This is a genomic window from Micromonospora inyonensis (assembly GCF_900091415.1).
Taxonomy (GTDB): Bacteria; Actinomycetota; Actinomycetes; order Mycobacteriales; family Micromonosporaceae; genus Micromonospora; species Micromonospora inyonensis.
This window is the reverse complement of the sequence record NZ_FMHU01000002.1, coordinates 2,580,969-2,811,654: the sequence shown is the minus strand read 5'-3', so window position 1 is coordinate 2,811,654 and position 230,686 is coordinate 2,580,969. Positions and strand designations below refer to the sequence as shown.

The following is a 230,686-nucleotide window of genomic DNA, read 5'->3' as shown; positions in this document are numbered from 1 at the left end:
CGCGGTGCCGGCGAGGACGTGCTGACCCTGATGACGGGGGAGCACGCCGAGCTGCTCGGTCATCTCAAGGACGTCCGGGGGCGGCTGGTCGCCCTCGACGGCGCCCCGGCCACCGCGTGGGCCGAGTTCGGCGTGGCGGTGCAGCGGCTGCGGGACTCGCTCGCCGCGCACTGCGCCGACGAGGAGCGCGAGCTGACCGACCGGCTGGCCCCGGCCCTGGAGGCGTCCGCCTGGAGCCGGTTCGAGCGGAACATGCTCAGGACCGCGCCGAAGTGGACACTCGGTTTCGTGCCGCCCTGGCTGGACTCGGTCGCCGAGCCGGGCGAACGGGCGGGTGTGCCGGCCCGCCCGGTGGTCAAGCTGCTGGCCGGCTCGCTGCGCCGCCGCCAGCAGCGCGCCTTCGGCGACTGACCCGCGCCCGAGCGGGCCACGCGAGCCGGGTGGGTCGCTCCGGAGACCGTCCGGTCCGACCGGTGCCGGCCGGATCCGACGACCATGCGTGCCGGCCTCACCGCCTGTCGGGGCCGGTGCCGCCCCGGACCGTCCGGGCGTTACCCCCGCCACCCACCGAGCACTGCTGAGGAGCTGTGATGGTGCAAGCCGCCGTGCCCCGACGGGACCAGATGTTGAGCCGGGGGCGGGTCGCGCTCCTGCTCGCCATCACCTGTGGCGCCCAACTGCTCGTCATCTTCGACGAGACGGTGGTCAACCTGGCTCTGCCGTCGATCCGGACCGACCTGGAGTTCTCCACCTCCTCCCTGGCCTGGGTGGTCGACGCGTACATGCTGCTCTTCGGCGGCTTCCTGCTGCTCGGCGGGCGGGGCGCGGACCTCTTCGGCCGGCAGCGGATGTTCCTGGTCGGCCTCGTCGTCTTCGTCGGCGCGTCGCTGGCGGGCGGGCTCGCCCAGTCCGACACGGCGCTGATCATCGCCCGGGGCGTGCAGGGCTTCGGCGCGGCGCTGCTCAGCCCGGCCGCGCTGAGCATCCTGGTCAGCGCCTTCACCAATGCCGAGCAGCGGGGCAAGGCGCTGGGCGTATGGGGTGGCCTCTCCGGCATCGCGGGCACCACCGGCGTGCTTCTCGGCGGGCTGATCACCGACACGATCGGGTGGCGCTGGGTCTTCTTCATCAACGTCCCGGTCGGCGTGGTGCTGCTCGTCCTCACCGTGGCCGGCCTGCGCGGGGGCGCCAGCATCGAGACGGCCGGCGGCCCGCGCCGACTGGACGGCTTCGGTGCGGCGACCATCACCGGTGGTCTGCTCCTGCTCGTCTACACCATGCTGAACACCTCGCACCGCGACTGGAGCGACCTGCGCACCATCGGCGGGCTGGCCGGGGCGGTCGTGCTGATCGCGGTTTTCGTCTGGTGGGAGAAGCGCGCCCCGGAGCCGCTGCTGCGCCTCGGTATCCTGGCCAACCGGCAGATCGCGGTGGCCAACATCCTCACCGTGCTGGCCGCCTCCGCGCTCTACGGCACCTTCTTCTTCCTCAGCCTCTACATGCAGGTGATCAACGGTTGGTCGCCGATCCGGGCCGGCCTGTCCTGGGCCCCGCTCGGCCTCACCATGGCGGTCTTCGCCGGGGCGGCCATGCAGCTCACCCCCCGCCTGGGCACCCGTAACCTGATCATGGCCGGTCTGGCGCTGGTCGGGGTCGGCCAGGTGCTGCTGCTGCGCAGCACGGTCGACGGGTCGTACGTCAGCGAACTCCTCCCCACCCTGATCCTCTCCGGCGCGGGCTTCGGTCTGGCGCTGGTGCCGCTGGTGGTGGCCGCGGTCAGCGGCGTCGCCCGGGAGGAGAGCGGCATCGCCTCCGGCCTGATGAACACCTCGCAGCAGGTGGGTGGCGCGGTCGGCCTGGCCGTCCTGGTCACCGTCGCCAACGAGCGGTTGTCGGGGCGGATCAGCGAGGGCGCGGTACAGGGCTCGGCTCTCCTGGACGGCCTGCACGCCGCGTTCCTGGTGGCCGCGATCCTCACCGCCCTCGCCGTCCTGGTCACCTTCCTGCTCCCGAACAACCGCGCCAAGGTCGACATGGCGGCCATCCACGGCGGTTGAGCCGCCACCGTCAGCAGACAGGAGCACGCACAGATGGGCCACTACCGCAGCAGCCTGCGGGACCTGGAGTTCAACCTCTTCGAGGTCTTCGGCGTCGACCGGTTCCTCGGCCCGGGCGGGTACCCCGACCTGGACGTCGAGACGATCCGTCAGATCCTCGCCGAGGTGGACCGCTCCGCCCGGGAAAAGCTGGCGGAGGCGTTCACCGAGGGGGACCGGCATCCGCCGGTCTTCGACCCGGCGACCCACACGGCGCCGCTGCCGGCGGGCTTCGCGAAGGCGTACCGGGCGTTCCTGGACGCCGGGTTCTGGCGGCTCGGCGACCTGGCCCCGGAGCTGGGCGGCACGCCCGCGCCCCGGATGCTCTGGCGGGTGATCGGTGATCGGTGATCGGTGAGCTGGTGATGGGGGCCAACCCGGCGGTCTGGATCTACGCCTCCGGGCCGCCTCTGGCCAACGTGCTCTGGCACGAGGGGACGCCGGAGCAGAAGCGGTGGGCCCGGATCTTCGTGGACCGCGAGTGGGCCTCCACAATGGCCCTGACCGAGGCGGACGCCGGTTCGGACGTCGGCGCGGGGCGCACCCGGGCGGTCCCGCAGCCGGACGGCTCCTGGCACATCGAGGGGGTCAAGCGGTTCATCACCTCGGGCGAGCACGACCTCACCGAGAACATCGTCCACTACGTGCTGGCCCGACCGGTCGGCGTACCCGGCGTGGGCGGGCCGGGCACCAAGGGGCTCTCCCTCTTCGTCGTCCCCAAGTTCCACTTCGACCCGACCACGGGAGAGGTCGGCGCGCGCAACGGCGTCTACGCGACCGGCGTCGAGGAGAAGATGGGGCTGAAGGTCTCCAACACCTGCGAGCTGACCTTCGGCCAGCACGGCGTGCCGGCCGTCGGCTGGCTGGTGGGGGATCGGCACGACGGCATCCGGCAGATGTTCCGGATCATCGAGTACGCCCGGATGATGGTCGGCACCAAGGCCATCGCCACCCTCGGCACCGGCTACCGTAACGCGGTGGCGTACGCGCGGGACCGGGTGCAGGGCGCCGACCTGACCCGGATGGCCGACAAGACCGCCCCACGGGTACGGATCATCGCCCACCCCGACGTCCGCCGGTCGCTGATGCTGCAGAAGGCGTACGCCGAAGGGCTGCGCGCCCTGCTCGTCTACACCGGACGCTGGCAGGACCGGATGGTCCTCGGACCGGACGCCGAGCTGGCCGCCCGGGTCAACGACCTGCTCCTGCCCCTGGTCAAGGGGTTCGGCTCGGAGCGGGCGTACGAGATCCTCGGTCACGAGTCGTTGCAGATCCTCGGCGGCTCGGGGTACCTGACCGACTACCCGCTGGAGCAGTACGTCCGGGATGCCAAAATCGACACCTTGTACGAGGGCACGACCGCGATCCAGAGCCTCGACCTGGTCTTCCGCAAGATCGCCAAGGACCAGGGCGTCGCGCTGATGGCGGTGGCCGCCGAGATCGGCGAGTTCGTCGGCGCGGAGGTCGAGGACGACCCGCTGGCGGCGGAGCGGACCGCCCTCGGCCGGGCGGTGACCGACGTGCAGGGCGCCCTCGGCGCGATGCTGGAGTGGCTGGGTGCGGCCCAGGGCGGGGAGCCCCGGCAGCTCTACCTGGTGGGCCTGCACAGCCGCCGGGTCCTTTTGGCCCTCGGCGACCTCTTCGTCGGTTGGCTCCTCCTCGTCCAGGCCGAGGTCGCGGCGCGCGCCCTGGCCGGCGGCGGCCACCCCACCGGGGATCGGTCCTTCTACGCCGGCAAGGTGGCGGCGGCCCGGTTCTTCGCCCGCGAGGTGCTGCCCCGGCTCACCGCCGACCGCAAGATCGTCCAGGGGGCCCAGCTCGACCTGATGGACGTCCCCGAGGAGTCGTTCTGATCCACCGGCGGACCCACCGGCCCGTCGTGGCGGGCACCGTGTGGTGGGCCGACCTGGGGATGCTGCGCCGCTGGCACGGCCGGCTGCTCGACGACACCGAGCGGCGGCGGCTCGCCGCGATCGGGCATCCTCGCCACCGTCGGCAGTCCACCCTCGGCGCGGTACTGCTGCGGCTGGCGGTCGCCCATCACCGGGGCGTACCGGCCGACCGGGTGCGGGTGGTGCGGGAGTGCCCGGCCTGCGCCGGGCCGCACGGGCGGCCCCGACTGCCGGAGCACCGGCTCTCGGCCTCGGTCTCCCACTCCGGGCGGCGGGTGGTGGTGGCGGTCGCCGGCCGGGGGGAGATCGGCGTGGACGTGGAACGCCTCGGGGCCGACCACCCGTCCACGGAACTGGCGCAGTGGTGCCGGCGGGAGTCGGTGGTGAAGGCGACCGGCGACGGGCTGCGGGTGCGCATCCGGGACGTCCGGATCACCCCGCCCTCCGATCCGCCCCGGCTGCTCGGGTACCCCGGGCGGCCCGGCCTGCGGGCCCGGCTCTGGGACCTGCGCCCCGGCCCGGGATACCGGGCGGCGGCGACGCTGGTCACCCCGGCATCCCTGCCGTCGCGGGTGCGGATCGTCGAACGGGCGGCCTCCCACCTGCTCACGGGCGGCCCGTCGACCGGTGCGACGCCGGGCGCGGGCGGTGGGGGCGGGCCCGCCCGAGGGGCGGCTACCCCGGGGTGCGGTGGGGTGGGGGAAGGCTCCCCGCGACCGGGCCGCCCCGGGCGTGCCGGCCCGGTGGCCGGTGGCCGGTGGCCGGTCACCACGCCGTACGGTCGTCCGGACGCAGGGAGGACGGGAGGCGGACCGGTGACCCTGCTGGTGGTGGGCGCGAGCGGTCATCTCGGTGGCGAACTGTGCCGGCGGGCGGCGGCGACGGGCGAGCGGGTGGTCGGCACGTACCACGCCCGCGAGCCGGCCCTCCCCGGTGTGCAGCCGCGTCGGCTGGACGTCCGCGACCGCGAGGCGGTCCGCGCGCTGGTTTCCGAGGTACGCCCCGACGCGGTCGTCGGCACCAGCTACCGGTACGACGACTGGGCGGTCACCGCCGACGGGGCGGCCCACGTCGCGGTCGCGGCCGCCGCGGTGGGGGCCCGGCTGGTGCACGTCTCCAGCGACTCCGTGCACGGCGGGCGCTACGAGCCGTACGGCGACGACGAGCCGCCCAGCCCGATCTTCGCGTACGGGGCGGCGAAGGCGGCGGCCGAGACGACGTTCGGGCGGTCCACCCCACCGCCGCGCTGATCCGGACCTCGCTGATCGTCGGGGACGAGCGGAGCAGCCAGATCCGCCTCTGCCTGGACGCGCTCGCCGGCCGGGCGGCCCTCTTCACCGACGAGGTCCGCTGTCCGGTACACGTCGATGACCTGGCCGACGCGGTGCTCGCGGTCGTCGCGTCCGACCACGCCGGCCCGCTGAACGTGGCCGGAGCCGAAGCGGTCAGCCGAGTCGACCTGGGCCTGCTGGTCGCCCGGCGGTACGGGCTCGATCCGACCGGCCTGACGACCACGACCAGTGTCGAGGCGGGTCTGCGCCGTCCGAGGGTGGTACGCCTCGACAGCTCCCGAGCGGCCCGCCTGCTCACGACCCGCCTGCGTGGCGTACGCGAGTTCCTCGCTCCCTGACCACCTGCCGTCGCCCCGGACGGTCGCGACCCGTACCGATAACGCACAGAACTTGTGCACAGCATCTCTGCATAATTATCGTGCAAGTGTGCCGAACGAGCAGAGCGGGCAGATCCGATCGGTCAGGCTGGACCACCGGCAGATCCGCGTCCTCGCGCACCCGCTCCGGATGCGGCTGCTGGGTGCGCTGCGTGCCGACGGTCCGGCGACGGCCACCTCGCTCGCCGAGGCCCTCGGCACCAACACCGGGGCCACCAGTTACCACCTGCGGCAGCTCGCCGAGGTCGGGCTGGTGGCCGAGGAGCCGGACCGGGGCACCGCCCGGCAGCGCTGGTGGCGCGCGGCGCACGACACGAGCAGTTGGGAGCCGAGCGACTACGACGACGACCCGGACGCCCGGGCCGCCGTGGAGTGGATGCAGGTCGAACACGTGCGGTGGGTGACCGAGCAGGCCGAACGGTGGCTCGCCGAGCGGGCGACGTACTCGCCGCAGTGGCGCGACGCCGCCGGCATGAGCGACGCCTTCCTGGTCATCGGTCCGCAGCGGTTGCAGGAACTCAACCAGGAGATCTCGCGGCTCGTCCTCAGCTATCGCGAGGCATCGCCGCCCGACGAGGCCGACGCGAAGCCGATCCACTTCGTCCACGCCGCCTTCCCCGCCCAGGAGCGCGCCCGGTGAACGCCCTCACCGTCCGGCAGGTCCGCCACCGCTACCTGCTCCTGCACGGGCTCCGGTGGCTCCCGGTCGGCCTGCTCATCCCGGTCTTCGTCCTGCTCATGCAGGAGCGTGGCCTCACCCTCGCCCAGATCGGGGTGGCCACCGCCGCCCAGGGGCTCGTCGTGCTGGTGCTGGAACTCCCGACCGGCGGTCTCGCCGACGCTCTCGGTCGGCGACCGGTGCTCCTCACCGCCGCCGCGGTCAACCTCGCCTCGCTGGCGCTCTTCGTCGTTGCCGACGCGTTCGCCCTCTTCGTCGTGGTCTGGTTGCTCCAGGGCCTGTACCGGGCGCTGGACAGTGGCCCGCTGGACTCCTGGTACGTCGACGCCAGCCTCGCCGCCGACCCCGACGTGGCGTACGAGAAGGGGCTCGGCCAGGGCGGCACCGTCCTCGGCGTGTCGATCAGCGCCGGTGCGCTGATCAGCGGCGGGCTGGTCACGCTCGGCCCGGTCGGCCCGGTGAGCGCGCTGACGATGCCGGTGCTGGTGGCCGTCGTCCTGCAGGTGGTCGTGCTGGTGGCGTTCGCGGTGCTCCTGGTCGAGCCGCGTCCGGCCCGCAGCCGGGGCGCGCTGCGGTCCTCGATCGCCGCCGCGCCGGGCATGGTCGGTCAGGCGTTCGGGCTGCTGCGCCGCTCGCGGGTGCTGCTCGCGCTGGTCGCGGTGGAACTCTTCTGGGGCTTCGGCATGGTCACCTTCGAGACCCTGCTCCCGGTACGCCTCGCCGAGGTGACCGGTGACGCGGACCGGGCGGCGGCGCTGCTGGGCCCGGCCGGCTCCGTCGCCTGGCTCGCCTCGGCGGCCGGTGCCGCGCTGACCCCGCTGTTGACGCGTTGGTGGGGAGCCGCGCCCAGCGCCGCGCTGCTGCGGATCGTGCAGGGGCTCACCGTGGCCGGCATGGGGCTGCTCGCCGGACCGGTCGGCGTGCTCCTCGCCTACCTGGCCTGCTACAGCGTGCACGGAGCGTCGAACCCGCTGCACATGGGGCTGCTGCACCGCCAGGTCGACGGTCCGTACCGGACCAGTGTGATCTCGCTGAACTCGATGGTGGCCATGCCGGCCGGTGCGCTCGGGGGCGTCGTCCTCACCGCCCTCGCCGACGCCACCAGCGTGCGCACCGCGATGCTGGTCGGTGCCGTGGTGCTGGCCGTCGCTGCCCCGCTCTACCTGCCCGCGTGGCGGGCCGGCCGCCGTGCCACGCCCGCCACGGCACCCGTCTCCACCACCAGCGGCTGACGCCGTCCCGCGTCGTCGCGGACCGCGCCGGGTGCGCCAGGTGGATGCAGGGGACCCCTCCTCGACAAAAGGCGGTAACAGGGGACCCCTGCTACCACCTCAACCGCCTGCCACCTCAACCGCCTGCCACCTCAACCGCCTACCACCTCAGCCGCACCGCCTCGGCGGGATCAGCCGACGCCCAGGGACGTCCGCTCGAGGGTTCCGGTGAAGCCGAGCCGGCGGTACAACCGGGTCGCGCCGACGTTGTGGGTGTAGACGCCGAGCGCCACGTGGTCGTACCGGGCGAAGAGGGCACGGGTCATGCCGGCGGTCAGCGCCGCGCCGAGGCCCCGTCCCCGTTCGGCCGGCGCGACGGTCAGGCCGGCGAGGAAACCGATCCCGCCCCGGCTGCGGTCCGCGCCGGCAGCGACCAGCCGGTCGCCGGCGCGGATGCCGTACCAGTCGACCACCCGGGGGTCGCCGGGGCGTGAGGTGCTGGTGGGGAAGGCCTCGTCGACCAACGCGGTGAGCGCCGGCAGGTCCGACGCGGTGAGGCGTACCACCCGGGGGTCGCCGGGCTGATGCGGGGGCGCGGCGGTGGCCCAGAGGAAGTCCCAGTCGTGGTGCCGGGCGATCGGCAGCGGCCCGGCCAGGTCGGCGGAGCCCAGCCGGGGCAGGTGCAGCCACTGTCCGGAGCGGACGACCCCCTGGGCCAGGAGCGCCGCGAACAGTTCCACCGCCGGACCGGGAGCGCCGAACGCCCCGCCGACCGGACCCCCTTCGGCGGAAGCAGCCACGCCGTGGTGCCGTCGAGCAGCCACGCCTGCGGCTCGTCGTCCCGGCCGAGCACGTGCCGGGCGTACGGGTGGTGACCGTGGGCCGCCAGTACCGCTGCCCGCCCGTGTGCCGCCCGCGCTGTCCGATCACGCGGCCAGCCTAGTCGGGGCGTGGATGCCGTCCATGCTGGAGATTGGCGGCCGGACCGATCGGGTACATCACGGCCGACGTACCCGACCCCTACCGGAGGACCGACATGCTCGCCATCGCCGCGGCCATCGTTTTCGGTTTCGCCCTGCTGATCGACCTGCTGAACACCAACTTCGGCGCGCCCGACCTGTTCAACTGGAACACCCTGGTCCTGATCGGCCTGCTCCTGCTCTCGCTCCACCTGGCCGGGGTCGGCCGGGGCCCGCGCGGTGGGGGCGGCGGGGGCGGCGGGGGTGGTAGCCGGTGGTACCGGGGCCGCCGACCGGGGCGTGGCTGACCGCTCTCGATCATCACCGGCCCGTCCCGTGCCGCGCTTCCGGCGGCACGGGGCCGGGCCGGTACTGTTCTCGTGATGGAGTCCGACGCCCTGTTCACTCTCGGTGATCCCGCCGCAGCGCCGAGCGCGCCCGCGGGTTTCGGCGGCGCGCCCGCCGGGTCCGGGGTCGACGGCTTCGACACCGTCGGCGCCGACGCCCCGTTGCCGGTACGGATGCGCCCGGCGAACCTCGACGAGCTGGTCGGTCAGGAGCACCTGCTCGCCCCCGGCTCGCCGCTGCGGCAGCTGGTCGGCGGCGCGACCCCGATGTCGGTGATCCTCTGGGGACCGCCCGGCTGCGGCAAGACCACGATCGCCCACCTGGTCGCCCGGGCCACCGATCGCCGCTTCGTCGCCATGTCGGCGCTCACCGCCGGGGTGAAGGACGTCCGTGCGGTCATCGAGACGGCCCGCCGGCAACGCCGCTCCGGCGGTCCGCCCACCGTGCTCTTCATCGACGAGGTGCACCGGTTCAGCAAGACCCAGCAGGACTCGCTGCTCGCCGCGGTCGAGGACCGGACGGTCACCCTGCTCGCGGCGACCACGGAGAACCCGTACTTCTCGGTCATCTCACCGCTGCTCTCCCGGTGCGTGCTGCTGACCCTGCAACCGCTCACCGAGGACGCGGTGCGGAGCCTGCTGCGCCGCGCGGTCACCGACGAGCGAGGGCTGGGTGGCGTGCCCACCCTCGCCCCCGAGGCCGAGGACCACCTGGTCCGCCTCGCCGCGGGTGACGTCCGCAAGGCGCTCACCGCGTTGGAGGCGGCCGCCGCCTCCGCGACGGCGCTCGGGACCGACCGGATCGACCTGGCCACGGCCGAGCAGGCGGTGGACGTGGCCGCGGTCCGGTACGACCGCGCCGGTGACGCCCACTACGACGTGACCAGCGCCTTCATCAAGAGCATGCGCGGCTCCGACGTCGACGCGGCACTGCACTGGCTGGCCCGGATGCTGGTCGCCGGGGAGGATGCCCGGTTCATCGCCCGTCGGCTGGTCATCTTCGCCAGCGAGGACGTCGGCATGGCCGACCCGCTGGCGCTGACCGTGGCCACCGCCACCGCGCACGCCGTGGAGTACGTCGGGCTTCCCGAGGCCCAGCTCAACCTCGCCCAGGCGGTGATCCACCTGGCCAGCGCCCCGAAGTCCAACTCGGCGACCACCGCGATCGGGGCGGCGATCCGGGACGTCCGGGCCGGCCGGGGCGGGCCGGTGCCCCGCTCGCTGCGCGACGGCCACTATGCCGGTGCCCGAGGGCTGGGGCACGGCACCGGCTACCGCTATCCGCATGACGACCAGCGGGGCGTGGTCACCCAGCAGTACGTCCCGGACGACCTCGTCGGCACCGACTACTACCGGCCCACCGAGCACGGCGCGGAGCGTGCGGTGGCCGCCCGGCTGCCCCTGCTGCGCCGCATCGTCAGAGGCCGGACCACCCCGACCGCCGACGTGCCGGTGGGGGCCGGACGGAGCACGACGGACGCGACCGGCGTCCCGGCGGATGAGGGCGGCGCGGACGCCGCCAGGAAGGGTCACCAGTGAGACCTCGTGGTGCGGAGCGGCCGGAGGAGGGTCCCGACGAGCGTCGGGACCCCAAGGCCAGGGGACGCCGCTGGGGGCGCAACCGGGAGGGGGAGCCGGAGGAGCCGGTCGCCGGTGAGGAGTTCGGCTGGATCGACGACCTGCGCACCGCCAAGCGGCAGCGCACCGAAATCGGCCCGGAGACCGGTGTCCGGGAGGCGTCCGACCCGGCGCCCGCCGGCCCCCGGCCACCCGTCGCTTCGCCCCCGCCCGCCGGCCCCCGGCCACCCGTCGCGCCGGCCCCGCCTGCGGGTTCCGTGCCTGGACCCGGCGCCCCGCCCCGCACGGGTGGTCCGACGGCCGTCCCACCATCCACCGTCCCACCTGCCGCTCCCGTCCGTCGGCCGGGCCGTCCGGACGGTCCGTGGCCGGGTTCCGCCGGCCCCGCGCCGCGTCCTGGCCCCGAGGTCGCACCGCCGGTCCGTCCCGGCTCGGAGGCCCAACCACCGGTCCGCCCCGGGCACGGGCTCCCGCCGGCGGTGGACCGCACGCGCCGTCCGGCGGGTGCGCCCGAACCGGCTCCGCGGGCGGTGCCCGGTGGGCCGCGTCCCGCCGGACGGGTGTCCGTCGAAGGCGCGGTCGGCGGGACGCGGCCCCCCGCCCCGGACGAGCGCCCGGTGGCCCGGCGGCGGGTACCCGAGCAGGACGTCCCGGCAGTGCCGGCGTCGGGTAACGCCCCGCCGGTCCCGTTGTCGGGTAACGCCCCGCCGGTTCCGGCGTCGGCCGCGTCCGGTCCGGTGGCTCCCGGTCCGGTGGCTCCCGCACCGGGTGACCGACCGGAACCACCGTCCGCCCTCGGCCGGCGACGTGGCGCCGCCGACCACGACGAAGAGCGTGCGGGGGGACGTCGCAGCCACGCCACGCCGGACGACGACCGGCCGGTCGGGCGTCGTCGGGCCGCCGATCCGACCGAGCCCGGCCGGCCGGCGACCGGTTCGGCCCGTCCTCCGGTACCCGGCCCGGCCGGGCCGGCTCCGGACCCGCGAACCACTCCACCGGCCCGGGGTACCGCCCGTCCCGGCCCGGTCGCCCCGCCACCCCGTCCCGGGCCCGAGCCGGCCGCCCCGGCGCGCGGCGCGGCCCGCCCGGGACCGGCGGCACCGGTCCCGGGTCAGGTTCCGCCCGTCCCGGGTCAGGTTCCGCCCGTGCCGGGTCCGGTCCGGCCGTCCGGACCGGCTGGCGGGTCCGGTCCTGGCGTCGTGCCGCCGCATGGAGCGGGTGTCGTGCCGCCGCATGGAGCGGGTGTCGTGCCGCCGTCCGCACCGGGCACCGCCGCCCGGCCGGCACCGGGCGCCCCTGTTCCCGGACCACGGGTGACGCCGGGCGAACCGCCCGTCGGCCCGGCGCGGGGTGCGGCCCGGCCGCCGGCTGCGGTCGAGCCGGCCCCACGGGGGACAGCCGGCCCTGCGGCCCCGGTCGACGCGGGTCCGCGCGGAACGGCCCGTCCTCCGGCCCCGATCGAGCCGGGTGCCCGGGGCGCGGCCCGTCCCGGGTCCGGTCCGGGTGCTCCTGCCGTCCCCGGACCCCCCGTCGACCCGTCCGGTCCGCCGTCCGTCGATCCGTCCTCCGGTCCGGTCCGTCCGCCGGCCGGTCCGGCCCACGTCCCAGCGGCGCCGCCGTCCGGTCCGGTGCGTGCCACGGCCACGCCGCCGTCCGGTCCGCCGGCCGTGGCCCGTGCCGCCGTGGCGCCGCCGGTGTCGCCGGACGCCCCACCGCCGCTGCGCAGCGCCGCCGGGGACGCACCGTCCGACGACGACGGTCCCCGTACCGGCGGGCCGCTCCGCGTGGCCCGCTCCGAACTGCGGCGGCAGATGCGGGAGCGCCGTCGGCTCCGACTCGGAGTGCTGGTCGCGGTGAGCGTGCTCCTGCTCGGCGCGGTGCCGGCCTTCTTCGCCATCCGGACGCTGAGCCGCGACCCGGTCTTCGGTTCCCTGGACGAGTTGGCGGTGCCGACCTGGGCCGCCCAGGACCCGGTCGACAACGTCAGCGGGAGCCGCTGGTGCATCCAGGACTGTCGGTTGCGGGAACGAAGTGCCTCCTCGGAGCGCGCCCCGGAGGAGACCGCGCCGGAGTACGAGCGGGCGCTGGCCGCCGCCGGCTGGCAGCGGTGGCGGATCGACCGCTGCCCGGAGCAGCCCGCCCCCGGGGCGTACACCTGCTGGCGGCGGGACGAGTTGACCCTCGACCTGTGGGTCCGTCCACCGACGTGTGTGCCGCCGCCGGCCGACGGCCGACCGGCGGTCCCGCCGTCGCCGCTGCCGTCTCCCGCCGCAGCCGGGGAGTGCACCGGCTCGTTGGTGTCGTTGAAGGTCCGCAATGCCATCGACGACGACCGGACCCGGCCACAGCCGAGCACGGACCCGTCGCTCACCGGCGAGGATCCCTTCCCCACCTTCACCGACGACCCGCTCGACGATCTGACACCGGCACCGTCACCGTCCTGAGCCGGCGTCCATCACTGACGGTAGGGTCTGGGGCTGGCGGACCGGGCGTCGTCACCGACCAGGTCGGTGACGACGTGCCGGAATGGGTACGAGGGTCGCACGTCCCGCCGACGACGGGTCGGCGGGACACTGCTTGAGGAGGACACGCGTGGAGCTTGGAGAGGTCGCGGCGCTGGTGGCGGCGATCGCGTTCGCGATGCTGGTGCTGATCCTGACGCTGCCCATCCTGCGACTGCGGCACACCGTGGACGCCACCACCCGCATGATCAACGACCTCAACGAGCAGACCAGGCCGCTGCTCGGCAACGTCAACACGACGGTGGAGAACGTCAACACCGCCCTTACCCAGGTGCAGACCTCGCTCGACGGGGTGAACCTCCAGCTCGCCAAGGTCGACACCATGACCAGCCACGCCCAGAACGTCACCGCCAACGTGGCGAACCTGGCCACCGTGGTCTCCGCGGCCGCCGCCAACCCGCTGGTCAAGGTCGCCGCCTTCGGGTACGGCGTGCGCAAGGCCGCCTCCGCCCGCCGGCACGCCGAGACCGAGCGCGAGGTGCGCGACACCATCAAGCAGCAGCGCCGCGCCGCCAAGCGCGGCGACCGCTGAGCGGGTAGCGGGAGGAAGAGGGCATGAGGCGTCTGTTCTGGCTCGGTATCGGGCTCGCCGCCGGCGTGATGGTGGTCCGCAAGGCCACCCGCACCGCGCACGCGTACACCCCGCAGGGCATCGCCGGCTCGCTGGCGGAATCGGCTGGCGGACTGATGGAGTCGCTGCGTAGCTTCGTGGAGGACGTCCGGATCGGGATGGCCGAACGCGAGCAGGAGATCCACGAGGCGTTCGCCCGGGGCGAGGCGTTCGACGACCAGTTCGCCGAGCTGCGGGAGGACCCGCGCATCGGCGACCGAGAGATCTTTCCGGAGGAACCCCAGCGATGAAGACGGCGGAGATCAAGCGGCGGTATCTCGCCCACTTCGAGGCGAACGGCCATGCCGTGGTGCCGTCCGCTCCGCTGCCCGCCATCAGCGACCCGAACCTGCTGTTCGTCAACGCCGGCATGGTGCAGTTCGTCCCGTACTTCCTGGGTCAGCAGACCCCGCCGTACCCGCGGGCGACCAGTGTCCAGAAGTGCATCCGCACCCCAGACATCGACGAGGTCGGCAAGACCAGCCGACACGGCACGTTCTTCCAGATGAACGGCAACTTCTCCTTCGGTGCCTACTTCAAGGAGGGGGCGATCCCGCTCGCCTGGGAGTTGTCCACGAAGCCGGCGGCGGAGGGTGGCTTCGGGCTCGACCCGGAGCGGATCTGGGCGACGGTCTACCTGGACGACGACGAGGCATATGACATCTGGCGGTCGGTGGGCGTGCCGACCGAGCGGATCGTGCGTCGGGGCAAGGCCGACAACTTCTGGTCGATGGGCATCCCCGGCCCGGCCGGGCCGTGCTCCGAGCTGTACTACGACCGCGGCCCCGCCTACGGGCGCGACGGCGGCCCGGAGGTCGACGAGGACCGCTACCTGGAGTACTGGAACCTCGTTTTCATGCAGTACGAGATCGCGGACGTGACCAGCAAGGAGCACTTCCGCATCGTCGGTGACCTGCCGAAGAAGAACATCGACACCGGCATGGGCCTGGAGCGGATGGCCTCCATCCTCCAGGGCGTCGACAACCTCTACGAGATCGACGAGGTCCGGCCGATCCTCGACCGTGCCTCCGTGCTGTCCGGCAAGCGGTACGGCGCGAGTTCCGGCCACGTGGCCGCCGAGTCGCACCCGGACGACGTCCGGCTGCGCGTGGTCGCCGACCACGTCCGTACCGCGCTGATGCTCATCGGCGACGGGGTGACCCCGAGCAACGAGGGGCGCGGCTACGTGCTGCGCCGGATCATGCGCCGGGCGATCCGGGCGATGCGGCTGCTGGGCTACCAGGACCGGGCGTTGCCCGAGCTGCTGCCGGTGGCCCGGGACTGCATGTCCCCGTCGTACCCGGAACTGGCCACCGAGTTCGACCGGATCTCGCAGTACGCGTACGCGGAGGAGGACGCCTTCCTCTCCACCCTGCGGGCCGGCACCACGATCCTGGACACCGCGATCAGCGAGACGAAGCAGGCCGGGAAGCCGGCACTCTCCGGCGACAAGGCGTTCCAACTGCACGACACGTACGGCTTCCCGATCGACCTGACCCTGGAGATCGCCGCCGAGCAGGGGCTGACCGTCGACGCGGAGGGCTTCCGCCGGCTGATGGCCGACCAGCGCTCCCGCGCCAAGGCCGACGCGAAGGCCCGCAAGACCGGGCACACCGACCTGTCCGCGTACCGGTCGGTGCTGGACAGCGGCGGCCCGGTGACCTTCACCGGGTACACCGAGACCAGGCGCGAGGCGAGAGTCCGGGCGCTGCTCTCCGGCGGTGCCCCGGTCGCGGCGGCGGTCGAGGGGGACACCGTCGAGCTGGTGCTCGACGCGACCCCGTTCTACGCCGAGGGCGGTGGACAGCAGCCCGACCAGGGCCTGGTCACCGTCGGTGGCGGCGAGGTCGAGATCTTCGACGTCCAGCAGCCGGTGCCCGGCCTGGTGGTGCACCGGGCGCGGGTGCGTCGGGGCGAGGTGCGGGCCGGGGAGACGGGCTTCGCTGAGATCGACGTGACCCGGCGGCGGGCGATCTCCCGCTCGCACACCGCCACCCACCTGGTGCACCAGACCATGCGCAACTTCCTCGGCGAGTCGGCCACCCAGGCGGGTTCGCTGAACGCACCGGGCCGGCTGCGGTTCGACTTCAACACCCCGACCGGGGTCGCGCCGAGCGTGCTGCACGACGTGGAGCAGCAGGTCAACGAGGTGCTCCTGGCCGACCTGGAGGTGCACGCCTTCGTCACCTCGCTGGAGGAGGCCCGCCGGCTCGGCGCGATGGCGCTCTTCGGCGAGAAGTACGGCGACGAGGTGCGGGTCGTCGAGGTCGGCGACTACGCCCGTGAGCTGTGCGGCGGCACCCACGTCGACCGCTCCGGGCAGCTCGGGCTGGTGAAGATCCTCTCCGAGTCGTCGATCGGGTCCGGGGTGCGCCGGGTCGAGGCGCTGGTCGGGATGGACGCGTTCCGCTTCCTGGCCAAGGAGCACCTGCTCGTCGCGCGACTGGCGGAGCTGTACCGGGTGCCCAGCGAGCAGGTTGCCGACCGGGTCGAGCAGACCGTCACCCAGCTCCGCGACGCCGAGAAGGAGCTGGAGAAGCTCCGCGCCCAGCTGGTGCTCGGCGGTGCGGCGGCGCTCGCCGCGCAGGCGAAGGACGTGCGCGGAGTCGCGTACGTCGGCACCGAGGCGCCGGAGGGCGCGGCCGGCAACGACGTGCGGACCCTCGCCCAGGAGATCCGGGGCCGGATCGATGCGGCGCGGCCGGCGGTGGTCGCGGTGGCGGCCCGTGCGGGCGGCAAGGCGTCCCTGGTGGTGGCGGTGAACGGCGCGGCGCGCAGCCGCGGACTGGCCGCGAACGACCTGGTCAAGGCGGCCTTCTCCGGCCGGGGCGGGGGCAGCCCCGACCTGGCGCAGGGCGGTGGCCTGCCGGCGGCCGAGGCGCCGAATCTGCTGCTGACGGTGGAAAAGGCGATCAGCGAGGCGTGACGTCCCCGTCGATGGGGTACCAGGGCGGGCCGGACGGTCCGCCCTGGTGTGTTCCTGCGGTACGGAATCGGCCCGGCGCGGGCCGGTGGAGGAGTGAGCCCGAGTGAGGGAATTCGTCCGGGGCGTCCGTCTCGGGGTGGACGTCGGACAGGTCCGGGTCGGCGTGTCGATCTGCGACCCGGACGGCATCCTGGCCACCCCGCTGGTCACCCTCGCCCGTGACCTGACCAGCGAGGACGACCGGGTGCCCACCGACGTTGCCGAGCTGCTCCGGCTCGTGGCCGAGCACGGGGCGGTCGAGGTGGTGGTCGGTCTCCCGGTGAACCTGGCCGGACGGCACGGCCCGGCCGCCGTACACGCCACGTCGTACGCGACCCGTTTGGCTGATGTAATAGCGCCTGTTCCGGTGACGCTGACGGACGAGAGGATGTCGACCGTGGTGGCTTCTCGTAGGCTGGCCGAGCGGGGCGTCCGGGGTAAACGGCAACGCGCGGTGGTCGACCAGGCCGCCGCGGTGGAGATTCTGCAGAGCTGGCTAGACGCGCAGCGGAGGCGGACGTAATGATCGACGACCTGGACCTCGGTTTCGACGAACGCGACCGGGGTGAGAAGGGCAAGCACCGGCGCAGCGCGATGCGCAAGCGCAAGGGCAAGGGCAAGTCCGGCGGCGGCGGCCGTACGGTGCTCGCCCTGATGCTGGCCCTCGTGCTGCTCGGCGCGATCGGCGGTGGCGCCTTCTACGGGTTCGACCGGGTGCAGAGCTACTTCGTCACCCCCGACTACGACGGCACCGGCACGGGTGAGGTGACCATCGAGGTCAAGCAGGGCGCGTTGATCGCGGACATCGCCAACGTGCTGTACGAGGCGGGCGTGATCAAGAGCGCCCAGGCGTTCATCGACGCCGCCGAGGAGAACGCGCGCAGCAAGAACATCCAGCCCGGCACCTACAAGGTGCGCAAGGAGATGAGCGGCGAGAGCGCGCTCGGCATGCTCCTCGACCTGAAGAACAAGATCGTCAAGGGGATCACCATCCCCGAGGGGCGCAGCGCCAAACAGACGTTCAAGCTCCTGTCGGAGCAGACCAAGATCCCGGTGGAGGACTTCGAGGCGGCGGCGAAGGACCCGGAGGCGCTCGGCGTCCCGGACTGGTGGTTCAAGCGCACCGACGGCAAGCCGGTCAAGAAGTCGGTCGAGGGTTTCCTCTACCCGGACACCTACGAGATCCCGCCGAAGGCGACCGCCCAGGTCATCCTCAAGGAGATGGTGTCGAACTTCCTCACCGTCACCGGCAAGATGAACTTCGCCGAGCGGGTGGAGAAGGAACGCGGCGGCATCAGCCCGTACGAGGCGCTGATCGTCGCGTCGCTCGCCCAGGCCGAGGCCGGCAACAAGGACGACCTCGGCAAGGTCGCCCGGGTGGCCTACAACCGCGCCTACGGTGAGTTCCCCTGCAACTGCCTGGAGATGGACGTCACGGTCAACTACTACCTGGAGTCGACCGGTCAGCGAACCAAGTCCTCCAAGGAGATGACCGCCGCCGACATGGACAACCCGAAGAACCCGTACAACCGCAAGCTGCGGGGCATGATTCCGACCCCGATCAACAACCCGGGCAAGGACGCGATGGAAGGGGCGATGGACCCGCCGGCGGGGAAGTGGCTGTACTTCGTGGCCATCGACAAGGAGGGGCACTCCGCCTTCGCCGAGACCTACGAGGAGCAGCTGAAGAACGAGGCCAAGGCGCGAGAGGCCGGCATCATCTGATGACGCACGGCCGTCGAGCGGCGGTGGTCGGTACGCCGATCGCGCACTCCCTCTCCCCGGCGATCCACAACGCCGGCTACGCGGCGGCCGGGCTGACCGGCTGGTCGTACACCCGGATCGAGTGTGACGCCGCCGGGCTGCCCGGCCTGGTCGCCGGGCTCGGCCCCGAGTGGGCCGGGCTGTCGGTGACCATGCCGGGCAAGGAGGCGGCGCTCACCGTGGCCGCCGAGGTGTCGCCGGTCGCCGCCGCCGTCGGGGCCGCGAACACGCTGGTCCACCGTCCCGACGGCTCCTGGTACGCGGACAACACCGACGTCGTCGGCATGGTGGAGGTGCTCACCGCCGCCGGGGTGGCTCCGGGTGCCACGGTCACCGTGCTCGGTGCCGGGGGCACCGCCCGGGCGGCCGTCGCGGCGGCGGCGCGGCTGGCCGCGAAGTCGGTGACCGTGCTGGCCCGCCGTCCGGAGGCGGTGGCGGAGCTACGGCCGGTGGCCGGGGCGCTCGGCGTGCCGATGGTTGCTGCCCCGTGGGCCGAGGCCGCCGCGCACCTCGACGTCGACGTGGTGGTCTCCACCCTGCCGAAGGGGGCGGCCGACCCGTTCGCCGAGGTGGCCGCCTGGCGGCCCGGGACGGTCTGCTTCGACGCCATCTACGACCCGTGGCCGACCCCGCTCGCCGCGTCCGCCCGGGCGGCCGGCGCTCGGGTGGTCTCCGGCCTGGACCTGCTGCTCGCCCAGGCCGTCGGCCAGTTCGAGCACTTCACCGGCGTCACCGCCCCGGTCGAGGCGATGCGCGCGGCGCTGCCGCCGCCCCGCTGACCCCGCCCCGGGCTCGGTGCGAGCCCGGGGGCGGGCGTCAGCTTTCCCGACCGGTGCGTCAGGCTCCTGCGGCCGACTTGAGGTCGGCGGCCCGGTCGGTGCTCTCCCAGGTCAGCTCGGGCAGTTCCCGGCCGAAGTGGCCGTAGGCTGCGGTCTGCCGGTAGATCGGGCGGAGCAGGTTCAGGTCCCGGATGATCGCCGCGGGACGCAGGTCGAACACCTCGTTGACGGCCTGCTCGATCCGCTCGACCGGCACGTTCTCCGTGCCGAACGTCTCGATGAACAGGCTGACCGGGTGGGCCTTGCCGATCGCGTAGGCGACCTGCGTCTCACAGCGTTCGGCCAGTCCGGCGGCGACGACGTTCTTCGCCACCCACCGCATCGCATAGGCGGCGGACCGGTCGACCTTTGAGGGGTCCTTACCGGAGAACGCCCCACCACCGTGCCGGGCGTACCCACCGTAGGTGTCCACGATGATCTTCCGACCCGTCAGGCCGGCGTCGCCCATCGGTCCACCGATCTCGAACCGACCCGTCGGGTTCACCAACAACCGGTACCCGCCGGAATCGAGTCCCAACGATTCCAGCTCGGGGTCCACGACGTGTTCCCGCACGTCGGGGGCGAGGAGTCCGTCGAGCGAGATGTCCGCCGCGTGCTGCGAGGACACGACCACCGTGTTCAGGCGGACCGGACGCAGACCCTCGTACTCGATGGTCACCTGCGTCTTACCATCCGGACGCAGATACGGAATCGTGCCGTCCTTCCGCACCGCCGACAACCGCCGCGCCAGGCGGTGCGCCAAAGCGATCGGCAACGGCATCAGCTCCGGCGTCTCCGAACACGCGAACCCGAACATCATGCCCTGATCCCCGGCACCCTGCGCATCCAACGCCGACTCCGACGACCCCGTCCGCAACTCGAACGCGTTGTCCACACCCTGCGCGATGTCCGGCGACTGCGCCCCGATCGACACACTCACCCCACACGACGCCCCGTCGAACCCCTTACGCGACGAGTCGTACCCGATCCCCAGGATCGTCTCCCGCACGATCGACGGGATATCCGCATACGCCTTCGTGGTCACCTCACCCGCGACGTGCACCTGCCCCGTCGTGATCAACGTCTCCACCGCGACCCGCGAACGCGGATCCTGACTCAACAACGCATCCAGAATCCCATCACTGATCTGATCAGCGATCTTGTCCGGGTGGCCCTCCGTGACCGACTCGGACGTGAACAGGCGACGTGCCACAGTGTTCCTCTCGGGTTCGACTCAGACGCTTACCGGAACGGGGGCGGGACGTGGGGTCGCGCCCCGGACCAGATCCAACAGGGCCACCGGGTCGGCCGGCGGGCGCCAGCCCCGCCAGGCCACGTACCCGTCCGGCCGTAGCAGGACGAACGGTTGCCGGTACCGGTGGGCGACCACCGCGTCGCGGTAGTCGTGGACGGCGAACGGCACCCCGGCGGCGGCGAACGCGGCCCGCAACGCGGGCACGCCCGGCGATCGACGAGTGGTAGCGGTGGCCGATGGGGCCGTCCGTGGCCGCCGGCCGTCGTTCCTCGTGGTAGCTGTCGAGCAGCACCGCCCCGGCCCAGCGCCGCAGGGTGGCGGCGAGCTTCCAGCCGAGGTTGACCGCGTCGCTGACGCCGTCGTGCCCGCCCGCGCCGGGGCGGTCGCCGCCGCAGCGGAACACCCGGCCGGTGCCCGGGGCTGGGTGACCGGCGCCGGCCGGGCGCGGGACGGGGCGCAGCGGCGCGGTGGCACCGTCGCAGGCGACCAGCCAGCCGGCGGTCACCACGGTCACCGCGCCGTCGCGGGATTCGACGAGCCGGGCCTCCACCCGGTCGTCGTACGGCCGGACCGCGTCGACCCGGCAGGACAGGTCGTGCCATCGACCCTCCGGTCCGGTGACGGTGGCGTCGACGCCGTACCGGGCCAGTTCCGCCTCCAGGGTCAGCCCGACCGGGCCGGTGCCCACCACCAGCACGTCCGTCCGGTGTCGTCTGCTCGTCATGTCACGTCCGTTCCCCGGGCCCGTCGCCCGGCCCCGGTGTCGTTCGGGCCCGACGCTAGGCCAGCGGGTACGAGCGCTCCTCCAGGCTGACTCGAACCGTGCTTTCGACCGGCGGGACCGCAGAGGGCCGGACCCGTCGCGTCGCCTCTCGTGACTCCGGTGGTCCGCAGGGCGGGACGCGGTGGCCGGTGCGGGGCGACGGGTGCGGGGCGTGCCAGACTGGTCCGGTGTTGCGCTGGTTGACTGCAGGTGAATCGCACGGTCCCGCCCTGGTCGCGCTCCTGGAGGGCGTCCCCGCCGGGGTGGAGGTCACCACCGGGGACATCTCCGCCGAGCTGGCCCGCCGTCGACTCGGCTACGGCCGGGGCGCGCGGATGGCGTTCGAGCAGGACGAGATCGAGATCATCGGGGGGCTCCGGCACGGCGTGACCATCGGCAGCCCGGTGGCCATCCGGGTCGGCAACTCGGAGTGGCCCAAGTGGCGCACCGTGATGGCCGCCGACCCGGTCGACGCCGAGGAACTGGCCGGGCAGGCACGCAACGCGCCGCTGACCCGCCCCCGTCCCGGTCACGCCGACCTGGCCGGCATGCAGAAGTACGGGCACACCGACGCCCGGCCGATCCTGGAACGCGCCAGCGCCCGGGAGACCGCCGCCCGGGTCGCCGTCGGTACCGTCGCCAAGGCCCTGGTGAAGCAGACCCTGGGCGTCGAGATCGTCTCGCACGTGGTGGAGCTGGGCCCGGTCGCGGCCGCGCCGGGGCTGCGTCCCCGGCCGGAGGACGCCGCGCGGATCGACGCCGACCCGCTGCGCTGCCTCGACCCGGAGGCGAGCGCCCGGATGGTCGCCGAGGTCGACGCCGCGAAGAAGGCCGCCGACACGCTCGGGGGCGTGGTCGAGGTGCTGGCGTACGGGGTGCCACCGGGTCTCGGCAGCCACGTGCAGTGGGACCGCAAGCTCGACGCCCGGCTGGCCACCGCGCTGATGTCGATCCAGGCGATCAAGGGCGTCGAGATCGGCGACGGGTGGCAGCAGGCGCGCTCCCGGGGCTCCGAGGCGCACGACGAGATGGTGCCGACCGCGACCGGGGTGCGCCGGGTGACCGACCGGGCCGGTGGCCTGGAGGGCGGCATCACCACCGGTGAGCCGCTGCGGGTGCGGGCCGCGATGAAGCCGATCTCCTCGCTGAACCGGGCCCTCGCCACGGTGGACGTGACCACCGGCGAGCCGGCCACCGCGATCAACCAGCGGTCGGACGTCTGTGCCGTACCGGCCGCGGCGGTGGTCGCCGAGGCCATGGTGGCCCTGGTGCTCGCCGAGGCCACCCTGGAGAAGTTCGGCGGCGACTCGGTGGCCGAGATCCGCCGCAACCTCGCCGGTTACCTCGACGCCCTGGTGATCAGATGACGGTGAACCGGCCGGTCTGCGTGCTGGTGGGGGCCCCGGGCGCGGGTAAGACCACCGTCGGGCGGGCACTCGCCGGCGCGCTGGGGGTGGAGTTCCGCGACACGGACGAGGACATCGAGCGGATGGCCGGCAAGCCGATCCCGGAGATCTTCGTCGACGAGGGAGAGGCGCACTTCCGTGCCCTCGAGCGGGCGGCGGTGGCGGCGGCGCTGGCGTCCTGCCCCGGCGTGCTCGCCCTCGGCGGTGGTGCGGTCCTGGCCGAGGAGAACCGCGCCGAACTGGTCGGGCACACCGTGGTGTATCTCAGCGTCGAGCTGACCGACGCGATCAAGCGGGTCGACCTGGGCGTCGGCCGGCCGCTGCTGGCGCTCAACCCGAGGGCGACGCTGCGGTACCTGCTGGACCAGCGCCGCCCGTTCTACCAGGAGGTGGCGACCGCCACGGTGGTCACCGACGGGCGTGACCCTGCCGACATCGTCACCGAGGTGCTGACGCTGCTCGACCGCTGACGACCGCCCACCCCTACGGGTGGGTGCCGGCCGGCTCGCCCGGCACCGCCGTCGCCGGGCGGGGCCGGCGGGCGGGTCGCGCCTCCGGTCGCCAGGTGGCCAGCAGCGCCAGCGCCAGCAGGATCTCGGCCAGGTCGCCGCCGTAGTACATGACCGTCGCACCGGCCCGCAGCTGGGCGGCGGAGGCCGGGACGTCGACCAGCAGCCCGGCGTAGAGGAGTTGGGCGAGGGCGGCGTGCCCGGCGACCGCGAACCCGACCACGACCAGGCGCACCGGCACCCGGGGACGGTGGGGGCCCGGGTCCGGGCCGGCGATCGACCAGGCGAAGAGGTATCCGCTGAGCAGGAAGTGCAACTGGAGCAGGTGGTGCACCGCCGGTTGGTCGAGGCTCGCCCGGTAGAGCGGGGTCAGGTAGAGCACCCAGAGTCCACCGACGGTGAGCAGCAGACCGGTGGCCGGGTGGGCGAGTAGCCGGGGGAGTGGGTGGCCCAGCCAGCGGATCGCGGCCCGCCCGACGGACCGGTCGACGACGCGCAGGGCCAGCGTCCCGGGGGCCCCGAGCACCAGCCCCAGTGGCGCGAGCATGCCGAGCAGCAGGTGCTGCCACATGTGCCCGACGAGGTCGTGCGCGGGCACGGCCAGGCCGACGCCGAGCAGCAGCGTCCCGGTCCCGAACGCCGTGGTCCGCCAGGTGCTCCAGGCCCGGCCGGCGCGGTGTTGCCGGACCACTCCGGCCAGGTAGACCCCGACCAGCAGCAGCGGTACGACCAGCGTCGGGTCCACGCCGGGCGGTGCGGTGTGTCCGTCGGCATGGGCCAGGACGTTCACGGCAGGTCGCCCCGCGACCCGTCGCCACCGCGCTGGAGCAGCCAGCCGCCGGCGACCAGGACCGCGCCGAGCGCGAGGAAGCCGAGGTCCCACCAGAGCCGGTGCGCGCCCTCCCGGACGTGGTGGATGCCGAGCAGGTGGTGGTCGACGACCCCCTCCACCAGGTTGAACAGTCCCCAGCCGACCAGCGCCCAGCCCCAGAGGGTGGGGGAGCGCCACAGCCGGCTCCGGGAGCGGGTCACCCGGGCGTGCAGCAGGGCCAGACCGGCCAGCACCGCCACCCAGGTCACCACGTGGAAGATCCCGTCCCAGAGGGTGTTCATCCGCAGGCCGGGGACGGTGTCCACCGGGTACTCCCGGATGCCGGCGTTGTCGCTGCCGGTGGCGCTGAGCATGTGGTGCCACTGGAGCACCTGGTGCAGCAGGATGCCGTCGAAGAACCCGCCCAGTCCGACCCCGAGCAGGATGGCGGGAAGCCGGATGTCGGCGTCCTCGATCGTGCGGGTTGCCATGCGGGACCTCCACCGTCGTCGATTCGGACCGGCTCGGGCCCTGCCCGGTCCCTCTCGGGTTAAACGCCGTTGTCCGGTATGCGGTCACCAGGTGGACGGTCGGGCCGGATCGGACCGCCGCTCGGCTAGGCTCCGCAGCGATGGACGAGATGACCCGGATCCCGGTCGGCGGCGAGCGCCCGTACGACGTACTCGTGGGACGCGGCCTGTGGGAGGCGCTGCCCGGCCTGCTTCCCGGCGTGACCCGCGCGGCGGTGCTGTACGCCCGGCCGCTGCGACAGTTGGCCGACGCGCTCGGCGACCGGCTGCGGGCGGCCGGCGTGGAGCCCCTGCCGATGGAGGTGCCGGACGCCGAGGCCGGCAAGCAGATCGACGTGGCCGCCCACTGCTGGGACCGGCTGGGAGCGGCGAACGTCACCCGCAACGACGCGGTGGTCGGGGTGGGCGGCGGCGCGGTGACCGACCTGGCCGGGTTCGTCGCCGCGAGTTGGCTGCGCGGGGTGCGCTGGGTGCCGGTGGCGACCTCGTTGCTCGGGATGGTCGACGCGGCGGTGGGCGGTAAGACCGGGATCAACACCGCTGCCGGCAAGAACCTGGTCGGCGCGTTCCACCCGCCGGCCGGCGTTCTCTGTGACCTGACCGTGCTGGACACGCTCCCCGCCGTCGACCTGACCGCCGGGCTCGCCGAGGTGGTCAAGTGCGGTTTCATCGCCGACCCGGTGATCCTGGACCTGATCCTGCGGGATCCGGCCGCGGCGACCGACCCGGCCGGCGCGGTGACCCGTGAGCTGATCGAGCGGGCGATCCGGGTCAAGGCCGACGTGGTCTCCGGTGACCTGCGCGAGTCGGGCGTCCGGGAGGTGCTCAACTACGGCCACACCCTGGCCCATGCCATCGAGAAGGTGGAGGGCTACCGCTGGCGGCACGGGCACGCCGTCTCGGTCGGGCTGGTCTACGCCGGCACGCTCGGTCGGCTGGCCGGTCGGCTGGACGCGGCGACCGCCGAGCGGCACCGCACGGTCGTGACGGCCCTTGGCCTGCCGACGCGCTACCCGGCGGCGGCGTGGCCGGACCTGCTCGCCACGATGCGGGTGGACAAGAAGGCGCGCGGATCCCGGCTGCGGTTCGTGGTGCTCGACGGACTGGCCCGCCCGGCGATCCTCGAGGATCCGGACGACGAGCTGCTGCACGCGGCCTTCCGCGAGGGGGTGGCGGCGTGAGGGTGTACGTGCTGAACGGGGTGAACCTGGGTCGGCTGGGTACCCGGCAGGTCGACGTCTACGGCGCGACCGGCTACGCCGACCTGGTGGCGCTCTGCGAACGCACCGGCGCCGACCTCGGGCTGGAGGTGACGGTGCGGCAGACCGACGCCGAGCACGAGCTGATCGGTTGGCTGCACGACGCCGCCGACGAGGGTGCCGCGGTGGTGCTCAACCCGGCGGCCTGGTCGCACTACTCGATCGCGGTGCGGGATGCCTGCGCGATGCTGCGCGGGCCGCTGGTCGAGGTGCACATCTCCAACATCCACGCCCGGGAGGAGTTCCGGCACCACTCGGTGGTCTCGGCGGTGGCGACCGGGGTGATCTGCGGCCTGGGCCTGGACGGTTACCGCCTGGCGCTGCACCACCTGGCCACGCTTTCCGGCTGAACGCCATCGCCGAACGGTCACGCTGAGTGTCTGCGAGGCCGTCGTCACGGTGGGTTGTCGTTCGCCTCGGGTCCGACCTGGCCCTGCCGTCCTTTGCTCTGCACCCACGGACGCACCGCGCTGAGCTGGGATCTTGTCCGCGTGCGCGAGGAAGCCGATGGCTGGGCCCCTCACTCCGCGTGGTTGTCGCGTGCCGGGGTGCAGAGCCAGCGTCGACCCGGTGACATCGACGGGGCGTTGTCGACGCCGGAGAGTGACCGGCCGCGAGGGGAGCGGACCGCGTCGACGGATCGGCCCGGACGGCGACGGGCGCTCTCCGGCGCAGCTAGTAGACTTGCCAGGTCCGTCCGCCAATTGATGATCAAGGCAGGAAATGGCCACCACCAACGACCTCAAGAACGGCCTGGTACTCAACCTCGACGGGGGGCTCTGGGCTGTCGTGGAGTTCCAGCACGTCAAGCCCGGCAAGGGCGGGGCCTTCGTCCGCACCACGCTGAAGAACGTGCTCTCCGGCAAGGTCGTCGACAAGACCTTCAACGCGGGCACCAAGGTCGAGACCGCGACCGTCGACAAGCGCACCATGCAGTACCTCTACGCCGACGGCGAGGACTACGTCTTCATGGACCTGGAGACGTTCGACCAGATCACCGTCCCCGGTGCGACCGTGGGCGACGCGGCGAACTACCTCCTCCCCGAGGCGGAGGCGATCGTGGCCACCCACGAGGGTGTGCCGCTCTACGTCGAGCTGGCGACCAGCGTCGTGCTCGAGGTCACCTACACCGAGCCGGGCCTGCAGGGCGACCGCTCCACCGGCGGCAACAAGCCGGCCACCGTCGAGACCGGCGCGACCGTGCAGGTGCCGCTCTTCATCACCACCGGCGAGAAGATCAAGGTGGACACCCGAGACGGCCGTTACCTCGGCCGCGCCTGATGGCCGAGGCTCCCAAGCAGCAGATGCCCGCGCGCCGGAAGGCGCGTAAGCGGGCACTGGACGTGCTCTACGAGGCCGACCTGCGTGGCCGGCCGCCGGTGGAGGTGCTCGCCGGCTACATCGAGCGGATCGAGAAGCCCCGCCCGGAGCACCTCGGCTACGCCGTCAGCCTGGTCGAGGGGGTGGCGGCGCACCTCGACCGGATCGACGAGCTGATCGCCAGCTACGCCGAGGGGTGGACGCTGGAGCGGATGCCGGTGATCGATCGCAACCTCGCCCGGATCGCCGTCTGCGAGCTGCTCTACCACGACGACATCGACGACGCGGTGGCCATCAGCGAGGCCGTCGAGCTGGCCCGACAGATGTCGACCGACGACTCGCCGCGCTTCCTCAACGGCATCCTCGGCCGGATCGCCGACTACGCCAGCCGCTGAACCGCGCGGCAGCCCGTCCGCGCCGCGCCGTTTCGCCGGGGCGTCGCGCACACCGTACGTGCCCGAGGGGCCCGCGCCGACCGGCGCGGGCCCCTCGGGCACGATGCGGTTGTCAGGACGCGAAGAACGCCCGGGGGTCGGCGACCAGCACACCGTGCTCGTTGAGCCGCTCGATCAGCCCGGAGGGCGAGGCATCGTAGACGATGGCCAGGGCCCGCAGGTCGTCGGCGCGGATCGAGAGCACGCGGCCGTTGTAGTCACCGCGCTGCTGCTGGATGGCGCGGGCGTACCGGGCCACGTACGCCAGCTCCTCCGACGCCTCGTCGTAGAGCCGCTCCAGGTCCAGCACGATCTTGCTGGTCGGCTCGTGCCGGACGCCGCTGCCGTCGGGCAGCAGCTCGGAGACGGGTACGCGGTAGAAGTCGGCCAGCTCCGCCAGGCGGGACACGGTGACGGCCCGGTCACCACGCTCGTACGACCCGACCACGACGGCCTTCCACCGGCCGTTGGACTTCTCCTCCACGCCCTGCAGGGACAGGCCCTGCTGCTGGCGGATGGAGCGCAGGCGGGCGCCCAGCGACTTGGCGTATTCAGAGGGCATTCGGACACTCCCAGTGCTGCTCGGGGTTCTCCCAGCTATCGCTACGGAGCGTGACGGTACGGGGATTGCGACACGTGGTCAAGTGCTCGTGACCCACCTGTTCGCAACGCGGGGGCGATCCATCCATATTTCGGGACTGATCTGCCAATCAGCAGCCGCCCGACCGGGGCAGCGGTGACCACTGGTAACGTGGCCTGAAGCCCCCGCCGGGGCCGTTCGCGGCCGGTGTCGGGGGAGTCAGACGTCCTTTAACGACCCGTCCCGTGAGGCGGGGAAGGAGGTCCGCCGTGGCCTACCCGTCGGCTGCCCGATCCCCGGTGCCGAGGCAACCCTCGGTAAAGGTGATCCTCGCCAGCGCTGACGTGCAGCGCGTGGTCGACCGCATCGCCCACCAGATCCTGGAGAAGACCCAGGGCGCCGCCGACACCGTCCTGCTCGGCATCCCGACCCGGGGAGCGCCGTTGGCCCGCCGGCTCGCCGCCCGGATCAGCGCCTTCGAGGACGTCGCTGTACCGGTCGGTGTGCTCGACATCACCCTCTACCGCGACGACCTGCGCCGGCACGCCGTCCGGGCGGTCGGCCCGACCGAGGTGCCGCCCGGCGGCATCGACGGCAAGCGGGTCGTCCTCGTCGACGACGTGCTCTTCTCCGGCCGCACCGTCCGGGCCGCCCTGGACGCGCTCAACGACGTCGGCCGCCCCGCCTCCGTGCAACTCGCCGTCCTGGTCGACCGGGGACACCGGGAACTGCCCATCCGGGCCGACTACGTCGGCAAGAACATCCCGACCGCGCTCGCCGAGAGCGTGCGGGTCACCCTCGCCGAGGTGGACGGCACCGACGAGGTCAAGCTCTACGGGGGTACCCCCTCATGATCCGGCACCTGCTCTCCGGCGCGGACCTGGACGCGTCCACCGCCACCCTGGTCCTGGACACCGCCGCCCAGATGGCCACCGTGGCCGGTCGGGAGGTCAAGAAACTGCCGGCCCTGCGTGGCCGGACCGTGGTCAACCTCTTCTACGAGGACTCCACCCGGACCCGGATCTCCTTCGAGGCCGCGGCGAAGCGGCTCAGCGCCGATGTGATCAACTTCTCGGCGAAGGGGTCCAGCGTCGCCAAGGGCGAGAGCCTGAAGGACACCGCCCTCACCCTCCAGGCGATGGGGGCGGACGCGGTGGTGGTCCGCCACCCGGCCTCCGGTGCCCCGCACCGGCTGGCGAACTGGGTCGACGGCAGTGTGGTCAACGCCGGGGACGGCACCCACGAGCACCCCACCCAGGCGCTGCTGGACGCGTACACGATGCGCTCCCGGCTGGGTCGGATCGCCGGCCTGCACGTCGCCGTGGTCGGGGACGTGCTGCACAGCCGGGTGGCCCGCTCCAACGTCCTGCTGCTGTCCACCCTCGGCGCGAAGGTGACCCTGGTCGGGCCGCCGACCCTCATCCCGGTGGACATCGCGGCGGCCCTCGCACCCGGTACCGACGTCTCGTACGACCTCGACGCCGTGCTGCCCGGGGCGGACGTGGTGATGATGCTGCGGGTGCAGCGGGAGCGGATGACCGACTCCTACTTCCCCTCGGCCCGCGAGTACGCCCGCCGCTACGGCCTCGACGGCCCCCGCATGCGCCGCCTGCCGGAGCACGCGATCGTCATGCACCCCGGCCCGATGAACCGGGGCATGGAGATCACGCCCGAGGTGGCCGACTCACCCCGCTCCACCATCGTCGAACAGGTCACCAACGGGGTCTCCGTCCGGATGGCCGTCCTCTACCTGCTGCTCGGGGGGAACAACCAGTGACCACGTACCTGATCAAGGGGGTCAGCGTCGTCGGCGGCGCCCCCACCGACCTGCTGGTGCGCGACGGCGTCGTGGCCGAGACCGGCCGGGGCCTGTCCGCGCCGGGCGCCACCGTGCTCGACGCGGACGGCCTCGTCGCTCTTCCCGGGCTGGTCGACCTGCACACCCACCTGCGCGAGCCGGGCCGGGAGGACGCCGAGACGGTCGAGACCGGCTCCCGTGCGGCGGCCCTCGGCGGCTACACCGCGGTCTGTGCGATGGCGAACACCTCCCCGGTCGCCGACACCGCCGGCGTGGTCGAGCAGGTCTGGCGACTCGGCCGGGAGGCCGGGCTGGTCGACGTCCAGCCGATCGGCGCGGTCACCGTCGGCCTGGCCGGCGAGCGCCTGGCGGAGCTGGGCGCGATGGCCGACTCGGCGGCCCGGGTGCGGATCTTCTCCGACGACGGGCACTGCGTCGCGGATCCGAAGCTGATGCGCCGGGCGCTGGAGTACGTCAAGGCGTTCGACGGGATCATCGCCCAGCACGCCGAGGAGCCCCGGCTCACCGAGGGCGCCCAGATGCACGAGGGCGAGGTCTCCACCCGGCTCGGGCTGACCGGCTGGCCGGCGGTCGCCGAGGAGGCGATCATCGCCCGGGACGTGCTGCTCACCGAGCACGTCGGCGGTCGGCTGCACGTCTGCCACGTCTCGACGGCCGGCAGCGTCGAGGTGCTGCGCCAGGCCAAGGCGCGCGGAGTCCGGGTCACCGCCGAGGTCACCCCGCACCACCTGCTGCTCACCGACGCCCGCGCCGAGACGTACGACCCGGTCTACAAGGTCAACCCGCCGCTGCGCACCGCCACCGACATCGCCGCCCTGCGGGCGGCCCTGGTCGAGGGCGTGATCGACATCGTTGCCACCGACCACGCCCCGCACGCGGTGGAGGACAAGGAGTGCGAGTGGGCGTACGCCCGGCCGGGCATGCTCGGACTGGAGACGGCGCTGTCGATCGTGCTCGACGTGCTCGGCCCGGAGTGGCACCTGATCGCCGAGCGGATGTCCCGGACCCCGGCGCGCATCGCCGGCCTGGACGGCCACGGTCTCGACCCGGCCGCGGGCGTGCCGGCGAACCTCACCCTGGTCGACCCGGCCGCCCGACGCGTGATCGAGCCGGCGGACCTGGCCAGCCGTAGTCGCAACACCCCGTACGCCCGCATGACGCTGCCCGGTCGCATCGTGGCGACCTTCCTGCGCGGCGAGCCGACGGTCCTGGACGGAAAGGCTGTCAAATAATGTCCCAACACAGGCCCGCGATCCTGGTCCTCGAGGACGGGCGCACGTTCCACGGCGAGGCGTACGGTAGCGTCGGCGAGACCTTCGGCGAGGCGGTCTTCACCACCGGCATGACCGGCTACCAGGAGACCCTGACCGACCCCTCCTACCACCGGCAGGTGGTGGTGCAGACCGCCCCGCACATCGGCAACACCGGGGTCAACGGCGACGACGACGAGTCGGGCCGGATCTGGGTCGCCGGGTACGTGGTCCGCGACCCGGCCCGGACCGCCTCGAACTGGCGGTCCACCGGCGGGCTGGAGGAGCGCCTGGAAGCCGAGGGCGTGGTCGGTATCAGCGGGGTGGACACCCGGGCGCTCACCCGGCACCTGCGCGAGCGCGGCGCGATGCGGGTCGGCGTCTCCAGTGTCTCCGACGACCCCCGCGCCCTGCTGGCCCGGGTCCGCCAGACGCCGCCGATGGTCGGCGCGGACCTCTCCGCCGAGGTGACCACCGCCGAGCCGTACGTGGTCCCGGCCCAGGGCGAGCACCGGTTCACCGTCGCCGCGCTCGATCTGGGCATCAAGCGCAACGTGCCGCGTCGGCTCGCCGCGCGGGGCGTCACCACCCACGTGCTGCCGGCCTCCTCGACCATCGAGGAGGTGCTGGCCACCGGCGCGGACGCGGTCTTCCTCTCGCCCGGCCCCGGCGACCCGGCCACCGCCGACGTCCCGGTGGCCCTGGCCCGCGAGGTGCTGCGCCGCCGGGTGCCCCTGTTCGGCATCTGCTTCGGCAGTCAGCTGCTCGGCCGGGCGCTCGGGTTCGGCACCTACAAACTCGGGTACGGCCACCGGGGCATCAACCAGCCGGTGCTGGACCGCGCCACCGGCAAGGTCGAGGTGACCAGCCACAACCACGGCTTCGCGGTGCAGTTCCCCGGAGCCGAGCCGGGGGCCGTGGTCCCGGACCGGATCGTCGACACCGAGTTCGGTGGTGTCGAGGTCAGTCACGTCTGCCTCAACGACAACGTAGTCGAGGGCCTGCGGGCGAAGGACGTGCCCGCGTTCACCGTCCAGTACCACCCGGAGGCGGCGGCCGGTCCGCACGACGCGGACTACCTCTTCGACCGCTTCGCGGAACTGATCGAGGGCCGCGGCTCCGACCGGAAGCACAGTGGAGGCGGGAAGAATGCCTAAGCGGACCGACCTCAAGCACATCCTGGTGATCGGCTCCGGGCCGATCGTCATCGGCCAGGCCTGCGAGTTCGACTACTCCGGCACCCAGGCCTGCCGGGTGCTGCGCGGCGAGGGGATCCGGGTCAGCCTGGTCAACTCCAACCCGGCGACCATCATGACCGACCCGGAGTTCGCCGACGCCACCTACGTCGAGCCGATCACGCCGGAGTTCGTGGAGCTGGTCATCGCCAAGGAGCGCCCGGACGCCCTGCTGCCCACCCTGGGCGGGCAGACCGCGCTGAACACCGCGGTGGCCCTGCACGAGGCGGGTGTCCTCGACAAGTACGGCGTCGAGCTGATCGGCGCGAACATCGAGGCGATCCGGCGCGGTGAGGACCGGCAGTTGTTCAAGGACATCGTCGCCAAGGCCGGGGTTCGCCTCGGCTTCGCCGACCCGTCCGCGTTGGTGCCCCGCTCGCGGGTCTGCCACTCCATGGACGAGGTCCGGGACACGGCCGCCGAGCTGGGCCTGCCGGTGGTGATCCGGCCGTCGTTCACCATGGGCGGCCTCGGCTCCGGTATGGCGCACACCGGCGAGGACCTGGAGCGCATCGCCGGGGCCGGGCTGGCCGCCAGCCCGGTGCACGAGGTGCTCATCGAGGAGAGCGTGCTCGGCTGGAAGGAGTACGAACTCGAACTCATGCGGGACCGGCACGACAACGTGGTGGTGGTCTGCTCGATCGAGAACGTCGACCCGATGGGCGTGCACACCGGCGACAGCGTCACCGTCGCCCCGGCGATGACCCTGACCGACCGGGAGTACCAGCGCCTGCGTGACCTCGGCATCGCGGTGCTGCGTGAGGTCGGCGTGGACACCGGCGGCTGCAACATCCAGTTCGCGGTGAACCCGGCCGACGGGCGGATCGTCGTCATCGAGATGAACCCCCGGGTGTCCCGGTCGTCCGCGCTCGCCTCCAAGGCGACCGGTTTCCCGATCGCGAAGATCGCCGCGAAGCTCGCCATCGGCTACACCCTGGACGAGATCCCCAACGACATCACGCGCAAGACCCCGGCGGCGTTCGAGCCGGCCCTCGACTACGTCGTGGTGAAGATCCCCCGGTTCGCCTTCGAGAAGTTCCCCGGCGCGGACCGGGAGCTGACCACCACGATGAAGTCGGTCGGCGAGGCGATGAGCCTCGGCCGGAACTTCACCGAGGCGCTGAACAAGGCGATGCGCTCGATGGAGACGAAGGAAGCCGGGTTCTGGACCCTGCCCGACCCGGCCGACGCGACGAAGGAGAACACCCTCGCCGCGTTGCGGATGCCGCACGACGGGCGGCTCTACACCGTCGAACGGGCGCTGCGCCTCGGCGCGTCGATCGCCGAGGTCACGACGGCCTCCGGCGGCATCGACCCGTGGTTCCTGGACCAGATCTGCGCCCTGGTCGAGCTGCGCGCCGAGATCGTCGCCGCTCCGGTGCTCGAGGGGGACCTGCTGCGCCGGGCCAAGCGGGCCGGGCTCTCCGACCGGCAGCTCGCCGCACTCCGGCCCGAACTGGCCGCCGAGGACGGCGTACGCACCCTGCGGCACCGCCTCGACGTCCGGCCGGTCTACAAGACCGTGGACACCTGCGCGGCCGAGTTCGCCGCGACCACGCCGTACCACTACTCCTCCTACGACTCCGAGACCGAGGTGGTCGGCTCGGACCGGCCGAAGGTGCTGATCCTGGGCTCCGGGCCGAACCGGATCGGCCAGGGCATCGAGTTCGACTACTCCTGCGTGCACGCGGTGATGGCGCTGCGGGCGGCCGGCTACGAGACGGTCATGGTCAACTGCAACCCGGAGACCGTCTCCACCGACTACGACACCGCCGACCGGCTCTACTTCGAGCCGCTCACCTTCGAGGACGTGCTGGAGGTCTGGCACGCCGAGGACACCTCCGGGAGAGCGGCCGGCGGGCCGGGTGTGGTCGGCATGGTCGTCCAGTTGGGCGGGCAGACGCCGCTGGGGCTGGCGCAGCGGCTCAAGAACGCCGGGGTACCGGTGGTCGGCACCTCCCCGGAGTCCATCCACCTCGCCGAGGAGCGGGGCGCGTTCGGCGCGGTGCTGGCCCGGGCCGGTCTGCGCGCGCCCGCGCACGGCACCGCCACCTCGTACGAGGAGGCGAAGGCGATCGCCGACGAGATCGGCTACCCGGTGCTGGTCCGGCCCTCGTACGTGCTCGGCGGCCGGGGCATGGAGATCGTCTACGACGACCCGACGCTGCGCGACTACATCGGCCGGGCCACCGACATCTCCCCGGACCACCCGGTCCTGGTGGACCACTTCCTCGACGACGCGATCGAGATCGACGTGGACGCGCTCTGCGACGCCGACGGCGAGGTCTACCTCGGCGGCGTGATGGAGCACATCGAGGAGGCCGGCATCCACTCCGGCGACTCGTCCTGCGCGCTGCCGCCGATCACCCTGGCCGGTTCGCACCTGACGCAGGTCCGCCGGTACACCGAGGCGATCGCCCGGGGTGTCGGGGTGCGGGGCCTGCTCAACGTGCAGTACGCCCTCAAGGACGACGTGCTCTACGTCCTGGAGGCGAACCCGCGCGCCTCGCGGACCGTGCCGTTCGTCTCCAAGGCCACGGCGGTGCCGCTGGCCAAGGCGGCGGCCCGCATCGCGCTCGGGGCGACCATCGCGGAACTGCGCGCCGAGGGCCTGCTGCCGGCCTCCGGTGACGGGGGCACGCTGCCGCCGGACGCCCCGATCGCGGTGAAGGAGGCGGTGCTGCCGTTCAAGCGGTTCCGCACCCCCACCGGGAAGGGCGTGGACTCGCTGCTCGGCCCGGAGATGAAGTCCACCGGCGAGGTGATGGGCATCGACACCTCGTTCGGGCACGCCTTCGCCAAGAGCCAGTCCGCCGCGTACGGCTCGCTGCCCACCTCCGGCCGGATCTTCGTCTCGGTGGCGAACCGGGACAAGCGCGGGATGATCTTCCCGGTGAAGCGCCTGGCCGACCTGGGCTTCGAGATCCTGGCGACCACCGGCACGGCCGAGGTGCTGCGCCGGTACGGCATCGCGTGCGAGCAGATCCGTAAGCACTACGAGGCCGGTGCCGGGGAGGACGCGGTGTCGCTGATCCTGGGCGGCGAGGTGGCGTTGGTGATCAACACGCCGCAGGGCTCCGGGGCGAGCGCCCGTTCCGACGGGTACGAGATCCGCAGCGCGGCGGTCACCGCCGACATCCCCTGCATCACCACCGTCCCCGGCGCGGCCGCGGCCGTGATGGGCATCGAGGCGCGGATCCGGGGCGACATGACCGTCCGTCCCCTCCAGGAACTCCACGCCGCCCTGCGGGCCGCGGAATGACCGCCGACCGGCGGGAGGCGACCGCGTGATGTTCGAGCGGGTGGTGCGGCCGGGGCTGTTCCGGATCGGGGGCGGCGACGCCGAGACGGCGCACGAGTGGACGTTGCGGCGGCTCACCGCACTGGCCGGGCGGCCGGCCCTGCTCGCCGGGGTGCGGTCGCGGTACGCGGTGTCCGCGCCGCGCACCGTCTTCGGCGTCCGGTTCCCGAACCCGGTCGGGCTGGCCGCCGGCATGGACAAGAACGGGGTGGCGCTGCCGGCCTGGCCGGCGCTGGGCTTCGGGTTCGTCGAGGTCGGCACGGTGACCGCCCGCCCACAGCCGGGCAACCCCCGGCCCCGGTTGTTCCGGTTGCATGACAGCGAGGCGGTGGTCAACCGGATGGGCTTCAACAACGCCGGGGCCGGGGCGCTCGCCGCCCGCCTGGCCGCGCTGCCCCGCCCGCTCGGCGTACCGCTGGGCATCTCGCTCGGCAAGTCCAAGGTGACCCCGCTGGCGGAGGCGGTGGAGGACTACCTCGCCTCCTACCGGGCGCTGCGGGACCACGGCGACTACTTCGCGGTCAACGTCTCCTCGCCGAACACCCCGGGCCTGCGGGCCCTCCAGGACCGGGAGCACCTCGACGCGCTGCTCGCCGCCCTGGTGGGGGAGAAGCCCGTGCTGGTGAAGATCGCCCCGGACCTGACCGAGCCGGCCGTCGCCGAACTGCTGGAGGTGTGCCTGGACCGGGGCGCGGCCGGGGTGATCGCCACCAACACCACGCTGGCCCGCGACGGGCTGGCCCCGGGCGACCGTGCCCGGGGGGCGGAGACCGGTGGGCTCTCCGGCCGTCCGCTCGCCGCCCGGGCGCGCGAGGTGGTCGCCTTCGTGCACCGGGAGACCGGCGGCCGGCTGCCGGTGGTCGGGGTTGGCGGCATCGTCGATCCGGACGACGCGGCCCGGATGGTCGACGCGGGGGCGAGCCTGGTGCAGCTCTACACGGGCTTCATCTACCGCGGCCCGGCCCTGGTGCGCGCCGCCGTCCGGGCCGTCGCCCGGGCGGACCGCGGCGCGGCCCGGACGGTCTAGCCGCGTGCCGACCACCTTGCCGGGCGGGTGGTCCGGGGCCCGGCACGGTGGACCGACAGGACGACGGGTGCCGGTGGATCCACCGGCGGGGGCACGAGGCGAGAAGCCGGAGAGGCGGACAGGGCCGTGACGCCCGAGGAGATCCTGGCGGGGGACCGGGAACACGTGTGGCACCCGTACGCGCCGCTGCCGCCGGCCGTGCCGCCGTACGTGGTCCGGAGCGCGCGGGGGGTGCGGCTGTGCCTGGCCGACGGGCGGGAGCTGGTCGACGGGATGTCGTCCTGGTGGGCGGCCATCCACGGCTACCGGCACCCGGTGCTCGACGCGGCGGTGGTCGACCAGCTCGGCCGGATGAGCCACGTGATGTTCGGCGGGCTGACCCACGAGCCGGCCGTCCGGCTGGCGGGCACCCTGGTCGAACTGGCCCCACCCGGCCTGGAACGGGTCTTCCTCTGCGACTCCGGATCGGTCGCCGTCGAGGTCGCGGTCAAGATGTGCCTGCAGTACCAGCGGGCCACCGGCCGACCGCAACGACACCGGCTCGGCACCTGGCGGGGCGGCTACCACGGGGACACCTTCCACCCGATGAGCGTCTGCGACCCGGAGGGGGGTATGCACCATCTCTGGGCCGACGTGCTGCCCCGTCAGGTCTTCGCCCCGGCCCCGCCGGGCGGCTTCGACGGCCCGGTCGACCCGGCGTACGAGGCGGCGCTGGTCGACGCGGTCGAGCGGCACGCGCACGAGCTGGCGGCGGTGATCGTCGAGCCGGTGGTGCAGGGGGCCGGCGGGATGCGTTTCCACCACCCGCACTACCTGCGGGTGCTGCGCGAGGTGACCCGCGCCCACGGGATCCTGCTCGTCTTCGACGAGATCGCCACCGGCTTCGGCCGGACCGGGACGATGTTCGCCGCCGAGCACGCCGGGATCGCCCCGGATGTGCTCTGCGTGGGCAAGGCGCTCACCGGTGGCTACCTGAGCCTGGCCGCCGCGCTCTGCACCGCCGAGATCGCCCGGGGCATCTCCGCCGACGGGGTGCTGGCGCACGGCCCGACGTTCATGGGCAACCCGCTCGCCTGTGCCGTCGCGAACGCCTCCATCGGGCTGCTGCGGGCCGGAGACTGGGCCACCGAGGTGTCCAGGGTGGAACGGGCGTTACGGACCGGTCTGGCACCGTTGCGGGGCGCGGTCGGGGTGCGGGACGTCCGGGTGCTCGGCGCGATCGGCGTGGTGCAGCTCGACCACGAGGTGGACCTGCCGGCGGCGACCGCGGCCGCGGTCGCGGAGGGGGTCTGGCTGCGGCCGTTCCGCGACCTGGTCTACACCATGCCGCCCTACCTGACCGACGACGCGGACCTGGTCCGGATAACCGCGGGTATCGCCGCCGCGGTGGCGGCGGGCTGACGCCACCGTCCGCAGTGGACACCGGAGGCCCGACGGCCCGGTGGGTGGCCGCAGGGCGGGACACGAGAGGGAGAGAGCAGATGGAGAGTTTCGGAGCCCGGCTGCACCGGGCGATGCGGGAACGCGGGCCGCTCTGTGTGGGAATCGACCCGCACCCGGGCCTGCTGGCCCGCTGGGGCCTGCCGGACGACGTCTCGGGCCTTGACCGGTTCACCCGGACCGTCACGGAAGCCCTCGGTGACCGGGTTGCGGTGGTCAAGCCCCAGTCGGCCTTCTTCGAGCGGTACGGCTCCCGGGGCGTGGCCGTGCTTGAGTCAACTATCCGACAGTTGCGGGAAGCCGGCGCGCTCGTTCTTCTCGACGTCAAGCGTGGCGACATCGGGTCGACCGTCGCCGCGTACGCCGACGCGTACCTCAATCCATCCAGTCCGCTGTATGTCGATGCGATGACGGCGAGCCCCTACCTGGGAGTAGGTTCGCTGGCCCCGATGTTCGACACGGCGGCCCGGCACGGCGGCGGCGTCTTCGTGCTGGCGCTGACCTCCAACCCGGAGGGCAGTGCGGTGCAGCGCGCGCGGGGCGCTGACGGGCGAACCGTCGCGCAGGCTGTCGTCGATGAGATTTCCCAGCTCAACGCCGGTGCGGAGCCGCTCGGCAGCATCGGTCTGGTGGTCGGGGCGACGGTCGGCGACACCGGTCACGACCTCTCCCGGGTGGGCGGACCGCTGCTCGCTCCGGGGCTCGGCGCGCAGGGCGGCACGGCGGCGGATCTGCGTACCGTCTTCGGTTCCGCACTCTCTGCGGTGCTTCCGTCGTACTCCCGTCAGGTGCTCTCCGCCGGTCCCGATCCGGACGCTCTGCGGGCGGCGACCGAACAGGTTCTGACCGACTGTCGACGGGTCCTGGACGCGGCGAAACTGACTGACGGGTCGGTCACCACGGGGTGACGAGCGCGCGTCCACGTTGCCGAAAGCTCCGCTGACCGCTAGTTTTCCCGGCGCTGGGAACCACGGACCCCTTTGGTTTCCAGCGACACCACGTTTCACAGAAGCGGCGGTGCGTCCCGCCCGCCGCGATAGGGACCTGAGGAGAACTGGTGCCGCTCCCGTCACTTACCCCTGAGCAGCGCGCGGCCGCGCTGGAGAAGGCCGCGGAGATCCGCAAGGCCCGTGCTGAGCTGAAGGAGCAGCTCAAGCAGGGCAAGACCACCCTCGCCTCCGTCCTCGAGCGGGCCGAGTCCGACGACGTCGTGGGCAAGCTGAAGGTCTCGGCCGTCCTCCAGGCCATGCCGGGCATCGGCAAGATCCGGGCGAACCAGATCATGGAGAAGCTCAAGATCGCCGACAGCCGCCGGCTGCGTGGCCTCGGTGACCAGCAGCGCAAGGCTCTGCTTGGAGAGTTCGCCGGGAACTGACCCGTGATTCGGGTACAAACAAGCGGTGAGCACGGCTGACGAGACGCGCCCGGCGGCTCGGCTCACTGTCCTGGCCGGCCCCTCCGGGGCCGGTCGGGCCAGTGTGGTCGAGGCGGTCCGGGCGCGTTTCCCGGCGACGTGGACGCCCGTACCGGCCACCACCCGGCCGCGTCGCGGGCACGAACTGCACGGGGTGGACCGGATCTTCCTGGACCCGGCCGGATTCGAGCGCCTGGTCGCCGAGGGGCGACTGCTCGAGTGGAGCCGGGTCGGACCGTACCGGCGGGGGACACCGCGCCGCCCGGTACGGGCCCGGCTCCTCGCCGGGCGTCCGGTCCTCCTCCCGATCGACCCGGACGGCGCGTTGCGCGTCCGCGAGGTCGAACCGGACGCCCGACTGGTCCTGCTGGCCCCGCCCGGCTTCCGTCCCGACGCGCGGACCGCAGCCACGTTCGAGCTGACCCTCCGGCACGACCTGCTCGAACGGGTCGTGGCCGAGCTGGTAGGATTGCTCGGTTCGTCCTTTCCGGCACCGGTCCAGCCGCGACCGCGCGGTTGACCGCCCGCCGCGCCGCGGCCGGTCCACTCAGACGCAGAGGTTCAAATTCGTGGGATCCATCGCCAACCCCGAGGGCATCACCAACCCGCCGATCGACGAGCTGCTGGAGAAGACCTCCTCGAAGTACGCGCTGGTGATCTTCGCCGCCAAGCGCGCCCGCCAGGTCAACGCCTACTACAGCCAGCTCGGTGAGGGCCTGCTGGAGTACGTCGGCCCGCTCGTGGAGACCACCCCGCAGGAGAAGCCCCTCTCGATCGCGATGCGCGAGATCAACGCCGGTCTGCTCACCGCCGAGCCGACCGACCAGCCGTAACCCACCCCGCCGATGTCCGCCGGGATCGTCCTCGGGGTCGGCGGCGGCATCGCCGCCTACAAGGCATGTGAGCTGCTGAGGCTCTTCACCGAGTCGGGCCACCGGGTCCGGGTCGTGCCGACCGCGTCGGCGCTCCGCTTCGTCGGAGCGCCGACCTGGGCGGCGCTCTCGGGTCAACCGGTGGCCGACGACGTCTGGACCGACGTGCACGAGGTGCCGCACGTCCGGCTCGGTCAGCGGGCCGACCTGGTCGTGGTCGCACCGACCACCGCCGACCTGCTGGCCAAGGCGGCCCACGGGCTCGCCGACGACCTCCTCACCAACACCCTGCTGACCGCCCGCTGCCCGGTGGTGCTCGCCCCGGCGATGCACACCGAGATGTGGGAGCACCCGGCCACCGTGGCGAACGTGGCCACCCTGCGGGCCCGGGGCGTCCTGGTGATCGAGCCGGCGGTCGGCCGGCTGACCGGCGCGGACAGCGGCAAGGGCCGTCTCCCCGACCCGGCGGAGATCTTCGCGGTGGCGCGGCGCGCGCTGCGCCGGGGCCCCGACGCCCCCGCCGACCTGACCGGACGCCGGGTGGTGGTGACCGCCGGCGGCACCCGGGAACCGCTCGACCCGGTGCGCTTCCTCGGCAACCGGTCCTCCGGCAAACAGGGGTACGCCTTCGCGCGCGCCGCGGTCGGCCGGGGTGCCCGGGTGACCCTGATCGCCGCCAACGTCTCGCTGCCCGATCCCGCCGGGGTGGACCTGGTCCGCGTCGGCACCACCGAGGAGCTGCGCACGGCCACCCTGGCGGCGGCAGAGACGGCCGACGTGGTGGTGATGGCGGCGGCTCCGGCCGATTTCCGTCCGGCGACCTACGCGCCTGGCAAAATCAAGAAGTCGGAGGACGGCGGCGCGCCCACCATCGAGCTGGTGACGAACCCGGACATCGCCGCGGAGCTGGGTGGGCGCCGCCGGCCGGGACAGGTGCTGGTGGTGTTCGCCGCCGAGACCGGTGACGCGGAGGCCAACGGGCGGGCGAAGCTCGCCCGCAAGCGGGCGGACCTCATCGTGATCAACGAGGTCGGCGCGGACAAGGTCTTCGGTGCCGAGACGAACGCGGCGACCGTCGTCGGCGCGGACGGTTCGACCCGGGTCATTCCGGAACGGACGAAGGAAGACCTGGCCGACGACGTCTGGGACCTCGTGGTGCCCCGTCTCACCACCCCTGCGTGACCCGGGAGAGCACCCACACGGCCGGGCGGTAGTGATTACACTGCCGCGGAACGACCCTTCACATCTTAGGAGTACCGTGACACGCCGCCTGTTCACGTCCGAGTCGGTCACGGAGGGCCACCCGGACAAGATCGCTGATCAGATCAGTGATGGGATTCTGGACGCGTTGTTGAGTCAGGATCCGCGTTCGCGGGTCGCGGTGGAGACGTTGATCACGACGGGGCAGGTGCACGTCGCGGGTGAGGTGACCACGAAGGCGTATGCGGATATCCCGTCGATCGTGCGGGAGACGATCCTGGGGATCGGGTACGACTCGTCGCGTAAGGGGTTCGACGGGGCGTCGTGTGGGGTGAGTGTGTCGATCGGGGCGCAGTCGCCGGACATCGCGCAGGGTGTGGACAACGCGTTCGAGTTGCGGACGGGGTCGTCGGAGTCGGCGTTGGATGCGCAGGGTGCCGGGGATCAGGGCATGATGTTCGGGTTCGCGTGTTCGGAGACGCCGGAGCTGATGCCGTTGCCGATCGCTTTGGCGCACCGCCTGGCGCGGCGGTTGTCGGCGGTGCGGAAGGACGGCACGATTCCGTATCTGCGTCCGGATGGTAAGACGCAGGTGACCATCGAGTACGAGGGTCTGCGTCCGGTCCGCCTGAACACGGTGGTGGTCTCCTCGCAGCACGCGGCGGACATCAGTCTGGAGTCGTTGTTGACGCCGGACGTGCGGGAGCATGTGATCGCCCCGGAGGTCGAGGGTCTCGGTCTGGACACCGACGGGTACCGGTTGTTGGTGAACCCGACGGGTCGGTTCGAGATCGGTGGACCGATGGGCGACGCCGGCCTGACGGGTCGGAAGATCATCGTGGACACCTACGGTGGGTACGCCCGGCACGGTGGTGGGGCGTTCTCCGGTAAGGACCCCTCGAAGGTCGACCGGTCCGCCGCCTATGCGATGCGGTGGGTGGCGAAGAACGTCGTCGCCGCCGGTCTCGCGGAGCGCTGTGAGACGCAGGTCGCGTACGCGATCGGCAAGGCCCACCCGGTGAGCCTGTTCATCGAGACGTTCGGGACGGAGAACGTGCCGGTCGAGCGGATCGAGCAGGCCGTCAACGAGGTGTTCGACCTGCGTCCCGCGGCGATCATCCGGGACCTGAACCTGCTCCGCCCGATCTACCGGCAGACCGCAGCCTACGGCCACTTCGGCCGGGAACTGCCCGAGCTGACCTGGGAGAGCACCGACCGGGCCGCCGACCTCAAGTCGGCCGCAGGAGCCTGACCCCCAGCAGGCACACCGACCGGCGACCCGCTGACGGGTCGCCGGTCGCTCGTGTCTGCGTGGACGTGCCCCTGGCCCACCTGGACCGGCCCTTCGACTACCTGGTCCCCGCCGAACTGGCCGCGTCGGCGGTGCCCGGTACCCGGGTCAAGGTGCGCTTCGCCGGGCAACTCGTCGACGGCTGGCTGCTGGAACGGACCGAGCGGTCCGGGCACGCCGGCCGGCTGGCGTACCTGGAGAAGGTCGTCTCGCCCGAACCGGTGCTGGCCCCCGAGATCGCCAACCTGGCCCGGGCGGTCGCCGACCGGTACGCCGGCAGCCTCGCCGACGTGCTCCGCCTCGCCGTACCGCCCCGGCACGCCCGGGTCGAGAAGGAGGCCCGGCCCGACGAACCCGTCGCCGTCGCGGCCGACACGGCCCGCGCCGGGAGCGCCCCGGTCGACGAGGTGGCGGCCGGTACGACCCCGACGGAGCCGGACCCGGCGAACGGTTGGGGGGCGTACCCGGCCGGGCCGGGCCTGCTGCGGGCGCTCACCGACGGTCGCGCCCCCCGGGCGGTCTGGTCGGCGCTGCCGGGAGAGGACTGGCCGGCCCGCATCGCCGAGGCCGCGGCGGCCACGGTACGCGGCGGACGCGGCGTGGTCGCGGTGGTCGCCGACGCCCGCGACCTGGACCGGCTCGACGCGGCGCTGACCGGGGTGCTCGGCCCGGACCGGCACGTCCGGCTCTCCGCCGCCCTCGGTCCGGCCCGCCGCTACCGGGCCTTCCTCGCCGCCCGCCGGGGCCGGGTACCGGTGGTCATCGGCACCCGCGCGGCGATGTTCGCCCCGGTGGAGCGGCTCGGTCTGGTGGCGATCTGGGACGACGGCGACGACCTGCACGCCGAGCCCCGGGCGCCGTACCCGCACGCCCGCGAGGTGCTGCTCACCCGCGCCCAGCTCGGCGGGGCCGCCGCCCTGGTCGGTGGATACACCCGGACCGCCGAGGCGCAACTGCTGGTGGAGACCGGCTGGGCGCGGGAGGTGGTCGCGGACCGGGCCACCCTCCGGGCGCGTACCCCGGGCGTCGCGCCGACCGGCGACGACCCGCAGCTGGCCCGCGACCCGGCCGCCGCGACCGCCCGGCTGCCCAGCCTGGCCTGGACCACCGCGCGGGACGCGTTGCGGGCCGACACCCCGGTGTTGGTCCAGGTGCCCCGGCGTGGCTACCTGCCGGCGGTCTCCTGCGCCGACTGCCGGGCCCCGGCGCGGTGCCCACACTGCGCCGGGCCGCTCGCGCTGCCGTCGGCCCGGGGGATGCCGGCCTGCCGCTGGTGCGGCCGGGTCAGCGCCGCGTACGCCTGCCCGGAGTGCGGCGGCCGGCGGCTGCGGGCCGCGGTGGTCGGCGCCCGACGGACCGCCGAGGAACTGGGCCGCGCCTTCCCCGGGGTGCCGGTACGCACCTCCGGGCGCGAGGAGGTACTCGCCCGGGTGCCCGGCGATGCGTCAGTGGTGGTGGCGACCCCCGGTGCCGAGCCGGTCGCCGAGGGCGGCTTCGGTGCGGTGCTGCTGCTGGACTCCTGGGCCCTGCTCACCCGGGCCGACCTGCGGGCCGGGGAGGAGGCGCTGCGGCGGTGGCTCCGCGCGGCGGCGCTGGCCCGGCCGGCGACGGACGGCGGACGGGTGGTGGTGGTCGCCGACGGCGGGCTCGCCCCGGTGCAGGCCCTGCTGCGCTGGGACCCGGTCTGGTTCGCCGCGCGGGAGTTGGCCGAGCGGCGGGACCTGGGATTCCCCCCGGCGGTACGGATGGCCAGCGTGACCGGTACCGCGCCGGCCGTGGCCGAGCTGCTCGCCGAGGCCCACCTCCCCGACCAGGCCGAGGTGCTCGGCCCGGTCCCGGCCGCCGACGACCGGGAACGGATGCTGGTCCGGGTGCCCCGGTCGCGGGCGGCCGCGCTCGCGGAGGCGCTGCACGCCGCGGCCGGGGTCCGCGCCGCCCGCAAGGCCGCCGACCCGGTGCGGGTGCAGGTCGATCCGCTGGAGCTGTTCTGACCTCCGCCGGTACGGGGGTGTTCGCCGGGAAAGTCCTGACGGGCCCGTGGTAGCATCGCCCCTCACTGCCCGTGCCGGCGCGGCGCGACGACGGCCGGAGCGCGTCGAGGCGACGCCGAATCGATGATGTCAACCAGCCGGTGATCAGAGGTGGATCAGTCGTGACCGTCCGTCAATCGATCGTCTTCAACGGTGATCTCGGCAGCGGCAAGAGCACCGTCTCCGTCGAGATCGCCGAGCGGCTCGGCATGCGGCGGGTCAGCGTCGGGGACCTCTACCGGCAGATGGCCCAGGAGCGGCAGATGACCGCGCTCCAGCTCAACCTGCACGCCGAGCTGGACCAGGCCGTCGACGGCTACGTCGACCAGCTCCAGCGGGACATCGCCGCCTCCGGCGAGCCGCTGGTGATGGACTCCCGGCTGGCCTGGCACTTCTTCACCGACGCGCTCAAGGTGCACATGATCACCGAACCGGGGGAGGCGGCCCGACGTGTGCTGCTGCGCCCCTCCGGTCCGGCCGAGAGCTACGCCTCGCTGGAGGAGGCGAAGGCCAGGCTCAAGGAGCGCAGCGACAGCGAACGGAACCGCTTCCTGGTCCGCTACGGCGTGGACAAGGCCCGGCTGCGCAACTACGACCTGGTCTGCGACACCACCCGGGCTGCTCCGACCGAGGTGATCGCGCACATCATCGACGCGTACGAGGGACGCCTCGCCACCGACGTGCTCCGCGACGCCCCGCCGCTGCTGATGCTGGACCCGGCCCGGGTCTACCCCACGGAGGACGTGCACAACCTGCGCGGGCTCTGGGAGAGCGACCTCGTCGAGGCGGTCGGTGCCGCCGGTGACCAGGCGCTGGAGCCGCTGAGCATCGGGTACTCCGGGGAGTACTTCTTCGTCGTCGACGGTCATCGCCGGCTCAGCGCCGCGCTCCAGAACGGCTTCACCCTGGTGCCCGGCCGGCTGGTGGCCGAGGCCGACGAGCCGGTCGTCGGCGGCCTCACCGCGGCCGAGTACTTCACCCGGCAGGTCCGGGCCGGCACGGTGCACGACTGGGAGGCGGCCCACAAGATCGAGCTTGCGCTGCCGGAGCACGTCCTGCGGGCCCCCGACGCGGTGCTGGCCGGCGACGCGGTCGCGGGGCACTGACGGGGGCCGTTCGCGGCGCGTCACGGTATCGCCGCCGAGGGTGATCGGGGCATGATGGATCTCCCGTACGCCCGTCGATGGAGGTTCGCCGTGGACGCTGCCGGTGCGATGGCTCATCTGTTCTCCCCGCAGGGACGTGTCGACCCCTATCCGGCGTACGAACGGCTGCGCGCCCACGGGCCGGTCGTCGAGATCGCCCCGGGCCTGTACGTGGCCACCGGGTACACCGCCATCGACGAGGTGCTCCGCGATCCCCGCTACGAGGTGACCCACGAGGAGTTGACGCAGCACCCGGTGGCCGCCGGGACGGCGCGACCCTCGACCTGATGGACGAATTCGCCTATCCGCTGCCGATCGGGGTGATCTGCGCCCTGCTCGGCGTACCGGAGGCTGACCGGGAGGCCTTCCGGGGGTGGACCGTCGACTTCGCCGCCGTTCTGGAGCCGGAGATCTCGGAGGCGGAGCTGGCCGTCGCCGACCGGGGCGCGGTGGCGCTGCGCGACTACTTCCGAGACCTGGTCGAGGCCCGTCGCCGGGCCCCCGCCGACGACCTGACCACCGCGCTGGTCCAGGCGCACGACGCCGAGGCCGGGCGGCTCACCGGCGACGAACTCCTGGCCAACCTGGTTATCCTCCTGGCCGCCGGCTTCGAGACCACCACCAACCTGCTTGGCAACGGGCTGGTGGTGCTGCTGCGACACCCCCGGCACGCCGCCGCCCTGCGTGACGACCCCGCCTTCGCCGGGGAGTACGTGGAGGAACTGCTGCGCATCGACTCCCCGGTGCAGGTCACCAGCCGGAAGGCCACCGTCCCGGTCACCCCGGGCGGGGTGCCGGTGCCGGCCGGTGGCCGGGTGCTGCTGCTCCTCGGCGCGGGCAACCGCGATCCGGAGCGGTTCGCCGAGCCGGGCCGCTTCGACCCGACCCGGCCGCACAACCAGCCCCTCTCCTTCGGCGGGGGACCGCACTACTGCCTGGGGGCGGCGCTGGCCCGACTGGAGGCGCAGGTCGCCTTCCCGCTGCTGCTGCGCGAGCTGCCCGGTCTGGCCCTGGCCGGCGAGCCCCGGCACCGGACCCGACTGACCCTGCGCGGCTACGCCACGCTGCCGATGACCGTGAACGCCGATCGGCATCGCCGGGTGGTGGTGCCCGTGCCGGCCGGGGAACGCGGTACGCCGACCGGAGCCGGCTCGGGCACTCCGTAGACTGGTACGGCACGAGTTCCGTCCCGTCGACGAAGGAGCCACCCCGCGTGACCGTCCAGCCCATCCGTCTGTTCGGGGATCCGGTGCTGCGCACGCCGGCCGATCCGGTGGTCGACTTCGACGTCGAGCTGCGCAAGCTCGTCGCCGACCTGACCGACACGATGCGGGAGAAGGGCGGGGCCGGTCTCGCCGCCCCGCAGCTCGGGGTGGGCCTGCGCGTGTTCACCTTCGACGTCGACGACGTGCTCGGGCACCTGGTCAACCCGGTGCTGGAGTTCCCGGATTCCGAGGAGCAGGACGGCCCCGAGGGCTGCCTCTCCATCCCCGGGCTCTACTTCGACACCAAGCGCCGGCAGAACGTGATCGCCAAGGGGTTCAACGCCTACGGCGACCCGATGCAGATCGTCGGCACCGGCCTGATGGCGCGCTGTGTGCAGCACGAGACCGACCACCTCGACGGCGTCCTCTTCATCGACCGGCTGGACGCCGCCGGGCGCAAGGAGGCGATGAAGGCGATCCGCCAGGCCGAGTGGTACGACGCCGCCGCGCCGCCGGTGGTCAAGGTGAACCCGCACGGGGCCGCCAGCCCGTTCGGTCTGGGGCGGTGACCGTGCGCCTGGTCTTCGCCGGCACGCCGGCCGTCGCCGTCCCCGCCCTGGAGGCGGTCGCCGCCTCCGGGCACGAGCTGGTCGCCGTGGTCACCCGCCCGGACGCCCCGGCCGGACGCGGACGCGGGCTGTCCCGCTCCCCGGTCGGCGCGTGGGCCGACGCGCACGGCGTCGAGGTGCTCACCCCGGCCCGCCCGCGCGAACCGGAGTTCCTCGACCGGCTCCGCGCACTCGCCCCGGACTGCGTCCCGGTGGTCGCCTACGGGGCGCTGGTGCCGCCGGCCGCGCTGGAGATCCCCCGGCACGGCTGGATCAACCTGCACTTCTCGCTGCTGCCCGCCTGGCGGGGCGCGGCCCCCGTGCAGCACGCGGTGCTGCACGGCGACGAGCTGACCGGCGCGAGCGTCTTCCAACTGGAGGAGGGGCTGGACACCGGCCCGGTCTACGGCACCCTCACCGACCGGATCGGGCCGCAGGACACCTCCGGCGACCTGCTGGAGCGGCTCGCCGTGTCGGGCGCGGGCCTGCTGGTGGCGGTGCTCGACGCGATCGCCGACGGCACCGCCCGTGCGGTTGCGCAGCCGGCCGACGGCGTGTCCCTGGCCCCGAAGCTGACCGTCGAGGACGCCCAGGTCCGCTGGGCCGAGCCGGCGTTCGCGGTGGACCGGCGGATCCGGGCCTGCACCCCGGCCCCCGGCGCGTGGACGACCTTCCGGGGCGACCGGGTCAAACTCGGCCCGGTGCGGCCGGTGCCCGACGCTCCGGAGCTGAAGCCCGGCGAACTACTCGTGGAACGCAAGCGGGTGCTGGCCGGCACGGCCACCACCCCGGTGTCGCTCGGCGAGGTACGCGCCGCCGGCAAGAAGCCGATGCCGGCCACCGACTGGGCGCGGGGCGTCCGGGTCGACACCGGCGAGCAGTTCGCGTGACCGGGCCGGAGGAACGGGCCGAGTACCCACGGCCGCGCCGGTCGGGTCCGGGCGTCGAGCCCGGGCGCGGCGACCGCCGACGTGATCCACGGGACGGCCGGGGCGGGGCCGACCGGCGCGGTGGCGGGCGGACCGGCCGCCACGACGTCGTGGACCGGCCACGTCACGCCGCGTACGAGGCGGTGGCGGCGGTGCACCGCGACGACGCGTACGCCAACCTGGTGTTGCCGGCCATCCTGCGGGACGCGGGGCTGTACGGCCGGGACGCGGCCTTCGCCACCGAGCTGACCTACGGCACCCTGCGCGCGCTGGGCACCCTGGACGCCATCCTCACCGACGCCGCCGGCCGGGACGTGGACCGTATCGACCCGCCGGTGCGCGACGCGCTGCGGCTCGGCGCGTACCAGCTCCTGCACACCCGGGTGCCGGCCCACGCGGCGGTCTCCGCCACGGTGGACCTGGTCCGGGCGGTCGGTCCGGGCGCGACCGGGTTCGCCAACGCGGTGTTGCGCGAGGTCGCCGGCCGGGACGCCGACACCTGGATCGACCGGATCGCCCCGTCGATGGCGGACGACCCGGTCGGGCACCTGGCGCTGGCCCACAGTCACCCGCAGTGGATCGTCCGGGCCTTCTCCGAGGCGCTCGGCGGTGACCTGGGTGAGACGACCCGGCTGCTGATCGAGGACAACCAACCCCCGCCGGTGCACCTGTGCGCCCGGCCGGGGCGGGCCGACCCGCCGGAGCTGGCCGACGAGGTCGGGGGCGCGCCGGGAGCCTTCTCGCCGTACGCGGTGTACCTCTCCGGCGGCGCGCCGGGTGACCTGCCGGCGTTGGCGCAGGGCCGGGCGCACGTGCAGGACGAGGGCTCACAGCTCGTGGCGGCGGCGCTGACCGCCGCCCCGTTGGACGGGCCGGACGGCCGCTGGCTGGATCTCTGCGCCGGTCCGGGCGGCAAGACCGGCCTGCTGGGCGCGCTCGCGGCGCAGCGCGACGCGCGGGTGACCGCGGTCGAGGTGGCCGAGCACCGGGCCCGTCTGGTCGAACAGGCCACCCGCGGACTGCCGGTGAGCGTGCTGCACACCGACGGCCGGACGGTCGGCTCCGACTCGAAGCTGCCCGAGGAGCACTTCGACCGGGTGCTGGTGGACGCCCCCTGCACCGGCCTCGGATCGCTGCGCCGCCGGCCGGAGTCGCGCTGGCGCCGTCAGCCTTCGGACCTGCCGCCGCTGACCCGGCTCCAGCGGGAGCTGCTCACCGCCGGCCTGCGCGCGACGCGTCCCGGCGGGCTGGTCGCCTACGTCACCTGCTCGCCGCACGTGGTGGAGACGCACGTGACGGTCACCGAGGCGGCCCGGCGCTGCGGGGCACCGGTGGACTTCGTCGACGCCCGCGCGCTCCTGCCGGCGGGCATGCCGGGCCTGGGGGCCGGGCCGACGGTGCAGCTCTGGCCGCACCGGCACGGCACGGACGCGATGTTCCTCGCGGTGCTGCGGCGCGGCTGACCCGGTCCTCGGTCGGGGTGGGGCCGACGGTCCCACCCCGGCTTCCGGGAACGCCCCCGGCGGACCGGCGCCGGGTCGGGTGTGTCGGTCCGTGTGCCGGAACGGCTGTGCCGGCCCGACGCTCCGGATCGCGGGGAGCGTCGGGCCGGCGGTGCCCGGTCAGGCGTAGCGGATCGGCAGGGCCTTGGTGCCGCCGCCCTTGACCGAGCGCTTCAGGCTGCGGTCACTGAGCCAGAGGAAGCACTGGACCCCGCGGTTGCCGTCCTTCCACTCCTCCTGGGAGGGGTGGTAGTAGATGGTCCCGGTCCGGTACTTGAGGTTGCTGTCGTCGGGCACCTTCGCGTACGTGGCGACCATCGCCTGGCACCGCCGGTGGACGCGCGTGCTGCCCTTGACCAGTTCGGCGTGGTCGTCGACGGTGTCCGGGTAGACGCCGACGAACTCGGCGTCGTGCCGGGTCGTGCAGGCCACCTCGGCCATGTCGTCGACCTTGTCGTTGGCCAGCTTGACGTTGAAGCAGCGGTGGGCGAGCGGGGAGTCGGCGGCCAGCGCGCCCTTGAGGCTGCCCGTCCGGGGCTTCACGACCGGTCCGTCGAGGCGGTTGACCTCGGCGACGTCGCAGCGGAACCACCGCGCGCCGCCCTTCCAGCCGTACTCGGACGGCAAGATGGTGTGCAGGGCGATCCGGCCCGAGCGCCAGTCCGCGCCGAGCGTCCGGTTCGCCGCCTTCTCGCACTCGCCGTACGCGGCCAGCCGGGCCGGTGATCCGGCCGGTGGGGGCGTGGCGCGGTCGCTGTGCTCGGCGGGCAGCGCGCCCACGTGCACCGTCTCCGTCTCGTGGGACTGGTCGCAGGGCACCGGGCCGTACGAGCTGAGGTAGCCGACCTCCGTCTCGTCCGGGTGGCAGGTCTCGGGTGCCGGCTGGAAGATCTTCGGCGCGGCGAGGCCCGCCCAGTCGTCGACGAGGTTGCCGTCGGTGCCCTCCGGCACGCCGCAGCCGGCCAGCGCCAGCGCCGCCACCCCACCCAGAGCGCACGCCCTCAACCACCGTCGCATGACCCGTCCTCCCCGTACCGTCCGTCGACGCCGCCCCGGCGTTCGGGGCGGGCCACGGCGCAGGAGCATACGGCACCCGTACCAGCCGCGCGGGGACCGACCGTCCCCGTGGGACGGTCGGTGACGCCGGCCCGGGAACGAGGTGACGAGCGGTCACCACGTGGGGCGGGACGGTGCGGGATGACCGGGCGGCTCAGCCGAACTGGACGGGGAGGGCCTTCTGGTTCGTCTGGTCGCCAGCGGTGGCCTTCTCGGCCGTTCCGCAGCCGGCCAGGGCGAGTGCCACCACCCCGCCCAGGGCGCACGCCCTCCACCACCGCCGCATCGATCCGTCCTTCCGGCCCTCCGCCCGTGTCCCGGTGCCGGGCGGGCCACGGCGCGGCAGCCTACGGCACCGTTCTCGGCCGCGCCTACCGACCGTCCCGTCGGATGGCGGGTGGTTGCCGGCCGGTCCCGCGAGGTGGTCGGTGGTGGCGCGGTGCCAGGGAGTGTCGGGTGCGTTCGTACACTGGCCGGGTGACCGTACCGCCCCCGATCGTCGCGCCCAGCATCCTCGCCGCTGATTTCGCCCGCCTCGCCGACGAGGTGCGCGCCGTGGAAGACGCCGCGGACTGGCTGCACGTGGACGTGATGGACAACCACTTCGTGCCCAACCTGACCATCGGGCTGCCCGTGGTGCAGAGCCTGCGGGCGGTGACCGCGCTGCCGTTCGACGTGCACCTCATGATCACCGATCCACGGCGCTGGGCCCCCGGGTACGCCGACGCCGGGGCGTACAACGTCACCTTCCACGCCGAGGCCTGCGACAACCCGGTCGAGCTGGCGCGGGACCTGCGCTCGGCCGGGGCGAAGGCCGGCCTGGCCATCGACCGGGACACCCCGATCGAGCCGTACCTGGAGATCCTGCCCAGCTTCGACACCCTGCTGATCATGACGATCAAGGCCGGGTTCGGCGGTCAGCGGTTCATCCCGCAGCTGCTCGACAAGGTCCGCACCGCCCGCCGGCACGTCGCCGCCGGTCACCTGGAACTGCGCATCGAGGTGGACGGGGGGATCGCCGCGGACACCATCGCGCAGGCCGCCGAGGCGGGCGCGGACGCGTTCGTCGCCGGCACCGCCGTCTACGGCGCCGACGACCCGGCCGAGGCGGTACGTCGCCTGCGTGCCCTGGCGGGACGCGCGGCAGCCGGGGTCTGACCCGTGGAGCCCGCCGGTGAGCGCCCCGACGTCATCCTCGTCGTCGACGACGACGAGGACATCGCCCGGTTCGTCGAGTTCAACCTCCGGCTGCACGGCTTCGAGGTGATCCACGCCGCCGACGGGCAGGAGGCGCTCGAGGTGATCGAGCGGGCCCGTCCCGACCTGGCCGTGGTGGACCTGATGATGCCCCGCATCGACGGCCTGGAGCTGACCCGACGCCTGCGCGCCGACCCGATGACCTCCGCCCTGCCGGTGATCATGCTGACCGCCAAGGGGATGACCGTCGACAAGGTGCACGGCCTCAGCGCCGGGGCCGACGACTACCTGGTCAAGCCCTTCGACACCGCCGAGCTGGTGGCCCGGGTCAGCTCCACCCTGCGCCGCAACAAGGAGTTCCGCGAGGTCTCCCCGCTGACCGGGCTGCCGGGCAACAGCCGGATCCGCCGGGAGATCAGCGACCGGGTGCGCAGCGGCACCGACTACGCCGTCGGCTACATCGACATCGACCGGTTCAAGAGCGTCAACGACCGGTACGGTTTCGTCCGCGGTGACGACTTCATCTCGGCGCTGGCCCGCAGCCTGCACCGGGCGGTGGTGTCGCTCGGACTCCCGCCGGCCTTCCTCGGCCACGTCGGCGGCGACGACTTCGTGATCGTCTGCACCCCCGAGCAGGTACGCCCGCTCACCTCCCGCGCGGTGGTCGACTTCGAGACCTCCGCCGACAAGTTGTACGACCCCGTCGACGCCGAACGCGGCTACGTCGAACTGAAGGACCGGCGCGGCAACATCCGTAGGGCCGCCCTGGTCACCCTCTCCATCGGGGTCTCCCTCTCCGACAGCCGGAAGCGCTTCACCGACCCCCTCGAGGCGATCGCGGTCGCCTCAGAGATGAAGACGGTGGCCAAGAGCCAGCCGGGTTCGTACGTGGCGGTGGACCGGCGGCGGGGCCTCCCCGACCGCCCCACGGGAAACCCCCCGAAGCTGTGAGGTAGCTCGCCGGGGTGGCGGACACCCCCGGTCGACGTGTAAGACTTCCCACGTACCCACCACGCGCTGGCGGGACTCGGTGTAATTCCGAACCGGCGGTGATCCACGGCCCGAGCCGTGGTCAGCCCGCGACCCGGTCGGCCTCGGCCGCCCGGTGGACCTGGTGAGATTCCGGGGCCGACGGTTGGGGGCGGGCAATCCCGCGCCCAGACAGTCCGGATGGGAGACAGCGCGCGGGACGGACAGGCCCCGGTGCCGGCCATCGCTGTCGGCTGCCCTCCGGGCCTGCCGGGTCGGCTCCGCCGTTCCCGGCTCCGCCGCCGCATGCCCGCCTCCCACCCCGCCCGCGTGTCGATCCGCGCGAGAGAGCAGGGGCAGGCGATGGCCAGCGTCTCCACCGACGAGGCGATGCGACGCGCGATCACGTTGGCCGCCCGGGGCCTGGGCACCACCAGCCCCAATCCGGTGGTCGGGTGCGTGTTGCTCGACCCGGACGGCGAGATCGTCGGGGAGGGCTTCCACGCCTACGCCGGGGGGCCGCACGCCGAGATCGTCGCGCTGGCGCAGGCCGGCGACCGGGCGAAGGGCGGCACCGCCGTGGTGACCCTGGAACCCTGCGACCACACCGGCCGCACCGGCCCCTGCACCCACGCGCTGATCCGGGCCGGGGTGGCCCGGGTGGTCGTCGCCGTGCCCGACCCCAACCCGGTCGCCTCCGGCGGCGCGAGCACGTTGCGCGCCGCCGGTGTCTCCGTCGAGCTGGGGGTACGCGCCGACGAGGCCGAGGCCGGCAACATCGCCTGGCTCACCTCGACGCGCCGGGGCCGGCCGTACGTGATCTGGAAGTACGCCGCCACGCTCGACGGCCGCTCGGCCGCCGAGGACGGCACCAGCATGTGGATCACCTCCGAGGCGGCCCGGATGGACGTGCACGCGCTGCGCGGCACCGTGGACGCGATCGTCGTCGGGGTCGGCACCGTACTGGCCGACGACCCCCGGCTGACCGTGCGCAACCTGCGCGACGGCACCCTCGCCATCCGGCAGCCGCTGCGGGTGGTGGTGGACAGCGCGGGGCGTACCCCCCTCGACGCCCGGGTCCGCGACGCCGCCGCCGACACCTGGATCGCCACCGCCGCCGAGGTCGGCGCGGGCCCGGACGGCCGGGTCGACCTGCCGGCGCTGCTCACCACGCTGCACCGGCGCGGGGTCCGGGCGGTCCTGCTGGAGGGGGGACCCCGCCTCGCCGGTGGGTTCCTCGCCGCCGGCCTGGTCGACCGGGTCGTCGGCTACCTCGCGCCCCGGCTGCTCGGCGCGGGGCCGACCGCGGTCCGCGACGCCGGCGTGCACACCATCGACGAGGCGATCGACCTGGAGATCGTCGACAGCACGCAGGTCGGAGCCGACCTGCGGATCACCGCGCTGCCCCGGAAGAGGGAGGGCTGACATGTTCACCGGCATCGTCGAGGAGCTGGGCGAGGTCGTCGGGGTGACCGAGACCGGGGACGACTCGGCGCTGGTCGCCGTCCGTGGCCCGCTGGTCGTCTCCGACGCCCGGCACGGCGACTCCATCGCGGTCAACGGCGTCTGCCTGACCGTGGTCGAGGTCGACGGGGACGTCTTCACCGCCGACGTGATGGGGGAGACCCTACGTCGCTCCGCGCTGGGCGCGCTGCGCCCCGGGGACCGGGTCAACCTGGAGCGGGCCGCCGCGCTCGGCAGCCGGCTCGGCGGACACCTGGTGCAGGGGCACGTCGACGGGGTCGGCGAGCTGCTCGACCGGGAACCGGCCGAGAAGTGGGAGACGGTCCGGTTCCACCTCCCCGCCGGCCTGGCCCGGTACGTGGTCGAGAAGGGCTCGATCACCATCGACGGGGTGTCGCTGACCGTCGCGTCCGTCGGCGACGACTGGTTCGCCGTCGGGCTGATCCCGACCACCCTCGCGTTGACCACCCTCGGGGTACGGCGCCCCGGCGACCCGGTCAACCTCGAGGTGGACGTGCTCGCCAAGTACGTCGAGCGGCTGCTCGGCGACCGGCTCACCGGCGGAGCCCGCTGATGGGGCCGCTGGCGTGGCTGCTCACCGCCCAGGTCGAGGTGGCCGGCTCACCGGTGCTGGTCCGGGAGATCGTCGGCAACGTCTTCGGGCTGGCCTCGGCGCTTCTGGGGCTGCGCCGACTGGTCTGGGCCTGGCCGGTCGGCATGGTCGGCAACGCCCTGCTGCTGACCGTCTTCCTCGGCGGGGTCTTCACCACCCCGCAGGCGCACGACCTCTACGGGCAGGCCGGCCGGCAGGTCTTCTTCTTCGCGGTGAGCTGCTACGGCTGGTGGCGGTGGTCGCGTACCCGCCGGCTCGGCGGCGCGCCGGACGGCGCGGCGGTCGTCCCCCGCTGGGCCACCGGCCGGGAGCGGCTGCGGATGCTGGCGGTGGCCGTGCTCGGCACCGCCGTGGCGTACCCGGTGCTCGCCGCGCTCGGTTCCTGGGGGCCGCTGCCGGACGCCTGGATCCTGGTCGGCAGCCTGCTCGCCACCTACGGCATGGCCCGTGGCTGGGTGGAGTTCTGGCTGGTCTGGATCGCGGTGGACGCGGTGGGTGTGCCCCTGCTGCTGCGCGGCGGCTTCTACCCCTCCGCCGCGATGTACCTGTTCTACGGGCTCTTCTGCGCCTGGGGCTTCGCCAGCTGGTGGCGCACCTCGGCGAGGACCGCGCGGGCGCCTCACGATCCCGTTCCGCACAGCTACCTGGAGGCTGCGGTATGACCACGTTCGGAACCATCGAGCAGGCGGTGGCGGATGTCGCCGCCGGCCGGCCGGTCGTCGTGGTGGACGACGCCGACCGGGAGAACGAGGGCGACCTGATCTTCGCGGCCGAGAAGGCCACCCCGGAACTGATCGCGTTCATGGTCCGCCACACCTCCGGCTACATCTGCGTGCCGCTGACCGAGGGCGAGTGCGACCGGCTGGACCTGCCGCCGATGCACCACACCAACCAGGACCGGCGCGGCACCGCCTACACGGTCACCGTGGACGCCCGGGAGGGGGTCAGCACCGGGATCTCCGCGGCCGACCGCGCACACACCATCCGGCTGCTCGCCGACGCCGCGACCAGCCCGGCCGACCTGGCCCGCCCCGGGCACGTGGTGCCGCTGCGCGCGCGGGAGGGCGGGGTGCTGCGCCGACCCGGGCACACCGAGGCGGCCGTCGACTTGACCCGACTGGCCGGGCTGCGCCCGGCCGGGGTCCTCTGCGAGCTGGTCAACGACGACGGCACCATGATGCGTCTGCCGGACCTGGAGAAGTTCTGCGCGGAGCACTCCCTCACCCTGATCACCATCGCCGACCTGATCGCCCACCGGCGGCGGACGGAGAAGCAGGTGGAGCGGGTCGCCGAGGCCCGGATGCCCACCACGCACGGAGTCTTCCGGGCGCTGGGCTACCGCAGCGAGCACGACGGCGCGGAGCACGTCGCCCTGGTCATGGGCGAGATCGGCGACGGCCGGGACGTGCTGGTGCGGGTGCACTCGGAGTGCCTGACCGGGGACGTCCTCGGCTCGTTGCGCTGCGACTGCGGTCCGCAGCTCGACGCGGCCCTGGCCCGGGTCGCGCAGGAGGGGCGGGGCGTGGTGCTCTACGTCCGGGGCCACGAGGGGCGCGGCATCGGCCTGCTGCACAAGCTCCGGGCGTACCAGCTCCAGGACCTCGGGCGGGACACCGTCGACGCCAACCTCGACCTGGGGCTGCCGGCCGACGCCCGCGACTACGGCACCGGCGCGCAGGTCCTCTACGACCTCGGGGTCCGCTCGATGCGGCTGCTGACCAACAACCCGGCCAAGCGGGCCGGGCTGGAGGGCTACGGCCTGACCATCTCCGGCCGGGAGGGACTGCCCATCCGTCCGCACCCGGAGAACGTGCGTTACCTGCGGACCAAGCGGGACCGGATGGGACACCTCCTCGACGAACTGGACGAGGTCACCGAGACGCCGCTGCGCCGGGTGGCCACGGCCGACGAGATCGGAGTCTGAGATGGCGGGATTCGGCGAACCCGGGGCGAGCGCGGTGGACGCGACCGGCCTGACCGTGGGCGTGGTCGCGGCCCGCTGGCACGGCGACCTCACCGACCACATGTGCGACCGGGCGGTGGCGGCCGCCGAGGCGTGCGGGGCCCGGGCCGTGGTCGCCCGGGTCGCCGGCTCGGTCGAACTGCCGGTGGTGGCGCAGGCGCTGGCCCGCCGCTGCGACGTGGTGGTCGCCCTCGGCGTGGTGGTGCGCGGCGCGACCGCCCACTTCGACTACGTCTGCCGGTCGGTCACCGACGGGCTGACCCGGGTCGCCCTGGACGAGGGGAAGCCGGTCGCCCACGGGGTGCTCACCGTCGACACCGTCGAGCAGGCCCGGGACCGGGCCGGGCTGCCCGGCTCGGCGGAGGACAAGGGCTGGTCGGCCACGGTCGCCGCCCTGGACGCGGCGCTGGCCATCCGGGGGCTGGACGCCGCCAACGGTCACCGGCTCGGGTTCGGCCGCTGACGGCTCGGGGCCGGCGGCTGACCCCGCCCGGCTGACGGCGGTACGGGTTCCGGCGTGGCCGACCCGACCCGCCCGGGACCCGGGCCACCGGGTCGCCCGGCGCGGCTGGAAGAATCGGCTCCCGTGAAGACGTTCGAGGAGTTGTTCGCCGAGCTGCAGGCCAAGGCCGCCGCTGGCACCCCGGGGTCGGGCACGGTCGCCGCGCTCGAGCGGGGTGTCCACTTCATCGGCAAGAAGGTCGTCGAGGAGGCGGCCGAGTCGTGGATGGCCGCCGAGCACGAGGGGCCGGAGCGAACCGCCGAGGAGATCTCCCAGCTGCTCTACCAGGTCCAGGTGCTGATGCTCGCCAGTGGTCTCGACCTCGAGGACGTCTACCGACATCTGTGAGTGCCTCACCCGACCGGTTGCGTCACGATCGAGATAAAGGAGCACTCCGTCATGCTGCGTGTCGCCGTACCCAACAAGGGCACCCTGGCCGAGCCGGCTGCCCAGATGCTGCGCGAGGCGGGCTACCGCCAGCGTACCGACGCCAAGGACCTGGTCTGCCGGGACGAGGGCAACGACGTCGAATTCTTCTACCTGCGTCCGAAGGACATCGCCACCTACGTCGGTTCCGGTGACCTCGACCTCGGCATCACCGGCCGGGACTTGCTGATCGACTCCGGCGCGCCAGCCGAGGAGGTGGTCGACCTGAACTTCGGCCGGGCCACCTTCCGGTTCGCCGCCCGCCCCGACGACATCGACTCGGTGCAGAAGCTGGGCGGGCACCGCGTCGCCACCGCCTACCCGGGCCTGGTCGAGCGGTACCTCGCCGACCTGGGTGTGCAGGCCGAGGTGATCCGCCTCGACGGGGCGGTGGAGAACGCCGTCCGGCTGGGGGTCGCCGACGTGGTCGCCGACGTCGTCTCCACCGGGGCCACCCTGCGCCAGGCCGGGCTGGTGGTCTTCGGAGAGCCGCTGCTGCGCTCGGCGGCGGTGCTGGTCCGCCGCACCGGGGCTCCCGGCTGCGCCCAGGCCGACCAGCTGCTGCACCGGCTGCACGGGGTCCTGGTCGCCCGCCGGTACGTGATGCTCGCCTACGACGTGCCGGCGAACCTGCTGGAGCGGGCCAGTGCGCTCACCCCGGGCATCGAGTCGCCGACCATCTCCCCGCTGCACCGGGAGGGCTGGGTCGCCGTGCAGGCCATGGTGGCCCGCGACGAGGTGCACCGGATCATGGACGAGCTGTACGAGGTGGGCGCGCGGGCCATCCTGGTCACCAACATCCACGCCTGCCGGTTGTGAGACCGCTGCCGCCGACGGTCGCCCTCGCCCTGGTGGCGCTGGGCGGGGTGGCCTCGGCGGCCCAGGGCGTGATCAACGCCGAGTTCGGGGAGCGGGCCGGTGACCCGGTGCTCGGCGCGGTCGTCAACAACGTCGGCGGCAGCGCGCTCGTCCTGCTCGCCCTGCTGACCTGGCCGTCGATCCGGACCGGGCTGCGTGGCCTGCGCGCCGCCCGGCTCCCCTGGTGGTCGTACCTGGGCGGGTTGGGGGGCGCGACGATCGTCGTGGTCGCCACGTACGTCGTACCGGTGCTCGGGTTGGCGGCCTTCACCATCGCCCAGGTCGCCGGGGGCAGCCTCGGTGGGCTCGCCGCGGACCGGGCCGGTCTCGCCCCGGTGGGGCGGCTGTCGTTGACCGGCCCCCGGGTGGCCGGCGCGCTGCTCGGCCTGGCGGCGGTCACCCTGGCCCAGCTCGGCCGTCCGGTGGGGGAGCTGGCCGTCGGTCCGGTCCTGCTCGCCGTGGCCGGTGGCCTGGGGGTGGCTCTCCAGTCCGCGCTCAACGGCCGGGTCGCCGCCGCCGTCGGTACCGGCGCCAGCACCGCGGTCAACTTCGCGGTGAGCACGGCGGGGGTGTTCACCGCCGCGGCGGTCGCCGGCAGCCTCCTCCGACCCCCGGCGAGCTGGCCCGCCGATTGGTATCTCTGGACCGGCGGGCTGCTCGGGGTGACCATCGTGGTCGCCCTGCTGGTCGGGGTGCGGTCGGTCGGCGTGCTGCGCACCGGTCTGGTGCTGGTCGGCGGGCAGCTCGGCGGTTCCCTGCTGCTCGACGCGCTGCTGCCCGGCGGCGCGGGGCTGCGGCTGCCGGTGCTGGCCGGCGCGGTGCTCACCCTGCTCGCCGCCGTGCTGGCCGGCCGGGGTGGGCGAGTGCGCGGGACGCGGCCGACGGTGGGTGCGGAGCCCGGGACCGGTGCCGTGGCCGCCGGGGACCGTCCCCCGGCGACGGACCGGGGACACTGATCGCCCGACGCGGTGCACGGCTGTGCGGGTGGCGCCGCGGTCGGATGGCAGACTGGTGGGGTGAGCGATCCCGACCTGGTACGCCTGCGTCCCCGCCGGATCCGGGTGGTCTGCTGGTCCTCGGCCGTCGCCCTGGTGGTGGTCTTCAGCCTGGTGGCCACCTCGCTGCGCGGCCCGACCGGGTTCGGCTACGGAACCTTCCAGCGGGGTGACCAGCTGGCCATGGTCGGCCTGGGTGTTCTCTTCGCGCTCGGTGCCCTGCTCTTCACCCGGCCACGGGTCGAGGCCGACGCGCACGGCGTCCGGGTGCGCAACATCATCGGCTCGTACGAGCTGCCCTGGGACGTCGTCCGCAACGTCCGGTTCGATCGCGGGGCGCCCTGGGCGAGCCTGGAGCTGTACGACGACGACCTGCTGCCGATGGTGGCCCTCCAGGCGGCGGACAAGGAGCTGGCGGTGGACGGGGTGCGCGCCCTGCGGCGGCTGCACCGGGCCCGCCAGGCCACCCTGGCCCAGGGCTGAGCCCCGGTCGGCGGGGCGATTTGGGCGGTACCCCGACGGGGGTGTAGTGTGACTCTGTCGACCAGGCTGCCGTGTGCAAATGTGAGCAGCCCTGAAGTGGAGCGCCTGCTCCCACCCGAGTCGCCCGCGACGGCGGCCGGGTCCGGTCACCGGTTCCGGGTGCATCCCGGTGCCGGATGCGCGATCATGTGATCGTGCCGACCGGTCGAGCGGGCCCTGGCATGCGCCGGGGCCTTCTGCTTTCCGAGTCGGTTCCCACCCGGGAACCGCGGGGTCGGCCACGTAGGAGAACCGACTCGAGGAGGCCCCATCAGCGTCGAACCACGCGTGAACGAGCAGATCCGGGCACGTGAGGTCCGACTGGTCGGCCCTGAGGGTGAGCAGGTGGGCATCGTCCCGCTGGAGCGCGCCCTGCAGCTGGCCGCGGACGTCGACCTGGACCTGGTCGAGGTTGCGCCCATGGCGCGCCCGCCGGTGTGCAAGCTCATGGACTTCGGCAAGTTCAAGTACGAGAGCGCACTCAAGGCGCGCGAAGCGCGGCGTAACCAGCAGCAGACCGTCATCAAGGAGATGAAGCTCCGGCCCAAGATCGATCCGCACGACTACGAGACCAAGAAGGGTCACGTGGTGCGGTTCCTCAAGGCCGGCGACAAGGTCAAGGTGACGATCATGTTCCGTGGTCGCGAGCAGAGCCGCCCGGAGCTGGGTTACCGGCTCCTGCGCCGGCTCGAGTCGGAGATCTCGGAACTGGGGTACGTCGAGGCCGCTCCGAAGCAGGACGGTCGAAACATGATCATGGTTCTCGCTCCGCACCGTGCCACCAAGGCCGCCGCCACGGCAGCCCGGACCGGCGCACCGCGGGAGCGGGAGGCCGGTGCCGCCGAGGCACCACCGGCCGAAGCGGCCGAGCCCGCCGGCACGACCGGCGAGTAACAGGGGAGAGACGTTTCACATGCCGAAGATGAAGAGCCACACGGGTATGGGCAAGCGGGTCAAGGTGACCGGCAAGGGCAAGGTCGTTGCCCAGCAGGCCGGGCTGCGCCACAACCTGGAGAAGAAGCCCTCCACCCAGACCCGGCGGCTGACCGGCACGGTCGAGCTGGCCAAGGCTGACGTCAAGCGAATCAAGAAGCTGCTCGGCCGCTGACGCGCGCCACTTGACCACTAGTAAGGAGTAGTTGAATGGCACGCGTCAAGCGGGCTGTGAACGCCCAGAAGAAGCGTCGTACCCTGCTGGAGACCGCGAGCGGTTACCGCGGCCAGCGCTCCCGCCTGTACCGCAAGGCCAAGGAGCAGGTGCTGCACTCGATGCAGTACGCCTACCGGGACCGTCGTGACCGCAAGGGCGACTTCCGGCAGCTCTGGATCCAGCGGATCAACGCCGGTGCCCGTGCCAACGGGATGACCTACAACCGGCTGATCCAGGGGCTCCGGCTGGCCGGCGTCGAGGTCGACCGCAAGATCCTGGCCGACCTGGCCGTCAACGACGCGACGGCGTTCGCCGCCATCGTCGAGGTCGCCCGCGCCGCCGTGGCGGCCGAGGGCACCGGTGGCGCGGCGGCTCAGGCCGCCTGACCCACCGCATCCGGTCATCGAGGCGTCTCCCATGCCGTCACCTGCGCACGGGAGGCGCCTCGACGCCGTCCCGGGCCCGTTCACCCCACGCACCCCCCGGGTGGCCGCCGCCCGTCGGCTGCACCGCCGCCGTGACCGAGACGCCACCGGACGCTTCCTCGCCGAGGGGCCGCAGGCCGTCCGGGAGGCCCTGACCCGGCCCGGCCTGGTGGTCGAACTCTTCGGCACCCCGGCCGCCCTCGACCGCCACCGCGACCTCGCGGCCCGTGCCGCCACGGCCGACGTACCGGTCTCCGAGGTCACCGACGAGGCGCTCGCCGCCCTCGCCGAGACCGTCGCCCCGCAGGGGCTGGTCGCGGTCTGCCGCCACCTGGACGTCCCCCTCGACCGGGCGCTCGCCACGGCTCCCCGGCTGGTCGCGGTGCTCGCCGGCATCCGGGATCCCGGGAACGCCGGCACCGTGCTGCGCACCGCCGACGCCGCCGGGGCGCAGGCGGTGGTCTTCGCCGGGGACACCGTCGACCCGTACAACGGCAAGTGCGTGCGGGCCTCCGCCGGGAGCCTCTTCCACGTCGACGTGGTCCGCGCCACCGACCCCGGCGAGGTGGTCGGCGCGCTCCGCGCCGCCGGACTCACCGTCCTGGCCACCACCGGGTACGGCGACAGCGACCTCGACGACCTTGCCGACGCCGGCCGGCTCGCCGCCCCCACCGCATGGCTCTTCGGCTCCGAGGCGCACGGCCTGCCCGGGGAGCTGACCGACGCCGCCGACGCCCGGGTCCGGGTGCCGCTGCACGGCCGCGCGGAGAGCCTGAACCTGGCTGCGGCGGCTGCCGTCTGCCTGTACGCTTCAGCGAAAGCACAGCGATCCCCCGTGCGGGGATCCTCCGCGAAGGAGAGCGTCCGCCCGTGAACGCGCCTCGGCGTTCGTTTAGCCAGCCCGCCGGTGTCGGCGGGCGGCGGGCCTGACTGCTCCGCGCGTCCCTCCCACCGGCGGGCTGCGGCACAGCCGCGCGTCCGTAGACTCGCCTGGCCGTCCCGGGAGGGCGGCGCCGCCGTGAGGGAGTGCCCGTACGCCATGACCTATCGCAACGATCCGTACGACCCGAAGCAGGTCGCCCTGCTCGACCCGGCCGCCCTGGCCGCCGCCGTGGCCGACGCCGAGAAGGCGTTCGCCGACGCCGCCGACCCGGACGCGCTGACCGCGCTGCGCCCCGCGCACCTCGGTGACCGGTCCCCGGTCTCGCTGGCCCGCCGGGAGATCGGCGCCCTGCCACCGGCCGCGAAGTCCGACGCCGGCAAGCGGGTCAACGAGGCCCGCCGGGGCATCGAGACGGCCTACGCCGCCCGGCTGGAGATCCTGGAGCGGGAGCGGGCCGCGCGGGTGCTCGTCGAGGAGCGGGTGGACGTCACCCTTCCCTACGACCGGCGGCCCCGGGGCGCGCGTCATCCGATCAGCACCCTGATGGAGCAGATCAGCGACCTCTTCGTCGGGATGGGCTACGAGGTGGCCGAGGGCCCCGAGGTCGAGCTGGAGTGGACCAACTTCGACGCGCTCAACATCGGCCCGGACCACCCCGCCCGGGGACTCATGGACACCTTCCACGTCGCCGGCACCGACGCTCCCGGCCAGGGGCAGGTGCTGCGGACGCACACCTCGCCGGTGCAGGCCCGGTCCATGCTCACCCGCACGCCCCCGATCTACGTGGTGGTGCCCGGCCGGGTGTACCGCACCGACGAACTCGACGCCACCCACTCGCCGGTCTTCCACCAGGTCGAAGGGCTCGTGGTCGACCGGGGCATCACCATGGCCCACCTGCGCGGCACCCTCGACCACTTCGCCCGGGCGATGTTCGGCGAGGGCGCGAGGACCCGCTTCCGGCCGCACTACTTCCCGTTCACCGAGCCGTCCGCCGAGTTCGACGTCTGGTTCCCGGAGCACCGGGACGGGCCGCGCTGGGTCGAGTGGGGCGGCTGCGGCATGGTCAACCCGCGGGTGCTGCGGGCCTGCGGCATCGACCCGGAGGTCTACTCCGGGTTCGCGTTCGGCATGGGCATCGACCGGACGGTCATGTTCCGGCACGGGGTCAGCGATCTGCGGGACATGGCCGAGGGCGACGTGCGGTTCACCCGCGCGTTCGGCACCGGGGCGTAGCGGGAATGCGGGAACGAGACACGGAGACGGTGGTCTAGAGGCATGCGAGTTTCAGTCAGTTGGCTGCGGGAGTACGTCGACCTGCCCGCCGACCTCGACCCGGCCGACCTGGAGCGGGCCCTGGTCGACCTCGGCATCGAGGTCGAGTCCCTGGTGGACCTGCGGGCCACGGTCACCGGGTCGCTGGTCGTCGGTGAGGTCCGTGAGATCGAGGAGCTCACCGGCTTCAAGAAGCCGATCCGGTTCTGTCTGGTCGACGTCGGCGACGCCAACGGCACCGGCGAGTTGCAGGAGATCGTCTGCGGGGCGCGCAACTTCGCCCCGGGCGACCGGGTGGTGGTGATCCTCCCCGGTGGCGTGCTCCCCGGTGGGTTCGCCATCGGCGCCCGGAAGACGTACGGGCGCAACTCCCACGGCATGATCTGCTCGGCGCGGGAACTGGGCCTCGGCGACGACCACTCGGGCATCATCGTGCTGGACGCCGACAACCCGGCCAAGCCCGGCGACGACGCGCGCCCGGCGGTCGGGCTCGACGACGTGGTCGTCGAGCTGGAGATCACCCCTGACCGGGGCTACCAGATGTCGGTCCGGGGCGTCGCCCGCGAGCTGTCGCACGCCTTCGGGGTGCCGTTCCGCGATCCGGGGCTGGTGCCCGCGCCCGGCGGGACGTCACGTCCGGCGTACCCGGTGGAGGTGCGTGACCCGGTGGGCTGCGACCGGTTCGTCGCCCGGATGGTCCGGGGCGTCGACCCGACCGCCCGGACCCCGGAGTGGATGGGCCGCCGGCTCGCCGTCGCCGGCATCCGCAGCATCTCGCTGCCGGTCGACATCACCAACTACGTGATGCTCGAGCTGGGCCAGCCGATGCACGCCTTCGACGCCGACCGGCTCGTCGGCCCACTGGTGGTACGCCGGGCCGAGCCGGGGGAGAAGCTCACCACGCTGGACGGGGCGACCCGCAGCCTGGCCGGGGAGGACATGGTCATCTGCGACGAGACCGGTCCGATCTCCCTCGCCGCGGTGATGGGCGGCGAGACCAGCGAGGTGGTCGCCGGCACCACCACCGTGCTCTTCGAGGCCGCGCACTGGGACGCGGTGATGGTCGGGCGCACCGCCCGCCGGCACAAGCTGTTCAGCGAGGCGGCGAAGCGGTGGGAACGCGGCGTCGACCCGGCGCTGCCGCTGGTCGCCATCGAGCGGGCGGTGCGGCTGCTCACCGAACACGGTGGCGGCACCGCCGACGCGGAGATCCTCGACATCGACCACGTCCGGCCGTCCACCCCGGTGAGCCTGCCGGCCGACCTGCCGACCCGGCGGGTCGGTGTGGACTACCCGCCGGCCCGGGTGGTCGCCCTGCTGGAGCAGGTCGGCTGCACCGTGACCCAGGGCGTCGACCGGCTCGGGGAGGACCCGGGCACGGTCGGGGTGGCCGCCGGTGGCGCAGCCGTGCTCAGCGTCGTCCCGCCGACCTGGCGACCGGACCTGACCGACCCGGCGGACCTGGTCGAGGAGGTGGTCCGCCTCGACGGGTACGACCGCGTCCCGTCGGTCCTGCCGCCCGCTCCGCCCGGTCGAGGGCTCACCCCCGCGCAGCGGCGGCACCGGGCGGTCGCCCGGGCCCTGGCCGAGCAGGGGTACGTCGAGGTGCTCGCGCACCCGTTCGTCGCCCCCGACCTCGCCGACCAGCTCGGCCTGCCCGCCGACGACCCGCGTCGGGTCGCGGTGCGGCTGGCCAACCCGCTGTCGGAGGAGGAGCCGCTGCTGCGCACCACGCTGCTCGGCCCGCTGCTGGGCATCCTGAAGCGCAACATCGGCCGGGGTCACCGGGACCTGGCCCTCTACGAGACCGGGCTGGTCTTCCACCCGCGTCCGGAAGCCGGCCCGTCGCCGGTGATGGGCGTGGACCAGCGTCCCTCCGACACCGAGTTCGCCGCCGCTGACGCGACCCTGCCGGCACAGCCCCGGCATGTGGCCGTCGTGCTGGCCGGGGACGTCGAACCGGCCGGCTGGTGGGGGGCCGGGCGACCGGCGAGCTGGGCGGACGCCGTCGAGGCCGGCCGGACGGTGCTCGCCGCCGCCGGGATCGACGCGCACCGGGTCGGCGTGCGCGCCGCCGGGTACGCCCCCTGGCACCCGGGGCGCTGCGCGCAGCTGCTGGTCGACGACACCGTCGTCGGGTACGCCGGTGAGCTGCACCCGTCGGTGCTGGCCACGCTGGAACTGCCCCGGCGGACCGCCGCGATGGAGCTGAACCTGGACGCGGTGCCGGCGGCCGGGATCGTCCCGGCGCCGACCGTTTCCGGATTCCCGCCCGCGCTGATCGACGTGGCGCTGGTGGTGGACGACGCCGTCCCCGCCGACGAGGTGCGCCGAGCCCTCGTCGAGGGGGCCGGCGAGCTGCTGGAGTCGGTCCGGCTGTTCGACGTGTACGCCTCGGCACAGCTCGGTGCGGGGCGCAAGTCGCTGGCGTACAAGCTCACCTTCCGCGCCCCCGACCGCACCCTGACCGTCGAGGAGGCGGTGGCCGCCCGTGACGCGGCGGTCGCCACGGCAGCCTCCCGCTTCGGCGCGACCCTGCGCGGCGCCTGAGGTGGTAGCAGGGGTCCCTTGTTACCGCTTTCTGTGGAGCAGGGGGCCCCTGCAGACACCCGAGCCGGCCCGTTGCTGCGGTGCTCATCCGGCGGCGGGGTCGAGCTTCCCCGCCTTCTGCAGGCCTGGCAGATCCCGGACGGTGATCCGTCGGTAGTCCGTCTCTACAAGGCCGTCACCACGGAGCTCGCGGAGCGCCTTGTGGACCGATGTCTCGGCGGCACCGCAGATGGTGGCCAGTTCCGGCTGGGTGAGCCGGACGTCGATCACCACGCCGTCCCGTTGCTGCCGACCGTGAGTGCGGCACATCTCCGCGATGACTCGGGCCACCCGCTCCTTGACCCCGTAGCCCGTGAAGTCGATCCGGCGGCGGTTTGACCAGCGAAGGCGGTCCGAGACCATCGCCGCCAGTTCCAATGCGGCGTCGGGATGGTTCCGCAGGAACAGTTTGAAGCGGTCGGGCCGGATGACGCTGTAACGGGTCGGTCGGCAGGTGGTGATGGTCGCCGAGCGGGGCTCGCCGTTCAGCGCGGACATCTCGCCAACCAGGTCTCCGCCAATCCGTAGGGCGAGGAGCGCGGTACGCCCGTCGGGCAGGTTCGCGGTCACCTTGGTGAGCCCCTCCTCCAGCAGGACCAGGTGTGACTCCCGGAACCCCTCGTGGATGACGATCTGCCCGGCGTCGACCTGTCGGCGTACGCCGAGATCGAACAGCGCGGTCCGGGCCGATGGAGTAAGAGGTCGCGCGGAATGGTGGGTTGATCGGCGCGCCTGAACGGATGCAGACACAGAACTGGTGATCATGAAGTTGCTGACGCTCCGTGATCACGGGAGGTTCTGTGCCTGCCATCCCAGCATGGCTGATCGAGCCGTTGTGGGTCCAGTTCGCCGCGCTGCTCCCCGATCGGCCGACCTACCAACCGACACATCCGCTGGGCTGTCACCGCAAGCGGATCGATGACCGCATCGTGTTCGACAAGCTGGTCCAGGTGTTGCGGTTCGGCTGCGCCTACGAGGCGATCGCCGATGCCACCTGTTCGGCCACCACGATCCGCGGCCGCCGTGACGAGTGGATAGAGCTTGGGGTGTTCGCCCAGCTCAAACAGATCGCCCTGGACGCCTACGACCGGCTCGTCGGCCTGGTCCTCGACGACATCGCCGTGGACGGCTGCATCACCAAGGCTCCCGGCGGCGGCGAGGCCGCCGGACGCTCACCGGTCGACCGGGGCAAGCAGGGCATGAAACGCTCGTTGATGGTCGACGGCTACGGCATCCCCCTCGGCCGGGTCCTGGCCGGCGCGAACCGACACGACTCACCCCTGCTCGGCCCCACCCTCGACCACCTCGACGACCTCGGCCCACTACCCCAGGCCATCACGGTGCACCTCGACGCCGGATACGACTCCCAGGTCACCCGCGCCCTGCTGGCCGAGCGCGGCCTGACCGGTGAGATCGCCCACAAGGGCGACAAGGCGCCCATCCAGGCGAGCCAACGGTGGCACGTCGAACGGACGAACAGCTGGCACAACGCGTTCAACCGGCTGCAACGCTGCTACGAACGAACAGAGAAGGTCATCGACGCCTTCTTCGACCTCGCCGACGCGATCATCACCGTCCGCAGCCTCATCCGGCGTGCATGGACCCTCTACCGGTGGAACAACCGACCCGCCCGCCGCCGATGATCAACAACCATTCCGCGCGACCTCTAAGGCGTTGCAGGAATGTGCCGTACGGCCAGTCGCCCTTGTCCCCATGTCGCGGCATCGGCACGTGCGCTCTCCTCCCAAATCTGGTCGTGACCAAGCGTAACCACGCTGGTGCGCCTCGTGATGAACGTACAAGGTGGAGTGACTCCGTGAGTGCCGCCAGGGCCACCAGGAGGATCAGGGCCGCCGGGGAGATCCCGGCATCGAGCAGTGCCTCGACGAGGTGTGCGGTCATGAGTCGAGCAGACCCCGGACCGCTGCGGAAAACCCCCTCATGGAACGGGTTGACGGCGGGGCGACAAACCGTACTAGTACGGGGTCTCGCCGCTGTGCTGGCGATCTCATGTCCGGGTGACGCGCCACCCGGTGCGTCAGCGATGGAGGACATGGGAGATGAACCATCCCGAACGACGGCTGCTGATCGCCGTCGACATGGAGCGTTACAGCCGTCGGGGAAACCGGCACCAGTACGAGGCGCAGCAAGCGTTCCAGCAGGTGCTGCACGAGGCGGCCAACGCCGTCGGACTGGACCGGGTCCAGTGGAAGACCCAGCAGGCCGGTGACGGGGAACTGGCGATCCTGCCTCCGGACGTCCGTGAGCCGTTGCTGCTCGGACGTTTCGTGCCGGAGCTGAACCGGATACTGCGGGCCTACAACAGCAGCCGGATCCCAGAGGCGCGGATCCGGCTGCGCGTCTCCATCCACCAGGGGCTGGTGCACCTCGACGGGGCGAACGGCTTTCCCGGCCACGCGGTCATCGAGGTGTGCCGGCTCTGTGAGGCGAAGCCGCTGAAGCAGGCGCTTGCGCAGTTTCCGAACGCCGGGGTCGGATTGATCGTCTCCTCGGACATCTACCGGGATGTCGTCACCGAGTATCCGGAGGAGCTGCGGCCGGACCGGTTCCGGCGGGTCGAGGTGCGCCACCCGGACAAGGAGTTCCGGGAGTCGGCGTGGATCTGTGTGGTGGACGAGGACCTGCGTCCGTCGCGTACCGGACTCGTCGAAGGGGGCGAGGACCGCCCGGACGGAGGATCTCCGGCGCGCCGGCGTGGGCCACGCAACCCGCGTAACCCGTCGGGTCCCGGCAATGGTGCGATCCACACCGGGGACGTGCGAGTGGACGGTGCCAACGCGATCGGTCACGGCACGACCGCGATCGGATCCGTCGGGGCGACGCCCATTTCGGGGGGAGCCGGCCTTGAGTGAGGACGGGTATCCCATCGAGGATGAGGAGTGGGTCTCCGCTGAGGGGGCCGGCTTCGACGCGACTACCGGGCGACCATGGCCGTCAGACGACGGCGCTGCGGCGGGCCAGGCGCCGGAGGCCGAGCATGCCCCGGACCCGACCGAGACGCCGGCCGACGACGAGGCCCTGATCGAGGAGGAGGTCGAGGCACCCGATCCGCGCGTCGTCATCTCCGGCATCGAGGACCTGTTCGGTCGGCTCGGCGCCGTCCGCACCGGGAACGTGCGGGTCCGGGGTGCCAACGCCACCGGACACAGGGCGGTCGCGATCAACACCCTCACTGTACGGACCGGTGCCGATGGCAGTGAGCGGGTGTGGTGTGAGGAACTGACCGCCACGCAGGTACGCCAGATGGGGGACGGGTACGCGCCGACGGCCACCGACGAACTGCTCGACCAGGCGATCAATCGGGACCCGTTGGTGCGGCTGGCCGGAGCGGACGGAAGCGGGCGCCACTCCACCGCGTGTCTGGCTCTGGCTCGACGGTACGGCCCGGACCGCGTCGCCGTCCTCACGGCGGCCGACCTGGCTGACCTGGCCGGGGTCGACGGGCTGTTCACGAGCGGTGTCGGTTACGTCGTCCCGGACCCGGGGCCGCCGGGTGTCGACGGCCTGGTCCTCGCCGGCCTCGCCACCCGCGCTGCGAACCGTCGCTGCACCGTCATCCTGCTGACCGCAGGCGGGACCGAGTACGGGTTGTCGGTGCCGACCGTCGTCCACAGGGCGCCCGCCCCGGTGGATGTGTTCGCGGCACAGCTGTGGCGGCACCTGCGCGGCGACTGCCTCGGCGCTTGCGCTGGGGAGTGCCAGGGTGACTGCGTGCAGTCCTACCTGGACGACGAGTGCCTCTCCCAGCCTGCCCTGAAGGCATACCTGGCCGGAACGCCACGACCCTGGGAGGTGGTGCAGGTGGTCGCGGCGATCGCGGAACGTACCCCGTCCGGCAACCGACTCGCCCGGGCGCTCGACCAGTTGCTGCCGCAGCAGGTGCGCCAACGGGCCCGGGAAATCCTGGCCCCGTCGGCGGACACGTATCCCGGTGGCGCAGATCACCTACGGGCATTCCGGCTCTCGTGCGCGGTGCTGGCCGGACAGACCGTGACGGAGATTCACGACGCGGCGCACCGGCTGCTCCGCCCGTACCTTGACGAGCCGGTATCCGGCCCCGACGCCGGACTCCGGGGACCGGATCTGGATGCGTTGCTGGGTGGCGTGCTGTCCCAGGCAGTCGTGATCGAACCCGACGACGTGGCGTCGAGCCGTCGTCGGTTGCGTTTCCGTCCCACGGAGGAAGAACTTCGGCGGAACCTGCTCGACGTGGCCTGGTCCGAGTGGGCGCCAGAGCGGTTACTCGGCTGGTTCGGCGCCCTCGCCCGCTCCACCGACTCGGCGATACGGCAGGCTGGGGCAGCGGCGATCGGCTGGGCTGCCGGCCGGGATGTCGACGCGGCGCTGGCACTGGTGGATGATCTCGCCCGGGCCCAGCGGGCCAGGGTGCGCCAGGCGGCCGGCATCGCCCTCGTCGCCATGGCCATGCAGCGTCCCTTGCGGCACCGGGTACGGACCCAGTTGTCCCGCTGGGCGAGCGGAAGGGCCTACCAGCGTGACACGGTCGCCCGGGCGTACGCGTTGGGACTCGCCCGACTGTGGCCGGACGTGGCATTGGCCCAGCTCCGGCTGGCCGCGCAGTTCCGGTCGCAGCGCTGGCACAACTCGGTGGGTCGGGCCCTCGTCGACATTCACGAGAGCGGCCAGAGCGCCCTGATGTTGCACGAGCTGGCCCGGTGGGCGGTCAGCGGCGAGCCGGAACTGTGTCTGCACGCGGCGCGGACGTTCCGGCTACTCGCCGAACGGTGGTCGCCGGCTCCCGACGACCACTGGCCCGAACTGCTCGACCTGCTGCGTGCGAACGCCGTCCCATTGTTCGACCTGGTGGTGCTCCTGCGCACCGCTTTGTGCCTGCCTGCGACGGCCTACCGGTCCTGGCGGATCGTCGGCTACTGGATCAACCAAGCCGACGGTCGTCTCGGAGTCGCGGACGCATGCCTGGAGTTGCTACGGGCCGTCATCACGACACCCCAACTCCGGCGTCGCCTCCGCCACCAGGTACGTCATGTGTGGCGCCCGATCATGCCCCAGAACCGCCTGCTCCCCGCTGTCGCCCAACTCGCTGTCGAGGACCTGACATGACCGTCTTCTCGTCCGATCGATCCGTCACGTCGCTCTGTGCGCGGTTCAGCCGCTGGTGGCGGGACTCCACCCACACGACCGCGCCGGAGGTGCTCATCACTGCGCCGGCCCCGCCGCCGCTCGCAAACCTGGTGCTACGCCGGGAGGCGCCGGAACCGTTGCGCGTGCCGGCCATGGGGGACGCCTTTGACTTCCACGTGCACCCCGCCTACACCTGGACGGGGAAGGGCGGGTCTTTCAGTGAGTTTCGCGAGCGGATCGACGGTTACCTCGGCTGGGCCGGCCACCTCGTCCGGGACCAGTCGGCCGACCTCGCCCGGCGACGCGAACCGCACCGGTCGCACCAGCTGGAACAGGACTTGAACGCCCACTTCGCCGGCAAGTCCTGGCCCCGCACGGGTGAGGGCCCGCGGTTCACCGTCCAGGTACGCGTACTGCCCGATCAGCGGATCCGCGAGCGCCTGCGGCCGTACTGGGAGGAGCGGATCAGTCTTGAGTGTGCACACGAGCTGGCCACTCTGCGTACCCGGCAGGCGGAGGAGCTGACCAGTCGATGGCGCGAAGTGCTCTGCAACCTGCACGACGATCCGGTCACCCGACATGCGGCACGCCTGACAGAGAAGCAGTTCGCCCAGGTCTTCGGCGAGTACGCCGAAGAGCGCCGACGGGTGCCCATGGAGCTGGCCGATCTGCTTCGGGATGCTCTGAAGGGGCACCATGACCTGGGGCTCGGCCCGTCGGAGTACACCGAGGCATGGGATGCGGCGATCCGCGCCCACCAGCGTCAGTACGGGCTGGCCGTGGAGCCGACCTGACCGTTGCCGTGTTGGGTGTGCCGGTGCTGTCCGCGCCGAAGTCGATACGGCTGTACCGCACACCCAATCCATCGTCATGCAGTGCTCCGTAGGAATTTGCGGTTCGGATCTCGCTCCTGCTAGCCTGACTGCATAGTCATGCGGAGGTGGGTATGGGTATCCGAATCGCGGTCGCGGGGGCGAGCGGCTACGCCGGGGGCGAGCTGCTGCGCCTGATCGCGGGGCACCCGGAGTTCGACCTCGTCGCCGCCACCGCGCACAGCCAGGCGGGCCAGCCGGTCGCCGCCGTACATCCGCAGTTGGCCGGGCTGGACCTGACCTTCGCCGTCACCGACCCGGCGGCCCTGGCCGACGCGGACCTGGTCTTCCTGGCCCTGCCGCACGGCGAGTCGGCGGCGCTCGCCGCCACGCTTCCCCCGACGGTGCGGGTGGTCGACCTCGGGGCCGACCACCGACTGGCCGACGCCGCCGCCTGGCAGCGGTACTACGAGGGCCCGCACGCCGGGACCTGGACCTACGGCCTGCCCGAGCTGGCCGGCCAGCGCGCGGCGATCGCCGCCGCCGACCGGGTCGCCGCCACCGGCTGCTACGCGGTGGCCACCACCCTCGCGCTCGCGCCGCTGGTCGCCGCCGGGGCGGTCTCGCCCGCCGACGTGGTCGTGGTCGCCGCCTCCGGCACCTCCGGCGCCGGCCGGACGGCCAAGTCGCACCTGCTGGGCAGCGAGGTGATGGGCGACCTCTCGCCCTACAAGGTCGGCGCGCACCAGCACGTGCCCGAGATCAAGCAGGCCAGCGGCGCGACCGGGCTGAGCTTCACCCCGGTCCTCGCGCCGATGCCGCGCGGCATCCTCGCCACGGTCACCGCCGTACCGGCCACTGCCGACGTGGACCCGCGCGCGGTGCTCGCCGAGGCGTACGCGGACGAGCCCTTCGTGCATCTGCTGCCCGAGGGGCGCTGGCCGCACACCGCCGCCACGCTCGGCTCCAACTCCTGTCACCTCCAGGCCACCCGGGACGCCGACAGCGGTCGGGTGATCGTGGTCAGCGCGATCGACAACCTCGGCAAGGGCGCGGCCAGCCAGGCGGTGCAGTGCGCCAACCTGATGCTCGGCCTGCCCGAGACCACCGGCCTCTCCGTCTGGGGGATCGCCCCGTGAGCGTGAGGAGTGCAGCGCAGCGGAGCCCCGCAGTCGCGAACGAAAGGAGAGCCCCGTGAGCGTGAGGAGTGCAGCGCAGCGGAGCCCCGCAGTCGCGAACGAAAGGAGGACACGGTGACCGTCACCGCGCCCCGGGGGTTCCGGGCGTCCGGCGTCGCCGCCGGGCTCAAGACCAGCGGCGCCTCCGACATCGCCCTCGTCGTCAACGACGGTCCCGACGCCACCGTGGCCGGGGTGTTCACCGCAAACCGGGTCAAGGCCGCCCCCGTGCTCTGGACCCAGCAGGTCGTCCGGGGCGGCGTGGTCCGCGCGGTGGTGCTCAACTCGGGCGGCGCGAACGCGTGCACCGGCCCGGCCGGCTTCCAGGACACCCACGCCACCGCCGAGCACACCGCCGCCGCGCTCACCTCGGCCAGCCCTCGCCTGCGGCTCGGCGCGGGCGACGTGGCGATCTGCTCCACCGGGCTGATCGGCGAGCGGCTGCCGATGCCGAAGCTGCTCACCGGCGTGCGGGCGGCGATCCGGGGACTCTCCCGGGACGGTGGGGACGACGCCGCCGAGGCGATCATGACCACCGACACCCGACCGAAGACCACCCTCGTCCGGGGCACCGGCTGGACCGTCGGCGGGATGGCCAAGGGCGCGGGCATGCTCGCCCCGGCCATGGCGACCATGCTCTGCGTGCTCACCACCGACGCGGTCGCCGGCCCCGCCGCGCTCGACGCCGCGCTGCGCGCCGCCTGCCGGGTCACCTTCGACCGGATCGACTCGGACGGCTGCATGTCCACCAACGACACCGTGCTTCTGCTGGCCAGCGGCGCTTCCGGTATCGAGCCGACCGAAGCGGAGCTGACCGCCGCGGTCACCGCCGCCTGCCACGACCTGGCCCAGCAGCTCCTCGCCGACGCCGAGGGCGCCACCAAGCAGATCGCCATCGAGGTGGTCGGCGCGGCCGACGCCGACGACGCGGTCGAGGTGGGTCGCGCGGTCGCGCGGAACAACCTGGTCAAGACCGCGCTCTTCGGCAACGACCCGAACTGGGGACGGATCCTCGCCGCCGTCGGCACCACCGCCGCCGCCTTCGAGCCGGACGGCGTCGACGTCGCCGTCAACGGCGTCTGGGTGTGCCGGGGCGGGGCCGCCGCCGAGGACCGCTCGAAGGTCGACCTGACCGGTCGGGACGTCACCATCCGGATCGACCTGCACGCCGGCGGCGACCAGGCCACCGTCTGGACCAACGACCTGTCCCACGCGTACGTGCACGAGAACTCGGCCTACTCCTCATGACCCTGACCAGCGATCTCACCCGCGCCCAGGCCAAGGCCGCCACGCTGATCGAGGCGCTGCCCTGGCTGGCCCGCTTCGCCGGGGCCACCGTGGTCGTCAAGTACGGCGGCAACGCGATGATCGACCCGGCACTCCAGCGGGCCTTCGCCACCGACATGGTGTTCCTCCGCCACGCCGGCCTGAAGCCGGTGGTGGTGCACGGCGGGGGGCCGCAGATCTCCGCGATGCTCGACCGGCTCGGCATCACCAGCGAGTTCCGGGGCGGCCTGCGGGTCACCACCGGCGAGGCGATGGAGGTCGTCCGGATGGTCCTGGTCGGCCAGGTCGGCCGGGAACTCGTCGGCCTGATCAACGCCCACGGCCCGTTCGCGGTCGGCCTCTCCGGCGAGGACGCCCGGCTCTTCACCGCCGTGCGCCGGCCCGCCTACGTTGACGGGAAGCCGGTCGACATCGGCCTGGTCGGGGACGTCGGGTCGGTCGACGTCTCCGCGGTGACCGACCTGGTCGCCGCCGGCCGGATCCCGGTGATCTCGACCGTCGCGCCGGACGCCGACGGGGTGCTGCACAACCTCAACGCCGACACCGCCGCCGCCGCGCTCGCCGTCGCCCTGCGGGCCCGCAAGCTCGTCGTCCTCACCGACGTGCCCGGTCTCTACACGGACTGGCCGGACACCACCAGCCTGGTCAGCGAGATCACCGTCGACGACCTGGCGGAGCTGCTGCCCCGGCTGGAGTCCGGCATGGTCCCGAAGATGGAGGCGTGCCTGCGGGCGGTGCGCGGCGGCGTCCCCGCCGCGCACGTGGTGGACGGCCGCGTCGCCCACTCCACACTGCTCGAGGTGTTCACCTCGGAAGGGTTCGGAACGATGGTGATCCCGTCATGAGCACGCTGGTCGAACGCTGGTCCCAGGCGATGATGGACAACTACGGCACCCCGTCGCTCGGGCTGGTCGCCGGGCGCGGCGCCGTCGTGGTCGACGAGGCGGGCCGGGAGTACGTCGACCTGGTCGGCGGGATCGCGGTCAACGCGCTCGGCCACGCCCACCCGGCGGTGGTGGCCGCCGTGTCGAAGCAGATCGCCACCCTGGGCCACGTCTCCAACCTGTTCGTCGCCGAACCACCGGTCGCCCTGGCCGAGCTGCTGCTCGCCCTCGCCGGCCGGCCGGGCCGGGTCTTCTTCGCCAACTCCGGCGCGGAGGCCAACGAGGCGGCGTTCAAGCTCTCCCGGCTCACCGGGCGCACCCACGTGGTCGCCACCGAGGGCGGCTTCCACGGCCGCACCATGGGTGCGTTGGCGCTCACCGGTCAGCCGGCCAAGGCCGACCCGTTCCGCCCGCTGCCCGGCGACGTCACCCACGCCCCGTACGGCGACGCGGCAGCGCTCGCCGCGGCGGTCACCGACGCCACGGCCATGGTGATCCTCGAACCGGTCCAGGGGGAGAACGGCGTCGTCGTACCGCCCGCCGGCTACCTCGCCGAGGCCCGGCGGGTCACCGCCCGGCACGGCGCGCTGCTGGTGCTCGACGAGGTGCAGACCGGCGTCGGCCGGACCGGCCACTGGTTCGCGCACCAGGCCGAGGGGATCGAGCCCGACCTGGTCACCCTGGCCAAGGGGCTCGGCGGCGGGCTGCCGATCGGGGCCTGCCTGGCCTTCGGCCGGGCCGCCGACCTGCTCGGTCCCGGCTCGCACGGCACCACCTTCGGCGGCAACCCGGTCAGCTGCGCCGCGGCGCTCGCGGTGGTCTCCACCATCGCCAGCGAGGGGCTGCTCGACCATGTGAAGCGGGTCGGTGAGCGGCTCCGCCGGGGGGTCGAGGCGCTCGGCCACCCGCTGGTCACCGGGGTACGCGGCGCGGGCCTGCTGCTCGGCGTGGTGCTCGCCGCGCCGGTGTCGAAGCCGGTCACCGAGGCGCTGCGGGCCGCCGGGTTCCTGGTCAACCCGGTGCAACCGGACGTCGTCCGGCTGGCCCCGCCGCTCGTCCTCACCGCCGAGCAGGTCGACGCCTTCCTCGCCGCCCTGCCCGCAGCCCTCGACGCGGCGGCGGTCCCGGCCGCCGCGTCGAGCCCCGCCACCGTCCCGACGACCACCCCGGAGACACTTCCATGACCCGGCACCTGTTGCGGGACGACGACCTGACCCCCGCCGAGCAGGCGGCCGTACTGGACCTGGCGGCCCGGATGAAGGCCGACCGGTTCGGCTACCGGCCCCTGGCCGGTCCCCGCTCGGTGGCGGTGCTCTTCGACAAGCAGAGCCTGCGCACCCGGTTCTCCTTCGACGTCGGCATCGCCGAGCTGGGCGGTCACCCGCTGGTGGTGGACACGCAGGTCACCCACTTCGGCCGGGGCGAGACCCTTGCCGACGCGGGCCGGGTGCTCTCCCGGTACGTGGCGGCGATCGTGCTGCGCACCCACGGCGACGACCGGATCGCCGAGGTCGCCGAGGCGGCCACCGTGCCGGTGGTCAACGCGCTCACCGACGGCTTCCACCCCTGCCAGCTCCTCGCCGACCTGCTCACCGTCCGGGAGCGGTGCGGCGGCACCGCCGGACGGACCCTGGCGTACGTGGGGGACGCGGCGAACAACCTCGCCCACTCGTACCTGCTGGCCGGGGCGACGGCCGGGATGCACGTCCGGGTCGCCGGGCCGGACGGGTTCGCTCCGGACCCGGCCGTGCTGAGCCGGGCGGCCGAGATCGCCGCCGGCACCGGCGGCTCGGTACGGGCGCTGACCGACCCGGTCGCCGCAGTGGCCGACGCCGACGTGGTCGCCACCGACACCTGGACCTCGATGGGGCAGGAGGCGGACGGGCTGGACCGGATCACCCCGTTCCTGCCGTACCAGGTCGGCAAGGAACTCCTCGGGCACGCCGCGCCGGACGCGATCGTGCTGCACTGCCTGCCGGCGCACCGGGGCGAGGAGATCACCGACGAGGTGCTCGACGGCCCGCAGAGCGCGGTCTTCGACCAGGCGGAGAATCGCCTGCACGCCCAGAAGGCGCTGCTGACGTTTCTCCTGGAGGCACCCCCGTCATGACCGCCCCGTCGACCCGTACCGCCCGGCACGCCCGCATCGTCGAGCTGATCCGCGACACCGCCGTCCACTCGCAGACCGAGCTGGCCGACCGGCTGGCCGCCGACGGCGTCCAGGTCACCCAGGCCACCCTGTCGCGGGACCTGAAGGAACTGGGCGCGGTGACCGTGCGCGGCGGCGACGGCCGAGGCGTCTACCTGATCCCCGAGGACGGCCACCGGCCGCTGCGTGACGCGGAGACCGCGCCGACCCGGCTGGTCCGGCTGCTGCGCGAACTGCTCAACGGCGTGGACGCCAGCGGCAACATCGCCGTCCTGCGCACCCCTCCGGGTGCGGCGCACTACCTGGCCAGCGCGCTCGACCGAGCGGGCCTGCCCGAGGTCGTCGGCACCATCGCCGGCGACGACACCATCCTCGTCGTGGCCCGCGAGGGCACCGGCGGGGCCGCGCTGGGCGAGAAGCTCAGTGCCTGGTCCCGCCGGGAAGAGAACGTTGAAGGGAGCACCACATCATGACCGAGCGGGTCGTCCTGGCGTACTCCGGAGGGCTGGACACCTCCGTCGCCATTCCCTACCTGGCCGAGCAGACCGGCGCCGAGGTGATCGCGGTCGCGGTCGACGTCGGGCAGGGCGGCGAGGACCTCGACGCCATCCGGCAGCGCGCGCTGGACTGCGGCGCGGTGGAGTCCGAGGTGGTCGACGCGCGCGACGAGTTCGCCGCCGAGTACTGCCTGCCCGCGATGCGGGCCAACGCCCTCTACATGGACCGCTACCCGCTGGTGTCCGCGCTCAGCCGGCCGCTGATCGTCAAGCACCTGGTCGCGGCGGCCCGCACGCACGGCGGCACCATCGTCTCGCACGGCTGCACCGGCAAGGGCAACGACCAGGTCCGCTTCGAGGTCGGCCTGGCCGCGCTCGCCCCGGACCTGAAGATCATCGCCCCGGCCCGGGACTTCGCCTGGACCCGGGACAAGGCGATCGCCTTCGCCGAGGAGAAGGGACTGCCGATCGACGTGTCGGCGAAGTCGCCGTACTCGATCGACCAGAACCTCTGGGGCCGGGCGGTGGAGACCGGCTTCCTGGAGGACATCTGGAACGGTCCGATCGAGGACCTCTACTCGTACACGTCCGACCCGGCGGAGCCGCGCGACGCCGACGAGGTGGTCATCACCTTCGACGCCGGTGTGCCCGTGGCGATCGACGGGGAGACCGTCACCCCGTACCAGGCGATCGGTGAGCTGAACCGGCGGGCCGGTGCGCAGGGGGTCGGCCGGCTGGACATGGTCGAGGACCGGCTCGTCGGCATCAAGAGCCGCGAGGTGTACGAGGCCCCGGGCGCGATCGCCCTGATCACCGCCCACCAGGAACTGGAGGCGGTCACCGTCGAGCGGGACCTGGCCCGGTTCAAGCGCGGCGTCGACCAGCGCTGGGGCGAGCTGGTCTACGACGGCCTCTGGTTCTCCCCGCTCAAGCGGGCGCTGGACGCCTTCATCGACGACGCCCAGCAGCAGGTCTCCGGCGAGGTGCGGCTGACCCTGCACGGCGGGCGGGCCACCGTCACCGGCCGGCGTTCCGAGGCCAGCCTCTACGACTTCGGCCTGGCCACCTACGACACCGGGGACACCTTCGACCAGTCCCTGGCCAAGGGCTTCGTGCAGCTGTGGGGCCTGCCGAGCAAGATGGCCGCGGCCCGGGACGCCCGGCTGGGCGGCTGACGGCGGTGACCACCACAATGGGCGGGGTGGACGACAAGAGTCTGACCGAGAACAGTGCCGCGACCAACCGGACGAGCCTCTGGGGTGGCCGGTTCGCCGGTGGCCCGTCGGAGGCCCTGGCCCGACTGTCGGTGAGCGTGCAGTTCGACTGGCGCCTGGCCCCGTACGACATCGCCGGCTCCCGGGCGCACGCCCGGGTCCTGGCCGGCGCCGGCCTGCTCGACCCGGACGAACTGGGCCGGATCCTCGCCGCCCTCGACGACCTGGAGGCGGCCTGCGCCTCCGGGGCGTTCCGCCCCACCGTCGACGACGAGGACGTGCACACCGCCCTGGAGCGGGGTCTGCTGGAACGCCTGGGCACCCTGGGCGGCAAGCTGCGCGCCGGCCGGTCCCGCAACGACCAGGTCGCCACCGACCTGCGGCTCTACCTGCGCGACCACGCCCGGGGGGTGGCCGCCCGGCTGGTCGAGCTGGCCGAGGCCCTGGTGGAGCAGGCCGGACGGCACGTCGACACCGCCGCGCCGGGGATGACCCACCTCCAGCACGCCCAGCCGGTCACCTTCGGCCACTGGCTGCTGGCGCACGTGCACCCGCTGCTGAGGGACCTGGAGCGGCTGCGCGACTGGGACCACCGCACCGCGGTGAGCCCGCTCGGCGCGGGTGCGCTCGCCGGTTCCGGCCTGCCGCTGGACCCGGTGGCCGTCTCCAAGGAGCTGGGTTTCCGCACCTCGTTCGCGAACTCGATGGACGCGGTCGCCGACCGGGACTTCGTCGCCGAGTTCCTCTTCGTCACCGCGATGATCGGGGTGCACCTGTCCCGCCTCGGCGAGGAGGTGGTGCTCTGGACGTCGCACGAGTTCGGCTGGGTCGAGCTGGACGACGCCTTCGCCACCGGGTCGTCGATCATGCCGCAGAAGAAGAACGCGGACGTCGCCGAGCTGGCCCGGGGCAAGTCCGGTCGTCTGGTCGGCGGGCTGATGAGCGTGCTGACCATGCTCAAGGGCCTGCCGATGACCTACGACCGGGACATGCAGGAGGACAAGGAGCCGGCCTTCGACGCGGTCGACACCCTGGAGCTGCTGCTGCCCGCCCTCGCCGGGATGATTTCCACCATGACGGTGCGGGTGGACCGGCTGGTCGCCGCCGCGCCGGTCGGTTTCTCGCTGGCCACCGAGGTCGCCGACTGGCTGGTCCGGCGCAACGTGCCGTTCCGCGAGGCACACGAGATCACCGGCCGGCTCGTGGCGCTCTGCGTGGCCCGGGACTGCGCCCTCGACGAGGTCTCCGACGCCGACCTGGCGGCGGTCAGCGGGCACCTCGACCCGTCGGTGCGGGACGTGCTCTCGGTCCGCTCGGCGCTGGCGGCCCGGACCACGCCCGGCTCGACCGGGCCCGGCCCGGTCGCCGACCAGCTCGCCGCCGCCGCCGACCAACTGGCCGGCTGGCGGGAGTGGGCCGCCGAGACGGTCGTCCCCCGCTGAGCGTGGCCGTCGCGGCGTGCGGGGACACCCGTACGCCGCGACGTCGGTCAGGACGCGGTCGGCCGCTCGCGTTTCGGCAGCTTGGCCACGATCGTGTCGTACGAGGCGTCGACCGCTTCGCGTAGCTCGTCGTCGGCGATCGCGCCGTCGAGGCGCAGCGTGTTCCAGCCGGACCGGCCGATGTAGGCGGAGGGCCGGGCGTCCTCCGGGTACCGGTGCAGCCACTCGTCGGCGACGTCACGGTCCGGACCGCACTTGACCCCGACGGTCGCCGCGTCCGGGCTCCCGAGGAAGGCGAAGATCCGGCTGCCGACCTTGACCACCGTGTCGTCCTCCCAGGGGTGGTCCTCCCAGGCGCCCGGTTTTCCCAGGCAGTACGCCAGCATCTCGTCGCGGGTCACCGCGTCGCTCCCTCCCGGCCCGTCCCCGCCTCACGTGTGTGCGAGGGGACACCGGCATGCCTACCACGCCGGGGTGACATCCGGCGGTCAGCCGGCGGAGGTCCCGGTCCGGCCGGCGACCCGCTCGAAGCGTTGCCGGGCCGCCTGGGCGCTGCCGAGGCCGAGGCCGAAGGCGATCTCCTGCCAGGTCATCCCCCGGCTGCGGGCCAGCGAGAGCAGTCCGGCCTCCAGGGTGTCGACGTCGGCGCGGACGCGCGGCACGAGGGTCAGCGCGGCCATCAGGTCGGCGTGGTCGACCGGTTCCTCGCCGGGTGCCGCCTCGGCCGCGCCGACGGCCAGCGCGAGCACCAGGCTGACCGCCTCGTAGGGCTCGGGCACGTAGGCGTGGGCATGTCGCCGTCGCCGCTCGTCGGTGTCGGCGTGCCGCTCGGTGATCCGGAAGAGTGCGGTGTGGTCGCGGCGGGCGCGCTCGGCACCGGGGTGCGGGGGACGGAACGGGGACGGCTTGTCGGTCATGCCGCCATACCAGCATGGCAATACGATGTTGTCAACGAAATGTTCATCGCTATAACCCTTGACTTATATAATCAATGGCTGAAAGGCTTCCCCGAGTCATCCCGACGAGAGGACGTGCCAGTGATCAAAGTCGCCGTGACCAGTATTTTCGTCGACGACCAGGAGAAGGCGCTGCGGTTCTACACCGACCTGCTGGGCTTCGCGGTCCGCCACGACGTCCCCCTGGGCGGCGGGGCGCGCTGGCTGACCGTGGTCGCCCCCGACCAGCCCGACGGGGTCGAGTTGCTGCTGGAACCGAACGGCAACCCGATCGCGAAGACCTACCAGGAGGGGCTGCGGGAGGCCGGGCTACCCGTGCTCATCATGCGCACCGACGACATCCAGCGGGAACACGACCGGCTCGCCGCTCTCGGCGTGCGGTTCACCATGCCCCCGACGCCGACCGGCCCGGTGGTCTCGGCGATCTTCGACGACACCTGCGGCAACCTGGTCAGCCTCCAGCAGCCGGCCGGCTGACCACCCGGTACCGTCGTCGGGCGCGCGTCAGGGAGGTGGAGGTGTCGTGCACGCTTTCGACGTCCTGGGCGACCCGGTCCGCCGGCGGATCCTGGAGTTGCTCGCCGACGGCGAGCGCCCGGCGGGCGAGGTCGGTGCGGTCGTCCAGGCGGAGTTCGGCATCTCCCAGCCGGCGGTCTCCCAGCATCTGCGGGTGCTGCGGGAGAACGGCTTCGCCACCGTCCGCGCCCAGGGGACCCGGCGGCTCTACGCGGTCGATCCGACCCCGCTGGCCGAGGTCGACCGGTGGCTGGCGCGTTACCGAGGGTTCTGGGAGCAACGGCTGGACGCCCTCGGTACCGAGTTGGCCCGGGGCCGGCGGGAGCGCAGGTCGGCCCCGCCCGCCCCGGACGGCGGCGCCGGCGGCCCGGCAGGCACCGGCGACGCGCGCTCCTGACCGACGTCACCGCGCTCGTCGCGGCGCCACGTCCGTCTCGGGTCCGAGCGCGTAGTGGTTGCCGTGCCCGTTTTGCGCTCCCGGCCCCCACCGGGTTTCCTGGTGGCGTGGACTACTCCTGGTTGACCGCACCTGCCGCCCAGATACCGGCGGTCGCCCGGTCGCTCCTCGGGTGGGAGGTCTCCGCCAACGGGGTCACGATCCGGCTGAGCGAGGTCGAGGCGTACGCCGGCACGGGGGAGGACCCCGCCTCCCATGCCCACCGAGGGCCGACTCCGCGTACCGGCATCATGTTCGGGCCCGCCGGCATGGCCTACGCCTACTTCGTGTTCGGTGCGCACTGGTGCTTCAACATCGTCTGTGGCGCCGAGGGCGAGGCGGCGGCGGTCCTGCTGCGCGCCGGTGAGGTCGTCGACGGGGCGGAACTCGCCCGCAAGCGGCGCGGTGAGGTGCCGGACCGCGATCTGGCGCGCGGCCCGGCCCGGCTGGGCGTGGCGCTCGGCATCGGTGCCGAGGCGAACGGCACCTCCGTGGTCGACGGAACCGGCCCGCTCCTGCTGACGCCGCCGACCCGTCCGGTCGACCCTTCGTCGGTCTCGGCGGGGCCGCGCGTCGGCGTGGCCGCCGCCCACGACGTGCCGTGGCGCTTCTGGATCACGGGCGACCCGACGGTCAGCGCCTACCGCCGCCACGTGCCCCGACGCCGCGGGTGAACGCCCGCCAGCGGCTCAGCCGGCGTGGGCGTCCGGGTGGGCGACCAGCACCGGGCACTGCGCGTGTTGTACCAGGGCCTGGCTGACCGAGCCGAGCAGCAGTCCGGCGAAGCCACCCCGGCCCCGGCTCCCGACCACCACCAGCGCGGCGTCCGCGCTGGCCTCGACGAGCGCCTGCGCGGGCTTGGCCGCCGACAGGGCACGTGTGGAGACGGCCAGCTCGGGATGCCGGCGGCGCACCGCCTCGGCCGTCTCCGTCAGCAGACGGTCAGCCGTTCCCACGTCACCGGCGGAGTCGTCCGCCGACGGCGCGTCGGGCGGGACGACGTGCGCCAACAGCAGGGGCACGCCCCGACGGGCGGCCTCCTCGGCGGCGTGCCCGACGGCCAGCTCGGCCAGCTCGGAGCCGTCCACCCCGACCAGCACCGGACCGGCGGCCGGGACCGGCCGGTCGGTGGGCCGGACCACCAGCACCGGGCACTGCGCGTGCCCGGCGACCTGGGTGCTGACCGAGCCGAGCAGCAGCCCGGCGAAGCCGCCGAGACCTCGGCTGCCGACCACCACCAGCTCGGCACGGCGGGACTCCTCGACCAGCGTGGCCCCCGGACCGCCAGCCACCTGGCGTGCCTCGACGGTCAGGCCCGGCCAGCGTCCGCGCAGGTCGGCCGCGGTCTCGTCGAGCATCTTCCGGGCTTCCTCGCTCGGCTCCGGCAGCCCCACGTCGTACGGGTTGATCGGCACGCCGTAGCCGAGCGGGTGCAGATAGCCGTGCACCAGGTGCAACGGGCGGAACCGCTGCGCCGCGGCCTGCGCGGCGTGCGCCGCCGCGACCAGGCTCGCCGGTGATCCGTCCACCCCCACCACGACAGGTCGGTTCATCGGTCCTCCCGTTCCCGGTCCGTCACGTCGTCCTGGACGTACCCTGCCCTATCCGACACCCGGGTCGCCGACACGCCACGCGGAGGCCCGCCGGGAACCGGTCGGGTGTCGCCCGCGCCGTCCCGACCGGTGCCCGACGGACCGCCGTGGCCGGTACGACTCACCGTGCGTCGTGGTGCCGGACGATGGCCACCGGGCACCGGGTGTGGTGCAGCACCGCGTGGCTGACCGAGCCGAGCAGCAGGCCGGCCAGTCCGCCCCGGCCACGCGCCCCGACCACCACCAGCTGGGCCGTCTGCGACTCCTCCACCAGCGCCCGCGCCGGGGCGCCCCGGACCAGCCGCCGCCGGATCGGCACCTCCGGGTACCGCTCCGCCCACCCGGCGACCGCCTCGACCAGCACCCGCTCCTCGTCGTCGGCCAGCGCGTCCAGGTCGTACGCCAACGGCAGCATGTCACCGGGGCCCAGCGGGGTCGGGTGCAGCCAGGCGTGCACCGCCACCAGCTCCGTCCCGCGTCGCGCGGCCTCCTCCACGGCGAAGGCGACCGCCAGGTCCGACAGGTCGGAACCGTCGACGCCCACCACCACCGGACCGTCCGCCCGGGGCTCGCCCCGGACCACCAGCACCGGGCAGGCGGCGTGCGAGCTGACCTGCACGGCCGACGAGCCGAGCAACAGGCCGGCGAACCCGCCGAGCCCCCGGCTGCCGAGCACCACCAGCACGGCGTCCCGGGCCTCGGCCAGCAGCACCGCCGTCGGCGCGCCGTCGACCACCACCCCGGTCACCGGCACCTCCGGATCGACCTTGCCGGCCTCGGCGACCGCCTCGGTGACGATGCGTTCCGCCTGGTGCCGCAGCCCGCCCTCCGACGGCGCGTCCGGTGCCGGCCCCAGCGGTACGCCCAGCAGCGGCCAGACGAACGCGTGCACCACCCGCAGCGGACGGTTCCGGATCGCCGCCTCCCGGGCCGCCAGCCGTACCGCGTGCAGTGCCGAGGGTGAACCGTCGACTCCCACCACCACCGGGGCACCTGACCTGTTGCTCATGCTGTCCTCCTTCGTCCGGTCCCAGTCTGGCTGTTCGGGCAGGTCAGCGGGGAGAGGCCGACGTCCCGGCCCGGGGGCCGTTGGTCCCGCCGCCGCCGACGGCCTCGGCGGGCCGGCGGAGCAGGCGCAGGAGTACGCCGGGCAGCGCGCTCACCGCGACGCAGGCGAACAGGTCGACCGGGCCGAGCGGCGCGGTGCCGAGCAGCTCCCGCAGCGGCGGCAGCAACACCCCGGCGACCTGGAGCAGCGCCGACAGGAGCACGGCGACGAGCAGTCCCGGGTTGCCGTGTCCCCGGCCCTCGGGACGTGGCGCCCGCACCGCCAGGGCGACGCCGAGCTGGGCCAGCCCGAGGACCACGAAGACCACCGACTGCCAGGGCCGGTCCAGCGCGGCGGCGGCCACCCCGGCGGCCAGCGCCACGGCGGCGATCAGCGCGCCGGTGAGCAGGATGGCCCGGCCGAGGCCACCGCCGAGCACCGACTCCTGCGGAGAGCGCGGCGCGCGACGCAGGGTGCCCGGCCCGGCCGGCTCCGCTCCCAGCGCCACCCCGGGCAGTCCGTGGGTGAGCAGGTTGATCCAGAGGATCTGCGCCGGCAGCAGCGGCACGGGCAGCCCGAACAGCGGCCCGAGCAGCATCACCGCGACCTCGGCCACCCCGCCGGAGAGCGCGTACCGCAGGAACCGGCGGATGTTGTCGTAGATCCGGCGGCCCTCGCCGATCGCGGCGGCGACGGTGGTCAGGTTGTCGTCGACCAGCACCAGGTCGGAGGCCTGCCGGGCGACCTCGGTACCGCCGCCCATGGCTATTCCGATGTCGGCCCGGCGCAGCGCCGGCGCGTCGTTGACGCCGTCCCCGGTCATGGCGACCACGTGGCCGGCGGCCTGGAGGCCGGCGATGATGTCGAGCTTCTGGTCGGGCTGCGTACGGGCGAAGACCCGCGCCGCCGGGTGGACGTCGGTCAGGTCGTCGTCGTCCCCCCGCACCAGCGGGTCCCCGTCGCGCCAGAGCCCGAGCTGCCCGCCGATCGCCGCCGCCGTCGCCGGGTGGTCGCCGGTGATCAGCAGCAACCGCACCCCGGCCGCGTCGAAGCGGTCCGCGATGTCGGCCGCCCCGGCGCGCAGCGGGTCGCCGACGGCGACCAGACCGGCGGGCCGCAGACCGGCCGGGTCGGCCGGATCGGGCAGCTCGGTGACCAGCGCGGTCGCCACCGCCAGCACCCGCAGCCCGGCGCTGGCCAGCTGGTGCGCGGCATCGGTCAGCTCGGCCAGCTCGTCGTCGGTGGCGTCGACCACCGGACGGGTCAGGACGTTCTCCGGCGCACCCTTGCACACCACCAGGTACCGGCCCTCGCAGGTCCGGTGCACCGTGGTCATCCGCCGGTTCGCCTGGTCGAAGGGGTGCTCGGCCACGCGGGGCCAGGCCGTCCGGGTGGTCAGCGGGTCCAGTCCGCAGCGGGCCGCGAACGCCACCAGCGCCGCCTCCAGCGGGTCGCCCACCGCACCCCACTCGGGCCGGTCCGGCTCCGGCGGGAGCAGGGCGGCGTCGTTGCAGAGCAGCCCGGCGCGGGCCAGCCGGCGCAGCTCGTCCGGCACGCCCACCCGCGCACCGTCGCGCCGCACCTCGCCGTGCGGCGCGTACCCGGTGCCGCTGACCGCGTAGCCCGCGCCGTCCGGGGTGACCGCCTGCTGCACGGACATCCGTCCCTCGGTGAGCGTGCCGGTCTTGTCGGACGCGATCACGGTGACCGAGCCGAGGGTCTCCACCGCGTGCAGCCGTCGCGGGAGCGCCCGGGCACCGGCCATCCGTCGGGCACCCAGGGCCAGGGCCAGGGTCACCACCGCCGGCAGGGATTCGGGCACCGCCGCGACCACCAGGCTCACCGCCGTGATCGCCATCTCCACCACCGGCTGCCCACCGAGGACGCCGACACCGAAGACCAGTGCGGAGAGGGACACCGCGGCGAGACCGAGGACCCGGCCCAGCGCGACCAGCCGGCGTTGCAGCGGCGTCGCCGCCGGCCGGGTAGCCGCCACCAGGGCGGTGACCCGGCCCAGGGCGCTCGCCGCGCCGGTGCGTACGACGGTGCCGGTGCCCCGCCCGGTGGTGACCACCGTGCCGGCCGCCACCTCCTCGCCGACGTCCCGCACGACCGGTACCGACTCGCCGGTCAGCGCCGACTCGTCCAGGTGCAGCCGGCTGCTCTCCCCGAGCAGCAGGTCCGCCGGGACGACATCGCCGGCCTCGACCCGGACCAGGTCGCCCCGGACCAGGTCGACGGCGGGGACGACCAGGTCGACACCGTCGCGGACCACCCGGGCGGTGGGGGCGGCCAACTGGTCCAGGGCGGCGATGGCCTTGTCCGCGCGGACCTCCTGGACCACGTCGATCACGGTGTTGACCAGCACCACCAGCACGATCACCACGGTGTCCGGCAGGTCGCCGAGCAGGGCGGTGACCACCGCCGCGGCCAGCAGCAGCGCCACCAGGGGGTCGACGAGCTGACGGGCGACCCGGGTGACCAGGTGCCGGCGGACCGGCGCGGCCACCGAGTTCGGTCCCTCGACGCGGAGCCGTTCGGCGGCCTCCGCCGCGCCGAGGCCCACCGGACCCGACGGCGGACGTTCCGCCACCGTCCGGTTCCCTGCCGTCACCTGGCCCACCCTCGACCTCCACCCGTTCCCGTGGCGCGTCCGATCGACCGCGCCGTCCCGCCCCAGCATCCGTCCGGCCACCGGCCGTCCGGCAGGGGCGTTGCGCCCGTCCGACCCGGGACCTCCGGCCCGCGCGGGCGCCCCCGCCCGGTCGGGCGGGGGTCAGGCCCCGGCCGGGCCGCGACGGCGAACCGGGCGCGGCCCGCTGCGGCATCCGCGCCCCGGCTCGCCGCCGGCCGCCCGCTCCCGGGCGGCGACGACCGTGGTCAGGGCTGGAGCACCAGCCGGGCGGCGACCCGACCGGCGAGCACGTCCTCGATCGCGTCGTTGATCTCGTCGAGCTTGCGGGTCTCCAGGACCACCCGGGTCCGTCCGGCGGCGTGCAGCCGGAACACCTCGGCCAGGTCGGCGCGGGTGCCGACGATCGAGCCGATCACCGTGATCCCCTTCAGCACCGTCTCGAAGACCGGCAGGGTGATGTCGTTCTCCTTCGGCAGCGACACCAGCACCAGCCGACCGCCGCGGCGCAGGCAGCGGCGCGCCTGCTCGATCACGGTGGGGCTGGCGGCCAGGACGATCGCCACGTCCACCCCGCCGAGCGCGGTGATCGCGGCGACCGGGTCGGTGCCGGCCGCGTCGACGGTGTGCGTCGCGCCGAGCGAGGTGGCCAGCGCCAGCTTGTCGTCGGTGACGTCGACCGCCACCGTCTCGCCGCCGAACAGTTGGGCGTACTGCTGGGCGAGGTGCCCCAGGCCACCGATGCCGAAGATCGCGACCCGGTCGCCCGGTCGCACCCCGGCCACCTTGACCGCCTTGTACGTGGTGACCCCCGCACAGGTCAGCGGGGCCGCCTCGACCGGGTCGACCCCGTCGGGCACGCGCACCGCGTACCGGGCCGACGCCACCGCGTACTCGGCGTGTGCGCCGTCGATGGCGTACCCGGTGTTGCGCTGCGCCTCGCACAGCGTCTCCCAGCCGGTGACGCAGTACTCGCAGCTCCCACAGGCCCAGCCGAGCCAGGGCAGGGCCACCCGGTCGCCGACGGCGTGCTCGGTGACCCCCTCGCCGACCCGCTCCACGAGGCCGACGCCCTCGTGGCCGGGGACGAACGGCGGGTTCGGCTTGACCGGCCAGTCACCCCGGGCGGCGTGGATGTCGGTGTGGCAGAGACCGCTCGCCTCGATCCGGACCAGGATCTCTCCGGGGCCCGGCTCCGGCACCGGCAGCTCACGCAGCTCCAGCGGACGGTCGAACGCGGTGACGACAGTGGCGCGCATCGTGGGGCCTCCCTCTTCTCGCTTCCGTCCCCAGCCTGGGCGCTAGCACCGCCGACGGTCAGGGGCGCAGGACCGCCGGGTTCGGGACCTCCGACCCGCCCCGGTCGGGACGATCGGCACGGACGCCACCCCCTGTCACCAGCCCGTGTCCACCCGGCACGGCCGACGGGGCCACCGCCCCGGGTACCGCGCGATACCGCCGCCCGGCACGGCTACCCTCGCGGCGTGAACTGGCTGGACATGATCGGGTGGACCGGATCGGCGCTGCTGGTCTGGTCCCTGCTCCAGGCGCGCATCCTGCGGCTGCGCGCGCTCAACCTCGTCGGCTGCCTGGTCCTGATCTGGTACAACGCCGCGCTGTCGGTCTGGCCCATGGTCGGGCTCAACGTGGTGCTCGCCGTGATCAACGTCTGGTACCTGCGGAAACTGCTCGCCACCCGGCACGACGAGCAGACGTACCAGGTGGTGCAGGTCGGCGTCCGGGACGAGTTCCTCGCCCACACGCTGCGGGTGCACGCCCGGGACATCGCCCGGTTCAACCCGGACTTCCGCTGGGACGACCAACGTGCCCGAGGCGAGGCCTTCCTGGTGCTCCGCTCCGACGAGGTGGTCGGGGTGGTGCTCTCCCACGCGGAGGCAAACGACGTCGCCCAGATCGACCTGGACTACGTCACCCAGCGCTTCCGCGACCTGACCCCGGGAGAGTTCGTCTTCCGCCGCAGCACCCTGTTCACCGACCGGGGGTACCAGCGGGTGGTGAGCCCGCCGGGCATGGTCGCCCCGTACTATCACCGGCTCGGCTTCCGCCCGGAGGGCGACTCGTACGTGCTCGACCTGCCGGCCGGGAACGACGCCGGGCGATGATTCGCCACCCCGGCCACGGGGCAAAGACACGCGTACGTTGGCCGGGACCACCGGTCCGCGGCGCCGCTGAGCCGGCGCGGGCTGCGTGAGGAGATTCACGGCGTGCAGAGCTACTGGAGCCAACTGGCCCTGGTCGGAGTCCTGGTCGTGCTGAACGCGGTCTTCTCCGGCAGCGAGATGGCCCTGGTCTCGTTGCGGGAGAGCCAGGTGCAACGCCTGGAGCGCGGCAGCCGCTCCGGCCGGGTGCTGGCGAAGCTCGCCCGCGACCCGAACCGGTTCCTGGCCACCATCCAGATCGGCATCACCCTGGCCGGGTTCCTCGCCTCCGCGGCGGCGGCCGTCTCGCTGGCCCGGCCACTCGTACCGCTGCTCGGCTTCCTCGGCGGGGCCGCCGAGACGGCGGCGATCGTGCTGGTCACCCTGGCGTTGACCTTCGTCACCCTGGTCTTCGGCGAACTCGCCCCGAAACGGGTCGCGATGCAGCGGTCGGAACGGTGGGCGCTGCTCGTCGCCCGCCCGCTGGACGTGATCGCCAGCTTCTCCCGCCCGGCCGTCTGGGCGCTCGGCGCCACCAGCGACCTGGTCGTGCGCCTCCTCGGCGTCGACCCGAAGCCGCAACGCGACGAGATCAGCCCGGACGAGCTGCGGGACATCGTCGCCGGCAACCACGGTTTCACCAAGGAGCAGCAGACCATCATCGCCGGCGCGGTGGAGATCGCCGACCGACGGCTGCGCGCGGTTCTCGTCCCCCGGTTGCAGGTCTTCTGCCTGGACAGCGGCACCACCGCGGACGCTGCCCGGCTGGTGCTCGCCGCCTCCGGGCACTCCCGGGCACCGGTGGTCCGGCACGGCGGCCTGGACGACGCGGTCGGCGTGATCCACCTGCGCGACCTGGTGGGGGTACCGGCCGACCGGCCGGTCGACGAGTGCGTCCGCCCGCCGATGCTGCTGCCGGACTCGCTGCCGGTGGTCGACGCGTTGCGCCAGTTCAAGGCGGAACGCCAGCACATCGCGCTGGTGGTGGACGAGCGGGGCGCGGTCGAGGGGATCGTCACGCTGGAGGACATCCTGGAGGAGATCGTCGGCGAGATCTACGACGAGACCGACCGGGACGTGCGCGCGGTGCACCCCGAACCGGACGGCACGCTCCTACTGCCCGGCACCTTCCCCGTGCACGACCTGGCCGACGTGGGCGTCGAACTGCCCGGCCGACCCGACGGGGACTACACCACCGTCGCCGGGCTGGTGCTGGCCTGCCTGGGGCACATCCCCACCGAGGCCGGGGAACACGTGAGCATCGACGGTTGGCGGCTGGAGGTCGCCGACGTCGACCACCACGCCATCTCCCGGGTGCGGGTACGCCCCGGCGAGCGGCCGGTCCGGCCCGCCGACGCCGAGCCGGCCCTGGATCCCGCCCAGCGCTGACCCGCGTCTCTCAACCGGCCAGCCCCGCGGGCAGCGGTGCGGCGTGCATGACGTCCAGCCGGGAGACCGCCCGGGTGAGTACCACGTAGAGACGGCGGGCGCCCCTCGGCTCGGCGGCCACGATCGCCGCCGGCTCGACCACGATCACGTGGTCGTACTCCAGTCCCTTGACCTGCCCGGCGGCGAGCAGCGTCAGACGTCCGTCGGTCGGCTCCGGCCCGGTGGGTTCGAGGCCCGCCGCCTGCAGGGCCGCCGCCAGGACCGGCACCGCCGTCTCGACCGCGATCACCGCCAGCGAACCGGGGCGGTCCAGCGCCCCGCGCACCAGAGCGGGAAGCGCGGCGACCGGGTCGACGACCGGATGGATCCGCAGTTCGCCGGAGCCCCGCACCGGCACCGTGGGCGGGACGTCCACCCCGAGCGTGGCCAGCAGCCGGTTGGCCAGCGTCACCACCGGCCCGGGCACCCGGAACCCGGCGGTCAGCGGCAGCACCGCCGCATCGGGCTTGCCCAGGTGGGCCACCTGCTCCCGCCAGCTGGACGCCGCCCACGGGGTGGTGCCCTGGGCCAGGTCGCCGAGGATGGTGAGCGAGGCGTGCACGGCCCGCCGGGCCACCGCGCGGCACTGCATGGGGGAGAGGTCCTGCGCCTCGTCGACCACCACGTGTCCGTAGCCGGTCGGCCGGTCGAGCAGGCCGGCCGCCTCGTCGATGAGCACCAGGTCCGCCTCGGTCCAGGGTGCCGTCCGGGGGGTACGCGGTCGGGGCCACCGGATCGCCGCCCGCTCGGCGGGGGCGAGCAGGTCCCCGGCGACCCGGTCCAGCAGCTCCGGATCCCCGAGCACCTCGGCGACCAGCTCCTCCGGACGGACCGCGGGCCAGACCCGGTCGAGCAGGGCGGCGACCGGGCGGCTTCGACTGATCCGGCGCACCCACGCCGGGCCGGGTGTGTCCCGCGTCTCGGCGTGCCGCTGTACCTGCTGCACCACCCGGGCCCGCAACCGCTCCCGCCCGGTCGCGTACGGCGGCTGCTCGGCGCGTACCTCGACGACCAGCCGCCGTAACGCCTCGACGGAGACCCGCCACCGGTAGCTGCCGTCCGGCACCATCAGCGGCTCCTCCGGGAGCCGGATCCGCTCGGCCAGGGCCCGGCGCAGCACCTCGGCCATCCGCGCGTTCTGCTTGACCATCGCCGCGTCCGCCGCGTCGTGGCCCCGTACCGGCACCCGGGCCAGCAGTTCCGCCAGGGTCGTCTGGGTCACGTCGGCCTCGCCGAGCGCCGGCAGCACCTCGCGGACGTGCCGCAGGAACGCCGGATTCGGGCCGAGCACCAGCACCCCGCTTCGGCGCAGCCGCGCCGCGTGCGTGTAGAGCAGGTAGGCGGCTCGGTGCAGCCCGACCGCCGTCTTGCCGGTACCGGGCGCGCCCTGGACGCAGATCGACCGGGCCAGGTCGGCGCGGACCAGGCGGTCCTGGTCCGGCTGGATGGTCGCCACGATGTCCCGCATCGGGCCCACCCGGGGACGTTCGATCTCCTCGGCGACCAGCCGGCCCGGTCCTGCCCCGGTCGCGCCGACGAGAAGGTCCTCGTCCTCGAAGCCGGTCAGTTCGGCGGGGCGGCCGGGACGGACGGCCCAACCGAAGCGCCGTCGGCGTCGCACCCCCTCGGGGTGGTCGGCGCTGGCCTGGTAGAAGCGCCGGGAGACCGGGGCCCGCCAGTCCAGCACCAGCGGTGACCCGTCGACGTCCGCCACGTGTCGCCGTCCCACGTAGTAGCGCGCGCCGGGGTGCTCGTCGTCCTTGTCGAGGAAGTCGAGCCGGCCGAAGTACGGCGGCACGTGCGGTTGGCCGGCGAGGTCCCGGGCGTGGCCCCGCAGCATCCGGCCCAGTGTCTCGGCGGTGTATCCGTCCCCGGCGACGGTTGCCCCGGTGTCGACCCGCAGCCGCGCGGTGTCCAGTGCCCGGTTCCGCGCCGCGTGCACACGGGCCAGGTACGTCAGCTCCGGTGCCAGGTCGCGGGTCGGTTCGGCCCCGGTCGTCGGGTCGGACGGGAGCGTCATGACGGCACCTTCCGGGATCAGAAACTTTACCCGGTAAATTTACTTCCTCAGTCAAGTCCGGGTGGGACTGTTAGCGTGATCCGATGACCGCTCCCACCGGGCTGCGCGAACGCAAACGTGAACGGACCCGCCAGGCGATCTCGACGGCGGCCGTCACGCTCTTCATCGCCCGGGGCTTCGACGCGGTCTCCGTGGCCGAGGTGGCGGCGGCGGCCGAGGTCTCCAAGCCCACCCTGTTCAAGTACTTCGGCAGCAAGGAGGACCTGGTCCTGCACCGCATCGCCGACCACGCGGGGGAGGGCGCGCGGGTGCTGCGGAACCGGGCCGACGGGGAGGGGCCGCTGGACGCGCTGCACCGGCACTTCCGCGACGGGCTGGCCCGGCGTGACCCGGTGACCGGGCTCAACGACCACCCGGAGGTGCTGGCGTACCACGAGATGGTCTTCACCACCCCGGCACTGCTCGCCCGGCTGGCCCAGTACGCCGAAGGGGACGAGGAGGCACTCGCGGTGGCCTGGGGCGGGCCCGATCGGTTCACCGCCCGCCTGGCGGCGGCCCAGGTGGTCGCGACCCACCGCGTGCTGGCCCGCCACAACTGGCGACGCCTGGTCGACGGCGTAACGGCCGACCAGGCGTACCCGGACGCGCTGGCCGAGGCCGACCGGGCGTTCCGCCTGCTCCGCGCGGCCTTCGAACCCGGCCCGCCGGGGGCTACCTGACCGACCGTCGGCGCCCGCGCCTCCTCAGGCCGCGGCGAGGTTCTGCAACCGGACCTGCCCCCGGGCGACCAGGCGTCCGGTGTCGTCGGTGACCTCCACCTGCCAGAGCTGCTGGCTGCGTCCCCGGTGCAACGGGGTGCCCACCGCGGTCAGCTCACCCTCGCGCACCGCGCGCAGGAAGTCCGTCTGGTTGGACACCCCGACCACCCGGCCCCGGTCACCCCACCAGAGCGAACCGCCGACGCTCGCCGCCGTCTCCACCGCCGCGCAGTACACCCCGCCGTGCTGGATGCCGTACGGCTGGTGCAACTCCGGCCGGACCCGCCAGCGGATCACCACCCGGTCGGCGCTCATCTCGTCGAACGTCAGCCCGAGCAGGGCGACGAGCCCACCGTTCAGGTCCGGCTGCTCCACAATTTCCTCCTCGGTCGATGCGACGAGCAGCCTAGCCGGGCCGGTCCCCGAGGAAACCCGCTACGTGGCGACCCCCGGCGATGGGGGACAATCGGTGACCGTGACCGATAGCAGCCTCCCGTCGCCCAACCGGGAAAACCTGACCGACGACCTGCGGTGGCGGGGCATCATCCAGGACTCCACCGACCCCGACGAGCTGCGCGCTCTGCTCGACGGCGGGGGCGCCACCTACTACGTCGGTTTCGACCCGACCGCGCCGAGCCTGCACGTCGGCCACCTGATGCAGGTCGTCACCGCACGCCGGCTGCAACTCGCCGGGCACCGGCCGCTGCTGCTGGTCGGCGGTGCGACCGGGCAGATCGGTGACCCGAAGGAGAGCGCCGAGCGGACGCTCAACCCGCCCGAGGTGGTGAGCGGCTGGGTCCAGCGCATCCGCGACCAGCTCGCGCCCTTCGTCTCCTACACCGGGGCCAACGCGGCCCAACTGGTCAACAACCTGGACTGGACCGGCCGGATGTCGGTGGTCGACTTCTTCCGGGACGTGGGCAAGCACTTCCCGGTCAACCGGATGCTCGCCCGCGAGGTGGTCAAGGCCCGCCTGGAGAGCGGGATCAGCTTCACCGAGTTCAGCTACCAGCTCCTCCAGGCCAACGACTTCTACGAGCTGCATCGCCGTCACGGCTGCCAGTTGCAGTTCGGCGGCTCCGACCAGTGGGGGAACATCACCGCCGGGGTCGACTACGTCCGACGGCGCGGTGCCGGTCCGGTGCAGGCTTTCACCACACCGTTGGTGACCAAGGCCGACGGGACGAAGTTCGGCAAGACCGAGGGTGGTGCGGTCTGGCTCGACCCCGCCATGACCAGCCCGTACGCCTTCTACCAGTTCTGGGTCAACGTCGACGACAAGGATGTCGACCGGTACCTGCGCTACTTCAGCTTCCGCTCCCGCGAGGAGATCGAGGCGCTGGAGAAGGCCACGGCCGAGCGTCCGGCGGCACGTGAGGCCCAGCGTGCGCTGGCCGAGGAACTGACCACGATGGTGCACGGCGAGAGTGAGACCGCCCAGGCGGTCGCCGCGAGCCGGGCGCTCTTCGGCCGGGGGTCCCTGACGGAGCTGGCCGAGCCGACCCTGCGCGCCGCGCTCACCGAGGCCGGGCTGGTCCAGCTCGCCGAGCTGCCGGACGTCGCCGGCCTGTTCCGCGAGTCCGGGCTGGTCACGAGCATGAAGGAAGCCCGGAGGGTCATCGCCGAGGGGGGCGCGTACGTCAACAACGACCGCGTCACCGAGACCGACGCGGTGGTCGACCCGGACTCCCTGTTGCACGGCCGGTTTCTCGTCCTGCGCCGGGGCAAGCGCTCGTTCGCCGGGGTTGAGCTGCACAGATAGCCGTACGGCAATGATGTGACGTGGGACGCGTCCAGCGGATTTGACGATCAAACCGCTGGACGCGTAACTTTCTCTCTGCCAGCGCGGAACGGACGAAACAGGGCAAAGCCCGAAGAGTCCGGTTCGCGAATGGTGTCGGAGTCGGAGGGGCTGCCCCTTCCGGGGCCGGGATCCGGGTGGTGCTCCACCGGTCGACCTGGGGGTCGATTTGGCGGGGCGGAACCGGCCGGGTAAAGTTGGCGACCGGCAGGGCACCGGGCGAGCGAGCGGGAGACCGCAGCGGCCGGCCTGTCAAAACCCACGGTACGGATGGCGGAGACGCCAGCTGGATTTGTGGTGCCTCAAAACGGATAAAAGCACGACAAAGCGCCACAGAGCGGTTTGACACGGCGGAAACGGTGAGGTAACGTAGTAGAAGTGCCCGCCGCGAGAGCGGCGGGAGTGGGAACGGATTGCCCCGGATGGCGCCTGGTGAGGGTTCCGGATGGTGTGTGGTTGTTCTTTGAGAACTCAACAGGGTGCTTGATAAGCCAGTGCCAATTATGATTTATACCCCGGACTGGCTGGGCATGCTTCGGTGTGTCTGGTTGGTTGGGATTCCTTTGGCAACACTTTTGTTGCCGGGACGATTGTTCAACAAGTTTTTGTTGGAGAGTTTGATCCTGGCTCAGGACGAACGCTGGCGGCGTGCTTAACACATGCAAGTCGAGCGGAAAGGCCCTTCGGGGTACTCGAGCGGCGAACGGGTGAGTAACACGTGAGCAACCTGCCCTAGGCTTTGGGATAACCCCGGGAAACCGGGGCTAATACCGAATAGGACCGTCGATCGCATGATCGTTGGTGGAAAGTTTTTCGGCCTGGGATGGGCTCGCGGCCTATCAGCTTGTTGGTGGGGTGATGGCCTACCAAGGCGACGACGGGTAGCCGGCCTGAGAGGGCGACCGGCCACACTGGGACTGAGACACGGCCCAGACTCCTACGGGAGGCAGCAGTGGGGAATATTGCACAATGGGCGGAAGCCTGATGCAGCGACGCCGCGTGAGGGATGACGGCCTTCGGGTTGTAAACCTCTTTCAGCAGGGACGAAGCGTAAGTGACGGTACCTGCAGAAGAAGCGCCGGCCAACTACGTGCCAGCAGCCGCGGTAAGACGTAGGGCGCGAGCGTTGTCCGGATTTATTGGGCGTAAAGAGCTCGTAGGCGGCTTGTCGCGTCGACTGTGAAAACCCGCAGCTCAACTGCGGGCCTGCAGTCGATACGGGCAGGCTAGAGTTCGGTAGGGGAGACTGGAATTCCTGGTGTAGCGGTGAAATGCGCAGATATCAGGAGGAACACCGGTGGCGAAGGCGGGTCTCTGGGCCGATACTGACGCTGAGGAGCGAAAGCGTGGGGAGCGAACAGGATTAGATACCCTGGTAGTCCACGCTGTAAACGTTGGGCGCTAGGTGTGGGGAGCCTCTCCGGTTCTCTGTGCCGCAGCTAACGCATTAAGCGCCCCGCCTGGGGAGTACGGCCGCAAGGCTAAAACTCAAAGGAATTGACGGGGGCCCGCACAAGCGGCGGAGCATGCGGATTAATTCGATGCAACGCGAAGAACCTTACCTGGGTTTGACATGGCCGCAAAACCGGCAGAGATGTCGGGTCCTTCGGGGGCGGTCACAGGTGGTGCATGGCTGTCGTCAGCTCGTGTCGTGAGATGTTGGGTTAAGTCCCGCAACGAGCGCAACCCTCGTTCGATGTTGCCAGCGCGTTATGGCGGGGACTCATCGAAGACTGCCGGGGTCAACTCGGAGGAAGGTGGGGATGACGTCAAGTCATCATGCCCCTTATGTCCAGGGCTTCACGCATGCTACAATGGCCGGTACAATGGGCTGCGATACCGTGAGGTGGAGCGAATCCCAAAAAGCCGGTCTCAGTTCGGATCGGGGTCTGCAACTCGACCCCGTGAAGTCGGAGTCGCTAGTAATCGCAGATCAGCAACGCTGCGGTGAATACGTTCCCGGGCCTTGTACACACCGCCCGTCACGTCACGAAAGTCGGCAACACCCGAAGCCGGTGGCCCAACCCTTGTGGAGGGAGCCGTCGAAGGTGGGGCTGGCGATTGGGACGAAGTCGTAACAAGGTAGCCGTACCGGAAGGTGCGGCTGGATCACCTCCTTTCTAAGGAGCACCTTCCACCGAAGGGTGGTAAGGAGCCCGCGACCTGCGAATGTCGGGTCGGGGTGCTCGATGGCGGAGACACTGGTGAGTTTTTCCCTGGCAACGGCCGGAATCTTCTAGTACGCATCTCTTCGGGGGTGGTGGAACGGGGGTTGTGGTGCGGCTGGGGAGGGGCGGATGGCACCCTGTTGGGTCCTGAAGGAACAACCCGTGGTGGTTGGTTCTTCTAGGTGATTACTGCCAGGCATGACCTGGTCTCGCAAACCGGATCCGTGTGGGTTTAGGTGTGGGATGTGGTGGGTTGTGGGTTGGTCGTTGGTTGAGAATTGCACAGTGGACGCGAGCATCTTTGTGGTCAAGTTGTCAAGGGCGAACGGTGGATGCCTTGGCACCAGGAGCCGATGAAGGACGTGGGAGGCCGCGATAGGCCTGGGGGAGCTGTCAACCAAGCTGTGATCCCAGGGTGTCCGAATGGGGAAACCTGGCATCAGTCATGTGATGTCACCTGCACCTGAACACATAGGGTGTATGGGGGGAACGCGGGGAAGTGAAACATCTCAGTACCCGTAGGAAGAGAAAACAAATAGTGATTCCGTGAGTAGTGGCGAGCGAAAGCGGATTGAGGCTAAACCGGCTGCGTGTGATACCTGTCAGGGGTTGCGTGGTCGGGGTTGTGGGACCCTGCTGAACATGCTGACACGTGTTCGAGGAGTTATAAAGTCAGTGGCTAGCCGAACAGTCTGGAAAGGCTGACCGTAGGCGGTGAGAGTCCGGTAGGTGAAAGTTGCTGACCTTCTGTGGGTGTTCCCGAGTAGCGGCGGACTCCTGAAATCTGCCGTGAATCTGCCAGGACCACCTGGTAAGCCTAAATACTTCCTGGTGACCGATAGCGGACAAGTACCGTGAGGGAATGGTGAAAAGTACCCCGGGAGGGGAGTGAAATAGTACCTGAAACCGTTCGCCTACAATCCGTCGGAGCCTTGCGGGGTGACGGCGTGCCTTTTGAAGAATGAGCCTGCGAGTTAGTGGCATGTGGCGAGGTTAACCCGTGTGGGGGAGCCGTAGCGAAAGCGAGTCTGAATAGGGCGTTTTTAGTCGCATGCTCTAGACCCGAAGCGGAGTGATCTAGCCATGGGCAGGCTGAAGCGCGGGTAAGACCGCGTGGAGGGCCGAACCCACCAACGTTGAAAAGTTGGGGGATGACCTGTGGTTAGGGGTGAAAGGCCAATCAAACTCCGTGATAGCTGGTTCTCCCCGAAATGCATTTAGGTGCAGCGTCGCGTGTTTCTTGCCGGAGGTAGAGCACTGGATGGTCTAGGGGGCCCACAAGCTTACCGAAATCAGCCAAACTCCGAATGCCGGTAAGTGAGAGCGCGGCAGTGAGACTGCGGGGGATAAGCTTCGTAGTCGAGAGGGAAACAGCCCAGATCACCAGCTAAGGCCCCTAAGCGTGTGCTAAGTGGAAAAGGATGTGGGGTCGCATAGACAACCAGGAGGTTGGCTTAGAAGCAGCCACCCTTTAAAGAGTGCGTAATAGCTCACTGGTCAAGTGGTTCCGCGCCGACAATGTAGCGGGGCTCAAGCACACCGCCGAAGCTGTGGCATTCACATTTTTACTTCGCCAGGCCTTGATGTCTGGTGCAGGTGTGTGGATGGGTAGGGGAGCGTCGTGCCGGGGGTGAAGCATCCGAGTGATCGAGGTGTGGACGCGGCACGAGTGAGAATGCAGGCATGAGTAGCGAAAGAAGGGTGAGAAACCCTTCCGCCGGATGACCAAGGGTTCCAGGGCCAGGCTAATCCGCCCTGGGTGAGTCGGGACCTAAGGCGAGGCCGAGAGGCGTAGTCGATGGACAACGGGTTGATATTCCCGTACCCGCGAAAGAGCGTCCCTGATGAACCTCGTTGTGCTAACCACCCGAGCCTGGTGAGGTCTTCGGACTGATCTGGGGGAGCGTGGGAACCTGGCGGGTAGTAGTCAAGCGATGGGGTGACGCAGGAAGGTAGCTGAGCCCGGCCGGTGGTTGTGCCGGGGTAAGCGTGTAGGCCGCACCATAGGCAAATCCGTGGTGCATGGGGCTGAGACGTGATGCCGAGCCGATTCAGGTGAAGTCAGTGATCCTATGCTGCCGAGAAAAGCCTCTAGCGAGTTCTTAGCGGCCCGTACCCCAAACCGACACAGGTGGTCAGGTAGAGAATACCGAGGCGATCGGGCGAACTGTGGTTAAGGAACTCGGCAAATTGCCCCCGTAACTTAGGGAGAAGGGGGGCCGGAGACGTGAAGCCCCGCGCGGGTGGAGCGTTGTATGGCCGCAGAGAGCAGGGGGAAGCGACTGTTTACTAAAAACACAGGTCCATGCGAAGAAGTAATTCGATGTATATGGACTGACGCCTGCCCGGTGCTGGAACGTTAAGGGGACCTGTTAGCTCTTCGGGGCGAAGCGGAGAACTTAAGCGCCAGTAAACGGCGGTGGTAACTATAACCATCCTAAGGTAGCGAAATTCCTTGTCGGGTAAGTTCCGACCTGCACGAATGGCGTAACGACTTCCCCACTGTCTCAACCACAGGCCCGGCGAAATTGCAGTACGAGTAAAGATGCTCGTTACGCGCGGCAGGACGGAAAGACCCCGGGACCTTTACTATAGCTTGACATTGGTATCCGAATTAGCTTGTGTAGGATAGGTGGGAGCCGGTGAAGTCCGTACGCCAGTACGGGTGGAGGCAATCTTGAAATACCACTCTGGTTGATTTGGGTATCTAACTTCGGACCGTTATCCGGTTCAGGGACAGTGTCTGGTGGGTAGTTTAACTGGGGCGGTTGCCTCCTAAAAGGTAACGGAGGCGCCCAAAGGTTCCCTCAGCCTGGTTGGCAATCAGGTGTTGAGTGCAAGTACACAAGGGAGCTTGACTGTGAGACTGACAGGTCGAGCAGGGACGAAAGTCGGGACTAGTGATCCGGCACTTGCGAGTGGAAGCGGTGTCGCTCAACGGATAAAAGGTACCCCGGGGATAACAGGCTGATCTTCCCCAAGAGTCCATATCGACGGGATGGTTTGGCACCTCGATGTCGGCTCGTCGCATCCTGGGGCTGTAGCAGGTCCCAAGGGTTGGGCTGTTCGCCCATTAAAGCGGTACGCGAGCTGGGTTTAGAACGTCGTGAGACAGTTCGGTCCCTATCCGCCGTGCGCGTAGGATACTTGAGAAGGGCTGTCCCTAGTACGAGAGGACCGGGACGGACGAACCTCTGGTGTGCCAGTTGTCCCGCCAGGGGCACGGCTGGTTAGCTACGTTCGGAAGGGATAACCGCTGAAAGCATCTAAGCGGGAAGCTCGCTTCAAGATGAGGTATCCCACCATCTTCGGATGGGTAAGGCCCCCAGCTAGACGACTGGGTTGATAGGCCGGAAATGTAAGCCCGGTAACGGGTTCAGTTGACCGGTACTAATAGGCCGAGGACTTGACTACATACTTTTTGCTTCGCGTCCACTGTGTGATTCACGGCTAACGAACGACCTGGACCGGTTGTTTGATATGTCGATAGTGTTACGGCGGTCATGGCGGAGGGGAAACGCCCGGTTACATTCCGAACCCGGAAGCTAAGCCCTCCAGCGCCGATGGTACTGCACTCGGGAGGGTGTGGGAGAGTAGGACACCGCCGGACTTCTTTTCAGTCGAGGGCCGCCCCAATGGGGTCGGCCCTCGACTGCGTAGCGCCGTTTGTGGCGCACTGAGGAAGGATGTACCAGTGAGTTCAGGACCGGAGGGCGGAGACCGTCCCCGTCGGTACGAGGACCGTGCCGACCGTCGAGGCGGCCGTGAGGGGTCGCCGCGCCGGGACGACCGTCCGCCGTACCGCGGCGACCGTGATCCGCGATCCGCCGGACAGCGCGGCGGACATGGCGCGGACCGGGGCGGTCGTGAGGCGGGTTCCCGCGACAACGATCGCCGGACCGGCGACTTCCGTCCGGGGCCGCGCGATGGCGGTTCCCGGGAGGGCGGCGGCTTCCGCCGCGACGGTGACGGTCGTCCGGGTGGTTACCGGCGTGACGACGACCGACGTCCGGGCGGATTCCGTGGCGATGACCGTCGGACCGGCGGTTTCCGTCGGGACGACCGCGAGGACCGGGGTGGCAGCGGATTCCGGCGCGAGGGCGGAGACGCCCGCCGCGACGACCGTGGGCCTCGGGACGGCGGGTTCCGTCGGGACGACCGGGCTCCCCGTGAGGGCGGTTTCCGGGGTGGCGACCGTCGCGAGGGTGGATTCCGTCGCGACGATCGTGGTGACGGTGGCTTCCGCCGGGACGATCGTGGTGACGGTGGCTTCCGTCCCGGTGGCCCGCGCGGAGCTGGTTCGTTCCGGGGAGGCGACCGCGAGGGCGGGTTCCGCCGCGACGACCGGGGGGCTCGCGACAGCGGACCTCGGCGGGACGACCGTAGCCAGCGTGAGGGCGGTTTCCGTCGGGACGACCGTGGTGAGGGTGGCTTCCGGCCCGGCGGTGCCCGTGAGGGCGGTTTCCGTCGGGATGACCGTGGTGAGGGTGGTTCCCGGCCTGGCGGTGCCCGTGAGGGTGGTTTCCGTCGTGAGGGCGGGGAGTTCCGTCGGGACGACCGGGCTCCCCGTGAGGGTGGTTTCCGGGGTGGCGACCGCCGTGAGGGCGGGTTCCGGAGCGGACCGTCCCGGGACTCCGGGTTCCGTGGTGGTGAGCACCGGGGGCACGACGCGCGCCGGGACGACCGTGGCCCGCGTGAGGGCGGTCTCCGTCGCGATGACCGTGGTGAGGGTGGCTTCCGGCCTGGCGGTGCCCGTGAGGGTGGTTTCCGTCGTGAGGGCGGGGAGTTCCGTCGGGACGACCGGGCTCCCCGTGAGGGTGGTTTCCGTCGTGAGGGCGGGGAGTTCCGTCGGGACGACCGGGCTCCCCGTGAGGGTGGTTTCCGGGCTGGCGACCGTCGCGAGGGCGGCTTCCGCCGCGACGACCGCGGTGAGGGCGGTGGCTACCGCTCGGGTCCGCGCGAGGGCTCGGCCCGCGAGGGCGATCGCCGGGACGGTGGGTTCCGCGGTGGTGACCGGCGGGACGCCGGCTTCCGGGGCGACCGTCGCGAGGGCGGCTTCCGGGGTGGCGACCAGGGCGGTCGCGGCACCCGGGAGGGCTTCCGGGACGGCGACCGCAGCCAGGACCGGCCGCGTTCGCACCGGGAGGACGACCGGGGAGGCTACGGCGACCGTCCGCGGCGCGACGACGGTGGTCGGTTCGGCGACCGTCGTCGCGAGGGTGACCGCTTCGGCGGCCCCCGTCGGGAGGATCGGGACAGCCGGCCGGCGGGTCGGGACGACCGTCGCGAGGAACGGCGGGACACGGCCGACACCGGTCGCGTCGAGGCGCCGTCCCTGCCGGACGAGATCGTGGCGAGCGACCTCGACACGGCGGTCCGGGCGGAGCTGCTCTCGCTGGCCAAGCCGGTGGCGGAGACCGTCGCCCGGCACCTCGTGGCGACCGGTCAGCTGATCGACGAGGACCCGGCTGAGGCGCTCGCGCACGCGCTGGCGGCCCGCCGGCTGGCCGCTCGGATCTCCGCCGTACGGGAGGCGGTCGGGCTGGCCGCGTACCACGCCGGGGAGTGGCAGACCGCCATCGCCGAGCTGCGGACGTACCACCGGATGACCGGGGCGCAGAGTCACCTGGCGGTGCTGGCCGACTGCGAGCGGGCGCTGGGGCGTCCGGAGCGGGCCATCGACCTGTTCCGGGGTGCCGACCGGGCCGCACTCGACCCGGCCACGGCGGTCGAGCTGCTCATCGTGGCCGCCGGTGCCCGGGGGGACCTCGGGCAGAAGGACGCCGCGGTGGCCATGCTGCAGGTGCCGGAGCTGACCGGTGACCAGGTCCAGCCGTGGACCGCGCGACTGCGGTACGCCTACGCCGACGCGCTGCTGGCGGCGGCCCGGCGCGAGGAGGCCCGGGAGTGGTTCGCCCGGGCCGCCGAGGCCGACCCCGACGCGGAGACCGACGCCGCGGAGCGCCTGCTGGAGCTGGACGGCGTGGTACTCGAAGGCGACGAGGACGAGGTCGACGAGGACGCCGGCGCGGAGTCGTCGGAGACGGCCCGGGCGGAGGGTGACATCACCGCCGGCGGCAACGTCGAGCCGGCCGGGGACGTCGAGGCCCGCACGGACACCGGGGCGAGCGCTTCCACCGAGGACGACGAGCCCGGCCGGGACGACGAGTCCGTCGACGGCGCCGGGGACGTCACGGCGGCGGACGCCGCTGGAGCCGAAGTGGTCGGCCCGGATTCGGACGAGGCCGACGCAGCTCCGGGGACGGACCGACGGTGAGCGGCGGGGAGCGGCTGGTCGACGGGTACCGTCTCGTGGTCTTCGACCTCGACGGCGTGATCTACCTGATCGACCGGCCGATCCCCGGCGCGGTGGAGGCGGTCGGTCGGCTGCGCGCCGACGGCCACCTCGTCGCGTACGCCACCAACAACGCCTCCCGCCGCTCCTCCGAGGTCGCCGAGCTGCTCACCGGCATGGGTGTGCCGGCCCGGCCGGAGGAGGTGCTGACCTCGGCCGCAGCTGCCGCCGAGGTGCTCCGGGACCGCCTTCCCGCCGACTCGGCGGTGCTGGTGGTCGGGGCCGACGCGTTACGGGCGGAGATCCGTGCCGCAGGTCTGCGGCCGGTCGACCGGGCTGAAGAGGAGCCGGTCGCCGTGGTGCAGGGGTATGGTCCGCAGGTCGGCTGGGCCCACCTGGCCGAGGCGGCGGTCGCCGTCCGCTCCGGTGCACTCTGGGTGGCCACCAACACCGACCGTACGCTGCCCAGCCCCCGGGGTCCGTTGCCGGGCAACGGCGCGCTGGTCGCGGCGCTGCGTACGGCCCTCGGCCGGGATCCCGACCTGGTGGTCGGCAAGCCGGAGCCGGCGCTGTTCGCCACCGCCGCCCGACGGGCCGACGGTGCGGGCTGCCTGGTGGTGGGTGACCGGCTGGACACCGACATCGAGGGCGCGGTTCGGGCCGGGTTGCCGAGCCTGCTGGTGTTGACCGGGGTCAGCGGGGTGGCCGACCTGCTCGCCGCGCCTCCGCAGGCACGACCGACGTACGTCTCGATGGACCTGGCGGGACTCTTCGATCCGGACGCCGTGGTGCGCGTACCCGGGGAGACGACGGCTGGCGGGTGGTCGGTCGCGGTCCGCGACGACGTGCTCGAGGTGAGCGGGTCGGGTCGGCCGCTGGACGCCCTAGCCACGCTCTGCGCGGTGGCCTGGTCCACGCCGGCGGGGCGTCGTCCGGTCCGGGCGGCCTCGCCCGGGGCGGAGCGGGCCCTGCGGACCCTCGGTCTGTCCGACTGAGCCGGGGCGGCCAGCCCGGCCGGCGGGCACCCGCCGGCCGCGTGACCGACGTGCTCGGCCACCCGACCGCGCAGGCGGTCGGCGGTCGCTCCCGGCCGGCCGGTCAGAGCAGCTTGCGGAGCTTCATCAGGTCGAACGGGTTGGCCTTGATCGACACGCGGCGGGACGCCACCGCGCGGGCCACGTCGAGTTCGCCACGGACCAGGGCGAGCAGGTCGTCGCCGGTGGTGACCAGGGCGATCCTGGCCGTCGGGTCGTCGCCGTCGGCGAGGTCGACCAGCCGGCCACCGGCCAGCCGGCCGTGGAAGGCCGTGTCGAGGTCGGTGACCCGGCAGGCGAGGGTGCGGTCCAGGTCGATGCGCTCGCGGACCTTGTCCGCGTTCGCGTCCAGCCGGGCGGCCAGGTCCCGCAACGCCTGCCGGCACTCGTCAACGCTGGCCACCATCGCCCCCTCGCCTCGCGCCACGTCCGCTCCGGGCACGGTACCGCACGGAGGCCGCCCGCCGGCCCGGTAGCGTGACACCAGCACATCCCGACCCCACGGAAGGACTCAGGTATGCAGGACGCGTGGCGCGCCTACCTCGAGCTGGCCATGGGCCTCACGGAGGCGCCCCGGAAGAAGGCACAGGACGCGGTCCGGCGGCTCGTCGGCTCCGGTGGGGCGACGGCCGCCCAGTTGCAGGCCCTGGCCGAGGAGCTGGTGGCGACCAGCGCGGCCAACCGGGAGTCACTGACCAAGCTGGTCCGGTTCGAGGTGGACCGGACGCTGGGTGCGGTGGGCCTGGCCACCGCCGACGAGGTCGCGGAGCTGACCCGACGGGTGCACGAGCTGGAGCGGCAGCTACGCGAGGCGCGAGCGGGGTCCGCTCCGGCCGGGGTGGGGGAGCCGTCGACCGCCGCCGTGGTGGCGAAGAAGACGGTCGCGAAGAAGACCGTGGCGAAGAAGACCGTGGCGAAGAAGACGGTCGCCCGGAAGGCTCCGGCGACGGTCAGCCGGACCGCCGGCGCGGACGAGACGCGGCTCGAGGTGCGTACCCCCGCGAAGAAGGCCGTGGTCAAGAAGACCGTGGCGAAGAAGGCGGTGGCGAAGAAGGCGGTGACCCGCGGCGGGACCGCTCCCGCCCCGGTCGAGCCGGGGTCGGGTGCGGCCGGATGACCGGGCGACCGCGCCGCCGGGGCCGGTCGTGAGCGCCCCGTTCCGTCCCGGCCCGCCGCCGGGTACTCCCCGTCCAGGACCGCCGGCTGGTGGGCCCCGTCCGGCACCGCCCGCTGGTGGGCCCCGTCCGGCACCGCCGGCCGCAATCCGTCCCGGGCCGCCGGACCAGGAGACCCACCCGGTCGACGGCGACGACGCCGTCCGGCACCCGGCGGTCGACGCCGCCGTGCGGGCGATCGCCAACGCGGCTGCCCTCGCCCCGGCCGACCAGATTCCCCACTACGAGGCCGCGTACCAGACGCTGCGGGAAACCCTCGCCACCATCGACCAGACCTGACCGACCGGAGAACCACCCCATGGCACGTCGTAACCGGCTGGACGCCGAACTCGTCCGCCGCGGTCTGGCCCGGTCCCGGGAGCAGGCCGCAGCCCTCGTCGAGGCGGGTCGGGTCCAGCTGCGAGGGGTGGTCGCCCGTAAGGCCGCCGCGATGGTCGACCCCGCCGACGCGCTGCGGGTCACCGGCGCGGACCCTGTTTCCGAGTACGTCTCCCGGGGCGGACACAAGCTGGCCGGTGCGCTGGCCGCCTTCACCGGCCTGCCGGTCGCCGGGCGGCGCTGCCTCGACGCGGGCGCGTCGACGGGCGGCTTCACCGACGTGCTGCTGCGCGCCGGCGCGGCTGAGGTGGTCGCGGTCGACGTCGGGTACGGGCAGCTCGCCTGGTCGCTGCGCAACGACGACCGGGTCCGGGTCTTCGAACGGACCAACGTGCGGGCCCTGACCGCGGAGGGGATCGGCGGGCCGGTCGACCTGACCGTGGCGGACCTGTCCTTCATCTCGCTGCGGCTGGTGCTGCCGGCCCTGGCCGGCTGCACCCGGCCCGACGGGGACCTGGCGCTGATGGTGAAGCCACAGTTCGAGGTGGGCCGGGAGCGGGTCGGCTCCGGTGGTGTGGTGCGCGATCCGCTGTTGCGGGCCGAGGCGGTGCTCGACGTGGCCGCCGCCGCCGCGAGTCTCGGCCTCGGCCTGGCCGGTGTGGCGGCGAGCCCGTTGCCGGGGCCCAGCGGCAACGTCGAATTCTTCGTATGGTTACGCCGGGACGCCCCGCCGGCTGACGCCGGGCGGGTCCGGTCGGTGGTCCTGGCCGGTCCGCGGTCGCCCGGGGAACTCGCCCCGGTGGACGCGGGAGGTGGCCCGGCCGATGCCCCGGTCGTGGCCGAGGGGTCGGCGCAGTGAGCGCGGGGTGGGCCCGCGCGGTCGTGGTCGGGGACGGAAGGCCGGGATCGGTGGGCACGAGGAGTGCGGTGGTCGGACAGGAGGCGCGGCGTGGTGGGCGCGGCTGACCCGGCGGGCCGGACGGCTCTGCTGGTGACGCACACCGGCCGGCGGCGCAGCACCGAACACGCGCGGGCGGTGGCGGCCGACCTCATCGCCGCCGGGTTCGAGGTGCGGGTGGTCGCCGAGGAGGCGGAGGACCTGGACCTGCCCGGCGTGGTTCCGGTGGACGGGCCGACGGCGGTCGAGGGGGCCGAGATCGTCTTCGCGCTGGGCGGGGACGGGACGTTCCTGCGGGCCGCGGAACTGGCCCGCCCGGCGAAGGTGCCGCTGCTCGGCATCAACCTCGGCAAGGTCGGCTTCCTGGCCGAGGCGGAGATCGACGACCTGGACCTGGCCGTCCGGGACGTGGTCGAGCGGAACTACACGGTGGACGAGCGGCTCACCCTCGACGTGACCGCCGAGTTCGAGGGCGGCCCGACCATCGAGTCGTGGGCGCTCAACGAGATCAGCGTCGAGAAGGGAGAGCGGGCCCAGATGCTCGAACTCCTGGTCGACGTGGACGGCCGGCCGCTGTCCCGGTACGGCTGCGACGGGGTGGTCTGCGCGACCCCCACCGGCTCCACCGCCTACGCGTTCTCCGGCGGCGGTCCGGTCGTCTGGCCCGAGGTGGAGGCGCTGCTGCTGGTGCCGATCAGCGCGCACGCCCTGTTCAGCCGGCCACTGGTCACCGCGCCCACCTCGATCTTCTCGATCACGGTGGACCCGTTCACCACCCTCGCCGTGCTCTGTTGCGACGGGCGCCGCGTGTACGACCTGCCGCCGGGGGCGCGGGTCACCGTCCGGCGGGGTTCACTGCCGGTACGCGTCGTGCGGCTGCGGACGCGGTCCTTCACCGACCGGCTGGTGGCGAAGTTCCGGTTGCCGGTGCACGGCTGGCGGGGCGGCCGCAGGTGAGCGCGCTCGTCCCGGCCGGGCACCGGCCCTGACCGATCCGCCGGTCCGGCCGGGCCGCGCCGCGTCGGCTGGTCAACTGTCGGGGCCCGCGTCTACTGTCGGTGGCTGTGCTGGAAGAGCTGCGCATCACCGGACTGGGTGTCATCGAGGACACCACGCTGCCGTTGACCGGCGGCATGAACGTCATCACGGGCGAGACGGGTGCCGGCAAGACCATGGTCGTCACCGGCCTGGGGCTGCTCTTCGGCGGCCGGGCCGACGCCGGTCGGGTGCGCGCCCAGCCGGGCCGGGCGGTGGTCGAGGGGCGGCTGCGGCTGACCGGGCGGGTCGCCGCGTCGGTGCACGCCCGCGTCGTCGACGCCGGTGGCGAGCCGGACGAGGACGGCTCGGTGCTGCTGAGCCGTACGGTCACCGTGGAGGGACGCTCCCGGGCGCACCTGGGGGGCCGGAGCATGCCGGTGTCCATGCTCGGCGAGGTCGGCGAGCAGGTGGTGGCCGTGCACGGCCAGTCCGACCAGCTCCGGCTGCTGCGGCCGGCCGAGCAGCGGGCCGCGCTGGACCGGTTCGCCGGCCCGGAGCACGAGAAACGTCTCGACGAGCTGCGGGAGGCGTACACCCGGTGGCGGCGGGTGGTCGACGACCTGGCCGACCGGCGGCGCAACGCCCGGGAACGCCACCGGGAGGCGGACCTGCTCCGGCTCGGGCTGGACGAGATCACTCGGGTCGACCCGCAGCCGGGTGAGGACGACGAGCTGAAGGCGGAGGCACAGCGGCTGGAGCACGCCGAGGGGCTGCGTACCGCCGCACAGACCGCCTACCAGTGCGTGGCCGGCGGCGCGGAGCCGACCGACGAGGTGGCCGACGCCACCGCGCTGCTGGGGGTGGCCCGGCGCGCCCTGGAGGCGCAGGCCGGAACGGATCCGGCGCTGGCCGACCTGGCGGCCCGGATCGAGGAGGCCGCGACCCTGGTCGGGGACGTCTCGTCGGAGCTGTCCGGTTACCTCGCGGCGCTGGACGCCGACCCGGCCCGGTTGCAGACCATCTACGAGCGCCGCGCCGCGCTGCGTACGCTGACCCGCAAGTACGCCGACGACGTCGACGGGGTGGTGGCCTGGGCGGAGCGCGCCCGGGCCCGCCTGGCCGACCTGGACACCTCCGACGACGTCCTCGACGAGCTGGACCGGGAGCGGCAACGGCTGGCCGCCGAGGTGGCCGAGCTGGCCGTCCGGCTGTCGGCGTCCCGGCGGGAGGCGGCGTCCCGGTTCGCCGGGGAGGTCACCGCCGAGCTGGCCGGGTTGGCCATGCCGCACGCGCGGATCGAGGTGGCGGTGCTGCCCCGGACCCCGGGGCGCAGCGAACCGACGCTGGAGGTCGACGGCGCGGAGGTCGGCATCGGGCCGGACGGCGCCGACGAGGTCGAGCTGCGCCTGCTGGCCCACCCGGGCGCGCCGGCGTTGCCGTTGCAGCGGGGCGCCTCCGGGGGTGAGCTGTCCCGGGTGATGCTCGCCATCGAGGTGGTCTTCGCCGGTTCCGGTGGTCCGCCCACGCTGGTCTTCGACGAGGTGGACGCCGGGGTGGGCGGGCAGGCGGCGGTGGAGATCGGCCGCCGGCTGGCCCGGCTGGCCCGTAGCCATCAGGTGCTGGTGGTCACCCACCTGCCCCAGGTGGCGGCGTTCGCCGACCGGCACCTGGTGGTGGCGAAGGACACCGGGGGAGCGGTGACCACCAGCGGCGTGCGGATGGTGGAGGACACCGAGCGGGCCCGGGAGCTGGCCCGGATGCTCGCGGGTTTGCCGGACTCCGACCTGGGTATCGCCCACGCGGAGGAGTTGCTCGCGGTGGCGGCCCGGGAACGACGGCCGTGACCGACGGCTCTGTGAGCGCAGCCACACCGGGCTGCGCTCACCTGTGCTTCCCTGGGTAGGCGGCCCTGCTCAGGCATGTCGCGACGGAAAACCCTGCCTCCCATGCCAGGATGGTCACGATGCGTCTACCCACCTTGCGCCGCAACCGGAGCACGGAACCGGGCTCCCTCGTCGGTACCGCACGCCTGGACCGCCGGACGAAGCGACTGGTCGGCCGGTTGCGACCGGGTGAGATCGCGGTGATCGACCACGTCGACGTGGACCGGGTGGCGGCCGACTCGCTGGTCGCCGTCGGTGTCGCCGCCGTGCTCAACGCGAAGCCGTCGATCTCCGGTCGCTACCCGAACCTGGGGCCGGAGGTGCTGGTGTCGGCCGGGATCCCGCTCCTCGACGATCTGGGCGAGGGGGTTTTCCAGCGGATCCGGGAGGGCGACGTCGTCCGGATCGAGGGGAACACCGTCTTCGTCGGCGACGAGCCGGTGGCGCACGGCACCCTCCAGGACGCCGAGACGGTGGCGAAGGCGATGGCCGACGCGCGGGAGGGTCTGTCGGTCCAGCTGGAGGCGTTCGCCGCGAACACCATGGACTACCTCAAGCAGGAACGCGACCTGCTGCTCGACGGGGTGGGCGTGCCGGAGATCCAGACCCCGATGCGGGGTCGGCACTGCCTGATCGTGGTCCGTGGCTACGACTACAAGGACGACCTGGACGTGCTGCGCCCGTACATCCGGGAGTTCAAGCCGGTGCTGATCGGCGTGGACGGCGGCGCGGACGCGCTGGTCGAGGCGGGCTACACCCCTGACATGATCATCGGGGACATGGACTCGGTCACCGACGACGTGCTGCGCTGCGGCGCCGAGGTGATCGTCCACGCGTACCCGGACGGGCGGGCACCGGGGCTGGCGCGGGTCACCGGGCTCGGGGTGTCGGCGCAGACCTTCCCCGCCGCCGCCACCAGCGAGGACCTGGCCATGCTGCTGGCCGACGAGAAGGGCGCCTCGCTGCTGGTCGCTGTCGGCACCCACGCCACCCTGGTGGAGTTCCTCGACAAGGGGCGCGGTGGCATGGCCTCGACCTTCCTGACCCGGTTGAAGGTGGGCGGGAAGCTGGTCGACGCCAAGGGGGTCAGCCGGCTCTACCGGCAGAGCATCTCCGGGTCGTCCCTGCTGCTGCTGGTCCTCTCCGCGGTCGCGGCGATGGCCTCGGCGGTGGCCGTCTCCACCGTCGGCAAGGCCTACCTGGGCGTGGCCTCGGAGTGGTGGGACAATTTCGTGTTCCAACTCGGCCAGCTCTTCTAGCTCCCCGACCGATCAAGAGGCTGCAAGCGTGATCAACTTCCGCTACCACGTGGTGTCCCTGACCGCGGTCTTCCTGGCGTTGGCGATCGGCCTGGTGGTCGGCACGGCCGCCCTGAACGGTCCGGTGGCCGACTCGCTCAAGGAGCGGGTCAGCTCGCTCAGCAAGGACAACCAGCAGATGCGTCAGGCGGTCAACAACCTGCAACGCGAGCTGGAGATGGAGGAGGACTTCGCGGCCGAGATGGCCCAGGCGTTCCTGCCGGGCACCCTGACCGGTAAGCGGGTGCTGGTGCTCAGCCTTCCCACCGGCCGCGACCACACCGAGGGCGTGGTGAAGATGCTCCAGACCGCCGGGGCCACGGTCACCGCGCGGATGGACGTGCAGGACAAGTTCGTCAGCCCGGACAACAACAACAACCTGCTGGAGCTGACGGCCACCGCCGCCGGCCCCACCGGCGCGCCGACCGCCAACCTGCCCGGCAACGGGCACGGCGTGGAGACCTCCAGCGCGCTGCTGGCCAACGTCCTGCTGGACCGCACGCCCGCGGTGACCGACGCCGACCGGAAGGCGGTGCTCGCCTCGTACGCCAACGCCGGGTACGTCACCTCCGCCGAGCCGGTCACCGGCCCGGCTGAGGCGGTCGTGCTGGTCAGCGGCCAGCCGTACGTGGACAAGGACGCCGACCGCAAGGACGAGTCGGTGGTGAAGATCGCCGAGCAGTTCGACCGGACCGGCACGCTCGTGGTGGCAGGCAACGGCTCGGCCGGCGGCAACGTGGTGGCCGTCGTCCGGGGCGACCCGGTGCTGTCGCAGTCCATCTCCACCGTCGACAACGGCAACACCCCGCAGGGGCAGCTGGTCTCCGTGATGGCCCTGGTGCAGCAGATCAACGAGAAGAAGGCGGGGCACTACGGTGTCGGCGACAGTGCCACGTCACTGGTGCCTAGACTGCCCCAGTGAGCGAACGCAGCGCCCCGATGCCCGTATCCTCCCGTCCCGCGTACCGGCTGAGGTGGTCGGCATGAGCGCGTGGAGCCGCACAGCCCGGCTGCTGGCCGCCGGGGCCGGCGCGCTCGCCGCCCGCCACCTGCTGGGCCAGGTCCGCAACTCGCCGGCCGGTCCGGCGCTGGAGCGCACCAACTTCCGGGGCCACACGGTCACCCTGGCCGCCGGGCCGGCGCTCGCCGCGGGCGCGGCCACCGCCGGTGCGCTCGGCGCGGCCAGCCCCGCCTCCGGCGCCGCCGCACTGGTCGCCGGACTCGGTGCCGGCGCGGTCGGGCTCTACGACGACGTGGTGGGTGCCCGCCCCGAGCAGAAGGCGGCGAAGGGCTTCTCCGGTCACCTCACCGCGCTGCGCGAGGGCATGGTCACCGCCGGCCTGGTGAAGGTCGTCGGGGTCGGCGCGGCCGGTCTCGCCGCCGCCGCCCTGCTCGCCGCCGACCCCCAGGTCGCCGCGCACCGCCGCCGGCAGCGGCTGGGCACCCTGGGCCAGACCACCGACGTGCTGCTCGGCGCGGGCGTGGTGGCCGGTACGGCGAACCTGCTCAACCTGCTCGACCTGCGGCCCGGCCGGGCGCTGAAGTCCGGCATCCTGCTCGGCACGCCGCTGGTGCGGGGTCCGCACGGCGGGCTGGCCGCCGGGGCGGTCGGTGCCGCCGCCGGGCTGATCCGCGACGACCTCGACGAGCAGGTGATGCTCGGCGACAGCGGGGCCAACGCGCTCGGCGCGCTGCTCGGCGTCGCCCTGGCCGCCCGGACCGGACCGGTCGGGCGGGCCGGGATCCTCGCCGTGCTCGCCGGGCTCACCGCGGCCAGCGAGAAGGTCAGCTTCACCGCGGTCATCCAGAAGACCCCCGGGCTGCGCGAGCTGGACGCGCTGGGCCGACGCCCCGCCTGACGTGAGCGCACCGGCACCCCTCGCCGGCGCGGGCCGGGTCGCCGGGGCGGCCGCGCTCATCGCCGTCCTCACCGTGGCCGCCCGGCTCGCCGGCTTCGCCCGGACCGCCGTCATCACCTGGGTCATGGACAGGAGCGACCTGGGCGACATGTACGTGATCGCCAACACCGTGCCGAACATCGTCTTCGAGATCGTCGCCGGTGGCGCGCTGGCCAGCCTGGTCGTCCCGCTGCTGGCCGGGGCGGTGGCGGCCGGCGACCGCACGGCGGTGGCCGCCACCACCGGGGCGCTGCTGACCTGGACGGTGACCCTGCTGGTGCCGCTGGCGGTGCTGGTGGCACTCCTCGCCGACCCGATCATCGGAGCGATCAGCGAGAGCCGGTCGCCGGAGGAACTCGCGGCCGGAGCCCGGATGCTGCGCGTCTTCGCGCCGCAGCTGCCGCTCTACGGCGTCGGCATCGTGCTGACCGGGGTGCTCCAGGCGCACCGGCGGTTCGCCTGGCCGGTGCTCGCGCCGCTGCTCTCCAGCCTCACCGTGATCGTGGTCTACCTCGCCTTCGGCGGCACCGAGGGGCGGGGTGCCACGGTGGCCGGGGCGAGCCGGGGCGGTGAGCTGATCCTGTCGGCCGGCACCACCCTCGGGGTGGTGGTGCTGTCCCTGTCGTTGCTGGTCCCGCTGCGCCGGCTGCGGCTACGGCCCCGGTTCGGGTACGCGTTCACCGCCGACGCGCGGGCCCGGGTCGGCGGGCTGGCCGTGGCCGGGGCGGTCACCGTCACCGCGCAGCAGGTCGCCCTGCTGGTGATCCTCAACCGGGTCACCGGCGGCCCCACCGGTTCCCCGCAGGTGTTCAACCTGGCGCAGACCATGTACCTGTTGCCCTGGGCGGTGCTGGCGGTGCCGCTCGCGGTGGCCGCGTACCCGACCCTGGCGGCGGCGTCGGCGGCGGGGGACGAGGACGGCTACCGGCGGACCCTCGCCCCGACCGTCCGGGGGGTGCTGCTGTTCAGCTGCCTCGGCGCGGCGGCGCTGGTCGGCACCGCCCGGCCGGTGGCCGCCTTCTTCTACCCGGCCGACCCGGGCGGCACCGCCGCCGCCATCGCCGGGTTCGCGCCGGGGCTGCTCGGGTACGGCCTGTTCGCGGTGCTCTCCCGGGCCCTCTACGCGCGCGGCGACACCCGACCCGCCACCCTGGCGATCACCCTCGGCTGGCTCGCCGTGCCGGTGGTCGCGCTGCCGCTGGCGGCGGTGCTGCCGGTCGGCGACCGGGTGCTGGCCGTCGCGCTGGCCAACAGCGCCGGGATGCTGCTGCTGGGCATCCTGCTGCTGGCCGCGGTGCGCCGGGCGGCGGGACCGGCCGCGCTGGCCGGCAGCCTGCGCGCCGGCGTCGCCGGGGTGCTCGCGGCGACCGCCGCCACCCTGGCCGGGGCACAGGTGGCGGGAGCGCTGGCCGGGACGGGTGCCGGTACCCCGACGACATCCGGGGCGGTGCTGGAGGGCATGCTGTCCGGAGCCGTGGTGGGCGTGGTGTTCCTCGCCGTGGCGTACCCGGCCGACCGGCGGGACGTAGGTCCGCTCCTGGCGGGAGTGGTCCGTCGGCTGCCCGTCGCCGGCCGCGTCCGCCGTCGGCAGGCGGAGCCCGATGACGGAAGGGTGGATCGGTGAGTGCCAGGAGTGGGGCCGCGTGGCAGGGCACGGTGGCCCTGCTGCTCGCGTCGAGCACCGGCGGGGTGGGGCAGCACGTCAAATCGGTGACCCGTGGGCTGGCCGCGCAGGGCGTGTCCGTGCTGGTCTGCGGGCCGGCCGCCACCGGCGAGCAGTTCGACTTCGTCGGCGCGGGCGCGCGGTTCACGCCGGTGGAGATCCCGGCGGGTCCCACCCCGGCCGACGCCCGCGCGGTGCTCGCGCTGCGCCGGGCCCTGGCTGCCGAGCCGGTCGACGTGGTGCACGCGCACGGGCTGCGCGCCGGTCTTGTCGCCGTCCTCGCCCGACCGGCCGCCCCACTGGTGGTCACCTGGCACAACGCCGTACTCGCCGGAGGGTTGCAGGGCCGGCTCTCCGGCGTGGCCGAACGGCTGGTCGCCCGTCGGGCCCGGGTCGCCCTGGGCGCGTCGAGCGACCTGGTCGACCGGGCCACCGCGCTCGGCGCCGCCGACGCCCGCCTCGCCCCGGTGGCCGCACCGGCCCTGCCCGCGCCGCGACGGCGGCGCGCCGCCGTACGGGCCGAGTTCGCCGTCGCCCCCGGTCAGCCGCTGATCCTCTCGGTCGGGCGGCTGCACCCGCAGAAGCGCTACGACGTGCTGATCGACGCCGCCGCCCGGTGGCGGGACCGTACGCCACCGCCGGTGGTCGTCGTCGCCGGCAGCGGCCCGGCCTACCTGCCGCTGGCCGCGCGCGTCTCCGCCGCCCGCGCCCCGGTGACCCTGCTCGGGCACCGCACCGACGTGGCGGACCTGCTCGCCGCGGCCGACCTCGCCGTGGTGACCAGCGACTGGGAGGCCCGGCAGCTGTTCGCGCAGGAGGCGTTGCGGGCCGGCGTACCGCTGGTGGCGACCGGCGTGGGCGGGCTGCCGGAGCTGGTCGGCGACGCCGCGGTGCTGGTCCCGCCCGGCGACGTCGACGCGGTCGACCGGGCGGTCCGTGAGCTGCTCGACGACGAGTCCCGCCGGACCGACCTGGCCCGCCGGGGCACGGCCCGGGCGGCGACCTGGCCGACCGAGGCGGACACCGTCGCCGCCCTGGCCGACCTCTACGCCGACCTGACCGCTGACGCCGCCGGCCCGGCCACCCCCGATGCCGGGGCCACGACGGAGCGTGGCTGATGCTGCGGCGGGTCGCACCGCTCCTGCTCACCCTGCTCGTCGCGGTGCTCGGGGTGACCGCGCTGGCCGCCGAACCGGACCGCGCGGCACGCCGGCCCACGGCGGACTTCGTCGTCATCGCCGGGGTGCCCGGCCTGCGCTGGGACGACGTGGACCCGGAGACCACCCCGACGTTGTGGCGGATGGCCGAGAACGGCTCGATCGGTTCGCTGTCGGTCCGCTCGGCCCGCCGGCCGACCTGCCCGGTCGACGGCTGGCTCACCCTCGGCGCGGGTAACTTCGCCGCCTGGAACACCAACCGGCCCGCCGGCACCTGCCCGGCGGTGGACGTGAAGGTGGAACAGCCCGACGGATTCGGGGCCAACCTGCCCCAGCAGGAGAGCGTGGTCCTACACAACCAGGAGCGGCTGCCCTGGGGGGCCGTACCCGGCGCGCTGGCCGAGTCGGTGCGCTGCGCCGTCGCCGTCGGCCCCGGTGCCGCGGTGGCCGCCGCCCGCCCGTTCGGCCGGGTCGACCGGTACGAGCCCACCCTGCCCGCCGACCCCGCCCCCCTGCTGGGCTCCTGCGTGCTGAGCATCGTCGACCTGGGCACGGTCAGCGGCGAGCACCAGGCCGCCCGGGACGCCGCCGCCCGCCGCGCCGACGCGACCCTGGCCAAGGTGCTGGCCGCCCGCCCGCCGGGCTCCCTGGTGCTGGTGGCCGGGGTCTCGGACACCGCCGCGCCGGCCCGGCTGCACGTGGCGGTCGCCGACGGGCCGGGCTGGGAGCGGGGCTGGCTCACCTCGGCCAGCACCGGCCGCGACGGCTACCTGCAACTGGCCGACCTGGCCCCCACCGCGCTGACCGTGCTCGGCCGTCCACTGCCGGAACGCAACTTCACCGGCCGGGCCGCCACCCCCGTCGACGGCCGCCCGGCGGATCTGCGGGCCGCCATCGACGCACCAACCGACGCCGACCGGGAGGCCGGCGCCCAGCAGCGCGTCGCCCGGTGGTTCTTCGTGCTGCTCGCCGGCTTCCAGGTGCTGCTCGCCGTCGCGGTCCTCCCGCTGTTGCGCCGGGCCCGCCGGCACGCCGGTCCGGTGGGGCCGACCCCGGTGCCCCGGTCCGTGGTGGCGACCGTCGAGGTGCTGCTGGTCGCCGCCGCGCTGGCCATCCCGTCGGCCCTGGTCGCCGACCTGGTGCCCTGGTGGCGGGGGGGCCACGCCGGCTGGTACTTCGCCGTGGTGACCGCGTTGCTGCTCGCCGGGGCGACCGCGCTGGTCCGCTTCGCGCCCGGACACGACCGCACCCTCGGCCCGTTGGGCGCGGTGGCCGGGCTGACCACCCTCGTCGTCGGCGTGGACGTGCTCACCGGGGCCCGCCTGCAACTCAACGGGGTGGTGGGCTACTCGGCCCTGGAGGGCGGCCGGTACGCCGGCCTCGGCACGGTGGGGCTCGGCGCGTTCCTCGCGGGTGTGCTGCTGACCGCCGGCTGGCTGGCCCAGCGGGTGGGCCGGCGTTGGCGGCCGACCGTGGTGGTGGCCGTGGGCACGGCGGCCGTGGTGGTCGTCGGCAGTCCGTACCTCGGCGCGGACTCGGTCGGGGCGATCGCGCTGACCGCCGGGGTGACCGTCGCCGCCGTGATCTGCACCGGCGGGTGGCTGACCCTGAGCCGGCTGGTCTGGGCGAGCATGGCCGGCCTGGCGGTGACCATCGGGCTGGGCGTACTGGACCTGCGCCGGCCCCCGACCGACCGGGGCAGTCTGGGCCGGTTCCTCGCCGCCCTGGGGGAGGGGCGGGCCGGGCTGACCGTGCACCGGTCCAGCACCGCCAACTTCGACACCCTGGTCGGCAGCCCGTTGACCGTCCTCGCGGTGGTCGGTGCGGTGCTGGTGTGGTTCGCCCTCTTCCAGCCCTGGGGTGGGCTCCTGCGCCTGTTCGGCATCTACCCGGCGATGCGGGCGGCGATGGCCGGCACCGCCGTGGCCGCGGTGATCGGCGGGTTGCTCGGCGGTTCGGCGCTGGACGTGGCCGGCGCGGCCGGGGCGCTGGTGGTGCCGATGGCGGCGCTGGCCGCGCTGCGGGTGCTCGACCACGCGACCGACCGTACGCAGCCGCCGGGAAACCGGCCCCAGGACTTCGTCGGCGGTGCCCCGGTCGGGGCGGAGGCCACCGGGCCGGGCGACGCGGCGCGGACGGGGCCGGAGGAGCCCGCCGGGGACGCGGGCGACCGGGCACCCCGGACGTCGACCGAGGTCGCGACCGCGTAGCCGCCGGTGGGCCCGGCGGGTGCGCCCCGGGGCGCACCCAGGGGAGGTGTTACCGTGGAATCCCGTGGATCGCGTGATCACTTGGCTGATCGGCACGACGGTCTGCACGACCGCAACGGACGACACGGGAGCAGGCCTTGGCCCCATCAGCACGGACGACCAGGCACATCTTCGTCACCGGGGGCGTCGCCTCCTCGCTGGGTAAGGGGCTCACCGCCTCCAGCCTCGGCAACCTGCTCACCGCCCGCGGACTGCGGGTGGTGATGCAGAAGCTCGACCCGTACCTCAACGTCGACCCCGGGACGATGAACCCCTTCCAGCACGGCGAGGTGTTCGTCACCGAGGACGGCGCGGAGACCGACCTGGACGTCGGTCACTACGAGCGCTTCCTCGACCAGGACCTCTCCGGCAAGGCGAACGTCACCACCGGCCAGATCTACTCGGACGTGATCGCCAAGGAGCGGCGGGGCGAGTACCTCGGCGACACCGTCCAGGTGATCCCGCACATCACCAACGAGATCAAGTCGCGCATCCTGGCGATGGCCGACCCGGACGCCGACGGCAACGTCCCGGACGTGGTGATCACCGAGGTCGGGGGTACGGTCGGCGACATCGAGTCGCTGCCGTTCCTGGAGGCGATCCGGCAGGTGCGGCATGATCTCGGCCGGGACAACTGCTTCTACCTGCACGTCTCGCTGGTGCCGTACCTGGCCCCGTCGGGGGAGCTGAAGACCAAGCCGACCCAACACTCGGTGGCACAGCTGCGCAACATCGGTATCCAGCCGGACGCCCTGGTCTGCCGCTCCGACCGGGACATCCCGGACAAGCTCAAGCACAAGCTGTCGCTCTACTGCGACGTCGACCGGGAGGCGGTCACCGCCGCCCCGGACGCGCCGAGCATCTACGACATCCCGAAGGTGCTGCACCGGGAGGGCCTCGACGCGTACGTGGTGCGCCGGCTCGGGCTCTCCTTCCGGGACGTGGACTGGACGAGCTGGGACGACCTGCTGGACCGGGTGCACCACCCGGTCCACACCGTCACCGTCGCGGTGGTCGGCAAGTACGTCGACCTGCCCGACGCGTACCTGTCGGTCAGCGAGGCCATCCGGGCGGCCGGGTTCCACCACCGGGCCCGGGTGCAGCTGCGCTGGGTGCCGAGCGACGACTGCGTCACCCCGGCCGGCGCGGCGGCGGCCCTGGCCGGCGTGGACGGCATCGTCATCCCCGGCGGGTTCGGCGTGCGCGGCATCGAGGGCAAGATCGGCACCGCCCGGTACGCGCGGGAGAACGGCGTCCCGCTGCTCGGCCTCTGCCTCGGCCTGCAGTGCATGGCGATCGAGGTGGCCCGGCACCTCGGCGAGCTGGACGGCGCGAACTCGCTGGAGTTCGACGAGGAGGCCACCCACCCGGTGATCGCCACCATGACCGACCAGGAGGACATCGTCGCCGGCAAGGGTGACCTGGGCGGCACGATGCGGCTCGGGGCGTACCCGGCGACCCTCGCCGAGGGCTCCATCGTCGCCGAGGCGTACGGCACCACCGAGGTCAGCGAGCGGCACCGGCACCGGTACGAGGTGAACAACGCCTACCGGGACGCGTTGACCAAGGCCGGCCTGCACATCTCCGGCACCTCGCCGGACGGCCGGCTGGTCGAGTTCGTCGAGCTGGACCGCGCGTTGCACCCGTTCTTCGTGGCCACCCAGGCGCACCCGGAGCTGAAGAGCCGGCCCACCCGGCCACACCCGCTCTTCGCCGCGTTCGTCCGTGCCGCGGTCACCTACTCCGAGGCCGACCAGCTGCCGGTGGAGTTGGACGGCGGCGCGCCCCACCGGCCGGCCGCCGTGGCGGAGGAGTCGTCCCGGGACGACGCCGCGACGACCGCCGCCGCGTCGTGAACGGGCGGCAGTACGAGCTGAGGGGCCGGACCGAGCGGTACACCGGCCGGGTGTTCCAGGTGGTCACCGACGAGGTGACCATGCCGGGCGGCGGCACCGCCGCCCGCGACGTGGTCCGGCACGTCGGCGCGGTCGCCGTGGTGGCGCTGGACGACGCCGGCCGGGTGGTGCTGGTCCGTCAGTACCGGCACCCGGTCGGAAGCTACCTGTGGGAGCTGCCGGCGGGGCTGAGGGACGTCGATGGTGAGGACCTCGCCGCGGCGGCGCTGCGCGAGCTGGCCGAGGAGGCCGACCTGACCGCCGGCCGGGTCGACCTGCTGGTCGACCTGCACAGCTCACCCGGCTTCTCCACCGAGCGGGTCCGGATCTTCCTCGCCCGGGACCTCGTCGAGGTGCCGGCCGGTCAACGGCACGAGCGGCACGACGAGGAGGCGGACATGCAGGTCGTCCGCGTCGACCTGGACGAGGCGGTGGCCCGGACGCTGGCCGGGGAGATCACCAACGCCTCCTGCGTGGCGGGGCTGCTCGCCGCCGCCCGGGCCCGGGACGCCGGCTGGGCCCCGTTGCGCCCGGCGGACTCCCCACTGCCCGGCTAGTCACGGGCGCGGGGGACACCCACCCACAGACGGCAGGGGCCGTGCGGCACGCCGCACGGCCCCTCGCTGGTGGACAGGATCAGTCGCGCAGCGGCCGGCCCTGGGCGTCGACGCCACCGTTCATCAGGATCAGGATGCCGTCGACGAAGCCCCAGAGGCTGCCGATGCCGCAGGTCACCAGGGTCACGACGAGCTGGAGGACACCGGTCTTGGTGTCGCCGATGTAGAACCGGCCGACACCGAAGCCACCGAGCACGATCTGGAGGACACCGGCGACGACCTTGCTCTTGTCGGAGACGCCGCCGGGGTACTGGTAAGGAGGAGGGTAGGTCATGAGGCGACACCCTAGTGATCGACATTCCTGCTGTCCGCAGCGCGGTGGTGCCGATCGGACGATAATGGGCGAACACTGTCCCAACGGCCGAGGCCGGCTCACGTTGTCGGTCAGGGTACGACTGACACATCGTCAGGAGAGACGCGTACGGGGTGTCACTCTGTTGGCTTTCCGTCCGGGTCGACGGCCCTAGACTGCGGCCGGCAGGAGCGGTGGGCTGCGTCGGCAACGGAGCCGGCGCGCACCGAGCGGTTCGGGGCGGTGCGGCCCCGAGGAGAGGTGTCGTCGTGAAGGTCGGAATCCCACGCGAGGTCAAGAACCACGAGTACCGCGTGGCGATCACGCCGGCGGGTGTGAACGAGTTCACCCGCAGCGGTCACCAGGTCTTGATCGAGTCCGGCGCCGGTGCCGGCTCCCGCATCGGCGACGAGGAGTTCGCCGCCGCCGGGGCGAAGATCCTCTCCACCGCCGACGAGGTGTGGGACAGCGCCGACCTCGTGCTCAAGGTGAAGGAGCCGATCGCCGAGGAGTACCACCGCATGCGCGAGGGACAGGTGCTCTTCACCTACCTGCACCTGGCCGCCTCGAAGGAGTGCACCGACGCGCTGATCGACCGGAAGGTCACCGGCATCGCGTACGAGACGGTCGAGCTGCCGGACCGGTCGCTGCCGCTGCTCGCCCCGATGTCCGAGGTCGCCGGCCGGCTCGCTCCCCAGGTGGGGGCGTACCACCTCCAGCGGCAGGGCGGTGGGCGCGGCATCCTGATGGGCGGCGTCTCCGGCGTGTACGCGGCCAAGACCGTGGTGATCGGCGCGGGCGTCTCCGGCATGAACGCCGCCGCCATCGCGCTCGGCCTCCAGGCCGAGGTGCTGCTGCTGGACAAGAACGTCGGGCGGCTGCGCCAGGCCGACGCCATCTACCGGGGCCATCTCCAGACGGTCGCCTCGAACGCGTACGAGATCGAGCGGGCCGTGCTCGACGCGGACCTGGTCATCGGCGCGGTTCTCGTGCCGGGGGCGAAGGCCCCGACGCTGATCTCCAACGAGATGGTCTCCCGGATGAAGCCGGGCAGCGTGCTGGTGGACATCTCCATCGACCAGGGTGGCTGCTTCGAGGACTCCCGGCCGACCACGCACGCCGACCCGACCTACCGGGTGCACGACTCGATCTTCTACTGCGTGGCGAACATGCCCGGCGCGGTCCCGCACACCAGCACGTACGCGCTGACCAACGTGACCCTGCCGTACGCCCTGGAACTGGCCAACCACGGCTGGCGGGAGGCGCTGCGCCGCGATCCCGCCCTCGCGCTCGGCCTGAACACGCACGACGGGCAGGTCACCTACGGCCCGGTCGCCGAGGCGCACGGCATGGCCGCCCTGCCGCTGGCGGAGGTCCTCGGCTGAACGGCGGGCCACGGGACGGCACGGCGGCGGTCGTGGACGCCGGGGGCCCGGCGCCGGCGCTGCGGCGGGCCGTGCGGGGCTACCTCGACCACCTGACCGTCGAGCGGGGGCTGTCGGCGAACACCCTCGCGTCGTACCGGCGGGATCTGGAGCGTTACCTGGCCACGCTGGCCGTCGCCGGGGTGACCGACCTCGCCGCGGTGGGGCCGGCCCAGGTCGAGGCGCACCTGGCGGCGTTGCGGGTGGGCGGGGACGGGCACCCGCCGCTGGCCGTCTCCTCGGCCGCCCGCGCGGCGAGCGCGGTGCGCGGCCTGCACCGCTTCGCGCTGCGCGAGGGGTTGGTCGGCGCGGACGCCAGCCGGGACGTCCGGCCGCCCACCCCGCCACGCCGGCTGCCCCGGGCGCTGCCCGTCGACGACGTGGTCCGGCTGCTGGAGACGGCCGGGTCGGTGCGGGCGTCCGGTGCGGGCGCGCCCCTGGCGCTGCGGGACCGGGCGCTGCTGGAGTTCCTGTACGGCACCGGCGCGCGGATCTCGGAGGCGGTCGGCGCGGCCGTCGACGACCTGGACCCGGCGGAGGGGACCGCCCTGCTGCGCGGCAAGGGCGGCCGGTCCCGGCTCGTGCCGATCGGCGGGTACGCCACCGAGGCGCTCCGCGCCTACCTGGTCCGGGCCCGCCCCGGTCTGGTCGCCGCCGGCCGGGGCACCCCGGCGGTCTTCCTGAACGCCCGGGGCGGCACGCTCTCCCGACAGGGTGCGTGGACCATCCTGCGGCGTACCGCCGAGCGGGCCGGGCTGCCGGTGGACGGACCGAACGCGGTCTCCCCGCACACCCTGCGCCACTCCTACGCCACCCACCTGCTCGACGGCGGGGCGGACGTCCGGGTGGTGCAGGAACTGCTCGGCCACGCCTCGGTGACCACCACCCAGGTCTACACGCTGGTCACGGTGGAACGGCTGCGCGAGGTCTACGCCACCGCCCACCCCCGGGCGCGCGGCTGAACCGGGTCCGCCGGTGACGTTCCCGGCGGTGCCGCCAGCCGGGTGGGCGCACCGGCACCGGAGGTGGGTGCTGTGTCGACCGTCACCCCGAGCCACCCCGGGCCGGTGGCGACCGCCGGGCTGCCCGACACGCCGACCCGGTACCGACCGGCCTGCTCGAACGTGGCGTACAGTCGGCATCGGCGCGGACCTCCTGGGACGACAACCGGGGTGCGCAGCGGCGCCGCAGAAGGACGTCGGACGGCTCCGACGCCGGGTGGTCGTCGGGAGGGGGCAACAGGACATGGCTGGCAACGGCGACCGTGCCGAGACGTGGACGACAGAGCTCCGTGAGCAGCAGGCCACACTCGGCGCGGACCTCGGCCCGGCGGACCCGGCCGCGTACACCATGCGCAAACCCATCCCCGAGCCGATGCCCACCGACCGGCACGGGCCGGCGCGGATCATCGCGATGGCCAACCAGAAGGGTGGCGTCGGGAAGACCACCACCACCATCAACCTCGGCGCGGCCCTGGCCGAGTACGGCCGCAAGGTGCTGCTGGTCGACTTCGACCCGCAGGGCGCGCTCTCGGTCGGCCTCGGCGTCAACCCGCACAACCTCGACCTGTCGGTCTACAACCTGCTCATGCAGGACGACGTCACCGCCGAGGACGTCCTGATCAAGACGGACGTCGCGGGGCTGCACCTGCTGCCGGCCAACATCGACCTCTCCGCCGCCGAGATCCAGCTCGTCAACGAGGTCGCCCGGGAGATGGCGCTCGCGCGGGTGCTGCGCAGCATCCGCAAGGAGTACGACTACATCCTCATCGACTGTCAGCCCTCGCTCGGTCTGCTCGCCATCAACGCGCTGACCGTCGCGCACGGCGTGCTGATCCCCCTGGAGTGCGAGTTCTTCAGCCTCCGAGGTGTGGCGCTGCTGCTGGACACCATCGACAAGGTGCGTGAGCGGCTCAACTTCGACCTCGAACTCGAGGGCATCCTCGCCACCATGTACGACAGTCGCACCACCCACTGCCGGCAGGTGCTCCAGCGGGTGGTCGAGGCGTTCGGCGACAAGGTCTACCAGACCGTCATCACCAAGACGGTCAAGTTCCCCGAGTCGACGGTGGCCGGAGCGCCCATCACCACCCTCGACCCGGCCTCGTCCGGCGCGCGCAACTACCGGCAGCTCGCCCGTGAGGTGATCGCCGCGCAGGCGGAGCGATAGCGCCGGCGTCCGGGGCGTGGACTACGGTCGTCCGGTGACCGCACCACCGCTCGACCCCGTGCCGGCCGACCCGGTGGCACCCACCGAACCCACGCCCGGCGCCGGGCCAGCGGGCCCGGAGGAGAGCAGCGGCTTCACCGTGCGGCTGGCCAACTTCACCGGCCCCTTCGACCTGCTGCTGCAACTGATCGGCAAGCACAAGCTCGACGTGACCGAGGTGGCCCTGCACCAGGTCACCGACGAGTTCATCGCGTACATCCGGGCGATGGGCGACGAGTGGGACCTCGACGAGGCCAGCGAGTTCCTACTGATCGCGGCCACCCTGCTCGACCTGAAGGCCGCCCGGTTGCTGCCCGCCGCCGAGGTCGAGAACGAGGAGGACCTGGCCCTGCTGGAGGCGCGGGACCTGCTCTTCGCCCGGCTGCTGCAGTACAAGGCGTTCAAGGAGGCGGCGGCGCACATCGCCGCGCTGGAGGCCGAGGGCGGGCGACGCTATCCCCGCGCCGTCAGCCTGGAACCCCGGTACGCCCAGGCCCTGCCGGACCTGGTGCTCGGGATCGGCCCGGAGCGGCTGCTGAGGATCGCGGTGCGGGCGATGACCCCGAAGCCCGTCCCGGTGGTCTCCATCGACCACGTGCACATGGTCCGGGTCAGCGTCCGGGAACACGCCCAGATCCTGGCCGCGCGGCTGCGGCGCGCGGGCACCGCCGCCTTCTCCCTGCTCTGCGCCGACTGTGCGGCCACCCTGGAGGTGGTGGCCCGGTTCCTGGCCCTGCTGGAGCTGTACCGGGAAGGACTGGTCGCCTTCACCCAGGAGCAGGCGCTCGGCGAGCTGACCGTACGCTGGACCGGCCCGGCCGAGGGCGACACCGACCTCCAGATCGACGAGTACGCCGGCGTGCCGTCGGGGTCCGAGGCCGCCGCACCGGAGGTACCCACCGGCTCAGCCGACACGACGGCCGGGCATGACGCTGCCGGAGGCGACTCGGGTCGGGTGGCCGCTCCGACCGGGACGGACGTGGCCGGGGGTGCTTCGGCCGCGGGCACCGGTGACCTGCCGGGTGGGCACGTGGCCGGCACCGGGACGACGACGGAGGAGTGACCGGGATGAGCAACGAGGAGCGCAGCGAATCCCTCGCCGACCAGGCCGCCGCGTGGATCCCGCCGTGGGAACGCCGCCCCAGCCCGGGCCCGGCTCCCGTCTCGGACCGTGACGACGTCGACGACACCGCCGCCCCGCCGGAGCCAGCCACCCCACCGGCCCCGGCGGTGTCACCCACCCCGGCCGCTCCGCCGGCCCCGGCTGCTCCGGCCGAGCCGGTGGCTGCGGATCGTGGTGGGAAAGGTCCCCTGGAGGGGCCGGTCGCCACCACGATCCCGCCCAGGGGCGGACGGCGGGCAGCCGGGACGGTGCGGGAGAGCCCGGCGACGGCGACCGCGATGGAGGAGGGGGAACTCCGCGCGGCGCTGGAGGCGATCCTGCTGGTCGTCGACGAGCCGGTCAGCGAACTGACCCTCGCCCAGGTGCTGGAGCAACCCGCCGAGCGGATCGGGGCCGCCCTCGACCGGATCGCGGCCGGCTACACCGAGGCCGGGTACGGCTTCGAGCTGCGCCGCGCGGCCGGAGGCTGGCGGCTCTACACCCGACCGGAGTACGCCCCGTACGTGGAGCGGTTCATCCTCGACGGGCAGACCGTCCGGCTCACCCAGGCCGCGTTGGAGACCCTCGCGGTGGTCGCCTACAAGCAGCCGGTCACCCGTTCCCGGATCTCCGCCATCCGGGGTGTCAACTGTGACGGGGTGATCCGTACCCTGGTCTCCCGCGGCCTGGTCGAGGAGTGCGGCACCGAGCCGGAGAGCGGAGCGTTCCTCTACCGGACCACCATCCTGTTCCTCGAGAAGCTCGGGCTGAACAGCGTCGCCGACCTGCCGCCGCTGGCCCCGTTCCTCCCCGACGACGTAGAAGAGTTTGCCGATGCCACGCGATGACCGCGCCCCCCGTCCCGACGCGCCCGTCTACGAGGGGCCCGAACGCCTCCAGAAGGTGCTAGCCGCCGCCGGTGTGGGCTCCCGCCGGGCCTGCGAGGACCTGATCTTCCGGCGCCGGGTGACCGTCAACGGCCGGGTGGCCCAGCTCGGTGACCGGGCCGACCCGACCCAGGACGTCATCATGGTCGACGGCGAGCGCCTCCAGGTCGACACCCGCCTGGTCTACCTGGCGATGAACAAGCCGCGCGGAGTGGTCTCCACCATGGCCGACGAGAAGGGGCGCACCGCGCTCGCCGACTTCCTCGGCAACCGGGTCGAGCAGCGCGTCTACCACGTCGGGCGGCTCGACGCGGACAGTGAGGGCCTGCTGCTGCTCACCAACGACGGCACCCTCGCGCACAAGCTCATGCACCCGTCGTACGGGGTGCAGAAGACCTACCTCTGCCAGGTCGCCGGACCGATCCCGCGCAACCTGGGCAAGAAGCTGATGGCCGGGGTCGAACTGGAGGACGGCCCGGCGCAGGTCGACTCCTTCAAGGTGGTGGACACCCTGGGCAAGACCGCCCAGGTGGAGGTGAGCCTGCACGAGGGCCGCAAACACATCGTCCGGCGGTTGCTGGCCGAGGTCGGACACCCGGTGAGCCGGCTGGTGCGTACCTCGATCGGGCCGATCCGGCTGGGTGACCTGCGCGCCGGGCGGACCCGCCGACTCACCAACGCCGAGGTCGCCGCCCTGTTCCGCGCGGTGGGTGACTGAGCCGGCGGTTCGGGAAAGCGGCCCCGGTAGGCTCCCAGGCGGCCCGCGGGTCGCCCGGGAGGCGCACCCGCGCCCGGCGGCGGTGCCGGCGGGGGCGGATCGGACCGCCAGGCATGATGGACCACGATGGGTAACCGCTCGCCGAACGTCGGGAGAACGACGGTCGGTGGGGTACGGGCTGAGGAGGACACGCGGTGGCGGAGAACGTACGGACCGGGCGATGTGTGGTCGCTGTCGACGGGCCATCCGGTTCGGGCAAGTCCACCGTCTCCCGGCGCCTGGCCGCCGGGATCGACGCCCGCTACCTGGACACCGGTGCGATGTACCGGGCGGTGACCTGGGCGGTGCTCCGCAGCGGCGTCGACCCGGCCGACGCCGAGGCGGTGGCGAAGGTCGCCGGTGAGATCGACCTGCGCATCGGCACCGACCCCCAGGGGTACGGGGTGACCGTCGACGGGGTGGCGGTCGACGCCGACATCCGGGGGCCCGAGGTGACCGGCGCGGTCAGCGCGGTGGCCGCCGTACCGGCGGTCCGGAAGCTGCTGGTGGCCCGTCAGCGGGAGATGATCACCCACGCCGGCCGGATCGTCGTCGAGGGGCGTGACATCGGCCCGGTGGTCGCCCCCGACGCGGAGCTGAAGGTCTACCTGACCGCCTCCGAGGTGGCCCGGGCCCAGCGGCGCAGCGCGGAGGACGCCGCCGACGTGGCCGCCACCGCCGCCGACCTGGCCCGCCGGGACCGGTTGGACTCGACCCGCAAGACCGACCCGTTGCAGCAGTCGGCGGACGCGGTCGTGCTGGACACCACCGAACTGGGCATCGACGAGGTCGTGGCCCGGCTGCGGGAACTACTCACCGAGCGGGGCGTGGCATGACCGACGACGACGGCTGGGTCGAGCTGCGCGAACCCGACCTCGACGAGGAACAGACCGGACCGGTGCCCGTGGTGGCCGTGGTCGGCCGCCCCAACGTGGGCAAGTCGACGCTGGTCAACCGGATCATCGGCCGGCGGCAGGCGGTCGTCGAGGACGTCCCCGGAGTCACCCGGGACCGCGTCCCGTACGACGCCCAGTGGGCCGGCCGGCAGTTCACCGTGGTGGACACCGGCGGCTGGGAGCCGGACGCGAAGGACCGGGCGGCGGCCATCGCCGCCCAGGCCGAGACGGCGGTCGCCACCGCTGACGTGGTCCTCTTCGTGGTGGACGCGGTGGTCGGCTCCACCGACGTGGACGAGGCGGCGGTCCGGATGCTGCGGCGCAGCGCCAAGCCGGTGATCCTGGTGGCGAACAAGGCCGACAACGCGGCCGTCGAGGTGGAGGCGACCTCGCTCTGGTCGCTCGGACTCGGTGAGCCGTTCGCGGTGTCGGCGCTGCACGGTCGTGGCTCCGGCGAACTCCTCGACGCCATCATGGAGGCGCTGCCCGAGGCCCCGAAGATCGTGGAGGACCGGCCGCGGGGCCCGCGCCGGGTGGCCCTGGTCGGTCGCCCCAACGTCGGCAAGTCCAGCCTGCTCAACCGCTTCTCCGGCGAGGAGCGGGCAGTGGTCGACTCGGTCGCCGGCACCACCGTCGACCCGGTGGACAGTTTGGTGCGCATCGGCGGGGAGACCTGGCACCTGGTGGACACCGCCGGGCTGCGCAAGCGGGTCGGCAAGGCCAGCGGCACCGAGTACTACGCCAGCCTGCGCACCGCCTCGGCGATCGAGGCGGCCGAGGTGGCGGTGGTGCTGCTGGACGCCAGCGAGCCGATCAGCGAGCAGGACCAGCGGATCCTCTCGATGGTCACCGAGACCGGCCGGGCGCTGGTGATCGCCTTCAACAAGTGGGACCTGGTCGACGGCGACCGCCGGTACTACCTGGACAAGGAGATCGAGCGGGAGCTGCGCCGGATCCCGTGGGCGATCCGGCTCAACCTCTCCGCGATGACCGGCCGGGCGGTGGACAAGCTCGCCCCGGCGTTGCGGAAGGCCCTGGCGAGCTGGGAGACCCGGGTCCCCACCGCGCAGCTCAACTCGTGGCTCACCGCGTTGGTCCAGGCCACCCCGCACCCGGTGCGGGGCGGACGGGCACCGAAGATCCTCTTCGCCACCCAGGCCGGCACCTGCCCGCCGCGCTTCGTGCTCTTCACCACCGCGCCGCTGGACGCCGGCTACCAGCGCTTCGTCGAGCGGAAGCTCCGCGAGGAGTTCGGCTTCGAGGGCAGCCCGGTGGAGATCTCGGTACGCCCGCGCAAGAAGCTGGGCCCGGGCGGCCGGGGCAAGGCGCACGGCTGACCCTCGTGGCAACACCGAACGCCGGGCCGGGACCTCCCGACCCGGCGTTCGCGCTCCCGCCACCACCCACCCTCCCGGGAAGCTCGGGGGGGTGTCCCTATGGGTTTCGTCAAGCGGTGACAGGCCTTGGCTGGTAGGGATTCTTGTCGCGGAGCATGGCGAACAGGACGTCGCAGCGGCGGCGGGCGAGGCAGATGAGGGCGGCGTTGTGGCGTTTGCCTTCGGCGCGTTTGCGGTCGTAGTAGGCGGGGCTGACGGGGTCGGCCAGGGCGGCGAACGCGGAGAGGAAGAACGCGCGTTTGAGGTTCTTGTTGCCGCCTCGGGGTGGGTGTTCGCCGCGGATGCTGCTGCCGGATCGCCGGGTCACCGGCGCGAGCCCGGCGTAGGCGGCGAGGTGGCCTGGGGTAGCGGAGCTGCTGCCGTCGCCGACTTCGAGCAGGATCCGGGCTGCGGTCCTGACTCCGATGCCGGGCATCGAGGTCAGGACCCCGGCGAGAGGGTGCGCATCAAGGATCCTTTCGACCTCGCTGGCGACTTGGTCGCGTTGCCGCAGGATCTCGCGGAGGCTGTCGGCGAGGCGGGGCAGGATCGTCTCCGCCGCTGTGGTGCCGGGGACGGTGACGGTCTGCTCGTCCAGGGCGGTCATGATCTGCTCGACGAGCCGCTCACCCATGCGGGGCGCGTGGACGGCGGCGATCGAGAGCAGTTTGCGGCGGCCAGCCTTGCGCAGTCCGACGGGCCCACCGCAGCGGGACAACAGTTCCAGGACGGCCTTGTGCTGCACTTTCGGGCCGAGGACTCGTTCCAGCGCGGGGTGGATCTGCGTCAGCAGGCCCCGGATCCGGTTCGACACCCGGGTCGCCTCACCGGCCAGATCGTCGTCGAAGCCGACGAGGACTTCCAGCTCGGCCAGAGTCTCATCGCCGACGTCGACCCGCCGCAACGTGTGCGGCAGTGTGCGGGCTGCGTCGGCGATGACGTAGGCGTCCCGGGCGTCGGTCTTCGCGCTGCCGGGGTGCAGGTCAGCGATCCGCCGCATCGCCAGGCCGGGCAGGTAGGCCACCTGATGCCCGCACGCCCGAGCGACCGCGACCGGCAGAGCGCCGATCGAGGCGGGCTGGTCGACCACGACCAGGACCTGACCGTGGCGGGCGAGTTTGTCGAACAGTTGCCGCAGCCGGTCTTCGGTGTTCGGCAACGGCGCGTCGTGTAGCCGCCTGCCGTCCGGGGCCATCCCGACCGCGTGATGGTCACCTTTGCCGACGTCCAAGCCGAGGAAGACGCCGTATCCGTCGTGCACCACACCCGCCTCCACGCATCGTCCCGTGGCCCCGGCCGCTGGTCAGGCGTCGGACTGCCGGCAGCCACGTTACGAAGAGACCTACCCAACAGAACAGGTGGCCGTGTCCCTATCAGCGGTCCGCCGACGCCACCCGACCCGGCGACAACACCCCCCGGATCATGCGTACGACAGGGGCAGGAAGTCATACCGGGCCGGGCGACCGAGGAGTCCCCGGCTGGGGACGATCAAAAAGGTAACGGGGCTGACAACTGCTGGCGTTTCGGTCGTTAGAGGTGCTCACTAGTCGGCTACAGTCGGCAACGTGAACTTGAAGGAGTGGGCAGCGGCAACCGGCATCTCGTACGCGACGGCACGTCGGCGTTACGAGTCCGGGACGCTGCCCGTTCCCGCCTGCCGCCTCGGTCGTCTGATCATGGTCGGGGAACCGGTCACCGGCGCGACTGATGCCGCCGGGTAAACCGTGGTGTACGCCCGGGTGTCGTCGGCTGATCAGAAGCCCGACCTGGACCGGCAGGTCGCGCGGGTGACCGTGTGGGCCACCGGCCAGTAGTTCGGCGTGGACCGCGTGGTGACCGAAGTCGGCTCGGCGCTCAACGGGCACCGCGAGAAGTTCCTCGCCCTGCTCCGCGACCCTGCCGTGACGACGATCGTGGTGGAGCACCGGGACCGGTTCGCCCGCTTCGGGGCCGAGTACGTTGAGGCAGCCCTCGCGGCGCAGGGCCGCCGCCTACTGGTCGTTGACCCGGCCGAGGTTGATGACGACCTGGTCCGCGACGTCACCGAGATCTTGACCTCGCTGTGCGCCCGGCTCTACGGCCGTCGCGCTGCCGCGAACCGCGCCCGCCGCGCGGTCGAGGCAGCCACCGCGAGCGATCTGGCGTGAAGACGATCCAGGCGTACCGGTTCGCCCTCGACCTGACACCCGGCCAGGAACGCGATGTTCTCGCGCACGCCGGCGCGGCCCGGGTCGCACACAACTGGGCGCTCGCGAAGGTCAAGGCCGTCATGGACCAGCGGACCGCCGAGCGTTCCTACGGCGTGCCGGACGACCTGTTGACGCCATCGCTGTCCTGGTCCCTGGCGGGGCTTCGTAAGGCGTGGAACCAGGCGAAGGTCGACGTTGCGCCGTGGTGGGGCGAGGTGTCCAAAGAGGCGTTCAACACCGGCCTGGACGCTCTCGCCCGCGGGCTGAAGAACTGGGCGGACTTCCGCCCAGGCAAACGTGCCGGTCGGCCGGTCGGGTTCCCCCGGTTTACGTCCCGACGCCGCACCACCCCGTCGGTGCGGTTCACCACCGGAGCGATCCGGGTCGAACCCGACCGGATGCACGTGGTCCTGCCGCGGCTGGGCCGGTTGAAGTTGCACGAGTCGGCCCGCAAGCTGGCCCGCCGTCTGGACAACGACACCGCCCGGATCATGTCTGCCACGGTGCGACGCGACGGCGGACGCTGGCATGTGTCGTTCACCGTCGAGGTCGAGCGGACCGAACGCGCCCCCGACCGGCCCGAGTCGGTGGTCGGTGTCGATGTCGGGATCAAGCACCTCGCCGTGCTGTCCACCGGCGAGCTGGTCGACAACCCACGTCACCTGGTGACCGCGCAGCAGCGGATGCGCGCACTCGGCCGGGCGCTGTCGCGTAAGACCGGCCCGGACCGGCGTACCGGACGGCGGGCGTCGAAGCGGTGGGAACGGGCGGCGGCCCGGCTCGGCCGCGCGCACGGCCGGGTGGTGAACCTGCGCCGTGACGGGCTGCACAAGCTCACCACCCGGCTCGCCCGCGAGCACGGCACCGTGGTGGTGGAAGACCTCAACGTGACCGGGATGCTCGCCAACCGAAAGCTGGCCCGGCACATCGCCGACGCCGGATTCGCGGAGATCCGCCGCCAACTGGCGTACAAGACCGGATGGAACGGCGGTCGGCTGCTGCTGGCCGACCGATGGTACCCGTCCTCCAAGACCTGCTCGGGCTGCGGCACGGTGAAAGCCAAGCTGGCCCTTTCCGAGCGTGAGTTCACCTGCGAGGCATGCGGCCTGGTCATCGACCGCGGCCGCAACGCCGCCCTGAACCTGGCCGCCCTCGCGGCCGAGTTCGACACCGCCGGGAGTGGCCCGGTGGCAGCACGTGGAGCCGACCAGAAGACCCGCGTACGTGGGCAGGTGGCCGTGAAGCGTGAACCCGGCACCACGCCACTGGGTCAGACCGGGACCGTCCCGCCGCAAGGCAGGACTATCGATCGTGTGCTCACTAAGCGCACTGAAAGGTAACGGTTGTGCGAGGTCCGTCGAGGTGAGGTGGGAGGGGCCAGTGCGTACGTGCGGAAGATCCTGCGCTAAGCTGTACCGGCTGCCGCAGGGGAGATCCGACGGTGGCATCGGGACGTGGCGCAGCTTGGTAGCGCACTTGACTGGGGGTCAAGGGGTCGTCGGTTCGAATCCGGCCGTCCCGACAGAGTTTGAGCAGGTCAGGGCCTTGATTCACCTACGTGGATCAGGGCTCTCTCGCTGTTTCGTCTCACAATTAATCACGTACGCCCGTACTGTTGAAATCCGCAGTCCTGGCGTCACCCGAACAGGCCTGTCTCGAGGTGGTCGGCGGCCACCTTGAGGTGGCTGCTGTCGGGGTGGACGTAGACCCGCTTCGCCAGCGCGCCGCCGTCCGAGTGGCCGGCCCAGGCGGCGAGCACGACGTCGGGTACGCCGACCCCGGCGAGGTACGTCAGGCAGGCGTGCCGGGCGTCGTACGGCCGGACCTTGCGCATCCCGAGCTTGGCCATCAGTTCGTACACCCGGCGGCGCAGCCAGTCGGTGCGCTGCGGTCGGCCGAGTTCGTCGACCAGGACGTAGCCGCTGGCAATGTAGGCGTCGCCGGCCTGGAGGCGCTCCTTCTTCTGCCTGGTGCGAAAGGCCTTCAGCGCCTTCATCACCGTGGCCGGCATCGGCAGGCCGCGTCTGCCCGCTGCCGACTTGGCCTCCTTCTCCTCGATCTCGCCGTCGACGAGCGTTCGCGTGTTGTCGCCGGCCGCGATCGTGCCGGCCTCGAAGTCGATGTCGGACCATCGCAGCCCGCACACCTCTGCGGGTCGTAGGCCCATCAGCGACAGAAGGCAGGCGGCGTACAGGCGTTCGTCCGTGATGCCGGTTAGGAAGGTCTTCACCTCTTCCTGCGTCCAGGGCTTGCGGGCGGCCTGTGCTTCGAGGGCGGCCTTGGCTGCGTTCCGGGGGATGGTCACGAACGCCGCGGCGTTGCGCACCACGAGCTGGCGGCGTACCGCGACGTTGAGGGCAGTGCGAAGCCGACCCAGAGTGAGGCGCACTGACCGGACCCCCAGGCCGCTGCCGGGCTTGCCGCCGCGTCTGCGTCCCTCGGTCAGCATCCAGTCGATCAGGGCTTCGATGTCCTCCTCAATGATTTCCTGGATCGCCCTCTCCCCGAGACGGGCGCGGACCGGCAGGAGCGCGTCGCGGTAGTTGGCAGCGGTCGCCTTCTCCACATCGCGAGTGGCCGACTTGAGCCACTCGTCGAGGAACTGGTTGACGGTGACTTTGCCGGGGCGTACGTACGTGCCGCGGTCGGTCTCGTGCTTGATCCGGGCGTACTCCGCTCGGGCTTCTTTCCTGGTGTCGAAGGTGTACGTCCGCTGATCCCGGCGTCCGTCCGGTTTGCGTCCGACGTCGAGGACAAACCGATAGCGGATCTTGCCGCTGCGGAGCGTGATCTTTTTGATGGGATCGGAAGCGCTCACCTGAGCCTGCACCTTTCTAAGAGGGATGTGCGCGGGTCTCGAGCGTGGCACGGGTGCCAGAGCCAGGATCCGACTGTGTTCGCGGTACCGGATAACGGTACCATTAAGCGGTACCAAAAGCTGACGGGATGGCGCATGGCAACCGTTGATCTGAGATGTGGGACCCTCGACTGGTCATGTGGCCGTTGATCTGTACGCCGAGGAGTTGACGTATGCCGCGACGGCATCCTGTCGCTGACAACCTGCCGCCGTTGCCTGTGCGGGAGAAGCGCGATCAGCAGGTTAAGATCAGGCTAACCAGGTCTGAAGTGGAGAGGCTTGTGGCGCTCAGGCCTGACCTCGTGGCATCAGGGATCGTTGCGTTGCTCGTCGATGAGGTGTTGGCCGGGCGGTACCGCCCGGATTGGGCTGTGCCCCAAGAGCCACAACAGGCCGACTGATCAGGCGCGTCCTCATCTCGCTAGAGATGAGTGTCGAGTGGAAGATCGATTCTGTCAGTGCAGTGGCGCGGATCTGCCGCAGTGGGGAAAGGCGCAGTAGCCATTGGCTCCCTGAAGGTAGGGGTGTTGCTGGCTGGTGTTCGTCGGGCCTCGTGCGGTGGAGCGATGTTTGGTGTTTGAATCCGGTCCGGTGGCCGGACCAGGTTCGTCCGGTTGCCGGACTAGCTCTAGTGCTGTGGTCGAACCAGCTAGCATCTGTGGGGGGATTCGAAGGCGGTACGCGGTCCTTGCTCTTTTGCGGCGGGCATCATCGACCTTCGGCCTGAATCCAATGCCACGTAGCCTAATTTGATCATGTTGTTGTGCTGGTCGTTTGTGCCCGGACGGGCTTCCGGCGGGTGTGGTGCGGCGGGCGGGTCAGCGTGTCCGGGCTGTGGTGTTGACGCCGGCTGGCTGGGCGGGTCTGGCCGGGTGTTTCTGGTAGTCCTTTCTGGCTGGTGGCGGCGGGCGGGTCCGCCGGTGGTGGGGGTTTGAGGCCCCAGAACCGGATGGTCGCTGGGCCGTCGTGGCGGATGCTGGCCGGTTCGTGGTGTTTCTTGACGCGGTAGCTGTTGTGGCGGGCTCGTTTGACCGCCCGGGGGCAGCTGCGGTGCCGGCGGGGCGGTAGCGGCTTGCGGCCCAGCTCGGCGAGTGCGTGGGGCAGGTGGTCAGTCCAGTCTCCAGGGGGGAATGCCCGCCGTCCCGGTGGCGGTACGGCGGGCGATTCGCAGCGCGCGGGTGAAGCTGATCCGGTCGGGGTCGAGGTCGGCGGCTTCGGCCGCGCGGGTGATCAACGCGGCGAGGGCGTGGTGGACGATCAGCCAGGCCCAGATTTCCTGGTAGGCCAGCTCCGGCAGCCTTGAGCGCAGCAGACGGCCCGGGCCGCGTAGGTGCGTCTTGAGCTGGTCGTTGCTGGTCTCTTCTTCCCAGCGCAGGTGGTAGGCCTCGGCCAGCTCGTCCGCGTGGGCCTCGGCCGGGTCGAGGACGGTGGTCAGCAGCACGATCAGCTCGCCGGTGCCGTTGCCGTCGCGGTCGGGCACGTCGTACTCGACCACTCGTACCAGATACGCCAGCTCAGGGGCCAGATCCTGCCCAGCGCGGGCAGCGGCGACGACGCGGTCCCGGCGGGCGCCGCGGATCTTCGGGTTGATCACCACGGACACATACGTGCCGTCGGCCAGCACCCGCACGACCGGCAGCCGCAGCCCGGTCGGCGCCCGCCACAGCAACGCCGCCCCGGTGCCCGCCGCAGCAGACCAGGCGTCGAAGGAGTAGAACCCCCGGTCGGCGGTCAGCAGCTCATCGCGGCGCAGCCGCGGGTACAGCCGCATCGCCAATGTCTGCTCCCCGGTGCCATAGCCGGACACCTCCCCGGCCAGGAACGCGTGCGTGCCGCACTCGGCCAACGCCACCACCCGCGCCTTCGGATACGCCGACCGGTTGCCCCCCGAGCCGGCGTAGCCAAACTCGGCGGCGTTACCCGGCGTGTCCGGCAGGTCCACATCGAAGCCGTCAATAGCAAGGACTCGCCACCGCCGCAGCCACGCCCCCCGCGTATCAGTCGTGCCCACCGGCTGCACCACCGACTCGAAGATCTCCTCCATGACCGGCGCGCCCAGCCGCTGCCGCGCCTGGCTGATCCCCGACGCGGTCGGCACCGACCAAGCGGCGTCCCAGCAGCCGAACCGGGTCAACGCCCCGGTGACCTTCGTGGCGACCTCTTCGTAGTCATCCTCACCGAACAGGCACAACGCCATCGTCAGATAGGCCACCACATGCGGCGGAAGCTTCCCATCCGACCGCCTGGCCCCAACCCCAAACCGGGCCACCGCCGCGTCCACCGCATCCCGCGGCACCGCGGACACCAGCACCCCAACGACACCTGATCCGCCGTCACCGCCACCGTCTCGGACATGACCGGCAAGCACACCAGCACCCGACCTGCCGGTCACGCCACCACGCCGACCATCCACAAAGACCCAGCACAACAACATGATCAAATTAGGCTACGTGGCATTGGCTCCAGACCGAGGCGTATGCCCGAGCGGCGTTGTCGAACGGCTGGCTGTCAGCCGAAGACGTTGATCAGCGAGTGGAGTTCCCGCATGGGTCGCCAGTCCTGTCTGACACGCAGTCCGGTTCCGCAACTCTTCTTGGTCCTGGATGAGATGGTCATTAGGCGGACCTGCGGTAGCACGGGGTCTGTCAAGTTAACGGCTGATCTTGGTTTGTTGAGGTGGTCAGTCGTTGGCCGGGGTGAGCCGACCCTCGAAGGCGATCTGGAAGGCGTTCAGCGGCGCCTTCCAGCGCATGGTCCACCGCCGGCGTCCGGTGCCGGTCGGGTCGAGGCTCATCAACGCCATGTAGACGCACTTGAGCGCGGCTTGCTCGTTGGGGAAGTGTCCTCGGGCGCGGACGGCCTTGCGGATGCGGGCGTTCACGCTCTCGATCGCGTTCGTGGAGCAGATGACCTTGCGGATCTCCACGTCGAAGGCGAGGAACGGCACGAACTCGGCCCAGGCGTTCTCCCACAGCTTCACGATCGCCGGATACTTGCGGCCCCAGGTCTCGGCGAACTCGAGGAACCTTTCGGTCGCAGCGTCCTCGGTCGCCGCGGTGTAGACCGGCTTGAGCGCTTTCGCGATCTTGTCCCAGTCCTGGCGAGCCGCGTACCGGAACGAGTTGCGCAGCAGATGCACCACGCAGGTCTGCACGATCGTGCGCGGCCACACCGTCGCGACCGCGTCCGGCAGGCCCTTGAGCCCGTCACAGACGAGCATCAACACGTCCTGGACACCGCGGTTCTTCAGCTCGGTGAGCACATGCAACCAGTGCTTCGCGCCCTCACCGCCGTCACCGGCCCAGATCCCGAGGATGTCGCGGTGCCCGTCGACGGTGACCGCCATGACGACGTAGATCGGCCGGTTCGCGACCTGACCATCGCGGATCTTCACGTTGATGGCGTCGATAAACACGACTGGATACACCCTGTCGAGGGGCCGGTTCTGCCACTCGGCCATCCCGTCCATGACCTTGTCGGTGATCGTGGAGATGGTCTGCTTCGACACCTCCGCGCCGTACACCTCGGCCAGGTGCGCGGCGATCTCCCCGTGGGTGAGACCTTTGGCCGACAACGACAGCACCATGTCGTCGACGCCGGACAGACGCCGCTGGCGTTTGCGCACGATCTGCGGCTCGAACGTCCCGGCGGCGTCGCGTGGCACCCGGACCTCGACCGGGCCGATGTCGGTCAGCACCGTCTTGGTCCGGCTGCCGTTACGGGTGTTCCCGCTGCCCCGACCCGCCGGGTCGTGCTTGTCGTAGCCGACGTGGTCGGTGATCTCACCATCCAGGGCCGACTCCAGGACCCGCTTCGTGAGCTGCTGCAGCAGCCCACCCTCACCGGTCAGCTTCAACCCGTCACCACGAGCCCGATCGACCAGCATCGCGATCAGCTGCTCATCCGTGACCGCACCCACCGGCCCGGCGGCCGGCTGTCCCACAGTGGTCTCGGTCGTCATCTGGCGTCTCTCCCTTGATCGGTCGATCAGCCGTTATTTGTACAGTCCCGTAGCACGAAGATCATGGCGGAGCAGGTCGATCATTTGATCGGCCTCGCCGAACAGCCGAATATTCAGGTGCATGTCGTGCCCTTATCGGCTGGCCTCTATCCCGCCCTTGCGGGAGGCTTCATCGTGGCGGATCTGCCGGACAGCGGCAGAGCCGGCTACATCGACAACCAACTGTCTGGCCAAGTCGTTGATCGGCCTGATGACGTTGCTAGGCTGGCTCTCGCATGGGACGCGCTGCGCGGCGAGGCGCTTCCCGGTAGGCAGAGTCTCGACCTCCTCAGGGAAGTGGCGAAGACATGGACGTGACCGGCCCGAAGTGGCGCAAGGCGAGCCGTTCGTCCTCTAACGGTGGGGCCTGCGTCGAGGTGGCGGACAATCTGGGCGGGGTGGTTCTCGTGCGGGACACGAAGGACCGGTCGGGCGGCACGCTCGCCTTCACCCCCGAGTCCTGGCGCGCGTTCGTCGCCCAGGTGCCTGGGCGGCGGTAACAGCATTCGCGGCCGGAGCGATGGCCTCTGGTCCAGGGCGACGTGCGCCAGGTGGGGTTCGACTACCTGTGGGACCGCGTGGACCTTCTCGCTGGTGGCCCCCCTGTCAGCCGTTCAGCCTGGGCGGTGTCGCCAGGGGTGATGAGGACAAGCGCAACATGTTCCCGGAGATGTTCCGCGCGATCCGCCAGATCCAGCAGCCCAGAGCCGTGATCTGCGAGAACGTCCGGGGAACCTGCGTCCATCCTTCAGGCCCTGGCCCGCATGAAGACTTTCAAGATCCTGCGGGACTACCCGGCGTGCCGCCAGCACATTGGCCGACACCGCTTCCGGCATCGCTCATCTCACAACATCATCGTCGCCGGCTGAGCGCCGACCCCTTGCCTGGCCGCTTTCACCGAGTTACGAGACGTCCTTTAGTGCACGAGCGGCAGCAAAGCGGGGAGGCTCGCGCTGAGGCTGAGCAGGTCGGAGCCCGCGCGGTCTGATATTCATCGTTGTTCGGAACGTGCGGTCGGGGTGGTGAACCCACTGCCGCGCTTCAGTCGTGAGGTAACAGATGAGGGTGACGGGATGATTGCGTTGAGCGACGAGGAGCTGTTGGTGGAGATGGGTGCGGCGGTGGATTTCAGGGCGAGGAGGTGGACCTGGTTCGCTGTGTCGGGGTGAACGCCGAGGCCACCGGTGCCGAGCTGGTTGCGGACATGAGTGGTGGCACGCGGGGTTGATCCGCGGAGGCGAGATGGCCGAGGGCTGGGGTGGTGGTCTGGGCCGCTGGGTGATTCGCATTGGGTGCCTCTGATCGGGGCGGGTGGGGAGGGGGCGTTACGCGATGGGTGAGGCCGCCGTTCCTTCCGTTGGGCTCAGTGAGTCGTCGAAGCGGGCGTTGGAGGCGTTCACCGGGATGCGGTTGCACCGGTCGAATCTGCCGGTGTTGGCGTATGACCTGAACGCGTTGGAGGTGCTGGCGGATCGGGTGCGGACCGTGCTGGTTCCGGAGCTGGCCCAGGTGATCAAGGCGGTTCGGGCGGCGGGGGAGGGTGAGGTCTTCGACCGGTTCGTGGCGCAGACGGCTCCGTTCGTGGAGTTGTTGGACGGGGTCGCCGACGTGAAGGTCGGCGTGGCTCAGGCGATGCGGGGCTTCCTGAACCAGATGGAGCTGACGGATCGTCAGGCGCTGGTCATGTTCATTTTCATGATGACGGAGTTGGCGGTCGCGTTCGCGATGGCGTTTGTCCTGCCGGTGGAGGCGGCGGCGCACATCGTGAAGACCCGGACGATCATCCAGACGATCCTGCGGTCGTCGATGGTGCGGGCGGCGGCGAGTAGCACGGCGATCCAGATGTTGTTCATGCCGGGGTCGTCGTTGTTGGCGCAGATCAGCATGCTGGCTGATGGTCTGATGCCGGGGGTCGACTGGGGGCAGGTCGGTAAGCAGGCGTTGTACGGGTTGGCGGTGGCGGGTGTGACCACGGCGGCCGGGCCGGCGTTGGGCCGGTTCGCCGGGGTCGTGGGTGGTGGTCTGGCGAAGTTCGAAGTGTCGGATGCCACGCGTAACCTGCTGACCAGCCTGATGATGGTGCCGGTGTCGGAGGTCGGCCTGGAGGTGGTCGGCGACGTCGCCGCCAGCTACATCGTCGACGGGACCTACGACCCCGGTGGTCTCGGTATGGCCGTGATTTCCGGGGCGTTGTCGGGGTCGGGTGAGTTGGGCGCGTCCGGGGCGGGGGCCGCTGCGCGTCGCGTGGCTGTCGGTTTGGGGTTCAATCCGACCCGGTCCCGGTGGAACATGCCCGCCGGTACCGGTTTCACCGCCGACGGCAGGCCGGTCGCTCCGGTCACTCCGGCACCGTCCACGTATCAGCCGGAGGTCGACGATCCGGCGGGTGCGGGCTCTGGCGGGCCGGCCCCGGTGCCCGTCCCGCTGGTGTCGGCACCGTCGCTGTCGCCACCGGCGCCTGCGGCGCCTGCGGCGCCTGAACCGATGCCCGTGCCGGCGTGGTCGACGCCGGACCTGCCGGTGCCGTCGTGGTCCGTGCCGAACTTCTCGGTGCCGACGGTGCCGCCGGTGCCCGTGCCGGAGTGGGTCGCGGTCGCCGGCGCGCCGGTGGTGGAGCAGTGGCAGCGGTTCCAGCGGGAACTGGTGGACCGTTACGGTGGGTTGCTTGCCGGGACGGGGCAGGCGCGGCAGTTCCTGGCCGCGCTTCCCGTGCCGGTCGAGCAGGTCTTCACCGAGTGGGCCGACGCTCGGCAGAACGACCGGACCGTTCCCGCTTTCCTGTTCCGGATCGGCCTGCCCGCCACCGCGCTCACCGAGCGGTACCTGTTCGGGGTCCGGGACCAGGCCGTCGCCCGTGTCACCGAGACTCTCGCGGGGGCGGTCACCACCGGCGGGCAGATCCCGGCGGGGGTGCGGCCGGAGCTGGTCGTCGCCGCGCTGCCGGTGGAGTTCGACCGGCAGGCGTTGCGCGCGGCTGTGCATCTGGCCGCCCAGCACCACATCGACCAGTACCTCACCACCGGCACACCGACGCCCGCCACCCTGCCCGGCGCAGTGGTCCCGCCAGAGGCCGCTCACCCGCCGGGAGGGGCTGGCGTGCCGGGCGGTGCTGGCGTGCCGGGGGCCCGTGGGGTGCCGGGCGGTGCTGGGGTGCCGGGGGCCGCCGGGGCGGCGGCGGTGCCGTCGGACGCCGTGCGCGCCGCGGTCGCGCGTGACGTGCGGGCCCACGTGGACCGGAGCCTCGACGCGATCCTCGGCACCACCCCACCACTCACCGCACCGCTCACCGCACCGCTCACCGCACCGCTCACCGCACCGCTCACCGCACCGCTCACCGCACCGCTCACCGCACCGCTCACCGCACCGCTCACCGTGCCGCCCGCCGTGCCGTCGGCTGCGGTGGCCGGTCCGGGCGCCGCGCAGGTCAACGCCGTGGCGGACGTGGTCCGGCAGGTGGTCACCGACCTACCCGCCCGCTTCACGGCCGCGACCGGACCGGACACCACCGGACCGGACACCACCGGACCGGAGGCCACCCCAGCCAGCACGGACACCCCGGCAAACCGGCGCCCCGATGTGCCGACGGTGCCGGTGACCCCGGAGCAGCACACCGCAGCAGCGACCAGCCTGGCGGAAAAACAGTTCACCGCCCTGGCCAACCAGTACGGCGTTGAGCCGGCCAACCACGACGTCCTCGCCGGGTCCTTCCGACAGGACTGGGTCAACGGATACCACCAGGTACTCGCCCAGGCCACCGCCACCCCCGGCGCGGCAGGCACGTCCGGAGTGCCGGCCACGCCCAGCATGCCGGGTGCGCCGGGCACCCCCAGCACGCCGGATGCGCCGGGAACCCCGGGCACGCCGGATGCGGCCGGGGGCCGCAGTACGGTGCCGGTCGGCGCGGCCCCCCGCACCGACGGCACGCCGATCCACGACAACGTCAGCGACCGGATGTCAGTCGGTGACATGTCCGTCTCCAGTGACGACATGTTCAGCCGCGACAGCAGCTTCAACGACACCATGACGGTCAGTGACCTCTCCTCGCGGGACGAGCCGATCAGCCGTGACCCCGTCAAGGGCGAAGTCAGTGACACGGATTCGTTCAGTGACGTGTCCTCGCGGGACGACCCGATCGGTGGTGAGCCTGGCGGACGCGGTGAGCCGGCTGTAACGGCGACTGGGCCGGCCGTAACGGCGACTGGGCTGGCCGTGGGGATGGTCGAGTCCGGGCGGCGGGGCGGTGACTGGGCTATCGCGGAGCAGGTGCGTCCCGGCGGCGGTGACGGGTGGTGGTGTGTGGCGGCGACGTTCGATGTGTTCCGGGCCGAGTACGGGCGGCTGGGTAACCGGGTGGTGTTCGACGACCGGGTCATGGGAGCGGATGGGCGGCTCGCGCCGACTATGGGTTGGTCGCAGCTGATGGAGATCCTCGATGCGGTACCGGAGCGTGTCGCTCAGCCGGGCGGGGTTACGGGAGAGGATGTGCTGGCGGGGTTGCGGGCGGTGCCGGGGTCGATGGTCGTGGTCAGGGTCGCGCCACCGAACGAACCGCAGCATGTGTTCGCTCTTTCCAGCCAGCCGCGGGGTTCCGGGCCGGCGAGGATCCGGGTGCGGGATCCTCTGGTGCCCGGGGCGGTGGACCGGCCCGAGCCGGACGATCCGGTACGTGATCCGTGGCTGCGGCATCTGTTCGTATCCGGTACCCGGGTGGCGGTGTTCGATGGGGACGGGCGGCCCACCACGATCAGCGGTCTCCTCGGCCGGACCGGCGGGCACCGGCGGCCGGTCACCGCGGCCGGTACCGATGTCGGTGGGTTCCTGCTCGCCTCGACCAGCACGCCACGCGGCCCGTCGCACGCGATGCGGGCTGACACCACCGTTGCCGGCCCGGTCGACTCCCCGAGGTCCGGTCCGGTGGGCGAGGACGACTCGTCTGGTCCTGGTCTGGCGTTTGGTGTCCAGGCGTTCCCGGATGTCGTCCCCTCGGATCTGGAGGGGATGGATCTGGGCACACCACAGCTCGACGCCGAGTGGGAGCCGGCGCGGGACACCGGACAGGCCGAGTTCCCGCTGACGGGAGTGCCCGGGCTGGATGGTCCGTGGGCGCTCTCAGCAGTGGAGGACACCGCGACCGTGGCGGTCCCGCACCAGCGGGACGCGGGAGACCACGACCCGTCTCAACGCGACCCGGAACTCCTCGACCCGGCACTGCTCGACCCGGAACTCTTTGACCCGGCGCTTCTTGCGGGATTCCACGGTGACCATGTTGTCGGATCCGGGTATCCCAGGACGGTCGCACTGGACCTCTCCGACACTCAGGTCATGCCCGGCCCGGCAGCTCTGCAGACGCCGACGGCGTCCATGCCGGCCCCTGCGGCCCGACCGGTGACCCCGCAGTCCTCACCACCCCCACCCCCACCCCCACCCCCACCCCCACCCCCACCCACAACCGCGGTACCGCTACCGGAGCCGCCGGATCATGTGGTTCATTGGCGGCCCGGTGAGGATGGACCCGCGACCCTCCGCGCATACCTGGAGACGCTGAAACTCCCCGACCGGGTGTCCCTGGACACCGACAAACAGGGGAAGCTGGGGCCGGGAATGGCCGCTTGGGTGAAAGCCTGGGCACAGGGACTGCGGGGTAAGACCACCCCCGACGGCCACCCCTACACCCAGGACGCGGTAGTCACACTGTCCGGCAACCTGATCAACCGGCAAACGGTCGGGACATACTGGCGGGAGGTGGCGCCGCCGCTGCCCCCACCGCCGGATCACGTGGCCACTTGGCGGCCCGGTGAGGATGGGCCCGCGACCCTCCGCGCATACCTGGAGACGGTGGAACTCCCCGACGGGGTGTCCCTGGACCCCGACAAAAAGGGGAGGCTGGGGTCGGGGATGGCCGCTTGGGTGAAAGCCTGGGCACAGGGACTGCGGGGTAAGACCACCCCCGACGGCCACCCCTACACCCTGGATGCGGTAGTCACACTGTCCGGCAACCTGATCACCCAGGCATCGGTCGGGACATACTGGCGGGAGGTGGCGCGGCCGCTGCCCCCACCGCCGGATCACGTGGTTCATTGGCGGCCCGGTGAGGATGGACCCGCGACCCTCCGCGCATACCTGGAGACGCTGGAACTCCCCGACCGGGTGTCCCTGGACACCGACAAACTCGGAAGGCTGGGGCCGGGGATGGCCGCATGGGTGAAAGCCTGGGCACAGGGACTGCGGGGTAAGACCACCCCCGACGGCCACCCCTACACCCAGGACGCGGTAGCCACACTGTCCGGCAACCTGATCAACCAGCAATCGGTCGGGAAATACTGGCGGGAGACGGCGCCGCTGCCCCCACCGCCGGATCACGTGGCCACTTGGCGGCCCGGTGAGGATGGGCCCGCGACCCTCCGCGCATACCTGGAGACGCTGGAACTCCCCGACCGGGTGTCCCTGGACACCGACAAAAAGGGGAGGCTGGGGTCGGGGATGGCCGCTTGGGTGAAAGCCTGGGCACAGGGACTGCGGGGTAAGACCACCCCCGACGGCCACCCCTACACCCTGGATGCGGTAGCCGCACTGTCCGGCAACCTGATCGCCCAGCAATCGGTCGGGAATTATTGGCGGGAGACGGCGCCGCTGCCCCCACCGCCGGATCACGTGGTTCATTGGCGGCCCGGTGAGGATGGGCCCTCGACCCTCCGCGCATACCTGGAGACGGTGGAACTCCCCGACCGGGTGTCCCTGGACCCCGACAAAAAGGGGAGGTTGGGGCTGGGGATGGCCGCTTGGGTGAAAGCCTGGGCACAGGGACTGCGGGGTGAGACCACCCCCGACGGCCACCCCTACACCCAGGACGCGGTAGCCGCACTGTCCGGCAACCTGACCAACCAGAGCACGGTCTCGAGATATTGGCGGGAGGCGGCGCCGCCGCTGCCCCCACCGCCGGATCACGTGGTTCATTGGCGGCCCGGGGCGGATGAACCCGCCACCCTCCACGCATACCTGGAGACGCTGAAACTCCCCGACCGGGTGTCCCTGGACCCCGACAAACAGGGGAAGCTGGGGCCGGGAATGGCCGCTTGGGTGAAAGCCTGGGCACAGGGACTACAGGGTAAGACCACCCCCGACGGCCACCCCTACACCCAGGACGCGGTAGCCACACTGTCCGGCAACCTAATCACCCAGCAATCGGTCCGGAGATATTGGCGGGAGGCGGCGCCGTCGTTGCCCGCACCGCCGGATCATGTGGTTCATTGGCGGCCCGGGGCGGATGAACCCGCCACCCTCCACGCATACCTGGAGACGCTGAAACTCCCCGACCGGGTGTCCCTGGACCCCGACAAACAGGGGAAGCTGGGGCCGGGAATGGCCGCTTGGGTGAAAGCCTGGGTACAGGGACTACAGGGTAAGACCACCCCCGACGGCCACCCCTACACCCTGGACGCGGTAGCCGCACTGTCCGGCGACCTGATCAACCAGAGCACGGTCGGGAAATACTGGCGGGAGACGGCGCCGCTGCCCCCACCGCCGGATCACGTGGTTCATTGGCGGCCGAGTGAGGATGAACCCGCCACCCTCCACGCATACCTGGAGACGCTGAAACTCCCCGACCGGGTGTCCCTGGACCCCGACAAACAGGGGAAGCTGGGGCCGGGAATGGCCGCATGGGTGAAAGCCTGGGCACAGGGACTACAGGGTAAGACCACCCCCGACGGCCACCCCTACACCCAGGACGCGGTAGCCACACTGTCCGGCAACCTGATCACCCAGCAAACGGTCGGGAAATACTGGCGGGAGGTGGCGCCGCCGCTGCCCCCACCGCCGGATCACGTGGCCACTTGGCGGCCCGGCGAGGATGGGCATGACCCGTCTCAACGCGACCCGGAACTCCTTGACCCGGCGCTTCTTGACCCGGCACTTCTTGACCCGGCATTGGTGGAGAATCCGGGGTTGCCGGACCTGGGCCCGGGCGTGGGTCTAGGCCCGGCAGGGGTGGATCTGTCGGTATCGCCGCCGGGCTGGGGGTGGACGCCACCGGACGGCACCGATCAGGTCGATTCTCTGTACCCGCTGTCGGAGGTGCCCGGGCTGGATGGTCCGTGGGCCGCGATCCGGGCTGACACCACCGTTGCCGACCCGGTCGACTCCCCGAGGTCCGGTCCGGTGGGCGAGGATGACTCGTCTGGGCCTGGTCTGGCGTTTGATGTCCAGGAATTCCCGGATGTCGTCCCCTCGGATCTGGAGGGGATGGATCTGGGCACACCACAGCTCGACGACGAGTGGGAGCCGCCGCGGGACACCGGACAGGCCGAGTCTCCGTTGATGGGAGTTCCCGGGCTGGATGGTCCGTGGGTGCCCTCAGCAGTGGAGGACACCGCGACCGTGGCGGTCCCGCACCAGCGGGACGCGGGAGACCACGACCCGTCTCAACGCGACCCGGAACTCCTCGACCCGGCACTGCTCGACCCGGCGCTTCTTGACCCGGCGGTCGTGGAGGATCCGGGGATGCCGGACCTGGGCCCGGATCTGGACCCGGACCCGGACCTGGATCTGGATCTGGATCTGGATCTGGATCTGGGTCGATTGGGTGTGCCGACGCTTGATGAGGATGGTGCGTGGGTGGCGTCGGTGGTGGGGGACCCGGCGCCGGTGGGGGTTGCGCGGGAGGGGGTTGCGGCTGGTGTGGGTGGGGTTGGCCGGCCTCTTTGGGAGTTCCCGGTGCCGGCTGATGGGTTTTGTGTGTTGTCGGCGTTGGTGGTGGCTGATCCGGTGTGGGTGCGGGACGTGTTGGCGGGGGCGGGGGTGTTGCCGGCGGATCTGTATGCGTGGCTGTCTGATCCTGGTGGGGTGCGTGTCGGTGTGGGGCGGTTGGGTGGTGTGGTGCCGGTCGGGTCTGAGTTGGGCCGGGTGGATGGGTTGTTGCAGGGGCTTGTCCTGTCGTATCTGGGTGCTCGGGTCGGGGGGTTGCCGGCGGATGTGGTGATGCGGCGGGCGTTTCTGCCGCAGGGGGAGCCGTGGCGGCAGGTGCGGGGGCTCAGTGATGGGCAGGTGGTGGCGCGGTTGGTGGAACGTCTGGGTGGTCAGGGGGTGTTGGGGGGTGGTGTGGTGACTGAGGCTGGGTTTCTGGATGTGGGGCGGGTCGGGCAGCGGTATGAGGAGGCGCGTGCGGAGTTGGTCGGGTTGGGGTGGGATCCGGGTCTGGTGACGGAGGTGCCGCAGGAGCAGTTGGATTTTGTCAATGGGCGTGGTCGGGGTTTTCAGGTGGCGTTGTTGGCGCCGGAGCGGGCGCGTGACTATCTGGTGCATGTGTTGCTTACGTCTGATGGGCCGTTGGAGGCGGACGAGTTCGCCGAGGTCGTGGAGACGGTGGCTGATTGGGGTCGTCGGTGGGGTGGGCCGGGTGGGGAGTTCCTGCTGCCGTTGTTGGCTCATGCCACGGGTAGTCGGATCACGGTGTTGCAGCGCACCGGGTGGGGGGTGAGCCCGGTGGCGGTGTTCGGGCCGTTGGACGGCCGGGGGGTCAGCTTGTATTACGTCGCTGGCGACCCGGCGAATCCCGCCCTCTACAACCATTACAACGCCGCTGTTTCCGCTGCTGTCCTGTTGCCGTCCGGGCCGGCCGGGTTGTCGTGGTCGGACGAGTGGGACCGGTTGTTCACGCGGTTCGCCGGGGTGGTGGGGTTTGGGTCGGCGGCGGGTGAGCGGACATTGGCGTCGGGGGCTGAGGATGTGCGTCATCGTCTGCAGGTGGAGTTCGACCACGTCGTGGGCAGAACCGGCTTTGCGGAGGAGAATGGTTTGTCCACGGCGGATGTGGCGATGCTGCGGCAGGCCCTGGACACGCGTGGGACGTCCGTTCCTCACCTTGAGGGGGTGCTGCTACGTCTGATGTCGGAGATGTATCAAGTGACCATCGCTGTGACCTCGGCCGGGTCGGGATTCCACGGTGACCATGTTGTCGGATCCGGGTATCCCAGGACGGTTGCCCTGGACCTCTCCGACACTCAGGTCATGCCCGGCCCGGCAGCTCTGCAGACGCCGGCGGCGTCCATGCCGGCCCCTGCGGCCCGACCGGTGACCCCGCAGTCCTCACTACCCCCACCCCCACCCACATCCACATCCACAACCGCGGTACCGCTACCGGCGCCACCGGATCACGTGGTTCATTGGCGGCCCGGCGAGATTGGACCCGCCACCCTCCACGCATACCTGGAGACGCTGGAACTCCCCGACCGGGTGTCCCTGGACACCGACAAACTCGGAAGGCTGGGGCCGGGGATGGCCGCATGGGTGAAAGCCTGGGCACAGGGACTACAGGGTAAGACCACCCCCGACGGCCACCCCTACACCCAGGACGCGGTAGCCGCACTGTCCGGCAACCTGACCAACCAGCAAACGGTCGGGACATACTGGCGGGAGGCGGCGCCGCCGCTGCCCCCACCGCCGGATCATGTGGTTCATTGGCGGCCCGGCGAGGATGAACCCGCCACCCTCCGCGCATACCTGGAGACGCTGGAACTCCCCGACCGGGTGTCCCTGGACACCGACAAACTCGGAAGGCTGGGGCCGGGGATGGCCGCATGGGTGAAAGCCTGGGCACAGGGACTACAGGGTAAGACCACCCCCGACGGCCACCCCTACACCCAGGACGCGGTAGCCACACTGTCCGGCAACCTGACCAACCAGCAAACGGTCGGGAGATACTGGCGGGAGGCGGCGCCGCCGCTGCCCCCACCGCCGGATCACGTGATTCATTGGCGGCCCGGCGAGGATGAACCCGCCACCCTCCGCGCATACCTGGAGACGCTGGAACTCCCCGACCGGGTGTCCCTGGACCCCAACAAACAGGGGAAGCTGGGGCCGGTGATGGCCGCATGGGTGAAAGCCTGGGCACAGGGACTACAGGGTAAGACCACCCCCGACGGCCACCCCTACACCCAGGACGCGGTAGCCACACTGTCCGGCAACCTGACCAACCAGCAATCGGTCGGGAATTATTGGCGGGAGGTGGCGGCGCCGCTGCCCCCGCCGCCGGGTCATGTGGTTCGTTGGCGGCCCGGTGAGGGTGGGCCCGTGACCCTCCGCGCATACCTGGAGACGCTGAAACTCCCCGACCGGGTGTCCCTGGACACCGACAAACAGGGGAAGCTGGGGCCGGGGATGGCCGCATGGGTGAAAGCCTGGGCACAGGCACTACAGGGTAAGACCACCCCCGACGGCCACCCCTACACCCAGGACGCGGTAGTCACACTGTCCGGCAACCTGGTCACCCGGCGAACGGTCTTGACATATTGGCGGGAGACGGCGCCGCCGCTGCCCCCACCGCCGGATCACGTGGTTCATTGGCGGCCCGGCGAGGATGAACCCGCCACCCTCCGCGCATACCTGGAGACGCTGGAACTCCCCGACCGGGTGTCCCTGGACACCGACAAAAAGGGGGCGCTGGGGCCGGGAATGGCCGCATGGGTGAAAGCCTGGGCACAGGGACTGCGGGATGAGACCACCCCCGACGGCCACCCCTACACCCTGGCTGCGGTAGCCACACTGTCCGGCAACCTGATCACCCAGCAATCGGTCGGGAAATATTGGCGGGAGACGGCGCCGCCGCTGCCCCCACCGCCGGATCACGTGGTTCATTGGCGGCCGAGTGAGGATGGGCCGGGCACCCTCCACGCCTATCTGGAGACGCTGGAACTCCCCGACCGGGTGTCCCTGGACACCGACAAACTCGGAAGGCTGGGGCCGGGGATGGCCGCTTGGGTGAAAGCCTGGGCACAGGGACTGCGGGGTAAGACCACCCCCGACGGCCGCCCCTACAGCCTGGCTGCGGTAGCCGCACTGTCCGGCAACCTAATCAGCCAGGTATCGGTCGGGAAATATTGGCGGGAGGCGGTGCCGCCGCTGCCGGATCACGTGGCCACTTGGCGGCCCGGTGAGGATGGGCCCGCGACCCTCCACGCATACCTGGAGACGCTGGAACTCCCCGACCGGGTGTCCCTGGACCCCGACAAGAAGGGGAAGCTGGGGCCGGGAATGGCCGCATGGGTGAAAGCCTGGGCACAGGGACTACAGGGTAAGACCACCCCCGACGGCCACCCCTACACCCAGGACGCGGTAGCCACACTGTCCGGCAACCTGATCAACCAGAGCACGGTCTGGAAATACTGGCGGGAGGCGGCACCGTCGCTCCCTCCACCGCCACCCGGAACGGGTCAAGATCCAATGCCACGTAGCCTAATTTGATCATGGGGTTGGACTGGGTCTTTGTGGATGGTCGGCGTGGTGGCGTGACCGGCAGGTCGGGTGCTGGTGTGCTTGCCGGTCATGTCCGAGACGGTGGCGGTGACGGCGGATCAGGTGTCGTTGGGGGTGCTGGTGTCCGCGGTGCCGCGGGATGCGGTGGACGCGGCGGTGGCCCGGTTTGGGGTTGGGGCCAAGCGGTCGGATGGGAAGCTTCCGCCGCATGTGGTGGCCTATCTGACGATGGCGTTGTGCCTGTTCGGTGAGGATGACTACGAAGAGGTCGCCACGAAGGTCACCGGGGCGTTGACCCGGTTCGGCTGCTGGGACGCCGCTTGGTCGGTGCCGACCGCGTCGGGGATCAGCCAGGCGCGGCAGCGGCTGGGCGCGCCGGTCATGGAGGAGATCTTCGAGTCGGTGGTGCAGCCGGTGGGCACGACTGATACGCGGGGGGCGTGGCTGCGGCGGTGGCGAGTCCTTGCTATTGACGGCTTCGATGTGGACCTGCCGGACACGCCGGGTAACGCCGCCGAGTTTGGCTACGCCGGCTCGGGGGGCAACCGGTCGGCGTATCCGAAGGCGCGGGTGGTGGCGTTGGCCGAGTGCGGCACGCACGCGTTCCTGGCCGGGGAGGTGTCCGGCTATGGCACCGGGGAGCAGACATTGGCGATGCGGCTGTACCCGCGGCTGCGCCGCGATGAGCTGCTGACCGCCGACCGGGGGTTCTACTCCTTCGACGCCTGGTCTGCTGCGGCGGGCACCGGGGCGGCGTTGCTGTGGCGGGCGCCGACCGGGCTGCGGCTGCCGGTCGTGCGGGTGCTGGCCGACGGCACGTATGTGTCCGTGGTGATCAACCCGAAGATCCGCGGCGCCCGCCGGGACCGCGTCGTCGCCGCTGCCCGCGCTGGGCAGGATCTGGCCCCTGAGCTGGCGTATCTGGTACGAGTGGTCGAGTACGACGTGCCCGACCGCGACGGCAACGGCACCGGCGAGCTGATCGTGCTGCTGACCACCGTCCTCGACCCGGCCGAGGCCCACGCGGACGAGCTGGCCGAGGCCTACCACCTGCGCTGGGAAGAAGAGACCAGCAACGACCAGCTCAAGACGCACCTACGCGGCCCGGGCCGTCTGCTGCGCTCAAGGCTGCCGGAGCTGGCCTACCAGGGCCGGCCGTCCCGACAGCGATAGGGTTTCCGCAGGTCATTGACTTGCGGGAGCCCTTTTTTCATTGCTTGGCATGGATGCCCGGTCTAGCACGCTGCTGTTGGACTCCTTGACTCGGGCAGGTTGTCATGCCACTACTGGATCTTCAGAAGCTCACCGCCGAACTGTCCCGGACCTGGGCCGGGTTCCTCCGCGACTGGGACCGCTCGCTGCGGGCCGGGAACTACCCGCAGACCACCCGCTACAACTACCTCCTAGTGTGCTGAGTCGTTAATTCGTTGGCAATATGCGGCGATCGTTTCGAGGATGTTGTCTGCCGTCTTGGTCCACACGAACGGTTTCGGGTCGGCGTTCCACGCCTCGATCCAGGCGGTGACGTCGGCTTCCAGTGCGGCGATACTGCGGTGGGTCGATCGGCGGAGTTTGCGGTTGGTTAGCTCGGCGAACCAGCGCTCGACGAGGTTGAGCCAGGACGAGTAGGTCGGGGTGAAGTGCAGGTGGAACCGGGGGTGCTTGAGTAGCCACTGCCCGATGGCGGGCGTCTTGTGGGTGGCGTAGTTGTCCAGCACGAGATGCAGCTCCAGGTCGGGCGGGGTTGCCCGGTCGATGGTGCGCAGGAAGCGCAGGAACTCCTGGTGGCGGTGTTTGCGTTGGGTTTGGCCGATGACCTTGCCGGTGGCCACGTCGAGGGCGGCGAACAGGCTGGTGGTGCCGTGGCGGACGTAGTCGTGGGTCACCCGGCCGGGGACACCGGGCATCATCGGCAGCATCGGCGCGGTCCGATCCAGGGCCTGGATCTGCGATTTCTCGTCCACGGCGAGGACCATGGCGGCCTCCGGCGGGTCCAGGTACAGCCCGACGATGTCGCGGACCTTGTCGATGAACAGCGGGTCGGTCGACAGCTTCCAACTCTGGACCTGGTGCGGTTTGAGGCCGAACGCCCGCCAGATCCGCGAGACCGCGGTCTGGTTCAGCCCCACCGCCGTGGCCATTGACCGCGTCGACCAATGACTGTCCTGATCGGGCGGCAGCTCTTCGAGCGTCTTCGTGATCACGGCCTCGACCTGGGCGTCGCCGATCTTCCGTGGCGCGCCCGGTCGCGGCTCGTCGCGCAGCCCGTCCACCCGATCGGCCACGAACCGCTTACGCCACTTGCCGACCGTCGGCAGCGACACCCCAAGCCGGCGAGACACCTCGCTGTTGGACAGGCCTTCCGCGCAGGCGAGGACGATCCGCGCCCGCACCGCCAACGCCTGCGCCGTCTTCGGCCGCCGAGCCAGCCCTCGTAGCGCCTCCCGCTCCTCGGCGGTCAACTCCAGCGGCGCCAGCTTCGGACCACGGCCATCACCCATACCCGCAATCTACCAACGAATTAACGACTCAGCACACTAGCCAAAATGTTCGAGTACATCCGCCCCGGCGACGTGCTCACCGTCGTCTCGCTCGACCGACTCGGCCGCTCGCTGGAAGACCTGATCGGCATCGTCGGCCGGCTCAAGCGCCACGGCGTCGGATTCCAGTCCCTACACGAGAAGCTCGACACCACCACCGCTGGCGGGATGTTCGTCTTCCACGTCTTCGCCGCGCTGGCCGAGTTCCTGCGCACCATCATCGTGGCCAACACCAACGAGGGCCTGGCCGCCGCTCGTGCCCGGGGGCAACGCCTCGGCCGGCCGCCGGCGATGACCCCGGAGAAGGTCGCGTACGCGCTGCAACTGCTCGCCGAGCCGAACCGCACGATGACCTCGATCGCCAAGCTGCTCGGCGTCTCGCGCAGCACCCTGTACAGCGCGCTGCCTGGCCTCATCCCGGCCCAACCCGGCGAACAGGTCGACCTTGTGGACGCGGCGTCCCCGCGGATCGGACTGACCGAGTCGTTCGCCATGACGCCGGGGCGGCCAGCGGCAGCGGCCTGATCCGCAGGGAGCAGTTACCCGGCCGAGGCCCGGCCACCCGCAACACGGGATCACCCCCGCATGCGCGGGGAGCAGCCGGACATCCCGACCACGGACAGGTGTGCGCTGGGATCACCCCCGCATGCGCGGGGAGCAGGGACACCGGTCCGGCCCGCCGCGCGGTGCAGTCTGGATCACCCCCGCATGCGCGGGGAGCAGCGTCCGTCATCGCGGCGACCCCGCACCACGATCCGCTCGCCCTCGTCGCCACGTCCGCTACGACCAGCGGAGAAAGACCCGAAAACACCGTCCGCGCAAGCTCATCGACATCCTTCACGCCAGTGTCAACGACCCCCACGACTCTCCGTCACCACCGAATGTGAGACAGGGCCGAAATCCTACGCAGTCCCGGGTGGTGAACCCACTGCCAGGATTCAGTCGTGGGGTAACGGGGGGGTGGTGGGATGAGCGCGTTGAGTGATGAGGAGCTGTTGGTCGAGGTGTGTGCGGCCCTGGATTTCAGGGCGAGGCGGTGGGCCTCTGTCGTTGTGTCTGGGTGAAACGGAGGCCATCGGTTCCGAGCTGGTTGCGGACATGAGTGGCGGTGCGCGGGGCTGCTTCGCGTGGGAACGAGATGGCCGACGGCCGAGGCGGTGGTGCGCTGCTGGGTGATTGGCATTGAGTGCCCCTGGTGGGGGTGGGGAGGGGGCGTTGGCGGTGGCGGAGGCCGCGGTTCCTTCCGTGGGTCTCAGTGAGTCGTCGAAGCAGGCCCTGGAGGCGTTCACCGGGATGCGGTTGCACCGGTCGAATCTGCCGGTGTTGGCGTACGACCTGAACGCGTTGGAGGTGCTGGCGGATCGGGTGCGGACCCTGTTGGTTCCGGAGCTGGCCCAGACGATCAAGGCGGTTCGGGCGGCGGGGGAGGGTGAGGTCTACGACCGGTTCGTGGCGCAGACGGCTCCGTTCGTGGAGTTGTTGGACGGGGTCGCCGATCTGAAGGTGAACGCGGCCCAGGCGATGCGGGGCTTCCTGAACCAGATGGAGCTGACGGATCGTCAGGCGCTGGTCATGTTCGTCTTCATGATGACGGAGTTGGCGGTCGCGTTCGCGATGGCGTTTGTCCTGCCGGTGGAGGCGGCGGCGCACATCGTGAAGACCCGGACGATCATCCAGACGATCCTGCGGTCGTCGATGGTGCGGGCGGCGGCGAGCAGCACGGCGATCCAGATGTTGTTCATGCCGGGGTCGTCGTTGTTGGCGCAGATCAGCATGCTGGCTGATGGTCTGATGCCGGGGGTCGACTGGGCGCAGGTCGGTAAGCAGGCGTTGTACGGGTTGGCGGTGGCGGGTGTGACCACGGCGGCCGGGCCGGCGTTGGGCCGGTTCGCCGGGGTCGTGGGTGGTGCTCTGGCGAAGTTCGAAGTGTCGGATGCCACGCGTAACCTGCTGACCAGCCTGATGATGGTGCCGGTGTCGGAGGTCGGCCTGGAGGTGGTCGGCGACGTCGCCGCCAGCTACATCGTCGACGGGACCTACGACCCCGGTGGTCTCGGTATGGCCGTGATTTCCGGGGCGTTGTCGGGGTCGGGTGAGTTGGGCGCGTCCGGGGCGGGGGCCGCTGCGCGTCGCGTGGCTGTCGGTTTGGGGTTCAATCCGACCCGGTCCCGGTGGAACATGCCCGCCGGTACCGGTTTCACCGCCGACGGCAGGCCGGTCGCTCCGGTCACTCCGGCACCGTCCACGTATCAGCCGGAGGTCGACGATCCGGCGGGTGCGGGCTCTGGCGGGCCGGCCCCGGTGCCCGTCCCGCTGGTGTCGGCACCGTCGCTGTCGCCACCGGCGCCTGCGGCGCCTGAACCGATGCCCGTGCCGGCGTGGTCGACGCCGGACCTGCCGGTGCCGTCGTGGTCCGTGCCGAGCTTCTCGGTGCCGCTGGTGCCGGTGCCGGACCTGCCGGTGCCGTCGTGGTCCGTGCCGAACTTCTCGGTGCCGACGGTGCCGGTGGTGCCCGTGCCGGAGTGGGTAGCGGTCGCCGGTGCGCTGGTGGTGGAGCAGTGGCAGCGGTTCCAGCGGGAACTGGTGGACCACTATGGTGGACTGCTGGCCGGGATGGGGCAGGCGCGGCAGTTCCTGGCCGCGCTTCCCGTGTCGGTTGAGCGGGTGTTCGCCGGGTGGGTCGACGCCCGGCGGGGTGATCGGGCTGTTGCGGCTTTCCTGTCCGCGGTCGGTCTGCCCGCTGCCGCGTTGACCGAGGGGTATCTGACGGGTGTCCGGCAGCGGGCGGTGGCCCGGGTGGTCGAGGCGTTGGCGTTCTCCGGTGGGCGGATCCCGGCCGAGGTGCGGGCGCGGCAGGTGATCGCCGGGCTGCCGGCGGAGTTCGACCGGCAGGCGCTGCGCTCGCTCGCGCACCTGGCCGTTCAACACCACATCGGCCAGTACCTCGCCGCCGGCCTACCCACAGGCCCCGGCACGCCGACAGGCGCTGGCGTGTCGGGGGGCGCTGGGGCGGTGGTGCCGTCCGCTGGCGTGCTCAGGGCGGTCGAGGGCGGCGTGTGGAGCCAGGTGGACCGTGGGGTCGATGTGATCCTCGGTGCCCCTGCCGTGCTGCCGGGTGTGGTGGCCGGTCCCGACGCCGGGCAGGTCAGTGCCGTGGCGAGGGTGGTCCGGCAGGCGGTTACCGACCTGTCCGCCCGTTTCTCGGCCGTGACGGTCCCCGGTGTCACCGGGGCGGCCGCCGGTGTGGCTACGGTCGATGTCGAGGAAGGCGGGCGTGTCGGCGGGCCGACGGTGCCGGTGATGTCCGAGCGGCACACCGCGGCGGCGGCTGGTCTGGCGCAGGCCCAGTTCACCGCGTTGGCCCGCCGCTACGGTGTCGATCCGGCCGGTCATGCGGCGTTGGTCACCTCGTTCCAGCGGGAGTGGGTGGACGGGTACCACAAGGTGCTCGTGTCGGCCGGCGGGAGCGTGACGCCCGGGACGGCGGATGTGGTCGGGGCCCTCGGTACGGTGCCGGGTGGTGTCAGCTCCCGTGTCGGTGGCATGTCGATCGTCGACGTCGTCAGCGTCGGTGATACGGCGTCGGTCAGTGACGTGTCTGTGGCAAGCGGTGGAGTGTTCAGCCCCGATCTCGGCTCCCGGGACACGGATTCGACCGGTTTCAGGGACTCGGGTTCGATCAGTGGTGTGTCGTTGCTGGACGAGTCGATCAGTGCCGGCTCTGGCGGTCTCGGCGAGCGGGCCGTCGCGGCGACTGGGCCGGCCGTGGAACGAATCCACGATCTCGCCAGCGGCGGCTACGGCCGTGCCAGCGACGCTCAGCTGCGCCGGCTCGCTGCGGACCTCGGTATCCAGGCGGCGTCGCCGGACGGGGTCCTGCCGCGGCTGTTCGAGGTGTCCAGGGATGTCGTCATGGCGGACACGTTCAGCGGTGTGTACTTCGCCGACCCGGTGGTGGCGGATCTGGACGCGGCGGCGGATCGCACGGCGGCGCAGGCGCTGCCGTCGGTGGAGGGATGGTTCACCATCGCCGGGCACCGGAACCTGGCCGAGCGGCTGGCCGACGATCCGGTGCGTCAGGCCTTGTTCCTCCGGATGATCACCGCCTCGCCCGCCTGGCAACACGCCGTCGCGCAGGCGCGACAGCGGGGCGGCGGCATACCTGACATCTTGCTGGTCTGGTGCGACGGGGCATGGCGGGGACCGGGGCAGGCCACCTCCTTCGGTGGATGGTTGCGCACCCAGCTCCGTGCCCGGCGGTTGATGTCGTCCACGCACGAGGTGGACCAGATACCCGGCGAGCTGCGGCCACACGGGGACGAGCCGGTGCGGTCGGTGTTGTTCTCGGATGGTTCGGTGGAGTTGTTCGGGCCGGATCTGGTGGAGGCGGTACGGACCGCGGACATCGTCGAGAACGGTCAGGAACCCGGCGTGCGCTGGCCGGATCAGGAGGACTTCGCCGCCGCTGGCGGCCGGCACCGGTGGGCCGGCAACACCTCAGGCGGGCAGTCGCCCGATCCAGCGGAAGGCGGCGACCCGTCTGGTCCTGGCCCGGTGTCCGCCGCCCAGTGGGTGTGGGGCCCGTCGCGGGATCCAGGGGCGCAGTTGCCGGTGCCGGGCCCTGCCCTCGGACCGGACCACCCGCAGGGTGAGGACCTGTCCTGGCTGGACCACTGGGATACGCTGCCGATGTCCGGGCCTGCACCTGCCCCGCCGGCGGGCACGGGTCTGCCAGGGCTGCCCGGGCCGTTGGACGACCCGGACGCACCCACCGCATCGTCCTGGCCGGCAGGGCCGGCCGCGTCGTCCTGGCCGGCGGGGTGGGCGGAACCGGGGTGGCCGGTACCCGGCATGGGCGTGACCGACGGGCACGGTGCGGCGATGTCCACCGACTTCGACCAGCCGAGCACCGACGATCAGGCCAGCGACGGCGGGAACCTCGGCGACTGGGCCACCTACCAGGGGCCGGACATGGACTGGCAGCCATACCTCGCGCCCTCCCCGGCGGTGGCCCGCACCGACGCCGGCACTGTCCACGCCGGCGACACCCTCCATCACCCGGCCGACGAGCCACCCACCACCCCCGCCCCACTCCACCCCGACCAACCCCAACCCACTGCGGGCAGCCGATGGGTGCGCGACCCGGATAGGGCCCGGACGCTGTTCGACCAGCACGCCGACCACATCGCCACCACAACACCGCAGCCGGAACAGCTGCGGCAGTTGTGGAACACCCTGATCGACCGTATGGACGACAACGGGATCATCACCGCCAGCGAGTCAGACCTCGCCGAGGCGACATCCACACCGCAGCGGACGGTGCGTGACCGGATCGGGGTATTGCGCGACCGTGGTCTGCTGCAGCGGGTCCAGGGAGGTCGCGGTCGCGGGGCGGCGCGGTACGGGGTGAGCGATCCGGGTCAGCCCCGGCAAGCACCACTGCCGGCCCCTCCCGAGGGCAGCCAGTGGGTGCGCGACCCGGGCGGGGCCCGGGCGCTGTTCGACCAGCACGCCGGCCACATCGCCACCACAACACGGCAGCGGGAACAGCTGCGGCAGTTGTGGAACGCCCTGATCGACCGGATGGACGACAACGGGATCATCACCGCCAGCGAGCCAGACCTCGCCGAGGCGACATTCACACCGCGGCAGACGGTGCATGCCCGGATCGGGGTATTGCGCGGCAGTGCTCTGCTGCAGCTGGTCCAGGAAGGTCGCGGTGGCGGGGCGGCGCGGTACGGGGTGAGCGATCCGGGTCAGCCCCGGCAAGCACCACTGCCGGCCCCTCCCGAAGGCAGCCAGTGGCTGCGCGACCCGGGCGGGGCCCGGGCGCTGTTCGACCAGCACGCCGGCCACATCGCCACCACAACACGGCAGCGGGAACAGCTGCGGCAGTTGTGGAACGCCCTGATCGACCGGATGGACGACAACGGGATCATCACCGCCAGCGAGCCAGACCTCGCCGAGGCGACATTCACACCGCGGCCGACGGTGCATGACCGGATCGGGGCATTGCGCGGCAGTGCTCTGCTGCAGCTGGTGCAGGAAGCACACGGTGGCGGGGCGGCGCGGTACGGGGTGAGCGATCCGGGTCAGCCCCGGCAAGCACCACTGCCGGCCCCTCCCGAAGGCAGCCGATGGCTGCGCGACCCGGGCGAGGCCCGGGCGCTGTTCGACCAGCACGCCGGCCACATCGCCACCACAACACGGCAGCGGGAACAGCTGCGGCAGTTGTGGAAGGCCCTGATCGACCGGATGGATGACAACGGGATCATCACCGCCAGCGGGTCAGACCTCGCCGAGGCGACATTCACACTGCAGCCGACGGTGCATGCCCGGATCGGGGTATTGCGCGACCGTGGTCTGCTGCAGCGGGTCCGGGAAGGTCGCGGTCGCGTGGCGGCGCGGTACGGGGTGAGCGATCCGGGTCAGCCCCGGCAAGCACCGCTGCCGGGCCCTGCCCTCGGACCGGACCGCCCGCAGGGTGAGGACCTGTCCTGGCTGGACCACGGGGCTACGGTGCCGATGTCCGGGCCTGCACCTGCCCCGCCGGCGGGCACGGGTCTGCCAGGGCTGCCCGGGCCGTTGGACGACCCGGACGCCCCCACCGCGTCGTCCTGGCCGGCGGGGTGGGCGGAACCGGGGTGGCCGGTACCCGGCATGGGCGTGACCGACGGGCACGGTGCGGCGATGTCCACCGACTTCGACCAGCCGGGCATCGACGATCAGGCCAGCGACGGCGGGAACCTCGGCGACTGGGCCGGCGAGGGCGGGAACCCCGGCGACTGGGCCACCTACCAGGAGCCGGACATGGACTGGCAGCCATCCCTCGCGCCCTCCCCGGCGGTGGCCCGCACCGACGCCGGCACTGTTCACGCCGGCGACACCCTCCATCACCCGGCCGACGAGCCACCCACCACGCCCGCCTCGCCGCAACCCGACCAACCCCAACCCCAACCCCAACCCCAACCCCAACCCGCTGCGGGCAGCCGGCGGGTGCGCGACCCGGGCGAGGCCCGGGCGCTGTTCGACCAGCACGCCGGCCACATCGCCACCACAACACGGCAGCGGGAACAGCTGCGGCAGTTGTGGAACGCCCTGATCGACCGGATGGACGACAACGGGATCATCACCGCCAGCGGGTCAGCCCTCGCCGAGGCGACATCCGCACCGCAGCCGACGGTGCATGACCGGATCGGGGTATTGCGCGACCGTGGTCTGCTGCAGCGGGTCCAGGAAAGTCACGGTCGCGGGGCGGCACGGTACGGGGTGAGCGATCCGGGTCAGCCCCGGCAAGCACCACTGCCGGCCCTTCCCGAAGGCAGCCAGTGGCTGCGCGACCCGGGCGGGGCCCGGGCGCTGTTCGACCAGCACGCCGGCCACATCGCCACCACAACACGGCAGCGGGAACCGCTGCGGCAGTTGTGGAACGCCCTGATCGACCGGATGGACGACAACGGGATCATCACCGCCAGCGGGCCAGCCCTCGCCGAGGCGACATCCACACCGCCGCGGACGGTGCATCACCGGATCGGGGTATTGCGCGACCGTGGTCTGCTGCGGCTGGTCCAGGAAGGTCACGCTGGCGGGGCGGCGCGGTACGGGGTGAGCGATCCGGGTCAGCCCCAGCAAGCACCGTTGCCGGCCCTTCCCGCGGGCAGCCGATGGGTGCGCGACCCGGAGGGGGCCCGGGCGCTGTTCGACCAGCACGCCGGCCACATCGCCACCACAACGCAGCAGCGGGAACAGCTGCGGCAGTTGTGGAAGGCCCTGATCGACCGGATGGATGACAACGGGATCATCACCGCCAGCGAGTCAACCCTCGCCGAGGCGACATCCACACCGCAGACGACGGTGCATGACCGGATCGGGGCATTGCGCGGCAGTGGTCTGCTGCGGCTGGTCCGGGAAGGTCACGCTGGCGGGGCGGCGCGGTACCGGGTGAGCGATCCGGGTCAGCCCCGGCAAGCACCGGTGCCGGGCCCTGCCCTCGGACCGGACCGCCCGCAGGGTGAGGACCTGTCCTGGCTGGACCACGGGGGTACGTTGCCGATGTCCGGGCCGGTACCTGCCCCGCCGGCGGGCACGGGTCTGCCCGGGCTGTCAGGGCTGCCCGGGCTGTCAGGGCTGCCCGGGCTGTCAGGGCTGCCCGGGCCGCCAGACGACCCGTACGCCCCCACGGCATCGCCCTGGCCGACGGGGCCGGCCGCGCCGGCCTGGCCGACGGGGTGGGCGGAACCAGCGGGGCCGGTTCCCGGCACTGGTGTGACCGACGGGCACGGTGCTGCGATGTCCACCGACTTCGGCCAGCCGAGCACCGACAATCAGGCCGGCGACGGCAGCGGAAACCCCGGCGACTGGGCCACCTACCAGGAGCCGGACATGGACTGGCAACCATCCCTCGCACCCTCCCCGGCGGTGACCCGCACCGACGACGGCACTCTCCACACCGGCGACACCCTCCATCACCCGGCCTACGAGCCACCCACCACCCTCGCCCCACTCCACCCCGACCAACCCCAACCCCAACCCGCTGCGGGCAGCCGGCGGGTGCGCGACCCGGGCGAGGCCCGGGCGCTGTTCGACCAGCACGCCGACCACATCGCCACCACAACACGGCAGCGGGAACAGCTGCGGCAGTTGTGGAACACCCTGATCGACCGGATGGACGACAACGGGATCATCACCGCCAGCGAGCCAGCCCTCGCCGAGGCGACATCCACACCGCGGCGGACGGTGCATGACCGGATCGGGGCATTGCGCGGCAGTGCTCTGCTGCAGCTGGTCCAGAAAGGCCACGGTCGCGGGGCGGCGCGGTACCGGGTGAGCGATCCGGGTCAGCCCCAGCAAGCACCGTTACCGGCCCTTCCCGCAGGCAGCCGATGGGTGCGCGACCCGGATGAGGCCCGGACGCTGTTCGACCAGCACGCCAGCCACATCGCCACCACAACGCAGCAGCGGGAACAGCTGCGGCAGTTGTGGAACGCCCTGATCGACCATATGGACGACGACGGGACCATCACCGCCAGCGAGTCAGCCCTCGCCGAGGCGACATCCACACCGAAGCAGACGGTGCATCACCGGATCGGGGTATTGCGCGGCAGTGGTCTGCTGCGGCTGGTCCGGGAAAGTCACGCTGGCGGGGCGGCGCGGTACCGGGTGAGCGATCCGGGTCAGCCCCGGCAAGCACCGTTGCCGGGCCCTGCCCTCGGACCGGACCACCCGCAGGGTGAGGACCTGTCCTGGCTGGACCACGGGGGTACGTTGCCGATGTCCGGGCCGGTACCCGCCTCGTCGGCGGGCACGGGTCTGCCCGGGCTGTCAGGGCTGCCCGGGCCGCTGGACGACCCGGACGCCCCCACAGCGTCGTCCTGGCCGGCGGGGCCGGCCGCGTCGTCCTGGCCGGCGGGGTGGGCGGAACCAGCGGGGCCGGTTCCCGGCATTGGTGTGACCGACGGGCACGGTGCTGCGATGTCCACCGACTTCGGCCAGCCGAGCACCGACAATCAGGCCGGCGACGGCAGCGGGAACCCCGGCGACTGGGCCACCTACCCGGTGGACCCAGCCGATCTGCTCGGTGTGGACCCAGCCGACCTGCTCGTCCTGCTTGATCCGCTCCATCCGGCGTGGGTCGGCCCGCCCACGGCCGTGGACATGGAACCCGACCCCGGGCCGCAACCGATGGATCCGCCCCGGCCGCAGGCCCCACCCGGCCCGACGTCGTGGTCGCAGCCCAGCGGCGACCAGCCCAGCCAGTTCCCAGGGACTCAGTCGTTCCCGCCCGGACCGGGCATGCAGGATCCGGCACCTCAGTTGCCGATGCCCGGGCCCGCACCTGCCCCGTCGGCGGGCACGGGTCTGCCTGGGCTGCCCGGGCCGCCAGACGACCCGGACGCCCCCACAGCGTCGTCCTGGCCGGCGGGGCCGGCCGCGTCGTCCTGGCCGGCGGGGTGGGCGGAACCAGCGGGGCCGGTTCCCGGCACTGGTGTGACCGACGGGCACGGTGCTGCGATGTCCACCGACTTCGGCCAGCCGAGCACCGACAATCAGGCCGGCGACGGCAGCGGGAACCCCGGCGACTGGGCCACCTACCCGGTGGACCCAGCCGATCTGCTCGGTGTGGACCCAGCCGACCTGCTCGGTGTGGACCCAGCCGACCTGCTCGTCCTGCTTGATCCGCTCCATCCGGCGTGGGTCGGCCCGCCCACGGCCGTGGACACGGAACCCGACCCCGGGCCGCAACCGATGGATCCGCCCCGGCCGCAGGCCCCACCCGGCCCGACATCGTGGTCGCAGCCCAGCGGCGACCAGCCCAGCCAGTCCCCAGGGACGCAGTCGTTCCCGCCCGGACCGGGCATGCAGGATCCGGCACCTCAGTCGCCGATGCCCGGGCCCGCACCTGCCCCGTCGGCGGGCACGGGTCTGCCTGGGCTGCCCGGGCCGCCAGACGACCCGGACGCCCCCACGGCATCGTCCTGGCCGGCGGGGCCGGCCGCGTCGTCCTGGCCGGCGGGGTGGGCGGAACCAGCGGGGCCGGTTCCCGGCACTGGTGTGACCGACGGGCACCGTGCTGCGATGTCCACCGACTTCGACCAGCCGAGCACCGACAATCAGGCCGGCGACGGCAGCGGGAACCTCGGCGACTGGGCCACCTACCAGGAGCCGGACATGGACTGGCAACCATCCCTCGCGCCCTCCCCGGCGGTGACCCGCACCGACGCCGGCACTCTCCACACCGGCGACACCCTCCATCACCCGGCCGACGAGCCACCCACCACCCCCGCCCCACTCCACCCCGACCAACCCCAACCCACTGCGGGCAGCCGGTGGGTGCGCGACCCGGGCGGGGCCCGGGCGCTGTTCGACCAGCACGCCGACCACATCGCCACCACAACACGGCAGCGGGAACAGCTGCGGCAGTTGTGGAACACCCTGATCGACCATATGGACGACGACGGGATCATCACCGCCAGCGTGTCAGCCCTCGCCGAGGCGACATTCACACCGCGGCAGACGGTGCATGACCGGATCGGGGCATTGCGCGGCAGTGCTCTGCTGCAGCTGGTCCAGGAAGGCCACGCTGGCGGGGCGGCGCGGTACCGGGTGAGCGATCCGGGTCAGCCCCAGCAAGCACCGTTACCGGCCCTTCCCGAAGGCAGCCGATGGGTGCGCGACCCGGATAGGGCCCGGACGCTGTTCGACCAGCACGCCAGCCACATCGCCACCACAACGCAGCAGCCGGAACAACTGCGGCAGTTGTGGAACGCCCTGATCGACCATATGGACGACGACGGGATCATCACCGCCAGCGTGTCAGCCCTCGCCGAGGCGACAACCACACCGCGGCCGACGGTGCATCGCCGGATCGGGGCATTGCGCGGCAGTGCTCTGCTGCAGCTGGTCCAGGAAGGCCACGCTGGCGGGGCGGCGCGGTACCGGGTGAGCGATCCGGGTCAGCCCCAGCAAGCACCGTTACCGGCCCTTCCCGAAGGCAGCCGATGGGTGCGCGACCCGGATAGGGCCCGGACGCTGTTCGACCAGCACGCCAGCCACATCGCCACCACAACACGGCAGCCGGAACAACTGCGGCAGCTGTGGAACGCCCTGATCGACCGTATGAACGACGACGGGATCATCACCGCCAGCGAGTCAGACCTCGCCAAGGCGACAACCACACCGCGGCCGACGATGCATCGCCGGATCGGGGCATTGCGCGGCAGTGGTCTGCTGCGGCTGGTCCGGGAAGGTCACGCTGGCGGGGCGGCGCGGTACGGGGTGAGCGATCCGGGTCAGCCCCAGCAAGCACCGTTGCCGGGCCCTGCCCTCGGACCGGACCACCCGCAGGGTGAGGACCTGTCCTGGCTGGACCACTGGGATACGGTGCCGATGTCCGGGCCGGCACCTGCCCCGCCGGCGGGCACGGGCCTGCCCGGGCTACCCGGGCCGCTGGACGACCCGGACGCCCCCACCGCGTCGTCCTGGCAGGCGGGGTGGACGGAACCGGGGTGGCCGGATCCCGACAGTGATGTGACCACCCACGGTGCTGCGATGTCCACCGACCCCGGCCAGCCGCGCAATCAGGCCGACGAGAGCAGCGGGAACCTCGACGACTGGGCCACCCACCAGGGGCCGGACATGGACTGGCAACCATCCCCAGCGGTGACCCGCACCGACGCCGGCACTCTCCACGCCAGCGACACCCCCCATCACCCGGCCGACGAGCCACCCACCACCGCCCCACTGCACCCCGACCAACCCCAACCCCAACCCACTGCGGACAGCCAGTGGGTGCGCGACCCGGATGATGCCCGGACGCTGTTCGACCAGCACGCCGGCCACAACGCCCCCGCAACGCGGCAGCGGGAACAGCTGCGGAAGTTGTGGAACGCCCTGATCGACCATATGAACGACGACGGGACCATCACCGTCACCGAGTCAGACCTCGCCAAGGCGACATCCACACCGCAGCGGACGGTGCATGACCGGATCGGGGTATTGCGCGACCGTGGTCTGCTGCAGCTGGTCCAGGAAGCAAACGGTGGCGGGGCGGCGCGGTACAGGGTGAGCGATCCGGGCCCGCCCCAGCAAGCACCACTGCCGGCCCTTCCCGCGGGCAGCCAGTGGGCGCGCGACCGGAATGATGCCCGGACGCTGTTCGACCAGCACGCCGGCCACAACGCCCCCGCAACGCGGCAGCGGGATCAGCTGCGGAAGTTGTGGAACGCCCTGATCGACCGTATGAACGACGACGGGCTCATCACCGTCACCGAGTCAGACCTCGCCGCGGCGACATCCACACCGCAGCGGACGGTGCATGACCGGATCGGGGCATTGCGCGACCGTGGTCTGCTGCAGCTGGTCCAGGAAGCAAACGGTGGCGGGGCGGCGCGGTACAGGGTGAGCGATCCGGGGTCAGCCCCGGCAAGCATCGGTGCCGGGCCCTGCCCCCGGACCGGACCCGCCCGCAGGGTAGTGAGGATCTGTCCTGGCTGAACCACGGGGATAGGGGTGCCGGTAACGAAGGTGTCACCAGCCGCCAAATTGTTGATCTTGGTTGACGGCGTGGCCGCAGTCGAGAGGTGTTCGTGCTGGTGTCCCGTTAGAGGGTCCTTCACCGGGCGCCTCGCGCCAGGTTTCTGAGGGCCGTCGCGTCGCAGGTCAGGCCGTCCCGTAAGACCCGCCCGGTAAGGTGCCCGGTGAGCGGGGGGTAAACGCTACAGTCGCTCGGTGGCTGGGCTACTCATTGGATATGCGCGGGTGTCGACGGACGAGCAGGACCTCACCGCGCAGCTCGACGCGTTGACCGTGTTGGGAGTCGGCGCGGAGCGGATCTATGTCGACAAGGGTCTGACGGGAACGAACCGGGCTCGCCCGGGCCTGCGGGAGGCGTTGGCGGCGTGCCGGGCCGGCGACACCCTTGTGGTGACGAAGCTGGACCGGCTCGCCCGGTCGGTCGCCGACGCACACGACATCGCCAAGGAGCTCACCGCGCGCGGAGTGAAGCTGAACCTGGGCGGCTCGGTGCACGATCCGACGGATCCGGTGGGCAAGCTGTTGTTCACGGCGTTGGCCATGGTGGCGGAGTTTGAGGCGGATCTGGCCCGGATGCGCACCCGGGAGGGCATGAAGGTTGCCAAGGCCAAGGGCCGACTGCGGGGCAAACAGCCGAAACTCAACGCGCGGCAGGAGGCACACCTGGTCGCGCTGCACCACGCTGGCGAGCACACCAGCGCCGAGCTGGCCGAGTTGTTCGGCGTCGCCCGCTCGACGGTGTACCGGGCGATCGAGCGAGCGGCGGCTCCCGGACGGCCGACGCCGTGATCACGAAGCCACCTCGTCCGTCAAAGGCCCTTCAGGACACGATCAAGGGTCGACCGGCCTATCGGACCCCAGTTCGGCTTGCCGCCAGGCAGACCGCGGTCCCCGTTCTGGCCCATCAGCATCAGGAACAGGCTCTTCATGGCGGCCAGCCCGCGCGCCCGTCGGACCGTCGCCTCGTCTGCCTGGGCGTAGCTGTCGAAGAACCGCGAGACGCTTCCCTCGGGCAGCAGCAGCCAGGCGGCCCCGAGGTCCCACGCCGGATCGCCGGCGAAGAGCGCGCCGAAGTCGACGATGCCCGCCAGTGTGCCGTCGGCGATGACGACGTTCGCGGGATGCAGGTCACCGTGTACCCACACCCGTGGTCCCGGCCACTCGGGGGTCGCTTCCGCGTCGTTCCACACAGCCCGGATGTCGTTCTCGGCGAAGCCGAAGCCGTCGAGGTCCACAGCCGCAAGGAAGTGCTCGAACCCGCCCCTGGAGTCCTTGGGGTGGGTGCCGAAATCCGAGGCGACCGGCGCATCGGCGGGCGCCTCCACATGCAGCGCCTTGAGAAAAGCCGCCAGCATGTCGGCCGCGTGGTCGCCGCGAGTGATCGAGCCGTCGTCCAGGGGCGTGCCTTCCACCCATGTCATGACCGTCCAGATCTTGGGGAAGCGCTCGGACGGTGTGCCGCTGCGCACCGGAGTCGGGATCGGAAGCGGCAGGCGTGAGGCCAGCAGCGGCAGCCAGCGGCGCTCCTTGAGCTGCAGATCGGGGCTTTGGTCCATCCGCTGCATCCGGACGGCCAGGTCGTCCCCGAGACGCCACATCTGGTTTCCCCAGCCGCCCGCCACCTCGCGGATGGGCAGCTCGGCCAGGTCCGGATGCTGCTCGCGCAGCAAGTCGCGGACCAGATCTTCGCTGACCTCAATCTCGGCTTCAATCACGGGAGGCACGGTATCTGAGCTTCATGACCCCACCGACGCGGCGGGAGTGTGAGCCGGCCACCCGGGCTGAGGCCACCACCAGACGACCGACCATCGCGGACATCCGCGCCGGCCCGGCCGCCGAGGAGGAGTCGCAGGCCATCGCCAGCGACGCCCGCGCCTACGCCGCCGGCCGCCGCGACGCCGACACCGCCATTACGGCCACACCGCCGGCCCAGCCGGTCCCCGGCCAGGCTCGGGACGCCAACGAGGAGGCCACCATGATCATCCCCAGCCCGGGCAGTGGCAACTACCGCTGATCCTGCTCAGTAATGGCCGAACTGGGGGCGGGACCCGGCCGGGAAACGGACCGGATCCCGCCCCCAGCGCTGGAGAGACTGCTCCTGTCGACGGCTGGCTTGCCAGACCGGACCGGATCGGCTCCGGCTCACCGGGTGCGGCTGAGGGCCGCAGCGAGGCGGTCGAGGTGATGTGAGACGGGGCCGACGGTGAGCACGCCGCTGCCGGCCCCGGCCAGTTCGTCGGCGGCCGGTGCGAGTTCGGCATGGGCGCGTTTCATCGTGGCCCGGTCGTTCAGCGTGATCGCAGCTTGGGCGGTGAGGCACCATAGCGCCTCGAACAGCAGGTCACGTGGCGGGTCTGGGGACTGGCGCAGGGCCGCGGCGGCGTCGGCCGGGCGGTCGCGGGCCAGCAGGACGAGTGGGCGGACCCAGGGCGCGTAAGGGCCCCAGTCGGTGTCGTCGTCGAACGCGGCCGGGCCGCCGCGCCACACGCGCAGGCACAGCAGGGCCAGCGGAAGGAGGCCCCGCTCGACCCCGGGCATGCCGGCGTTGGCGAGCTGCGCCGCGGCGTCCCGGTAGGCGGCCTCCGCAGCCTGCGGCGACGACCCGGTCGCGGCCAGTCGCAGCGCTCGGTACCACTGCGTGAACACGCCGACCAGCGGGCTCTCGTACCGCTCGGCGCGTTGGTCCGCAGCGGCGGCGTGGGCGTCGGCGGCGGCGAAGTCGGCGAGGGCGCTGCGGGCCTGCAGGCGGATGAGGTGACCGAGGATCTCGAACGTCACCAGGCCGTGCCGGGCGCAGAGTGAGACGAGCTCGGTGCCGATGTCGTCTCGCTCGCGGGCGAGGCCCGCGCGGTGGAAGGTCTGCATGAACACGCCGTTGAGGGCGAAGGCCAACAGGGCCGGGTCGCCCAGGCCACGGGCGATCCGCTCGGCCTGCCGGGCTGCCTCGGGCCCGCGCGCCGCGCGTGTACCGCGCGACTCCACGGCGATCGTGGCCAGCAGGCGAGCCCTGGTGGCGTCGGGCGACCCGGGGTGAAGGGCGGCCAGGGCCCGCTCGGCCGCCGCCGCGATCTGCGCGGCCTGCGTCGGGTCGTCGGAGCGGGTCCAGATTGCGGGTACGTCGTAACCACCGATTACCCGGGCGGTGAGTTCGACGTCGCCGAGTTGCTCGGCTGCGGCGACGGCCGCGATCCGTTGGTCCCGAGCCGCCTCGAGCCCGCTCGCCCCGGTCACCGCGAGACTTCGCAGCAGGCCGACCGTCGACTCGAGCCGGGCCCGAGAGCCGGTCGCGACGGTACGGTCGTATGCCGCCGCGGCCTCCGCCCAGATTCGTTCCGGGTCCGGCGAGCCGGGGCCGTCGTTCACCTGGTCGGCTTGCCGGAGGATGTCGGTCTCCAGGCGACGCAGGCGTGGGCTCGGATCGATACCGAGCTGTTCGAGGAGCAGACTACGGGCTCGGCGGAGGACCGCGAGGGCGTCTCCTTGCCGTCCCGTGCGGTACAAGGCCAGTGCCAGCAGCCGCCACGCCTCCTCCCGCCAGGGGTGCTCGGCCACGTGGGCGTCGAGATCCGGTACGACGTCGGCGGCGCGCCCGAGCGCCAGTCGCGCCTCGGCACGTTGCTCGATCGCGTTCAGCCGTAGTTGTTCGAGTCGGGACCGCTCGGCGCGCGCCCACGGCTCGTCGTCGAAGCCGGCGTACGCGGGCCCTCGCCACCAGCTCAGCGCATCATCGAGCAGCTCAACCGCCCGGCGCGGCGGTGCGGCGGACGCGGCGGCAACCGACTCCTCGAACCGCCAAGCGTCGACGGTGTCCGGCGCTGCCCGAAGCACATAGCCCGGTCCCTCGGTGACCAGCAGCCGAGCCGGTTCACGCGGCGCACGCTGCGGCTCGAGAGCACGCCGCAACGCTGCCACGAACGTGCGGACGGCGCTCACCGCGCCCGGCGGGGGCTCCTCCCACAGGTCGTCAACGAGGCGGCTGACCGAGACGACCCGGCCGCGCGCGACGACAAGCCGCGCCAGCACCGCACGATGCTTCGGCCCCTTCACGTCGATCAACGCGCCGGCACCGTCCCAGGCGACGACCGGCCCGAGAACACCGAACCCGACGTGCACCGCTCGAACCGCCCTTCCGCCTGGACCAACGTAGCGCGCTCATCGGTTGCTCATCGGCAACCGGCAGCCTGGACTCGTCCACCCGACGAGAAAGGGACAACATGACTTCCGCCATTCCCGGTTTCGACTACCAGCGCGTCGCGGTCGAGGACGATGTGACGCTGAACGTGGCGGTGGGCGGCACCGGCAGCCCGATCGTGCTGTTGCACGGATTCCCGCAAACCCACCTCATGTGGCGACACGTCGCCGTCGACCTGAGCACCGACCACACAGTGATCTGCCCGGACCTGCGCGGCTACGGGGCCAGCGAAAAACCCGCCGAGCGCGACGCCGACACATACTCCAAGCGGACCATGGCCGCCGACATCGTCAAACTCGCCACCACGCTCGGCCACGAGCGCTTCGCCCTGGCCGGCCACGATCGCGGTGCTCTCGTCGCCATCCGCGCCGGCCTCGACCATCCCGCTACGATCACCCACCTCGCCGTGCTCGACGTCCTGCCGACCCTAGACATGTGGGACATCCTGCATGGGGCCACCGCCGCGGTCGCCTTTCACCTGTACCTGATGGCCCAGCCGCCCGGGCTGCCCGAGCAGATGATCAGCGCCAGCGCGGACGCCTTCTTCGGTCACTTCCTCGACGCATGGGCCCAGAACCCGCAGGCCATCCCCGCGGACGTACGGGAGGAGTACCTGAAAGCCTCCCGCGAGGCGGTCCCGTCCATCGTCGCCGACTACCGCGCCACGGCCGGCATCGACCTCGAACATGATCGAGCCGACCGAGCCGCAGGAAACCGCCTCGGCATGCCGGTCACCGTTGTCCAGCAGGACTGGGGAGCTGCTCTCGGCTACGACGCCGCCGCACTGTGGCGCACCTGGGCCGCTGATCTGAAGCACCGCACCACGTCAGCCGGGCACTTCATGGCCGAGGAAGCACCCGACGAGATCATCAAGGTGCTGCGCTGCCTCCTCGGGCGATAACACATCGCACGCCCGCACGACGCGACGTGCTCAATTCGGAATTTCCGCGGTAAGCGGGCGGCTTCTCTGCGCGGTCGGGCAGTTCGGCGTCATGGTGGCGGGACCAGAGGGACCCGATGACCGTGAGGGCGTGCCACCGGCGTCCACGGGTACCGGCCCACGGCGGGGAAGAAGCACGAACGAGGTACAACCGTGCCCATTGCCGCGGTCGGCCCGTCGCACGGTCGAGGCGGGCCACTCCGGCGCAGCACCGCGTGGCAGTTCGAAGAGGTCAGCCCGAGCCGGCCGCCGACGCGCTTCCGGTTCCCACCGGCAGATGTGCGAAGCGCTGACGGCGAACGGCTGCGGGTTCCTACTCCGTCGTGCCGGTACGGCAGAGCAGCTTGAGCTGATCGAGCGTGAGTTCCTGGGTGCGGTCGGCCGCCTTGCTGCTCACCCAGGAGTGCACCCGGCGATTCGGCATTTCGGTGCAGGAGGTCGAGGCCGTGGTGTCGGCGGTGCTGGTCTGGAGCGGTCGCAGCGCGTCGGGACCGGCAGTGACCGCCAACACGGCAACAACCGCCGCAACTCGTCGCACCGCAAACAGCATCCGCGCCACCCTCGTCCTTGTCTTCAAGCAGGCCGGATCCTGCCCTACGTCGTCAGATAGTCGGTGTGAGAGTTCGTCAACTTTCCATGGTTGGGACGGTAGCGGGTGACGAGTCCGGTCGGGCGAGCTGCCGAATCCGGGGACGTCGTCGACCAGGACAACGCCGGTCGTCGCCGTCGGGCTGCGCGCAACGAGTCGCCGAACGGATACGGGAGCGCTGTCGACCAGGACGGCACGGAGTTGCCGAACGGTCTGGGTGCTGGCGTTCAGCCGTTTCGGTTGATGGTGGCGAGCAGGTCGGTGACTCGGGTCTTGATGTCGTTGCGGATCTGGCGGACGACGTGGAGGCGTTGCCCGGCGGGGTCGGTGAGTTTCCCCAGTCTTCGTAGCGTTTGCCGGGAAGACGGGGCAGGCGTCGCCGCAGCTGCGCTTGGTGGAGGTAACCGGCTGCGGCCCGAAGGGCAAAGGGCGCCGCTCAGCGGGCTTTCTTCGTCGCCCGTTTGCGGGGTGGCGTCAACAGGTCGGCGATCGCTGCGATCGCGGACGGCACGAGGCGGTAGTACGCCCAGACGCCTCGCTTCTCGCGTTCGAGTAGGCCGGCCTCGGTGAGGATCCGAAGGTGATGACTCACGGTCGGCTGGGAGAGCCCGAGCGGGGCGGTGAGGTCACTGACGGACGCCTCACCCTGCGGGGCGGATTGGATCAGGCTGAGCAGTCGCAGCCGGGCCGGGTCGGCGACCGCCTTCAGCACTCCCGCGAGCCGCTCGGCGTCGGCACGCTTGATCGGCTCGCCGGCAAGCGGCGAGACGGCTGGCGTAGCTGTTTTCGGAGTTGGCACGTCTTCCATCGTTGCACCAACACCATCGATATGCCGGTGGAACCAGGACCTGGTCACCGTCAGGCTGCGGGTAGGAAGCTTCGGCGATCCGTCCCGGCCGTATCCGGGGCCGGATGGGCGGTGCCGGCATCAGCCCAGCGTGACGCGGAACGTGGGCCACTCGGCATGATGATCCGTGGACGGAGGGAGATGCCGAGCGTGCCCGGATCATGTGACGTGGTGGTCGTCGAGGGCGGGCAGGGTGGCTTGGCGGCGGGGGGCTACTACCTGCGCCGCGCCGGCCTGGATTACGTCATCCTCGACGCCCAGTCGCAGCCGGGTGGCGCGTGGCGGCACGGCTGGGACTCGTTGCGGCTGTTCTCGCCGGCGGAGTACAGCCCGCTGCCGGGGGTGGGGGATGCCTCGGCAGGAGGGCGAGGAGTTCCCGACCGCCGGGTACGTCGTGGACTACCTGCGGGCCTACGAACTGCGGGTGCATCGGCCGGTGGTGGTCATCAGCGCGCCGCCGGACTGGCTGCCCTCGATCACGAGAGGCGCGAGGTTGGCGCGGGCGGCATAGACGGCAGCGGTGTATCCGGCGGGTCCGGAACCGATGGCACCGAATGCTGCTACGCCCTCCAGGACAAGGTCTGGGTACGCGGCCCCGGTAACGCCTGGGAGGTCTACACCGTCAAGGCCGACTCCGACCACCTGGAGAAGGCCACCGAGAGCTCCTGCTGCACCCCCGCCACCGACAAGGAACCCGCCACCGTCGGAGCCACCGGAACCTGCTGCTGACCGGTGCGGGACGGATGCCGTGCCCGGCCTGCTGGCGACCTCCGGCCGACATCGGCCGGCACGGCACCCGGCAAGGCCGAACCGGCGAACCTAAAGATCGTGTGAAACGGCCCCACCACCGCACTGCCCGGAATGCCGGGCTCCGGGGACCGGGTCAACATCAAGACCAAGCTGATCAAACGTCAGATGTACGGACACGCCGGCTTCCCTCTCCTACGAAAGCCGGTGCGAGGCCGAACGGGGCGCGGCCCTGACCGCTCAGATCACCTTGTGTAGCCGGCCCGTTGCCGCTGGTGGTGGCGGGGCTGCCGGCCGGTCGATCGCGGCGCGTGCGGCATCGTGCGGGCCAGGCCGGGCGGGTGTCGCCGTACGGCCTGTCGCGTTCGGGTTGGGGTCTGCTGTGGGGAGGATAATCGGGCGACGGTAGGGCGGCGGATCGCCAGAATCGTGGGTCATGGCCCTCGCTGTCCCGGTCGCCGGCTTTCTGGTGTTGCCCCCACGCCTCGATCGCACCGCCGAGCTGCTGGCCGAGTCGACCTGGCGACGAGGCTTGGCGGTGGAGCATCTGTCCAGTCCGGTCGTGCCTGCCCGGCTGCGGCATGCTGTGGGCGGGCACCTCTACGGCGGACCCATCTTCGCTGGTGCGGTCGCTGAGGATCTCGACTTGGCGCTGCTCGAACCGGCTGATGACTGGCTGACGCGGCTGCCGTACGAGTACACCCACCGCGACATCGCCCTGACCACGCTCGGTGAGGCGCGCTGGTCCCGTACGCCGATGTTCGTCAAGCCGCCCAGGGACAAGACCCTGCCGGCCGACGTCTACGCCGACGGTTCCCGCCTGCCCGGTAACGAGCGTTACCCCGCTGACACTCCGGTGCTGGTCAGTGAGATCGTGACGTTCCTGGCGGAGTACCGGTTATTCGTCCTCGACGGCATGGTGTACGTTGCCAGCCGCTACGCCACCAACGGTCGGCTCGACCCAGCCCCCCTGGACGTCTGCGCGTACCGCGCCGCCGTGCTCGACTTCGCCGCCGGCCTGCTCGACGCCTGCGCCGACAGCCTGCCCAACGCGGTCGTCGTCGACGTCGGCCTCGCCAGCAACGCCGACCGCGGCGACGAACACTGGGCCGTCGTGGAGGCGAACATGGCCTGGTTCAGCACAAGCTACGCCGCCGACCCCAACCGGGTACTCGACGTGGTGCTTCGCGCCGCCGCCTGACTCCCCACGACCGGGCGTTCACCCGACCTCCCGCACCCGCCGGATAGCGGCCCCCGCCGGCGACCAATATCGGCACTCAGAGAGAAACGGGGAACTCCGAGGACTCGAGCTGGAGCAGGCCAGGCAGGCTCGTCAGGCGGCGCGTAGGTCGCGGGCGCCGAGCCGGAACGGGCGCGTGAACTCGGCGCCGCATCCGGCGCACCAGGCCCGGAACAGCAGGCTGGTCGCGGTGTCCGTCGCGGCCGGTTCCACCTCGTACCGCATGCCTTCGATCACGGTGTACAGCCGCTGCCAGCGAGGCAGGCAGACGCAGGTCGTCGCGCTCACGTGGATGCCTTGCCGTCGTCGGGGTCGGGGGCCCGCCACTCTCGCGGCTTGCCACCGGTCGCAGTGGCGACCGCGTCGGCGTCGCGGTGCCCGTAGGCGGTGCGAACCCCGGAGATGGACATGCCTGCGGCCGCGGCCAGGTCGCCCAACGTGTACGGGCGAGGCTGGACGAACTCGCGGCCGTAGGCGAGTAACTCGCGGATCCGCTGCTCGGCTTCCTCCTTGGCGCGGCGCGCAGCGGCCAGCGCCCCGATCAGCGGGTCCTGGCCGCCTTCCTCCCACGCCAGCCGCAGATTCTCCTCGGCCTGCCGCTGTTCCTCGGTGGCCTGGTGGCGCCCTTCGAGGAAGCCCTCGTGGTCCTCGTCGCCGGCTTCGCGGGGCTGTGGGATCGGGTGCAGGATCGCGGCCACGTCGGTGAAGATGTCTCGTCGACTCATGCCTACATTCTGCGCACACTTTTGCGATGATCGCAATAGACTGCGCTAGTTGCATTTGATGACAATGCCCGCGGCAGTCCACATCGGTGCGGACTCGTTCGTCCCCAACGCGCAGACGGGGACGGGAAATGTCGTAGCGCTCCGGCATCCTCGGTCCGTACGCATGTCCTGCGATAAGCCGTGAGGTGCACGGTGGGCCAGGTCCACAAGCTCCGGACGTCGTCGTCGACTCCGACCTTCGCCCACGCCGTCGAGACGTTCCTCTTCGCGCGCACCGCCGCCGGCGCTTGGTCGCCCGGGACCGCGGTCATGTACAGGCAGGCCTCGGCCGTGCTCGCCACCCGGCTCGCCGGCACACCAGTCGGCGACGACATCGCCGCGCTGGACACCGACGTCGGGGCTATTGCGCTCGCACAGGCGTACACCGCGGCGTTCGGCGCCACCGCCCCGGCCGCCCAGGTCCGTCACCTGTCCACCGTGCGCTTGGCGCTGGCGTCGTGGCGCGGGTTGGCCGGCTTGGTCGCCGACGTCGGTCTGCGCGATAAGACGTTGTGCTGGCTGTTCTACGAGACCGCCCCTCGCGCCAAGGAGATCGTCGCCCTCGACGTGGGCGCCCTCGGGCTGGCCAGCAAACGCGCCGCGGGTGTTGTCCAAGGGCGGCAAGACCGAGTGGGTGTCTTGGCAGATCGGCGCCGCCATGCTGCTGTCCTGGATGCTGGCCGGACGTGCCGGCAGGCCGGTGTTCCTCGCCGACGGCAAGCCGGCCCGGGCCGTGGCCACCGTCGACCTGCGCCCCGTCACCGGCCGGGCCTGGATGTCCTACCGCCGCGCCGCCGAGATCTTCGAGCACGCGACCTGTTCCCTCGCTGACCCGGTCGACCGGGCGCAGGGCTTCACGCTGCGCCAGCTGCGCCACACGATGCTCACCTACGAAGCCGAGAACGGCACGAACACCGCCACCCTGCTCGCTCGGTCCCGGCACGCCTCCGTCCGCTCCCTGGAGCGCCACGCCCGGCCGGGCACGGAAGCCGTCGCCGCGCACGTCACCGCGACCGACCTGGCCTCCAAGCGCCGGACGGGGCAGAGGTGACATGGCGTTCGCGGCGATCCGCCCCGAGGCCGGCCGCATCGACGCCACCCTGCCCGACCTCGGTCGCGGACTGACGTGGGACCAGGTGCACAAGACCCGCCCCCGGGTCGCGCTGCGCTGCCCCGAGTGCGGCCACGGCGTGCACGCCAACAGGAACGGCAGCGCGAGATCCGGGCGGCAGAGCAGCGCCGGCAGTGTGAGATCGAAGCCGAGCAGGCTCGGCAGCGGCGTGAGGCCGAGGAACGGCAGCGCCAGGAGCAGGCCCGCGCCGCCGAGGAACAACGGCTGCGGCAGGAACTGGAGGAAGATCTGGCCGTAGGCCGGTGGTGGGCGCAGCTGTCGGCCGGCACGGCACCGGCGCGAGGTCGAACCCGCGAACCCGGGGTGCCGGTAACGAACGTGTCATCAGCCGCCAACAGTTGATCTTGCATGTGGGTAGGGCGCCACCACCGCGGAGGCCGCTACCGCCCGACGTCTCCGGAAGGCAGGATCAGGGCATGCAGGTGTCGGTGCTGTACTTCGCGGACTGCCCGAACTGGCGCGACGCCGGACAACGGCTGCGGCAGGCCCTCGACCTGGTCGGTCGGCCCGAAGCCGAGATCAGCTTCGTGGCGGTCGAGACCGAGGCGGACGCGGCGGCGGTCGGGTTCGCCGGATCCCCGACGTTCACTGTCGACGGCGTCGATCTGTTCGCTTCGGCACCGGTCTGCGGGCTGACGTGCCGGGTGTATGCCACGCCCAGCGGCCTCGCCGGTGTACCGGAGGTGGACGACCTGGTCGCCGCACTCAGTAAGGTCGGGTCATGACGCTCGCTGCCGACACCGCCGCCGGCTCCGGTCTGCGCTGCTGCGGCTGTTGCGGCCGGCACCTGCCCGCCGGCCGGGTCGCCGAACTGGGCGTCACCTTTGTCCTCACCGACCCCGACGGCAACCAGGTGCGGATCGGCAGCCCCCGGCCCTGACCTCGACTGCCGGTGCTGCTCAGGGGTGGGTGCGGGGCGCGTACATGATGACGGCGACGCCGACGAGACAGATGACGGCGCCGATGATGTCCCACCGGTCGGGGCGGAACTTGTCGACGACCATGCCCCAGGCGAGGGAGCCGGCGACGAAGACGCCGCCGTAGGCGGCGAGGATGCGTCCGAAGTTCGGGTCGGGTTGCAGGGACGCGACGAACCCGTAGGCGCCGAGGGCGACGACGCCCCCGGCGATCCACCACAGGCCACGGTGTTCGCGCCAGCCCTGCCAGATCAGCCAGGCTCCGCCGATCTCGGCGACGGCGGCGAGGACGAACAGCAGCAGCGAGCGCAGGACTGTCACGTGGGCACGGTACCGGTGTTGATCAGGTGGTGCCGCACGCGCAGCCGCTGGCACAGCGTCGGGGGTGGTGTTGCCGCGATGACCACCACCAGGCGCCGCCGGCGACGGCGGCGAGCGCGACGGAGATGCCGGGCATCCACTGCCCGGCCAGCGCCCATCCGGTGCCGGACAGCACGCCGGCGGCGAGGAGCAGCGGGATGGCGCAGCACGCCGCGCATGCCAGGCCGGCGAGGCCGGTCAGTCCGGACGGCAGCACCCGGCGGGCGCGGTCAACGAGGGTCGGCATGTGGTGCTCCTTGCGCGATGGTGGCGAACGGGATCGTGCAGCAGGGCTGGCCGGCGCAGGTGACGAGGTCGTCACAGCCGGCGTCGACGGTGGCGCGTAGCGTGTCGGCGATGATCTGGAGGTCGGTGATCTTCGCCTCGACCTCGGTCAGTTTGGCGCGGGCGCGGTCGTGCAGGCCCGTGTCGCGGTGTCGGTCGTTCCGTGAAGGGCGAGACCACCGACGCCTGGTACTCCGGAAAGCACCGAGACTTCGGCGCGAACATCCAAGCGATCATCCGCCCGGACGGGCTGCCGATCTGGACATCGGCGGCGATGCCCGGGCACCTGCACGACACCAGCTGCGCCCGCGAACTCGGGGTGACCGCCACACTGAACTGGTCCGCCGCCGAACTGGACCTACCCGCACTGGCCGACTCCGGCTACGAAAGCGCAGGCCACGGCATCAAGACCCCGGTCAAGCAGCCTACTGACGGCAGCCGACTCGCACCCGACAACCGCGCCTACAACCGGCTGCTGCGCGGGCTGCGCTGGCAAGGCGAACGCGGCTTCGCCATCCTGATCGGACGCTGGAAAACGCTACGCCACACCACCGCCAGCCCACGCCGGATCGGCGACGTCGTCGCCGCCGCACTCCACCTGACTCATTTCGAGTACAAGTACCTACCCGAATCTTGTTGAGATCACTTCTTGCGAACACGAACGTGGAAGGCGAGGCAGAGATGGATGGCGGCCTCGTGGACTGCGGTGCTGTACGAGAGATGGAGGTTGTTTGGCCCTCCGGAGCCGGCTTGCGGAAGCAGGCTTCAAACCACCACGAGGGGCGTTGGCTGAAGACCGTCGTCCTGAGCGTCGTTGGAAAAGGCGCGGCGTGATCGCGTCAGGTGTGGACCGGGAAGATGAGCGATGAACGTCGAGTTCTCTGCCGTTGACGTGTCGAAACTCAGTCAGACGACATCAAAACCGAGGCCGGAAGTGAGTCTCGGGATGAGCCTGGGGGATATCCGCTTACTGCCCAGGTGGTGTCCGGCATATAGGCAGCATGAGCCCGGTCCAGGCTCTCGTGTGGAACGTGTGAAGGCGGACCCCGATACCGTCCGTTGGGTGACCGGCGGCGAGAGGGAGGACTCCAAGCGGCGGAAACCGCGAGGAGCAGAGTACCGAAGCGGGGACGCTGGCGGACTCGCCCGTAGTAGCTGTGAACCGCCTGCGTATCGCAGTGGGTCGGGGAGCCAAGGGGCGGGGTCGTTCAGGCTGGCGTGGGCGGTCAACCGCATGGGAGGAACCGCGTGAGTCAGTCAGGGTTGTCAGGAAAGTCGCACGACATTCCCAAGCGGCTGATCTGGGCTGCGTGGTTGAAGGTGAAAGGTAACGGCGGAGCGGCCGGGGCCGATGGCGTGACGATCGAACAGTACGAGCAGAGGTTGGCTGACAACCTCTACCGGCTGTGGAACCGCATGTCGTCGGGCAGCTACTTTCCCGGTCCGGTCCGGGCGGTGGAGATCCCCAAGAAGGGCGGAACCAGGATCCTGGGCATACCCAACGTGGTCGACCGGGTGGCGCAGACCGCAGCGGTGCTGGTGCTGGAGCCGGAGGTGGAGCGGGTGTTCCACGACGACTCCTACGGCTACCGTCCCGGACGGTCACCGATAGACGCGATACGGGTGTGCCGGCAGCGGTGTTTCAAGAAGGACTGGGTCGTTGATCTGGACGTCAAGGCCTTCTTCGATTCGGTGCCGTGGGATCTGATGCTCAAGGCGGTGGCGCGACACGTGACCCAGCAGTGGGTCATGTTGTATGTGGAGCGCTGGCTGCAGGCGCCGATGCTGATGCCTGACGGAACCCTGGCCCGCCGGACCAAGGGGACACCGCAGGGTGGTCCGATCTCCCCGTTGATCGCCAACATTTTCCTGCACTACGGCTTCGACACCTGGATGACCCGGGAGTTCCCCACGGCCCCGGCGTTGTTCTTCTATGCCCGCTTTCATCGTGGTTTGCTAGATGCCGTAGGCGGCGAAGGCGTCGGCGCGGTCGTGGAGGTCGCGGCGGGCGTGGGCGATGTTGACGCGCCCGGCGAGGCGGAAGGTGTTCATGGCCAGGTTGCGCATGGCGGCCAGGTTGCGGGGCGCCGCACTCGTCCTGAGTTGGGAATCGTCCTCGCTGAAGGTGACGTCTCGGATCCAATGCAGACGATTTTCAACAGACCAGTGTCCTCTCGCATAGGCGTTGAGGTGCTGCGGGCTGGCCTGTTCGGCATCGAGGCTGACGATGCCGTAGATGATCTGTTTGCTGGTGCGCACGCCGTCGAGTCCGCCGGTGTCACGGCGGAGCCGGAACACTTGCCGGGCGCCGGGGAACAGCCGGCCGTCACATGGTGCGACGCGGATCGTGCGGCGTTCGGTGCGTCCGTGCCCGCGATCGGAGTCGATGTTCATGCTGCCGGTGAAGACTGTGTCGGTGCCGGACAGCAGCGCCTGGGCGGCCTGCAGGGCGAGCGGCTGATTCCCCTTCAAGATCAGCAGATAGTGGGCGTTCAACGGTCCGGTGATCAGCCGGGCGGTCTTCTTCGTGGTGTGCAGGGCGTCCAGGGTGAGCAGCATGCCGGCCACATCCAACGGGGCGAGCAGATTTTCGGTCACGGTGGTCTCGCCGCGCTTGCCGGCGACCTGGCGCTGGCCCAGGATCACCGCCCGGTCATGCGTGACCGCGGCGACCAGGAACACCTGCCCGGTCTCGGTGCGGGTGCCGTGCAGCAGTTTCCCGTCGATCGCGACCGCGGGCAGCAGCCCGGCCGGTGCGGGGTGGGTCACCGCCCGCGTCGCGGCGCGGCGCTGTTCACGCTCGGCGGGCTCGTCGGTGGCGGTGGGGATCTGCGGGGCCGGGACGTCGCCACGCAGCACGTCGGCCGTGTAGCCGCAGGTCGCCGCGTCGAGAGCGTCGCCGTCGACCGCGGCCAGGACCCGCCGGAAGGTGCGCTCGCTGGGCACCAGATAGCGGCCGGTCAGTGGGTTACGGCGGGCGCCGAGGCGGTGCAACACGTCCTGCGGAGTCCGGGCCGCCCACTGCCGGATCGCGGTCAGGCCGTCGTTACCGACCACGAGGGTGGCGCACGCGGTCAAGACCAGGATCACCAGCAGCGGATGGCGCAACCCACGCGGCCGTCGCGGATCCGGTACCTGAGCCAGCCGTGCCGCCAGCGGGGACACCACCCGCAGCGGATCGGCCGAAACCGCGGCGAGTTCGGCTTCCCACAACGCCAGATCGGCGAGGTGGTCAACAACAGGGTCGATCAGGGAAGATGACGTCACGAGCGCGGCTCCAGCGATGAACTTCGAGGCTAGTCACCCGAAAGATCATCAGGAGCCGCGCTCATCCTGCAACTCGCCCCGTGTCCAGTTCCCCACACGGACATAACCGCTCGATTGGGAACAACGCCGGGGCCGTGGGGAGTTCCCCGGGACAGGGTTCGAGCGGTTCGCAGACGATGTGGTGGTCCATTGCGTGACCGAACGCCAGGCGCAACAGGTGCGTCAGGCGATCGGCCGTCGGTTCGCGGACATCGGGTTGCAGTTGCACCCCGGCAAGACGCGCATCGTGTACTGCAAGGACGACCGGCGTCGCCTGGACTACGAGCAGGTGACGTTCACGTTCTGCGGGTATGCGTTTCGTCCCCGGAAGGCATGGGACAAGATCCGAGGGAAGGCCCGAACCGGGTTCCTTCCCGCCGTGGCACCGGGGAAGCTGACCGACATGAGCCGCAAGGTGGCGTCCTGGCGGCTGCATCGACGCACGACCGGCAATCTGGCAAACCTCGCCGAAGAGGTCAACCCCGTCCTTCGGGGCTGGTTGAACTACTTCACCGTGTTCTACCCGAGCGCGGTGAACCCGGTCGGCAAGCGCATCGATCGCCATCTGATGCGTTGGGCGAAGCGGAAGTACAAGCGGCTCAAACGCAGCGACGAACGGGCACGAGCATGGCTGCGAGGTGTCCGGCAACGGTCGCCCGACCTGTTCGCGCACTGGGCGCTGCGATACACGACCTGACCACCTGAACGGCACGAGCCGGATAAGAGGTCGCGCGGAATGGTTGTTGATCATCGGCGGCGGGCGGGTCGGTTGTTCCACCGGTAGAGGGTCCATGCACGCCGGATGAGGCTGCGGACGGTGATGATCGCGTCGGCGAGGTCGAAGAAGGCGTCGATGACCTTCTCTGTTCGTTCGTAGCAGCGTTGCAGCCGGTTGAACGCGTTGTGCCAGCTGTTCGTCCGTTCGACGTGCCACCGTTGGCTCGCCTGGATGGGCGCCTTGTCGCCCTTGTGGGCGATCTCACCGGTCAGGCCGCGCTCGGCCAGCAGGGCGCGGGTGACCTGGGAGTCGTATCCGGCGTCGAGGTGCACCGTGATGGCCTGGGGTAGTGGGCCGAGGTCGTCGAGGTGGTCGAGGGTGGGGCCGAGCAGGGGTGAGTCGTGTCGGTTCGCGCCGGCCAGGACCCGGCCGAGGGGGATGCCGTAGCCGTCGACCATCAACGAGCGTTTCATGCCCTGCTTGCCCCGGTCGACCGGTGAGCGTCCGGCGGCCTCGCCGCCGCCGGGAGCCTTGGTGATGCAGCCGTCCACGGCGATGTCGTCGAGGACCAGGCCGACGAGCCGGTCGTAGGCGTCCAGGGCGATCTGTTTGAGCTGGGCGAACACCCCAAGCTCTATCCACTCGTCACGGCGGCCGCGGATCGTGGTGGCCGAACAGGTGGCATCGGCGATCGCCTCGTAGGCGCAGCCGAACCGCAACACCTGGACCAGCTTGTCGAACACGATGCGGTCATCGATCCGCTTGCGGTGACAGCCCAGCGGATGTGTCGGTTGGTAGGTCGGCCGATCGGGGAGCAGCGCGGCGAACTGGACCCACAACGGCTCGATCAGCCATGCTGGGATGGCAGGCACAGAACCTCCCGTGATCACGGAGCGTCAGCAACTTCATGATCACCAGTTCTGTGCCTGCATCCGTTCAGGCGCGCCGATCAACCCACCATTCCGCGCGACCTCTAAGCCGAGAGGCTTACGTCCGGATCTGTGGGGGACGGCGGGTGAAATCCCCGCCGTCTACCCGGCAGTGTGGCGGTCACCCCGAGTTCGCGGGCGCAGCTGGTGTCGTGCAGGTGCCCGGGCATCGCCGCCGATGTCCAGATCGGCAGCCCGTCCGGGCGGATGATCGCTTGGATGTTCGCGCCGAAGTCTCGGTGCTTTCCGGAGTACCAGGCGTCGATGGTCTCGCCCTTCACGGACAGGGTGGTCTCGGTGAGCCGGTCGCAGTCGAACAGCTTGCCGTCGAGGATCACGTGGGACCAGCCGTCGTCGGCGACTCGACGCAGCGCGGCGTGCAGATCCTGCGCCTGCGCGGCGAGCACGGCGATGCCCTCGTCGCGGTAGCGGTACGCGGTCGCTCGGGAGATGCCGAACCCGGCGCCGAGCAGGGTCACGTCCTCGGCCTTGCGGAACCAGACCAGCACCAGCAGCGCCTGGTAGAAGCAGGTCAACGCGCGGGTGCCGCGCCGTGTCCCCTTGGCTCGGCGTTCCGCGGCAAGCAGCCGGCCGAGGTACCGCACGAGTTCCCTCGGGACGTCGACCATGGCACGATATGCGATCACGTGGGGTCCTCACCGTGTGGGTGATCTTGTGGTGAGAACTACCTACCGAGGGCCTCACGTCCACTTCCAGCACTGTCCGGCCTGAGTGTCTTCATCCGTGTCGCACCAATCAACACTTTCGCGTCGCTGAGATCAGCTCAATGCGAAGGCCAGCCCCGACAGGAATGCCACGCTCTCCAGGCGCGTACGCCGTGCGTAACCACTGCTGCCCGGTGGCGTTCGCGCTTCCCAACGGCTTCCGACAATGAGAGCCGGCGAGGCATGTGGGGTCGGCGCTACCTCGGCACCGATGCCTTCACCGTTGCCCGAAAGGTGGCCGACGGCACCGGTGTGCACGGCTTATCGAGGCCGATCGGGGGAAGTACGGATCAGGCAGCGGCACGGATCGGGACATTCTCGGCGGGTCCCTGAACAAGTGAACCGGGTCAGTCCTCCGGCGCCTTGGTAAGCACCCCGTTGAGGTAGAGCGACTCGCGGCAGGTGGTGGGCCGGGGGGCGTTGGCCGGGGTGCCCGGGCGACGGCAGACCACGGTCAGGGTCACCTCCGCGCGGGCGGGGACCCGGATGGGGGTGACCGAGTGGTAGTCCTGGTTGCGGAAGTTCTCCAGGGCGTAGGTGACCACCTGTACCTGATTGGCGGTGACCGTCAGCGTGCCCTCGTCGCCCTGCACGTTGTCGACCAGGAAGTCGGTCAGCAGGAACGTCCTCCCCTCGGGGACGGTGTAGCTCCGCTCCGCCGACCCGTTGGGGCTGGTGCGGAAGGTGACGGCGACGGAGAACTGCTCACCGCCGAGGCCCCCGGCGGGACCGCCGACCCCGCCCCCGTCGGTCGTACCGCCGCCGGGTGCGCCACCGCCCGGCGCGGTCGGCGACGCGGCCGGAGGAACCGGGTTCGGCGCTGTGGTCGGCACCGCCTCGCCCTGCGCGACCTGCCGGGCCTTCTCCGCCTCCACCGCCTCCCGGGCGGCGGTCTTCACCTGCGGGCGCAGCAGCCCGAACCAGATCGCGGCCAGCGCCAGGAGCAGGGCCAGCAGCGCCGCGATCAGCTTCAGCAGCCCCGCCGAGATCACCGGGCGCTGGATGAACGTGGCGTTCAGGGCGCGGGCCCGGCCGTCCGAGGGCCGCACCTCGACGGTGAACGGGTACTCCTTCGGCTCGCCCCACCAGAGCAGCCGGCGGGCTCGGACCCGCAGCCGGGTCTCGGCGCGCGTGCCGTTGGGAACCTCGACCGGCTCGGCTGGCAGCGCGAACGTCACCTGGTCGGTGCCCTCGGCGGCGGCGAAGCCGACCGGTTCGGTCACGTTGCCGAGGTTGTCGGTGTCGATCCGGTACCGGGCCCCGCGCAGCCCGCCGCGCGACGGCGGCTGCACCTGCGCGGCCAGCGCGAAGAACGGCTCGACGGTGAGGACGCCCTCCTCCACCAGGGCCGAGTCCGGGTACTCGGAGGGGACGACCCGGAGCCCGAAGCGCCGGTCCCCGGCGTCCACCCGGGCGGACCGGGGCGGGCGGAAGGTGACCACGACGGTGCCCGAGCCGGCCGGGTAGAGGGTGAGGGACGCCGGCTCCACCGTCGCCCACTCGTCCGGGACGCCCAGGACCTCGAACCGGTACGCCTCGACCGTGTCGCCGGCGTTCCGCACGGTGACCGGGATCTCGATCTCGCCGCCGGGGACGACGCTCACGGAGGTGCTGGCCAGATTCGCCGATGCGCGCATCTGGTCGAGCGTAAGAGCGGTTTCCCGGGCTGTCAGGGGCCATCGGGGTATGCCGGCGGGCAGAGGTGGCTGTCCGCCGAGACGACGTTAAGTACACGCAAAGACACGACACGCATACTTCCCCGGCCGTCGGCGCGCGGACCGACGGCCGGGGAGTGAGGAGGCGAGGATGCAGCGGGTACCGATCTACGTGCACACGACGGATCCGATCTCGTGGACAGGCGTGACGGGCCAGCTCACGGGCCGCCCGGAGGTCCGGGTCCTGGCCGAGGCGGAGGCCGCCGAGGCGGCGGTGACCCTGGTCGTCGTGGACAGCCTGACGCCGCAGAGGGTGCAGACCCTGCGGCGGCTGCGCCGGGAGCAGACCCGGCTAGTCCTGGTGCCGTCCACCATCGACGACGGCCAACTGTCGGCCGCCGTCGAGTGTGGGGTGGTGGGGGTGGTACGCCGGGGCGAGGCGTCCGGCACCCGCCTGGTCGAGGTGATCCTCTCGGCGGCCCGGGGCGAGGGGAGCGTCCCGGCCGACCTGCTCGGCCGGCTGCTGAACCAGATGCGCCGGCTCCAGCGGGAGGTGCTCGACCCTCGGGGGCTAACCCTGGGCGGGCTGAGCGCCCGCGAGGTCGACGTCCTGCGGCTGGTCGCCGACGGGTTCGAGACGAGGGAGATCGCCACCAAGCTGTCCTACTCGGAGCGGACCGTGAAGAACGTCGTGCACGGCATCACCACCCGGCTGCACCTGCGCAACCGGGCCCACGCGGTGGCGTACGCGCTGCGAAACGACCTGATCTGAGCTGGCACCCCGCCCCGGCGGCCCGTCCGTCGGGACGAGGTCCGTTGCCCGTACCGACGCGGATCCTGCCCCGGTCCCTGGCCGGCAGTCCCTGTGCCGGCCGCCGTCACCGCGTCGATGATGACCACCTGGGCCGTGCGCGGCGTGGCCGCCCGCCACCCTCCCGCCCCGCCGTCTCCCACCGCCGAGGTGTCGATTGCGTCCCTTCCGAAGGTCCCCCCTCGTCGCCGTCGTCACCGTGGTCTCCGCGTTGCTGGGCGCATGGGCGCTGGCCGTCTCGCCCGGCCGGGTGTCGTACGCCGAGCCGGCCGACCCGCCGCCGGTCACCGACCTGCGGGTCGCCTTCCTGGGCACCGGGCACCGGAGCATCGGCCTGATCGAGGGCTCCGGGGCGACGGCGACCGCCGTGCCGCTGTTCGGCGGCGGGCCGGCGCACTTCGACGACGAGGCGTCCGCCGGTGGGGACGTGGTCGGCTGGGTCAGCCGGCGGGAGTCGGAGCTGGCCCAACTGTGGATGCGGCGCGGTGCGGGGAAGCCGGTCCGGCTGACCGACGACCCGGTGCAGGTGGCCGGTTCGCCCTCGGTGTCTCCGGACGGCAGCCGGATCGCCTTCGAGCTGACCCGGGAGGGTGTCGGTAGCTGGCGCGACATCTTCGTGATCGGCACCGACGGCACCGGCCTGCGCCAAATCACCGACGGCACCGGCGACAACCGGCGGCCCTCGTGGTCGCCGGACGGCTCCGCCCTGGCGTTCGAGGGCCGCGACGACGCGGGCGTGCCGCAGGTCCGGCGCGTGCCGGCCGACGGTGGGCCGGTCACCGCCCTGACCGCCCGGCCGGAGGGGGCCGGGGAGCCCGCCTGGGACCCGGACCCGACGCATGACCGGATCGCGTACACGGCCGCGCCGCAGCGCCCGGACGAGCGGCAGATCCACCTGATGAACAGCGCCGGGGGCGACGACCGGCCGCTGCTCAACGCGCTCTGGGAAAGCCGCCGGCCGAACTGGTCGCCGGACGGGACCACGCTTGCGTTCCTCAGCCGGACCACCGGCACCGACGGCGCCCGGGGCGCGGTCGACCTGGTCTACACCGAGGTGCCGCGCGACGACTTGTGCCCCTGCGAAGCGGTGCTCCGCCTCGCCGAGGACCGCCTCGTCGGCGACCCCGCCTGGTACGTCCCGCCGGGCGGCGGCCCGCCCCGCCTGCTGGTCAGCCGGACCACCGCGCCGGATCGGTACACGGTGACGTTGCAGGACATCCGCCCCGACGCCACCGACCCCCGGGACCTCGGACTGACCGTCCTGCGGGAGGATCCGGGCGCGGCGACCGACCCGGACCGGCTCTGGCGGCCCGTCGACGGCGACCCCTGGACCGCCCGCCCCGACTACTCCCCGGACGGCCGGCGGATCGTGGTGAACCGGTTCGAGACTGTGGCCGGCCGCCGGGTCTCCCGCCTCTGGGTGGTCGACGCCGACGGCGGCAACCCCCGGCCGCTTCCCCTCGCCGGCCGCGCGGACTCGGACCTGGAGACCGACCCGGTCTGGTCCCCGGACGGCACCCGGGTCGCGTACGCCCTGGCTGGCCCAGGCGGGCCGAGCCGGGTGGTGGTGGCCGACGTGGACACCGGGGAGCGCCTGCTCACGGTGCCGCCGGGGGCCGGCGCGGACCGGTCTGACAGCCAGCCCGCGTGGTCGCCGGACGGGTCCGCGCTGGCGCTGATCCGGGGGCAGCCGGAGGGGGCGGCGGCGGACAGCCACGTGTGGACGGTCGACGCTTGGGACGGCACCGGGCAGCGGGACCTGACCGCTGCGGGCTGCCCGGGGTGCACCGGGGCGGACTACGGCCCGAGCTTCTCCCCCGACGGCACCCGGATCGCCTTCGGGCGGGGCGCCGACGGGCTGGTCGTCACCGACACCGCCGGCGGCGACTGCCAGGTGCTGGCGCCGCAGACCCCGGCGACGGACTGCGCCGGCCCGCTGACCGCCCCGCCGGACGGCCCGCACCGGCCCCGGGATGTGGCCTGGTCGCCGGAGGGGCACCGACTCGCCCTGAACTCCCGCCGGTACACCGACCCGGCCAGCCCCGAGTACGTCAAGACGTACGACTTCGACACCGGCGTGCTGGACGGGCTAACCTGGGAGCTGCCCGGCCGGCACCGGAAGCCGACCTGGCAGCGGTCGGTGGACCTGGCCACGACGGTCCTGGAGCCGCCGGCGCCGGTGCGGGTCGGCGAGCGGACCACCCTGACCCTGACGGTCACCGACCGGGGGCCGACCCCGGCCACGAACGTCCGCCTCGACCTGCGGGCACCGGACGGCGTCGAGGTCACCGCCCTGGAGCCGGAGGCGGGTTCCTGCCAGGTCGACCCGCCCGGCTGCGACCTGGGCACCGTCGGGTTGGGCAACACCGTCCGCGTGCGCGTCGAGCTGACCGGGGTGACCGCCGGAACGTACCCGCTGGCCTGGTCGGTCGGGGGTTGGACGGCCGACGCCCGGCCCTCGGACAACGAGGCGTCGGTGCCGGTGACCGTCAACCCGGTTCCCGTGCCGACGACCACCCTGCCAGCGACCCCGACGCCGGCACCGACCAGCCCGGCCCCGACCGTCCTGGAGATCACGGTGACGGTCAACCCCACCCCCGGGTACGTGGGCGGGCTGGTCACGGTCACCTACACCGTCGGCAACACCGGCGGCCAGGGCGTGACCGGGGTCCAGATCACCCCCGTGCTGCCGCCCCGGGTGCCGGTCCGTATCCGCCCGGCGGGCTGCGCCGCGACCTACTGCCCGGTCCCCGACCTGGCCCCGGGCGCCCGCCGGACGCTGACCTTCGTGCTGGCCCCGACTGCGGCGACGGCGACGACGGTCCGTGGCGCGGTGGCCGGCGACGGCGGGCTGGCCGACACCGCCCAGGCGCCGTTCCGGGTGGTGCAGCCCCGGATCGTGGCCGTCCCGGACATCGGGCCGCCGGGCTTCGTCACCTCGATCCGGGGCACCGACTTCCCGCCCGACGTGCCGGTGCGGCTGGCCTGGGACGTCGGCCTCACCGTGGCGGCGAACCCGGCCGTGCCGGCGGCCGACGGCACGTTCGCGACCCAGCTCCTGGTGGTGCCGCGCGACCAGCTCGGCCCCCGGAAGGTCCTGGCCACCGGCCCGGGGTTCGGCACGGTCCGCACCGACTTCCGGGTGGTCATGCCCGCCCAACAGCCGCCCGGCCTGCTCGGTCGTGGCTGGTGAGGGGACGACGACGATGATCAACGAGGTGGACGAGGCGCTGCACGCGCTGCTGACCGAGGAGCTGCTCGCCGGCACCGACGTGCAGTTGTCCTTCGACGCGCCGACCCGGGAGTGGGAGGTCCGGCGCAACGCCCCGACGGTAAACCTGTTCCTCTACGACGTGCGGGAGGAGATGGCCCACCGCCGGGAGGGCCGGATCGAGGAGTGCGACGCGGACGGCGTGGTCGTCGCCGAGCACCGGCCGCCCCGGTACTTCGCCCTGTCGTACCTGGTGACCGCGTGGACCGCCCAGCCGCAGGACGAGCACCGGCTGCTCTCCGTGCTGCTGGCCGGGCTGGTCACCCACGACGTGCTGCCCCCGGGCCGGTTGGTCGGCGGCCTCGCCGACCTGGGGCTGACCGTGCCGATGAGCATCGCGGTGCCGCCGAGGCGGGACCGGGGGCTGGCCGACATCTGGTCCGCCCTCGGCGGCTCGCTGAAGCCGTCGCTGGACCTGGTGGTGACCACGCCGATCGCGGCGTCCACGGCCTTCGCGGCCCAGCCGGTCACCGACGGGCTCCGGCTGCGCGCCGGCGCCCGGGCCGACTCCGCCCCGGACGACCACCGGTCCGGCCCCGGACGGACCGCCCGCCCCCGCGCCCGCCGCCCGGGCGACGCAGCGGCGGAGCAGCCGCCTGCCGGGACGGAGACCCGGCGGCTGCGCCACCCGGACCCCGCCCCCGGGGAGACCTCCACCCCGATCGGGGTACGCCGGGCGCGGGGCGCCGCCGCTGAGCGGCAGCGACGCCAGGGCACCGGCGGGCCGATCCGGGACGGCCGCCGGTGACCGCCGTACGCGAAGACGCCCGGACGGCCCCGGAACCCGAGCGGACCGAACCGCCGGGCACGACGTACCTGCGGGCCCGGCTGTTCCTGGTGGAGCAGCGGGTCCGGCGGGCCGTCGCCACCGCGCGCGCCGCGGACCCGGCCCCGGACGACCCGCTGCGTGGGCTGCACGTCTCCGACGAGGACGCCTGGCGGCTCGTGGACGACCCGGTGCCACCCGCCCCGGACGAGATCGCGGCCGAGGCGGTGGCGACCGCCGACCGGTGGGCCGACCGGGCCCGGTCGGCGGGTGGCCGGGTGCCGCTGCGCGAGTTGGCCGAGGACTTCGCACTGACGCCGTTGGACGTCGAACTCCTGCTGATCGCGCTCCTGCCCGACCTCGACCAGCGGTACGAGCGGCTCTACGGGTACATCAACGACGACGTGACCCGGCGGCGGGCGACGACCGGGCTGGCCCTGGGGCTGTGCGGGGTCTCCCCGGTCACCGGGGCGGCTCGGACCCACCTGGCCGGCGCCGGCCCGCTGGTGGCCGGCGGCCTGCTCCTCGTCGAGGAGGACGACCGCCCCTTCCTGACCCGGAGCCTGCGGGTGCCGGACCGGGTCACCGGCCACCTCCTCGGGCAGGACGGCGGCGACGGGCGTGCCGACGGCCTGGTCCGCCGGGTGCCCCGGCCGGCGGATCGGCAGCCGGTTACCGACGGGCTGGCGGCGGCGCTGCGCGCCGGTGACCGGCTGGTCTACCTGCGCGAGGAGCCCGGCGGGGCGGCCGACGAGCTGGCCTCCGCCGCCCTCCTCGCGGCCGGCTGGTCGGTCCTGGCCCTCGACCTGGACGCGCTGTGCGTCGATGCGACGCCGGAGGAGGCCCTCGCCGTCGTGGTGCGGGAGACCCGGCTGCGCCGGGCGGGCCTGGTCGTCGGCCCGGTCGACACCCTGGATCCGGCGGCCGGCCCGGCCCACGCCCGGCTGCTGCGCCGGCTCACCGCCCTGCCGGTGCCGGTGCTGCTCACCGGCCGGCTGCGCTGGGACCCGTACTGGGCCGACCGGTCCCCGCTGCTGGTGACCGCCGCCCCAGCCGGGGCGGCGGAGCGGATCCGGCTGTGGCGCGACGCCCTGGCGGGACGCTCGGTGAGGCTGGCGGCCGACGTCGACCCGGAGCGGGAGCTGTCCGCGTACGTGCTGGCGCCCGACCAGGTGCGGCGGGCGGCGGTCGCCGCGGCCCAGCAGGCCGTCCTCGACGGTTCCGACCGGGTCACCACCCGGCACGTCCGGGCGGGGGTGCGCTCGCAGAACGCGGCGGCGCTGGCGAAGCTGGCCCGGCGGGTGGAGCCCGCCGTCGGCTGGGACGACCTGGTCCTCCCGGCCCCGGCCCGGGACCAGCTCACCGAGCTGGCGTTGCGGATACGCCACCGGGACCAGGTGTTGAGCGGGTGGCGGCTGCGCCCCGGCGGGGGGCGTGGGCGCGGGGTGACCGCCCTGTTCGCCGGGGACTCCGGCACCGGCAAGACCATGTCCGCCGAGGTGGTCGCCGCCGACCTGGGCCTCGACCTGTACGTGGTGGACCTCTCCACGGTGGTCGACAAGTACGTCGGCCAGACCGAGAAGAACCTGGAACGGATTTTCACCGAGGCGGCCGGGGTCAACGGGGTGCTGCTGTTCGACGAGGCCGACGCCATCTTCGGCAAGCGCTCCGAGGCCAGCGACGCCCACGATCGGTACGCCAACCTGGAGAGCGCGTACCTGTTGCAGCGGATGGAGTCGTTCGACGGGGTGGCGGTGCTCACCACGAATCTGCGGGCCAACCTGGACGAGGCGTTCCTGCGCCGGATCGACGTCGTCGTGGACTTCCCGATCCCGGACGTGGCACAGCGGCGGGCATTGTGGGACCGCTGCCTCGGCGTCGAGCTGCCCCGCGCCGACGACGTCGACCTGGACCACTGCGCCCGCGCGTTCGAGTTGAGCGGGGGCGGTATCCGGTCCTGCGCGGTCAGCGCCGGCTACCTGGCCGCCGCAGCCGGGACGCCGGTGACCATGGCGATGGTCATGACGGCTGCCCAGCGCGAGTACCGCAAGCTGGGCCGCCTGCTCCTGCCGGCGGCCACGCCGAACGGCGCCCGGCCCCGCCGAGCCTGACGTCCCCGCCTTGGCTGACGGCAGACGCCGGCCTGCTAGGTGAGCGTGACGTCCCAGGCGGTGTTCCCGGCGGGAGTCGCCGTGACCGGTGCGGACGCCACCGGGTTGTTGGGGGCGAAAGGGGAGGTGAAGGTGTGGGTGACCGCCGGGCTGGTCCAGGTGCCGCCCCTGGCGTCCCGGCGCTTGACCTTCCACCTGAAGCTGACCGAGTACCTGGCGAGCCAGGAGCCGGGAGTCATGGCCACCCGGCCCGACCATCCCGGGTGGTCGTTGAACTCGATGCTGTTGCTCCCGACGGAGATCGCCTCCGGGGCATCGTCGTACTCCGGTTGGTAGGGACCGTCCTGCACCCAGGCGCTGGGGCGCTGCTCCCTCTTCTCGAAGTCCCCGTCGTCCTCCACGCGCTCGTAGTAGACGAAGCTGTCCTTGACCTGCTGCCTGAAGTCGTATAACGCAGTCACGCTACGGGGCAGGTTCTCCGGCGCGTGCAGGGTGGCGACCTGGTAGAAGCCGATGTCCTGCTTCTCGTCCAGTCGCTGCGTGGCCGGACCCTCGTACTCGGAGGTGAAGCTCAGCCGTAGGCTGTTGAGGTTCGCCTCCGGCCGGTCCGGCTGGTTCTTTTTCCTCGTGCTGGAACGGGTGCTACGACCCCCGTCGCCCGGGTACGGCTCGCTGCGACTGTTCGACGTCGCCGTGCCCCCCACATCCGCCTTCGGCGTCCGCTGCACCGGGGTCTGCGCCCCCGGCAGCGTCAGCGGGGGCAACTCGATGGTGTCCTGTGCCATCTGCGGTGCGGGGTCGGTGGTGAGGGCGCGAGCGGCGTTCGCCTCGGCGTCCCGCTCGAACCGGTCACCCGGGTCGCTGATCCGCAGCCCGGCCCCGTTGTCGGTGCCGGCCACCGGCCCCAACCGCTGCTGGATCACATGGGTCAGCTCGTGCGCCAGGGTGTGCCGGTCCGTGCCCCCGTCACCGAGGACCACGTGATTGCCGGAGGTGTACGCCCGCGCCCCGATCCCGGCCGCCGACGCCCGGGCCGCCGAGTCGTCGTGGATCCGCACGTCGGAGAAGTCCGACCCCAGCCGGGCCTCCATGTCGCCCCGGGTCGCGTCGTCCAACGGCCGCCCGCGGGAGCCGAGCACCGAGGCGACCGACCGCTGCACCTGCTCGGCCGGCGGGTGTCCGCAGTCCGCGTGCTCGTGCCGGTCCTGCTCGACCATCCCCGCCGCCGCGCGGTTGCCCACCGTCCGCTGTAGGGCGATGACCTCCCGCGGGCTGCGCCCGGGACCGGCCCGCCCCGGTACGACGGCGTCGGCCCTTCGGCCGGCGGCCGGGCCCGGCCGGGGCGCCTGGCGCTCCTGGGGACTCGATGTCAGGTCGGACCGGTGATGACGCACGTCCGGGCACCTCCTCGACCGCAGGTCGGCATCGACGGCCATTGTAGGCCCGGTTCAGACGGCCGGTCGAGTTCGTCCGGCCAGGAGCGCGGCCCCCTGCCCCTGTGGTGCGCGAGTCTGCCCCTGCGCGGTCCGTAGGGACCTTCCCGCAGGCTGCCCGGCCGAGCAGGCTGGCCAGCGTCCGCCGACCTGGCAGAGGAGCTTGCATGCCGACGTACCTGTCCCCAGGCGTGTACGTGGAGGAGGTGCAGAGCGGTTCGCGTCCCATCGAGGGCGTTGGCACCGCAGTCACTGCCTTCCTGGGATTCGCCGAGAAGGGGTCCTTCCACACGCCGACCCTGGTCACCAACTGGAGCCAGTACGTCCAGCTCTTCGGGGGGATGGTCGAGGGCGCCTACCTGGCGCACGCGGTGTACGGGTACTTCGCCAACGGCGGCGGCGTCTGCTACGTCGTCCGGATCGGCGATCCGTCGGCCGGCGGCAAGAGCGGCGGCCGGGGCGCGCAGAAGTCGCTGCCGGCCGGTGAGTCGTCGGCGCTCGGCACGTTCCGGGTGGCCGCCCTGCCGGCCGCCGGTGGCGAGGTCACCGTGGAGGTCGCCGACGTCGAGGGCGAGGGGGCCAGCGAGGACCGGTTCCGGCTGATCGTCCACTCCGACGGCAAGCCGGTCGAGGAGTACGACGGTTCCTTCCGGCGCAGCAAGACCTCCGTGGTCAACCAGGTCCGCGAGCGGTCCAAGCTGATCACCATGGAGGAGGCCACCCCGTCCAACTCCCTGGCCCGGCCGGCCAACCAGACGGTCACCCTGGCCCCGCCCGCAGCACCCGCCGACGCCCTGCCGGCGACCCTGTCGGCCGATGAGTTCGTCGGGGACGTCGACTCCCGCACCGGCCTGGCCGGGCTGGAGGCCATCGACGAGATCACCATGGTCGCCGCGCCGGACCTGATAGGGGCGTACCAGCAGGGGGTCGTCGACCTGGAGGCGGTCAAGGCCGCCCAGCTCGCCCTGATCTCGCACTGCGAGCAGATGGGTGACCGGATGGTCCTGCTCGACCCGCCGCCGGAGCTGACCGCCCAGCAGGTGCGCGGCTGGCGGCAGGACGGGGCCGGGTACGACTCCCGGTACGCGGCCCTCTACTACCCCTGGGTGAAGGTCTTCGACCCGAGCACCGGACGGGCGGTGTTCATGCCGCCCAGCGGCCACCTGGCCGGCCTCTGGTCCCGCAACGACACCGAGCGGGGGGTGCACAAGGCGCCCGCCAACGAGGTGGTCCGGGGCGTCGTCGACCTGCAGAACAACGTCACCAAGGGTGAGCAGGACCTGCTGAACCCGATCGGAGTCAACTGCATCCGGGCCTTTCCTGGGCGCGGCGTCCGGGTCTGGGGCGCGCGGACCCTCTCCTCGGACCCGGCCTGGCGCTACATCAACGTCCGGCGGCTGTTCAACTACGTCGAGGAGTCCATCCTGCTCGGCACGCAGTGGGTCGTGTTCGAGCCGAACGACCAGCGCCTGTGGGGCACCATCCGGCGCAACGTCGCCGCCTTCCTCACCGAGGAGTGGCGGCGGGGCGCCCTGTTCGGGGCGACTGCGGCCGAGGCATTCTACGTCAAGTGCGACCACGAGACCAACCCCCCGGAGGTGATCGACCGGGGTCAGGTGGTGTGCGAGATCGGCATCTGCCCGGTCAAGCCCGCCGAGTTCGTCGTCTTCCGCCTGGCGCAGTTCTCCGACAGCACCAGCCTGGTCAGCGACTGACCGGGCCGGGCCCCGCGTACGACGACCGCACCGACCATGACGAAAGGCGGCCACGATGGCCAGTGGTGACACCCTCATCGTGCACAGCTTCCAGGTGGAGCTGGGCGGCATCCAGGTGGAGCTGGTGCAGGAGGTCAGCGGCCTGACCGTCGAGCTGGACTCGATCGAGGTCAAGTCGGTGACCCCCACCGGCGAGCTGATCATCCGCAAGATTCCCGGGGCCCGGAAGGCCGGCGAGGTGACCATCACCCGGGGGCTCGACCAGAGCAGCGCCTTCACCGACTGGATCAAGGAGACGTTCCTCAAGGGCGCGGTGGAGGCGGCCCGGCAGAACATCAGCATCATCCTCAACAACGCCGACAAGTCCGAGACCCGGCGCTTCGACCTGACCAACGCGTGGGTGAGCAGGTGGGAGGGGCCGGGACTCAAGGCTGGCGACCCGACGGCGGCGACCGAGAAGGTCACCGTGGTGTACGAGGAGATCAGCGCGCAATGAGACGCCGTGGCGTCTCGGCCGGGGGCCTCGACACCCTCGTCGACCCGGCCGACGGGCCGCAGGAGCCCGCCGCGCCGGTGGTCGCGCCACCCGCGCCCGTCCGGCTCCAGACGGAGTTCACCTTCCAACTACCGCGGGGGTACGTTGACGAGGACGGCACCGTGCACCGGGACGGCAGCATGCGGCTCGCCACCGCCCGGGACGAGCTGGCGCCACTTGTCGACCTGCGGGTCAAGCAGAACCCGGCGTACCTGTCGATCGTCCTGCTCAGCCTGGTGGTCACCCGGCTGGGCACGATCACCCAGGTACGCGCGGAGGTCGTCGAGCGGCTCTTCGCCTCCGACCTGGCCTTCCTCCAGGACCTGTACCGGCGGATCAACGCCGAGGGGCACACCCTCGCCGAGGTCACCTGTCCCTCCTGCGAGTCGGTGTTCGAGGTGGACCTGGCGGGTGGTCGCCCGGGGGAATCGTGACGTACGGGGCCGACCGGCTCCACGAGGAGGTTTCGTACGTCGCTTACCACTTCCACTGGCCGCGCGCCGAGATCCTCGATCTCACCCACACCGAGCGGGCCCGGTACGTGGGTGAGATCGCCCGCATCAACACCAGGATGAACGAAGGTCAGTGAGGCACGATGGGGCTACGCGACAGGATGCGGCGGCTGGCCGCCGACACCCGCGCCCGGGTGGCCGGCCCCACCGCCGTCCGCCCGTCGCCCGGCCCTGAACCGACGCCGGCCGCCACCGCACCGGCATCGACGGCCCCGGGCCCGACGCCCGACGCCGGGCCGGCGGGGCCCGCCGATCCCGCCTGGTGGAGCCTGCCGCCAATCCAACGGGCCCTGACCCCCGCGCCGGTGCTGGTCACCGACCTGCTCCGGTTCGCTGACCGGCTGGGCACCTTCCAGGACCCCACCCTGTGTACGCCGCTCGGCCACCTGGTCAGCGACCAGGCGCCCCTCGGGGTGGCCCGTGACCTGGCCCGCCCACGTCGGGTCCGACCGGAGACCGACCGGGGGCCGACCCCACACCTGCCGGCCGTCCAGCGCCGCGTCCCCGACCGCCCCCACACCGGTCCGGCGGCGGAAACCGGGCGCCCGCCCGCAGAGCTGGCGGGAACCGACCGTCCGGCCGCCGCCGGAACCGCCCCGGTCCACCGCTCCGCGCCCGGACAACCGCTGCCTGCCCTCCCCGGGCCGACCCCGACCCGGCCCGCCGGCGGCGGGCCGACCCGGTGGGGGAGACCGCCGGGGGTCGCCGCCCCTGCGGCCCGGGCCAGGCCGCTGGTGACCGCGCCCCCACCCGCCCCGACCCGCCGCCTGACCGGCACCCCACGCGCGGACGCCCCCTCGGCCCCACCGCTGACCATGGTCCAGCGGGCCTTCCGGACCCCGTCCACCCAGCCCACCAGCGGAGTCACCGCGCCCTCCCCGACGGGCACCTCGGACACGGCTGTCGTCCCGCCCTCCACCGGACCCGTCACCCCGACCGGCGGCCGGGCCCGCACCGTCCCAGCCGCCCCCACCCGCCGATCCGCCGAGGCCGCGCCGCGCACCGGCGACGCCCCGGCCCCCGGTCCGCCAGGTGGCACCCCGCCGCCCGGGGAGTCCGGTGGGGCCGGCTCCGCGCAGACCGGTGCGTCCCCGACACCCCACCGACCGGTCCGTGCCGGCCTGGGACCGCCGCTGCCGGCCGACGCGCCGCCGCCCGTGGTACGCCCGGGGCCACCAGTTCGCCCCGGCGCGACAAGCTCGCGGGCGGACGCCCCCCGGGCCGGTGCACTGCCGGCCGCCACATCGCCGCTCCCCCAGGCCGGCCGGTCCCCGGACCCAACTCCGGCCGCCGAGCAAGCGGCCCGGCAACCGTCACCCGCGCCGCCGGTCGTCGCCCGTGCCCCGTCCGGCCCGTCGGGGGAACGGCCGTCGCCGGTCGCCCCGGTTGGGGGCCCGCACCGCGCCGCGTCCGTTCCGCCACGCGTGCCGGTCCGCCCCTCGACGGCCCGGCCGTCGACGGGTGGGCGGAGCACCGCCGGGGAGCCGACCGGGCCGGTGGTCCAACGGCTCCAATGGCGGACCCCCGACATGCCCGGCGCCGCGCCCGGTCCCGGGACGACGGTCGCTCCCCGCCGGGCCGGCGCGCCCCCGACGCCCCACCTTCCGGGTGACACCACCGCCTCCGGTGGCACCGGCCCGGAGCCACCCGCCCGCTCCGGCGCCGGGCCCGCCCCGGACGGAGACACGGCTGTCGCCGGGGCGGGCCCGGCCACCCGGGACGGTTCCGGCTCCGCTGTCACCCCCGGGACGTCCGTCGCCCGTGAGCCCGTGCCCACGCTGGTCCAGCGGCGGGTCCCGCTGCTGGCCGAGCGCCAGCTCACCCTGCTCACCGACGTGCCACCCGCCCCGACCGATCCGGCTCCGGCAGCCGACGCCCGGCCCACGGTGCCGGTGACCTGGCGGACCCGCGGCGACGGAGCCCTGGATGCGCCCCCCGGTGGACGGCCCGCCACCGCAGGGACGTACCCCGGCCGCCGGGCGGCCGTCCAACGGGCTACCGGGATCGCTGCACCGGACGGACGCAGGCACGCACCAGCCGGCGCGGGGAGGCCCCACGCGCCCGCCACCGACCAGCCCCACGGCGGCCCGTCCCACAGCAACCGGGACGGACCTGCCGGAGCGCGTCCGGGTAACGGTCCGAGCCCGCTCCTCCCCGGGGTCACCGGTCCAGCCCGGAGTGCCCCGCCGACCGGGTCGCCCCGGCCTGCGGCCGCTCACGGCGCACCGCTGCGGGAGGCCACCGGGGGCGTACCGATGCCGGCGCTGCGGACGGCGGTGCCGGTCACGGCCAGCGGGCCTGGGGCCACCACCGGGCCGGCGCCGGCACAGCCGGTCGCGCCGGTCCAGCGGGCGACGACCCGGCCGGCGGCCCAGACCACCGCCGCCCGGCCGGCGACCACCGGGCCGACGCGGAGCGCCACCGGGCCGACCGCCGGGACCGTTCAGCGGCGCAGCACCGTCGAGTCGGCCGGCCCGGACCGGGAGCCGGACGTGGAGGCCGTGCTGCGGGGCCTCGACCGGCGGCACCTGGACGCCCTGGCCCACCGGCTGGTCGAGCCGATCAGTCGGCTGGTCCGGGCCGACTTGCGGGCCAGCCGGGAGCGGTCCGGCCGGTGGCGGGACGGTCCACGGTGAGCCCGCCCAGCGGCCGGGCGACCGCACAGGCAGCACAGCCAGCGTACGGGCCGCACGGGTCGGACCGTACGAACCAGCAGGAGAGGGGAGACGGGAATGGCCGGTGGCGACCCCGGGACGAGCGTCCACTTCCGGCTCCAGGTCGACGGCATCGACCTGGGCGACTGGAACAGCTGTGACGGCCTCGGCTGCGAAGTGGAGCTGGAACAGTACCAGGAGGGCGGCAACAACGAGTTCGTCTGGCAGCTCCCGTCGCGGTTGCGGTACACGAACGTCACCCTGACCCGCCCGCTGACCCGGGACACCGCCAAGGTCTCCAACTACATCGCCCAACTGCCCAGCGGGGTGCGCCGAGGGACCGCGCAGATCGCGGCGCTCCGGCCCGACCTGGCGCTGCTGGTGCAGTGGGGGCTGGCGGACGTGGTCCTGGTGCGGTGGTCGGGGCCGTCCTTCGACCCGAACCGCTCCGAGGTGGCCAGCGAGAGCATCGAGCTGGCGTACCACGGCTTCCTGGAGGTCGGCTGATGCGGTCGCGGGCCGGCAAGGTGGCGGCGCACCTCCAGCGGTACCAGCCGCCCACGTCCGGCGGGAGCCAGCCCGGCGGGACCCTCGGCGGGCCGATCGCCTTCATGTTCAACCCGCAGCAGCTCGCCCTGACCAAGTCGGCGAACTGGATCCCGCACGTGGTACGCGGCGCGGCGGACGTCGGCGTCGCCGAGTTCAGCGGGTCCGGGCCCCGGACGCTGAGCCTGGAGATCTTTCTCGACACCACGGACACCCACTCCCGCAGCGTCCAGGAACGGGTCGACGCCCTGCTCACCTGCTGCGTGCCGACGAAGGCGAGCATCGCGGCGAAGGCGCCGTCCCCACCGTGGGTGAAGTTCGCCTGGGGGCAGTTCCAGACCGTCTCCTTCTACTCGTACGTCAGCCAGATCAACGCCACGTACAGCCTGTTCGGCCCGGACGGCACCCCGCTGCGGGCCACCTGCTCGCTGACGCTCAACGAGGTCAGCGGCGCCACCCCCGGGCAGAACCCGACGTCGGGCAGCCGCACCGCTCGCCGGGTGCACCGGCTGGTGGCCGGGGACTCCCTGGAGCTGCTGGCCCACCGCGAGTACGGGGACCCGGCCGCGTGGCGGGTCATCGCGGAGGCCAACGACATCGACGACCCGGTCCGGTTGCGGACAGGCCGCCAACTGCTGCTGCCCGCCCCCGACGAACTGCGCACCCAGGAGGGGCCCCATGTCCAGCGGTGACCACACCAACAACCTGGTCGTCGGCCTGCCCGGGCCGCTGCTCCGGGCCTGGGCCGACCGGCTGGTCTCGGCGGTCGTGGAGGACAGCACCAACCTGGCCGCGACGGCCACCCTGCGCTTCCGGGACCAGCAGAGCCGGTTCCTGGGCGACAACGGGGTCACCATCGGCACCGACCTGACCGTCCGGGTCCGCACCGGCCACGACGCCGCCCCGCTGCCGCTGTTCAGCGGCGAGGTGGTGACCCTGGAGTCGGAGTACGACGGCGTCGGCACCTTCACCACCGTCCGGGCCCTGGACCTGTCCCACCGGCTGATGCGGGGTCAGCGGGTCCGCAGCTTCGTCAACCGCAAGGCCTCCGACATCGCCCGGGAGGTCGCAGCCGCCGCCGGGATTCCGGTCGGCCGGATCGACCCCACCCCGACCGTGTACGAGACGGTCACCCAGCCGAACGTCAACGACTGGGAGTTCCTCAAGATGCTGGCGGTCGACAACGACGCCGAGGTGGTGGTCGTCGACGGCAGGTTCGAGTTCCGGCGGTCGGTGCGGGCCTCCGCCGCCCCGGGCGCCGGGGTCACCGCCGAGCAGAGCCCGTTCGTCGTCGAGATGAACGAGAACCTTCTGTCGGTGCGCTCCACCGTGACCTCGGTCGGCCAGGTGGCCGGGGTCACCGTGCGAGGGTGGGACGTCCGGGCCAAGCGGCCGGTCCGTACCGAGGTCACCACCGACGCCAGCGACGAGGTGCAGATCGGCACCACCCCGGGAAAGGTGTCCCGGCCCTTCGGCACGGCCCGGCTCTGCGTGGCGGACGTGCCGTACCGGACGGCGGCCGAGACCCGGGCGGTCGCCGGCGCGGTGGCTGCCGACGTGACGGCGGCGTTCGCGGAGCTGGAGGTCGGCATCCGGGGCAACCCCCGGCTGCGGGCCGGGGTGCCGCTGTCGTTGCAGCGGGTGGGCAGCCCGTTCGAGGGGAAGTACACGACCACCGCCAGCCGGCACGTCTTCGGCGCTGCCCAGTTCTACGAGACGTGGCTGACGGTCAGCGGCCGGCAGGACCGGTCGACGTGGGGCCTGGCCACGGCCGCCGCCGCGCCGGCCCGGGCGATGCGGGTGCCGGGGCTCGCCGTCGGGATCGTCACCAACACCAAGGCCGACGTGGACCGCCGCCATCCCGAGAGGGTGGGCCAGGGCTGGGTGCGGTTGCGGTTCCCCTGGCTGACCGACGCCCCGGACTACGAGACCGACTGGGTGCGGACGGTGCAGCTCGGCGGGGTCGGCGGGGGTGGGGTGTTCTGTCCGGAGGTCAACGACGAGGTGCTGGTCGGCTTCGAGCAGGGCCTGTTGGACCGCCCGTACGTCATCGGTGGGCTCTACAACGGGGTGGACAAGCCATCCCCGCACGACGGCCCGCTGGTGGACGCCTCGTCCGGGCGGGTGAACCGGCGCTCGTTCGCGTCCCGCAGCGGGGACCGGATCGAGTTCCTGGAGTCCCAGCTCCCCGCCGGGCCCCGGGGGATCCGGCTGTGCACGTCCCGGGACCGACTCACCGTGCACCTCGACGAGCGGCGTACGGCGGTGATCATCCACAGCGACGGCAGCGTCGAGATCGAGGCCCGGCAGCAGGTCATGGTGAAGGGGCGCGGGATCACCCTCGACGCCGGAACCGGTGAGCTGACCCTCAGGGGCCGGTCGGTGACCGTCGACGGCGGCACCCAGGTCGACATCCAGGCACCACTCGTCAAGCTCAACTGACCGGAGGAACGCCACATGCCACCGGCCGCGCGCATCGGTGACCAGATCAGCCACCTCGCCACCGGGCTTACCCCCGGGCCACCCACCGGGACGATCGGCCCACCCGGCGGGCGGGCCCTGCCACCCGGAGCACCCAGCGCCCCGCTGCTCGGGGTCAACAGCGTGCTCATCGCCGGCAAGCCCGCCGCCGTGGTCGGCACCGTCTGCGTCTGCGACAAGCCGCCGCAGCACGCCGTGCACCTGCTGACCAACCGGATCGTGCCGGCCGTTCCGCCGCCGCTGCGCCGGGTGCTGATCGGCGGGCACCAGGCCGCGCGCCGGGGCGACGCCACCACCTGCCGGGCCATGGTGAGCACCGGCGCGCCGACCGTGCTGATCGGCGGGTGAGGAGGTGGCGGAGCAGTTCATCGGGGCGGGCTGGGCGTTCCCGCTGCGTACCGACGCCACCGGCGGGATCGCCCTGGTCGACCGGGAGCGGGAGATCGTTGAGGCGATCCAGCTCATCCTCGGCACCGCCCCGGGCGAGCGGCCGATGCGGCCGGAGTTCGGCTGCGGGGTGCATGACTACGTCTTCGCCCCCGCCGACGAGAACACCGCCGGGCGCATCGCCTTCGAGGTACGCCGGGCACTGGACCGGTGGGAGCCTCGGATCGACGTCCACGACGTCGTGATCGGCTTTGACGCCGAGGACGCCGGGGTGCTCTACATCGACGTCCGGTACTCGATCCGGGGCACCAACGACCCCCGCAACCTGGTCTTCCCGTTCTACGTCATCCCGTCCCACGAGGAAAGCGCCGCCTGATGCCGCTGCCCGCGCCCAACCTGGACGACCGTCGCTTCCAGCAGCTCGTCGACGAGGCGAAACGCTTCATCCAGCAGCGCTGCCCGGAGTGGAGCGACCACAACGTCTCCGATCCCGGGGTGACCCTGGTCGAAACGTTCGCCCACATGGTCGACCAGCTCCTGTACCGGCTCAACCGGGTGCCGGAGAAGAACTACCTGGCCTTCCTCGACCTGATCGGCGTCCGGCCGTTCCCGCCCACGGCCGCCCGGGGGGACGTCACGTTCTGGCTCTCGGGCCCGCAGACCCAGCCGGTGGTGCTGCGCGCCGGCACCGAGGTCGGCACGGAACGGACCCAGACCGACGAGGCCATCGTGTTCACCACCGCCGCGGACCTGGCGGTGGTGCCCTGCGAGCTGACCCGGCTGCGCAGCCACCCCGCTCAGGGCCCTCCAGTGGACCGGACCGAGGATCTGCTCGACGGCCGGGACGTGGCCTGCTTCCCGGCCGCCCCCTCGGTCGGGGACGCCATGCTGCTCGGTCTCTCCGCCGCAGTCCCCTCCTGTGCGGTCCTGCTGCGGATGGACAGCCGGGTGGAGGGCGTCGGCGTGGACCCGCGCCAGCCGCCGCTGGTGTGGGAGGCGTGGACCGGCGAGGACTGGTCGCCCTGCGATGTCGACCACGACGACACCGGCGGGCTGAACAGGCCGGGCGAGGTGGTACTGCACATGCCGGCCACCCACGTCACCTCCGTGGTGGCCGGGTTGCGGGCCGGCTGGCTGCGGTGCCGGCTGGTCGAGGCCCGACCCGGCCAGCCCTTCTACGCCGCCTCCCCGACCGTGCGCTCGGTCGAGGCGGCCACGATCGGCGGCACGGTCACCGCCGTGCACGCCGAGACCGTCCTCGGCGAGCAGGTCGGGGAGGCCGAGGGGGTGCCCGGCCAGCGATTCACGGTGGCCCGGCCGCCGATCGTCCCCGACGAGCACCCGCTGATGGTGGAGACCGCCGACGGTGCGGGGTGGCTGGAGTGGACCGAGGTGGACACGTTCAACGGATCCGGGCCGGACGACCGGCACGTCGCCGTCGACCGGACCGCCGGGGAGATCCTGTTCGGGCCGGCCGTCCGGCAACCCGATGGCGCCCTGCGCCGGTACGGCGCCGTACCCGCCGCCGGGTCGCAGGTCCGGGTTCGGCGCTACCGCACCGGGGGCGGACACAGCGGCAACGTCGCCCGGGGCGCCCTGGCCGTCCTGCGCAGCTCCATGCCATACATCTCAGGGGTGGAGAACCGGGGCCCGGCCACCGGCGGCGTTGACGGGGAGACCGTGGCGGAGGCCCGGCTGCGCGGGCCGGTGCAGCTGCGCGCGCAGGACCGGGCGGTGACCGCCCGCGACTACGAGCTGCTGGCCCGGCATGCCTGCCCCGCCGCGGCCCGGGTCCGGTGCCTGCCCGCCGGTGACGGCAGCGCGGCCGGCGGGGTCCGGCTGCTGGTCGTGCCGGAGGTGGTCGCCGACGAGGAGGGCCGACTCCACTTCGAGGACCTGGTGCCTCCGGACGGGATGCTCGCCACCATCGCCGAGCACCTCGACGCCCGCCGCCCGGTGGGCACCCGGCTCATGGTGGAGCCGCCCTTCTACCAGGGCGTCACGGTCGCGGCCAGGCTTGTTCCCCGCCCCGACACGGCTGCCGCACAGCTCCGCGCCGAGGCGACGGCCACCCTGTACCGGTACCTCGACCCGGTACGCGGCGGGTCGGAGGGGACCGGGTGGCCGTTCGGGCGGCAGGTGCACTCCGGGGAGATCTTCGGGGTCCTGCAACGGCTGCCGGGGGTCGAGGTGGTCGAGGAGGTACGGATGTTCCCCGCCGACCCGCTGACCGGCCGCCGGGGCGAGCAGGTGACCCGGATCGAGCTGGACCGGCACGCCCTCGCCTTCTCCCACCAGCACCAGGTCCGGGTCGACGAGCGCCCGCCGGGCGCCTGAGCAGGAGGGAGCACGCGGATGCGCGTCGCCATCGAGGGGCTGGCCACGCCCGACCCGCTGGGTCGGCGGCTGCCCGCCGTCTACGCCGCCGACGATCTGGCCCAACGCCTGACCGACGCGTACGACCAGGTCATCGCGCCGGTGCACGCCACGCTGGACAGCCTGTGGGCGTACTTCGACCCGGCGCTGGCCCCGCCGGACTTCGTGGACTGGCTGGGTGGCTGGGTCGCTGCCGGGGGCGGGCGCGACGCGGCCCCCGACGAGCGCCGCCGGGTGGTCGCGGGCGCGGTCGCCCGGCACCGGGTGCGCGGCACCGCCGCCGGGCTCGCCGAGGAGATCCGGCTCGCCACCGGCGTTACCCCCGAGGTCGCCGAGAGCGGCGGGACCGCCTGGTCCGCCACCCCGGGCGCCGAGCTGCCCGGCTCCGCCGAGCCCGCCCTGACCGTACGGATCAGGGTGTCCGAGCCCACCGCGGCCCTGGAGGCCCGGCTCCGGGCGGTGGTCGAGGCGAATCGGCCGGCACACGTGCCATACACCGTGGAGGTGCTGTCGCTGGACGACGGTCCGGCGGCGGGCGGGCCCCGGTGAGGATCTGCGGCAACTGCGGCGCCGAGGTGGCCCCCGGCGACGGCTTCTGCGGCACCTGCGGCGCCTTCCTTGCCTGGGACGCCACCGACACGGCACCCGCGCCGGCGACCATGACCGCCAGGGACGCCCCAGCCAGCGACGGCGCCACGCCGGCCGCGACTGCGACCGGAACGCCGGCCGGGACGGGCGGGACGGCGGCGGCGGAAACGCCGGCCAGGACACCGACTGAACCGACTGAACCGGCGGCCAAGCCGGCGGCCGGGACCGGGGACGTCGAGCACGAGGAACACCGGGCGCAGGAGCGGGATCTTCGGCGGGCCGCCGCGCTCGTGGTCCCGGTGCGCCCCGCCGACGAAACCAATCCCACCCCGCCGCCCGACCGGGCCGCCGTCACCCCACCGCCGGCCGCCGACCGGCCTCCCGTCGCCGGCCAACCCGGCGCGGTGCTTCCGGGCCGGCCCGTCGCGCCCACGCCCGAGGTCCGCGACTTCGCCGGTGACCGGGCCGGCGGCGCGGACGACGTGGTCTGCCCGGCCTGCGGGACCACCAACCGGGGCGGCAGCTCGTTCTGCCGGGGGTGCGGCCGGCCGCTGATCGCGACGGCCCAACCGACGGTGGTCGTACCGTGGTGGCGGCGGCTGCGGTGGCCCCGGCGGCGGCCCGGCCGGGGCCGGCTGCGGCGGCTGCTCGCGGTGCTGGTGGCCCTGGTCCTGGTCGCCGGGGCGGTCTGGGCTGTCGCCCGTTTCGCCGGCCCGGTCGTCGACGCGGTCCGGGACCGGACGGCGAAGCCCGAGGCGGTCCTGCCGAGCACGGTGACGGCCTCCAGTGAGGCGTCCGGCCACCCCGCCCGGTCCACCGTGGACGGCCTGAACAACCGGTACTGGGCGCCCGCCGCCGACCGGCCGGCCACCGGCCAGTACGTGGAGCTGACCTTCGACCCGCCGATCCGGCTGATGGATCTCATCGTGCACACCGGGGCGTCCCCGCAGCAGGACGCGTTCGTCCGGCAGGGGAGGCCGGCCGAGCTGACGATGACCCTGTGGACCAGGGACGGCACGAGCAGCACCACGGTGCTGCGCCTGACCGACCGGCCCGGACCGCAGAGTTTCCACCACGTGACGGGCGGGGTGGCCCGGCTCCGGTTGACCGTTGACGCCAGCTACGGCGCGCAGCAGGGACGGCAGGTGGCGCTGGCCGAGATCGAGGTGTTCAGGCGGCCGTGACGTGTACGGGTCGGGTGTCGGCCGGCCGGGCGACGCCGAGCGAGCGGAGCATCCGCTCGTACGTCTGCTGGCTGCGTTGGGACGCCGCCACGTCGCCGGCCCGGCGCTGCGCGGTGACCAGTAGCCGCCATCCGTCGTCGTGGTAACCGTCCAGCTCCAGCGCCCGCCGGGCCGCCGTCGCCGCGGCCCGGGCCCGTCCCCGGTTCAGCTCCAGCCTGGCGAGCAGCACCGCCGCCTCCGTCGCTCGGGTCCGGTGTCGGTCCCGGCCGGCGAGCACCCAATCGGCTGGTCCGTCCTCGGGCAGCAGGTCACCGGTGTAGTGGTCGAGCGCGCCACGGAGCGCCGCGACCGCAGCCGCGTCCTCGCCGGTCGACCGGGCCCGCCGAACGGCGGCCAGCGCCGCTTCGAAAGCCGACACGTCACAGACACCGCCCGCCCCCACGTCCAACCGGTACGACGACCCGTCGCGGACGATGAACCGGGACGCGCCCCGGGCCACGCCGGGCTCCAGGAAGGTACGCAGCGTCGAGACGCCGACGTGCAGGTTGTTGACCGCGGCCCGGTCCGGCAGCCCCGGCCAGAGCGCCGCCGTGATCCGCTCCCGGTGTACCGGCTGACCGGCCTCCGCCGCGAGGTAACGCATCAGGGTCCGGATCCGGGGGCGCACGCCCGACCAGTCCACCGGGACGCCGTCCGGCTCCAGCCGGAACCCGCCGAAGCAGCGCAACCGCAGGTACCGGCGCCCTTCGGAGGCGGCTGCCGGACGATCCCTCGAAATCATGTGATCTGTCTCCCTTGTCGCCACGACAACGCGGGCCGTTGCCGGTCCGCGACCAGAAGCCAGCACCGGGCCGCGCCGGTGTCGGCGCGGTCACGGCGCAGGCGGGACCGCTTGTGCTGGGGAGGTGAGCGACCCACGTCGCGCCGGAGATTCTGCTCGGCCGTCGGGGGACATGAACAGCCATCAATTCGGGGACTTCCGTGGCAACTACCATCGGTAGCGTTCGGTACACGCTGGGGGTTCGGGCACTCATCCTTCCAGGAGCGACCTGATGTCGACCGTCGACCCGCCCGAAGTCGGTGGACCCATGCCGGTCGTGGTTCGGTGGGACCACCTGGCCGGCGAACGTTGGCCGGAGCTGGCCGACCTTACCGCCGACGGGCTGGTCCTCCTCGTGTTGCCCCACGAGACGACGGTCGCCCCGTTGGCGCTGCTCGCCGCCGGGGTCCGGGCCGTCCTACGGGACGGCGACGGCACCGACGAGCTGGATCTGGCCCGGTCGGCGGTGCTCACCGGCGGGTCGTACCTGTCGCGGAGCGTGGCCGCGTCGGTCGGCGGCCGGCCGGACGGCGACGGCCGGGGAGACCCGGCGTCCCTGGGCCCCCGGGAAGTGGAGACGCTCCGGTGCATCGCCCAGGGCCTCACCCACCGGCAGGCCGCACACCGCCTCGGAGTCACGGAACAGACCATCAACACGTACGCGAAGCGGCTGCGCCGCAAGCTCGGCGCCGCCAACAAGGCCGAGCTGACCCTGCGCGCGGTCGAACTCGGCCATCTGTCGGTGTGACGACACTTTTGCCGGTCTTCTCGCCTCGCCCCGCCACCCATTCCGTAGTTGACTGCTCACCGAGAGGTGGGCGGATGTACGACGTGTGTGTGGTGGTGTCCGAGCCGCTGGCCCGGCGCGGGGTGCACCAGCTGATCGACGGCAATGACCTGGTCCGGTGCCTGCTCACCGTCGACACGGCGAGCGAGGTGACCGCAGCCGGCGGGGGCCCCGACATGGTCGTGGTCCTGGTCGACCCGCTGCCGCAGGTGGTCCGGTGGTCCTGCGCCCGACACCCGACCCTGGTGATGATGCCGGAGTCGACGAAGGCCACGACGCTGGAGGCGATCCGGGCCGGCGCCCGCTCGGTGGTGAGCACCGCGACCGAGCGTACGCAGATGCGGATCGCCCTCAACGTCACCGCGACCGGCGGGTTCTACCTGTGCCCGATGCTCGCCGCCCGGCTCCGCGCCGACGCGGACGGCCCCGTCCCGGAGCGCCCGGTCGGCGGCGGCCGGTCCGGCAGCGCGGTCACCGGCGGTCGGGGGGCGGCCGGCGGCGGGGGCCCGGCCTGCGCGCCGGGTCCCGGGCCGGGCCGGGACCGGACACGTTCCCGGGCGCCCCGCCGGCCCGCGCTCGCTCCCCGGGAGGCGGCGACCCTGGAGCTGATCGCCCAAGGCCTGACGCATGCCCAGACGGCCCGCAGGCTGGGCATCTCCGAGGCCACGGTGAACACCTACGTCGCCCGGATCAGGTCGAAGCTCGACGTCGGGAACAAGGCCGAGCTGACCCTGAAGGCGATCACCCTCGGGTTGGTGCAGCGTCGCCGCTCCGGCGTCGACCCGGTCACCTGATAGGCTCGCCGAGCTGGGCCCGCACCCGCTCCGTGTGCCGGATCGACGGGACGTCGTTGACCGCTTCGAGGATGTCGGTGGCCCGCCGCGTGCAGCCGCCAACTGCGCCATCACTGGCCCGAGCAGGTCACCGCGCATCTGGATCGCGCCTACGACAACGACCCGAGCCGGGACCTCCTCGCCGAGCTGGGCTTCGACCCCGACATCGCGCGCAAGGGCATCCCCGCCCCGGTCCAGGTCGGCAAGCGCTGGGCGGTCGAGCGGACGAACTCGTGGATGAACGGATTCGGCACGATCCACCGCTGCACCGACCGCAACGCCAACATCATCGACTTCTACCTGTACCTGGCCGCAGCAATCATCACAGTCGGTCAACTCATCCGCCGCGCCCGTACGCTCTACCGCTGGGACACCCGATCTTGTACGGTGCCAAAACTCGTTCAGTGGCTTTGACCTGGCATTTTGAAGATCATTTCATGCCGCCCGGTGGTACTCGTTGATCACCCCGCTGAGTCGTCGTCGGCGTCGTACGGGCTTGTCCATGGGGATGATGGCGGCCGGGTCGTGGTTGGGTGGCCGCTGCTGCCGCCCTTGATGCGGCCGGTGGTCGTTGAAATGGTCGACGTACTCGCCGACTACGGCCAGCGCGTGCCGCTCGTTGTAGATCAACACGTGGTCGGTGCATTCGTCGCGGAGGCTGCGGCCCCAGCGCTCGATGAAGCAGTTGGCCCGCGGGGTGCGGGGCGGGGTCTTGACCACGGTGATGCCTTCAGCGGCGAAGACGTGATCGAAGGCGGCGGTGTACTTGCCGTCGCGGTCGCGGATGAGAAACCGGAACCGGTTGGCACGCTCGCCCAGCTCCATAGCGAGGTTACGGGCCTGCTGGACCACCCACTGCCCAGTGGGGTGCGCGGTGACGCCAAGAAGGTGGACCCGTCGGGTGGACACCTCCATGACCACCAGCGCGTACAGGCGCCGCAGCAGGATCGTGTCGAGGTGAAAGAAGTCGATGGGCAGAAGGCCAGTGGCCTGGTTGCGCAGGAAGGTGCGCCAGTTGGTGTCTGGCTGGCGGGGCGGCGGGCCGACCCGCCAGCCGGCCAGGATCCGTCGGATCGTGCCCGCTCCGATCCGATGGCCGAGCCGCTGTAGTTCGCCTTGGATTCTGCGGTGTCCCCATCGCGGGTTCTCTCTGGCCAGCCGTAGCACCATGTCCCGGATCTCGTCGCTGACTGGTGGTCGGCCGGGTCGGTTGGGGTAGGTCCAGTGGCGTCGTACCAGGCGGCGGTGCCAGTTCAGCAACGTGGCCGGGGTGACGATCCGATGTTCCCGTATCCGGCGGGGCAGCAGGCGGGCCAGGGCGGACAGGACCGCCCGGTCCGGCCAGGACAGCCGCAGCCGGCCGGGAACCTGCCGGCGGAGCACCGCTACCTCATGCCGCAGCGCGAGAACCTCGACCAGCAACGCCCTGTCGCCCCGGATCAACAACCCCAGTCCGCTGAACAGGCTGATCATTCCCAGGTACAGCATCCGCACGGTCATACCAGAGATCATCAGCCCGAGCCGAGAACTCCCGGCTCACAGCATGTGCGACGAGTTATGGCACGGCACACGATTCGGTGTCCCCGTATCCCGCGGGGCAGCAGGCGCGCCAGGGCGGACAGGATCGCCCGGTCCGGCCAGGACAGTCGCGGCCGGCCCCGAGCCTGGCGGCGCAGCACCGCCACCTCATGCCGCAGCGCGAGGACCTCGACCAGCAGCACTTTGTCGCTGCGGATCAGTAGCCCCAAACCGCTGAACAGGCGGATCATCCCCAAGTACAGCAACCGCACGACCATACCCGGCGATCATCAGCCGAGCCGAGAAAACCGAGCTCACAGCATGTGCGATGAGTTCTGGCACGGTACAGCCCGGGGCCGCGTACGGCGACGCGATGCTGGCCGCGACCGCGACCGGCGCGGCGTCAGACACCGCGGAATGGAACCCCCTGCTGCGTTCGATCGAGCCGGACCCTCGGCACCATGACCGGTACGAAGCCGCTCTACGCCGACTACCTCGCGCTGTACGAGTCCACCACACCGATCGTGCATCGCCTCTCCCGTCCGTAGCCCGCTCACCTGCTGCACGGGTTTAGGAAGGCATCCTCACCGGTCTGACGGGTGGCTGGTAGTTCTCGACGGCCGACGGGTCGTCGGTCGACTGCTGCACCAGCATCGTCAACGTACCGATCAGATGATCCTGGACGGCGTCGCTGGCACCAGCCGGGTCGCGAGCCATGATGTTGACATAGATTTTCTCGTGGACGGCCAGGATGTCAGCGAGGGTGCGGGTCTTCGTCGTCGACAGGCCCAGCGCGTGCATTTGGGAACGCGTGTTGGCCACCACCTGGACGACCCGCTCGTTGCCCGCCGCCCGGACGATCGCCTCGTGGAACGCCAGGTCGTGTCGTTGGAAGAGCCGTTCGTCGCCTGCGTCGCACGCCTTCCGCATGCCGTCGAACGCCTTCTTGAGGGCGGCGCGATCGCGATCGCTCATCTCGGTCGCCGCGCGATAGGCCGACGGTGCCTCGAGTAGCAGCCGTAGCGAGTAGATCTCCTCGATGTCCTTGACCGAGAGTTCCAGGATTCGTACGCCACGACTGCGCTCGAACCTGACCATGCCGTTGGCCGCGAACTGCAACAGCGCCTCGCGTACGGGTGTGCGCGACACGCCCAGTTGACTCGCGATCTCCACTACCGAGTACAGCGATCCGGGCGCCAGTTCCCCGGAGATGATCGCAGCCCGGATCTGCTCGAAGACCCGTTCGGTCAGCGAGGCATCCTCCGACAGTGGCTTCACGCGCGCCCACCCTTTCCGTCGGCACGGCGTGCAACAGCCTCGCGGCCCCCTGTCCGCAGGTACGTCGCCGATCCCATCGTTCCCCACATTCCTCGCCTGGAGCCTACAAGAATGAAAGGTCAGCGCCCTGGCTAGGGGGCAGGACCGTTTCCGCGTAGAGCCGTCGCCAGCCACGCTCCGGCAGTGGAGGAGGGGTGAAATCGGCCAGGCGTCGCTGGACTTCCGCCTCATCCACCAGCAGGTCGAGTCGTCGTGCGGGGATGTCGAGCCGGATGAGGTCACCGTTCCGTACGGCGGCGAGCGGCCCGCCGGCGGCGGCCTCGGGGTCGCAGTGCAGGACAACCGTCCCGTACGAGGTGCCGCTCATCCTCGCGTCGGAGATCCTGACCATGTCCCGTGTGCCGCTCCGCGCCAGCTTGGCCGGGATCGGCAGGGCCCCGGCCTCCGGCATCCCCGCCGCGATCGGTCCGGCGAAGCGCAGCACGAGGACGTGGTCGGGCGTGACGTCGAGGTCAGGGTCGTCGAGGATGGAGGCGATGTCCTGGTCGGCGTCGACGACGAAGGCCGGGCCGGTGTGCTGCATCAGGGACGGGCTTGCCGCCGAGGTCTTGATCACTGCGCCGTTCGGGGCGAGTGATCCGGTCAGTACCGCGAGAGCCCCAGGTGGCCCGAGGGGGTCGTCGAGCGGTCGGATGACGTGCTGCCAGTCGGCACGGGGATCGGTGTCGGTGAGCAGGTCGGCCAGGGAGCGTCCGCTGATACCCACCGTCGATGTCGTCAGGTGTGGTTCCAGCTCTTTGAGCAGGGCTGGAAGCCCACCGGAGCGGTGGAAGTCCTCCATGTAGTTCGCGCCCGACGGTTTGCAGTCGACCAGCAGCGGTACCTTGGCGCCGATGGTGTCGAAGTCGGCGAGGGACAGGTCGACTCCGGCCCGGCGGGCCACGGCGACCATGTGCACGAGCGCGTTGGTGGAGCCGCCGAGCGCGGCGAGAACCTTGATGGCGTTCTCGAACGCGTCCCTGGTGAGGACCTGTCGCGGCGCGGGCGCCCCCTGGCGGGCCAGTTCGACGGCGCGTCGTCCGGTGGCGGCCCCGTGACGGAGTCGCTCGCCGGTCGACGCCCCCGGGGTGGCTCCACCGGACAGCATCATGCCGAGGGTTTCCGCCATGCAGGCCATCGTGGAAGCCGTGCCCATGACGGCGCAGGTGCCGGCTGTCGTGACCAGTTCGCTTCGGGCCTCGGTCACGTCCGAGGACGTCAGGTTTCCCGCCCGGTGCTCACCCCACAACCGGCGGCAGTCGGTGCAGGCGCCCATCCGTTGCCCTCGCCAACTGCCCGTCATCATCGGTCCGACCACTTCGAGCATGACCGGCTTGTCCGACGACGCGGCGGCCATCAGCTGGGCCGGGACGGTCTTGTCGCAGCCACCGAGCAGGACAGCGGCGTCCATCGGCAAGGCGCGGATCATCTCCTCGGTGTCCATCGCCATCAGGTTCCGGAACAGCATGGAGGTAGGCGAGGTGAGGATCTCGCCGAGGGAGATGGTGGGGAAGTCCAATGGAAGTCCGCCAGCCTCCAGGACTCCCCGCCGTACGGCCTCGAGCAGGGCCGGCATGTCCCGGTGGCAGGTGTTGTAGTCGGAGGTGGTCACGGCGATCCCGACCACGGGCCGGTCGAGGTCGATGTCGTCGTACCCGCGGGAAGCCAGGAACGCGCGCCGCAGGAAGCGACTGAAGCCCTCGTCTCCGTAGGCGGTCCGGCTGCGGTCGACCGCAGAGGTGAACTCTTGTTCGGGCATGACAGGGGTCGCCTTACTCGAAATGATTGACGGTGGGAATCCGGCTGATCGTGTTGCTCAGCGGATCAGTGGCAGGGCAAGGGGGCGCATCGGCGCGCCGGTGGCGCCGCGGATCTTCAGGCAGGCCCCGACGAAGGCGAACTCGTAGCGGGACTCCGCAGCGAGCTGCTCACAGTCGACGATCTCCATGATGGGCACCCCGGCCTCCCCGAGCAGGTAGGTGTGGACCACCTGCCAGTTCTCCGGGTCGTTGGCCGGCATCTGTTCGAGGGCGGAGTTGTCGCCGCCGATCACTGCCGCCCCGGCCAGGGCGAGGAGCCGCGCGCCGTCGAGGTTCAGTCCGGGGCTGTTGTCGATGTAGCGCCGCGGATCGGGCCACTGGGTCATCCGACCGGTCCGGATCAGCGCGATGTCCCCTGGCTGGAAGGTGGTCCGCTGTCTTCTCAGTGCGCTGCGTAGGTCGTCGGCGCCAATGCCGTAGTTGTCCGGCAGCATGTCGACGCCATGCAGTGCGGCCACGTCGAAGAGCACGCCCCGACCGATGATCGGGGGGATCCTGTCGGCTCCGCATCTGGTCCAGTGCCGTGAACTCAGGTGCTGCGCGGCGGAGAATCCGTTCCAGATCTCGCCCTGGTAACCGAAGTGGTTGAGCGTGTCGATGTGCGTCCCGGTGTGGGTGTACATCGACACGGCGTCGCCGGAGTAGGAAACCAGTTCGTTCTGGGCCCGGCCGGCCCCGGTCAGGTCGTCGAGAACCGTACCGGCGGGGGTGTGGGTCATCCACTGTTGGAAGGGCGGGTCACCGGCCTTGACCCAGGAGGGCATGCCCACGAACATGTCCACCGACAGGTCGATCGCGGCACCGCCGTCGGCGCGGCGCATGACCTCACGGGCGGATTCGACGGACAACAGGTTGAGCATGCCGATCTCGTCGTCGGCGCCGAAGGGACTTCTGGTCACCTTCCGGAACTCGGCGGCGTAAGCCGCGATCTTCTGTCGGGTCGTCTCGGTGATGAACTCAGGTCCGCACACGGCCGCCCTCCTTCTCTGGTCGCCTGGCTTCGTCGGGCCTCAGTCGCGGTCCGGGTCCCGCTCGCCCTGGACCGGACGGGTGATGTCGGTGTACCGGTCCGGTCTGCGTCTGGCGAAGATCTCGAGTTCGTACCTTCCCGGAACGAACACCAGTTTCTTGTTACGGGCCTGGCCGATCTCCACCTCGGCGCTGAAGATCCCTTCGTCCGTGCCCGCGTCGACCAGAACCTGCCCGGCCGGGGAGACCACCTGGCTCCGGCCGTGGAAATGAGTGCCGTTCTCCTCGTCGGCGCGGTCGGCGACGGCGAGGTAGACGAGGTTCTCCAGGGCCCGGACCCGGGTGACGTGGTCGGAGAGCATGGTCGCGTTCCGCGGCCAGTTGGTCGGGATCGCGATGATGTCCGCGCCACGCAGGGCGAGCACCCGAGCCGCCTCGGGGAAGCGCAGGTCGAAGCAGATCATCGTGCCGACGTTTCCGGCCGGGGTCTCCACCACGGGCGGGGTGTCGCCGCGACCGGGCGTCACGAACCGGTCGGCGCCGAGGTACGGCAGATGCTGCTTGCGGTAGATCCCCAGCACCCCCTGCGGGCCCAGTGTCACCGCTGAGTTGTAGAGCAGGGTGCCGTCGGTTTCGAGGAAGCCGACCACGGCGATGGTCGACGCATCCCGACAAGCCTGGACGAGGTGCCCGATCCGGGGATCGCCGATCCCGATGGCGGCCCGTTGGGCCTCCTCCCGCGAGTCGAACAGGTATCCGCTGAGGGTGCACTCCGGAAACACCACCAGGTGGTTGCCCTCCGCGCCGGCGCGTCTGATCGTCGCGGTCGTACGTGCGACGTTCGCATCCGGGTTTCCCTTGGTTGATGGCAGTTGGGCGACCGCGACCCTCGCCGTTTCATTCGTCCCGGGCATCTCCCGCACTCACCGCCTTCTGCTCCGGCTGGCCGCCCAGCAACACGTCGCATGCAGCATGCCAACGAATCCAAGCCACCGTCAAGCTCTTGACATGCTGCATGCAGCATGTCAACCTCGTCGCCAGCTCATAAAGTGTTCACGCAGGTCAACCCCACGTTAGCGGCAGCATCAACCGGGTGTCACAGCAGCGATGAATGACCCTCGGACAGTAGTCGGGGCACCCCTCCACCCATGCCGCCGGGTGCATCCGAGAGACGGGACCCGATGGCAGTCCCGCGCCCAATTCCCCCGACCAGCCGGGCCGTCCGGCACATCCGTTGACCCTACGAACCAAAGGATCCGATCATGGGGAACGCCATCATGATCACCGGCGCGAGCGGTGGTATCGGTGCCGCGGTGGCACGTGCCGCCGCCGCGGCGGGCGATGCCGTTCTGCTGGTCGATCAGCGTGCGGAGGGGATCGAGCGACTGGCGGCGGAGTTACGTTCTCAGGGGCGGCAGGCGTTGGCCCAGGTAGCCGACATCACCGACGAGAACGCCGTCCGCGACACCGTCGACGCGGCACTCGACGCGTGGGGCAGGGTCGACGGCCTGGCCAACTGTGCCGCCACGATGATCTCCACACCGCTCACCGAGACCACGCTCGCCGACTGGACACGGGTGCTCACCGTAAACGCGACCGGCACCTTCCTCACGTGCAAACACGTCGTCCGAGCCCTGGTTGGTCAAGGATCGGGCGGCTCCATCGTCAACCTCTCGTCCATCTCCGGGAGAGTCGGCCTGCCCAACCAGCCGGCGTACTGCGCCTCAAAGGGTGCAGTACGCCAACTGAGCCGGCAGATCGCCGCCGACTACGCCGGCCACAACATCCGCTGCAACGTGGTGAGCCCAGGCGCAGTCCGTACCGACCAGCTTCGGACGTACCTCGCGGCACAACCCGACCCGGTTGCTGCCGAACGGCAGCTCATCGACTCCCATCCGCTGCGCCGGATCGCGGACGCCTCCGAGATCGCCGCACTGGTCGTGTTCCTGCTCGGTCCCACATCGAGCTTCATCACCGGTGCCGACGTTTCGATCGATGGCGGCTACACGGCTGTATGACCACCCACTCCCCGGTCGGACAGAAAGGACGTGCGGGATGTCCCTCGACGTAAGCGAACCTGACCAGCAATCGAGGCAGGTCCGTGGAGCACGGGTGCGGCTGCCCCGGGGACCGTTCACGCCGGTGTGGGTGATGACCGGCCTGCTCCTCGCGGCCAGCCCGCTGATCGCGCCGGGCAGTCTCTCCGGTTCCGCGCTGAACTCGATGCTCCCGTTCGCGGCGATCCTGGCGATCGCCGCGCTCGGGCAAGCCTTCGTCGTCAGCCAGGGCGGCATCGACCTCTCGGTGCCCGGCGCGATGGCCCTGGCGGCCGTGTTCGTCACCAAGGTGCCGGAACTCGCCGGCATCCCGGCCCCGGTCGCAGTCGGTCTCGGGCTCCTCGTGGGCGCGGCCGGCGGCCTCGTCACAGGCATCGCCGTGGTGCGGTTCGGGATCGCGGCGTTCGTGGTGACCCTGGCCATGAACGCGATCCTCATCGGCGTGGTCCTACAGGTCTCCAAAGGATTCCCCGGCTCGGCGGGTCCGGGTCTCAGCGGCTTCGCGACCGACTCGGTGTGGCTGGTGCCCAACCTTCTGATCATCGCAGTGGTGCTGGTCGCGACCGCCCAGTGGCTGCGTCGCCGGTCGGTGCTGGGTCGCCGGTTCATGGCAGTGGGCGCCAACCCCGCAGCCGCCCGGCTGCTGGGTATCCGGACCGCGGCGTACCAGGTCTCCGCCTATACCGTGGCCGGGGTTCTGTACGCCGCAGCCGGACTGCTTCTCGCGGGATACCTGCGTACGCCCGACATCCTGCTCGGTAACACCTATCAGCTCTCGTCCATCGCCGCCGTGGTCCTCGGCGGAAGCGTACTGAGCGGCGGCCTGAGCAACGCGCTCGCCACCGGCGTCGCCGCGCTGTTTCTGACCCAACTGAACCAGGTCGTCCTGGCTGCCGGTGCCACCACCTCGATCCAGCTACTCGTCCAGGCGTGCGTGCTCGCGGTAGCGGTCGTCCTGCGCCGGCTTCCACTGACCGGGGTCCTACGCCGGCTCGACAGGACCAAGCCCCGGTAACCCCTGCCACCGTCCATCGTCCATCGCCCATCGCCCATCGCCCATCGTCTATTTTTCCCCTAGCCCTTGAACTGGAGAAACAGTGACTGACAAGCAACGCCGCACGCTGGCGGCCGGAGCGGTGGTGATCACGGCCCTGCTCACCGCCACCGGATGCGCTGCCAAAAAGAACGATTCGCCGAACGCCGCGAACGTCGAGGCCGTCTACAGCGACGAGACCCGGATCGGCGAGGTCAACCAACTGAAGTCGATCCAGGAGTTCTGCGGCAGCAAGCCGTTGAAAGTCGCGCTGGCCGACGGGACGGGTGACAACGCCTGGCGCAAGACGGCGCGGGCGGAGTTCGAGGACGAGGCCCGCAAGTGCCCGAACCTCACCGTCATGCCGTACTCCGACGCCCAGAACAACCCACAGAAGGCGATCAGCGACATCAAGGCTCTCGTCGCCCAGGGCGCCGACGCCATCGTCGTCTTCCCCGACGCCGGCGAGGCGCTGCTGCCCACGCTCCGGGAGGCGTTCAAGGCCGGTGTCGCCATCGTCCCGTGGACCGCCAACCCGGGCGGTACGCCCGGCAAGGACTACACCACCTTCGTCGGCCACAACACCATCAACGACGGGCACACCTGGGCGCGGTGGACCTGCGAGCGCCTGGGCGACGCCGGCGGAAACGTGCTGGTCCTCGGCGGTACGCCCGGCAACACCCAGAGCACCACGGAGATCAAGGGCGTGGAGGAGGAGTTCGCCGCCAACCCCGCCTGCCGGAACGTCAAGTTGCTGAACGAACCGGGCAAGCCGATCGACACGAACTGGAACCCCGCGCAGACCCAGCGGGTCGTCGCCGGACTACTGACCAAGTATCCGAAGATCGACGCGATCATCTCAGACTCCGGCGACGGATCCCTCGGCGGCATTCGCGCCTTCGAGGCGGCCAACCGGAAGCTGCCCCTCTGGACGGCCAACGACCTCAACGGCTTCGCGTGTGCGTGGCGCAAGCACAGTGCGCAACAGCCGGACTACCACATCGTGACCGTCTCCAGCCGGACCTGGATCGTCCGACTCGCCCTGCGTAAGGCGGTCGCGGCGAAGCAGGGAATCACCAACGACGAACCCGAGATCATCAACATCCCGATCTACGAGGACAGCTTCGACCAGGCCAAGCAGCCCAAGTGCGACCCGGCCCTGCCGAATAACGCCATCCTCTCCGCGCAGCTCAGCCCCGAACAGTTCAAGAGCATCTACAGCTGATCCACCTCCATGCCTGGCCGTTGGCCGGCACACCGACCAACGGCCAGGCATCCGAAGGGACACCAACCATGGCTGGATCCAACGCCCGCCTCGTGATGCGCGGTGTGACCAAACGCTTCCCCGGCCTCCTCGCCCTCGACCGGGTCGATTTCGAGGTCTGCGCAGGCGAGATCCATGCGCTCGTCGGCGGCAACGGCGCGGGGAAGTCCACCCTGATGGCGATCGCATCCGGGGCACTGAAACCGGACGCTGGTCGCGTCGAGATCGGCGGGCGGCCGATAGCCGAGGTCTCGCCGACCGCCGCGCGTAGGCAGGGCTTGGCGATCGCCTTCCAGCATCCAGCGCTGCTGGCCGACCTGACGGTGACCGAGAACCTCATGCTGTCGGTCCCCGAGGCGAAGCGGCCCAGGTTCGCCGAGGCCACCCGGTGGGCGAAGGACAAGCTGGAAGCGATGGGAATGCCGATTGACCCCACCTCGTCGGTCCGCACCCTGACTCTCGCCGAGAAACAGGCGGTCGAGATCTGCGGCGCGCTCGCCTGCGACCCGGAGGTCGTCATCTTCGACGAACCCACCGAAGCGTTCATGGCCGCCGAGACCAACCGACTGTTCGAGCGCATTCGTGGGCTTGCGGCCCGTGGGGTCGCGGTCGTGTACATCAGCCACCGGCTACCCGACGTGTTCGCGCTGGCTGACCGCATCACGGTGCTGCGGGACGGCCAGATTCGCGGCACCTTCAACCGGTCCGACGTCAGCGAACAGGAAATCGTCACCCGGGTTGCCGGACGCGAGGTCACGGCGCTGTTCCCCGGCCGCGCCGACGAGCCGGGTGAAACCGTGCTCCGGGTACGGAACCTGACGTCCGACCGATTCGCCGACGTGAGTGTGGACGTGGCGCGGCACGAGATCGTTGGCCTGGCTGGCGTCGAGGGCAACGGCCAGCGGGAGTTCATCAGGGCCCTCGGCGGCGCGACGCGCAGCAGTGGCCAGGTGGCGGTCGACAACCGCCCGGTCGACGTGTCGAGCCCACGCCGGGCCCGCGCATCGGGCATCGTGCTCATGCCCCAGGAACGCCACATCGAAGGAGTGGCCACCATCCACTCCGTCCGGGAGAACCTGGCCGTCGCGGCGACCCACCGGACGGCACGTGCCGGTGTCATCGCCCCGCAGTCCGAGGAGCGGATCGTCCAACGGGAGATCGCCGGCCTGGGGGTGCGGCTCGCCTCGCCAGACGTGGCCGTCGAGACGCTCTCCGGCGGTAACCAGCAGAAGGTGGTCCTGGGCCGGTCGTTGCTCTCCGACCCCAGGGTCCTGCTCTGCGACGAGCCCACCCAGGGCATCGACGTCGGCGTCCGTTCCGACATCTACCACCGGCTCCGGCAGACCGCTGACGCGGGAGTACCCGTCGTGGTGCTCAGCTCGGACAACGTGGAACTCGCCGGTCTCTGCGACCGGGTCCTGGTCTTTTGCGGCGGCCGGGTCGTGGCCGAACTCGTGGGTGACGCCATCACCGACGACGCCATCATGGCGGCGTCGCTGACCGGCCCGGTCACGAAACCCGTGGAGCAGGTCACGTCCGGCGGCCGGGCCCGGGGAAGCCGGTGGCGCCGCATGCTCAGCGGTGAGCAGGGGCCGAGTTTCTTCCTCCTCGCGGCCGTGCTCGCCCTCGGCCTGGTCGGTGCGACACAGAACGAACGGTTTCTCTCCAGCTTCAACATCGGCAGCATGCTGGAACTGCTCGCACCCCTGCTCTTCCTGTCCGCCGGGCAACTGATCGTGATGTTGACCGGCGGGATCGACCTCTCCGTCGGTCCGCTCAGCGGTGCCCTCGTCGTGGTGGCGTCGTTCTACGTCAGCGACGAGTACGCGGTCGTCTGGTGGATCGTAGGGGTCGGGCTGATGGTCCTGCTCGCCGTCGCGATTGGCGGGGCGAACGGCATGCTCGTCCGGTTCGCGGCGGTCGCCCCCGTGGTGGCGACGCTGGTGACGTACATGGCATTGCAGGGGCTGTCACTGGTCATGCGCGACGTGCCCGGCGGTGCGATCGCCGATCCGGTTACCGTGCTGCTGAGGGCAAGGATCGGCCCGGTCCCCTGGCCGGTGGTCGCGGGCGTGGTACTGCTGTTCGGCCTCGAACTAGCGTCGCGACGGTGCATGCCGGGTCTGTACCTGCGCGGCACCGGTTCGAGCGAGCAGGCCGCACACAAACTCGGCATCCCGGTGGCCCGGGTCCAGGTACTGGCCTACGTCGCGAGTTCGGTATGCACACTGTTCGGCGCCTTCCTGCTCGCGGCCCAGATCGGGGTCGGCGACCCGACCGCCGGGACGTCGTACACGCTCGCGAGCATCACCGCGGTCGTCCTTGGCGGCGCCTCCATCTTCGGCGGACGCGGCAGCTTCATCGGGGTTCTCTGCGGAGTCCTGCTGCTTCAGGTGACCCAGAACGTTGCCGGATTCGCCGGGCTCTCTCAGGCGTGGCAGTACTGGCTTCCCGGCCTGATGGCGCTCGCGGCGACCGGACTGTTCGCCCAGGCTCAGCGCCGGAGTCGCACCTGGAAGTAGCGTTGCCAGCAGGCTCTCCGGTTGCATGGCGCATCTGCAACGCCGTGGTCATGTGTGCGACCATCTTCGTGTGTTCGCCATATTTCGGCGGCGCGGTCACAGGCGCCGCAGCCATCGTGCTCTACTTCGCACACGGACTCGTCAACAATGTCTGGCTTGACCTGAGCTTCGTGCCTATCACCAGACTGCCCAGCTACAACACGCATTGGATCACGGCATCCGCGCTCATCGCTCTCGCCGGTATTGCCCACTACCGAACCCGCGGTGCGACCGCCTGGTCCCAACGGATGTTTGCCCGCGACGAGTGAGAGGGTGGTTCGGTAGCTTTCGTCCATTGTGGGTTTGGGTCGGCATGTGAATGTGAGCCGTGGTCGTAACCGGCGAGGCCATCGCGGTGTTGGGCTGATCATGGGTGAGCGTGCGGCGTATTCGAGTGACTTGACCGATGAGCAGTTTGCGCCGTGAGGCGCTGTTGATTCGAGTGGAGGTGGAAGTCCTTCATCGCTGTCCCTGTCGCAGCAGGGCGGTGGAGCTGAGGGCAGCCTGATCCGGGTGGTGCCGGGGAGGGTGGGAGCAGCCCTGACAACGCCGGGACGTGCCAGTACTGCCAGATGGTGCGGGTTCGGTAAGCGTGGTGGAGAGGAGTACGAGAGGAACCGGCGTTGTTACGTCCTAACTCGGTCACCGACTCCAACCTGGTGGATATGGGTCGGGTGCGGTGCGCACGGCTGCCCGTGTGGTGGCCGGAACTCCTTGGGTTTCTTATTGCGGTTGCCCGGGAGGCCACGGGGAAGGTCTGCGGCGTACTCGTGGCGATGCCGCTGGGACACAGCCGGGCTCCTACTTCGCCGAGCGAATCACAGTGAACACGGGAACCGCCGTCTGCGGCTCCTGGACGAGTGGGCGGCCAGCTCACTGTCCGGGATAGGCACACCGACTGCCGAACGGGGCGAGCGGGGCGGAGCCGCCGTAGTACTCCGAGCCGGGGAGAGCCCGGTGCATGGGGAAGGGCGGCAGCGGATTTGCGAAGGGAGGAGGCTGTAATGCCGAAAGATGCCTCGGTGAACACCGGGGCCGCGCAGGAACAGGGCTCGTCAGGGCCGTCCCGGCGGGTATCGGAGATGCAGGCCAAACTTCACCGTTGGGCGGTGGCCGACTGTGGCCGCCGGTTCGACGACTTGTTCAACCTCGTGCACGATCCGGCGACGCTGATCATGGCATTTGACCGGGTCGCCGGCAATCAAGGAGCACGAACCGCCGGCGTGGACGGCCTCACGGTCGCCGACGTCGAAGAGCGGATCGGTGTTCCGGGGTTCCTGGACGATCTGCGGGCCCAGCTGAAGGTGGGCACGTTCCGGCCGCTTCCGGTGCGGGAGAGAAAGATTCCCAAGCCGGGTGGGTCGGGGAAGGTACGGCGGCTGGGGATTCCCACGATCGCCGACCGGGTTGTTCAGGCCGCGTTGAAGCTGGTGCTGGAACCGATCTTCGAGGCCGACTTCAAGCCGGTCTCTTACGGGTTCCGGCCCAACCGGCGGGCTCAGGACGCCGTCGCTGAGATCCACTTCTTCGGGACCCGGGGTTACCGCTGGGTGCTGGACGCGGACATCCACGCGTGCTTCGACGAGATCGAGCACGTCGCGGTGATGGACCGTGTCCGAAAGCGGATCAAGGACAAGCGGATCCTGTCCCTGGTGAAAGCGTTCCTGAAGGCCGGGGTCCTCACAGAACTCGGTGGACATCAGGACACACACACCGGGACTCCGCAGGGCGGCATCATCTCGCCTCTGCTGGCCAACATCGCGCTGTCGGTGCTCGACGAGCACATGCATGCGACCTGGGAGCCGGGCGGGATGATGTCGACTCAGGATCGCCGGAGGCGACGACGCCTCAAGGGATTGCCGAACTGGCGGATTGTCCGCTACGCGGACGATTTCGTGGTCTTGGTCCACGGGACCGAGCCAGACGCCGAAGTGTTGCGCGAGGAGATCAGTCAAGTCCTACGACCCGTCGGTCTGCGGCTGTCTCCAGCCAAAACTAGGGTCGTGCACATGAGTGAAGGGTTCGACTTCCTGGGGTTTCACATCCAGTGGCGCCGCAAGCGAGGAACGAGTAAGTGGTACGTCTACACCTTCGTCGCCCAGCGACCCTTGCGGTCGGTGAAGGCGAAGATCCGTGCCCTGACCCACAAGACGTCGCAGCAGGACCTGGAGTACGTGCTGACCAGCTTGAACATGGTCATGCATGGCTGGGCCAACTACTTCCGACACGCCGTCGCGAAGAACACCTTCGGCACCGTGGACAACTTCACCTGGTGGAGGCTGATCCGCATGCTGCGCGAACGGCATCACTGGACGTGGTCGGACGTCCGCCGTCGATTCGTCACCGCCTCCGGGCAGTGGCTACCGATCACGGCGGGCGAGGCCGAGCTGCGGAAGATCAGCGCTATCCCGGTAACCCGGTATCGCTACCGCAGCACCGCGATCCCCAGCCCCTGGCCCTTGCAGCCAGCCTGACGGCAGAAACCGTGGAGAGCCCGTTGCGTTGAGAGGCGCACGGCGGGTTCGGCGAGAGGTCCGGGGAAACGGGCCGGGAGCAACCCCGGCACCGCCCTCGGGGGACTGTACAAATAACGGCTGATCGACCGATCAAGGGAGAGACGCCAGATGACGACCGAGACCACTGTGGGACAGCCGGCCGCCGGGCCGGTGGGTGCGGTCACGGATGAGCAGCTGATCGCGATGCTGGTCGATCGGGCTCGTGGTGACGGGTTGAAGCTGACCGGTGAGGGTGGGCTGCTGCAGCAGCTCACGAAGCGGGTCCTGGAGTCGGCCCTGGATGGTGAGATCACCGACCACGTCGGCTACGACAAGCACGACCCGGCGGGTCGGGGCAGCGGGAACACCCGTAACGGCAGCCGGACCAAGACGGTGCTGACCGACATCGGCCCGGTCGAGGTCCGGGTGCCACGCGACGCCGCCGGGACGTTCGAGCCGCAGATCGTGCGCAAACGCCAGCGGCGTCTGTCCGGCGTCGACGACATGGTGCTGTCGTTGTCGGCCAAAGGTCTCACCCACGGGGAGATCGCCGCGCACCTGGCCGAGGTGTACGGCGCGGAGGTGTCGAAGCAGACCATCTCCACGATCACCGACAAGGTCATGGACGGGATGGCCGAGTGGCAGAACCGGCCCCTCGACAGGGTGTATCCAGTCGTGTTTATCGACGCCATCAACGTGAAGATCCGCGATGGTCAGGTCGCGAACCGGCCGATCTACGTCGTCATGGCGGTCACCGTCGACGGGCACCGCGACATCCTCGGGATCTGGGCCGGTGACGGCGGTGAGGGCGCGAAGCACTGGTTGCATGTGCTCACCGAGCTGAAGAACCGCGGTGTCCAGGACGTGTTGATGCTCGTCTGTGACGGGCTCAAGGGCCTGCCGGACGCGGTCGCGACGGTGTGGCCGCGCACGATCGTGCAGACCTGCGTGGTGCATCTGCTGCGCAACTCGTTCCGGTACGCGGCTCGCCAGGACTGGGACAAGATCGCGAAAGCGCTCAAGCCGGTCTACACCGCGGCGACCGAGGACGCTGCGACCGAAAGGTTCCTCGAGTTCGCCGAGACCTGGGGCCGCAAGTATCCGGCGATCGTGAAGCTGTGGGAGAACGCCTGGGCCGAGTTCGTGCCGTTCCTCGCCTTCGACGTGGAGATCCGCAAGGTCATCTGCTCCACGAACGCGATCGAGAGCGTGAACGCCCGCATCCGCAAGGCCGTCCGCGCCCGAGGACACTTCCCCAACGAGCAAGCCGCGCTCAAGTGCGTCTACATGGCGTTGATGAGCCTCGACCCGACCGGCACCGGACGCCGGCGGTGGACCATGCGCTGGAAGGCGCCGCTGAACGCCTTCCAGATCGCCTTCGAGGGTCGGCTCACCCCGGCCAACGACTGACCACCTCAACAAACCAAGATCAGCCGTTAACTTGACAGACCCCGACGGCGACGGTGGTCTTTCACCTCCGTACGGTCATATGGCGCCTCGTGGCGCACGTGTTCGTGGTTGTAGTAGGTGAAGAACTCGGCGGCGAACTCGCGGGCGTGGTGCAGGGAGTCGAACCGGTCGGGGAACGCGGGGCAGTACTTCAAGGTCTTGAACTGCGCTTCGGAGTACGGGCTGTCGTTGGACACGCGGGGGCGGGAGTAGGAGCGGGTGACGTCGAGGTCGGCGAGGAGCTCGGCGACGGGTTTCGAGGTCATCGACGAGCCTGTAGGGTGCCAAAACTCGGTTCCAGTTGCTGACCTGCGAATTCAAAGATCCGGTTAAGCGGCCCGGTGGTACTCGTTGATGACCCCGCCCAGTCGTCGTCGGCGTCGGACAACGCCGTCGATCGGCATCACGATGCCCGGCTCACGGTTGGGTGGTATCTGCCCGCGCCCCTGGTGCGGCCGATGGTGGTTGAAGTGTCGGACGTACTCGGTCAGTACCACCCTGACATGCCGCTGGCCGTAGATCAGGACGTGGTCGGTGCACTCCTCGCGCATGCTGCGGCCCCATCGTTCGACGAAACAGTTCGCCTTCGGTGTGCGCGGCGGTGTCTTCACCACCTGTACGCCCTCATCGGCGAGTGCGGCGTCGAACGATGCGGCGTATTTGGTGTCGCGATCGCGGATCATGAACCGGAAGTCGCTGGTGCGTTCTCCGAGGTCCATGAGCAGGTTGCGGGCCTGCTGGGTCACCCACGCCTGGGTCGGGTGCTCGGTCACGCCGAGCAGGTGGACCCGGCGGGTGGCGATCTCCATGACGACCAGCACGTACAGGCGGCGCAGCCATACGGTATCGACGTGGAAGAAGTCGGCGGCCAGCAGGCCGGTGGCCTGGGTACGCAGGAATGTCCGCCAGGTGGTGTCGGTGTCGCGAGGTGCGGGGCCGAGGCGGCCACGGGCCAGGACTCGGCGGATGGTGCCGAGACCGACGCGGTGGCCCAGTCCGAGCAGTTCGCCCTGGATTCTCTTGTGGCCCCAGCGGGGGTTGTCCCGGGCCATTCGGCGGATGAGCTGGCGGGTCTCGTCGCTGACGGGCGGTCGGCCGCCGCGGTGGGGGTAGGTCCAGCGACGTTGGACCAGCCGGCGGTGCCAGGCCAGCAGGGTCGCCGGGGCCACGATCCGGTGTGCGCGGACCGCACGGGGCAGCCGCCGGGCCAGCGCGGACAGGATCGCCGGTCTGGCCAGGACAGGCGTGGTCGGCCGTGGACCTGGCGGCGCAGCACCGCGACCTCATGGCGAAGGGCCAGCAGTTCCGCGAGCACGACGTTGTCACTTCGGGCCGCGCGCAGCAGGGCGTCGAGCACGCGGATCGTGACCAGATAGATCAATCGAAACACCACGGTCACGAAGGTGCACCGAACTTACGAAGCCCTAGCTCACAGCAGGTGCGACAGGTATTGGCACCGTACAAGGTGATGTCACCGACGAGGCGAGTGCCGGGCACCTGCGCGGTGAAGTCCCGACCGATGAGATCGGCGGCGACGACCGGCTCCTGGCCGGGCACCGTGGTCCGTTCGTAAGCCCTCGGCTGGCAGGCCCGTAACCCGAGCTCGCGCATCAGGTCAGCGACCAGACCGACGCCGCACGCGATGCGTCGAAGACCCGCCGTACGTGCCCAGCCAGGCCCCGACGTCGCACGGCGGTAGCGGTCTCCACCCGGGCACGCCAGGCGTAGCATGTCGCCGACGCCCCAAGCCGCAGCCGTGCCGAGCGCCGACAGGACGCCTGCGGCGACAAGCAGCAGGTACAGCCTCCGGACTCGAGCAACGTGAGTCCCGCCCGCATCGTAGAGTCATGTCAGACCCGGCTTGGGCTGGAAATTCACCGGCGGCGGTCAGCGGTGCGGTTCGGTTGGTCGGTGGCGCGGGCCCGCAGCGCGGCCGACCGCAACCGGTACAGACGCGTCGCGAGGATGATCTCGAACCGTGCCTCCTCGTCGTTCAGGTCGCGCCCGATCAGTTCGGTGATCCGTTCCAGTCGGTAGCGCAGGGTGCTGACGTGGACGTGCAGCCTGACCGAGGTTTCCTGGTACTTGCCGCCGCAGCCCACGAACCGCTCGGCGGTGTCCAGGAGTTGGGTCCGGTGCTCGCGGTCGTACGCCAGCAGCCGGCCAATGATCTTGTCGATGAAGTCGTTGACGTCCTCGGCGGCCGAGGCGGCGAGCAGGAAGCGGTACGCGCCGAAGTCGTCCAGGTGGACCACCCCGTGCTGCTGGAGCCGCTCGGCCAGCTCGACCGCCAGCTCGCACTCCCGCCACGCGCGGGGATACTGCTCCAGCTCGACGCACGGGCCCGCCCGGCCGACCGTCACCTCCTTGCCGAGCACCTGCTCCGCCCGTGCCCGCAGGGCGTGCAGGCCGTTGGTGAGCCGCTGCCCCTCCGGTACGCAGTCGGCTGGTACCAGTACGGCCAGCCCGGCGCCGGCGCGTACCGTCAGCGACCCACGCCACTGGCCGGTCACCGGTCGGAGTGACCGGATGAGCGACTCCCACTCGGAGACGGTCGGCACCGGCTGCGCCCGTACGGCGATCAGGTGCATGGGACGCTCCAGCGGCAGACCCAGCGACGAGGCGCGTACCAGCAGGTCCTCCCGGCGGG

The 230,686-nt window shown here is 71.9% G+C and carries 188 protein-coding genes, 1 tRNA gene, 3 rRNA genes, 9 pseudogenes and 1 riboswitch (2 of these 202 only partly in view); of the genes and pseudogenes, 154 read left to right on the top strand and 47 right to left on the bottom strand.

The annotated features are described in order from the left end of the window. From GA0074694_RS26855 to GA0074694_RS26825, 6 genes and pseudogenes are all read left to right on the top strand, one after another. Nucleotides 1–411: the 3' portion of a hemerythrin domain-containing protein gene (locus GA0074694_RS26855; protein WP_245714924.1), read on the top strand. 264 nt of this gene lie to the left of the window's left edge; only the last 411 of its 675 coding nucleotides appear in the window; its start codon lies beyond the left edge, outside the window; it ends in the stop codon at nt 409–411. Nucleotides 412–590: 179 nt separating this feature from the next. Then, nucleotides 591–2,057 (top strand): MFS transporter, encoded by a 1,467-nt coding sequence (locus tag GA0074694_RS26850; RefSeq protein ID WP_091462765.1) that lies wholly within the window; start codon nt 591–593, stop codon nt 2,055–2,057. A gap of 33 nt (nt 2,058–2,090) precedes the next feature. Further along, a pseudogene (locus GA0074694_RS26845) lies at nt 2,091–3,949 on the top strand (acyl-CoA dehydrogenase). Nucleotides 3,950–4,803: 854 nt separating this feature from the next. Continuing rightward, nucleotides 4,804–5,618, top strand: a pseudogene (locus GA0074694_RS26835) (SDR family oxidoreductase). 88 nt (nt 5,619–5,706) lie between these two features. Then, complete coding sequence (locus GA0074694_RS26830) at nt 5,707–6,297, top strand: ArsR/SmtB family transcription factor (RefSeq protein WP_281190355.1); 591 nt, start codon at nt 5,707–5,709, stop codon at nt 6,295–6,297. Next, nucleotides 6,294–7,568, top strand: a complete 1,275-nt coding sequence (locus GA0074694_RS26825) for an MFS transporter (RefSeq protein WP_091462764.1) — start codon at nt 6,294–6,296, stop codon at nt 7,566–7,568. The genes GA0074694_RS26830 and GA0074694_RS26825 overlap by 4 nt, the downstream gene beginning before the upstream one ends. Nucleotides 7,569–7,738: 170 nt before the next feature. Here the strand turns inward: GA0074694_RS26825 and GA0074694_RS26820 are convergent, their stop codons facing one another. Beyond that, on the bottom strand, nt 7,739–8,371 hold the full coding sequence (locus tag GA0074694_RS26820; protein ID WP_245714923.1) for a GNAT family N-acetyltransferase: 633 nt from the start codon (nt 8,369–8,371) through the stop codon (nt 7,739–7,741). A 212-nt stretch (nt 8,372–8,583) separates the two neighbouring features. Between GA0074694_RS26820 and GA0074694_RS26815 the strand changes: the two genes are divergently transcribed. The 9 genes from GA0074694_RS26815 (at nt 8,584) to GA0074694_RS26770 (ending at nt 19,071) form a co-directional block, all read left to right on the top strand. Continuing rightward, nucleotides 8,584–8,814, top strand: a complete 231-nt coding sequence (locus GA0074694_RS26815; RefSeq protein ID WP_091462763.1) for a hypothetical protein — start codon at nt 8,584–8,586, stop codon at nt 8,812–8,814. A 75-nt stretch (nt 8,815–8,889) separates the two neighbouring features. Then, entirely contained in the window at nt 8,890–10,392 is a 1,503-nt protein-coding gene (locus tag GA0074694_RS26810; protein ID WP_091462762.1) for a replication-associated recombination protein A, read from the top strand. Between the two features lie 1,850 nt (nt 10,393–12,242). Beyond that, the gene (locus GA0074694_RS26800; protein ID WP_091464064.1) at nt 12,243–12,875 is read left to right on the top strand and encodes a hypothetical protein; all 633 of its coding nucleotides are present in this window, start codon (nt 12,243–12,245) and stop codon (nt 12,873–12,875) included. A gap of 148 nt (nt 12,876–13,023) precedes the next feature. Beyond that, nucleotides 13,024–13,485, top strand: coding sequence for a DUF948 domain-containing protein (locus GA0074694_RS26795; RefSeq protein ID WP_088984965.1), 462 nt, complete (start codon nt 13,024–13,026; stop codon nt 13,483–13,485). 23 nt (nt 13,486–13,508) lie between these two features. Then, nucleotides 13,509–13,814 carry a hypothetical protein gene (locus GA0074694_RS26790; RefSeq protein ID WP_091462760.1) on the top strand — a complete coding sequence of 102 codons (306 nt, stop codon included), beginning with the start codon at nt 13,509–13,511 and terminating at the stop codon, nt 13,812–13,814. Beyond that, on the top strand, nt 13,811–16,489 hold the full coding sequence (gene alaS, locus GA0074694_RS26785) for an alanine--tRNA ligase (protein ID WP_091462759.1): 2,679 nt from the start codon (nt 13,811–13,813) through the stop codon (nt 16,487–16,489). Before GA0074694_RS26790 ends, alaS begins: the two co-directional genes overlap by 4 nt. 103 nt (nt 16,490–16,592) lie before the next feature. Beyond that, nucleotides 16,593–17,051, top strand: coding sequence for a Holliday junction resolvase RuvX (gene ruvX / locus GA0074694_RS26780; protein ID WP_091462758.1), 459 nt, complete (start codon nt 16,593–16,595; stop codon nt 17,049–17,051). Beyond that, complete coding sequence (gene mltG, locus GA0074694_RS26775) at nt 17,051–18,253, top strand: endolytic transglycosylase MltG (protein WP_091462757.1); 1,203 nt, start codon at nt 17,051–17,053, stop codon at nt 18,251–18,253. Before ruvX ends, mltG begins: the two co-directional genes overlap by 1 nt. Continuing rightward, complete coding sequence (locus GA0074694_RS26770; RefSeq protein ID WP_091462756.1) at nt 18,253–19,071, top strand: shikimate dehydrogenase; 819 nt, start codon at nt 18,253–18,255, stop codon at nt 19,069–19,071. Before mltG ends, GA0074694_RS26770 begins: the two co-directional genes overlap by 1 nt. Nucleotides 19,072–19,129: 58 nt before the next feature. Here the strand turns inward: GA0074694_RS26770 and metK (GA0074694_RS26765) are convergent, their stop codons facing one another. Then, complete coding sequence (gene metK / locus GA0074694_RS26765; protein ID WP_091462755.1) at nt 19,130–20,323, bottom strand: methionine adenosyltransferase; 1,194 nt, start codon at nt 20,321–20,323, stop codon at nt 19,130–19,132. After that, nucleotides 20,262–21,089, bottom strand: a complete 828-nt coding sequence (locus GA0074694_RS34385) for an FAD-dependent monooxygenase (protein WP_141714286.1) — start codon at nt 21,087–21,089, stop codon at nt 20,262–20,264. The genes metK (GA0074694_RS26765) and GA0074694_RS34385 overlap by 62 nt, the downstream gene beginning before the upstream one ends. 227 nt (nt 21,090–21,316) lie before the next feature. On the opposite strand from GA0074694_RS34385, the gene aroC reads away from it, so the two are divergent. Both aroC and GA0074694_RS26750 read left to right on the top strand, forming a co-directional pair. Beyond that, nucleotides 21,317–22,495 (top strand): chorismate synthase, encoded by a 1,179-nt coding sequence (gene aroC, locus GA0074694_RS26755; protein ID WP_091462754.1) that lies wholly within the window; start codon nt 21,317–21,319, stop codon nt 22,493–22,495. Continuing rightward, nucleotides 22,492–23,004 (top strand): shikimate kinase, encoded by a 513-nt coding sequence (locus GA0074694_RS26750; RefSeq protein WP_091462753.1) that lies wholly within the window; start codon nt 22,492–22,494, stop codon nt 23,002–23,004. Before aroC ends, GA0074694_RS26750 begins: the two co-directional genes overlap by 4 nt. 13 nt (nt 23,005–23,017) lie before the next feature. Here GA0074694_RS26750 and GA0074694_RS26745 read toward each other — a convergent pair whose 3' ends face one another. Beyond that, entirely contained in the window at nt 23,018–23,833 is an 816-nt protein-coding gene (locus GA0074694_RS26745) for a cytochrome c oxidase assembly protein (protein ID WP_245714922.1), read from the bottom strand. Further along, nucleotides 23,830–24,345 carry a DUF2243 domain-containing protein gene (locus tag GA0074694_RS26740; RefSeq protein WP_091462752.1) on the bottom strand — a complete coding sequence of 172 codons (516 nt, stop codon included), beginning with the start codon at nt 24,343–24,345 and terminating at the stop codon, nt 23,830–23,832. The genes GA0074694_RS26745 and GA0074694_RS26740 overlap by 4 nt, the downstream gene beginning before the upstream one ends. Nucleotides 24,346–24,485: 140 nt before the next feature. Here GA0074694_RS26740 and aroB point away from each other — a divergent pair, with 140 nt between their 5' ends. The 4 genes from aroB (at nt 24,486) to nusB (ending at nt 27,358) form a co-directional block, all read left to right on the top strand. Beyond that, the gene (gene aroB, locus GA0074694_RS26735) at nt 24,486–25,565 is read left to right on the top strand and encodes a 3-dehydroquinate synthase (RefSeq protein ID WP_091462751.1); all 1,080 of its coding nucleotides are present in this window, start codon (nt 24,486–24,488) and stop codon (nt 25,563–25,565) included. Next, the gene (gene aroQ / locus GA0074694_RS26730) at nt 25,562–25,993 is read left to right on the top strand and encodes a type II 3-dehydroquinate dehydratase (protein ID WP_091462750.1); all 432 of its coding nucleotides are present in this window, start codon (nt 25,562–25,564) and stop codon (nt 25,991–25,993) included. The genes aroB and aroQ overlap by 4 nt, the downstream gene beginning before the upstream one ends. A 373-nt stretch (nt 25,994–26,366) precedes the next feature. After that, complete coding sequence (efp, locus tag GA0074694_RS26725; protein WP_091462749.1) at nt 26,367–26,924, top strand: elongation factor P; 558 nt, start codon at nt 26,367–26,369, stop codon at nt 26,922–26,924. 23 nt (nt 26,925–26,947) lie between these two features. After that, the gene (gene nusB, locus GA0074694_RS26720) at nt 26,948–27,358 is read left to right on the top strand and encodes a transcription antitermination factor NusB (protein ID WP_176738201.1); all 411 of its coding nucleotides are present in this window, start codon (nt 26,948–26,950) and stop codon (nt 27,356–27,358) included. 112 nt (nt 27,359–27,470) lie between these two features. On the opposite strand, the gene bldD is transcribed toward nusB, so the two are convergent. Further along, on the bottom strand, nt 27,471–27,959 hold the full coding sequence (bldD, locus tag GA0074694_RS26715) for a transcriptional regulator BldD (RefSeq protein ID WP_018253136.1): 489 nt from the start codon (nt 27,957–27,959) through the stop codon (nt 27,471–27,473). A gap of 287 nt (nt 27,960–28,246) precedes the next feature. Between bldD and pyrR the strand changes: the two genes are divergently transcribed. The 19 genes and pseudogenes from pyrR (at nt 28,247) to GA0074694_RS26620 (ending at nt 50,206) form a co-directional block, all read left to right on the top strand. Continuing rightward, on the top strand, nt 28,247–28,831 hold the full coding sequence (pyrR, locus tag GA0074694_RS26710) for a bifunctional pyr operon transcriptional regulator/uracil phosphoribosyltransferase PyrR (RefSeq protein ID WP_091462747.1): 585 nt from the start codon (nt 28,247–28,249) through the stop codon (nt 28,829–28,831). After that, nucleotides 28,828–29,754, top strand: coding sequence for an aspartate carbamoyltransferase catalytic subunit (locus GA0074694_RS26705; protein WP_091462746.1), 927 nt, complete (start codon nt 28,828–28,830; stop codon nt 29,752–29,754). The genes pyrR and GA0074694_RS26705 overlap by 4 nt, the downstream gene beginning before the upstream one ends. Further along, the gene (locus GA0074694_RS26700; protein ID WP_091462745.1) at nt 29,751–31,028 is read left to right on the top strand and encodes a dihydroorotase; all 1,278 of its coding nucleotides are present in this window, start codon (nt 29,751–29,753) and stop codon (nt 31,026–31,028) included. The genes GA0074694_RS26705 and GA0074694_RS26700 overlap by 4 nt, the downstream gene beginning before the upstream one ends. Next, complete coding sequence (gene carA, locus GA0074694_RS26695) at nt 31,028–32,203, top strand: glutamine-hydrolyzing carbamoyl-phosphate synthase small subunit (protein WP_091462744.1); 1,176 nt, start codon at nt 31,028–31,030, stop codon at nt 32,201–32,203. Before GA0074694_RS26700 ends, carA begins: the two co-directional genes overlap by 1 nt. Further along, nucleotides 32,196–35,543 carry a carbamoyl-phosphate synthase large subunit gene (gene carB, locus GA0074694_RS26690; protein WP_091462743.1) on the top strand — a complete coding sequence of 1,116 codons (3,348 nt, stop codon included), beginning with the start codon at nt 32,196–32,198 and terminating at the stop codon, nt 35,541–35,543. Before carA ends, carB begins: the two co-directional genes overlap by 8 nt. A 25-nt stretch (nt 35,544–35,568) precedes the next feature. Next, a complete protein-coding gene (locus GA0074694_RS26685) occupies nt 35,569–36,609 on the top strand; it encodes a quinone-dependent dihydroorotate dehydrogenase (RefSeq protein ID WP_091462742.1) in 1,041 nt (346 codons plus the stop codon). Between the two features lie 126 nt (nt 36,610–36,735). Further along, entirely contained in the window at nt 36,736–38,010 is a 1,275-nt protein-coding gene (locus tag GA0074694_RS26680) for an adenosylmethionine--8-amino-7-oxononanoate transaminase (RefSeq protein ID WP_091462741.1), read from the top strand. Between the two features lie 80 nt (nt 38,011–38,090). Continuing rightward, the gene (gene pyrF / locus GA0074694_RS26675) at nt 38,091–38,957 is read left to right on the top strand and encodes an orotidine-5'-phosphate decarboxylase (RefSeq protein WP_091462740.1); all 867 of its coding nucleotides are present in this window, start codon (nt 38,091–38,093) and stop codon (nt 38,955–38,957) included. Nucleotides 38,958–39,106: 149 nt separating this feature from the next. After that, entirely contained in the window at nt 39,107–39,424 is a 318-nt protein-coding gene (gene mihF / locus GA0074694_RS26670; RefSeq protein ID WP_091462739.1) for an integration host factor, actinobacterial type, read from the top strand. A 25-nt stretch (nt 39,425–39,449) separates the two neighbouring features. Continuing rightward, nucleotides 39,450–39,983, top strand: coding sequence for a nucleoside/nucleotide kinase family protein (locus tag GA0074694_RS26665; RefSeq protein WP_091462738.1), 534 nt, complete (start codon nt 39,450–39,452; stop codon nt 39,981–39,983). Between the two features lie 49 nt (nt 39,984–40,032). Then, complete coding sequence (gene rpoZ / locus GA0074694_RS26660) at nt 40,033–40,296, top strand: DNA-directed RNA polymerase subunit omega (RefSeq protein ID WP_091462737.1); 264 nt, start codon at nt 40,033–40,035, stop codon at nt 40,294–40,296. A gap of 12 nt (nt 40,297–40,308) precedes the next feature. Beyond that, nucleotides 40,309–41,517 (top strand): bifunctional phosphopantothenoylcysteine decarboxylase/phosphopantothenate--cysteine ligase CoaBC, encoded by a 1,209-nt coding sequence (gene coaBC / locus GA0074694_RS26655; RefSeq protein WP_091462736.1) that lies wholly within the window; start codon nt 40,309–40,311, stop codon nt 41,515–41,517. A gap of 76 nt (nt 41,518–41,593) precedes the next feature. Beyond that, nucleotides 41,594–42,787: a methionine adenosyltransferase gene (gene metK, locus GA0074694_RS26650; RefSeq protein ID WP_091462735.1), complete on the top strand. Its 1,194-nt coding sequence runs from the start codon at nt 41,594–41,596 to the stop codon at nt 42,785–42,787. A gap of 59 nt (nt 42,788–42,846) precedes the next feature. Next, nucleotides 42,847–44,817: a primosomal protein N' gene (locus GA0074694_RS26645; RefSeq protein WP_245714921.1), complete on the top strand. Its 1,971-nt coding sequence runs from the start codon at nt 42,847–42,849 to the stop codon at nt 44,815–44,817. Nucleotides 44,818–44,978: 161 nt separating this feature from the next. Then, nucleotides 44,979–45,962, top strand: coding sequence for an AAA family ATPase (locus tag GA0074694_RS26640; protein ID WP_091462733.1), 984 nt, complete (start codon nt 44,979–44,981; stop codon nt 45,960–45,962). A 90-nt stretch (nt 45,963–46,052) separates the two neighbouring features. Beyond that, a pseudogene (locus tag GA0074694_RS26635) lies at nt 46,053–47,167 on the top strand (cytochrome P450). Nucleotides 47,168–47,214: 47 nt separating this feature from the next. Next, complete coding sequence (gene def, locus GA0074694_RS26630; RefSeq protein WP_091462732.1) at nt 47,215–47,775, top strand: peptide deformylase; 561 nt, start codon at nt 47,215–47,217, stop codon at nt 47,773–47,775. A gap of 2 nt (nt 47,776–47,777) precedes the next feature. Further along, nucleotides 47,778–48,704, top strand: a complete 927-nt coding sequence (gene fmt, locus GA0074694_RS26625; protein ID WP_091464058.1) for a methionyl-tRNA formyltransferase — start codon at nt 47,778–47,780, stop codon at nt 48,702–48,704. Beyond that, complete coding sequence (locus GA0074694_RS26620; protein ID WP_091462731.1) at nt 48,701–50,206, top strand: RsmB/NOP family class I SAM-dependent RNA methyltransferase; 1,506 nt, start codon at nt 48,701–48,703, stop codon at nt 50,204–50,206. The genes fmt and GA0074694_RS26620 overlap by 4 nt, the downstream gene beginning before the upstream one ends. Nucleotides 50,207–50,365: 159 nt before the next feature. Here GA0074694_RS26620 and GA0074694_RS26615 read toward each other — a convergent pair whose 3' ends face one another. Together GA0074694_RS26615 and GA0074694_RS33820 are read right to left on the bottom strand one after the other, a co-directional pair. Continuing rightward, the gene (locus GA0074694_RS26615; protein ID WP_091462730.1) at nt 50,366–51,262 is read right to left on the bottom strand and encodes a septum formation family protein; all 897 of its coding nucleotides are present in this window, start codon (nt 51,260–51,262) and stop codon (nt 50,366–50,368) included. Nucleotides 51,263–51,455: 193 nt separating this feature from the next. Next, nucleotides 51,456–51,587, bottom strand: coding sequence for a hypothetical protein (locus GA0074694_RS33820; RefSeq protein ID WP_281190354.1), 132 nt, complete (start codon nt 51,585–51,587; stop codon nt 51,456–51,458). Nucleotides 51,588–51,778: 191 nt separating this feature from the next. Between GA0074694_RS33820 and rpe the strand changes: the two genes are divergently transcribed. The 17 genes from rpe (at nt 51,779) to pheT (ending at nt 67,090) form a co-directional block, all read left to right on the top strand. Next, nucleotides 51,779–52,459 (top strand): ribulose-phosphate 3-epimerase, encoded by a 681-nt coding sequence (gene rpe, locus GA0074694_RS26610; RefSeq protein WP_091464054.1) that lies wholly within the window; start codon nt 51,779–51,781, stop codon nt 52,457–52,459. 3 nt (nt 52,460–52,462) lie between these two features. Next, nucleotides 52,463–53,449, top strand: a complete 987-nt coding sequence (locus tag GA0074694_RS26605) for a response regulator (protein WP_091462729.1) — start codon at nt 52,463–52,465, stop codon at nt 53,447–53,449. A 61-nt stretch (nt 53,450–53,510) separates the two neighbouring features. Continuing rightward, a riboswitch (FMN riboswitch) is annotated at nt 53,511–53,684 on the top strand. A gap of 146 nt (nt 53,685–53,830) precedes the next feature. After that, nucleotides 53,831–54,892: a bifunctional diaminohydroxyphosphoribosylaminopyrimidine deaminase/5-amino-6-(5-phosphoribosylamino)uracil reductase RibD gene (gene ribD / locus GA0074694_RS26600; RefSeq protein WP_091462728.1), complete on the top strand. Its 1,062-nt coding sequence runs from the start codon at nt 53,831–53,833 to the stop codon at nt 54,890–54,892. Nucleotide 54,893: 1 nt separating this feature from the next. Next, nucleotides 54,894–55,505 carry a riboflavin synthase gene (locus GA0074694_RS26595; protein ID WP_091462727.1) on the top strand — a complete coding sequence of 204 codons (612 nt, stop codon included), beginning with the start codon at nt 54,894–54,896 and terminating at the stop codon, nt 55,503–55,505. Next, a complete protein-coding gene (gene pnuC / locus GA0074694_RS26590) occupies nt 55,505–56,206 on the top strand; it encodes a nicotinamide riboside transporter PnuC (protein ID WP_091462726.1) in 702 nt (233 codons plus the stop codon). The genes GA0074694_RS26595 and pnuC overlap by 1 nt, the downstream gene beginning before the upstream one ends. Then, on the top strand, nt 56,203–57,468 hold the full coding sequence (locus GA0074694_RS26585) for a bifunctional 3,4-dihydroxy-2-butanone-4-phosphate synthase/GTP cyclohydrolase II (protein ID WP_091462725.1): 1,266 nt from the start codon (nt 56,203–56,205) through the stop codon (nt 57,466–57,468). Before pnuC ends, GA0074694_RS26585 begins: the two co-directional genes overlap by 4 nt. A gap of 1 nt (nt 57,469) precedes the next feature. Further along, entirely contained in the window at nt 57,470–57,970 is a 501-nt protein-coding gene (gene ribH / locus GA0074694_RS26580; RefSeq protein ID WP_091462724.1) for a 6,7-dimethyl-8-ribityllumazine synthase, read from the top strand. Between the two features lie 123 nt (nt 57,971–58,093). Beyond that, nucleotides 58,094–58,357 (top strand): phosphoribosyl-ATP diphosphatase, encoded by a 264-nt coding sequence (locus tag GA0074694_RS26575; RefSeq protein WP_091462723.1) that lies wholly within the window; start codon nt 58,094–58,096, stop codon nt 58,355–58,357. Nucleotides 58,358–58,408: 51 nt separating this feature from the next. After that, complete coding sequence (gene hisG, locus GA0074694_RS26570) at nt 58,409–59,254, top strand: ATP phosphoribosyltransferase (RefSeq protein WP_091462722.1); 846 nt, start codon at nt 58,409–58,411, stop codon at nt 59,252–59,254. Beyond that, entirely contained in the window at nt 59,251–60,249 is a 999-nt protein-coding gene (locus GA0074694_RS26565; RefSeq protein WP_091462721.1) for a DMT family transporter, read from the top strand. The genes hisG and GA0074694_RS26565 overlap by 4 nt, the downstream gene beginning before the upstream one ends. 60 nt (nt 60,250–60,309) lie before the next feature. Beyond that, nucleotides 60,310–60,771, top strand: coding sequence for a PH domain-containing protein (locus GA0074694_RS26560; RefSeq protein ID WP_176738132.1), 462 nt, complete (start codon nt 60,310–60,312; stop codon nt 60,769–60,771). A 327-nt stretch (nt 60,772–61,098) separates the two neighbouring features. After that, nucleotides 61,099–61,704, top strand: a complete 606-nt coding sequence (infC, locus tag GA0074694_RS26555; protein WP_091462720.1) for a translation initiation factor IF-3 — start codon at nt 61,099–61,101, stop codon at nt 61,702–61,704. A gap of 19 nt (nt 61,705–61,723) precedes the next feature. Further along, nucleotides 61,724–61,918: a 50S ribosomal protein L35 gene (gene rpmI, locus GA0074694_RS26550; RefSeq protein WP_091462719.1), complete on the top strand. Its 195-nt coding sequence runs from the start codon at nt 61,724–61,726 to the stop codon at nt 61,916–61,918. A gap of 35 nt (nt 61,919–61,953) precedes the next feature. After that, nucleotides 61,954–62,346: a 50S ribosomal protein L20 gene (gene rplT, locus GA0074694_RS26545; RefSeq protein ID WP_088984921.1), complete on the top strand. Its 393-nt coding sequence runs from the start codon at nt 61,954–61,956 to the stop codon at nt 62,344–62,346. Nucleotides 62,347–62,377: 31 nt separating this feature from the next. Beyond that, nucleotides 62,378–63,259 carry a TrmH family RNA methyltransferase gene (locus GA0074694_RS26540; RefSeq protein ID WP_091464047.1) on the top strand — a complete coding sequence of 294 codons (882 nt, stop codon included), beginning with the start codon at nt 62,378–62,380 and terminating at the stop codon, nt 63,257–63,259. Between the two features lie 165 nt (nt 63,260–63,424). Next, nucleotides 63,425–64,501: a phenylalanine--tRNA ligase subunit alpha gene (pheS, locus tag GA0074694_RS26535; protein ID WP_091462718.1), complete on the top strand. Its 1,077-nt coding sequence runs from the start codon at nt 63,425–63,427 to the stop codon at nt 64,499–64,501. Between the two features lie 42 nt (nt 64,502–64,543). Beyond that, the gene (gene pheT / locus GA0074694_RS26530) at nt 64,544–67,090 is read left to right on the top strand and encodes a phenylalanine--tRNA ligase subunit beta (protein WP_091462717.1); all 2,547 of its coding nucleotides are present in this window, start codon (nt 64,544–64,546) and stop codon (nt 67,088–67,090) included. 84 nt (nt 67,091–67,174) lie between these two features. On the opposite strand, the gene GA0074694_RS26525 is transcribed toward pheT, so the two are convergent. Further along, on the bottom strand, nt 67,175–67,879 hold the full coding sequence (locus GA0074694_RS26525; RefSeq protein ID WP_245714920.1) for a Crp/Fnr family transcriptional regulator: 705 nt from the start codon (nt 67,877–67,879) through the stop codon (nt 67,175–67,177). Nucleotides 67,880–67,929: 50 nt separating this feature from the next. Between GA0074694_RS26525 and GA0074694_RS26520 the strand changes: the two genes are divergently transcribed. From GA0074694_RS26520 to argH, 12 genes are all read left to right on the top strand, one after another. Continuing rightward, nucleotides 67,930–68,772, top strand: coding sequence for an IS5 family transposase (locus GA0074694_RS26520; protein WP_091453604.1), 843 nt, complete (start codon nt 67,930–67,932; stop codon nt 68,770–68,772). Between the two features lie 417 nt (nt 68,773–69,189). Then, nucleotides 69,190–70,002, top strand: a complete 813-nt coding sequence (locus GA0074694_RS26515; RefSeq protein WP_091462715.1) for a hypothetical protein — start codon at nt 69,190–69,192, stop codon at nt 70,000–70,002. Continuing rightward, complete coding sequence (locus GA0074694_RS26510; RefSeq protein ID WP_091462714.1) at nt 69,995–72,232, top strand: hypothetical protein; 2,238 nt, start codon at nt 69,995–69,997, stop codon at nt 72,230–72,232. The genes GA0074694_RS26515 and GA0074694_RS26510 overlap by 8 nt, the downstream gene beginning before the upstream one ends. Further along, a complete protein-coding gene (locus GA0074694_RS26505; RefSeq protein ID WP_245714919.1) occupies nt 72,229–73,047 on the top strand; it encodes a hypothetical protein in 819 nt (272 codons plus the stop codon). The genes GA0074694_RS26510 and GA0074694_RS26505 overlap by 4 nt, the downstream gene beginning before the upstream one ends. Before the next feature lie 152 nt (nt 73,048–73,199). After that, nucleotides 73,200–74,204 carry an N-acetyl-gamma-glutamyl-phosphate reductase gene (gene argC, locus GA0074694_RS26500; RefSeq protein ID WP_091462713.1) on the top strand — a complete coding sequence of 335 codons (1,005 nt, stop codon included), beginning with the start codon at nt 73,200–73,202 and terminating at the stop codon, nt 74,202–74,204. 114 nt (nt 74,205–74,318) lie between these two features. After that, nucleotides 74,319–75,491, top strand: coding sequence for a bifunctional glutamate N-acetyltransferase/amino-acid acetyltransferase ArgJ (gene argJ / locus GA0074694_RS26495; RefSeq protein WP_091462712.1), 1,173 nt, complete (start codon nt 74,319–74,321; stop codon nt 75,489–75,491). Then, a complete protein-coding gene (argB, locus tag GA0074694_RS26490; protein WP_091462711.1) occupies nt 75,488–76,375 on the top strand; it encodes an acetylglutamate kinase in 888 nt (295 codons plus the stop codon). Before argJ ends, argB begins: the two co-directional genes overlap by 4 nt. After that, nucleotides 76,372–77,598 carry an acetylornithine transaminase gene (locus GA0074694_RS26485; protein WP_091462710.1) on the top strand — a complete coding sequence of 409 codons (1,227 nt, stop codon included), beginning with the start codon at nt 76,372–76,374 and terminating at the stop codon, nt 77,596–77,598. The genes argB and GA0074694_RS26485 overlap by 4 nt, the downstream gene beginning before the upstream one ends. Further along, complete coding sequence (gene argF, locus GA0074694_RS26480) at nt 77,595–78,524, top strand: ornithine carbamoyltransferase (protein WP_091462709.1); 930 nt, start codon at nt 77,595–77,597, stop codon at nt 78,522–78,524. The genes GA0074694_RS26485 and argF overlap by 4 nt, the downstream gene beginning before the upstream one ends. Continuing rightward, nucleotides 78,521–79,036, top strand: a complete 516-nt coding sequence (locus tag GA0074694_RS26475) for an arginine repressor (protein WP_091462708.1) — start codon at nt 78,521–78,523, stop codon at nt 79,034–79,036. The genes argF and GA0074694_RS26475 overlap by 4 nt, the downstream gene beginning before the upstream one ends. Continuing rightward, nucleotides 79,033–80,235 carry an argininosuccinate synthase gene (locus GA0074694_RS26470; protein WP_091462707.1) on the top strand — a complete coding sequence of 401 codons (1,203 nt, stop codon included), beginning with the start codon at nt 79,033–79,035 and terminating at the stop codon, nt 80,233–80,235. Before GA0074694_RS26475 ends, GA0074694_RS26470 begins: the two co-directional genes overlap by 4 nt. A 17-nt stretch (nt 80,236–80,252) precedes the next feature. Further along, entirely contained in the window at nt 80,253–81,716 is a 1,464-nt protein-coding gene (argH, locus tag GA0074694_RS26465) for an argininosuccinate lyase (protein WP_091462706.1), read from the top strand. Between the two features lie 47 nt (nt 81,717–81,763). On the opposite strand, the gene GA0074694_RS26460 is transcribed toward argH, so the two are convergent. After that, nucleotides 81,764–82,117, bottom strand: coding sequence for an MmcQ/YjbR family DNA-binding protein (locus GA0074694_RS26460; RefSeq protein ID WP_091462705.1), 354 nt, complete (start codon nt 82,115–82,117; stop codon nt 81,764–81,766). A gap of 87 nt (nt 82,118–82,204) precedes the next feature. After that, the gene (locus GA0074694_RS26455; RefSeq protein WP_091462704.1) at nt 82,205–82,633 is read right to left on the bottom strand and encodes a DNA-binding protein; all 429 of its coding nucleotides are present in this window, start codon (nt 82,631–82,633) and stop codon (nt 82,205–82,207) included. 135 nt (nt 82,634–82,768) lie between these two features. Here GA0074694_RS26455 and GA0074694_RS26450 point away from each other — a divergent pair, with 135 nt between their 5' ends. From GA0074694_RS26450 to GA0074694_RS26440, 3 genes are all read left to right on the top strand, one after another. Continuing rightward, on the top strand, nt 82,769–83,149 hold the full coding sequence (locus GA0074694_RS26450; RefSeq protein WP_425413640.1) for a VOC family protein: 381 nt from the start codon (nt 82,769–82,771) through the stop codon (nt 83,147–83,149). A 46-nt stretch (nt 83,150–83,195) separates the two neighbouring features. Then, nucleotides 83,196–83,585 carry an ArsR/SmtB family transcription factor gene (locus GA0074694_RS26445; protein WP_091462703.1) on the top strand — a complete coding sequence of 130 codons (390 nt, stop codon included), beginning with the start codon at nt 83,196–83,198 and terminating at the stop codon, nt 83,583–83,585. A gap of 107 nt (nt 83,586–83,692) precedes the next feature. Further along, a complete protein-coding gene (locus GA0074694_RS26440) occupies nt 83,693–84,298 on the top strand; it encodes a DNA-3-methyladenine glycosylase (protein ID WP_091462702.1) in 606 nt (201 codons plus the stop codon). 15 nt (nt 84,299–84,313) lie between these two features. Here the strand turns inward: GA0074694_RS26440 and GA0074694_RS26435 are convergent, their stop codons facing one another. The 4 genes from GA0074694_RS26435 to adhP form a co-directional block, all read right to left on the bottom strand. Then, nucleotides 84,314–85,177, bottom strand: coding sequence for a universal stress protein (locus GA0074694_RS26435; protein ID WP_091462701.1), 864 nt, complete (start codon nt 85,175–85,177; stop codon nt 84,314–84,316). A gap of 160 nt (nt 85,178–85,337) precedes the next feature. Beyond that, entirely contained in the window at nt 85,338–86,225 is an 888-nt protein-coding gene (locus GA0074694_RS26430; protein WP_091462700.1) for a universal stress protein, read from the bottom strand. Between the two features lie 43 nt (nt 86,226–86,268). Further along, nucleotides 86,269–88,878 (bottom strand): cation-translocating P-type ATPase, encoded by a 2,610-nt coding sequence (locus tag GA0074694_RS26425; RefSeq protein WP_245714918.1) that lies wholly within the window; start codon nt 88,876–88,878, stop codon nt 86,269–86,271. Between the two features lie 266 nt (nt 88,879–89,144). Further along, nucleotides 89,145–90,155: an alcohol dehydrogenase AdhP gene (gene adhP, locus GA0074694_RS26420; RefSeq protein WP_091462699.1), complete on the bottom strand. Its 1,011-nt coding sequence runs from the start codon at nt 90,153–90,155 to the stop codon at nt 89,145–89,147. Between the two features lie 225 nt (nt 90,156–90,380). Between adhP and GA0074694_RS26415 the strand changes: the two genes are divergently transcribed. Both GA0074694_RS26415 and GA0074694_RS26410 read left to right on the top strand, forming a co-directional pair. Then, the gene (locus GA0074694_RS26415; RefSeq protein WP_091462698.1) at nt 90,381–91,019 is read left to right on the top strand and encodes a hypothetical protein; all 639 of its coding nucleotides are present in this window, start codon (nt 90,381–90,383) and stop codon (nt 91,017–91,019) included. Nucleotides 91,020–91,121: 102 nt separating this feature from the next. Beyond that, nucleotides 91,122–92,444, top strand: a complete 1,323-nt coding sequence (locus GA0074694_RS26410) for a hemolysin family protein (RefSeq protein WP_091462697.1) — start codon at nt 91,122–91,124, stop codon at nt 92,442–92,444. 10 nt (nt 92,445–92,454) lie between these two features. Here GA0074694_RS26410 and GA0074694_RS26405 read toward each other — a convergent pair whose 3' ends face one another. Next, nucleotides 92,455–94,503 carry a HelD family protein gene (locus tag GA0074694_RS26405; RefSeq protein WP_091462696.1) on the bottom strand — a complete coding sequence of 683 codons (2,049 nt, stop codon included), beginning with the start codon at nt 94,501–94,503 and terminating at the stop codon, nt 92,455–92,457. 83 nt (nt 94,504–94,586) lie between these two features. Between GA0074694_RS26405 and GA0074694_RS26400 the strand changes: the two genes are divergently transcribed. Next, nucleotides 94,587–95,222, top strand: coding sequence for a TetR/AcrR family transcriptional regulator (locus tag GA0074694_RS26400; RefSeq protein ID WP_091462695.1), 636 nt, complete (start codon nt 94,587–94,589; stop codon nt 95,220–95,222). 24 nt (nt 95,223–95,246) lie between these two features. Here the strand turns inward: GA0074694_RS26400 and GA0074694_RS26395 are convergent, their stop codons facing one another. Beyond that, on the bottom strand, nt 95,247–95,636 hold the full coding sequence (locus tag GA0074694_RS26395; RefSeq protein WP_091462694.1) for a PaaI family thioesterase: 390 nt from the start codon (nt 95,634–95,636) through the stop codon (nt 95,247–95,249). A 100-nt stretch (nt 95,637–95,736) separates the two neighbouring features. Here GA0074694_RS26395 and tyrS point away from each other — a divergent pair, with 100 nt between their 5' ends. From tyrS to GA0074694_RS26355, 7 genes are all read left to right on the top strand, one after another. After that, the gene (gene tyrS / locus GA0074694_RS26390; protein ID WP_091464033.1) at nt 95,737–97,023 is read left to right on the top strand and encodes a tyrosine--tRNA ligase; all 1,287 of its coding nucleotides are present in this window, start codon (nt 95,737–95,739) and stop codon (nt 97,021–97,023) included. A 644-nt stretch (nt 97,024–97,667) separates the two neighbouring features. Beyond that, nucleotides 97,668–99,182: ribosomal RNA gene (locus GA0074694_RS26380) — 16S ribosomal RNA — on the top strand. A 353-nt stretch (nt 99,183–99,535) separates the two neighbouring features. Continuing rightward, nucleotides 99,536–102,644, top strand: a 23S ribosomal RNA gene (locus tag GA0074694_RS26375). Between the two features lie 79 nt (nt 102,645–102,723). After that, a 5S ribosomal RNA gene (rrf, locus tag GA0074694_RS26370) occupies nt 102,724–102,840 on the top strand. Together the 16S, 23S and 5S rRNA genes form the textbook arrangement of a ribosomal RNA operon. Nucleotides 102,841–102,973: 133 nt before the next feature. Continuing rightward, nucleotides 102,974–104,683, top strand: a complete 1,710-nt coding sequence (locus GA0074694_RS31190; RefSeq protein WP_141714285.1) for a hypothetical protein — start codon at nt 102,974–102,976, stop codon at nt 104,681–104,683. Then, a complete protein-coding gene (locus GA0074694_RS26360) occupies nt 104,638–105,507 on the top strand; it encodes a tetratricopeptide repeat protein (protein ID WP_425413670.1) in 870 nt (289 codons plus the stop codon). Before GA0074694_RS31190 ends, GA0074694_RS26360 begins: the two co-directional genes overlap by 46 nt. Continuing rightward, nucleotides 105,504–106,520, top strand: coding sequence for an HAD-IIA family hydrolase (locus GA0074694_RS26355; RefSeq protein ID WP_091462692.1), 1,017 nt, complete (start codon nt 105,504–105,506; stop codon nt 106,518–106,520). The genes GA0074694_RS26360 and GA0074694_RS26355 overlap by 4 nt, the downstream gene beginning before the upstream one ends. Nucleotides 106,521–106,623: 103 nt before the next feature. On the opposite strand, the gene GA0074694_RS26350 is transcribed toward GA0074694_RS26355, so the two are convergent. Then, on the bottom strand, nt 106,624–106,962 hold the full coding sequence (locus GA0074694_RS26350) for an alkyl sulfatase C-terminal domain-containing protein (protein WP_091464029.1): 339 nt from the start codon (nt 106,960–106,962) through the stop codon (nt 106,624–106,626). Nucleotides 106,963–107,076: 114 nt separating this feature from the next. Between GA0074694_RS26350 and GA0074694_RS26345 the strand changes: the two genes are divergently transcribed. The 13 genes and pseudogenes from GA0074694_RS26345 to GA0074694_RS26285 all read left to right on the top strand — a co-directional run bounded on the left by GA0074694_RS26345 (nt 107,077) and on the right by GA0074694_RS26285 (nt 122,528). Continuing rightward, nucleotides 107,077–107,676 carry a phasin family protein gene (locus tag GA0074694_RS26345; RefSeq protein ID WP_091462691.1) on the top strand — a complete coding sequence of 200 codons (600 nt, stop codon included), beginning with the start codon at nt 107,077–107,079 and terminating at the stop codon, nt 107,674–107,676. A gap of 28 nt (nt 107,677–107,704) precedes the next feature. Beyond that, a complete protein-coding gene (locus GA0074694_RS33355) occupies nt 107,705–108,013 on the top strand; it encodes a hypothetical protein (protein ID WP_245714917.1) in 309 nt (102 codons plus the stop codon). Between the two features lie 19 nt (nt 108,014–108,032). Then, a complete protein-coding gene (locus GA0074694_RS26335) occupies nt 108,033–108,911 on the top strand; it encodes a TlyA family RNA methyltransferase (RefSeq protein WP_091462689.1) in 879 nt (292 codons plus the stop codon). A gap of 90 nt (nt 108,912–109,001) precedes the next feature. Further along, a complete protein-coding gene (locus GA0074694_RS26330) occupies nt 109,002–109,907 on the top strand; it encodes an NAD kinase (RefSeq protein WP_245714916.1) in 906 nt (301 codons plus the stop codon). A 107-nt stretch (nt 109,908–110,014) separates the two neighbouring features. Next, nucleotides 110,015–111,772, top strand: a complete 1,758-nt coding sequence (gene recN / locus GA0074694_RS26325) for a DNA repair protein RecN (protein ID WP_091462688.1) — start codon at nt 110,015–110,017, stop codon at nt 111,770–111,772. Nucleotides 111,773–111,891: 119 nt separating this feature from the next. Next, on the top strand, nt 111,892–113,070 hold the full coding sequence (gene steA / locus GA0074694_RS26320; protein ID WP_091462687.1) for a putative cytokinetic ring protein SteA: 1,179 nt from the start codon (nt 111,892–111,894) through the stop codon (nt 113,068–113,070). A 28-nt stretch (nt 113,071–113,098) separates the two neighbouring features. Continuing rightward, nucleotides 113,099–114,031 (top strand): copper transporter, encoded by a 933-nt coding sequence (locus GA0074694_RS26315; RefSeq protein WP_091462686.1) that lies wholly within the window; start codon nt 113,099–113,101, stop codon nt 114,029–114,031. Nucleotides 114,032–114,092: 61 nt separating this feature from the next. After that, entirely contained in the window at nt 114,093–114,968 is an 876-nt protein-coding gene (locus GA0074694_RS26310; RefSeq protein ID WP_091462685.1) for a hypothetical protein, read from the top strand. Between the two features lies 1 nt (nt 114,969). Continuing rightward, complete coding sequence (murJ, locus tag GA0074694_RS26305; RefSeq protein WP_091462684.1) at nt 114,970–116,631, top strand: murein biosynthesis integral membrane protein MurJ; 1,662 nt, start codon at nt 114,970–114,972, stop codon at nt 116,629–116,631. After that, the gene (locus GA0074694_RS26300) at nt 116,628–117,788 is read left to right on the top strand and encodes a glycosyltransferase family 4 protein (protein WP_091462683.1); all 1,161 of its coding nucleotides are present in this window, start codon (nt 116,628–116,630) and stop codon (nt 117,786–117,788) included. The genes murJ and GA0074694_RS26300 overlap by 4 nt, the downstream gene beginning before the upstream one ends. Next, nucleotides 117,788–120,114 (top strand): annotated as a pseudogene (locus GA0074694_RS26295) (hypothetical protein). The gene GA0074694_RS26300 and the pseudogene GA0074694_RS26295 overlap by 1 nt, the downstream one beginning before the upstream one ends. 60 nt (nt 120,115–120,174) lie before the next feature. Next, nucleotides 120,175–121,932: a CTP synthase gene (locus GA0074694_RS26290; protein ID WP_091462682.1), complete on the top strand. Its 1,758-nt coding sequence runs from the start codon at nt 120,175–120,177 to the stop codon at nt 121,930–121,932. Continuing rightward, nucleotides 121,929–122,528: an NUDIX domain-containing protein gene (locus GA0074694_RS26285; protein ID WP_091462681.1), complete on the top strand. Its 600-nt coding sequence runs from the start codon at nt 121,929–121,931 to the stop codon at nt 122,526–122,528. Before GA0074694_RS26290 ends, GA0074694_RS26285 begins: the two co-directional genes overlap by 4 nt. A gap of 79 nt (nt 122,529–122,607) precedes the next feature. Here the strand turns inward: GA0074694_RS26285 and GA0074694_RS26280 are convergent, their stop codons facing one another. After that, nucleotides 122,608–122,862, bottom strand: coding sequence for a TM2 domain-containing protein (locus GA0074694_RS26280; protein WP_091462680.1), 255 nt, complete (start codon nt 122,860–122,862; stop codon nt 122,608–122,610). Between the two features lie 287 nt (nt 122,863–123,149). Here GA0074694_RS26280 and ald point away from each other — a divergent pair, with 287 nt between their 5' ends. The 8 genes from ald to der all read left to right on the top strand — a co-directional run bounded on the left by ald (nt 123,150) and on the right by der (nt 131,491). Beyond that, nucleotides 123,150–124,265, top strand: a complete 1,116-nt coding sequence (gene ald, locus GA0074694_RS26275) for an alanine dehydrogenase (protein WP_091462679.1) — start codon at nt 123,150–123,152, stop codon at nt 124,263–124,265. A gap of 32 nt (nt 124,266–124,297) precedes the next feature. Next, on the top strand, nt 124,298–125,266 hold the full coding sequence (locus tag GA0074694_RS26270) for a site-specific tyrosine recombinase XerD (RefSeq protein ID WP_091462678.1): 969 nt from the start codon (nt 124,298–124,300) through the stop codon (nt 125,264–125,266). Nucleotides 125,267–125,549: 283 nt separating this feature from the next. After that, complete coding sequence (locus GA0074694_RS26265; protein WP_043968099.1) at nt 125,550–126,473, top strand: ParA family protein; 924 nt, start codon at nt 125,550–125,552, stop codon at nt 126,471–126,473. Between the two features lie 34 nt (nt 126,474–126,507). Beyond that, a complete protein-coding gene (locus GA0074694_RS26260; RefSeq protein WP_425413639.1) occupies nt 126,508–127,575 on the top strand; it encodes a segregation and condensation protein A in 1,068 nt (355 codons plus the stop codon). Nucleotides 127,576–127,580: 5 nt separating this feature from the next. After that, complete coding sequence (gene scpB, locus GA0074694_RS26255) at nt 127,581–128,462, top strand: SMC-Scp complex subunit ScpB (protein ID WP_091464022.1); 882 nt, start codon at nt 127,581–127,583, stop codon at nt 128,460–128,462. Next, nucleotides 128,449–129,219 (top strand): pseudouridine synthase, encoded by a 771-nt coding sequence (locus GA0074694_RS26250; protein WP_091462676.1) that lies wholly within the window; start codon nt 128,449–128,451, stop codon nt 129,217–129,219. Before scpB ends, GA0074694_RS26250 begins: the two co-directional genes overlap by 14 nt. A gap of 194 nt (nt 129,220–129,413) precedes the next feature. Next, nucleotides 129,414–130,094 (top strand): (d)CMP kinase, encoded by a 681-nt coding sequence (gene cmk, locus GA0074694_RS26245; RefSeq protein WP_091462675.1) that lies wholly within the window; start codon nt 129,414–129,416, stop codon nt 130,092–130,094. Continuing rightward, nucleotides 130,091–131,491: a ribosome biogenesis GTPase Der gene (der, locus tag GA0074694_RS26240; RefSeq protein WP_091462674.1), complete on the top strand. Its 1,401-nt coding sequence runs from the start codon at nt 130,091–130,093 to the stop codon at nt 131,489–131,491. The genes cmk and der overlap by 4 nt, the downstream gene beginning before the upstream one ends. A 109-nt stretch (nt 131,492–131,600) precedes the next feature. On the opposite strand, the gene GA0074694_RS26235 is transcribed toward der, so the two are convergent. Beyond that, nucleotides 131,601–132,791 carry an IS110 family RNA-guided transposase gene (locus tag GA0074694_RS26235; protein ID WP_218105876.1) on the bottom strand — a complete coding sequence of 397 codons (1,191 nt, stop codon included), beginning with the start codon at nt 132,789–132,791 and terminating at the stop codon, nt 131,601–131,603. Between the two features lie 304 nt (nt 132,792–133,095). Between GA0074694_RS26235 and GA0074694_RS26230 the strand changes: the two are divergent. From GA0074694_RS26230 to GA0074694_RS26220, 3 genes and pseudogenes are all read left to right on the top strand, one after another. Further along, a pseudogene (locus GA0074694_RS26230) lies at nt 133,096–133,677 on the top strand (IS607 family transposase). Further along, nucleotides 133,674–135,059, top strand: a complete 1,386-nt coding sequence (gene tnpB, locus GA0074694_RS26225) for an IS607 family element RNA-guided endonuclease TnpB (RefSeq protein ID WP_091462673.1) — start codon at nt 133,674–133,676, stop codon at nt 135,057–135,059. Before GA0074694_RS26230 ends, tnpB begins: the two are co-directional and overlap by 4 nt. Before the next feature lie 108 nt (nt 135,060–135,167). After that, nucleotides 135,168–135,241, top strand: a tRNA-Pro gene (locus GA0074694_RS26220). 114 nt (nt 135,242–135,355) lie between these two features. On the opposite strand, the gene GA0074694_RS26215 is transcribed toward GA0074694_RS26220, so the two are convergent. From GA0074694_RS26215 to GA0074694_RS26200, 3 genes are all read right to left on the bottom strand, one after another. Next, nucleotides 135,356–136,537 carry a site-specific integrase gene (locus GA0074694_RS26215; RefSeq protein ID WP_091462672.1) on the bottom strand — a complete coding sequence of 394 codons (1,182 nt, stop codon included), beginning with the start codon at nt 136,535–136,537 and terminating at the stop codon, nt 135,356–135,358. Between the two features lie 1,147 nt (nt 136,538–137,684). After that, nucleotides 137,685–139,010 (bottom strand): IS4 family transposase, encoded by a 1,326-nt coding sequence (locus GA0074694_RS26205; protein WP_425413638.1) that lies wholly within the window; start codon nt 139,008–139,010, stop codon nt 137,685–137,687. A 246-nt stretch (nt 139,011–139,256) separates the two neighbouring features. Further along, nucleotides 139,257–140,537, bottom strand: coding sequence for an IS256 family transposase (locus GA0074694_RS26200; RefSeq protein WP_091455728.1), 1,281 nt, complete (start codon nt 140,535–140,537; stop codon nt 139,257–139,259). 60 nt (nt 140,538–140,597) lie between these two features. Here GA0074694_RS26200 and GA0074694_RS26195 point away from each other — a divergent pair, with 60 nt between their 5' ends. The 6 genes from GA0074694_RS26195 (at nt 140,598) to GA0074694_RS31180 (ending at nt 154,240) form a co-directional block, all read left to right on the top strand. Further along, nucleotides 140,598–140,894 (top strand): DUF5753 domain-containing protein, encoded by a 297-nt coding sequence (locus GA0074694_RS26195; RefSeq protein ID WP_281190382.1) that lies wholly within the window; start codon nt 140,598–140,600, stop codon nt 140,892–140,894. Next, nucleotides 140,885–141,076 (top strand): DUF397 domain-containing protein, encoded by a 192-nt coding sequence (locus GA0074694_RS26190; RefSeq protein WP_091455714.1) that lies wholly within the window; start codon nt 140,885–140,887, stop codon nt 141,074–141,076. The genes GA0074694_RS26195 and GA0074694_RS26190 overlap by 10 nt, the downstream gene beginning before the upstream one ends. Before the next feature lie 20 nt (nt 141,077–141,096). Continuing rightward, nucleotides 141,097–141,564: a DNA cytosine methyltransferase gene (locus GA0074694_RS34380; protein WP_425413586.1), complete on the top strand. Its 468-nt coding sequence runs from the start codon at nt 141,097–141,099 to the stop codon at nt 141,562–141,564. A gap of 344 nt (nt 141,565–141,908) precedes the next feature. Next, complete coding sequence (locus GA0074694_RS32000; RefSeq protein ID WP_091462669.1) at nt 141,909–152,813, top strand: hypothetical protein; 10,905 nt, start codon at nt 141,909–141,911, stop codon at nt 152,811–152,813. An 81-nt stretch (nt 152,814–152,894) separates the two neighbouring features. Beyond that, on the top strand, nt 152,895–153,998 hold the full coding sequence (locus tag GA0074694_RS26175) for an IS4 family transposase (protein WP_218105813.1): 1,104 nt from the start codon (nt 152,895–152,897) through the stop codon (nt 153,996–153,998). 104 nt (nt 153,999–154,102) lie between these two features. Next, a complete protein-coding gene (locus tag GA0074694_RS31180) occupies nt 154,103–154,240 on the top strand; it encodes a hypothetical protein (protein ID WP_245714915.1) in 138 nt (45 codons plus the stop codon). Here GA0074694_RS31180 and GA0074694_RS26170 read toward each other — a convergent pair. Further along, complete coding sequence (locus GA0074694_RS26170; RefSeq protein WP_091460531.1) at nt 154,229–155,326, bottom strand: IS630 family transposase; 1,098 nt, start codon at nt 155,324–155,326, stop codon at nt 154,229–154,231. The genes GA0074694_RS31180 and GA0074694_RS26170 overlap by 12 nt on opposite strands. A gap of 45 nt (nt 155,327–155,371) precedes the next feature. Between GA0074694_RS26170 and GA0074694_RS26165 the strand changes: the two genes are divergently transcribed. From GA0074694_RS26165 to GA0074694_RS26155, 3 genes are all read left to right on the top strand, one after another. Continuing rightward, entirely contained in the window at nt 155,372–155,890 is a 519-nt protein-coding gene (locus tag GA0074694_RS26165) for a recombinase family protein (protein ID WP_218105812.1), read from the top strand. 720 nt (nt 155,891–156,610) lie between these two features. Further along, a complete protein-coding gene (locus GA0074694_RS26160) occupies nt 156,611–168,358 on the top strand; it encodes a hypothetical protein (protein WP_091462668.1) in 11,748 nt (3,915 codons plus the stop codon). A 234-nt stretch (nt 168,359–168,592) separates the two neighbouring features. Further along, nucleotides 168,593–169,186: a recombinase family protein gene (locus tag GA0074694_RS26155; protein WP_091462667.1), complete on the top strand. Its 594-nt coding sequence runs from the start codon at nt 168,593–168,595 to the stop codon at nt 169,184–169,186. A gap of 20 nt (nt 169,187–169,206) precedes the next feature. Here GA0074694_RS26155 and GA0074694_RS26150 read toward each other — a convergent pair whose 3' ends face one another. Continuing rightward, nucleotides 169,207–170,112: an aminoglycoside phosphotransferase family protein gene (locus GA0074694_RS26150; protein ID WP_091462666.1), complete on the bottom strand. Its 906-nt coding sequence runs from the start codon at nt 170,110–170,112 to the stop codon at nt 169,207–169,209. A gap of 23 nt (nt 170,113–170,135) precedes the next feature. On the opposite strand from GA0074694_RS26150, the gene GA0074694_RS26145 reads away from it, so the two are divergent. After that, a complete protein-coding gene (locus GA0074694_RS26145; RefSeq protein ID WP_091462665.1) occupies nt 170,136–170,411 on the top strand; it encodes a hypothetical protein in 276 nt (91 codons plus the stop codon). A 128-nt stretch (nt 170,412–170,539) separates the two neighbouring features. Here GA0074694_RS26145 and GA0074694_RS26140 read toward each other — a convergent pair whose 3' ends face one another. Continuing rightward, nucleotides 170,540–172,510 carry an AfsR/SARP family transcriptional regulator gene (locus GA0074694_RS26140; RefSeq protein ID WP_091462664.1) on the bottom strand — a complete coding sequence of 657 codons (1,971 nt, stop codon included), beginning with the start codon at nt 172,508–172,510 and terminating at the stop codon, nt 170,540–170,542. A gap of 101 nt (nt 172,511–172,611) precedes the next feature. Here GA0074694_RS26140 and GA0074694_RS26135 point away from each other — a divergent pair, with 101 nt between their 5' ends. Beyond that, nucleotides 172,612–173,490 (top strand): alpha/beta fold hydrolase, encoded by an 879-nt coding sequence (locus tag GA0074694_RS26135; RefSeq protein WP_091462663.1) that lies wholly within the window; start codon nt 172,612–172,614, stop codon nt 173,488–173,490. 352 nt (nt 173,491–173,842) lie between these two features. Here the strand turns inward: GA0074694_RS26135 and GA0074694_RS26130 are convergent, their stop codons facing one another. Both GA0074694_RS26130 and GA0074694_RS26125 read right to left on the bottom strand, forming a co-directional pair. Then, nucleotides 173,843–174,088, bottom strand: a complete 246-nt coding sequence (locus GA0074694_RS26130) for a hypothetical protein (protein ID WP_141714282.1) — start codon at nt 174,086–174,088, stop codon at nt 173,843–173,845. Nucleotides 174,089–174,554: 466 nt separating this feature from the next. Beyond that, the gene (locus GA0074694_RS26125) at nt 174,555–174,926 is read right to left on the bottom strand and encodes an ArsR/SmtB family transcription factor (protein ID WP_091462661.1); all 372 of its coding nucleotides are present in this window, start codon (nt 174,924–174,926) and stop codon (nt 174,555–174,557) included. Between the two features lie 180 nt (nt 174,927–175,106). Between GA0074694_RS26125 and GA0074694_RS34015 the strand changes: the two genes are divergently transcribed. Both GA0074694_RS34015 and GA0074694_RS26110 read left to right on the top strand, forming a co-directional pair. Further along, the gene (locus GA0074694_RS34015) at nt 175,107–175,694 is read left to right on the top strand and encodes a hypothetical protein (RefSeq protein ID WP_342670949.1); all 588 of its coding nucleotides are present in this window, start codon (nt 175,107–175,109) and stop codon (nt 175,692–175,694) included. A gap of 454 nt (nt 175,695–176,148) precedes the next feature. Then, on the top strand, nt 176,149–176,913 hold the full coding sequence (locus tag GA0074694_RS26110; protein WP_091462660.1) for an ATP-grasp domain-containing protein: 765 nt from the start codon (nt 176,149–176,151) through the stop codon (nt 176,911–176,913). 132 nt (nt 176,914–177,045) lie between these two features. On the opposite strand, the gene GA0074694_RS26105 is transcribed toward GA0074694_RS26110, so the two are convergent. Both GA0074694_RS26105 and GA0074694_RS26100 read right to left on the bottom strand, forming a co-directional pair. Next, complete coding sequence (locus GA0074694_RS26105) at nt 177,046–177,240, bottom strand: hypothetical protein (protein ID WP_091462659.1); 195 nt, start codon at nt 177,238–177,240, stop codon at nt 177,046–177,048. Continuing rightward, nucleotides 177,237–177,677 carry a hypothetical protein gene (locus GA0074694_RS26100; RefSeq protein ID WP_091462658.1) on the bottom strand — a complete coding sequence of 147 codons (441 nt, stop codon included), beginning with the start codon at nt 177,675–177,677 and terminating at the stop codon, nt 177,237–177,239. Before GA0074694_RS26100 ends, GA0074694_RS26105 begins: the two co-directional genes overlap by 4 nt. Nucleotides 177,678–178,350: 673 nt before the next feature. On the opposite strand from GA0074694_RS26100, the gene GA0074694_RS33350 reads away from it, so the two are divergent. From GA0074694_RS33350 to GA0074694_RS31990, 4 genes are all read left to right on the top strand, one after another. After that, nucleotides 178,351–178,767: a site-specific integrase gene (locus GA0074694_RS33350; protein WP_245714914.1), complete on the top strand. Its 417-nt coding sequence runs from the start codon at nt 178,351–178,353 to the stop codon at nt 178,765–178,767. A gap of 126 nt (nt 178,768–178,893) precedes the next feature. Continuing rightward, entirely contained in the window at nt 178,894–179,190 is a 297-nt protein-coding gene (locus GA0074694_RS31995) for a hypothetical protein (RefSeq protein ID WP_176738131.1), read from the top strand. A 74-nt stretch (nt 179,191–179,264) separates the two neighbouring features. Beyond that, entirely contained in the window at nt 179,265–179,573 is a 309-nt protein-coding gene (locus tag GA0074694_RS26085; RefSeq protein WP_091462656.1) for a hypothetical protein, read from the top strand. Next, the gene (locus GA0074694_RS31990; protein WP_176738130.1) at nt 179,570–179,728 is read left to right on the top strand and encodes a hypothetical protein; all 159 of its coding nucleotides are present in this window, start codon (nt 179,570–179,572) and stop codon (nt 179,726–179,728) included. Before GA0074694_RS26085 ends, GA0074694_RS31990 begins: the two co-directional genes overlap by 4 nt. A 19-nt stretch (nt 179,729–179,747) precedes the next feature. Here GA0074694_RS31990 and GA0074694_RS26080 read toward each other — a convergent pair whose 3' ends face one another. After that, nucleotides 179,748–180,086: a YnfA family protein gene (locus tag GA0074694_RS26080; RefSeq protein WP_091462655.1), complete on the bottom strand. Its 339-nt coding sequence runs from the start codon at nt 180,084–180,086 to the stop codon at nt 179,748–179,750. 22 nt (nt 180,087–180,108) lie between these two features. Continuing rightward, the gene (locus GA0074694_RS26075) at nt 180,109–180,372 is read right to left on the bottom strand and encodes a hypothetical protein (protein ID WP_091462654.1); all 264 of its coding nucleotides are present in this window, start codon (nt 180,370–180,372) and stop codon (nt 180,109–180,111) included. 201 nt (nt 180,373–180,573) lie between these two features. Between GA0074694_RS26075 and GA0074694_RS26065 the strand changes: the two genes are divergently transcribed. Continuing rightward, on the top strand, nt 180,574–181,050 hold the full coding sequence (locus GA0074694_RS26065) for a transposase family protein (protein WP_245714913.1): 477 nt from the start codon (nt 180,574–180,576) through the stop codon (nt 181,048–181,050). Between the two features lie 776 nt (nt 181,051–181,826). Beyond that, nucleotides 181,827–182,300: pseudogene (locus GA0074694_RS34375) on the top strand (reverse transcriptase domain-containing protein); the annotation flags it as partial. A 66-nt stretch (nt 182,301–182,366) separates the two neighbouring features. Here the strand turns inward: GA0074694_RS34375 and GA0074694_RS26055 are convergent. Further along, complete coding sequence (locus GA0074694_RS26055) at nt 182,367–183,677, bottom strand: ISAs1 family transposase (RefSeq protein WP_091450652.1); 1,311 nt, start codon at nt 183,675–183,677, stop codon at nt 182,367–182,369. 166 nt (nt 183,678–183,843) lie between these two features. Here GA0074694_RS26055 and GA0074694_RS33815 point away from each other — a divergent pair. Both GA0074694_RS33815 and GA0074694_RS33810 read left to right on the top strand, forming a co-directional pair. Then, nucleotides 183,844–184,020: pseudogene (locus GA0074694_RS33815) on the top strand (hypothetical protein); the annotation flags it as partial. A 99-nt stretch (nt 184,021–184,119) separates the two neighbouring features. Continuing rightward, nucleotides 184,120–184,413 (top strand): group II intron maturase-specific domain-containing protein, encoded by a 294-nt coding sequence (locus GA0074694_RS33810; RefSeq protein WP_281190381.1) that lies wholly within the window; start codon nt 184,120–184,122, stop codon nt 184,411–184,413. A 50-nt stretch (nt 184,414–184,463) separates the two neighbouring features. Here GA0074694_RS33810 and GA0074694_RS26045 read toward each other — a convergent pair whose 3' ends face one another. The 3 genes from GA0074694_RS26045 to GA0074694_RS26035 all read right to left on the bottom strand — a co-directional run bounded on the left by GA0074694_RS26045 (nt 184,464) and on the right by GA0074694_RS26035 (nt 187,725). After that, nucleotides 184,464–185,306, bottom strand: a complete 843-nt coding sequence (locus GA0074694_RS26045; RefSeq protein WP_091453604.1) for an IS5 family transposase — start codon at nt 185,304–185,306, stop codon at nt 184,464–184,466. A 101-nt stretch (nt 185,307–185,407) separates the two neighbouring features. Then, nucleotides 185,408–186,010 carry a transposase family protein gene (locus GA0074694_RS26040; protein WP_245714911.1) on the bottom strand — a complete coding sequence of 201 codons (603 nt, stop codon included), beginning with the start codon at nt 186,008–186,010 and terminating at the stop codon, nt 185,408–185,410. 425 nt (nt 186,011–186,435) lie between these two features. Beyond that, on the bottom strand, nt 186,436–187,725 hold the full coding sequence (locus GA0074694_RS26035) for a COG1470 family protein (protein WP_091462652.1): 1,290 nt from the start codon (nt 187,723–187,725) through the stop codon (nt 186,436–186,438). Nucleotides 187,726–187,894: 169 nt separating this feature from the next. On the opposite strand from GA0074694_RS26035, the gene GA0074694_RS26030 reads away from it, so the two are divergent. The 4 genes from GA0074694_RS26030 (at nt 187,895) to GA0074694_RS26015 (ending at nt 194,702) form a co-directional block, all read left to right on the top strand. Beyond that, nucleotides 187,895–188,515: a helix-turn-helix transcriptional regulator gene (locus GA0074694_RS26030; RefSeq protein WP_091462651.1), complete on the top strand. Its 621-nt coding sequence runs from the start codon at nt 187,895–187,897 to the stop codon at nt 188,513–188,515. Nucleotides 188,516–188,711: 196 nt separating this feature from the next. After that, nucleotides 188,712–191,747 (top strand): DUF11 domain-containing protein, encoded by a 3,036-nt coding sequence (locus tag GA0074694_RS26025; RefSeq protein ID WP_141714281.1) that lies wholly within the window; start codon nt 188,712–188,714, stop codon nt 191,745–191,747. A 13-nt stretch (nt 191,748–191,760) separates the two neighbouring features. Further along, complete coding sequence (locus GA0074694_RS26020) at nt 191,761–192,573, top strand: Pvc16 family protein (RefSeq protein WP_091462649.1); 813 nt, start codon at nt 191,761–191,763, stop codon at nt 192,571–192,573. Next, nucleotides 192,570–194,702, top strand: a complete 2,133-nt coding sequence (locus GA0074694_RS26015) for an ATP-binding protein (protein ID WP_091462648.1) — start codon at nt 192,570–192,572, stop codon at nt 194,700–194,702. The genes GA0074694_RS26020 and GA0074694_RS26015 overlap by 4 nt, the downstream gene beginning before the upstream one ends. A gap of 35 nt (nt 194,703–194,737) precedes the next feature. Here the strand turns inward: GA0074694_RS26015 and GA0074694_RS26010 are convergent, their stop codons facing one another. Next, nucleotides 194,738–196,096: an eCIS core domain-containing protein gene (locus GA0074694_RS26010; protein ID WP_218105810.1), complete on the bottom strand. Its 1,359-nt coding sequence runs from the start codon at nt 196,094–196,096 to the stop codon at nt 194,738–194,740. A 206-nt stretch (nt 196,097–196,302) separates the two neighbouring features. Here GA0074694_RS26010 and GA0074694_RS26005 point away from each other — a divergent pair, with 206 nt between their 5' ends. The 13 genes from GA0074694_RS26005 (at nt 196,303) to GA0074694_RS31980 (ending at nt 209,113) form a co-directional block, all read left to right on the top strand. After that, complete coding sequence (locus GA0074694_RS26005; RefSeq protein WP_091462646.1) at nt 196,303–197,850, top strand: phage tail sheath family protein; 1,548 nt, start codon at nt 196,303–196,305, stop codon at nt 197,848–197,850. A gap of 55 nt (nt 197,851–197,905) precedes the next feature. Then, complete coding sequence (locus GA0074694_RS26000) at nt 197,906–198,346, top strand: phage tail protein (protein WP_091462645.1); 441 nt, start codon at nt 197,906–197,908, stop codon at nt 198,344–198,346. Further along, on the top strand, nt 198,343–198,819 hold the full coding sequence (locus GA0074694_RS25995; RefSeq protein ID WP_091462644.1) for a hypothetical protein: 477 nt from the start codon (nt 198,343–198,345) through the stop codon (nt 198,817–198,819). Before GA0074694_RS26000 ends, GA0074694_RS25995 begins: the two co-directional genes overlap by 4 nt. Next, nucleotides 198,816–198,974, top strand: a complete 159-nt coding sequence (locus tag GA0074694_RS31985; RefSeq protein WP_176738129.1) for a DUF6760 family protein — start codon at nt 198,816–198,818, stop codon at nt 198,972–198,974. Before GA0074694_RS25995 ends, GA0074694_RS31985 begins: the two co-directional genes overlap by 4 nt. Before the next feature lie 6 nt (nt 198,975–198,980). Continuing rightward, entirely contained in the window at nt 198,981–201,533 is a 2,553-nt protein-coding gene (locus GA0074694_RS25990) for a hypothetical protein (protein WP_141714280.1), read from the top strand. Nucleotides 201,534–201,629: 96 nt separating this feature from the next. After that, nucleotides 201,630–202,058: a phage tail protein gene (locus GA0074694_RS25985; RefSeq protein ID WP_091462642.1), complete on the top strand. Its 429-nt coding sequence runs from the start codon at nt 201,630–201,632 to the stop codon at nt 202,056–202,058. Further along, on the top strand, nt 202,058–202,789 hold the full coding sequence (locus GA0074694_RS25980; protein ID WP_091462641.1) for a CIS tube protein: 732 nt from the start codon (nt 202,058–202,060) through the stop codon (nt 202,787–202,789). The genes GA0074694_RS25985 and GA0074694_RS25980 overlap by 1 nt, the downstream gene beginning before the upstream one ends. Continuing rightward, complete coding sequence (locus GA0074694_RS25975; RefSeq protein WP_091462640.1) at nt 202,776–204,539, top strand: VgrG-related protein; 1,764 nt, start codon at nt 202,776–202,778, stop codon at nt 204,537–204,539. Before GA0074694_RS25980 ends, GA0074694_RS25975 begins: the two co-directional genes overlap by 14 nt. A 15-nt stretch (nt 204,540–204,554) precedes the next feature. After that, nucleotides 204,555–204,926: a PAAR domain-containing protein gene (locus tag GA0074694_RS25970; RefSeq protein ID WP_091462639.1), complete on the top strand. Its 372-nt coding sequence runs from the start codon at nt 204,555–204,557 to the stop codon at nt 204,924–204,926. Nucleotides 204,927–204,930: 4 nt separating this feature from the next. Next, complete coding sequence (locus tag GA0074694_RS25965) at nt 204,931–205,341, top strand: GPW/gp25 family protein (RefSeq protein ID WP_091462638.1); 411 nt, start codon at nt 204,931–204,933, stop codon at nt 205,339–205,341. Next, nucleotides 205,341–207,302: a putative baseplate assembly protein gene (locus tag GA0074694_RS25960; RefSeq protein WP_091462637.1), complete on the top strand. Its 1,962-nt coding sequence runs from the start codon at nt 205,341–205,343 to the stop codon at nt 207,300–207,302. The genes GA0074694_RS25965 and GA0074694_RS25960 overlap by 1 nt, the downstream gene beginning before the upstream one ends. A gap of 18 nt (nt 207,303–207,320) precedes the next feature. Next, entirely contained in the window at nt 207,321–207,890 is a 570-nt protein-coding gene (locus tag GA0074694_RS25955) for a phage tail protein (protein ID WP_091462636.1), read from the top strand. Further along, nucleotides 207,887–209,113 (top strand): NADase-type glycan-binding domain-containing protein, encoded by a 1,227-nt coding sequence (locus GA0074694_RS31980; protein ID WP_091462635.1) that lies wholly within the window; start codon nt 207,887–207,889, stop codon nt 209,111–209,113. The genes GA0074694_RS25955 and GA0074694_RS31980 overlap by 4 nt, the downstream gene beginning before the upstream one ends. Here the strand turns inward: GA0074694_RS31980 and GA0074694_RS25945 are convergent. Beyond that, the gene (locus GA0074694_RS25945; RefSeq protein WP_091462634.1) at nt 209,100–209,894 is read right to left on the bottom strand and encodes an AfsR/SARP family transcriptional regulator; all 795 of its coding nucleotides are present in this window, start codon (nt 209,892–209,894) and stop codon (nt 209,100–209,102) included. The two genes, GA0074694_RS31980 and GA0074694_RS25945, sit on opposite strands and share 14 nt — an antisense overlap. A gap of 271 nt (nt 209,895–210,165) precedes the next feature. Here GA0074694_RS25945 and GA0074694_RS25940 point away from each other — a divergent pair, with 271 nt between their 5' ends. The 3 genes and pseudogenes from GA0074694_RS25940 to GA0074694_RS33345 form a co-directional block, all read left to right on the top strand. Further along, complete coding sequence (locus tag GA0074694_RS25940) at nt 210,166–210,681, top strand: helix-turn-helix transcriptional regulator (RefSeq protein WP_091462633.1); 516 nt, start codon at nt 210,166–210,168, stop codon at nt 210,679–210,681. A gap of 74 nt (nt 210,682–210,755) precedes the next feature. Next, entirely contained in the window at nt 210,756–211,514 is a 759-nt protein-coding gene (locus GA0074694_RS32405; RefSeq protein ID WP_218105809.1) for a response regulator transcription factor, read from the top strand. A 132-nt stretch (nt 211,515–211,646) separates the two neighbouring features. Beyond that, nucleotides 211,647–211,967, top strand: a pseudogene (locus GA0074694_RS33345) (IS5/IS1182 family transposase); the annotation flags it as partial. 21 nt (nt 211,968–211,988) lie between these two features. On the opposite strand, the gene GA0074694_RS25925 reads toward GA0074694_RS33345, so the two are convergent. From GA0074694_RS25925 to GA0074694_RS25900, 6 genes are all read right to left on the bottom strand, one after another. After that, nucleotides 211,989–213,053 carry an integrase core domain-containing protein gene (locus GA0074694_RS25925; protein ID WP_245714910.1) on the bottom strand — a complete coding sequence of 355 codons (1,065 nt, stop codon included), beginning with the start codon at nt 213,051–213,053 and terminating at the stop codon, nt 211,989–211,991. 11 nt (nt 213,054–213,064) lie between these two features. Next, nucleotides 213,065–213,349 carry a hypothetical protein gene (locus tag GA0074694_RS25920; protein ID WP_091462630.1) on the bottom strand — a complete coding sequence of 95 codons (285 nt, stop codon included), beginning with the start codon at nt 213,347–213,349 and terminating at the stop codon, nt 213,065–213,067. A gap of 292 nt (nt 213,350–213,641) precedes the next feature. Next, nucleotides 213,642–214,349 (bottom strand): GntR family transcriptional regulator, encoded by a 708-nt coding sequence (locus GA0074694_RS25915; protein ID WP_091462629.1) that lies wholly within the window; start codon nt 214,347–214,349, stop codon nt 213,642–213,644. A 103-nt stretch (nt 214,350–214,452) separates the two neighbouring features. Beyond that, on the bottom strand, nt 214,453–216,147 hold the full coding sequence (locus GA0074694_RS25910) for a dihydroxy-acid dehydratase (protein WP_091462628.1): 1,695 nt from the start codon (nt 216,145–216,147) through the stop codon (nt 214,453–214,455). A 57-nt stretch (nt 216,148–216,204) separates the two neighbouring features. Beyond that, a complete protein-coding gene (locus GA0074694_RS25905; protein WP_091462627.1) occupies nt 216,205–217,179 on the bottom strand; it encodes a cyclase family protein in 975 nt (324 codons plus the stop codon). Nucleotides 217,180–217,218: 39 nt separating this feature from the next. Next, a complete protein-coding gene (locus GA0074694_RS25900) occupies nt 217,219–218,091 on the bottom strand; it encodes a carbon-nitrogen hydrolase family protein (protein ID WP_091464011.1) in 873 nt (290 codons plus the stop codon). 348 nt (nt 218,092–218,439) lie between these two features. Between GA0074694_RS25900 and GA0074694_RS25895 the strand changes: the two genes are divergently transcribed. The 7 genes from GA0074694_RS25895 (at nt 218,440) to GA0074694_RS25865 (ending at nt 227,997) form a co-directional block, all read left to right on the top strand. After that, entirely contained in the window at nt 218,440–219,195 is a 756-nt protein-coding gene (locus tag GA0074694_RS25895; protein WP_091462626.1) for an SDR family NAD(P)-dependent oxidoreductase, read from the top strand. Between the two features lie 94 nt (nt 219,196–219,289). After that, complete coding sequence (locus GA0074694_RS25890) at nt 219,290–220,249, top strand: ABC transporter permease (RefSeq protein WP_176738127.1); 960 nt, start codon at nt 219,290–219,292, stop codon at nt 220,247–220,249. A gap of 82 nt (nt 220,250–220,331) precedes the next feature. Beyond that, a complete protein-coding gene (locus tag GA0074694_RS25885; protein WP_091462624.1) occupies nt 220,332–221,492 on the top strand; it encodes a substrate-binding domain-containing protein in 1,161 nt (386 codons plus the stop codon). A 68-nt stretch (nt 221,493–221,560) separates the two neighbouring features. Beyond that, on the top strand, nt 221,561–224,053 hold the full coding sequence (locus GA0074694_RS25880) for an ATP-binding cassette domain-containing protein (RefSeq protein ID WP_091462623.1): 2,493 nt from the start codon (nt 221,561–221,563) through the stop codon (nt 224,051–224,053). Between the two features lie 50 nt (nt 224,054–224,103). Then, complete coding sequence (locus tag GA0074694_RS25875) at nt 224,104–224,361, top strand: hypothetical protein (protein WP_141714279.1); 258 nt, start codon at nt 224,104–224,106, stop codon at nt 224,359–224,361. Between the two features lie 735 nt (nt 224,362–225,096). Then, nucleotides 225,097–226,566 carry a group II intron reverse transcriptase/maturase gene (gene ltrA, locus GA0074694_RS25870; RefSeq protein ID WP_091462621.1) on the top strand — a complete coding sequence of 490 codons (1,470 nt, stop codon included), beginning with the start codon at nt 225,097–225,099 and terminating at the stop codon, nt 226,564–226,566. Between the two features lie 150 nt (nt 226,567–226,716). Further along, nucleotides 226,717–227,997 carry an IS256 family transposase gene (locus GA0074694_RS25865; protein WP_091455728.1) on the top strand — a complete coding sequence of 427 codons (1,281 nt, stop codon included), beginning with the start codon at nt 226,717–226,719 and terminating at the stop codon, nt 227,995–227,997. Between the two features lie 98 nt (nt 227,998–228,095). Here GA0074694_RS25865 and GA0074694_RS25860 read toward each other — a convergent pair. The 3 genes and pseudogenes from GA0074694_RS25860 to GA0074694_RS25845 form a co-directional block, all read right to left on the bottom strand. Beyond that, a pseudogene (locus tag GA0074694_RS25860) lies at nt 228,096–228,311 on the bottom strand (integrase core domain-containing protein); the annotation flags it as partial. A 54-nt stretch (nt 228,312–228,365) separates the two neighbouring features. After that, nucleotides 228,366–229,205 carry an integrase core domain-containing protein gene (locus tag GA0074694_RS25855; RefSeq protein ID WP_245714909.1) on the bottom strand — a complete coding sequence of 280 codons (840 nt, stop codon included), beginning with the start codon at nt 229,203–229,205 and terminating at the stop codon, nt 228,366–228,368. Nucleotides 229,206–229,910: 705 nt separating this feature from the next. Then, on the bottom strand, nt 229,911–230,686 hold the end of the coding sequence (locus GA0074694_RS25845; protein ID WP_141714278.1) for a helix-turn-helix domain-containing protein. The gene runs 1,081 nt beyond the window's last position; 776 of the gene's 1,857 nt are visible here — the last part of the coding sequence; its start codon lies off the right edge, out of view — the gene reads right to left on this strand; the stop codon is at nt 229,911–229,913.

Bases quoted from the DNA above. Each gene is read 5' to 3' on its own strand.
- GA0074694_RS26430 (WP_091462700.1), bottom strand. From the start codon at position 86,225: ATGAGCAACAGGTCAGGTGCCCCGGTGGTGGTGGGAGTCGACGGTTCA.
- coaBC (WP_091462736.1), top strand. From the start codon at position 40,309: ATGTCCGCCGGGATCGTCCTCGGGGTCGGCGGCGGCATCGCCGCCTAC.
- GA0074694_RS26030 (WP_091462651.1), top strand. From the start codon at position 187,895: ATGCAGCGGGTACCGATCTACGTGCACACGACGGATCCGATCTCGTGG.
- GA0074694_RS25985 (WP_091462642.1), top strand. From the start codon at position 201,630: ATGGCCGGTGGCGACCCCGGGACGAGCGTCCACTTCCGGCTCCAGGTC.
- hisG (WP_091462722.1), top strand. From the start codon at position 58,409: ATGCTGCGTGTCGCCGTACCCAACAAGGGCACCCTGGCCGAGCCGGCT.
- pnuC (WP_091462726.1), top strand. From the start codon at position 55,505: ATGGGGCCGCTGGCGTGGCTGCTCACCGCCCAGGTCGAGGTGGCCGGC.
- rpmI (WP_091462719.1), top strand. From the start codon at position 61,724: ATGCCGAAGATGAAGAGCCACACGGGTATGGGCAAGCGGGTCAAGGTG.
- GA0074694_RS26540 (WP_091464047.1), top strand. From the start codon at position 62,378: ATGCCGTCACCTGCGCACGGGAGGCGCCTCGACGCCGTCCCGGGCCCG.
- GA0074694_RS26595 (WP_091462727.1), top strand. From the start codon at position 54,894: ATGTTCACCGGCATCGTCGAGGAGCTGGGCGAGGTCGTCGGGGTGACC.
- GA0074694_RS26850 (WP_091462765.1), top strand. From the start codon at position 591: ATGGTGCAAGCCGCCGTGCCCCGACGGGACCAGATGTTGAGCCGGGGG.
- GA0074694_RS33820 (WP_281190354.1), bottom strand. From the start codon at position 51,587: ATGCGGCGGTGGTGGAGGGCGTGCGCCCTGGGCGGGGTGGTGGCACTC.
- GA0074694_RS25895 (WP_091462626.1), top strand. From the start codon at position 218,440: ATGGGGAACGCCATCATGATCACCGGCGCGAGCGGTGGTATCGGTGCC.
- GA0074694_RS26335 (WP_091462689.1), top strand. From the start codon at position 108,033: ATGGCACGTCGTAACCGGCTGGACGCCGAACTCGTCCGCCGCGGTCTG.
- GA0074694_RS25900 (WP_091464011.1), bottom strand. From the start codon at position 218,091: ATGCCCGGGACGAATGAAACGGCGAGGGTCGCGGTCGCCCAACTGCCA.
- carB (WP_091462743.1), top strand. From the start codon at position 32,196: ATGCCTAAGCGGACCGACCTCAAGCACATCCTGGTGATCGGCTCCGGG.
- GA0074694_RS25975 (WP_091462640.1), top strand. From the start codon at position 202,776: ATGTCCAGCGGTGACCACACCAACAACCTGGTCGTCGGCCTGCCCGGG.
- ribD (WP_091462728.1), top strand. From the start codon at position 53,831: ATGGCCAGCGTCTCCACCGACGAGGCGATGCGACGCGCGATCACGTTG.
- GA0074694_RS26750 (WP_091462753.1), top strand. From the start codon at position 22,492: ATGACGGTGAACCGGCCGGTCTGCGTGCTGGTGGGGGCCCCGGGCGCG.
- argH (WP_091462706.1), top strand. From the start codon at position 80,253: ATGGGCGGGGTGGACGACAAGAGTCTGACCGAGAACAGTGCCGCGACC.
- pheT (WP_091462717.1), top strand. From the start codon at position 64,544: ATGCGAGTTTCAGTCAGTTGGCTGCGGGAGTACGTCGACCTGCCCGCC.
- GA0074694_RS34380 (WP_425413586.1), top strand. From the start codon at position 141,097: ATGGCCTCTGGTCCAGGGCGACGTGCGCCAGGTGGGGTTCGACTACCT.
- GA0074694_RS26405 (WP_091462696.1), bottom strand. From the start codon at position 94,503: ATGACGCTCCCGTCCGACCCGACGACCGGGGCCGAACCGACCCGCGAC.
- GA0074694_RS26110 (WP_091462660.1), top strand. From the start codon at position 176,149: ATGGCCCTCGCTGTCCCGGTCGCCGGCTTTCTGGTGTTGCCCCCACGC.
- GA0074694_RS26000 (WP_091462645.1), top strand. From the start codon at position 197,906: ATGGCCAGTGGTGACACCCTCATCGTGCACAGCTTCCAGGTGGAGCTG.
- GA0074694_RS25880 (WP_091462623.1), top strand. From the start codon at position 221,561: ATGGCTGGATCCAACGCCCGCCTCGTGATGCGCGGTGTGACCAAACGC.
- GA0074694_RS26280 (WP_091462680.1), bottom strand. From the start codon at position 122,862: ATGACCTACCCTCCTCCTTACCAGTACCCCGGCGGCGTCTCCGACAAG.
- argC (WP_091462713.1), top strand. From the start codon at position 73,200: ATGGGTATCCGAATCGCGGTCGCGGGGGCGAGCGGCTACGCCGGGGGC.
- GA0074694_RS25990 (WP_141714280.1), top strand. From the start codon at position 198,981: ATGGGGCTACGCGACAGGATGCGGCGGCTGGCCGCCGACACCCGCGCC.
- rplT (WP_088984921.1), top strand. From the start codon at position 61,954: ATGGCACGCGTCAAGCGGGCTGTGAACGCCCAGAAGAAGCGTCGTACC.
- ribH (WP_091462724.1), top strand. From the start codon at position 57,470: ATGGCGGGATTCGGCGAACCCGGGGCGAGCGCGGTGGACGCGACCGGC.
- GA0074694_RS26505 (WP_245714919.1), top strand. From the start codon at position 72,229: ATGACCGTCTTCTCGTCCGATCGATCCGTCACGTCGCTCTGTGCGCGG.
- GA0074694_RS26085 (WP_091462656.1), top strand. From the start codon at position 179,265: ATGCAGGTGTCGGTGCTGTACTTCGCGGACTGCCCGAACTGGCGCGAC.
- GA0074694_RS26145 (WP_091462665.1), top strand. From the start codon at position 170,136: ATGACCCCACCGACGCGGCGGGAGTGTGAGCCGGCCACCCGGGCTGAG.
- GA0074694_RS25875 (WP_141714279.1), top strand. From the start codon at position 224,104: ATGTGTGCGACCATCTTCGTGTGTTCGCCATATTTCGGCGGCGCGGTC.
- GA0074694_RS26615 (WP_091462730.1), bottom strand. From the start codon at position 51,262: ATGCGACGGTGGTTGAGGGCGTGCGCTCTGGGTGGGGTGGCGGCGCTG.
- GA0074694_RS34015 (WP_342670949.1), top strand. From the start codon at position 175,107: ATGCCGAGCGTGCCCGGATCATGTGACGTGGTGGTCGTCGAGGGCGGG.
- GA0074694_RS26165 (WP_218105812.1), top strand. From the start codon at position 155,372: ATGTTCGAGTACATCCGCCCCGGCGACGTGCTCACCGTCGTCTCGCTC.
- pheS (WP_091462718.1), top strand. From the start codon at position 63,425: ATGACCTATCGCAACGATCCGTACGACCCGAAGCAGGTCGCCCTGCTC.
- GA0074694_RS26470 (WP_091462707.1), top strand. From the start codon at position 79,033: ATGACCGAGCGGGTCGTCCTGGCGTACTCCGGAGGGCTGGACACCTCC.
- GA0074694_RS31990 (WP_176738130.1), top strand. From the start codon at position 179,570: ATGACGCTCGCTGCCGACACCGCCGCCGGCTCCGGTCTGCGCTGCTGC.
- GA0074694_RS26345 (WP_091462691.1), top strand. From the start codon at position 107,077: ATGCAGGACGCGTGGCGCGCCTACCTCGAGCTGGCCATGGGCCTCACG.
- efp (WP_091462749.1), top strand. From the start codon at position 26,367: ATGGCCACCACCAACGACCTCAAGAACGGCCTGGTACTCAACCTCGAC.
- GA0074694_RS25940 (WP_091462633.1), top strand. From the start codon at position 210,166: ATGTCGACCGTCGACCCGCCCGAAGTCGGTGGACCCATGCCGGTCGTG.
- GA0074694_RS25960 (WP_091462637.1), top strand. From the start codon at position 205,341: ATGCCGCTGCCCGCGCCCAACCTGGACGACCGTCGCTTCCAGCAGCTC.
- GA0074694_RS26205 (WP_425413638.1), bottom strand. From the start codon at position 139,010: ATGTTGTTGTGCTGGGTCTTTGTGGATGGTCGGCGTGGTGGCGTGACC.
- GA0074694_RS26515 (WP_091462715.1), top strand. From the start codon at position 69,190: ATGAACCATCCCGAACGACGGCTGCTGATCGCCGTCGACATGGAGCGT.
- GA0074694_RS26100 (WP_091462658.1), bottom strand. From the start codon at position 177,677: ATGAGTCGACGAGACATCTTCACCGACGTGGCCGCGATCCTGCACCCG.
- GA0074694_RS26005 (WP_091462646.1), top strand. From the start codon at position 196,303: ATGCCGACGTACCTGTCCCCAGGCGTGTACGTGGAGGAGGTGCAGAGC.
- carA (WP_091462744.1), top strand. From the start codon at position 31,028: ATGTCCCAACACAGGCCCGCGATCCTGGTCCTCGAGGACGGGCGCACG.
- GA0074694_RS25925 (WP_245714910.1), bottom strand. From the start codon at position 213,053: ATGACCGTGCGGATGCTGTACCTGGGAATGATCAGCCTGTTCAGCGGA.
- GA0074694_RS33810 (WP_281190381.1), top strand. From the start codon at position 184,120: ATGAGCCGCAAGGTGGCGTCCTGGCGGCTGCATCGACGCACGACCGGC.
- argF (WP_091462709.1), top strand. From the start codon at position 77,595: ATGACCCGGCACCTGTTGCGGGACGACGACCTGACCCCCGCCGAGCAG.
- GA0074694_RS26175 (WP_218105813.1), top strand. From the start codon at position 152,895: ATGTCCGAGACGGTGGCGGTGACGGCGGATCAGGTGTCGTTGGGGGTG.
- GA0074694_RS25980 (WP_091462641.1), top strand. From the start codon at position 202,058: ATGCGGTCGCGGGCCGGCAAGGTGGCGGCGCACCTCCAGCGGTACCAG.
- ltrA (WP_091462621.1), top strand. From the start codon at position 225,097: ATGCCGAAAGATGCCTCGGTGAACACCGGGGCCGCGCAGGAACAGGGC.
- GA0074694_RS26815 (WP_091462763.1), top strand. From the start codon at position 8,584: ATGCTCGCCATCGCCGCGGCCATCGTTTTCGGTTTCGCCCTGCTGATC.
- mltG (WP_091462757.1), top strand. From the start codon at position 17,051: ATGATCGACGACCTGGACCTCGGTTTCGACGAACGCGACCGGGGTGAG.
- GA0074694_RS25955 (WP_091462636.1), top strand. From the start codon at position 207,321: ATGCGCGTCGCCATCGAGGGGCTGGCCACGCCCGACCCGCTGGGTCGG.
- GA0074694_RS25920 (WP_091462630.1), bottom strand. From the start codon at position 213,349: ATGGTCGTGCGGTTGCTGTACTTGGGGATGATCCGCCTGTTCAGCGGT.
- alaS (WP_091462759.1), top strand. From the start codon at position 13,811: ATGAAGACGGCGGAGATCAAGCGGCGGTATCTCGCCCACTTCGAGGCG.
- GA0074694_RS26265 (WP_043968099.1), top strand. From the start codon at position 125,550: ATGGCTGGCAACGGCGACCGTGCCGAGACGTGGACGACAGAGCTCCGT.
- GA0074694_RS25995 (WP_091462644.1), top strand. From the start codon at position 198,343: ATGAGACGCCGTGGCGTCTCGGCCGGGGGCCTCGACACCCTCGTCGAC.
- GA0074694_RS25945 (WP_091462634.1), bottom strand. From the start codon at position 209,894: ATGATTTCGAGGGATCGTCCGGCAGCCGCCTCCGAAGGGCGCCGGTAC.
- aroB (WP_091462751.1), top strand. From the start codon at position 24,486: ATGGACGAGATGACCCGGATCCCGGTCGGCGGCGAGCGCCCGTACGAC.
- GA0074694_RS25970 (WP_091462639.1), top strand. From the start codon at position 204,555: ATGCCACCGGCCGCGCGCATCGGTGACCAGATCAGCCACCTCGCCACC.
- GA0074694_RS26250 (WP_091462676.1), top strand. From the start codon at position 128,449: ATGCCACGCGATGACCGCGCCCCCCGTCCCGACGCGCCCGTCTACGAG.
- GA0074694_RS25865 (WP_091455728.1), top strand. From the start codon at position 226,717: ATGACGACCGAGACCACTGTGGGACAGCCGGCCGCCGGGCCGGTGGGT.
- GA0074694_RS26020 (WP_091462649.1), top strand. From the start codon at position 191,761: ATGATCAACGAGGTGGACGAGGCGCTGCACGCGCTGCTGACCGAGGAG.
- bldD (WP_018253136.1), bottom strand. From the start codon at position 27,959: ATGCCCTCTGAATACGCCAAGTCGCTGGGCGCCCGCCTGCGCTCCATC.
- GA0074694_RS26740 (WP_091462752.1), bottom strand. From the start codon at position 24,345: ATGGCAACCCGCACGATCGAGGACGCCGACATCCGGCTTCCCGCCATC.
- GA0074694_RS32405 (WP_218105809.1), top strand. From the start codon at position 210,756: ATGTACGACGTGTGTGTGGTGGTGTCCGAGCCGCTGGCCCGGCGCGGG.
- GA0074694_RS26135 (WP_091462663.1), top strand. From the start codon at position 172,612: ATGACTTCCGCCATTCCCGGTTTCGACTACCAGCGCGTCGCGGTCGAG.
- GA0074694_RS26790 (WP_091462760.1), top strand. From the start codon at position 13,509: ATGAGGCGTCTGTTCTGGCTCGGTATCGGGCTCGCCGCCGGCGTGATG.
- GA0074694_RS26435 (WP_091462701.1), bottom strand. From the start codon at position 85,177: ATGAACCGACCTGTCGTGGTGGGGGTGGACGGATCACCGGCGAGCCTG.
- GA0074694_RS32000 (WP_091462669.1), top strand. From the start codon at position 141,909: ATGGGTGAGGCCGCCGTTCCTTCCGTTGGGCTCAGTGAGTCGTCGAAG.
- GA0074694_RS25910 (WP_091462628.1), bottom strand. From the start codon at position 216,147: ATGCCCGAACAAGAGTTCACCTCTGCGGTCGACCGCAGCCGGACCGCC.
- GA0074694_RS26585 (WP_091462725.1), top strand. From the start codon at position 56,203: ATGACCACGTTCGGAACCATCGAGCAGGCGGTGGCGGATGTCGCCGCC.
- GA0074694_RS26770 (WP_091462756.1), top strand. From the start codon at position 18,253: ATGACGCACGGCCGTCGAGCGGCGGTGGTCGGTACGCCGATCGCGCAC.
- argB (WP_091462711.1), top strand. From the start codon at position 75,488: ATGACCCTGACCAGCGATCTCACCCGCGCCCAGGCCAAGGCCGCCACG.
- GA0074694_RS26125 (WP_091462661.1), bottom strand. From the start codon at position 174,926: ATGGAAGACGTGCCAACTCCGAAAACAGCTACGCCAGCCGTCTCGCCG.
- adhP (WP_091462699.1), bottom strand. From the start codon at position 90,155: ATGCGCGCCACTGTCGTCACCGCGTTCGACCGTCCGCTGGAGCTGCGT.
- GA0074694_RS26200 (WP_091455728.1), bottom strand. From the start codon at position 140,537: ATGACGACCGAGACCACTGTGGGACAGCCGGCCGCCGGGCCGGTGGGT.
- GA0074694_RS26190 (WP_091455714.1), top strand. From the start codon at position 140,885: ATGGACGTGACCGGCCCGAAGTGGCGCAAGGCGAGCCGTTCGTCCTCT.
- GA0074694_RS26705 (WP_091462746.1), top strand. From the start codon at position 28,828: ATGATCCGGCACCTGCTCTCCGGCGCGGACCTGGACGCGTCCACCGCC.
- GA0074694_RS26800 (WP_091464064.1), top strand. From the start codon at position 12,243: ATGCGGGAGCGCCGTCGGCTCCGACTCGGAGTGCTGGTCGCGGTGAGC.
- GA0074694_RS26075 (WP_091462654.1), bottom strand. From the start codon at position 180,372: ATGCCGACCCTCGTTGACCGCGCCCGCCGGGTGCTGCCGTCCGGACTG.
- GA0074694_RS26485 (WP_091462710.1), top strand. From the start codon at position 76,372: ATGAGCACGCTGGTCGAACGCTGGTCCCAGGCGATGATGGACAACTAC.
- GA0074694_RS26400 (WP_091462695.1), top strand. From the start codon at position 94,587: ATGACCGCTCCCACCGGGCTGCGCGAACGCAAACGTGAACGGACCCGC.
- GA0074694_RS26455 (WP_091462704.1), bottom strand. From the start codon at position 82,633: ATGACCGACAAGCCGTCCCCGTTCCGTCCCCCGCACCCCGGTGCCGAG.
- GA0074694_RS34385 (WP_141714286.1), bottom strand. From the start codon at position 21,089: ATGACGAGCAGACGACACCGGACGGACGTGCTGGTGGTGGGCACCGGC.
- scpB (WP_091464022.1), top strand. From the start codon at position 127,581: ATGAGCAACGAGGAGCGCAGCGAATCCCTCGCCGACCAGGCCGCCGCG.
- GA0074694_RS26810 (WP_091462762.1), top strand. From the start codon at position 8,890: ATGGAGTCCGACGCCCTGTTCACTCTCGGTGATCCCGCCGCAGCGCCG.
- GA0074694_RS26475 (WP_091462708.1), top strand. From the start codon at position 78,521: ATGACCGCCCCGTCGACCCGTACCGCCCGGCACGCCCGCATCGTCGAG.
- der (WP_091462674.1), top strand. From the start codon at position 130,091: ATGACCGACGACGACGGCTGGGTCGAGCTGCGCGAACCCGACCTCGAC.
- nusB (WP_176738201.1), top strand. From the start codon at position 26,948: ATGCCCGCGCGCCGGAAGGCGCGTAAGCGGGCACTGGACGTGCTCTAC.
- pyrF (WP_091462740.1), top strand. From the start codon at position 38,091: ATGGAGAGTTTCGGAGCCCGGCTGCACCGGGCGATGCGGGAACGCGGG.
- steA (WP_091462687.1), top strand. From the start codon at position 111,892: ATGCGTCTACCCACCTTGCGCCGCAACCGGAGCACGGAACCGGGCTCC.
- GA0074694_RS26310 (WP_091462685.1), top strand. From the start codon at position 114,093: ATGAGCGCGTGGAGCCGCACAGCCCGGCTGCTGGCCGCCGGGGCCGGC.
- GA0074694_RS26170 (WP_091460531.1), bottom strand. From the start codon at position 155,326: ATGGGTGATGGCCGTGGTCCGAAGCTGGCGCCGCTGGAGTTGACCGCC.
- GA0074694_RS26035 (WP_091462652.1), bottom strand. From the start codon at position 187,725: ATGCGCGCATCGGCGAATCTGGCCAGCACCTCCGTGAGCGTCGTCCCC.
- GA0074694_RS31180 (WP_245714915.1), top strand. From the start codon at position 154,103: ATGCCACTACTGGATCTTCAGAAGCTCACCGCCGAACTGTCCCGGACC.